This is a genomic window from Pseudomonas sp. microsymbiont 2 (assembly GCF_054788395.1).
In genome coordinates this window covers 2,938,829-3,169,514 of record NZ_CM139112.1, presented here as the reverse complement: position 1 = coordinate 3,169,514, position 230,686 = coordinate 2,938,829, and the positions used below count along the sequence as shown (strand labels likewise).

The 230,686-nt window shown below is 65.9% G+C and carries 163 protein-coding genes, 4 pseudogenes and 1 riboswitch (1 of these 168 only partly in view); of the genes and pseudogenes, 56 read left to right on the top strand and 111 right to left on the bottom strand.

Going from position 1 to position 230,686, the window contains the following annotated elements; all coding sequences use genetic code 11:
* The first annotated feature begins 80 nt into the window (after positions 1-80).
* The 4 genes from ptrR (at position 81) to ACYUME_RS14040 (ending at position 2,998) form a co-directional block, all read left to right on the top strand.
* Positions 81-959, top strand: a complete 879-nt coding sequence (gene ptrR, locus ACYUME_RS14055) for a putrescine utilization regulator PtrR (protein ID WP_279882260.1) — start codon at positions 81-83, stop codon at positions 957-959.
* A gap of 78 nt (positions 960-1,037) precedes the next feature.
* Entirely contained in the window at positions 1,038-1,478 is a 441-nt protein-coding gene (locus ACYUME_RS14050) for a carboxypeptidase regulatory-like domain-containing protein (protein ID WP_279882262.1), read from the top strand.
* Between the two features lie 33 nt (positions 1,479-1,511).
* Positions 1,512-2,261 carry a phytanoyl-CoA dioxygenase family protein gene (locus tag ACYUME_RS14045; RefSeq protein ID WP_460415202.1) on the top strand — a complete coding sequence of 250 codons (750 nt, stop codon included), beginning with the start codon at positions 1,512-1,514 and terminating at the stop codon, positions 2,259-2,261.
* Between the two features lie 215 nt (positions 2,262-2,476).
* On the top strand, positions 2,477-2,998 hold the full coding sequence (locus tag ACYUME_RS14040) for an acyloxyacyl hydrolase (protein WP_279882266.1): 522 nt from the start codon (positions 2,477-2,479) through the stop codon (positions 2,996-2,998).
* Positions 2,999-3,139: 141 nt separating this feature from the next.
* On the opposite strand, the gene ACYUME_RS14035 is transcribed toward ACYUME_RS14040, so the two are convergent.
* The 5 genes from ACYUME_RS14035 to ACYUME_RS14015 form a co-directional block, all read right to left on the bottom strand.
* Complete coding sequence (locus ACYUME_RS14035; RefSeq protein ID WP_279882268.1) at positions 3,140-4,030, bottom strand: universal stress protein; 891 nt, start codon at positions 4,028-4,030, stop codon at positions 3,140-3,142.
* Between the two features lie 529 nt (positions 4,031-4,559).
* Positions 4,560-5,711 (bottom strand): acyl-CoA dehydrogenase family protein, encoded by a 1,152-nt coding sequence (locus ACYUME_RS14030; protein ID WP_460415200.1) that lies wholly within the window; start codon positions 5,709-5,711, stop codon positions 4,560-4,562.
* Between the two features lie 16 nt (positions 5,712-5,727).
* Complete coding sequence (locus tag ACYUME_RS14025; protein ID WP_460415198.1) at positions 5,728-6,798, bottom strand: enoyl-CoA hydratase/isomerase family protein; 1,071 nt, start codon at positions 6,796-6,798, stop codon at positions 5,728-5,730.
* 155 nt (positions 6,799-6,953) lie between these two features.
* Positions 6,954-8,405, bottom strand: coding sequence for an efflux transporter outer membrane subunit (locus ACYUME_RS14020; protein WP_279888444.1), 1,452 nt, complete (start codon positions 8,403-8,405; stop codon positions 6,954-6,956).
* A gap of 18 nt (positions 8,406-8,423) precedes the next feature.
* Positions 8,424-9,206 (bottom strand): helix-turn-helix transcriptional regulator, encoded by a 783-nt coding sequence (locus ACYUME_RS14015; RefSeq protein WP_279888445.1) that lies wholly within the window; start codon positions 9,204-9,206, stop codon positions 8,424-8,426.
* A gap of 427 nt (positions 9,207-9,633) precedes the next feature.
* Here ACYUME_RS14015 and ACYUME_RS14010 point away from each other — a divergent pair, with 427 nt between their 5' ends.
* The 5 genes from ACYUME_RS14010 to ACYUME_RS13990 all read left to right on the top strand — a co-directional run bounded on the left by ACYUME_RS14010 (position 9,634) and on the right by ACYUME_RS13990 (position 59,422).
* A complete protein-coding gene (locus tag ACYUME_RS14010; RefSeq protein WP_460415195.1) occupies positions 9,634-15,954 on the top strand; it encodes an amino acid adenylation domain-containing protein in 6,321 nt (2,106 codons plus the stop codon).
* Positions 15,955-16,154: 200 nt separating this feature from the next.
* Entirely contained in the window at positions 16,155-41,618 is a 25,464-nt protein-coding gene (locus ACYUME_RS14005) for a non-ribosomal peptide synthase/polyketide synthase (protein WP_460415193.1), read from the top strand.
* On the top strand, positions 41,615-56,149 hold the full coding sequence (locus tag ACYUME_RS14000) for an amino acid adenylation domain-containing protein (protein WP_460415191.1): 14,535 nt from the start codon (positions 41,615-41,617) through the stop codon (positions 56,147-56,149). Before ACYUME_RS14005 ends, ACYUME_RS14000 begins: the two co-directional genes overlap by 4 nt.
* Positions 56,150-56,261: 112 nt before the next feature.
* Complete coding sequence (gene macA / locus ACYUME_RS13995) at positions 56,262-57,416, top strand: macrolide transporter subunit MacA (protein ID WP_460415189.1); 1,155 nt, start codon at positions 56,262-56,264, stop codon at positions 57,414-57,416.
* Positions 57,417-57,418: 2 nt separating this feature from the next.
* Positions 57,419-59,422 carry a MacB family efflux pump subunit gene (locus ACYUME_RS13990; RefSeq protein ID WP_460415187.1) on the top strand — a complete coding sequence of 668 codons (2,004 nt, stop codon included), beginning with the start codon at positions 57,419-57,421 and terminating at the stop codon, positions 59,420-59,422.
* Between the two features lie 308 nt (positions 59,423-59,730).
* On the opposite strand, the gene ACYUME_RS13985 is transcribed toward ACYUME_RS13990, so the two are convergent.
* From ACYUME_RS13985 to ACYUME_RS13975, 3 genes are all read right to left on the bottom strand, one after another.
* On the bottom strand, positions 59,731-60,387 hold the full coding sequence (locus ACYUME_RS13985; RefSeq protein WP_460415185.1) for a helix-turn-helix transcriptional regulator: 657 nt from the start codon (positions 60,385-60,387) through the stop codon (positions 59,731-59,733).
* 188 nt (positions 60,388-60,575) lie between these two features.
* Complete coding sequence (locus ACYUME_RS13980) at positions 60,576-61,133, bottom strand: TetR/AcrR family transcriptional regulator (protein ID WP_279886821.1); 558 nt, start codon at positions 61,131-61,133, stop codon at positions 60,576-60,578.
* Positions 61,134-61,254: 121 nt separating this feature from the next.
* Positions 61,255-63,255, bottom strand: a complete 2,001-nt coding sequence (locus ACYUME_RS13975; RefSeq protein ID WP_460415183.1) for a peptidase U32 family protein — start codon at positions 63,253-63,255, stop codon at positions 61,255-61,257.
* A 149-nt stretch (positions 63,256-63,404) separates the two neighbouring features.
* Between ACYUME_RS13975 and ACYUME_RS13970 the strand changes: the two genes are divergently transcribed.
* Both ACYUME_RS13970 and ACYUME_RS13965 read left to right on the top strand, forming a co-directional pair.
* On the top strand, positions 63,405-65,075 hold the full coding sequence (locus ACYUME_RS13970) for an AAA family ATPase (RefSeq protein ID WP_460415181.1): 1,671 nt from the start codon (positions 63,405-63,407) through the stop codon (positions 65,073-65,075).
* The gene (locus tag ACYUME_RS13965; RefSeq protein ID WP_460415180.1) at positions 65,044-66,219 is read left to right on the top strand and encodes an HNH endonuclease family protein; all 1,176 of its coding nucleotides are present in this window, start codon (positions 65,044-65,046) and stop codon (positions 66,217-66,219) included. Before ACYUME_RS13970 ends, ACYUME_RS13965 begins: the two co-directional genes overlap by 32 nt.
* Before the next feature lie 36 nt (positions 66,220-66,255).
* Here the strand turns inward: ACYUME_RS13965 and ACYUME_RS13960 are convergent, their stop codons facing one another.
* Positions 66,256-66,636 (bottom strand): RidA family protein, encoded by a 381-nt coding sequence (locus ACYUME_RS13960; protein WP_279886812.1) that lies wholly within the window; start codon positions 66,634-66,636, stop codon positions 66,256-66,258.
* A 169-nt stretch (positions 66,637-66,805) separates the two neighbouring features.
* Between ACYUME_RS13960 and ACYUME_RS13955 the strand changes: the two genes are divergently transcribed.
* Complete coding sequence (locus ACYUME_RS13955; RefSeq protein ID WP_279886810.1) at positions 66,806-67,501, top strand: tRNA (adenine(22)-N(1))-methyltransferase; 696 nt, start codon at positions 66,806-66,808, stop codon at positions 67,499-67,501.
* 94 nt (positions 67,502-67,595) lie between these two features.
* On the opposite strand, the gene ACYUME_RS13950 is transcribed toward ACYUME_RS13955, so the two are convergent.
* Positions 67,596-68,900, bottom strand: coding sequence for an MFS transporter (locus tag ACYUME_RS13950; protein ID WP_460415177.1), 1,305 nt, complete (start codon positions 68,898-68,900; stop codon positions 67,596-67,598).
* A 99-nt stretch (positions 68,901-68,999) separates the two neighbouring features.
* Entirely contained in the window at positions 69,000-69,260 is a 261-nt protein-coding gene (locus tag ACYUME_RS13945; RefSeq protein ID WP_460415175.1) for a DUF2790 domain-containing protein, read from the bottom strand.
* 120 nt (positions 69,261-69,380) lie between these two features.
* On the opposite strand from ACYUME_RS13945, the gene ACYUME_RS13940 reads away from it, so the two are divergent.
* Positions 69,381-70,313, top strand: a complete 933-nt coding sequence (locus ACYUME_RS13940) for a LysR family transcriptional regulator (RefSeq protein ID WP_460415173.1) — start codon at positions 69,381-69,383, stop codon at positions 70,311-70,313.
* A 103-nt stretch (positions 70,314-70,416) separates the two neighbouring features.
* Here ACYUME_RS13940 and ACYUME_RS13935 read toward each other — a convergent pair whose 3' ends face one another.
* From ACYUME_RS13935 to ACYUME_RS13920, 4 genes are all read right to left on the bottom strand, one after another.
* The gene (locus tag ACYUME_RS13935) at positions 70,417-70,701 is read right to left on the bottom strand and encodes a hypothetical protein (RefSeq protein WP_460415172.1); all 285 of its coding nucleotides are present in this window, start codon (positions 70,699-70,701) and stop codon (positions 70,417-70,419) included.
* 109 nt (positions 70,702-70,810) lie between these two features.
* Complete coding sequence (locus tag ACYUME_RS13930) at positions 70,811-72,115, bottom strand: MFS transporter (protein ID WP_460415170.1); 1,305 nt, start codon at positions 72,113-72,115, stop codon at positions 70,811-70,813.
* Between the two features lie 296 nt (positions 72,116-72,411).
* Positions 72,412-72,624 carry a hypothetical protein gene (locus tag ACYUME_RS13925; RefSeq protein WP_460415168.1) on the bottom strand — a complete coding sequence of 71 codons (213 nt, stop codon included), beginning with the start codon at positions 72,622-72,624 and terminating at the stop codon, positions 72,412-72,414.
* A gap of 100 nt (positions 72,625-72,724) precedes the next feature.
* On the bottom strand, positions 72,725-73,360 hold the full coding sequence (locus ACYUME_RS13920; RefSeq protein ID WP_460415166.1) for a hypothetical protein: 636 nt from the start codon (positions 73,358-73,360) through the stop codon (positions 72,725-72,727).
* A gap of 205 nt (positions 73,361-73,565) precedes the next feature.
* Between ACYUME_RS13920 and ppk2 the strand changes: the two genes are divergently transcribed.
* Complete coding sequence (ppk2, locus tag ACYUME_RS13915; RefSeq protein ID WP_279887641.1) at positions 73,566-74,384, top strand: polyphosphate kinase 2; 819 nt, start codon at positions 73,566-73,568, stop codon at positions 74,382-74,384.
* Here the strand turns inward: ppk2 and ACYUME_RS13910 are convergent.
* Entirely contained in the window at positions 74,359-74,892 is a 534-nt protein-coding gene (locus tag ACYUME_RS13910; protein ID WP_460415164.1) for a GNAT family N-acetyltransferase, read from the bottom strand. The two genes, ppk2 and ACYUME_RS13910, sit on opposite strands and share 26 nt — an antisense overlap.
* A 133-nt stretch (positions 74,893-75,025) precedes the next feature.
* Here ACYUME_RS13910 and ACYUME_RS13905 point away from each other — a divergent pair, with 133 nt between their 5' ends.
* From ACYUME_RS13905 to dksA, 3 genes are all read left to right on the top strand, one after another.
* A complete protein-coding gene (locus ACYUME_RS13905) occupies positions 75,026-75,586 on the top strand; it encodes a gamma carbonic anhydrase family protein (RefSeq protein ID WP_279806257.1) in 561 nt (186 codons plus the stop codon).
* A gap of 2 nt (positions 75,587-75,588) precedes the next feature.
* Complete coding sequence (locus tag ACYUME_RS13900; protein ID WP_460415162.1) at positions 75,589-76,923, top strand: dihydroorotase; 1,335 nt, start codon at positions 75,589-75,591, stop codon at positions 76,921-76,923.
* Positions 76,924-76,996: 73 nt separating this feature from the next.
* Positions 76,997-77,404 (top strand): RNA polymerase-binding protein DksA, encoded by a 408-nt coding sequence (gene dksA, locus ACYUME_RS13895; protein ID WP_460415160.1) that lies wholly within the window; start codon positions 76,997-76,999, stop codon positions 77,402-77,404.
* Here the strand turns inward: dksA and ACYUME_RS13890 are convergent.
* Both ACYUME_RS13890 and ACYUME_RS13885 read right to left on the bottom strand, forming a co-directional pair.
* Positions 77,401-78,114: an MgtC/SapB family protein gene (locus ACYUME_RS13890; protein WP_279887645.1), complete on the bottom strand. Its 714-nt coding sequence runs from the start codon at positions 78,112-78,114 to the stop codon at positions 77,401-77,403. The two genes, dksA and ACYUME_RS13890, sit on opposite strands and share 4 nt — an antisense overlap.
* A gap of 333 nt (positions 78,115-78,447) precedes the next feature.
* On the bottom strand, positions 78,448-79,218 hold the full coding sequence (locus tag ACYUME_RS13885) for a class I SAM-dependent methyltransferase (protein WP_460415158.1): 771 nt from the start codon (positions 79,216-79,218) through the stop codon (positions 78,448-78,450).
* 72 nt (positions 79,219-79,290) lie between these two features.
* Between ACYUME_RS13885 and ACYUME_RS13880 the strand changes: the two genes are divergently transcribed.
* Complete coding sequence (locus ACYUME_RS13880; protein WP_460415156.1) at positions 79,291-79,752, top strand: sterol desaturase family protein; 462 nt, start codon at positions 79,291-79,293, stop codon at positions 79,750-79,752.
* 392 nt (positions 79,753-80,144) lie between these two features.
* Here the strand turns inward: ACYUME_RS13880 and ACYUME_RS13875 are convergent, their stop codons facing one another.
* Positions 80,145-81,035: a bile acid:sodium symporter family protein gene (locus ACYUME_RS13875; protein WP_279911575.1), complete on the bottom strand. Its 891-nt coding sequence runs from the start codon at positions 81,033-81,035 to the stop codon at positions 80,145-80,147.
* A 173-nt stretch (positions 81,036-81,208) separates the two neighbouring features.
* Here ACYUME_RS13875 and ACYUME_RS13870 point away from each other — a divergent pair, with 173 nt between their 5' ends.
* Positions 81,209-82,087 carry a Dyp-type peroxidase gene (locus tag ACYUME_RS13870; protein ID WP_460415154.1) on the top strand — a complete coding sequence of 293 codons (879 nt, stop codon included), beginning with the start codon at positions 81,209-81,211 and terminating at the stop codon, positions 82,085-82,087.
* 74 nt (positions 82,088-82,161) lie between these two features.
* Here the strand turns inward: ACYUME_RS13870 and ACYUME_RS13865 are convergent, their stop codons facing one another.
* From ACYUME_RS13865 to ACYUME_RS13840, 6 genes are all read right to left on the bottom strand, one after another.
* Entirely contained in the window at positions 82,162-83,475 is a 1,314-nt protein-coding gene (locus ACYUME_RS13865) for an alginate export family protein (protein ID WP_460415152.1), read from the bottom strand.
* Positions 83,476-83,652: 177 nt separating this feature from the next.
* The gene (locus tag ACYUME_RS13860) at positions 83,653-84,420 is read right to left on the bottom strand and encodes an SDR family oxidoreductase (RefSeq protein WP_460415150.1); all 768 of its coding nucleotides are present in this window, start codon (positions 84,418-84,420) and stop codon (positions 83,653-83,655) included.
* On the bottom strand, positions 84,417-85,208 hold the full coding sequence (locus tag ACYUME_RS13855) for an SDR family NAD(P)-dependent oxidoreductase (protein ID WP_460415148.1): 792 nt from the start codon (positions 85,206-85,208) through the stop codon (positions 84,417-84,419). The genes ACYUME_RS13860 and ACYUME_RS13855 overlap by 4 nt, the downstream gene beginning before the upstream one ends.
* Complete coding sequence (locus tag ACYUME_RS13850; protein WP_460415146.1) at positions 85,205-86,023, bottom strand: molybdenum cofactor biosynthesis F family protein; 819 nt, start codon at positions 86,021-86,023, stop codon at positions 85,205-85,207. Before ACYUME_RS13850 ends, ACYUME_RS13855 begins: the two co-directional genes overlap by 4 nt.
* Positions 86,024-86,099: 76 nt before the next feature.
* Entirely contained in the window at positions 86,100-86,759 is a 660-nt protein-coding gene (locus ACYUME_RS13845) for a helix-turn-helix transcriptional regulator (RefSeq protein WP_460415144.1), read from the bottom strand.
* A gap of 2 nt (positions 86,760-86,761) precedes the next feature.
* Positions 86,762-88,249, bottom strand: coding sequence for an aldehyde dehydrogenase family protein (locus tag ACYUME_RS13840; RefSeq protein ID WP_460415142.1), 1,488 nt, complete (start codon positions 88,247-88,249; stop codon positions 86,762-86,764).
* A gap of 287 nt (positions 88,250-88,536) precedes the next feature.
* Between ACYUME_RS13840 and ACYUME_RS13835 the strand changes: the two genes are divergently transcribed.
* The 7 genes and pseudogenes from ACYUME_RS13835 to feaR all read left to right on the top strand — a co-directional run bounded on the left by ACYUME_RS13835 (position 88,537) and on the right by feaR (position 95,239).
* Positions 88,537-89,706, top strand: coding sequence for a p-hydroxyphenylacetate 3-hydroxylase oxygenase component (locus tag ACYUME_RS13835; protein ID WP_460415140.1), 1,170 nt, complete (start codon positions 88,537-88,539; stop codon positions 89,704-89,706).
* Positions 89,707-89,865: 159 nt separating this feature from the next.
* Positions 89,866-90,792 carry a p-hydroxyphenylacetate 3-hydroxylase reductase component gene (locus ACYUME_RS13830; RefSeq protein ID WP_460415138.1) on the top strand — a complete coding sequence of 309 codons (927 nt, stop codon included), beginning with the start codon at positions 89,866-89,868 and terminating at the stop codon, positions 90,790-90,792.
* An 81-nt stretch (positions 90,793-90,873) separates the two neighbouring features.
* Positions 90,874-91,563, top strand: a pseudogene (locus ACYUME_RS13825) (PAS domain-containing protein); the annotation flags it as partial.
* A pseudogene (locus ACYUME_RS13820) lies at positions 91,564-91,854 on the top strand (methyl-accepting chemotaxis protein); the annotation flags it as partial.
* Between the two features lie 196 nt (positions 91,855-92,050).
* Complete coding sequence (locus ACYUME_RS13815; protein WP_279888469.1) at positions 92,051-93,550, top strand: APC family permease; 1,500 nt, start codon at positions 92,051-92,053, stop codon at positions 93,548-93,550.
* Positions 93,531-94,094, top strand: a complete 564-nt coding sequence (locus ACYUME_RS13810) for a DUF3156 family protein (RefSeq protein ID WP_460415136.1) — start codon at positions 93,531-93,533, stop codon at positions 94,092-94,094. Before ACYUME_RS13815 ends, ACYUME_RS13810 begins: the two co-directional genes overlap by 20 nt.
* Before the next feature lie 179 nt (positions 94,095-94,273).
* The gene (gene feaR, locus ACYUME_RS13805) at positions 94,274-95,239 is read left to right on the top strand and encodes a transcriptional regulator FeaR (protein WP_460419364.1); all 966 of its coding nucleotides are present in this window, start codon (positions 94,274-94,276) and stop codon (positions 95,237-95,239) included.
* A gap of 50 nt (positions 95,240-95,289) precedes the next feature.
* Here the strand turns inward: feaR and ACYUME_RS13800 are convergent, their stop codons facing one another.
* From ACYUME_RS13800 to ACYUME_RS13740, 13 genes are all read right to left on the bottom strand, one after another.
* The gene (locus ACYUME_RS13800) at positions 95,290-96,399 is read right to left on the bottom strand and encodes a class II histone deacetylase (protein ID WP_460415134.1); all 1,110 of its coding nucleotides are present in this window, start codon (positions 96,397-96,399) and stop codon (positions 95,290-95,292) included.
* A complete protein-coding gene (locus ACYUME_RS13795; RefSeq protein ID WP_279888845.1) occupies positions 96,396-97,565 on the bottom strand; it encodes an MFS transporter in 1,170 nt (389 codons plus the stop codon). The genes ACYUME_RS13800 and ACYUME_RS13795 overlap by 4 nt, the downstream gene beginning before the upstream one ends.
* Before the next feature lie 9 nt (positions 97,566-97,574).
* A complete protein-coding gene (locus ACYUME_RS13790) occupies positions 97,575-98,444 on the bottom strand; it encodes a transporter (RefSeq protein WP_460415132.1) in 870 nt (289 codons plus the stop codon).
* A 97-nt stretch (positions 98,445-98,541) separates the two neighbouring features.
* Positions 98,542-99,513 carry a helix-turn-helix transcriptional regulator gene (locus tag ACYUME_RS13785; protein WP_460415130.1) on the bottom strand — a complete coding sequence of 324 codons (972 nt, stop codon included), beginning with the start codon at positions 99,511-99,513 and terminating at the stop codon, positions 98,542-98,544.
* Positions 99,514-99,727: 214 nt separating this feature from the next.
* A complete protein-coding gene (locus tag ACYUME_RS13780; protein WP_460415128.1) occupies positions 99,728-100,093 on the bottom strand; it encodes a cupin domain-containing protein in 366 nt (121 codons plus the stop codon).
* Between the two features lie 40 nt (positions 100,094-100,133).
* Positions 100,134-101,432, bottom strand: coding sequence for an NAD(P)/FAD-dependent oxidoreductase (locus ACYUME_RS13775; RefSeq protein WP_279888841.1), 1,299 nt, complete (start codon positions 101,430-101,432; stop codon positions 100,134-100,136).
* A 284-nt stretch (positions 101,433-101,716) separates the two neighbouring features.
* Entirely contained in the window at positions 101,717-102,520 is an 804-nt protein-coding gene (hpaI, locus tag ACYUME_RS13770) for a 4-hydroxy-2-oxoheptanedioate aldolase (protein ID WP_460415126.1), read from the bottom strand.
* Positions 102,521-102,638: 118 nt separating this feature from the next.
* A complete protein-coding gene (hpaH, locus tag ACYUME_RS13765; RefSeq protein ID WP_279886870.1) occupies positions 102,639-103,442 on the bottom strand; it encodes a 2-oxo-hept-4-ene-1,7-dioate hydratase in 804 nt (267 codons plus the stop codon).
* 7 nt (positions 103,443-103,449) lie between these two features.
* Entirely contained in the window at positions 103,450-103,860 is a 411-nt protein-coding gene (locus tag ACYUME_RS13760; protein WP_460415124.1) for a 5-carboxymethyl-2-hydroxymuconate isomerase, read from the bottom strand.
* Between the two features lie 11 nt (positions 103,861-103,871).
* Positions 103,872-104,795 carry a 3,4-dihydroxyphenylacetate 2,3-dioxygenase gene (hpaD, locus tag ACYUME_RS13755; RefSeq protein ID WP_279886874.1) on the bottom strand — a complete coding sequence of 308 codons (924 nt, stop codon included), beginning with the start codon at positions 104,793-104,795 and terminating at the stop codon, positions 103,872-103,874.
* Between the two features lie 100 nt (positions 104,796-104,895).
* The gene (hpaE, locus tag ACYUME_RS13750) at positions 104,896-106,356 is read right to left on the bottom strand and encodes a 5-carboxymethyl-2-hydroxymuconate semialdehyde dehydrogenase (protein ID WP_460415122.1); all 1,461 of its coding nucleotides are present in this window, start codon (positions 106,354-106,356) and stop codon (positions 104,896-104,898) included.
* Positions 106,353-107,129 (bottom strand): fumarylacetoacetate hydrolase family protein, encoded by a 777-nt coding sequence (locus ACYUME_RS13745; RefSeq protein WP_279886877.1) that lies wholly within the window; start codon positions 107,127-107,129, stop codon positions 106,353-106,355. The genes hpaE and ACYUME_RS13745 overlap by 4 nt, the downstream gene beginning before the upstream one ends.
* On the bottom strand, positions 107,126-107,800 hold the full coding sequence (locus ACYUME_RS13740) for a fumarylacetoacetate hydrolase family protein (protein ID WP_279886878.1): 675 nt from the start codon (positions 107,798-107,800) through the stop codon (positions 107,126-107,128). Before ACYUME_RS13740 ends, ACYUME_RS13745 begins: the two co-directional genes overlap by 4 nt.
* A gap of 165 nt (positions 107,801-107,965) precedes the next feature.
* Between ACYUME_RS13740 and hpaA the strand changes: the two genes are divergently transcribed.
* A complete protein-coding gene (hpaA, locus tag ACYUME_RS13735) occupies positions 107,966-108,868 on the top strand; it encodes a 4-hydroxyphenylacetate catabolism regulatory protein HpaA (protein ID WP_460415119.1) in 903 nt (300 codons plus the stop codon).
* Positions 108,869-109,045: 177 nt separating this feature from the next.
* Complete coding sequence (hpaR, locus tag ACYUME_RS13730) at positions 109,046-109,468, top strand: homoprotocatechuate degradation operon regulator HpaR (RefSeq protein ID WP_279886881.1); 423 nt, start codon at positions 109,046-109,048, stop codon at positions 109,466-109,468.
* A 139-nt stretch (positions 109,469-109,607) separates the two neighbouring features.
* Here the strand turns inward: hpaR and ACYUME_RS13725 are convergent, their stop codons facing one another.
* Positions 109,608-110,204, bottom strand: coding sequence for a TetR/AcrR family transcriptional regulator (locus ACYUME_RS13725; RefSeq protein ID WP_460415117.1), 597 nt, complete (start codon positions 110,202-110,204; stop codon positions 109,608-109,610).
* Between the two features lie 4 nt (positions 110,205-110,208).
* Entirely contained in the window at positions 110,209-111,420 is a 1,212-nt protein-coding gene (locus tag ACYUME_RS13720) for a Bcr/CflA family efflux MFS transporter (protein ID WP_460415115.1), read from the bottom strand.
* A gap of 190 nt (positions 111,421-111,610) precedes the next feature.
* Between ACYUME_RS13720 and ACYUME_RS13715 the strand changes: the two genes are divergently transcribed.
* Complete coding sequence (locus tag ACYUME_RS13715; protein ID WP_460415113.1) at positions 111,611-111,832, top strand: DUF6555 family protein; 222 nt, start codon at positions 111,611-111,613, stop codon at positions 111,830-111,832.
* A 15-nt stretch (positions 111,833-111,847) separates the two neighbouring features.
* Here the strand turns inward: ACYUME_RS13715 and ACYUME_RS13710 are convergent, their stop codons facing one another.
* Positions 111,848-112,459: a LuxR C-terminal-related transcriptional regulator gene (locus tag ACYUME_RS13710; protein ID WP_460415111.1), complete on the bottom strand. Its 612-nt coding sequence runs from the start codon at positions 112,457-112,459 to the stop codon at positions 111,848-111,850.
* 107 nt (positions 112,460-112,566) lie between these two features.
* Here ACYUME_RS13710 and ACYUME_RS13705 point away from each other — a divergent pair, with 107 nt between their 5' ends.
* Positions 112,567-114,180, top strand: a complete 1,614-nt coding sequence (locus tag ACYUME_RS13705; protein WP_460415109.1) for an ATP-binding response regulator — start codon at positions 112,567-112,569, stop codon at positions 114,178-114,180.
* 17 nt (positions 114,181-114,197) lie between these two features.
* On the opposite strand, the gene ACYUME_RS13700 is transcribed toward ACYUME_RS13705, so the two are convergent.
* The 20 genes and pseudogenes from ACYUME_RS13700 to paaF all read right to left on the bottom strand — a co-directional run bounded on the left by ACYUME_RS13700 (position 114,198) and on the right by paaF (position 134,143).
* Positions 114,198-114,509: a hypothetical protein gene (locus ACYUME_RS13700; protein WP_279886892.1), complete on the bottom strand. Its 312-nt coding sequence runs from the start codon at positions 114,507-114,509 to the stop codon at positions 114,198-114,200.
* Positions 114,510-114,656: 147 nt separating this feature from the next.
* Entirely contained in the window at positions 114,657-115,385 is a 729-nt protein-coding gene (locus ACYUME_RS13695) for a (2Fe-2S) ferredoxin domain-containing protein (protein WP_460415107.1), read from the bottom strand.
* A gap of 1 nt (position 115,386) precedes the next feature.
* On the bottom strand, positions 115,387-116,412 hold the full coding sequence (locus ACYUME_RS13690) for a FecCD family ABC transporter permease (protein WP_460415105.1): 1,026 nt from the start codon (positions 116,410-116,412) through the stop codon (positions 115,387-115,389).
* The gene (locus tag ACYUME_RS13685) at positions 116,409-117,371 is read right to left on the bottom strand and encodes an ABC transporter substrate-binding protein (protein WP_460415103.1); all 963 of its coding nucleotides are present in this window, start codon (positions 117,369-117,371) and stop codon (positions 116,409-116,411) included. Before ACYUME_RS13685 ends, ACYUME_RS13690 begins: the two co-directional genes overlap by 4 nt.
* Entirely contained in the window at positions 117,368-118,144 is a 777-nt protein-coding gene (locus ACYUME_RS13680) for an ABC transporter ATP-binding protein (protein ID WP_460415101.1), read from the bottom strand. The genes ACYUME_RS13685 and ACYUME_RS13680 overlap by 4 nt, the downstream gene beginning before the upstream one ends.
* Before the next feature lie 108 nt (positions 118,145-118,252).
* Positions 118,253-118,459, bottom strand: a riboswitch (cobalamin riboswitch).
* A 166-nt stretch (positions 118,460-118,625) separates the two neighbouring features.
* Entirely contained in the window at positions 118,626-120,677 is a 2,052-nt protein-coding gene (gene paaZ, locus ACYUME_RS13675) for a phenylacetic acid degradation bifunctional protein PaaZ (RefSeq protein WP_460415099.1), read from the bottom strand.
* A 36-nt stretch (positions 120,678-120,713) separates the two neighbouring features.
* Positions 120,714-121,946 (bottom strand): OprD family porin, encoded by a 1,233-nt coding sequence (locus tag ACYUME_RS13670; RefSeq protein ID WP_460415097.1) that lies wholly within the window; start codon positions 121,944-121,946, stop codon positions 120,714-120,716.
* A 34-nt stretch (positions 121,947-121,980) separates the two neighbouring features.
* Positions 121,981-123,549 (bottom strand): annotated as a pseudogene (locus ACYUME_RS13665) (cation acetate symporter); the annotation flags it as partial.
* Positions 123,540-123,848 carry a DUF485 domain-containing protein gene (locus ACYUME_RS13660; RefSeq protein WP_460415095.1) on the bottom strand — a complete coding sequence of 103 codons (309 nt, stop codon included), beginning with the start codon at positions 123,846-123,848 and terminating at the stop codon, positions 123,540-123,542. The pseudogene ACYUME_RS13665 and the gene ACYUME_RS13660, both read right to left, overlap by 10 nt.
* Before the next feature lie 170 nt (positions 123,849-124,018).
* A complete protein-coding gene (paaE, locus tag ACYUME_RS13655; protein ID WP_279886906.1) occupies positions 124,019-125,095 on the bottom strand; it encodes a 1,2-phenylacetyl-CoA epoxidase subunit PaaE in 1,077 nt (358 codons plus the stop codon).
* Positions 125,096-125,110: 15 nt separating this feature from the next.
* On the bottom strand, positions 125,111-125,632 hold the full coding sequence (gene paaD, locus ACYUME_RS13650; protein ID WP_460415093.1) for a 1,2-phenylacetyl-CoA epoxidase subunit PaaD: 522 nt from the start codon (positions 125,630-125,632) through the stop codon (positions 125,111-125,113).
* Positions 125,619-126,377: a 1,2-phenylacetyl-CoA epoxidase subunit PaaC gene (paaC, locus tag ACYUME_RS13645; RefSeq protein WP_460415091.1), complete on the bottom strand. Its 759-nt coding sequence runs from the start codon at positions 126,375-126,377 to the stop codon at positions 125,619-125,621. Before paaC ends, paaD begins: the two co-directional genes overlap by 14 nt.
* Before the next feature lie 8 nt (positions 126,378-126,385).
* Positions 126,386-126,667, bottom strand: a complete 282-nt coding sequence (gene paaB, locus ACYUME_RS13640) for a 1,2-phenylacetyl-CoA epoxidase subunit PaaB (RefSeq protein WP_134690727.1) — start codon at positions 126,665-126,667, stop codon at positions 126,386-126,388.
* 27 nt (positions 126,668-126,694) lie between these two features.
* Entirely contained in the window at positions 126,695-127,684 is a 990-nt protein-coding gene (paaA, locus tag ACYUME_RS13635; RefSeq protein WP_279886912.1) for a 1,2-phenylacetyl-CoA epoxidase subunit PaaA, read from the bottom strand.
* Positions 127,685-127,953: 269 nt separating this feature from the next.
* A complete protein-coding gene (gene paaK / locus ACYUME_RS13630) occupies positions 127,954-129,273 on the bottom strand; it encodes a phenylacetate--CoA ligase PaaK (RefSeq protein ID WP_460415088.1) in 1,320 nt (439 codons plus the stop codon).
* A 95-nt stretch (positions 129,274-129,368) separates the two neighbouring features.
* Positions 129,369-130,589 (bottom strand): 3-oxoadipyl-CoA thiolase, encoded by a 1,221-nt coding sequence (gene pcaF / locus ACYUME_RS13625; protein ID WP_460415086.1) that lies wholly within the window; start codon positions 130,587-130,589, stop codon positions 129,369-129,371.
* Positions 130,582-131,031, bottom strand: a complete 450-nt coding sequence (paaI, locus tag ACYUME_RS13620) for a hydroxyphenylacetyl-CoA thioesterase PaaI (protein ID WP_460415084.1) — start codon at positions 131,029-131,031, stop codon at positions 130,582-130,584. The genes pcaF and paaI overlap by 8 nt, the downstream gene beginning before the upstream one ends.
* Positions 131,024-132,541, bottom strand: a complete 1,518-nt coding sequence (paaH, locus tag ACYUME_RS13615) for a 3-hydroxyacyl-CoA dehydrogenase PaaH (RefSeq protein WP_460415082.1) — start codon at positions 132,539-132,541, stop codon at positions 131,024-131,026. The genes paaI and paaH overlap by 8 nt, the downstream gene beginning before the upstream one ends.
* Before the next feature lie 2 nt (positions 132,542-132,543).
* Positions 132,544-133,338, bottom strand: a complete 795-nt coding sequence (gene paaG / locus ACYUME_RS13610) for a 2-(1,2-epoxy-1,2-dihydrophenyl)acetyl-CoA isomerase PaaG (RefSeq protein ID WP_279885713.1) — start codon at positions 133,336-133,338, stop codon at positions 132,544-132,546.
* Between the two features lie 31 nt (positions 133,339-133,369).
* On the bottom strand, positions 133,370-134,143 hold the full coding sequence (gene paaF, locus ACYUME_RS13605) for a 2,3-dehydroadipyl-CoA hydratase PaaF (protein ID WP_460415079.1): 774 nt from the start codon (positions 134,141-134,143) through the stop codon (positions 133,370-133,372).
* A gap of 321 nt (positions 134,144-134,464) precedes the next feature.
* Between paaF and paaY the strand changes: the two genes are divergently transcribed.
* Positions 134,465-135,064 (top strand): phenylacetic acid degradation protein PaaY, encoded by a 600-nt coding sequence (paaY, locus tag ACYUME_RS13600; protein ID WP_279885717.1) that lies wholly within the window; start codon positions 134,465-134,467, stop codon positions 135,062-135,064.
* Between the two features lie 59 nt (positions 135,065-135,123).
* Positions 135,124-136,047 carry a phenylacetic acid degradation operon negative regulatory protein PaaX gene (paaX, locus tag ACYUME_RS13595; protein ID WP_460415077.1) on the top strand — a complete coding sequence of 308 codons (924 nt, stop codon included), beginning with the start codon at positions 135,124-135,126 and terminating at the stop codon, positions 136,045-136,047.
* A gap of 45 nt (positions 136,048-136,092) precedes the next feature.
* Here paaX and ACYUME_RS13590 read toward each other — a convergent pair whose 3' ends face one another.
* A complete protein-coding gene (locus tag ACYUME_RS13590) occupies positions 136,093-139,005 on the bottom strand; it encodes an RHS repeat-associated core domain-containing protein (RefSeq protein ID WP_460415075.1) in 2,913 nt (970 codons plus the stop codon).
* A 309-nt stretch (positions 139,006-139,314) separates the two neighbouring features.
* On the opposite strand from ACYUME_RS13590, the gene ACYUME_RS13585 reads away from it, so the two are divergent.
* The 4 genes and pseudogenes from ACYUME_RS13585 to tnpC form a co-directional block, all read left to right on the top strand.
* Complete coding sequence (locus ACYUME_RS13585; protein ID WP_460415073.1) at positions 139,315-139,596, top strand: hypothetical protein; 282 nt, start codon at positions 139,315-139,317, stop codon at positions 139,594-139,596.
* A 158-nt stretch (positions 139,597-139,754) separates the two neighbouring features.
* Positions 139,755-140,591 carry a hypothetical protein gene (locus ACYUME_RS13580; RefSeq protein WP_460415071.1) on the top strand — a complete coding sequence of 279 codons (837 nt, stop codon included), beginning with the start codon at positions 139,755-139,757 and terminating at the stop codon, positions 140,589-140,591.
* Between the two features lie 745 nt (positions 140,592-141,336).
* Positions 141,337-141,534 (top strand): transposase, encoded by a 198-nt coding sequence (locus ACYUME_RS13575; protein ID WP_460415069.1) that lies wholly within the window; start codon positions 141,337-141,339, stop codon positions 141,532-141,534.
* Positions 141,459-142,521 (top strand): annotated as a pseudogene (gene tnpC / locus ACYUME_RS13570) (IS66 family transposase); the annotation flags it as partial. The gene ACYUME_RS13575 and the pseudogene tnpC, both read left to right, overlap by 76 nt.
* 1 nt (position 142,522) lies before the next feature.
* On the opposite strand, the gene ACYUME_RS13565 reads toward tnpC, so the two are convergent.
* From ACYUME_RS13565 to ACYUME_RS13545, 5 genes are all read right to left on the bottom strand, one after another.
* A complete protein-coding gene (locus ACYUME_RS13565; RefSeq protein ID WP_460415067.1) occupies positions 142,523-143,047 on the bottom strand; it encodes a GNAT family N-acetyltransferase in 525 nt (174 codons plus the stop codon).
* 207 nt (positions 143,048-143,254) lie between these two features.
* A complete protein-coding gene (locus tag ACYUME_RS13560) occupies positions 143,255-144,469 on the bottom strand; it encodes a HEPN-associated N-terminal domain-containing protein (RefSeq protein WP_460415065.1) in 1,215 nt (404 codons plus the stop codon).
* Between the two features lie 117 nt (positions 144,470-144,586).
* Entirely contained in the window at positions 144,587-145,267 is a 681-nt protein-coding gene (locus tag ACYUME_RS13555; protein ID WP_460415063.1) for a hypothetical protein, read from the bottom strand.
* Positions 145,254-146,213 (bottom strand): hypothetical protein, encoded by a 960-nt coding sequence (locus tag ACYUME_RS13550; protein WP_460415061.1) that lies wholly within the window; start codon positions 146,211-146,213, stop codon positions 145,254-145,256. Before ACYUME_RS13550 ends, ACYUME_RS13555 begins: the two co-directional genes overlap by 14 nt.
* A gap of 14 nt (positions 146,214-146,227) precedes the next feature.
* Positions 146,228-146,557, bottom strand: a complete 330-nt coding sequence (locus ACYUME_RS13545) for a hypothetical protein (protein WP_460415059.1) — start codon at positions 146,555-146,557, stop codon at positions 146,228-146,230.
* Positions 146,558-147,265: 708 nt separating this feature from the next.
* Here ACYUME_RS13545 and ACYUME_RS13540 point away from each other — a divergent pair.
* On the top strand, positions 147,266-147,631 hold the full coding sequence (locus tag ACYUME_RS13540) for a DUF4145 domain-containing protein (protein WP_460415057.1): 366 nt from the start codon (positions 147,266-147,268) through the stop codon (positions 147,629-147,631).
* Positions 147,632-147,680: 49 nt separating this feature from the next.
* Here the strand turns inward: ACYUME_RS13540 and ACYUME_RS13535 are convergent, their stop codons facing one another.
* The 3 genes from ACYUME_RS13535 to ACYUME_RS13525 form a co-directional block, all read right to left on the bottom strand.
* Positions 147,681-149,477: a DUF4209 domain-containing protein gene (locus ACYUME_RS13535; protein WP_460419362.1), complete on the bottom strand. Its 1,797-nt coding sequence runs from the start codon at positions 149,475-149,477 to the stop codon at positions 147,681-147,683.
* Positions 149,478-149,627: 150 nt separating this feature from the next.
* On the bottom strand, positions 149,628-150,179 hold the full coding sequence (locus tag ACYUME_RS13530; protein ID WP_460415056.1) for a YdeI/OmpD-associated family protein: 552 nt from the start codon (positions 150,177-150,179) through the stop codon (positions 149,628-149,630).
* 22 nt (positions 150,180-150,201) lie between these two features.
* A complete protein-coding gene (locus ACYUME_RS13525; RefSeq protein WP_279885745.1) occupies positions 150,202-151,335 on the bottom strand; it encodes an aminotransferase class V-fold PLP-dependent enzyme in 1,134 nt (377 codons plus the stop codon).
* Positions 151,336-151,624: 289 nt separating this feature from the next.
* On the opposite strand from ACYUME_RS13525, the gene ACYUME_RS13520 reads away from it, so the two are divergent.
* Positions 151,625-152,560, top strand: coding sequence for a cyclase family protein (locus ACYUME_RS13520; RefSeq protein WP_279885746.1), 936 nt, complete (start codon positions 151,625-151,627; stop codon positions 152,558-152,560).
* Between the two features lie 69 nt (positions 152,561-152,629).
* Here ACYUME_RS13520 and ACYUME_RS13515 read toward each other — a convergent pair whose 3' ends face one another.
* The 3 genes from ACYUME_RS13515 to ACYUME_RS13505 form a co-directional block, all read right to left on the bottom strand.
* Positions 152,630-155,653 (bottom strand): non-ribosomal peptide synthetase family protein, encoded by a 3,024-nt coding sequence (locus tag ACYUME_RS13515; RefSeq protein WP_460415054.1) that lies wholly within the window; start codon positions 155,651-155,653, stop codon positions 152,630-152,632.
* A 301-nt stretch (positions 155,654-155,954) separates the two neighbouring features.
* Entirely contained in the window at positions 155,955-156,281 is a 327-nt protein-coding gene (locus ACYUME_RS13510) for a putative quinol monooxygenase (RefSeq protein ID WP_460415052.1), read from the bottom strand.
* 407 nt (positions 156,282-156,688) lie between these two features.
* Entirely contained in the window at positions 156,689-157,696 is a 1,008-nt protein-coding gene (locus ACYUME_RS13505) for a zinc-binding alcohol dehydrogenase family protein (protein WP_460415050.1), read from the bottom strand.
* A gap of 106 nt (positions 157,697-157,802) precedes the next feature.
* On the opposite strand from ACYUME_RS13505, the gene ACYUME_RS13500 reads away from it, so the two are divergent.
* On the top strand, positions 157,803-158,693 hold the full coding sequence (locus tag ACYUME_RS13500; RefSeq protein ID WP_460415048.1) for a LysR family transcriptional regulator: 891 nt from the start codon (positions 157,803-157,805) through the stop codon (positions 158,691-158,693).
* A 127-nt stretch (positions 158,694-158,820) separates the two neighbouring features.
* Here ACYUME_RS13500 and ACYUME_RS13495 read toward each other — a convergent pair whose 3' ends face one another.
* The 4 genes from ACYUME_RS13495 to ACYUME_RS13480 all read right to left on the bottom strand — a co-directional run bounded on the left by ACYUME_RS13495 (position 158,821) and on the right by ACYUME_RS13480 (position 165,342).
* Entirely contained in the window at positions 158,821-161,637 is a 2,817-nt protein-coding gene (locus ACYUME_RS13495; RefSeq protein ID WP_460415046.1) for an RHS repeat-associated core domain-containing protein, read from the bottom strand.
* Positions 161,638-161,742: 105 nt separating this feature from the next.
* The gene (locus ACYUME_RS13490) at positions 161,743-162,300 is read right to left on the bottom strand and encodes an ankyrin repeat domain-containing protein (protein WP_460415045.1); all 558 of its coding nucleotides are present in this window, start codon (positions 162,298-162,300) and stop codon (positions 161,743-161,745) included.
* A gap of 111 nt (positions 162,301-162,411) precedes the next feature.
* Complete coding sequence (gene katB / locus ACYUME_RS13485; RefSeq protein ID WP_460415043.1) at positions 162,412-163,953, bottom strand: catalase KatB; 1,542 nt, start codon at positions 163,951-163,953, stop codon at positions 162,412-162,414.
* Positions 163,954-164,115: 162 nt separating this feature from the next.
* Complete coding sequence (locus ACYUME_RS13480) at positions 164,116-165,342, bottom strand: NADH:flavin oxidoreductase/NADH oxidase family protein (protein ID WP_460415042.1); 1,227 nt, start codon at positions 165,340-165,342, stop codon at positions 164,116-164,118.
* A 242-nt stretch (positions 165,343-165,584) separates the two neighbouring features.
* Here ACYUME_RS13480 and ACYUME_RS13475 point away from each other — a divergent pair, with 242 nt between their 5' ends.
* Positions 165,585-166,550, top strand: a complete 966-nt coding sequence (locus ACYUME_RS13475) for an acetoacetate decarboxylase (ADC) (RefSeq protein ID WP_460419361.1) — start codon at positions 165,585-165,587, stop codon at positions 166,548-166,550.
* A 159-nt stretch (positions 166,551-166,709) separates the two neighbouring features.
* On the opposite strand, the gene ACYUME_RS13470 is transcribed toward ACYUME_RS13475, so the two are convergent.
* Positions 166,710-167,159 carry a MerR family transcriptional regulator gene (locus tag ACYUME_RS13470; RefSeq protein WP_279885948.1) on the bottom strand — a complete coding sequence of 150 codons (450 nt, stop codon included), beginning with the start codon at positions 167,157-167,159 and terminating at the stop codon, positions 166,710-166,712.
* Between the two features lie 117 nt (positions 167,160-167,276).
* Here ACYUME_RS13470 and ACYUME_RS13465 point away from each other — a divergent pair, with 117 nt between their 5' ends.
* Positions 167,277-168,107 carry an alpha/beta fold hydrolase gene (locus ACYUME_RS13465; protein WP_460415039.1) on the top strand — a complete coding sequence of 277 codons (831 nt, stop codon included), beginning with the start codon at positions 167,277-167,279 and terminating at the stop codon, positions 168,105-168,107.
* A 339-nt stretch (positions 168,108-168,446) separates the two neighbouring features.
* Positions 168,447-169,604 carry a cationic peptide resistance protein CprA gene (cprA, locus tag ACYUME_RS13460; protein WP_460415038.1) on the top strand — a complete coding sequence of 386 codons (1,158 nt, stop codon included), beginning with the start codon at positions 168,447-168,449 and terminating at the stop codon, positions 169,602-169,604.
* A gap of 7 nt (positions 169,605-169,611) precedes the next feature.
* Here the strand turns inward: cprA and ACYUME_RS13455 are convergent, their stop codons facing one another.
* The 3 genes from ACYUME_RS13455 to ACYUME_RS13445 all read right to left on the bottom strand — a co-directional run bounded on the left by ACYUME_RS13455 (position 169,612) and on the right by ACYUME_RS13445 (position 173,186).
* A complete protein-coding gene (locus tag ACYUME_RS13455) occupies positions 169,612-170,628 on the bottom strand; it encodes a transporter (protein ID WP_460419359.1) in 1,017 nt (338 codons plus the stop codon).
* A gap of 66 nt (positions 170,629-170,694) precedes the next feature.
* On the bottom strand, positions 170,695-172,263 hold the full coding sequence (locus ACYUME_RS13450) for a sensor domain-containing diguanylate cyclase (protein WP_460415036.1): 1,569 nt from the start codon (positions 172,261-172,263) through the stop codon (positions 170,695-170,697).
* 56 nt (positions 172,264-172,319) lie between these two features.
* Positions 172,320-173,186, bottom strand: coding sequence for a DNA-binding protein (locus ACYUME_RS13445; RefSeq protein WP_460415035.1), 867 nt, complete (start codon positions 173,184-173,186; stop codon positions 172,320-172,322).
* A gap of 371 nt (positions 173,187-173,557) precedes the next feature.
* Here ACYUME_RS13445 and ACYUME_RS13440 point away from each other — a divergent pair, with 371 nt between their 5' ends.
* Positions 173,558-174,346: a formate/nitrite transporter family protein gene (locus tag ACYUME_RS13440; RefSeq protein WP_279885935.1), complete on the top strand. Its 789-nt coding sequence runs from the start codon at positions 173,558-173,560 to the stop codon at positions 174,344-174,346.
* Positions 174,347-174,432: 86 nt separating this feature from the next.
* Here the strand turns inward: ACYUME_RS13440 and cydB (ACYUME_RS13435) are convergent, their stop codons facing one another.
* The 3 genes from cydB (ACYUME_RS13435) to ACYUME_RS13425 form a co-directional block, all read right to left on the bottom strand.
* Complete coding sequence (cydB, locus tag ACYUME_RS13435; protein ID WP_460415033.1) at positions 174,433-175,449, bottom strand: cytochrome d ubiquinol oxidase subunit II; 1,017 nt, start codon at positions 175,447-175,449, stop codon at positions 174,433-174,435.
* A 14-nt stretch (positions 175,450-175,463) separates the two neighbouring features.
* On the bottom strand, positions 175,464-176,855 hold the full coding sequence (locus ACYUME_RS13430; protein ID WP_460415031.1) for a cytochrome ubiquinol oxidase subunit I: 1,392 nt from the start codon (positions 176,853-176,855) through the stop codon (positions 175,464-175,466).
* 91 nt (positions 176,856-176,946) lie between these two features.
* Complete coding sequence (locus ACYUME_RS13425) at positions 176,947-179,271, bottom strand: FdhF/YdeP family oxidoreductase (RefSeq protein ID WP_460415029.1); 2,325 nt, start codon at positions 179,269-179,271, stop codon at positions 176,947-176,949.
* Positions 179,272-179,555: 284 nt separating this feature from the next.
* Between ACYUME_RS13425 and ACYUME_RS13420 the strand changes: the two genes are divergently transcribed.
* Together ACYUME_RS13420 and ACYUME_RS13415 are read left to right on the top strand one after the other, a co-directional pair.
* Positions 179,556-180,455 carry a bestrophin family protein gene (locus ACYUME_RS13420; RefSeq protein ID WP_279885927.1) on the top strand — a complete coding sequence of 300 codons (900 nt, stop codon included), beginning with the start codon at positions 179,556-179,558 and terminating at the stop codon, positions 180,453-180,455.
* A gap of 92 nt (positions 180,456-180,547) precedes the next feature.
* Positions 180,548-181,924 carry an OprD family porin gene (locus tag ACYUME_RS13415; protein WP_460415027.1) on the top strand — a complete coding sequence of 459 codons (1,377 nt, stop codon included), beginning with the start codon at positions 180,548-180,550 and terminating at the stop codon, positions 181,922-181,924.
* A gap of 48 nt (positions 181,925-181,972) precedes the next feature.
* Here the strand turns inward: ACYUME_RS13415 and ACYUME_RS13410 are convergent, their stop codons facing one another.
* Together ACYUME_RS13410 and moaB are read right to left on the bottom strand one after the other, a co-directional pair.
* Entirely contained in the window at positions 181,973-183,178 is a 1,206-nt protein-coding gene (locus ACYUME_RS13410; protein WP_460415025.1) for a molybdopterin molybdotransferase MoeA, read from the bottom strand.
* Positions 183,175-183,714, bottom strand: a complete 540-nt coding sequence (moaB, locus tag ACYUME_RS13405) for a molybdenum cofactor biosynthesis protein B (protein WP_460415023.1) — start codon at positions 183,712-183,714, stop codon at positions 183,175-183,177. Before moaB ends, ACYUME_RS13410 begins: the two co-directional genes overlap by 4 nt.
* Before the next feature lie 240 nt (positions 183,715-183,954).
* Between moaB and ACYUME_RS13400 the strand changes: the two genes are divergently transcribed.
* The 3 genes from ACYUME_RS13400 to ACYUME_RS13390 are packed head-to-tail and all read left to right on the top strand — an operon-like array spanning position 183,955 to position 185,608.
* Positions 183,955-184,875 (top strand): LysR family transcriptional regulator, encoded by a 921-nt coding sequence (locus tag ACYUME_RS13400; protein WP_279885920.1) that lies wholly within the window; start codon positions 183,955-183,957, stop codon positions 184,873-184,875.
* The gene (gene moaC / locus ACYUME_RS13395) at positions 184,872-185,360 is read left to right on the top strand and encodes a cyclic pyranopterin monophosphate synthase MoaC (RefSeq protein ID WP_279885918.1); all 489 of its coding nucleotides are present in this window, start codon (positions 184,872-184,874) and stop codon (positions 185,358-185,360) included. The genes ACYUME_RS13400 and moaC overlap by 4 nt, the downstream gene beginning before the upstream one ends.
* Positions 185,357-185,608, top strand: a complete 252-nt coding sequence (locus ACYUME_RS13390; RefSeq protein ID WP_460415020.1) for a MoaD/ThiS family protein — start codon at positions 185,357-185,359, stop codon at positions 185,606-185,608. Before moaC ends, ACYUME_RS13390 begins: the two co-directional genes overlap by 4 nt.
* Here the strand turns inward: ACYUME_RS13390 and ACYUME_RS13385 are convergent.
* Positions 185,605-188,283 (bottom strand): ATP-dependent Clp protease ATP-binding subunit, encoded by a 2,679-nt coding sequence (locus ACYUME_RS13385; RefSeq protein ID WP_460415018.1) that lies wholly within the window; start codon positions 188,281-188,283, stop codon positions 185,605-185,607. The genes ACYUME_RS13390 and ACYUME_RS13385 overlap by 4 nt on opposite strands.
* A 380-nt stretch (positions 188,284-188,663) precedes the next feature.
* On the bottom strand, positions 188,664-190,937 hold the full coding sequence (locus ACYUME_RS13380; protein WP_460415016.1) for an FdhF/YdeP family oxidoreductase: 2,274 nt from the start codon (positions 190,935-190,937) through the stop codon (positions 188,664-188,666).
* 325 nt (positions 190,938-191,262) lie between these two features.
* On the opposite strand from ACYUME_RS13380, the gene ACYUME_RS13375 reads away from it, so the two are divergent.
* Positions 191,263-192,669, top strand: coding sequence for a cytochrome ubiquinol oxidase subunit I (locus ACYUME_RS13375; RefSeq protein ID WP_460415014.1), 1,407 nt, complete (start codon positions 191,263-191,265; stop codon positions 192,667-192,669).
* Positions 192,670-192,707: 38 nt separating this feature from the next.
* A complete protein-coding gene (gene cydB / locus ACYUME_RS13370) occupies positions 192,708-193,715 on the top strand; it encodes a cytochrome d ubiquinol oxidase subunit II (protein WP_279805925.1) in 1,008 nt (335 codons plus the stop codon).
* Here cydB (ACYUME_RS13370) and ACYUME_RS13365 read toward each other — a convergent pair.
* Positions 193,709-194,584, bottom strand: a complete 876-nt coding sequence (locus tag ACYUME_RS13365) for a LysR family transcriptional regulator (RefSeq protein ID WP_460415012.1) — start codon at positions 194,582-194,584, stop codon at positions 193,709-193,711. The two genes, cydB (ACYUME_RS13370) and ACYUME_RS13365, sit on opposite strands and share 7 nt — an antisense overlap.
* Positions 194,585-194,894: 310 nt before the next feature.
* On the opposite strand from ACYUME_RS13365, the gene ACYUME_RS13360 reads away from it, so the two are divergent.
* Positions 194,895-195,887 (top strand): NAD(P)H-quinone oxidoreductase, encoded by a 993-nt coding sequence (locus ACYUME_RS13360; RefSeq protein WP_460419358.1) that lies wholly within the window; start codon positions 194,895-194,897, stop codon positions 195,885-195,887.
* Positions 195,888-195,892: 5 nt separating this feature from the next.
* On the opposite strand, the gene ACYUME_RS13355 is transcribed toward ACYUME_RS13360, so the two are convergent.
* From ACYUME_RS13355 to ACYUME_RS13325, 7 genes are all read right to left on the bottom strand, one after another.
* A complete protein-coding gene (locus ACYUME_RS13355) occupies positions 195,893-196,603 on the bottom strand; it encodes a PA1136 family autoinducer-binding transcriptional regulator (protein ID WP_460415010.1) in 711 nt (236 codons plus the stop codon).
* 2 nt (positions 196,604-196,605) lie between these two features.
* Entirely contained in the window at positions 196,606-197,460 is an 855-nt protein-coding gene (gene hchA, locus ACYUME_RS13350; protein ID WP_460415009.1) for a glyoxalase III HchA, read from the bottom strand.
* Between the two features lie 151 nt (positions 197,461-197,611).
* Positions 197,612-198,175 carry a nucleotidyltransferase family protein gene (locus ACYUME_RS13345; RefSeq protein ID WP_460415007.1) on the bottom strand — a complete coding sequence of 188 codons (564 nt, stop codon included), beginning with the start codon at positions 198,173-198,175 and terminating at the stop codon, positions 197,612-197,614.
* Positions 198,172-199,143, bottom strand: coding sequence for an XdhC family protein (locus ACYUME_RS13340; RefSeq protein ID WP_460415005.1), 972 nt, complete (start codon positions 199,141-199,143; stop codon positions 198,172-198,174). The genes ACYUME_RS13345 and ACYUME_RS13340 overlap by 4 nt, the downstream gene beginning before the upstream one ends.
* A gap of 3 nt (positions 199,144-199,146) precedes the next feature.
* The gene (locus ACYUME_RS13335; protein WP_460415003.1) at positions 199,147-200,358 is read right to left on the bottom strand and encodes a c-type cytochrome; all 1,212 of its coding nucleotides are present in this window, start codon (positions 200,356-200,358) and stop codon (positions 199,147-199,149) included.
* Between the two features lie 2 nt (positions 200,359-200,360).
* Positions 200,361-200,900: a (2Fe-2S)-binding protein gene (locus tag ACYUME_RS13330; RefSeq protein ID WP_240062945.1), complete on the bottom strand. Its 540-nt coding sequence runs from the start codon at positions 200,898-200,900 to the stop codon at positions 200,361-200,363.
* Positions 200,893-203,724 (bottom strand): xanthine dehydrogenase family protein molybdopterin-binding subunit, encoded by a 2,832-nt coding sequence (locus ACYUME_RS13325; protein ID WP_460415001.1) that lies wholly within the window; start codon positions 203,722-203,724, stop codon positions 200,893-200,895. Before ACYUME_RS13325 ends, ACYUME_RS13330 begins: the two co-directional genes overlap by 8 nt.
* A gap of 1,119 nt (positions 203,725-204,843) precedes the next feature.
* Here ACYUME_RS13325 and ACYUME_RS13320 point away from each other — a divergent pair.
* The gene (locus ACYUME_RS13320) at positions 204,844-207,171 is read left to right on the top strand and encodes a putative bifunctional diguanylate cyclase/phosphodiesterase (protein WP_460414999.1); all 2,328 of its coding nucleotides are present in this window, start codon (positions 204,844-204,846) and stop codon (positions 207,169-207,171) included.
* A complete protein-coding gene (locus ACYUME_RS13315; protein ID WP_460414997.1) occupies positions 207,159-208,022 on the top strand; it encodes a phosphate/phosphite/phosphonate ABC transporter substrate-binding protein in 864 nt (287 codons plus the stop codon). Before ACYUME_RS13320 ends, ACYUME_RS13315 begins: the two co-directional genes overlap by 13 nt.
* A 3-nt stretch (positions 208,023-208,025) precedes the next feature.
* On the opposite strand, the gene ACYUME_RS13310 is transcribed toward ACYUME_RS13315, so the two are convergent.
* A complete protein-coding gene (locus ACYUME_RS13310) occupies positions 208,026-209,165 on the bottom strand; it encodes a glycerate kinase (RefSeq protein WP_460414995.1) in 1,140 nt (379 codons plus the stop codon).
* A 127-nt stretch (positions 209,166-209,292) separates the two neighbouring features.
* Entirely contained in the window at positions 209,293-210,390 is a 1,098-nt protein-coding gene (locus ACYUME_RS13305; RefSeq protein WP_279883625.1) for a sugar diacid recognition domain-containing protein, read from the bottom strand.
* 154 nt (positions 210,391-210,544) lie between these two features.
* Here ACYUME_RS13305 and ACYUME_RS13300 point away from each other — a divergent pair, with 154 nt between their 5' ends.
* A complete protein-coding gene (locus tag ACYUME_RS13300) occupies positions 210,545-211,873 on the top strand; it encodes an MFS transporter (protein WP_279883627.1) in 1,329 nt (442 codons plus the stop codon).
* Positions 211,874-212,398: 525 nt separating this feature from the next.
* On the opposite strand, the gene ACYUME_RS13295 is transcribed toward ACYUME_RS13300, so the two are convergent.
* Together ACYUME_RS13295 and ACYUME_RS13290 are read right to left on the bottom strand one after the other, a co-directional pair.
* The gene (locus ACYUME_RS13295) at positions 212,399-213,508 is read right to left on the bottom strand and encodes a DmpA family aminopeptidase (RefSeq protein WP_460414993.1); all 1,110 of its coding nucleotides are present in this window, start codon (positions 213,506-213,508) and stop codon (positions 212,399-212,401) included.
* A gap of 16 nt (positions 213,509-213,524) precedes the next feature.
* Positions 213,525-214,889: an APC family permease gene (locus ACYUME_RS13290; protein WP_460414991.1), complete on the bottom strand. Its 1,365-nt coding sequence runs from the start codon at positions 214,887-214,889 to the stop codon at positions 213,525-213,527.
* A 197-nt stretch (positions 214,890-215,086) separates the two neighbouring features.
* Here ACYUME_RS13290 and ACYUME_RS13285 point away from each other — a divergent pair, with 197 nt between their 5' ends.
* Positions 215,087-215,869, top strand: coding sequence for a helix-turn-helix transcriptional regulator (locus ACYUME_RS13285; RefSeq protein ID WP_279883633.1), 783 nt, complete (start codon positions 215,087-215,089; stop codon positions 215,867-215,869).
* A gap of 68 nt (positions 215,870-215,937) precedes the next feature.
* Here ACYUME_RS13285 and ACYUME_RS13280 read toward each other — a convergent pair whose 3' ends face one another.
* The 8 genes from ACYUME_RS13280 to peaA all read right to left on the bottom strand — a co-directional run bounded on the left by ACYUME_RS13280 (position 215,938) and on the right by peaA (position 226,174).
* Positions 215,938-217,320: an aspartate aminotransferase family protein gene (locus ACYUME_RS13280; protein ID WP_460414988.1), complete on the bottom strand. Its 1,383-nt coding sequence runs from the start codon at positions 217,318-217,320 to the stop codon at positions 215,938-215,940.
* A gap of 22 nt (positions 217,321-217,342) precedes the next feature.
* Complete coding sequence (locus tag ACYUME_RS13275; protein ID WP_460414986.1) at positions 217,343-218,833, bottom strand: aldehyde dehydrogenase; 1,491 nt, start codon at positions 218,831-218,833, stop codon at positions 217,343-217,345.
* Positions 218,834-218,901: 68 nt separating this feature from the next.
* A complete protein-coding gene (locus ACYUME_RS13270) occupies positions 218,902-219,750 on the bottom strand; it encodes a helix-turn-helix transcriptional regulator (protein ID WP_460414984.1) in 849 nt (282 codons plus the stop codon).
* Between the two features lie 63 nt (positions 219,751-219,813).
* Positions 219,814-221,514: an AMP-binding protein gene (locus ACYUME_RS13265; protein ID WP_460414983.1), complete on the bottom strand. Its 1,701-nt coding sequence runs from the start codon at positions 221,512-221,514 to the stop codon at positions 219,814-219,816.
* A gap of 161 nt (positions 221,515-221,675) precedes the next feature.
* Positions 221,676-222,797, bottom strand: coding sequence for a quinohemoprotein amine dehydrogenase subunit beta (gene peaD, locus ACYUME_RS13260; protein WP_460414981.1), 1,122 nt, complete (start codon positions 222,795-222,797; stop codon positions 221,676-221,678).
* A 19-nt stretch (positions 222,798-222,816) separates the two neighbouring features.
* The gene (qhpC, locus tag ACYUME_RS13255; RefSeq protein WP_028692088.1) at positions 222,817-223,140 is read right to left on the bottom strand and encodes a quinohemoprotein amine dehydrogenase subunit gamma; all 324 of its coding nucleotides are present in this window, start codon (positions 223,138-223,140) and stop codon (positions 222,817-222,819) included.
* Position 223,141: 1 nt separating this feature from the next.
* Complete coding sequence (peaB, locus tag ACYUME_RS13250) at positions 223,142-224,572, bottom strand: quinohemoprotein amine dehydrogenase maturation protein (protein WP_460414979.1); 1,431 nt, start codon at positions 224,570-224,572, stop codon at positions 223,142-223,144.
* Between the two features lie 36 nt (positions 224,573-224,608).
* Positions 224,609-226,174 carry a quinohemoprotein amine dehydrogenase subunit alpha gene (peaA, locus tag ACYUME_RS13245; protein ID WP_460414977.1) on the bottom strand — a complete coding sequence of 522 codons (1,566 nt, stop codon included), beginning with the start codon at positions 226,172-226,174 and terminating at the stop codon, positions 224,609-224,611.
* 737 nt (positions 226,175-226,911) lie between these two features.
* On the opposite strand from peaA, the gene ACYUME_RS13240 reads away from it, so the two are divergent.
* Positions 226,912-228,405, top strand: a complete 1,494-nt coding sequence (locus tag ACYUME_RS13240) for an aldehyde dehydrogenase family protein (protein WP_460414976.1) — start codon at positions 226,912-226,914, stop codon at positions 228,403-228,405.
* A gap of 69 nt (positions 228,406-228,474) precedes the next feature.
* Here ACYUME_RS13240 and qhpG read toward each other — a convergent pair whose 3' ends face one another.
* The 3 genes in view from qhpG to ACYUME_RS13225 are tightly spaced (each overlapping or abutting the next) and all read right to left on the bottom strand, a layout consistent with a single transcriptional unit that may run on beyond the window.
* Entirely contained in the window at positions 228,475-229,764 is a 1,290-nt protein-coding gene (qhpG, locus tag ACYUME_RS13235) for a flavin-dependent monooxygenase QhpG (protein WP_460414974.1), read from the bottom strand.
* Entirely contained in the window at positions 229,757-230,434 is a 678-nt protein-coding gene (gene qhpE, locus ACYUME_RS13230; RefSeq protein ID WP_460414972.1) for a subtilisin-like serine protease QhpE, read from the bottom strand. Before qhpE ends, qhpG begins: the two co-directional genes overlap by 8 nt.
* Positions 230,424-230,686, bottom strand: the 3' portion of a protein-coding gene (locus ACYUME_RS13225) for an ABC transporter ATP-binding protein (protein ID WP_460414970.1). Its footprint extends 1,465 nt past the window's final position; only the last 263 of its 1,728 coding nucleotides appear in the window; its start codon lies beyond the right edge, outside the window — the gene reads right to left on this strand; its stop codon occupies positions 230,424-230,426. Before ACYUME_RS13225 ends, qhpE begins: the two co-directional genes overlap by 11 nt.

Sequence of the window (230,686 nt, the reverse complement as noted above, 5' to 3'; positions counted from 1 at the left end):
GGTGAGCCCAGACTAGTGGTGGCGCGCTTTAATGAAAACTGAATAATAATGAGCGAAACATTCACGTTTGGAGAATGACCGTGGACCTGGTGCAACTGGAGATCTTCAAGGCCGTGGCCGAGCACGGCAGCATCAGCGCGGCGGCCCAGCAGATCCATCGCGTGCCGTCGAACCTGACCACCCGTATCAAGCAGTTGGAAGAAGACCTGGGCGTCGAATTGTTCATCCGCGAGAAAAGCCGTTTGCGCCTGTCGCCGGCGGGCTGGAATTTCCTCGAATACACCCGGCGCATTCTCGACCTGGTGCATGAAGCGCGCCTGACCGTGGCAGGCGAGGACCCCCAGGGCACCTTCGCCCTGGGCTCGCTGGAGAGCACGGCGGCGGTGCGCATTCCGGCCCTGCTGGCGGCCTACAACCAGCGCTATCCCAAGGTCGACCTGGACCTGTCCACCGGCCCGTCCGGGACCATGCTCGAAGGCGTGCTGTCCGGGCGCCTGGTCGCGGCGTTCGTCGATGGCCCGGTGCTGCATCCCACGCTCGAAGGCGTGCCGGTGTTCGAGGAGGAGATGATGGTCATCGCGCCGCTCAACCACCCGCCAGTCACACGGGCGAGGGATGTCAACGGTGCGAGCATCTACGCCTTCCGCGCCAATTGCTCGTATCGCCATCATTTCGAGAGCTGGTTCGTCCACGACCAGGCGGTGCCGGGCAAGATCCACGAGATGGAGTCGTACCACGGCATGCTCGCCTGCGTCAGTGCCGGTGCCGGGCTGGCCATGATGCCGCGCAGCATGCTCGACAACATGCCGGGGTGCAGCACCGTGAGCGCCTGGCCGATGGCCGAGGATTTCCGCTACCTGAAGACCTGGCTGGTGTGGCGGCGAGGCACTGTGTCGCGCAGCCTGAGCATGTTCATCCGGCTGCTGGAGGAACGTGGCGGATCGGTCGGCACCGACTAACGGTGCCGATCGCCTCGAACGGTGGCGCCACGCGAGTATCCAAAGTGTGTAGACCACCCCTGGAGGGAGGAACACGCCATGCGCACTCATCACTACGGGCTCTGCGCAGCGCTGCTGCTGGCGCTGAGCATGCCCTGGACCCTGGCCGCCGCCGACCCGGGTGCCCCGGTCGACCCGCAGGGCGTGCAGCTGCAGGCGCAGGAGCAGAACGGTGTCCGCTACCTGCAAGGCGGTATCGGCCAGGATGAAGCCAATGCCCTGCGGCGCACCCCCGGCTACAACCTGCACATCACCTTGTCCACCGGCGCTGAAGGCAAGTTCCAGAGCGGTGCGACCCTGGCCATCGAGTCGGCCCAGGGCAATCAGGTGCTGGCGCTGCAGGACGTCGGCCCGCTGATCTACGTGCAACTCCCCCCTGGGCACTATCGGGTGACGGGCAGCGCCGATGGCCAGACCGTGCGCCAGCAGGTGGTGGTGGACGGCAAGGCGCCGGCGCGGGTGGATCTGAACTGGCGCTGAAACATGCGCGGTGGCATGCGAGGCTTGCCAGCAATGGATGATCTGCAACGCTGTCTTCAAGAGCTCGACGATGACGGCTACACCTTGATCCCCGGTGTGCTGGATCCGTCGTGCATCGCCTTGCTGCGCTGCGCCATCGATGACCTGCGCCCCATGCACTGGGACTACCAGGGGCTGCTGGAACACTACAAGTGCGTGTTCAACCGCGACCCGCTGTGGCTGCCGTTTCTCGACCTGGCGCCGCTGATCGACGTCGCCGAGGCGGCCCTTGGCCGTGACTGCCACATCATCGGCCAGACCGCCTGGCGCAGCCATCCTGGGTACGCGGGCATGCCCCTGCACCTCGATTACCTGCCCATGGCATTGCCCGCCTGGCTGTGCGCGCATGAGCGTTTCACGCCACCGGCGCAGATCATCACCGCGCAGCTCTATCTGTGCGATATCGATCAAGCGCTGGGGCCGACCCTGATCGTGCCCGGCAGCCAGCGTGCCGGGCGTGCGCCGCACCAAGACGAAGCGGCCTGGCTAGGGCAGGGGGCTTGCCCGATCCTGTGCCGGGCCGGTGACGCGCTGCTGTTTCGCAGCGATGCCTGGCATGGCGGGGGCGCGAACCGAAGCGTCGGGCAAGTCCGCGACATGCTCCAGGTGCATTATGGGCGGCGGATGGTGGCGCAGAAGTTCTCCCCTTATCTGACCTGGCGCTTCAATCCCGACGTGCTGGCCACAGCCACGCCGCGCCAGCGTAGGTTGCTGGGGGAGCACGAAGAGTCGGAATACGACTGAACGCATGCATGGAACGCTGTGTCCTTAGCCAATGGTGGCAAAGGCCTTTCAACTTTCAGATTATTCGGACGATAATCCAAGAAGTATTACCACTTGTTGCGCGGTCGGGATGTGCCGTCGACAGGTGCACAACGAGGGGCCAAGCCCCCGCTTGCCACAGGCCCGCACGGTCGCGAAGCGGGCCTGTCCGTGAAGACCATCAGGAGAAGTCATTGATGAAAACCCGTCTCGCCACCTCGCTGGCCGCCGCTCTGCTGGCTTTCGCCGGCGCCAACCTGGCCCAGGCCGCGCAGGTCTCCGGTGCCGTCGGCGCCACTGGCCAGGGCGACATGACCTACCGCGTCGGACTGTCGTTCGATTGGGACAAGAAATGGCTGGAAAGCAGCACCGGCCACCTGACCGGCTACTGGGACGCGGCCTATACCTATTGGGAAGGTGGCGAGGCCAGCGGCGCCCACTCGCTGTCCTTCAGCCCGGTGTTCGTCTATGAGTTCAGCGGTTTCACCTATACCCCGTTCATCGAGGCCGGCATCGGCCTGGCGGCATTCTCCAAGACCGACGTGGGCGACCAGCGCCTGGGGTCGTCGGTCAACTTCGAAGACCGCATCGGCTTCGGCCTGAAGCTGCCGGCCGAGCAGAAGGTCGGTATCCGCGCGATTCACTACTCCAACGCCGGCCTCAAGCAGCCGAACGACGGTATCGAATCGTACTCGCTGTTCTACAGCAAGGGCTTCTGATCCCTATCACCGAGCGCATGTCCCACAGGGAGCGCACTGACCCCAAGCCTTGCGCAACTCCTGTGGGAGCGGGTTCACCCGCGAAGCAGGCGACGCGGTGCTTGGGTCTGCTTCGCGGGTGAACCCGCTCACTGGGGTATTTCAACGCACGGCCTTGATCGCCAGCACATTGCACAGCGGATGCTCCAGCACATGCGCGGTGGTGCCGCCGAGGAAGGTCTGCAGGGCGTCATGGCGGTGATTGCCCATGACGATCACATCGACCCGGCTGGCGGCGATGTACTGGGTGATCGCCTTGATCGCCGGGCCTTCGAGGAAGTGCCGGCGCTCCAGGTCGATCTGGTGATGGTCGCCCAGGCGGTTGAACGCCGTGCGCTGCGCCGTGCGCACGCTGGCATCGAAGCCTGGCATGGTCACCGTGCCGGCGCCGAAATCGGCGATATGGGTCTTGACCGCATCGCACACGTGCAGCAGGTGCAGCTCGGCATTGCACTGCAAGGCCAGGGCATGGGCACTGCGGATCACCTGCTGGTCCAGATGCTCACCTTCGCCATGGCTGTTGAGGTCCACCGCGGCGGCAATCTGCCGTGGCAGGGGCAGGCGGATCTCGCTGACCAGATGCACGGCCACCGGGCTGTCCTTGAGCAGTTGCCAGTCCAGCGGGGTGACCAGCAGGCGCTTGAGGATCGGCTCGTGCTGGACGTCCTTGACCAGCAGGTCGCAGCCCAGGCGTTCGATCTGTTCGAGCGCACTGCCCAGCGGATCACGGGTCAGCAGCAGCTCGGTGGACACATCCAGGCCTGCGCCGCGCAATTGCTCGGCCTCGTCGGCCAGCCACTGGCGGTTGTGTTCGAGCAGGCGCTCGCGTTCGCGCCCGTCGCTCATCAGGCCGAAGGTGTCGACATCGTCGACGAAGACGTTGATATCCAGCAGGGCGCCGCTGGACTCGGCGAGCGCGGCGGCCCTTTGCAGGGCTGGCGTGTGGCGCATCTGCGGGCCGAGCATGACGAACAAACGCTTGAACTGGCTCATCTCACACCTCCACGTGTGGCAGCCCCCCGTTCATGCCTGGTCTGTGCGGCCCCGTCGTGCATTGCGGCGTGGCGCGGTCCTTAGAGTCTAGCTGTTTGTGGCAGCGGGTTTGCCCGCCGCCACAGGGATCGAGCCCGCCTTGGAGTAATCCCGTCAAGGTGTTCGCCGTTAGAGTTGCAGCGCCTATGAGATCGAGCGCCGCCCGCGCGGCGCATCGCGACGCAAGGCCGCTCCTACATCTGTTTCGGGCCAGTCTCTCCTGTGCCATTACCTGGTCCGCCTTGTTGGTACGACGCGGTATCAAGGTGGGCACTGCTGGCGCCTCGCCTGACTTGAGGCATGCACCAAGGCGGGCAACCATGGCCTCACAGGTTCGGCACGTTGCAACAAATGTAGGAGCGGCCTTGCGTCGCGATGCGCCGCGCGGGCGGCGCTCGATCTCATAGGCGCTGCAACTCTATCGGCGAACACCTCAAGGCCCTTGCTCGATCAACATCCCGCGCCGCAAAGACCTTGAAATGCATGTGCCTCAGAGCGGGTAGTGCTTGAGCTCGCGGGCGATCAGCATGCGCTGGATCTCGCTGGAGCCCTCGTAGATCTGGGTGATCCGCGCGTCGCGGTAGTACTTCTCCACCGGATAGTCCTCCAGGTACCCGTAGCCGCCATGCACCTGAATGGCCATCGAGCACACCCGCTCGGCCATCTCCGAGGCGAACAGCTTGGCCTGCGAAGCTTCGGACAGGCACGGCTTGCCGGCCGTGCGCAGACGCGCGGCGTGCAGGATCAGCAGGCGCGCGGCGTTGATCCGTACCTGCATGTCAGCCAGCAGGTTGGCGATGCTCTGGTGTTCGTTGATCGGCTTGCCGAACTGGATGCGCTCGCGCGAATACAGCAGCGCGGCCTCGAACGCCGCCCGGGCGATGCCCAGGGCCTGGGCGGCGATGCCGATGCGCCCGCCTTCGAGGTTGGACAGGGCAATGGCCAGCCCCTTGCCTTGTTCGCCAAGCAGGTTGGCGGCGGGGATACGGCAGTCATCGAGGGTCACGGCGCAGGTGTCGGAGGCACGGATGCCCATCTTGTGCTCGCTGCGGTCGACCTTGAAGCCGGGGTTGTCGGTGGGCACCAGGAACGCCGACAGGCCTTTCTTGCCCAGCTGTGGGTCGGTCACGGCGAAGACGATCGCCAGCTTGGCCCGTCGGGCGTTGCTGACGAACTGCTTGGCGCCGTTGATCACCCAGTGGCCGTCGACCAGCTCGGCGCGGGTTCGCAGGTTGTGGGCTTCGGACCCTGCCTGGGGTTCGGTCAGGCAAAAGCAACCGATCACTTCGCCACTGGCCAGCTTCGGCAGCCAGGCCTGCTGCTGCTCCGGCGTGCCGTAGGCCAGCAGCGGGCCGCAGCCGACCGAGTTGTGAATGCTCATCATCGCGCCGGTGGCGCCATCGGCCGCGGAGATCTCCTCGACCGCCAGGGCATAGGCGACGTAATCGGTGTAGCTGCCGCCGAACTGTTCCGGGGCGACCATGCCGAGCAGGCCCAGCTCGCCCATCTTGCGCACCACCTCGTTGTCGATCCAGCCGGCCTTTTCCCAGGCCTGGGCATGGGGCGCGATCTCGCCGCGGGCGAAGTCCCGGGCCATGTCGCGGATCATGATCTGCTCTTCGCTCAATTCCAGGTCTTGCATCTGTGTACTCCCGGGCTCACAGGCCTTCGAAGAATTGGTCGACCCGCTGGCGAGTCAGGCCCGCGAGGGTCGGCGGGTTCCAGCGGGGTTGCTTGTCCTTGTCGACGATCAGCGCGCGCACGCCTTCGATGATGTCGCCATGTTCGAACCACTGGCGATCGATGTGCAGCTCCATGGCGAAGCAGTCCTCCAGGGCCAGGTGGCGGCCCCGGCGCAGCAGTTCGAGGGTGACGGCCATGGCCAGGGGCGAGCGAGTCTCCAGCAGGTCGGCGGTGTCCAGCGCCCATTGCCGGGTATCGCCGATGCTCACGGCGCGCAGCTGCTCGATGATGCTCGGCAGGTCGGGCAGGGCGAAGAAGTGGTCGATCACCGGGCGCAGTTTCGCCAGCGGTGCGTCCGCCATGGTCTGGGTGCCCAGCCTGGCGAGCAAGCCTTGCAGGTCCTTGAGCGGGTTGGCGCCGAACGTCAGGCGATCGAGCCCGTCATCCAGGGCGGTGAGCTTTTCGCTGTCCAGGTACCAGTCGGCCAGCCCGCAGTACAGTGCGTCGGCGGCCTTGATCTGGCTGCCGCTCACGCCCAGATAGATGCCCAGCTCGCCGGGCACGCGGGGCAGGAAGTAGCTGCCGCCGACATCCGGGAAGTAACCGATGCCCACCTCGGGCATGCCCAGGCGGCTGCGCTCGGTGACGATGCGCAGGTCACAGCCCTGGGCCAGGCCCATGCCGCCGCCGAGGGTGAAGCCGTCCATCAGCACCAGCACCGGTTTGCGGTAGCGGTGGATGCACAGGTCCAGGGCGTATTCCTCTTCGAAGAAGCTGTGGTGCAGCGTGTCGCCGGCCTTGAAACTGTCGTGCAGCGAGCGGATGTCGCCACCGGCGCAGAAGCCCTTGGGCCCCTCGCCACGCAGCATCACGGCATGTACCTGCGGGTCCTGGGCCCAGCGGTGCAGGTGTTTCTGCAGGCTGCGCACCATGTCGAGGGTAAGGGCGTTGAGCCCGGCGGGGCGATTGAGGGTGAGGTGGCCAATGTGGTTGCGGACCTCGGCCAGTACCTGATCCGTTGCCGAGGGTTGAGCGTGCGCGGTCATCGCGGTCTCCCTGCCTTGTTATTGATTTTCCAGATGAAGTCTGGGATGCGCGGGCGGATCGCTGGATCCTGTCATGCGAATTTGCCTTGCACAATTGGCAAATCTGCAGGGCGATGCTGCATTTTTGCGTGGCTGGCGCAGCCCGGACGGTCCGCTCACTTTACCGCCGAGACAGCTGTCGGCAACAGGCTGCTGACGGATTGGCGGGATGCTTCGGCGGCTGATGACCAGCCGCCGCCCAACGCGGTATAGAGGTTCACCTCGGCAACCAGTTGCGCCAGGCGGTCGCCGATCAGGCCTTGCTGGGCACTGAACAGCTCGCGCTGGGCATCGAGGAAGGTCAGGCTGCTGTCGACGCCTGTGCGGTAGCGATTCTGCGCCAGGTCGTAGTAGCGCTGGCTGGCCGCCACCAGGTCACGCTGGGCCTGCAGTTGACGCTGGTAGGTGGCGCGCGCCGCGAGGCCGTCGGACACCTCCTGGAAGGCTGTCTGGATGGCCTTTTCGTATTGGGCCACCTGAATGTCCTTCTGCAGGCGGGCATAGTCCAGGCTGGCCCTGAGATTGCCGGCATTGAACAGTGGCAGGCTGATCTGCGGCTGGAACAGCCAGCTTCCCGAGCCACCCTTGAACAGGTTCGACAGCTCCAGGCTGGAGCTGCCGGCATTGGCGGTCAGGCTGATGCTGGGGAAGAACGCGGCGCGGGCCGCGCCTATGTTGGCGTTGGCGGCCAGCAGTCGATGTTCGGCCTCGCGGATGTCCGGGCGGCGCTGCAGCAGTTGCGACGGCAATCCAGCCGGCATCTGGGCGATCAGCTCGCTGGCCAGCGGCAGGGCGGGCAGGGTGTCGGCCACCGGGCCGCCGACCAGCAGCGTCAACTGGTTCAGGTCCTGGGCCGCCAGCCGGCGATAGCGCGCCACGGCGGCGCGGGTGCTGTCGACCCGGGTCTGGGCCTGGATCTGGTCGAGCGCCGACAAGGTACCGGTGCGGCGTTGGCGGGTGGTCAGGCGCAGGCTCTGCTCGTCGGCGGCCAGGGTACGCCGGGACAGCTCCAGCAGCTCCTGGTCGGCCCGCCAGGTCAGGTACACGCTGGCGACGCTGGCCACCAGGCTGAGCTGCGCGCCACGGCGCGCCTCCTCACTGGCCAGGTAGCTTTCCAGGGCCTGCGCGCTGGCGCTGCGTACCCGGCCGAACAGGTCCAGCTCGTAGGCACTGATGCCAAGGTTCGCCGCGTAGCTGGACCTGATCATGCCGTCGCGACCGCCCGTCATGCTGCGCGGCAGGTACTGGCGCTGGCCATTGGCGTTGGCGGTGACGGCGGGCAGCAGCTCGGCGCGTTGGATACGGTACTGGGCGCGACTGGCCTCGACATTCAGCAAGGCCACGCGCAGGTCGCGGTTGTTGGCCAGCGCCATGTCGATCAGCTGGCGCAGCGCCGGGTCCTGGAACACCGCCTGCGATTGCCCCGCGATTGTGCCGGAGCTGGCGTCGGAATAGGCCGGGCCACTGGGGTACTGGCCGGCGACAGGGGCGTGCGGGCGCTGGTAGTCGGGGATCAGGCTGCAGCCAGCGATGGCCGCGGCCAGCAGGGCAAGGGGCAATCCACGCATGGGCTCTTCCTTGAAAATTCAGGCACCGGCCATCCAGCGCGCCAACCCATGGCGGCCACTTACGCCGAGCTTGGCCGTGGCGCGCTTGAGGTAGGTCTCCACCGAGCTGTTCTTGACGTTGAGCCGTTGCGCCATCTGCGGCACGGTGCCGCCGGTCAGCAAGCCCAGGCACACCTCCTGTTCGCGCGCCGACAGGCTGATGGCGCCCTGGGCCAGGCGCTCACCGAAGGCCGCGCGCAGCGACCCCGGCGACAGCACCGGCATGAGCTGTGCGCAGAACGCGCGCTGTCGGACCGGCTGCCGCAGGGCGTGGTGCTCGACCAGCGGCAGCAGGGTGTCGGACAGGCTCTTGAGCAGGGACAGCTCGGCCAGGGTGAAGGCGCGCTGCTGGAGCAGGCGATGGCAGCCGATCAGCCAGCGGCGCTCGCCGCTGCATGACACCAGGCTGCACTGGTAGGCGCTCTGCGCCTGATAGCGCCGGCCCAGTGGCCGACGTGTCTGGACCAGCACCGGATCGTCCATCTGCAGGATGCTCTGCAGCAATGTGTCGGGCGGATCGTCACGTGGTGCGGATGGCTCGCCGGTCCCGGCAAAGCCCAGTGGCACGATGCGCTCGACACGGGCCTGGCGGCTGTCGAGCGTCCACTCGCTGAGGGTCAGCTGATGGATCGGCACCAGGGCATCGACCAGTTTGAACATCTGTCCGGCAAAATCATCGTCGCCACTGCTGGCTATCAGTTCGCCCAGTTGCAGGTACAGGTGCGGGGCGTGGTGTTGCGCCAGGCTGTCGGTCAGCTTCATAGAGGTCTTCTTCCTTGATTCGCGGCTTGCGGTGGATGGTCTCGTGGTCGAGTCCTCTCCTTCGAGGTCGGGGATGGCGGTATTCAAGCCGCCGGGGAAGGGCGGCGTCTGTAATGGAATTCCGGGACAGAAAATGCCACGGCTGGCGGGGCGCGCCAGGGGCCTGGCGCGCGGCAGGAAAGCCTGCAACCAGCAGGAAGTCGACAAATTGGCGCCATCAAGCCGTGAGATGTCGGATTTTTTCCGTGCCAGGCGCCCGACGTAAGTCGCTGGGCGGCTTGCGCCATGGCTAATCTCCTACACAAGAATCAGCGACCTGGACCGCTGATCCGCGGTGCCCGGGCGTGTCCGGGTTTCGGGGGCCATACAGTCGGCAAGGGGCAGTGCTTGAATCCGCGGACGATCAATCGCAAGGATGTCCACGCCCATGGCTGTCACCGACACTTTCCCCCTGACTTCCGCCCAGCGAGACATCTGGCTGGACCAGATCAGCCATGGCCAGTCGCCGCTGTACAACATCGGCGGCTATATCGAGCTTGACGGCGCCATCGACGTCGGCGTGCTGGAGCAGGCGTTGAACCATCTGGTGGCGTTGCACGACAGTTTGCGCACAGTGCTGCAGATCGGTGACGACGGCTTGCCGTTGCAGCGCTTCGACGCCGGCTTGACCCTGGCCCTGCCGGTCATTGACCTGAGTGATCGGATCGAGCCCGAAGCGAGCGCGACAAGGTTGATGCGAGAGCGCATGCAGCAGTGCTTTGTGTTGCAGGGTGGGCCGCTGGCACGCTTTTTCCTGGTTCGTCTGCGGCCCGGGTGCCACTGGCTCGCCGGCCAGGCGCACCACCTGATCATCGATGGCTGGGGCTTCGACCAGCTGTTCGACACCTTGGGTCGCTACTACGGGCTGCTCGCCAGCGGATTGCCTCTGCCCGCGTCGGCACCGTCCTACCGGGCGTTCATCGGCGACGACAGCGCCTACCAGGCTTCACCTCGCCAGGCCCGCGATCGCGCCTATTGGTTGGCCAGGTACCAGACCGTGCCGGCGCCCCTGGTGCTGGCGAAGGCGCGTGCCGATACCGATGCGCGGGCACCGAGCCAGGCACTGGACCTGCCGTTCGAACCCAGGTTGCTGGCGCGCATGCGACAGCTGGCCGGCGAGCTGCAAGCGTCAGCCTTCCATGTGCTGCTGGCGGCCCTGCATGTGTGCTGCGTGCGTACCTGGCAGCGGGACGAATGGGTGGTCGGGATACCGGTGCGCAATCGCGCCAACGCACAGTTCAAGGCGACCCTGGGGTTGTTCGCCCAGGTCAGCGCCTTGCGCATGGACTTTGCCGACGCGCTGCCGTTCGCCGAATTGGTACGCGCGATCCGCGATGCCCTGAAACAGGATTTTCGCCACCAGCGCCTGGCCTTGAGCGAGCTCAACCGTGGCTTGGGCTTGCTGCGCGAAGCGCGCGGCCAGCTGTTCGAACTGAGCCTGTCCTATGAAGAAGATGCCAGCGCGCTGCGTTATGGCGACGTACCGGGCCGCAGCGTCAAGGTGTGCAACAGCCACGAGCCGACCCCCTTGGCCCTGCACCTGCGCAGCAACCGCCAGACTGGCGAGGCCTGGCTGCATCTGGTGTTCAATCTCGGCTGGTTCGACGCCGGCGAGATCAAGGCGCTGGCGGCGCGGCTGCTGCATGTGCTGGACCAGGGGTTGGCATCGCCCGATCTGCGCGTCGCGCAGTTCGACCTGCCGACCGCCGCCGAACACGCACAGCTGCGGGACTTCGCTCACGGTCGTCGCACGGCGGCCGACGAACGTTGCATTCATTGGCGCATCGCGCAGCAGGCAGCGAGCGCGCCCGACGCCATCGCCGCCTGGCATGAAGGCCGTAGCCTGAGCTACGGGGAGCTGAACGCGCGCGCCAACCACTTGGCCGAGCGCCTGATCGACCTGGGCGTGCTGCCCGAGGACCGCGTCGCGATCTGTGCCGAACGCGGCCTGGAAACCCTGGTCGGGCTGCTGGCGATTCTCAAGGCCGGCGCGGGCTACGTACCGCTGGACCCGGCCCATCCCGAGGCGCGCCTGGCCTACCTGCTGCAGGACAGCGCGCCGAAGGTGCTGTTGACGCGGTCCGCGCTGATGTCCCGGCTACCGGCCGACGGGCCGCCGCGATTGACGCTCGATCAAGGCATCCAGGCGCGCGCGGTCTGTCCCAAAGTGCGGGGCCTCGGCAGCGCCAACCTGGCCTATGTGATCTACACCTCGGGCTCCACCGGCCAACCCAAGGGCGTCATGGTGGAGCACGGCATGCTCGGCAACCTGGTCGACTGGCACCGCCGCGCGTTCGACCTGCGCGCGGGTGACCAGGTGTCCTGCCTGGCGGGCTTTGGCTTCGATGCCATGGCCTGGGAGGTCTGGCCGGCGCTGTGCAGCGGCGCCACCCTGCACCTGGCGCCGGTGCGCGAGGGGCCCGAGGATATCGATGCCTTGCTGCGCTGGTGGCGCGCCCAGCCGCTGGATATCAGCTTCCTGCCCACCCCGGTGGCCGAGCACGCCTTCGTCAATGGCCCGGACCACCCGACCTTGCGCACCTTGCTGATCGGCGGCGATCGCCTGCGCGGCCTGGCCCGCAATCCGCGCCACGCCGTGGTCAACAACTACGGCCCCACCGAAGCCACCGTGGTGGCCAGCTTCGGTGCCGTGCATGCCGGGCAAGCGCTGCACATCGGCGGACCGGTCGACAATGCTTGCCTGTATGTGCTCGATGAGCACCAGCGCTTGTCGCCGCCCGGGGTCGCCGGTGAGCTGTACATCGGTGGCAGGGGCGTTGCCCGGGGTTATCTCGGCCGCCCGCAAATGAGCGCCGAGCGTTTTCTCGACGACCCGTTCGACGACGCCCCCGGCGCGCGCATGTACCGCAGTGGCGACCTGGTGCGCTGGCAGGCCGACGGCACCTTGGAGTACCTGGGGCGTAATGACGAGCAGGTGAAGATCCGTGGCGTGCGGGTGGAGCTGGCCGAGATCGAGACCGCCCTGGCCCGTCATGGCGCCGTGCAGGAGTGCGTGGTGCTGTTGCAGGATGGCCAATTGACCGCCTGGTTCATCGGCGTGGCAGAGGTGGAACCACGCGAGTTGCACGAGCACCTGGCCGGGCGCCTGCCGGCGGCGTTGCTGCCAAGCGCCTACGTGGCGCTGTCGCGCTGGCCGCTGACCGCCAACGGCAAGCTCGACCGCCAGGCCCTGCCGGCGCCCACCGAGCAGGCCAGCGTCCGCCGCGCCTACAGCGCGCCCATCGGTGTGACCGAGCAGCGCCTGGCGGCGCTGTGGGCCGAGTTGCTCGGCGTCGCGCGGGTCGGTCGGCACGATCACTTCTTCGAGCTGGGCGGGCACTCGCTGTTGGCCGTGCAACTGATCGAGCGCATGCGCCGCGAAGGCCTGCATGCCGATGTGCAGGTCCTGTTCGGCCAGCCGACCCTGGCCAGCCTCGCGGCGTCGGCCAGCGCCAATGGCGCTCCGACGCTGCCAGATAACCGAGTACCTGCCGGTTGCCAGCGCATCACCCCCGACATGCTGGCGCTGACGACACTCGAGCAGTCGGCCATCGAGCGCATCGTCGCTGGCGTGCCCGGCGGCGCCGCCAACGTGCAGGAGATCTACCCGCTGGCGCCCCTGCAGCAAGGTCTGCTGTACCACCACATCAGCGACGCCCGCGATCCCTACCAGCAACAGGCGCTGTTCGCCTTCGCCAACCGCGAGGCCTGGCAGGCTTTCGCCCAGGCCCTGCAGCAGGTGATCGAGCGCCACGATATCCTGCGCACCAGCCTGGCCTGGGAGGCGCAGGCGCAACCGCAGCAAGTGGTCTGGCGCCACGCCGAGTTGCCGGTCGAGGTGCTCCCCGCCGGCGAAGATGCCGAGGCCCGGCTCAAGGCGCGGGGCCAGGCGCTGGACCTGCGTCGCGCGCCGATGATGGCCCTGAGCGTCGCCGAGGCGCCGGAACAGGGGCGCTGGCTGGGCCTGCTGCGCTTTCATCACCTGGTCAACGATGCGCTGTCCCTCGAACTGCTGATGAGCGAGTTGCGCGCCGTGCTTGGCGGGCAGGGGGGCGATCTGCCGGAGCCGGTGCCTTATCGCAATTTCGCCGCGGCGCATGCCGCGCCTGGCCGTGAGCAGCGGCACGAAGCGTTCTTCCGGCAGATGCTCGGCGACCTCGAGGCGCCTACCCGGGTGCTCGGCGTGGCCGGGCTGCCCGTTGCGCCCGAAACGCTGCAGACCTTGGAGCAGCCGTTGCCGCCGCGTTTGACCCAAGGGCTGCGGCGACTGGCACGCAGCGCCGATGTCAGCCTCGCCAGCCTGTTCCACCTGGCCTGGGCCCAAGTACTTGGCAGCCTCTCGGGCAGCGACGAGGTGGTGTTCGGCACGGTGCTGCTGGGGCGGCTGGCGGCGGGCGAGGGCGCCGAGCGGGCGCTGGGCATGTTCATCAACACCTTGCCCCTGCGCGTCAGTCTGGTGGGGCGCACGCTCGGCCAGGCCCTGGCGGACACCCACGAACGCCTGGCCGCGCTGCTGGCGCACGAGGATGCGCCCCAGGTGCTGGCCCAGCGCTGCAGCGCGTTGCCTGCGGGCGCTCCGTTGTTCGACAGTCTGCTGAACTTCCGCCATGGCACGCGACAGCGGATGGCGCGGTTGCCCGGGGTGGAGCTGCTGGACGCCAGCGAGGTGGTCAGCCAGCCGCTGATGCTCGCGGTCGACGATCTTGGCCAGGTTCTCCAGCTGAGCCTGCGGGCACCGCGCAGCCTGGGCGTCGAGCGATTGCTGGGCTACCTGTCCACCACCCTGGAGGGCCTGCTCGAATCAGATCTGGACACGCCGCTGACGCAACTGTGCAGCGTGCCTGCCAGCGAACTGCACGCACTGCTGGTCGAACTCAACACCACCGAGGACCCGCGCAGCCCTCTGGGACAGACCTGGCCCGCGTTGTTCGCCCGACAGGTGCAACGTACCCCCGATGCCATTGCGCTGCAGGCCGGCGAAGACAGCCTCAGCTACCGCCAGCTCGACGCTCGGGCCAATCGCCTGGCCCACCACCTGATCGAACTGGGCGTGCGCCCCGATACTCGGGTGGCGATCTGCATCGAACGCAGCCTGGCACTGCTGGTGGGCTTGCTCGGCATTCTCAAGGCGGGTGGCGCCTATGTGCCGCTGGATCCCGGATACCCGGACGAACGCCTGCGCTACATGCTCGCCGACAGCGCGCCGCTGGCAGCGCTGGTACATGACGCTACCGCAGGCCTGCTGGCCGGGAGCGACGTTGCCCAGGTCAATCTGGATCGTGAAGACTGGCGGCGCTTCTCGGAACAGGCGCCGCAGGTCCCTGGGCTGAACGCCCGGCACCTGGCCTATGTGCTCTACACCTCAGGCTCCACCGGCACGCCCAAGGGGGTGATGGTGGAGCATCGAGGCTTGTGCAACCTGATGCACTGGGGATCGGGCCTGTGCCCGCCAAGGCCGGGCGATGCGTTGCTGCAGCGCGCGCCGTTCAGCTTCGACGGCTCGGTGTGGGAGTTGTTCTGGCCACTGGCGGCAGGGCTGCGTCTGGTGCTGGCGCGGCCGGATGGCCACCGCGACCCGCTCTACCTCGCCGAGCTTATCCGGCAACGTGCGGTGACCACCGTCAAGTTCGTACCAGCCCTGCTGCATCAGTTCCTTGAGGTCGAGGGGGTGGAGCGCTGCACCAGCCTTACCGATATTTTCTGTGGCGGCGGCGAACTGACCCTGGCCCTGGCCAACGCAGTGCGCCAGCGCCTGCCGCGGGTGCGTCTGCACAACGTCTACGGTCCCACCGAAGCCACCGTCGACAGTACTGCCTGGACCCTGGAGCCCGATCAACCGCTACCGGCCAGCGCTCCGCCGATCGGTCGGGCGATCTGCAATACGCGGCTGTACCTGCTCGATGCCCATGATCGCCCGGTGCCGTTCGGCGCGGTGGGGCAGTTGCATATCGGCGGTGTCGGCGTGGCGCGCGGCTACCTCGGCCTGCCGGCCTTGCAGGCCGAGCGCTTCATCGCCAGCCCGTTCGTGGCCGGCGATCGGCTGTACCGCAGCGGCGACCTGGCGCGCTACCGCGAGGACGGCGAACTGGAGTTCCTGGGTCGCAACGACTTCCAGCTCAAACTGCGCGGGTTGCGGGTCGAGCCCGGCGAGATCGAGGCACAGCTGGCGAACCATCCAGGCATCGAGCAGGCGGTGGTGCTGATGCGCGACGAGCGTCTGGTGGCCTACTTCACCTGTCGCGCCGGCCAGGCCACGCCTGGGCCGCAGGTGCTGCGCAGCCATATGCTGGCCCGCCTGCCGGACTACCTGGTGCCGTCGGCCTTCGTCGCCCTGGCGCAGTGGCCGTTGAGTCCCAGTGGCAAGGTCGATCGCCAGGCGCTGCCCGAGCCTGGCCCAGAATCGATCATCAGCCGGCAGTACGTTGCCCCCGAGGGCGAGCTGGAGACCGCCCTGGCGCAGATCTGGGGCGAGGTGCTGCGCATCGAGCAGATCGGCCGCGACGACAACTTCTTCGAACTGGGCGGGCATTCGCTGCTGGCCGTGAGCCTGGTAGCGCGCATGCGCCAGGCCGGCCTGCATGCCGACGCGCGGAGTCTGTTCAGCCAGCCGACCCTGGCCGCCCTGGCGGCCAGCACACGCTTGCAGCAGGCCCAGGTCGAGGTGCCGCGCACCACCATACCCGGGTTGCAGGCGCGCCGCCGGCTCTGATGCCCACAGGTGAACCCGCTCCCACAGGACTGGACCGCACGGCGTGCGCCGAGCACGGTCGTCGTGGGCGCGGGTTTGCCCGCGAAGAGGCCGGCGCAGACGGCGCGCCGGGAATGTCCCCACTTCCCCTGTCAGCCCCACCACGGCTGATCCATTAGTTTCACGACCATTCCCCTACTGGCAAAGCAGGATGCTTACCCATGCCCCTGAGCGAATTGATGGCTGTGCTCTCCACCCGTGCGATCCGACTGCAGCGCGAGGCCGACGACCTGATCGTGCTCGGCGCCGACGATGCGCTGGACGACGCCCTGTGGCAGGCCCTGGCCGACCATAAAGCGGCGCTGCTGGCGCTGCTGGCCGGGCAGGGCGACGACTGGGTGAGCCCGGCGCTGCGCATCACCCCGGACATGTTGCCGTTGGTGCAACTGGATCAGGCCGCGATCGAGCGCATCGTCGCCACGGTGCCGGGTGGCGCGGCCAACGTGCAGGACATCTATCCCCTGGCGCCGCTGCAGGAAGGCATGCTCTATCACCATCTGGCAACGGACGCGGGTGATCCCTACGTGCTGCAGGTCCAGCTGCGCTTCGCCAGCAGCGCGCACCTGGACGCCTTTGCCCAGGCCCTGGACCAGGTGATCCAGCGCCACGACATCCTGCGCACGGCGCTGGCCTGGGAGGCACTGGATGCGCCGTTGCAGGTGGTCTGGCGCAATGCGCCACTGACGCGCGAGGCGGTCGCGGTGCCGCCGGGCGAAGAACCGTTGGGTCTGCTGCGGGCGCGTTTCGACAGTGGCCATTACCGCATGGACCTGCAGCGCGCGCCGCTCTTGCGCCTGGCCCACGGCCAAGGCAGCGACGGCCAGGTGGTGGCGTTGCTGCTGTTCCATCACACCGTTCTGGATCACACGGGGCTGGATATCGTGCGCCGCGAGATCCATGCCTGCCTGACGGGGGCGAGCGACAGCCTGCCGGCGGCGGTGCCGTTTCGCGACCTGCTGGCCAGGGCCAGGTTGGCCGTGGATGAACAGGCGCACGAAGCGTTCTTCAACGACATGCTCGCCGACATCGACGAGCCGACGCTGGCGTTCGCTGTCGAGGCCCTGGCCGGGCAGCCAGTCGAAGAAGCGCGCCTGACCTTGCCGTTGTCACTCAGCCAACGCCTGCGCAGCTGCGCGCGTCAGCTCGGTGTGAACCCGGCGAGCGTCATGCACCTGGCGATGGCCCGCTTGCTGGGCGCACTGTCCGGGCGTGACAGCGTGGTGTTCGGCAGCGTGTTGCTCGGGCGCATGAGCGCCGGGGCCGATGCCGAGCAGGCCTTGGGCATGTTCATCAACACCTTGCCGCTGCGCGTCGACCTGGGCGGGCAGGGGGTGCGCGATGGCCTGCTGGCCACCCATCAACGCCTCACCGCGCTGCTCGACCACGAGCAGGCACCGCTGGCCCTGGCCCAGCGCTGCAGTGGCGTGACCGCGCCGACACCATTGTTCAACAGCATGCTCAACTACCGTCACAGCGCCGCGGGCGATGCCGAGGCGGTGATCGAGATGGCACCGGGCATCGAAGTGGTCGGGGCCGAGGAGCGTACCAACTATCCGCTGAGCCTGGCGGTCGACGACCTGGGCGAAGACCTGCGCCTGACCGTGCAGGCCCTGGCAGTCTGGGGCGCGCAGCGCCTGTGCGGGCAGCTGCGGCGGATCATCGGCGAACTGGTCGATGCGCTGGAGCGGTCGCCGCAGCTGCCGCTGCTCGCTCTGCCGGTCCTGGCAGCCGACGAGCGTCGTCAGGTGCTGGAGGACTTCAACCGCAGCGAGGTGCCCCACGACCTGACGCAGACCTTGCATGGCCTGTTCGAGGCGCAGGTGCTGCGTAGCCCCGAGGCGCTGGCCGTCAGCGCCGAACAGGGTGAGCTCAGCTATAGCCTGCTCAATGAACAGGCCAACCGCCTGGCCCATCACCTGATCGAACTGGGGGTCAAACCGGACGATCGCGTGGCGATCTGCGTCGAGCGCGGGGTGTCGCTGGTGGTCGGACTGCTGGCCATTCTCAAGGCCGGTGGCGCCTATGTGCCGGTCGATCCGGACTATCCGGTCGAGCGCATCCGCCACATGCTCGCGGACAGCGCGCCGGTGGCGGTGCTGGTGCATGACGCCACCCGCCACGTAGCCGAGTCCGGGCGCATCATCGACCTCGACCAGCCGAGCTGGACGGCCTTGCCAGGCGACAACCCACAGGTAGCGGGCCTGAGCGCCCATCACCTGGCTTATGTGATCTACACCTCCGGTTCCACCGGGGTGCCCAAGGGGGTGATGGTCGAGCAGCGCAACGTGGTCAACCTGGTGCGTTGGAGCGCCGGGCTGTTCCCGGCCGAGGGCGCGGTGCTGCACAAGACCCCGGTCAGCTTCGACGCCTCGGTGTGGGAGCTGTTCTGGCCGCTGTGCAGCGGGCTGCGCCTGGTGCTGGCGCGCCCGGATGGGCAGCGTGATCCGCAGTACCTGGTCGAGCTGATCGAGCGCCAACGGGTCAGTGTGGTTCAGTTCGTGCCGGCACTACTGCAACAGTTCCTCGAGCAGGTGGACAGCGCCCGCTGCGCGAGCCTGACCGACATCGTCTGCGGCGGTGGCGAGCTGACCGAGGCATTGGCCCGCCAGGTGCGCGAGTGCTTGCCGCAGGTGCGCCTGCACAACGTCTACGGTCCGACCGAAACCACGGTGGATTGCAGCGTCTGGACCTTGCAGCCGGAGGATCCACTGCCCCAGGGCGCGCTGCCGATTGGCCGCCCCATCGACAACACCCGGCTGTACGTGCTCGATGGCCATGACCAGCCCGTGCCGATCGGCGTGGCCGGCCAGCTGCACATCGGCGGTGCCGGGGTGGCGCGTGGTTACCTGGGACTGGCGGAGCAACAGGCCGAGCGCTTCATCGCCAGCCCGTTCAACGAGGGCGAGCGCCTGTACCGCAGCGGCGACCTGGTGCGCCAGCGCGCCGATGGCGTGCTCGAGTTCCTCGGACGCAGCGACCACCAGATCAAGCTGCGCGGTCTGCGCATCGAGCCGGGCGAGATCGAAGCCTGCCTGGCACGCCTGCCTGGCGTGCGCGAAGCCGTGGTGCTGGTGCATGACGCCGCGCCCGCGGGGCCTCGCCTGGTGGCCTACCACACGGGCGAGCCGCAGTTGGCCGAGGTCCTGCGCCAAGCGCTGCTGGCGCGGCTGCCGGAGTACATGGTGCCGGCGCTGTTCCTCCACCTCGAGGCGCTGCCGCTGACGCCCAACGGCAAGCTCGACCGCAAGGCGCTGCCGACGCCGGAGCTGCCGGCGCGCGTTTACGAAGCGCCGCAAGGTGACACCGAACAGCTGCTGGCCGGGATCTGGGCCGAACTGCTGGGCGTGGAGCGGGTAGGGCGCCATGACAACTTCTTCGAACTGGGCGGCCACTCGTTGCTGGCGGTGCGACTGGTCGAGCGCATGCGTCAGCAGGGACTGCAAGCCGATGTGCGGGTACTTTTCGGCCAGCCGACCCTTGTCGCGTTGGCCGCGACGGTGACCAGCGAGGCGTCGGCGCAGGTGCCGGCCAACCTGATCCCGCGAGGTTGCACGCGGATCACGCCGCAGATGCTGCCCTTGGCCGAACTCGATCAGGCATCCATCGACGACCTGGTGGCGCGCATCCCGGGCGGTAGCGCCAATGTCCAGGACATCTACGGGCTGGCACCGCTGCAGCAGGGCATCCTCTATCACCACCTGGCCAGCGCCGGGGCCGACCCCTACGTTGGCCGCGCGCGTTTCGCCTTCGCCGGCGAGGCCGAGCTGAACAACTTCGTCGCCGCCCTGGACGCACTGATCGCCGCGCACGATATCCTGCGCACCAGCATCCACTGGGCCGGGCTCGACGAGCCGGTTCAGGTGGTCCAACACCAGGCACGCCTGCCGCTGGTCGAGCAGGCCGACCTGCAGCGCCTGGATCTCACCTGCGCCCCGCTGATGAAGCTGGTGCGTCACGCCGCGGGCGAGCGCCTGGAGGCGAGCCTGCTGATGCACCACATACTGCTCGACCACACTGCCACAGAGCTGCTGGTGTCGCAGTTGAGCGCCATGTTGCAAGGGCACGCGCTCGAAATCGACAGCGTGCCCTATCGCAACTATGTGGCCCGTGCCCGCTTGCAGGCCGACCCGCAGGCCGACGAGGCGATGTTCCGTGAATTGCTGGGCGATATCGATGAGCCGACCGAGGTGTTCGGCCTGCGCGATGTGCAGGGCAATGGTGTCGAGGTGTTCGACACCCGTCAGGCGCTGGACGATGGATTGACCCGGCGCTTGCGTGCGCAGGCCCGGCACTTGGGGGTGAGCCTCGCCAGCCTGGTGCATCAGGCCTGGGGCCAGGTGCTGGCCCAGCTCAGCGGGCGCGAGGACGTGGTGTTCGGCACCGTGCTGCTCGGGCGCCTGCAGGGCGGGGCGGGGGCCGACCGGGCGCTGGGCATGTTCATCAACACCCTGCCGCTGCGGGTGAGCGTCGATGGGGTGGGCGTGGCCGATGGCGTGCGCCTTACCCATCAGCGCCTGGCGCGGCTGCTGGGCCATGAGCAGGCGTCGCTGGCCCAGGCCCTGCGCTGCAGTGGCGTACCTGCTTCGCAAGCCTTGTTCAGCAGCCTGTTGAACGTACGTCATAGCACGCCCCAGAGCATGGGCAAGGATCTGGGTTGGGCCGGCATCGAGCTGCTGGACGCGCACGAGCGCAGCAACTATCCACTGGTGGTCAACGTCGATGACCTGGGCGAAGGAATGTCCGTGACCGTGCAGGCCGTGCCCCAGGTCGACGGCGCGCAGGTCTGTGCCCTGCTGGCCTGTGCCCTGGAGCACCTCGCCCAGGCCCTGGAAGTGGCGCCGGACACCGCGCTGCACGCCATCTCCTGCCTGACGCCCGAGGCGCGCCGCCAGGTGCTGCGCGATTTCAACGCCACCACTCGCGACTATCCGCGCGAACAACCGCTGCACGTGCTGTTCCGCGCCCATGCCGCCGCCACGGCCGATGCGCTGGCGGTCGTCCATGGCGCGCGACAATGGCGCTATGGTGAACTCGAACGCCATGCCAACCGCCTGGCCCATCATCTGCTGGCGCTTGGCCTGCGCCAGGGCGAGCGGGTGGCGCTGCTGCTGCCGCGCTCGTTCGACCTGATCGCCGCCCAGCTGGCCGTGAGCAGCTGTGGCGCGGTCTATGTGCCGCTGGATGCCAATGCACCAGCCGAGCGCCAAAGCCTGATGATCGAGGACTGCGGCGCCGCGCTGCTGCTGACCCACGCGCAGCAGCCACGCTTGGCCTCGGCTCGCCGCGTCGAGCTCGACGGCCTGACGCTGGATAGCTATCCCGAGCATGCCCCGGACATCCCGGTGGCCGCCCATGACGGCGCCTACATCATGTACACCTCCGGGTCCACCGGGGGGCCGAAGGGTGTCCAGGTGCCGCACCGGGCGATCGCGCGCCTGGTGATCAACAATGGTTTCGCCGACTTCGATGGCAACGACCGGTTGGCCTTCGCCTCGAACCCCGCCTTCGACGCCAGCACCCTCGAGGTCTGGGCGGCGCTGCTCAATGGTGGCACGGTCGTGGTGATCGACCAGCACCAGGTGCTGTCGCCACAGGGCCTGGGCGAGGCATTGCTGGCCGGCGGAGTGACGGCGCTGTGGTTGACTGCCGGCCTGTTCCACCAGTACGCGGGCGATCTGCTGCCGGTGTTCCGTACCTTGCGCTACCTGATGGTGGGTGGCGACGTGCTCGATCCGGCGGTGGTCGCCCGCGTGCTGCGCGAGGGCGCGCCGGGTCATTTGCTCAATGGCTACGGCCCGACCGAGGCCACCACCTTCAGCACCACCCACGAGATCCTCGAGGTGGGCGAGGGCGCCATTGCGATCGGTCGACCGATTGGCAACAGCCGCTGCTACGTGCTCGATGCCCGGCAGCAGCCGCTGCCGGTGGGGGCGGTGGGCGAACTGTACATCGGTGGCGATGGCGTCGCCCTGGGCTATCTGGGGCAGCCACGGCTCAACGCCGAGCGTTTCCTTGCCGACCCGTTCAGCGACGCGCCAGGGGCGCGCATGTATCGCAGTGGCGACCTGGCGAGTTGGCAGGCCGACGGCACCCTGCGCTACCTTGGGCGCGGCGATCGTCAGGTCAAGCTGCGCGGTTTTCGCATCGAACTGGGCGAAATCGAATCCCGTCTGGCCGCCTGCGCCGGGGTGCGCGATGCCGTGGTGCTGGTGCGCGAGGACACGCCGGGCGACAAGCGCCTGGTGGCGTACTACAGCAGCGAGGGCCAGACACCTGCGATCGACGCCTTGCACGATCGATTGCAAGGCCAGTTGCCGGACTACATGCTGCCAGCGGCCTATGTACTGGTTGCGCAATGGCCGCTGACCGCCAACGGCAAGCTAGATCGCCGCGCGCTGCCAGCGCCGGACCAGGGCGCGGTGGTCAGCCGTGTGTTCGCGGCGCCCGAAGGCGAGGTGGAAACCGCCCTGGCGGCCATCTGGGCCGATGTGCTGAAAGTCGATCAGGTCGGCCGCCACGACCATTTCTTCGAACTCGGCGGTCACTCGCTGCTGGCGGTGACCTTGATCGAGCGCATGCGCAAGGCCGGCCTTGCCGCCGACGTGCGCGTGCTGTTCGCCCAGCCGACCCTGGCCGCGCTGGCCGCGGCGGTGGGCGGCGGACGTGAGGTACAGGTGCCAGGCAACCGGGTCCCCCGTGGTACCACGCACATTACCCCTGACATGCTCAGCCTGATCGACCTCGATCAGCCGGCGATCGAGCGCATCGTCGCGACGGTGCCAGGCGGCGCGGCCAACGTGCAGGAAATCTACCCGCTGGCACCCCTGCAGACGGGCATTCTCTATCACCACCGCAGCGCCGCCGAGGGCGACCCGTACCTGCTGCAGTCGCGCCTGGCCTTCGACAGCCTCGCGCGCCTGCAGGCGTGGGCCGGCGCCTTGCAACAGGTCATCGACCGCCACGACATCCTGCGTACCGCGGTGCTCTGGGACGGTCTGGACGAACCTGTGCAGGTGGTGTGGCGCCATGCCGAGCTGGCGCTCAGCGAGATCACCCTCGAGCCGACCGATACGGCGGTCATCGACCAGTTGCAGGCCCGCTTCGACGCCCGCGGGTATCGCATCGACCTCGGCCAGGCCCCGTTGCTGCGCCTGGTCTATGCCCGCGATCCGGCCAATGAGCAGGTCGTGGCGATCGTGCTGTTCCATCACCTGGTGCTCGACCACACCGCCATGGCGGTGGTGGGAGCCGAAATGCAGGCCCTGCTGTTCGACGAAGGCGCGGGGCTCCCGGCGCCGGTACCCTATCGCAACTACCTGGCGCAGGCCCGCCTGGCCAATGACCCACGGCAGCATGAAAGCTTCTTCCGCGCCATGCTCGGCGATGTCGAGGAGCCGACCCTGCCGTTCGGCCTGCGCGATGTGCAAGGCGAGGGGCTGGGCGTCGAGCAGGCACGGCTGACGCTGGACGCGGCCCTGGCCCAGCGCCTGCGCGAGCAGGCCCGACGCCTGGGCGTCAGCCCCGCGAGCATGATGCACCTGGCCTGGGCGCGCCTGCTGGGCGTGCTGGCCAATCGCACCGATGTGGTGTTCGGCACCGTGCTGCTGGGCCGCCTGCAGGGCGGCGAGGGCGCCGACCGGGCGCTGGGAATGTTCATCAATACCCTGCCGCTGCGGGTCGACACCACGGTGGCGGTGGCCGAGGCGGTGGCTGCGACCCATGCCGGGTTGTCGGCGCTGCTCGGTCACGAGCATGCGTCACTGGCCCTGGCCCAGCGCTGCAGCGGTGTGCCTGCCGGCCTGCCGCTGTTCAGTGCCTTGCTCAACTATCGCCACAGCGCCGCCGATGAGCCGCGCGATGGCCAGGGTATCTGGCAGGGCGTGCGTCTGCTCGGCGGCGAGGAGCGCAGCAACTATCCGCTGACCCTGAGCGTCGACGACCTCGGTGCAGGTTTCGTTCTCAGTGTGCTGGCACAAGCCGGTATCGGCGCCGAGCGGATTGCCGCCTGGATGGCCAATACCCTGGCGCAGCTGGCGCGGGCCCTGGAACAGGCCCCTGGCACAGCGGTCGAAGCGTTGCCGGTGCTGGCCCGCGATGAGCGCGAACGCCTGCTGGACGGGTTCAACGACACGGCCCGGCGCTACCCCGAAGGTCACACCGTGCATGCCCTGGTCGAGGCCCAAGCCGCCCGCGCTCCCCAGGCTCGAGCCGTGGTGCAGGGCGAGGTGGTGGTCAGCTACGACGCACTCAATCGTGCCGCCAACCGCCTGGCCCATCGCCTGATCGCCCGTGGCGTGCGGCGCGGCGCCCGGGTGGCACTGTGCCTGCCACGCACCCCGCAGCGCCTGGTGGCTCTGCTGGCTGTGCTCAAGGCCGGTGCCGCCTATGTGCCGGTGGATCCGGCATATCCGCTCGAGCGCATCGCCTACCTGCTGCATGACAGCGCGCCGACCCTGGTGCTGGCCGAGTCGAACAACCCGAGCCTGCCCGCGGATGTCGCCCGTCTGGACCTGGACCGTGACGATTGGCACGCCTGCGCCGATCACGACCCCCGGGTGTCGGGCGTGGACGATGGCGATCTGGCCTATGTGGTCTATACCTCCGGTTCCACCGGCCAGCCCAAAGGGGTCATGGTCGAGCACCGTACCCTGACCAATCTGGTCCACTGGCACTGCGAAAACTTCGCCTTGGTGCCCGGCAGCCAGACCTCCAGCGTCGCCGGCTTTGGCTTCGACGCCATGGCCTGGGAGACCTGGCCGGCATTGTGCGCCGGGGCCGCGCTGCACCTGCCACCAACCGAGGTGGCCGCAGAGCATGTCGAGGCGCTGCTCGACTGGTGGCGAAGCACACCGTTGCAGGTCAGCTTCCTGCCGACGCCGCTGGCCGAGCAGGTGCTGCGCCAGGGCGCGGGGCATCCGACCTTGCGCACGCTGCTGACCGGCGGTGATCGCCTGCGTCCGTTCCCGAGCGCGCCAGGCTTTGCCGTGGTCAACAACTACGGCCCTACCGAGGCCACCGTGGTGGCCACCTCTGGCGAGGTGTCGCCGGGGGCCGCGCCGCACATCGGTCGGCCGATCGCCAACACCCGGCTATATGTGCTCGATGGTCAGCGTCAGCCGGTGCCGGTGGGCGCGGTGGGCGAGCTGTACATTGGCGGCGCCGGGGTCGCCCGGGGCTACCTGCGTCGCCCGGAGCTCACTGACGAACGCTTCGTTGCCGACCCGTTCGCCGGGCGCAGCGGCGCGCGCATGTATCGCAGTGGCGACCTGGTGCGCTGGAATGCCGACGGCACCCTGGACTACGTTGCACGCAACGACGATCAGGTGAAGATTCGCGGCGTGCGGGTCGAACTGGGCGAGATCGAAGCCGCGCTGGCGAGGGTGGCGGGCGTGGGCGACGTCGCGGTGCTGGTACGCGCCGAACGTCTGCTGGCCTGGTACTGCGCCGATGCCGAAGTGACCGCCGATGTGTTGCGCCAGGCACTGAGCACCCTGTTGCCGGCGCACATGCTGCCCCAGGCGTTCATCCGCCTGGACGCCTTGCCATTGACCGCCCACGGCAAGCTCGACCGCCGCGCCTTGCCGGACCCTGACCCGGCGAGCCTGGCGGGGCAGGCCTACGAAGCGCCACAGGGCGAGCGGGAAACCGTCATGGCCCAGGTGTGGGCCGAGGTCCTGGGCATCGAGCGCGTCGGACGCCACGACAACTTCTTCGCGCTGGGTGGCCATTCGCTGCTGGCCGTCAACCTGATCGATCGCTTGCGCCAGCAGGGGCTGGAGTGCGATGTGCGGCTGTTGTTCAGCCAACCCAGCGTGGCCGCCCTGGCCGCCACGCAAGGTGCCGGGCGGCAGGTCGCGATACCGGCCAACGGCATCCCGGCCGGCTGTACCCGGATCACGCCGGACATGCTCACCCTGGTACGCCTGGAACCGCGCCATATCGAGCGTATCGTCGCCAGCGTGCCGGGCGGCGCGGCCAACGTGCAGGACATCTACCCGTTGGCGCCGTTGCAGGAGGGCATTCTCTACCACCACCTCAGCTCGCCGGAGCACGACCCCTATGTGCTCGCCTCGCGCATGCTCTTCGATGGCCCGACGCGTCTACAGGCGTTCCGCGACGCCTTGCAGCAGGTCATCGATCGCCATGACGTATTGCGTACCGCGATACGCTGGGAAGGGCTGCCGCAGCCGGTGCAGGTCGTCTGGCGCGAAGCTATGTTGCAGGTCGCGCCCATCGAGGAGGTGGACACTCAGCGCCTGGACCTTGGGCAGGCGCCATTGATACGTCTGTTGCATGGCACCCGCGACGATGGGTGTATCGACGTGCTGCTGCAGTTCCACCATATTCTGCTCGATCATACGGCTCTGGACCTGATCGCCGCCGAACTGCTCGGATACCTGCAAGGCAGCCCGCTGCCGAAGCAGCCGCCGACGCCTTACCGCAACTATGTGGCCCAGGCGCGCCTGGGCGTCAGCCAGGCTGAGCACGAGACTTACTTCCGCGAACAGCTGGGCGATATCGACGAGCCGACCCTGCCTTATGGCCTTGCCGATGTGCAGGGTGATGGCCAGGCCATCGAGCAAGCCGAGCTGTGGCTGGACGATGCGCTGGCCGAGCGCTTGCGACGCCAGGCACGGCAACTGGGCGGCAGTCTGGCCAGCTTGTTCCATGTGGCCTTCGCCCGCTTGCTGGCGGCTGTCAGTGGTCGCGACAGCGTGGTGTTCGGCACCGTGCTGCTGGGGCGGCTGGAGGGCGGCGAGGGTGCCGAGCAGGCCCTGGGCATGTTCATCAACACCCTGCCGTTGCGCCTGGACCTGGCCGGGCTGAGCGTGCGCGACGCCGCGCAGGCGACCCAGCGAAACCTGGGCGCGCTGCTGGTCCACGAGCATGCCTCGCTGGCACTGGCCCAGCGTTGCAGCGCGGTGCCAGCGCCGGCGCCACTGTTCAGTGCCATGCTCAACTATCGCCATAGCCAGGAAGTGGATGAGACGAGCCGGCGGCAATGGCAGGGCATCGAGTTCTTCGACAGCAGGGAGCGCAGCAACTACCCGCTGAGCGTGAACGTGGACGATATGGGCCAGCGCCTGCGTCTGGTCGCCATGGTGCCGGCAGCGGTCGGCGCACAGCGGCTGTGCGGGCAGCTCGAACAGGTGCTGCGGGCGCTGGCCCTGGCTCTGGATGAGCAGCCGGCGCAATCGTTGCTGGATCTGCCGGTGATGAACGCCGAAGAGCGGCACCAGGTAGTGCTCGGCTTCAATGACACGGCGTGCGAGCACGACCTGACGCAGACCTTGCATGGCCTGTTCGAGGCGCAGGTGCTGCGTAGCCCTGATGCGCTGGCCATCGAGGCTGATGAGGTGCAAGTGAGCTATCGCCAGCTCAACGAGCAGGCCAACCGCTTGGCCCATCGTTTGATCGAACTGGGGGTCAAACCGGACGATCGTGTGGCGATCTGCGTCGAGCGCGGGGTGTCGCTGGTGGTCGGCCTGCTGGCCATTCTCAAGGCCGGTGGCGCCTATGTGCCGGTCGATCCGGACTATCCGGTCGAGCGCATCCGCCACATGCTCGCGGACAGCGCGCCGGTGGCGGTGCTGGTACATGGCGCCACCCGCCACGTAGCCGAGTCCGGGCACATCATCGACCTCGACCAGCCGAACTGGACGGACTTGCCGGACGACAACCCGCAGGTGCCGGGCCTGAGCGCCCATCACCTGGCCTATGTGATCTACACCTCCGGCTCCACCGGGGTGCCCAAGGGGGTGATGGTCGAGCAGCGCAACGTGGTCAACCTGGTGCGCTGGAGCGCCGGGCTGTTCGCGACCGAGGGCGCGGTGCTGCACAAGACCCCGGTCAGCTTCGATGCCTCGGTGTGGGAGCTGTTCTGGCCGCTGTGCAGCGGGCTGCGCCTAGTGCTGGCGCGCCCGGATGGGCAGCGCGATCCGCAGTACCTGGTCGAGCTGATCGAGCGCCAACGGGTCAGTGTGGTTCAGTTCGTGCCGGCGCTGCTGCAGCAGTTCCTTGAACAGATGGGCAGCGCCCGCTGCGCGAGCCTGACCGACATCGTCTGCGGCGGTGGCGAGCTGACCGAGGCATTGGCCCGCCAGGTGCGCGAGTGCTTGCCGCAGGTGCGCCTGCACAACGTCTACGGTCCGACCGAGACCACGGTGGACTGCAGCGTCTGGACCTTGCAGCCGCAGGATCCACTGCCACAGGGCGCGCTGCCGATTGGTCGCCCCATCGACAACACCCGGCTGTACGTGCTCGATGGCCATGACCAGCCGGTGCCGATCGGCGTGGCCGGCCAGTTGCACATCGGCGGTGCCGGGGTGGCGCGTGGTTACCTTGGCTTGCCGGAGCAACAGGCCGAGCGCTTCATCGCCAGCCCGTTCAACGAGGGCGAGCGCCTGTACCGCAGCGGCGACCTGGTGCGCCAGCGCGCCGATGGCGTGCTCGAGTTCCTCGGGCGCAGCGACCATCAGATCAAGCTGCGCGGGCTACGCATCGAACCGGGCGAGATCGAGGCCTGCCTGGCACGCCAGCCTGGCGTGCGCGAAGCCGTGGTGCTGGTGCATGACACCGCGCCGGCAGGGCCACGCCTGGTGGCCTACCACACGGGCGAGCCGCAGTTGGCCGAGGTCCTGCGCCAGGCGCTGCTGGCGCGGCTGCCGGAGTACATGGTGCCGGCGCTGTTCATCCACCTCGAGGCGCTGCCGCTGACCCCCAACGGCAAGCTCGACCGCAAGGCGCTGCCGACGCCGGAGCTGCCAGCGCGCGTTTACGAAGCCCCGCAAGGCGACACCGAGCAGCTATTGGCCGGGATCTGGGCCGAGCTGCTGGGCGTGGAACGGGTAGGGCGCCATGACAACTTCTTCGAACTGGGTGGCCACTCGCTGCTGGCGGTGGCCCTTGTCGCCCGGCTGCGCGAGGCTGGCCTGGCGGCGGATATCCGCGTGCTGTTCGGCCAGCCAAGTGTCGCGGCGCTGGCGGCGACGCTGGGCCAGGCGCAGCGCATCGAAGTGCCGGCCAACCGGATTGCGCCCAACTGCAGCCATATCACCCCGGACATGCTGACGCTGCTGACGCTGGATCAGCCCGCCATCGACCGAATCGTGGCCGCCGTGCCGGGAGGCGCGGCCAATGTGCAGGACATCTACCCACTGGCGCCTCTGCAGGAGGGCATTCTCTACCTGCACCTGAGCACCCCGCAGGCCGACCCCTACGTGCTGCGCGCGCGCATGCGCTTCAGCGACCTGGGGCGGCTGGAGGCGTTCAGTGACGCCTTGCAGCGCGTCATCGACCGCCATGACATCCTGCGCACCGCCGTGCTCTGGGACGGTTTGCCCCAGCCGGTGCAGGTAGTCTTGCGCCAGGCGCCCCTGCAGGTCTTGCCGCTCCTCGATGAAGCTCCTGTGAGCCTGGCCCTGGACCAGGCGCCCCTGATTCGCTTGCACTGGCGCCAAGACCCGGCCACCGGTCAGGTCGAGGCGGTGCTGCTCTATCACCATATCGTGCTCGATCATGTCGCCATGCAGACGGTGCAGGGCGAGCTGCAGGGTTATCTCGCGGGCCAAGGGGCGCCGGCCTTGGCCTCGGTGCCTTATCGCAACTATGTGGTGCAGGCGCGAAACGCCGTCAGCGAGGCCGAGCACGAAGCGTTCTTCCGCAACCTGCTGGGGGACATCGACGAGCCGACCTTGCCGTTCGGCCTGCGCGACGTGCAGGGCGGACAGGCCATCGAAGTGGCCGATGTCGCTTTCACGGGCCGACTGTACGCCCGGCTGCGAGAGCAGGCACGGCAATTGGGCGTGAGCAGCGCCAGCCTGTTGCATCTGGCCTGGGCGCGCCTGCTGGGGGCGCTCAGTGGCCGCGACAGCGTGGTATTCGGCACCGTGCTGCTGGGCCGCCTGCAGGGCGGCGAGGGCAGCGAACGGGCGCTGGGCATGTTCATCAATACCCTGCCGCTGCGCATCGACCTGGGCGACACCGGCGTGGCCGAAGGTGTGCGCGCGGCGCACGCTCGCCTGTCGGCGCTGCTGCGCCATGAGCATGCCTCGCTGGCCCTGGCCCAGCGCTGCAGTGGCGTGGCGGCACCGCTGCCGCTGTTCAGCGCGATCCTCAACTACCGGCAGGTCGCGCCCACCGCGACGCTGGACCCCGCCTGGCAAGGCATAGAGCAGCACGGTGTCGAAGGGCACGGCAACTATCCCCTGGCTGTGGATATCGATGACCTCGGCGATGGCCTGCGCCTGACCGTGCGGGCGGCGCCCCAGGCGGGTGCCCGACGTGTCGCCGCGCAGATGCTGCAGGTCATCGAGGGCGTGCTGGAGGCGCTCGAGCGGCAACCGGGACTGGCGCTGTGGCAAGTACCCGTGCTGCGAGCCGATGAAGCGCGCCAGGTACTGGGCGAGTTCAACGACACCGCGGTGGACTACGACCTGACAGTGACCTTGCATGGCCTGATCGAGGCGCAGGTACGGCGCACGCCCGACGCGCTGGCGGTCAAGGCCGAAGGGCAGGGGCTGAGCTATCGCCAGCTCGATGAGCAGGCCAACCGCCTGGCCCATCACCTGATCGAACTGGGCGTCAGACCGGATGATCGCGTGGCGATCTGCGTCGAGCGCGGCTTGTCGATGGTGGTCGGCCTGCTGGCGATCCTCAAGGCCGGTGGCGCCTATGTGCCGGTCGATCCGGACTATCCCGCCGAACGTATTGGCCACATGCTCGCGGACAGCGCGCCGGTGGCGGTGCTGGTGCATGGCGCCACCGCCCACCTGCCCGAGGGTGGACGCGTCATCGACCTCGACCGCCCCAGCTGGCAGGCGCAGCCGTCCTGGGCGCCACAGGTGCCGGGCTTGACCTCGCGGCACCTGGCCTACGTGATCTATACCTCGGGCTCCACCGGCTTGCCCAAGGGTGTGATGAACGAGCACGCCGCGGTGGTCAACCGCCTGCGCTGGATGCAGGACGCCTACCGCCTCGGCGCGCAGGACGTGGTGCTGCAGAAGACCCCGTTCAGCTTCGACGTGTCGGTCTGGGAGTTCCTCTGGCCGCTGCAGACCGGTGCCTGCCTGGTCATGGCCCGCCCGGGCGGTCATCGCGACCCTGAATACCTGCGCGCGATCATTGGCGACGAGCAGGTGAGCACGCTGCACTTCGTGCCCTCGATGCTGGATGTGTTCCTGGCCCATGGCGAGGTTCGGCCCGAGGCGCTCAAGCGTGTGTTGTGCAGCGGCGAGGCCTTGCCCGGCAGCCTGGTGCGGCGTTTCCAGGCGCAGTTGCCGACGGTCGAGCTGCACAACCTCTACGGCCCTACCGAGGCGGCGGTGGATGTCAGTGCCTGGCACTGCGTGAGCGCGCCGGACAACACGCCGATCGGCAAGCCGATCGCCAACACCACGCTGTACGTGCTGGACGCCCATGGCCAGCCGGTGCCGCGTGGCGTGCCCGGCGAGCTGTACATCGGTGGCGTGCAGGTGGCCCGCGGCTATCTGAATCGCGCCGAACTGACCGCCGAACGCTTCATCGACGATCCGTTCGGCGAGCAGGTCGGTGGCCGCCTGTACCGGACCGGCGACCTGGCGCGGCATCTGCCGGACGGCAACATCGAATACCTGGGGCGCAACGACGACCAGGTGAAGATCCGTGGCCTGCGCATCGAACTGGGCGAGATCCAGGCGTGCCTGACGGCGATCGAAGGCATCAAGGAAGCGGTGGTGCTGGCTCGCGATCAACACCTGGTGGCGTACTACACCGGCACCCGGCATGCCACGGACGCGCTGCGCGCGGCGCTGCTCGAACGGCTGCCGGCGTTCATGCTGCCGGCCTCGTTCACTTACCTGGAAGCATTGCCGCTGAGCCCCAATGGCAAGCTGGACCGCAAGGCGCTGCCTGTGCCGCAACTGCTGCAACAGGCCTATGAAGCGCCGCAAGGCGACGTCGAAACATTGCTGGCGCGGCTCTGGAGCGAGCTGCTGGATGTAGCCCAGGTCGGCCGTCACGACAACTTCTTCGAACTGGGCGGCCATTCGCTGCTGGCCGTGACCCTTACCGCGCGCATGCGCCAGGCCGGACTGGCGGCGGACGTGCGGGTGCTGTTCGGGCAGCCGACGCTGGCCGCCCTGGCCACGGCGGTGGGGCGCGAAGTCGAGCCTGTGGTGCCGGCCAACCGCATTCCGACCGGTTGCGCACGCATCACCGCGGACATGTTGCCACTGGCGACACTGGAGCAGCCTACCCTCGACGCCCTGGTGCAAAGCATTCCCGGTGGCGCGGCCAACGTGCAGGACATCTATGCGCTGGCCCCGCTGCAGCAGGGCATCCTCTACCACCACCTGGCCAGCGCCGAGGTGGATCCCTATGTCCTGCAGATGGGCTTTGCCTTCGCCGGCCAGGACGAGCTGGACGCCTTCGTCGCGGCGCTGAACCAGGTGATCGCCCGCCACGACGTGCTGCGCAGCAGCGTGCACTGGCAAGGGCTGGACGAGGCCGTGCAGGTGGTCTGGCGCGACGCCCGGTTGCAGATCGAGCCCGCGCTGGACGGCGTGCGCCTGGACATGGGCCGCGCGCCGCTGATGCACCTGAGCAGCCGTGTGGAACATGGCCGGCTGCAGGCAACCCTGCTGCTGCACCATATCCTGCTCGACCATGCTGCCCTGGAACTGCTGGTGGCCGAGGTCGCCGACGTGCTGCTGGGCCGTGCGCCCCAGGGCGACAGCGTGCCGTACCGCAACTATGTGGCGCAGGCTCGTTTGCGTGACGACGGTCAGGCCCAGGAAGCCATGTTCCGCGAACTGCTGGGCGATATCGACGAGCCGACCGAAGTATTCGGCCTGCGTGACGTGCTCGGCGACGGCCGCCATGTACTCGACCATCGCCAGCCGCTGGACAGTCATCTGGCCCAGCGTTTGCGTGAGCAGGCGCGAGCGTTGGGCGTCAGCGCCGCCAGCCTGGTTCACCAGGCCTGGGGTCAGGTGCTGGCGCAATTGTCCGGGCGCGAGGAGGTGGTGTTCGGCACTGTGCTGCTGGGGCGCCTGCAGGGTGGTGAAGGCGCCGAGCGGGCGCTGGGCATGTTCATCAACACCCTGCCGCTGCGGGTCAGCGTCGGTTCGGCGGGCGTCGCCGATGGCGTGCGCCTGACTCACCAGCGCCTGGCGCGGCTGCTGGCCCATGAGCAGGCCTCCCTGGCCCTGGCCCAGCGCTGCAGCGGCGTTCCGGCCTCGCAGGCGCTGTTCACCAGCTTGCTGAACTACCGCCACAGCGCGGCGAATACCCGTGGACAGGCTCGCGCCTGGGAAGGCATCGAGCTGCTCGCTGCCCATGAGCGCAGCAACTACCCGCTGGTGGTGAGCGTCGATGACCTGGGCCGTGACTTCCTCCTGACGGTGCAGGCCGTGCCGGAAGTGGACGGGGTGTTGCTCTGTCAGTTGCTCGAGGCGGCCCTCGAGGGCTTGGCCGATAGCCTGGATAAAGCACCGCAGACGGCGTTGCACAGTATCGTCGGATTGCCGGACGCCGAGCGCCAGCGGGTGCTGCGACAGTTCAACGACACGCGGCGCGAATACCCGCGCGAAGTGCCGGTGCATGGGCTGTTCGAAGCCAACGCCAAGCTCAATCCCGAAGCCCTGGCCGTGGCCCATGGCACGCGGCGCTGGAGCTACCAGGCGCTGAACCGGCAGGCCAACCGCCTGGCCGGACACCTGTTGGAGCAGGGCGTCCAGGCCGGCGACCGGGTGGCGCTGCTGCTGCCGCGCTCGTTCGAGCTGCTGGTGGCGCAACTGGCCACGAGCAAGTGCGGCGCGGTGTTCGTGCCGCTGGATGGCAATGCCCCGCTGAAGCGCCAGGCGTTCATGGTCGCCGACAGCCAGGCGCGGCTGCTGCTGACCCACAGCGACCAGCCCGTGGTGGAGGGTGCGCGCCGCATCGAGCTGGACCGACTCGAGCTGGACCGCTATGCCTGCGAAGACCTGGGCTTGGCGGTGGATGCCGGCGCTGCGGCCTACATCATGTACACCTCCGGCTCCACCGGGACGCCGAAAGGGGTGCAGGTGCCGCACCACGCCATCGTGCGTCTGGTGATCAACAATGGCTTCGCCGACTTCAACTGCCAGGACCGGGTGGCGTTCGCCTCGAACCCGGCATTCGATGCCAGCACCCTGGAGGTCTGGGCGCCGCTGATCAACGGCGGTGCGGTGGTGGTGATCGACCAGGACCAGGTGCTGTCGCGCCAGACCTTGTGCGATGCACTGCTGGCCCAGGGCGTGACGGTGCTGTGGCTGACCGCCGGGCTGTTCCACCAGTACGCCGACGATCTGCTGCCGGCCCTGCGCAATCTGCGCTACCTGATGGTCGGCGGCGATGTGCTGGACCCGGCGGTGATCGCCCGGGTACTGCGCGATGGCGCGCCGCAGCATCTGCTCAATGGCTACGGGCCGACCGAGGCCACGACCTTCAGCACCACCCACGAGATCGTCAGCGTGGGCGAGGGCAGCATCCCGATCGGCAAACCGATCGGCAACGCTCGCTGCTATGTGCTCGACGCGCGCCGGCAATTGTTGCCGGTCGGCGCGGTCGGCGAGCTGTACATCGCCGGTGACGGTGTGGCCCTGGGTTACCTGGGCCAGCCGGAGCTCACGGCCGAGCGCTTCGTGGCCGATCCGTTCAACGGCGGCACCATGTACCGCAGTGGCGACCTGGTCTGTTGGCAGGCCGACGGTACCCTGCGCTATCTGGGCCGTGCCGACCAACAGATCAAGTTGCGCGGGTTACGCATCGAACTCGGCGAGATCGAAGCGAGCCTGGGTCAATGCGCAGGCGTTCGCGATGCGCTGGTCGTGCTGCGCGAAGACACGCCGGGCGACAAGCGCCTGGTCGCCTATTTCACCGGTGAAGTGTCGGCGATCGCCGAGCTGCACGGGTCTCTGCAAGGCCGGCTGCCGGACTACATGCTGCCCGCTGCCTATGTCCGGCTGGAAGCGCTGCCGTTGACCGCCAACGGCAAGCTGGACCGCCGGGCGCTGCCGCAACCGGACCGTGATGCCGTGATCAGTCGCGTTTTCGAGGCGCCGCAAGGGGCGGTCGAAACCGAGCTGGCCGCGATCTGGGGCGATGTGCTCAAGGTGGAGCGGGTGGGTCGCCACGATCACTTCTTCGAGCTGGGCGGCCATTCGCTGCTGGCGGTGAGCCTGATCGAACGGATGCGCAAGGCCGGCCTCGATGCCGATATCCGCGTGCTGTTCGCCCAGCCGACCCTGGCGGCATTGGCGGCAGCGGTAGGCAGTGGCCGAGAGATCGAGGTACCGGCCAATCGCCTGCCGACCCTGGCCACGCGGATCACACCGGCCATGCTTAGCCTGATCGAGCTGGATCAGGCCAGCATCGATCGTGTTGTCGCCACGGTGCCCGGCGGCGCGGCCAACGTGCAGGAAATCTACCCGCTGGCGCCGTTGCAGGAGGGCATTCTCTACCATCACCTCAGCGCCGAGCAGGGCGACCCGTACCTGCTGCAGACCCGCCTGGCCTTCGACAGCGTCGAGCGCTTGCAAGCGTGCGCCGGGGCGCTGCAACAGGTCATCGATCGTCACGATATCCTGCGCACCTCGGTGGTGTGGCAAGGGGTGGCGGAACCTGTGCAGGTGGTCTGGCGCCAGGCACGCCTGGACGTCAGCGAGGTCGGCGGGCTTGGCGAGGATGCCGTCATCGAGCGCTTGCAAGCACATTTCGATGCGCGTCATCAGCGTCTCGACCTGAGCCAGGCACCGTTGCTGCGCTTGACCTATGCCATGGATCCGGCGCACGAACGCGTGGTGGCCATCCTGCATTTCCACCACCTGGCCCTGGACCACACGGCCATGGAGGTGATCGTTCACGAAATGCAGGCGTTGCTGTCTGGCCGTGGGGCGCGACTAGCCGCGCCGGTGCCGTACCGCAACTACGTGGCCCAGGTGCGTCTGGGCGGCGCCCAGGCGGGGCACGAGGCGTTCTTCCGCGAGATGCTCGGCGATGTCGAGGAGCCGACCCTGCCCATGGGCCTGGCCGATGTGCAGGGCGATGGCCGCGATATCGAGGAAACCCGCCAGTCGCTCGACCTGGCCCTGGCGCGCCGGGTCCGCGAGCAGGCGCGGCGCCTTGGGGTCAGCGCCGCGAGCCTGATGCACCTGGCCTGGGCGCGGGTGGTCGGCGTGCTGGCCGGGCGTCAGGACGTGGTGTTCGGCACCGTGCTGATGGGCCGCCTGCAGGGCGGCGAGGGGGCTGACCGCGCCCTGGGGGTGTTCATCAATACCTTGCCGCTGCGCATCGATACCCGGGCGGCTGCGCGGGAGGCGGTGCAGGCCACTCACCAACGGCTGTCGGCACTGCTGGGCCATGAGCACGCCTCGCTGGCGTTGGCCCAACGCTGCAGCGGCGTGGCGGCCGCGGCGCCGCTGTTCAGTGCCTTGCTCAACTACCGGCATAGCCCGGTGAGTGCCGCTGGCGAGGCGACCGACGGCTTCCAGGGCATGCACCAGCTAGGCGGCGAGGAGCGCAGCAACTACCCGCTGACCCTGAGCGTCGACGACCTCGGCGATGGCTTCGGTTTGAGCGTGCTGGCCCAGCAAGGGATCGGCGCCGAGCGGGTCGGGCAGTGGATGACGGCTGCCGTGACGCAACTGGTCCGGGCGCTGGAGCAGGATGCGTCGGTTCGCGTCGATACCCTGCCGATCATCGATGACGCCGAGCGCCTGCGGTTGCTCGAAGGCTTCAATGCCACCGCCGTGGCGTACCCTCGAGCGCAGACCCTCCACGCCTGGGTCGAGGCCCAGGCGCCCGAAGCGCTGGCCGTGGTGCAGGGCGAGCAGCGCTTGACCTATGGCGAACTCAACCAGCGCGCCAACCGCTTGGCCCATCATCTGCTCGCCCGTGGCGTAGGGCTCGGCGAGCGGGTTGCCCTGTGCCTCGAGCGCGGCCCGCAGCGGCTGGTGGCGATGCTGGCCGTATTGAAGGCCGGCGCGGCCTATGTACCGGTCGATCCGGCCTATCCGGCGCAGCGGATCGCCTACCTGCTCGGTGACAGCGCTCCGGCCCTGGTGCTGGTCGAGGCTTCGACCTCGACGCTGGCCGGGAGCCTCGAGAGCGTCTCGCTCGACGGCGATGCCTGGCATGGCGAGCCGGACAGCAACCCCGTCGTCGAGGGGCTGGACGAGCGGCAGCTGGCCTATGTGATCTACACCTCCGGCTCCACTGGCCAGCCCAAGGGCGTGATGGTCGAGCACCAGGCACTGGCCAACCTGGTGCATTGGCACTGCCAGGCCTTCGCGCTCGAGGCCGGCAGCCAGACCTCCAGCGTCGCCGGCTTCGGCTTCGACGCCATGGCCTGGGAAGCCTGGCCGGCCCTGTGCGCAGGGGCGGTGCTGCACCTGCCACCGAGCGACATCGGCGCAGAGCATGTGGACGAGTTGCTGGACTGGTGGCTGGCGCAACCGCTGCAAGTCAGCTTCCTGCCCACGCCGGTCGCCGAACAGGCGCTGCGCCGCGAACGCCAGCACCCGACCTTGCGCACACTGCTGGTGGGCGGTGATCGGTTGCGCCGCTTCGAACGCGATCCGGGCTTTGCCCTGGTCAACAACTACGGTCCGACCGAAACCACCGTGGTGGCGACGTCCGGGCAACTGCAGCCCGGGGGGGCGCTGCATATCGGCAAGCCGACCGCCAACACCCGTGTCTATGTGCTGGATGAGCAGCGCCAGCCGGTGCCGGTTGGCGTGACCGGGGAGCTGTACATCGGTGGCGCCCAGGTGGCGCGTGGCTACCTGAATCGCCCGGACCTGACGGCCGAGCGCTTCCTGGCCGATCCTTTCGGCGGTGGCACGATGTATCGCAGTGGCGACCTGGTGCGCTGGAACGCCGACGGCACCCTGGACTACCAAGGCCGCAACGACGACCAGGTGAAGATCCGCGGTGTGCGGGTCGAGCTGGGGGAAATCGAGGCGGTGCTCAAGGCCCAACGGGGTATTGTCGATGCGGTGGCGCTGGTGCGCGACGAGCGCCTGCTGGCATGGTTCACCGAGGCCGCCGCGGTCGATACCGATGCCCTTCGCCTGCAACTGCAAGCCAGCCTGCCGGCGCACCTGGTGCCGCAAGCGCTGGTGCGGCTGGACAAGCTACCGCTGACTCGTCACGGCAAGCTCGATCGCCATGCCCTGCCGCAACCGCACGCGTCGGCACTGGCCCGACAGGCCTATGTCGCGCCAGTCGGCCCGACCGAGACGGCAATGGCGGCGATCTGGGGCGAAGTGCTGGGGATCGAACAGGTCGGTCGCGACGACAACTTCTTCGAACTCGGCGGCCATTCGCTGTTGGCGGTCAGCCTCACCGCACGCCTGCGCCAAGCTGGCCTTGCGGCAGATGTGCGCACCTTGTTCAGCCAGCCGACCGTTGCGGCGCTGGCGGCCACCTTGGGCCATGGTCGTCGGGTCGAGGTGCCGCTCAACCGTATTGCGTTCGGCTGCGCGCAGATCACGCCGGATCTGCTGCCACTGGTGGCACTGGATCAGGCCGCCATCGAGCGCATCGTCGCCACGGTGCCGGGCGGCGCGCTCAACGTGCAGGACATCTACCCGCTGGCGCCGCTGCAGGAGGGCATCCTCTATCACCACCTGAGCTCGCCGGAGCATGACCCCTATGTGCTCGCCTCGCGCATGGCCTTCGCCGGTCGCGAGCGTCTGCAGGCGTTCGTCGACGCCCTGGGCAAGGTGATCGCCCGTCATGACGTGCTGCGCACCTCGGTGTTGTGGCAGGGGCTGCCGCAGGCGGTGCAGGTGGTGTGGCGCGAAGCGCCGCTGACGGTGCTCGAGGTTGCCGATGAAACCCAGGTGCCTCGTGCCCTGGCCCTGGAGCAGGCGCCGCTGGTGCGCCTGTATCACTGGCCGGATCCGCACGGGCCGGGACGGCTGGCGGCCTTGCAGTTCCACCATATCGTCCTCGACCACACGGCGTTGGACGTGGTTGGTCAGGAGCTTGCGGGGTATCTGCAGGGCCTGCCGGTACCGGCCGAGCCGGGCGCGGCGTACCGCAACTACGTGGCGCAGGCGCGCCTGGGCGTCAGCCAGGCCGAGCATGAAGCGTTCTTCCGCGAACAACTGGGCGATATCGACGAGCCGACCCTGCCGTTCGGTCTGGGCGATGTCCAGCTCGATGGCCAGGCGACCGAGGAAGCCAAGCTATGGCTCGACGACGCCCTTGCCGTACGCCTGCGTCGGCAGGCTCGGCAGCAGGGCATCAGCGTCGCCAGCCTGTTCCACCTGGCCTACGCTCGCCTGCTGGCTGCCGCCAGTGGCCGTGACAGCGTGGTGTTCGGCACCGTGCTGCTGGGGCGGCTGGAGGGCGGCGAGGGTGCCGAGCAGGCCCTGGGCATGTTCATCAACACCTTGCCGCTGCGCCTGGACCTGGCCGGCGTGAGCCTGCACGAGGCGGTGCGGGCGACCCAGCAGCGGCTCAGCGCCTTGCTCGGCCATGAGCATGCCTCGCTGGCCCTGGCCCAGCGTTGCAGTGGCGTGGCGGCGCCGGCGCCGCTGTTCAGCGCCATGTTCAACTACCGCCACGGTAGCCAGGTCGACGAGGCGCAACGCCTGGCTCTGCAAGGGATCGAGACCTTGCACAGCGAGGAGCGCAGCAACTACCCGCTGAGCCTGAGCGTGGACGATATCGGTGAGCGTTTCCGCCTGGTGGCGCTTGCCCCGGCACAGATCGGCGCGGCGCGTGTCTGCGGGATGCTGCGCGAGGTCTTGCAGGGCCTGGCCGAGGCGCTGGAGCGGTCGCCGCAGCTGCCGCTGCTCGATCTGCCGGTCCTGGCAGCCGACGAGCGTCATCAGGTGCTGGAGGGCTTCAATCGCAGCGAGGTGCCCCACGACCTGACGCAGACCTTGCACGGCCTGTTCGAGGCGCAGGTGCTGCGTAGCCCTGATGCGCTGGCCATCGAGGCTGATGAGGTGCAAGTGAGCTATCGCCAGCTCAACGAGCAGGCCAACCGCCTGGCCCGTCATTTGATCGAACTGGGGGTCAAACCGGACGATCGCGTGGCGGTCTGCGTCGAACGCGGGGTGTCGCTGGTGGTCGGCCTGCTGGCCATTCTCAAGGCCGGTGGCGCCTATGTGCCGGTCGATCCGGACTATCCGACCGAGCGCATCCGCCACATGCTCGCGGACAGCGCGCCGGTGGCGGTGCTGGTGCATGGCGCCACCCGCCATGTAGCCGAGTCTGGACACATCATCGACCTCGACCAGCCGAGCTGGACGGACTTGCCAGGCGACAACCCACAGGTAGCGGGCCTGAGCGCCCATCACCTGGCTTATGTGATCTACACCTCCGGTTCCACCGGGGTGCCCAAGGGGGTGATGGTCGAGCAGCGCAACGTGGTCAACCTGGTGCGTTGGAGCGCCGGACTGTTCGCGACCGAGGGCGCGGTGCTGCACAAGACCCCGGTCAGCTTCGACGCCTCGGTGTGGGAGCTGTTCTGGCCGCTGTGCAGCGGGCTGCGCCTGGTGCTGGCACGCCCGGATGGGCAGCGCGATCCGCAGTACCTGGTCGAGCTGATCGAACGCCGCCAGGTCGGCGTGGCGCAGTTCGTGCCGGCGCTGCTGCAGCAGTTCCTCGAGCAGGTGGACAGCGCCCGCTGCGCGAGCCTGACCGACATCGTCTGCGGCGGTGGCGAGCTGACCGAGGCATTGGCCCGTCAGGTGCGCGAGTGTTTGCCGCAGGTGCGCCTGCACAACGTCTACGGTCCGACCGAGACCACGGTGGACTGCAGCGTCTGGACCTTGCAGCCGCAGGATCCGCTGCCACAGGGCGCGCTGCCGATTGGCCGGCCGATCGACAACACCCGGCTGTACGTGCTCGATGGCCATGACCAGCCGGTGCCGATCGGCGTGGCCGGCCAGCTGCACATCGGCGGTGCCGGGGTGGCTCGCGGTTACCTTGGGCTGGCGGAGCAACAGGCCGAGCGCTTCATCGCCAGCCCGTTCAACGAGGGTGAGCGCCTGTACCGCAGCGGCGACCTGGTGCGCCAGCGCGCCGATGGCGTGCTCGAGTTCCTCGGACGCAGCGACCACCAGATCAAGCTGCGCGGTCTGCGCATCGAGCCGGGCGAGATCGAAGCCTGCCTGGCACGCCTGCCTGGCGTGCGCGAAGCCGTGGTGCTGGTGCATGACGCCGCGCCCGCGGGGCCTCGCCTGGTGGCCTACCACACGGGCGAGCCGCAGTTGGCCGAGGTCCTGCGCCAAGCGCTGCTGGCGCGGCTGCCGGAGTACATGGTGCCGGCGCTGTTCCTCCACCTCGAGGCTCTGCCGCTGACGCCCAACGGCAAGCTCGACCGCAAGGCGCTGCCGACGCCGGAGCTGCCGGCGCGCGTTTACGAAGCGCCGCAAGGTGACACCGAACAGCTGCTGGCCGGGATCTGGGCCGAACTGCTGGGCGTGGAGCGGGTAGGGCGCCATGACAACTTCTTCGAACTGGGCGGCCACTCGCTGCTGGCGGTGACCCTCACCTCGCGTCTGCGCGAAGCCGGCCTGGAAGCCGACGTGCGCAGCCTGTTCGAACACCCGACGCTGGCAGGTTATGCCGCCATCACAGACAGAATGGAGATCGTCCTGTGAGCATCAACGAACTACTGGCGACACTGACCGCCAACAATGTCCAGCTGGCACTCAAGGACGGCCAGCTGGCGGTCCAGGGCAACCGCCAGGCCTTGACCGACGCGAACCTGGTGGCGCAGCTGCGCGAACACAAGCCGGCGCTGCTGGCGTTGCTGGCCAGCGGTGAATACGTGGCCAGCCGCCAAGGCACTGTCGAGGTCCCGGAAAACCGCATTGCGCAAGGCTGTGCGCGGATCACCCCGGACTTGCTCAGCCTGGTCGAGCTCGACCAGGCGAGCATCGATCGGGTGGTCGCCAGCGTGCCCGGCGGCGCCGCCAATGTGCAGGACATCTACCCGCTGGTGCCGCTGCAGCAGGGCATGCTGTTCCACCATGCCAGCGCGGGCGAGCACGATCCCTATGTGATGCAGGCGCGCTTCGTGTTCGCCAGCACTGACCGGGTGCAGGCCTTCGCCCAGGCGTTGCAGGGGGTTATCGACCGCCACGACATCCTGCGCACCTCGGTGTACTGGAGGGACATCGAGACCCCGGTGCAGGTGGTCTGGCGCCATGCCACGCTGTGCGTCACGCACCTGCCGGCCGGGCAGGCGCCCGAGACCGCTTTCGACCTGGGCAAGGCGCCGCTGATCCGCCTGCAATGCCAGGCCGCCGAGGCAGATGGCCGGGTCCATGCGACTTTGCAGTTCCACCATGTGGCCATGGACCACAGTGCGCTGGAGGTGGTGCGTCACGAAATGCTTGCCTTCCTGCTGGGCGACGGTGCCCGGCTGGGGCGACCGGTACCGTTTCGCAACCATGTGGCCCAGGCCTTGCTGGGTGTGGGGGAGGCCGAGCACGAAGCGTTCTTCGGCGACATGCTGGGCAGTGTCGACGCGCCAACCCTGGCTTATGGCCTGAGCGATGTGAAGGGCGACGGCGCGGCACTGAACGAATATGCCGTGGATCTCGACCTGCCGCTGTGCCGCGCCTTGCGCGGCCTGGCGCGCACCCGTGGGGTGAGCGTCGCCAGCCTGTTCCACCTGGCCTGGGCACGGGTGCTGGGCGGTCTGACCGGGCGCGATCGGGTGGTGTTCGGCACGGTGCTGATGGGCCGCCTGCTGGGGGCGGAGGCTACCGAACGGGCACTGGGCATCTTCATCAATACCTTGCCGCTGCGCGTGGACCTGGACGGCGCCGACCTGGCCGTGGCGATCAAGGCGACCCACCAGCGCCTGAGCAGCCTGATGCGCCACGAGCATGCGCCGCTGGCCCTGGCCCAGCGCTGCAGCGGCGTGGCAGCGCCAACGCCGTTGTTCAACGCCTTGCTCAACTATCGCCACAGTGCGCCTTCGGGCGCCGAGGCGGTACGCCGGGCCGGCTGGGCCGGCATCGAGATCGTGCATGCCGCCGAGGCCACCAACTACCCGCTGACCCTGAGCGTCGACGACTTCGGCGAGGCCTTCCGCCTGACCCTGCTGGCCAGTCCCGAGGTGCCGGCGCAGCGCGTCTGCGGTTATCTGCAACAGGCGCTGCGCAGCCTGCTCGAGGGCACGCTCGGCGAGGTTCGCGCGTTGCCCATGCTGCCGCCCGAGGAGCGCGAGCAGTTGCTGGAGGGTTTCAACCAGACGCCGGGCCGCCCGGCCACCAGCGGCACCCTGCACCCGCGCATCGAGGCCATCGCCCAGGCGTACCCGGACGCCACCGCCGCCACTTGCCAGGGGCAGGTGCTGAGCTATGCCGAGCTGAACCGTCGCGCCAATGCCCTGGCCCATCACCTGATCGCCTTGGGCGTGCGCCCCGATGACCGGGTCGCGGTGCTGGCCCGCCGTGGCCTGGACACGCTGATCGGGCTGTTGGCCGTGCTCAAGGCCGGTGCCGGCTATGTCCCGGTGGACCCGGCCCACCCCGACGAGCGCGTGCGCTACCTGCTCGACGACAGCGCCCCGGTGGCGGTGCTGACCGTGCAAGCCCTGCGCGGGCGACTGGGGCCGCTCGGGGTACCGGTGCTGGACCTCGACCGGCCCGACTGGCCGGCCCGCGAGGACGACCCCGTGGTCGCGGGGCTGAACGCGACGCACCTGGCCTATGTGATCTACACCTCCGGCTCCACTGGCCAGCCCAAGGGCGTGATGGTCGAGCACCAGACCCTGAACAACCTGGTGGACTGGCACTGCCGGGCGTTCGACCTGTGCCTGGGCCGGCATACCTCGAGCCTGGCCGGCTTCGGCTTCGACGCCATGGCCTGGGAGATCTGGCCGGCGCTCGCCAGCGGGGCGGTCCTGCACCTGGCGCCGCCAGGCGAGGGCCATGAGGACCTCGACACCCTGCTCGCCTGGTGGCGTGGGCAACCCCTGGACGTGAGCTTCCTCCCCACACCTGTGGCCGAGTACGCCTTCAGCCATCAACTGGAACATCCGACCTTGCGCACGCTGCTGATCGGTGGAGACCGCCTGCGCCAGTTCAATCGCACCCAGACCTTCGCCGTGGTCAACAACTACGGCCCTACCGAGACCACGGTGGTGGCCAGTTCCGGAAGGGTCGAGGCCGGTGGCGCGCTGCACATCGGCAGGCCGGTGGACAACGCCCGGCTGTACGTGCTCGACCCTGGTCTGCAACCGGTGCCCCTGGGCGTGCCGGGCGAACTGTATGTCGGTGGCGCCGGGGTCGCCCGTGGCTACCTGAACCGTCCTGAATTGACCGCCGAACGGTTCCTCGAGGACCCGTTCGCCGGGCGCCCGGACGCGCGCATGTACCGTACGGGCGACCTGGTGCGCTGGTTGGACGACGGCAGCCTGGAGTACCTGGGGCGCAACGACGACCAGGTGAAGATCCGCGGTGTGCGGATCGAGTTGGGCGAGATCGAAAGCCGCCTCGCCAGCCTGCCGGGGATCAACGAGGCGGTGGTGCTTGCCCGTGAGGATCAACCGGGCCAGTCGCGCCTGGTGGCCTACTTCACGCCGCAGCCGGACATCGAGGCGCCGCAGCCGGAACTGCTGCGTAGCCAGCTGCTGGCGCACCTGCCGGCGTACATGGTGCCGGTGGCCTTCGTCACCCTGGCAGCGTTGCCGCTGACCGCCAACGGCAAGCTCGACCGTCGGGCTCTGCCGGCGCCGGAGCGTTCGGCGCTGTTCGAGCAGGCGTACGTGGCCCCCGAGGGCGAGCTGGAAACCGCCCTCGCCGAGCTGTGGGCGCAGCTGCTGCAGGTGGAGCGGGTAGGGCGTCACGATGATTTCTTCGCCCTGGGCGGCCATTCGCTGCTGGCCATGCGCATGGTCTCGCAGGTGCGACTGAGGCTGGGGGTGGAACTGACCCTGGCCGAGCTGTTCGCCAATGCCGAGCTGGCGGTGCTGGCCCAGGTGCTGGCCGGCGCCGGGCGCAGCGCGCTGCCCGCGATCGTGCCGGTGCCACGCGGGCAGCCGCTGCCATTGTCGTTCGCCCAGCAGCGGCTGTGGTTCCTTGCCCAGCTCGAAGGCGGCAACCAGGCCTACAACGTGCCGCTGGCCCTGGGCTTGCGCGGCGAACTCGATGTCGAGGCCCTGGAGCGTGCGCTGCTGTGCATCGTCGCGCGTCATGAAAGCTTGCGCAGCCGCTTCGTGCCCAGCGGCGACAGTGCCCAAGTGCAGCTGCTGGACACGCCCCAGGCAGGCTGGCTGCGCCGCGAGACGATCGCGCCCGAAGCCCTGGCCGAACGCCTGCAACGAGAGGCGCTCGCGCCCTTCGACCTGCTCGCCGGGCCGCCAGCGCGCGCCAGCGTGCTGCAACTGGACGGGCAGCACCATGTGCTGATCCTCACCCTGCACCATATCGTTGCCGATGGCTGGTCCCTCGGCGTGCTGACCCGCGAGCTCGGCGCGCTGTATGCGGCCCTGCGCGCAGGCCAGGACGATCCACTGCCGGCGTTGGCCATTCAATATGGCGACTATGCCGTGTGGCAGCGTCGCTGGCTGGCCGGCGAGCAGGTACAACGCCAGGTCGACTACTGGCGCGAAGCCCTCGACGGCGCGCCGAGCCTGCTGAACCTGCCCTGCGACCGGCCACGCCCGGCACGCCAGGACTTCAGCGGTGCCAGCCTGGCACTGCGCCTGGACGAACGCCTGGGCGCTGGCCTGCGCAGCCTGGCCCGGCGGCATCAGGCAACCTTGTACATGGTCCTGCTCGGCGCCTGGGCCGCGACCTTGGCACGCCTGGCCGGGCAGGCCGAGGTCGTGGTCGGTTGCCCGGTAGCCGGGCGCGGCAGTGCCGAACTGGAACCGCTGGTGGGGCTGTTCGTCAACACCCTGGCGGTGCGCATCGAAGCCGCCGGGGCGATTAGTGTCGAAACGCTGCTGGGCCAGGTCAAGGCGCGTCTGCTGCAGGCTCAGGCGCACCAGGACCTGCCATTCGAGCAGGTGGTCGAGGCCGTTCGCCCGACGCGCAGCCTGGCGCATACGCCGTTGTTCCAGACCACGCTGAACTGGCAGGCCGGCGAGGGCCCGGTCCTGAGCCTGGAAGGATTGCGCCTGGAAGCCGTGGCGCAGACCAACCAGGTGGCCAAGTTCGACCTGTCGCTGACCTTGGGCGAGCAGGGCGAGGCCCTGACCGGCAGCCTGGAGTACGCGACGGCGTTGTTCGACGAGGCCCGTGTGCAACGCATCGGCGGCTACTTCGAAGCGATGTTGCGGGCCATGGTGGCCAACGATCAGCAGCCACTGGCCGATGTGCCACTGGTGCTTGGCGCGGAGCGTCGGCGCCTGCTGCATGTTTTCAACAACACGCGGCGGCTGTTCCCGCTCGGGCAGACCGTGCATGGCATGATCGAGGCCCATGCCGCGCTGACTCCGGAGCGCGCGGCAGCGGTGGCGGATGGGGCGCACCTGAGCTACGGCGAACTGAACCGCCAGGCCAACGCCCTGGCCCATCATCTGGTCGAGCTTGGCGTGCGCCCCGATGACCGCGTGGCGGTGGTCGCCCGCCGTGGCCTGGACACCTTGGTGGCGATGCTCGCGACGCTCAAGGCCGGCGCTGGCTATGTGCCGGTGGACCCGGCCCATCCTGACGAGCGCCTGCGCTATCTGCTCGACGACGGCGCCCCCGTGGCGGTGCTGGCCCAGCAGGCGCTGTTCGAGCGCTTGCAGGGGCTGACGGTGCCGCTGCTGGCGCTCGATCGCCCGGACTGGCCGGCGCGGGACGACAATCCGCAGGTGCCTGGGCTGGGCGAGAAGCATCTGGCCTATGTGATCTACACCTCCGGCTCCACCGGCGAGCCCAAGGGGGTGATGGTCGAGCACCAGGCCCTGGCCAACCTCGTGCATTGGCACTGCAAGGCCTTCGAACTGGGCGCCGGGGATCACACCGCCAGCGTTGCCGGGTTCGGTTTCGACGCCATGGCCTGGGAAGTCTGGCCGGCGCTGTGTGCCGGGGCCGTGCTGCACTTGCCGCCCGCGACATTGGGCAACGAGCAGCTCGATGCGCTGCTGGCCTGGTGGCTGGAGCAGCCGCTCAAGGTCGCCTTCCTGCCCACGCCGATCGCCGAATACGCCTTCGCCCAGGGGCTGCGCCATCCGACCCTGCGCACCCTGCTGATCGGCGGCGACCGCTTGCGCCAGTTCCACGCCGACCCCGGGTTCGTGGTGGTCAACAACTATGGCCCCACCGAAGCCACCGTGGTCGCCAGCTCCGGCCTGGTGCTGCCCGGTGGCACGCTGGATATCGGCCGGCCGATCGCCAACACCCGCCTGTACCTGTTGGACGAAGCGCGTCAGCTGGTGCCCCTGGGCAGCACCGGTGAGTTGTACGTGGGCGGTGCCGGCGTGGCGCGGGGCTATCTGAACCGCCCTGAACTGAGCGCCGAACGCTTCGTCGACGACCCCTTCGACGAACTGCCCGGCGCGCGCATGTACCGTACTGGTGACCTGGCGCGCTGGAATGCCGACGGCACCCTGGATTACCAGGGACGTAACGATGACCAGGTGAAGATTCGCGGGCTGCGTATCGAACTGGGCGAGATCGAGGCCCAGCTGCTGCGTCTGCCGGGCATCGACGAGGCACTGGTGCTGGCCCGGGAGGACATCCCTGGCGAGCCTCGGTTGCTGGCCTGGTTCATCGCCCAGGACGACGCTCCCGCGTCGGCGCAACTGCGGGCCAGCCTGGCCCTGCGGTTGCCGGCCTACATGCTGCCAGCAGCGTTGGTACGGCTGGACAGCTGGCCATTGACCAGCAATGGCAAGATCGACCGTCGCGCGTTGCCGGCGCCTGAGCGCGAAGCCTTGGCCGGGCAGGCCCACGAGGCCGCTGAAGGTGCACTGGAGATGGCCTTGGCCGAGCTGTGGCGTGAACTGCTGCATGTCGACAAGGTCGGCCGCCACGACCGGTTCTTCGAACTGGGTGGCCATTCTCTGCTGGGCATGCGCATGGTTGGCCAGGTGCGCCAGCGCCTGGGGCTGGAGCTGTCGCTTGGCCAGCTGTTCGCCGACGACCGCCTGCTGGCGGTGGCCTCCGCGCTGCAAGGCGCCGCGCCATCCGGGCTGGCACCGATCGAGGCGGCGCCGCGCGGTCAGTCGCAGCCGTTGTCGTTCGCCCAGCAGCGCCTCTGGTTCCTGGCGCAGATGGACGACGCCAGTGCCGCCTACCACATTCCCCTGGCCCTGGAACTGCGGGGACCACTGGACCGCCCGGCACTGCAGCGTGCCCTGGCGCGCATCGTCGAGCGTCACGAGAGCCTGCGCAGCCACTTCGCCCAGGAGGGCGCCGAAGCGCGCGTGCGAGTGACGCCCGGTGACGGCGGCTTCAACCTGGGCTGGCACGACCTGCGTGGCCAGGGCCAGGCATTGGCCGGGCTGCTGCGCGAGGAAGCGCTGCAGCCGTTCGACCTGGGCCATCAGCTGCCGATCCGTGGGCGCCTGCTGTGCCTGGAGCAGGACCGCCATGCGTTGCTGCTGACCCTGCACCATATCGTGGCCGACGGCTGGTCGATGGGTGTGTTCACCCAGGAACTGGCGGCCCTGTACCAGGCGTTCGCCGCTGGCGAGCCCGACCCGCTGCCAGCGCTGGCGATCCAGTACGGCGACTATGCCATCTGGCAACGGCGCTGGCTGGCCGGGGACGAACTGCAACGTCAGGGCGACTACTGGCGTCAGGCCCTGGCCGCAGCGCCGGCACTGCTGACCCTGCCCACCGACCGAGCCCGCCCGGCGCGTCAGGATTACCACGGCGAGCGGGTCGAGGTTCGCCTGGACCGGCGCTTGAGCGCTGATCTCAAGGACCTCTGCCATCGCCACGCGATCACCCCGTTCATGCTGTTCGGCGCGGCCTGGGCGGTGCTGCTGGCGCGGCTGTCCGGCCAGGCCGAGGTGGTCATCGGCACCCCGGTGGCGAATCGTCGGCATGCCGAGGTCGAGGGGCTGATCGGCCTGTTCGTCAACAGCCTGGCCCTGCGTATCGACACCGCCGGCGCGCCGGATGTGGCCGCGCTGCTGGCCCGGGTCAAGGCCTGCGTCAGCCTGGCCCAGGACCATCAGGACATTCCCTTCGAGCAGGTCGTCGAGTTGCTGCAACCGTCCCGCAGCCTGGCCCATACACCGCTGTTCCAGGTGTCGCTGGCGTGGAACGGTGCGGCGGTGGAGGCCGTGCAGCTGGACGGTCTGCAGCTGGCGCCGCTGGGCACGCCGCAAGCCATCGCCAAGTTCGACCTGACCCTGAGCCTGGGCGAGACCGCCGAAGGCTTCGCCGGCACCCTGGAGTTCGCCACCGCGCTGTTCGACCGCGCAACCATCGAGCGTCATGTCGGCTACCTGGAGCAATTGCTCTGGGCCTTCGCCGGCAGTGACCTGACGGTGCCGGCCAGGGTCGAGCTGCTCGGCGCCGCCGAACGCCGCCAGGAGCTGGTCACCTGCAACGCCAGCGAGCTGGTCGGTGGCCTGCAACAGCCGGTGCAGGCGTTGTTCGAGGCCCAGGTGGCGCGGTCGCCTCAGGCTATCGCGGTGCAAGCCGAGGACGCTCAGCTGAGCTACCAGCAGCTCAACCAGGCAGCCAACCGTCTGGCCCATGCGCTGATCACCCGTGGCGTGCGTCCCGACAGCCGGGTGGCCGTCTGCCTGGCCCGCGGGCCGCAGTTGCTGGTCGGCCTGCTGGCGGTGCTCAAGGCCGGTGGCGCCTACGTGCCGCTGGATCCGAGCTACCCGGATGAGCGCCTGGACTTCATGCTCGCGGACAGCGCGCCACTGGCGCTGCTGGTGGACGCGACCAGCCGTTCGCGTTTCGCCGCCAGCCAGGTGCCGTGTCTTGACCTGGACCAGCCGAGCTGGGCCGCCGAGCCTGTACACAACCCGCAGGTCAAGGGGCTCGGCGCGCGCCACTTGGCCTATGTGATCTACACCTCCGGCTCCACCGGCACGCCGAAGGGGGTGATGGTCGAGCACCGCAGCCTGTGCAACCTGGTGCATTGGAGTTCGCGTCTGATCGCCCCGAGCGCCGACGGCGCGCTGCTGCACAAGACCCCGGTCAGCTTCGATGCCTCGGTGTGGGAGCTGTTCTGGCCGCTGTGCGCCGGGCTGCGGCTGGTGCTCGCTCGCGCCGATGGGCAGCGGGACCCGGCCTACCTGGCCGCCGTGATCCAGCGCCGGCGGGTCGCTGTCGTGCAGTTCGTCCCGGCATTGCTGCAGCAGTTCCTGGCGCTGGAGAGCAGCGCGGCCTGCGACAGCCTGACCGACATCGTCTGCGGTGGCGGCGAGCTGACCTCTGCCTTGGTGGGGCAACTGCGCACGCGCCTGCCAAAGGTTCGCCTGCACAATGTCTATGGGCCGACCGAGACTACCGTCGACTGCAGCGTCTGGACCCTGGAGCCGGGCCAGCCGCTGCCGGAGGGCGCGCCACCGATCGGTCGTCCGATCGCCAACACCCGACTCTATGTGCTCGACGACCAGGGGTTGCCGGTACCTCGCGGCGTGGTCGGCGAACTGCACATCGCTGGCGTTGGCGTCGCACGGGGCTACCTCGGCTTACCGGAGCTGGACGCCGAGCGCTTTGCCGACAGCCCGTTCGTGGTGGGCGAACGCCTGTACCGCAGTGGCGATCTGGTGCGCCGCCGCGCCGACGGCGAACTGGAGTTCCTCGGTCGCCGCGACTTCCAGGTCAAGCTGCACGGCTTGCGTATCGAACTGGGCGAGATCGAAGCCTGCCTGGCGAGCCACGACGCCGTGCGCGAGGTCGCGGTGCTGCTGCGGGGCGAGCGCCTGGTGGCCTGGTTCAGCGTGCGCGAGGGCGCCGATGTACCGAGCATCGACGCGCTGCGCAAGCATGTGCGGGCGCGATTGCCGGACTATATGGTGCCGTCGGCCTACGTGACGCTGCAGGCGATGCCATTGACCGCCAACGGCAAGCTCGACCGCCAGGCCCTGCCCGAACCGGGCGCCGAGGCGGTGCTCAGGCGCAGCTACGAAGCACCGGTGGGCGTGGCCGAGACTCGCCTGGCGGCACTGTGGGCCGAGCTGCTCAACGTCCCGAGGGTAGGGCGCCATGATCACTTCTTCGAGCTGGGCGGCCATTCGCTGTTGGCGGTGACCCTGGTCTCGCGCCTGCGCGCCGAGGGCCTGGAGGCCGATATTCGCGTGCTGTTCGCCGAACCGACCCTGGCCGCGCTGGCCGCGACCCTGGGACACGAAGGCGGGCAACAGGTGCCGGCCAACCGGATCGGCGCCGACTGCCAGCGCATCACCCCCGACCTGCTGCCACTGGTGGCGCTGCAACAGGCCGAGATCGAGCGGATCGTCGGCCAGGTAGCCGGCGGCGTCGGCAACGTGCAGGACATCTATCCACTGGGGCCGCTGCAGGCCGGTATTCTCTACCACCACCTGGCCAGCGAGGGCGACGACCCCTACCTGTTGCAGGCGCGCTTCGCCGTGGCCGACCGTGCGCGGCTGGCGGCCCTGCACCAGGCGTTGGACCAGGTGATCGAGCGCCACGACATCCTGCGCACCTCGCTGGCCTGGGAGGGCTTGGCGCAGCCTGTGCAGGTGGTCTGGCGCCGAGCGCCGCTGCCGGTGATCGAGATCGCCGCCGACGAGCCCCTGGCCTTGCGCCTGGACCTGACCCGCGCGCCGCTGTTGCGCCTTTTGCATAGCCGCGATCCAGACACCGGCACCATCACCGCGACCCTGCTGTTTCACCATCTGGTCATGGATCACGTCGCCCAGGACGTGCTGCGCGCCGAGCTGCAGGCCTGCCTGCTGGAACAACAGCGGCACTTGCCGGCGCCGGTGCCGTACCGCAATTACATCGCCCAGGTGCTCAAGGGGGCGGGCGAGGCGGAGCACGAGGCATTCTTCCGCGAGCAACTGGGCGATATCGATGAGCCAACCTTGCCGTATGGCGCCCACGCGCAACCCCACGCAGATGCCGTGGCCGAGGCCCGCTGCTGGCTGGACGCCGAGCTGGCGCGACGTGTACGCCAGCAGGCCCGGCAGCTGGGTGTCGGCGCCGCCAGCCTGATGCACCTGGCCTGGGGCCTGGTGCTGGGGCAGCTGTCGGGGCGTGACAGTGTCGTGTTCGGTACCGTGCTGCTGGGGCGCCTGCAGGGTGGCGAGGGTGGCGAGCGGGCGCTCGGGGTATTCATCAACACCTTGCCACTGCGCCTGGACCTGGGCCGTCTGCCGGTGCGCGAGGCACTGCTCGACACCCACCGCCGGCTCACGGGCCTGCTGCTGCACGAGCACGCCCAGCTGGCCTTGGCTCAGCGTTGCAGCGCACTGCCGCCGGGCGCGCCGCTGTTCAGCGCCTTGCTCAACTACCGGCACAGCGCCGCCGCGCTGGACCGCGACGCGGTGGCCGGGCAGGCTTGGGCCGGCATCGAGCTGTTGCACGCCGAGGAGCGCAGCAACTACCCCCTGGCCCTGAGCATCGATGACCTGGGCGAGGCCTTCGTCCTCAGCGCCCAGTGCGCCCCCGGAATCGATGCGCGGCGCCTGTGCGCTTACCTGGAGCAGGCGCTCGATGGCCTGGCGACGGCGCTGGAAACCGACCCCGAGCAAGGCTTGGAGCGCCTGAGCGTGCTCTCGGCGCAGGAGCGTCAGCGCCTGGTCGGCGAATACAATGCCAGTGCCCGCGACTACCCACGCGAGCTGCCCGTGCATGGCCTGTTCGAACAGCAGGTGGCGCGTCATCCGCTGGCCTTGGCCGCGCTGCACGACGAGCGTCAGCTGACCTACGGCGACCTCAACGAGCAAGCCAATCGCCTGGCCCACTGGCTGATTGGCGAAGGGGTGAAACCGGGCGAGCACGTGGCGATCCTGCTGCCGCGCTCGCTGTCGCTGCTGCTGGCGCAGCTGGCGGTGCTCAAGTGCGCCGCGGTCTACGTGCCGCTGGATATCAACGCCCCGGCCGAACGCCAGGCGTTCATGGCCCGCGACTGCCAGGCCGTGGCGCTGCTGACCCTGGGGGGAATGGCCGGTGACTGCGGCGTGCGGCGCATCGACCTCGACTGCCTGGCGCTCGACGACCAGCCGGGACACAACCCGGGCTTGTCGGTCGGCGGCGCAGCGCCAGCCTATGTGATGTACACATCCGGCTCCACCGGTACGCCGAAGGGTGTGCGCGTGGCGCACCGGGGCATTGCCAGGCTGGTGCTGAACAATGGCTATGCCGACTTCAACGCCCGTGACCGTATCGCCTTTGTCTCCAACCCGGCCTTCGACGCCGCCACCATGGATGTCTGGGGTGCGCTGCTCAATGGCGGACAGGTGCTGGTGATCGACCACCAGACCCTGGTGGAGCCCGCGCAGTTCGGCATGGCCCTGCGCGATGGCGGCGCCAGCGTGCTGTTCGTCACCACGGCGCTGTTCAACCAGTACGTGCAACTGATCCCCGAGGCCTTGGCCGGCTTGCGCATACTGCTGTGCGGTGGTGAGCGTGGCGACCCTGGGGCCTTCCGCGCGCTGCTGGCCCAGGCGCCAAAATTACGCCTGGTGCATTGCTACGGACCCACGGAAACCACGACCTATGCCACCACTTACGAGATCACGGCGCTGGAGCAGGGCACGGAGCACGTGCCGATCGGCCGGCCTATCGGCAATACCACGGTCTATGTGCTCGACCATCAGGGGCGGGTGGCGCCGGAGGGCGTGGCCGGCGAGCTGTACATCGGTGGCGACGGCGTGGCACTGGGCTACCTCAATCGCCCGCAACTGACCGCCGAGCGCTTCCTCGATGACCCGTTCGCGGCCCAGGCCGGTGGCCATCTCTATCGCACCGGCGACCTGGCCCGCTGGCGCGCCGACGGCCTGCTGGAATGCCTGGGGCGCAGCGACGACCAGGTCAAGATCCGCGGGTTCCGCATCGAGCTGGGCGAGATCGAGCAGCAGCTGGCCCACTGCCCTGGGCTGGACGAGGTGGTGGTCATGGCCCAGCGGCTGGAGCAGGGACCGCTACGCCTGGTGGCCTGGTATACCCGCCACGACGAGGCGCTCGATGGGCCGGCGCTACGCGCCTTCCTGCGCGAGCGCCTGCCGGAATACATGCTGCCGGCGGCCTATGTGGCGCTGCCGACCTTGCCGTTGACCAACAATGGCAAGGTCGACCGCAAGGCCTTGCCGCTGCCTGCTGCGCAGGACATGGCGGTGGCCGTCTTCGAAGCGCCGGTCGGCACCCTGGAGCTGGCGCTGGCCCAGCGGTGGGCGCAGGTACTGGAAGTCGAGCGGATCGGGCGCCACGACAGCTTCTTCGAACTGGGCGGGCACTCGCTGCTGGCGATTCGCCTGGTCAGCGAGCTGGATCGTGCGGGCTTGAACACTACCCTGGCGGAGCTGTTCCAGTACCCCAGCGTGGCGGCGCTGGCCGAACGCCTGGGGCAACGCGAGGCGCCGGAACGGGACGATGGCCTGGTCACCGTGCGCGCCAGCGGCAGCCAGCCGCCATTGTTCCTGATCCATGAGTTCAGCGGCCTGGACCTGTACTTCCCGGTCCTGGGCCGGCATATCCCGGGCGACTTCCCGATCTATGGCTTGCCGGGCGTGCCGCTCGGCCAGCCGCAGCTGTTCACCCTGGAGTGCCTGGCGACGCGCCTGGTGCGGCGGATTCGCAGTGTGCAGCCGCAAGGACCGTATCGCCTGGCTGGTTGGTCGTTTGGCGGGGTGCTGGCCCACGAGGTGGCGGCCCAGTTGCTGGGGGCGGACCAGGCGGTGGCGTTCGTCGGCCTGATCGACAGCTACGTGCCGCGCCTGACGGATCAGGGCAAAGCGCGTTGGCAAGGGCCGCAGCTGGCCGAGGCGCAGCTGCTGTTGCACTGTCGCAGCCACTGGCAGGCCCAGGGCGAGGCCGGCACCGCACAACTGGCCGAGGTCGAGGCGCTGCAGTGCGCGGGGTTGGCGTTCGACGCGTTGCTGGCCCATTGCCGTGAGCGGCATTTGCTGCTGCCGGGGCTGATCCAGGCCAGTGACGCGCAATTGCGTCATTTCTTCGAGCGTCAAGTCGCCCACGGCCATGCCTTGGCCCATTACCACCTGGCGCCGCTACCTGTGCCGTTGCATCTGTTGCGCGCCGAACAGCGCAGCGCGGGTATCGTCTGCGACAGCCCGACGCTGGGTTGGGCCGAAGCGCTGCCGGATCAGGCGTTGCACTGCGTGGACGTGCCGGGGGATCACCAGAGCATGGTGCAGGAACCCCATGTGGCCGTGCTCGGGCAGGCCATCGCCGAGGCCATGGGCGCCGCTCAGGCCCGCGACTTGCCGAGGCACCAGCCGTTGCTGGCGATCCAGAGCGGTGTTCCCGGGCATGTGCCGGTGTTCTGCGTGCCGGGCGCCGGCGATAGCGTTACCAGCTTCATCGGCCTGGCCGAGGCGCTGGGGCCGGACTGGCCGGTGCATGGGCTGCAGGCCCGTGGACTGACGGTGGGCGAGGTGCCGCACAGCAGCGTGGAAGCCGCCGCCGATTGTCAGCTGCAGGCCATCGAGGCGTTCTACCCCGAAGGGCCGCTGAACCTGGTCGGGCATTCATTCGGCGGGTGGGTGGCGCATGCCCTGGCCCTGCGCCTGCAGGCCAAAGGCCGCGAGGTGCGCTCGCTGACCCTGATCGACAGCGAAGCGCCGGGTGGGGAGGGTAGCTGTGGCACGCCGCACACCTTCACCGCCGCCCTGCAACGGCTGGTGGCATCGTTGCAGCTGTCTACCGGCAAGTCCTTGGGTATCGATGCCCTGGCCTTCGCCGAGGCCGATGACCAGGTACAGCTGGCGCAGTTGCATGGCGCCATGGTGCGGGTCGGCCTGATGCCCGCGCGTTCCTCTCCATCGGCGCTGGCCGGGGTCACCCGTACATTTTCCACGGCGCTGCGCACGGTCTATCGACCAGAGGGCCAGTTCAAGGGCCTGGCGCGGCTGGTGCTGGTGGCGGACCCGAGCCTGGACGCCGCTGGCAATCAGCGTGAGCAAGGGGCGATGGAGCAGGGGTGGCGTCAGTTGCTGCCGCAGTTGGAGGTGTGGCGAGGGCCGGGCAACCACTTCAGCATCCTCAAGGTGCCGGATGTGTTCAGCCTGGCGGCCTGGTGGCATGACGGACAGGCCTTGGCCGCCAAGGCAAGGTCGTCGTGAGGCCGCTTCTGCGGGGCCATGCGCAGTGTCGCAAGGATGAATGTCTGTAGGCGCGGCCTTGTGCCGTGAACGGGCCGCGGCGCGGCCCCTCTTTGATCAGCAGTAGGCACTCATGGAAAAGAGCAAGTTTCGCAAGATCACCCTGGGCGTGGCGGCAGCCCTGGTCGCCGCTATCGTGCTGTATGCGGTGCAGGCACCGGCCAAGCCGCCGCAGTACATTACCGCCTCCGTCGAGCGGGGCGACATCGAAAATGCGGTGCTGGCCACCGGCACCTTGGAAGGGATCCGCCAGGTGGATGTCGGCGCCCAGGTCTCCGGCCAGTTGCGCTCGCTCAAGGTCAAGCTTGGCGACAAGGTGAGCGAAGGCCAGTGGCTGGCCGAGATCGATCCGCTGGTGTTGCGCAACACCCTGCGCCAGGCCGAGGTCGACGCCGAGAAGCTGCAGGCCGAACGGCGCTCCACCCAGGCCAAGCTCAAGCAGGCCAAGCGGGTCTACGAGCGCTACGAGGTGTTGCAGGCCGACGAGTCGATCTCGCGCCAGGACTTCGAGAACGCCGAGTCCGAGTTCGAGGTGCAGCAGGCCAACCTGCGCTCGCTGGACGCGCAGATCAAGAGCGCCCAGGTACAGGTCGACACGGCCCGGGTCAACCTTGGCTATACCCGCATCGTCGCGCCGATCGACGGCCATGTGGTCGGCATCGTCACCCAGGAAGGCCAGACGGTGATCGCCAACCAGCTGGCGCCGGTGATCCTCAAGCTGGCCGACCTCGATACCATGACCATCAAGGCCCAGGTGTCCGAGGCCGACGTGATCCATATCGGCCCGGGCCAACAGGTGTACTTCACCATCCTCGGCGACGACAAGCGCTACTACGCCAAGCTGCGCGGCACGGAACCTGCGCCGCAGAACTACCTGGAGAGCAGCGACAAGAGCAGTGGCGCGGCCAGGCAGGTCAGCGCGGTGTTCTACAACGCGCTGTTCGAGGTGCCCAACCCCGAGCATCGCCTGCGTATCGCGATGACCGCCCAGGTGCGCATCGTCCTCGACACCGCCCAGGGCGTGCTGACCGTGCCGGTGGCGGCGCTGGGCCCGCGCGATGCCGACGGCAGCTTCGCGGTGCGGGTGCTCGACGCCAAGGGCTTCGCCCAGGTGCGCAAGGTACAGGCCGGGATCAACAACAACGTCAGGGTCCAGGTCAAGGACGGCCTGGCCGAAGGGGATCGGGTGGTGATCGGCGAGCCGGTGTCGGGCGAGGCGGGGGCGTGAGCATGAACATGAATGTCGAGCTGTCGCCGCATCGTCCGCTGGCGGCCGCGCAGGAGCAACCGTTGTTGCGTCTGGAAGGGGTCGCACGCAGCTTCATGGCGGGTGACCGGGAATTCCTCGCGCTCAAGAACATCGACCTGCAGATCCATGCGGGTGAACTGGTGGCGATCATAGGCGCCTCGGGCTCGGGCAAGTCGACGCTGATGAACATCCTTGGCTGCCTGGACCATGCCAGCGCCGGCAGCTACCAGGTCGGTGGCCGGGAGACCGCCGACCTCGACGACGATGCCCTGGCGGCGCTGCGCCGGGATCATTTCGGTTTCATTTTCCAGCGCTACCACTTGCTGCCGCATCTGGACGCCCTGCGCAATGTGGAGATTCCGGCCGTCTACGCGGGCGCCGCCCAGGCCGAGCGTCACGGGCGGGCCCGCGAGTTGCTGACGCGACTGGGCTTGGCCGGGCACCTGGCACATCGGCCCAGCCAGCTGTCCGGTGGCCAGCAGCAACGGGTGAGCATCTGCCGGGCACTGATGAACGGGGGCGAGGTGATCCTGGCCGACGAGCCCACCGGGGCGCTGGACACCGCCAGCGGCAAGGAGGTGATGAACATCCTGCTGGAGCTGCACCGCGCCGGCCACACGGTGATCCTGGTAACCCACGACCCCAAGGTCGCCGCCCATGCCGCGCGCATCATCGAAGTCAGCGACGGGCAGATCGTCAGCGACCGGCGCGTCGCAAGCGAAGCGGTGTCGCCCACGAGCGAGCGGCGATCGCTGCGCCAGGCCGCGCCTCGGCGACTGGTGGCCAGCCTCGGCCTGTTCCGCGAGGCGTTCAAGATGGCCTGGATCGCCCTGATTTCGCACCGCATGCGCACCTTGCTGACCATGCTCGGGATCATCATCGGCATTACCTCGGTGGTGTCGATCTCGGCGATCGGCGAGGGGGCCAAGGGCTATGTGCTCAAGGACATCTCCGCCATCGGCAGCAACACCATCGACATCTACTCCGGCACCAGCTTCGGCGACAGCCGGGCCAAGGCCATCGAGACCCTGGTGCCGGCCGACGTCGGCGCGCTCAACGCGCTGTACTACGTCGACAGCGCCACGCCAGTGATCGGCCAGAGCTCATTGGTGCGCTACCGCAACATCGACGCCGATGTGCAGCTCAACGGCGTCAGCGAGCAGTACTTCCAGGTGCGCAACATTCCGCTGGCCGAGGGCATCGTGTTCAGCGCCGAGGATGCCCGCCGCCAGGCGCAGGTGGTGGTGATCGATCACAACACGCGCAAGCGCCTGTTCGCCGATGGGGTCGATCCGCTGGGGCAGGTGATCCTGGTCGGCAACCTGCCCTGCACGGTGATCGGGGTGGCCGCCGAGAACCGCAACCTGTTCGTTGCCGGCGGCACGCTGAACGTGTGGATGCCCTACGAGACCGCCGCCGGGCGGGTGCTCGGCCAGCGCCACCTGGACAGCATCAGCGTGCGGATCAAGGACGGCATGCCGAGCAAGCGGGTCGAGGAGGAGGTCAACAAACTGATGCTGCAACGCCACGGCACCAAGGACTTCTTCACCAACAACCTGGACAGCATCATGCAGACGGTGCAGAAGACCAGCCGCTCGCTGACGCTGCTGCTGTCGCTGATCGCGGTGATCTCGCTGGTGGTGGGGGGCATCGGGGTGATGAACATCATGCTGGTTTCGGTGACCGAGCGCACCCGCGAGATCGGCATCCGCATGGCGGTGGGCGCACGTCAGTCGGACATTCGCCAGCAGTTCCTGGTGGAGGCGGTGATGGTGTGCCTGATCGGTGGCGTGATCGGGATCGGGCTTTCCTACGGGATCGGCTACCTGTTCGCGTTGTTCGTCAAGCAGTGGCAGATGGTGTTTTCGCTGGGGTCGGTCGTGACGGCGTTCGTCTGCTCGACGCTGATCGGCATCCTGTTCGGCTTCGTGCCGGCGCGCAACGCCGCGCGGCTGGACCCGATCGAGGCGCTCGCGCGGGATTGAGGCTTGCCGCTGTCGCGGCGGTTCGGCGCGCCGAAAAGCCCGCGCCCGCAGGGACCGCCCTTGCTTAACTCCTGTGGGAGCGGGTTCACCCGCGAAGCAAGCGATGCGGTGCTTGGCACCGGCTACGCCGGTGTTCGCGGCTAAAGCCGCTCCCACGGCGACCGCACTGACCTCAAGCCTTGCACAACTCCTGTGGGAGCGGGTTTACCCGCAAAGCAAGCGATGCGGTGCTTGGCACCGGCTACGCCGGTGTTCGCGGCTAAAGCCGCTCCCACAGGGACCGCGCCAGATCGAGGAATCCGAGCAAGTCAGTGGCTGCGTGGCGGCGTCTCGCCGCCATACATCCAGCGCATCAGCGAATGCCGTCCGCTGATGCCCAGCTTGATCGCCGCGCGGCGCAGGTAGCTTTCCACGGTGTTGATCTTGAGCGCCAGGTGTTCGGCCTGCTGCGGCGCGGTGTGGCCGGCGAGCAGGCCAAGGCAGACCTGGCGCTCGCGTTCGGACAGGCTCAGGCCGGCCTGCGCCAGGCGTTCCAGAAAGCGCGCCTGCAACGATTCCTGGGCCGTTCTGGGCGGTGCTTCGGCGGCCGGGCGCAGGGCATCGCCATGCCGCTCCAGCATCGGCAGCAGCAGCGGCGATATGTCCTCGAGCAGATTGCGTTCGTCCGGCGAGAAACCTTCAGTGCAGGCGGCACGCAGCACGGTGATCTGGTAGTGGTAGCCGTTCTTGCGCCGGGCCAGGTGCAGGCAGGCCGGATCGCACAGGGCGATGGCCGGGTCGGACAGCACTGTTTCGCAGAGCAGTGGCGCATCGCTGTCAGCGCAGTCGATACGCCACTGACGGATGTGAGTGGCATCGACGGTCAGCTGGGTGCGGATCAGGTCATGCAGCCGGCGCGGAAAATGCGCGCTGCCGGTACTGGCGATGGCTTTGCCGATCTGCGGGAAGGGCAGTTGGGTGGGCATGGTGTCGTCCGTGAGTCAGTGATTGCGGGCGTTGCCTGGGTCCGTTGGCAACGGGGAGCGTTTCGAATGCTAGTACAACGATCGAGTGACCGTTGAATGAAACGCATGATGTCATGATAGTGGCTTTGTCGCGGCAGGCGACCCACTTTTCAGACTGCCGATCATCCCGCAATGTGTCTGGCCTGGGCTCAGGCGGGCGCGCGTGCCCCCTGCAGGAACAACTGTTCAAGTGCCTGCGCGGTATTGGCGCTGGCGGCGCGCCCACGGCGCTCGGCGTCGACCATGCCGTAGATCATGGTCATGAACATCTCGGTGAATACCGCCGCGCTGATATCGATGCGCAGCACGCCCATCTGCTGGGCACGCAGGAAGAACGCATCCATGGCCTGGGTGTAGGCCAGCCAGCGCCGGTCTTCGGCGTCATTGAGCAGGGTGTCGGGGCGATACTGGAACATTAGAAACACCAGCATCTCCCGATGCTTGAGGTGTTCGGCGATCAGGTGACGAATGCCGCTCAGGGGTTCGGCCTGTTTCAGGTCCGCTTCGTGGATGACCTGGTTGAGCACCTGCTCACCATGGTCTTCGAGCATGCTCACCAGATTCTCGCGGGTGCCGCAGAAGCGGTGCAGGGTGGCCTTGCTGACGCCGGCGGTTTCCGCCAGTTCCTTCAGGGTGGCGCGGGGTTGCACGACGATGGCGTGGGCCAGCGCCTTGAGCAGGCGTTCTTCTTGGAGAGAAATTCGCATGAGGGCCTCGGATCACGGTTCGACAAAACGAGAGATGCCGAACTGTATCATATGAGACTAAAAAATCTCAAAGGTGAAGCGATCCGCTCCCACGGGCCAGCCCGTGGGAGCGGCAGACGCCTCAGTGCGGCGCGCGCGGGATGGTCTTGAGCAGGTCTTCCGGGCTGATGTGCCCGACCACCTGGGCCACCGCGCTGCCAGGGGTCGGCAGGTCGATGATGTGGCCCTTCATCTTGCCGATCACGTGCATTTCGCAAGGCTTGCAGTCGAACTTCAGGGTCAGCACCTCGTCGCCCTGGATCAACTGCATCGGCGCGACCTTGGTGCGCACGCCGGTGACGCCCTTGGCCTGTTTCGGGCACAGGTTGAAGGAGAAGCGCAGGCAGTGCTTGGTGATCATCACCGGCACTTCGCCGTGTTCCTCGTGGGCCTCGTAGGCCGCGTCGATCAGCTGCACGCCGTGACGGTGGTAGAAATCGCGGGCCTTCTGGTTGTAGACGTTGGCCAAAAACGACAGGTGCGACTCCGGGTATACCGGTGGCGGCGTGGTCTCGGCCTTGCGTCCGCCCCGCGGGTGCGCCTGCACGCGGGCTTCGGTCAGCGCCTCGATGGCTTCGCGGCGCAGGGCCTTGAGCTGTGAGTTGGGGATGAAGTACGCCTGCGGCGCATCGAGTTCGATGGCGTTGGCATGGTACATCGTGGTCCCCAACTGGCCGAGCAGGTCATGCAGCTGGTCCAGGGCCTGCTGCGGCTTGTTGGCGGCGCCGAACGGGCCGTCCAGGGCCACCTGCACGCTCACGCCTTCCTCGCTGGTGGCGGTCAGCGCCAGGCGTTGCTCGCGCAGCACGGCCTGCCAACGCACGCCGATGCGACGCTCGGCGGAGGTGCGCTGCAAGGCCTGCTGCCAGTTGTGATCGAGGTTGCGCGACAGCGGATGGTTGGGGCGCAGCTTGTGCAGACCCTCGGGCATCTCGTTGGGCTCGACGCGGTAGCGGTAGCGCTTCAGGCCGTCTTCCTCGGACTCGCTCTTGAGCTCGGCGATGTTGGCACGGAAACCCACCACCTCGCGCTTGACCAGCACGTTCAGGCCATCGCCGTTGGTCAGCGGCACCTCGGTGAGCACCTGCAGGTCACGCTTGCCGACTTTCTCCACCACGCCCACCGGCAGGCCGGTGAAGGTCGGCGAGTCGAAGGCACCGATGTCGATCTTGCGCTCGCTGACGAAATAGTCGGTGCTGCCACGGTGGAAGGTCTTGTCCGGATCGGGCACGAAGAAGTGCTCGGTGCGACCGCTCGAGGCGCGCGCCAGTTCCGGGCGGTCCTCGAGGATCGCATCGAGCTCCTTGCGGTAGTGGGCGGTGATGTTCTTCACGTAGCCCACGTCCTTGTAGCGGCCTTCGATCTTGAACGAACGCACGCCGGCGTCGACCAGGTCGCGCAGGTTGGCGGTCTGGTTGTTGTCCTTCATCGACAGCAGGTGCTTCTCGAAGGCGACCACGCGGCCCTGGTCGTCCTTGAGCGTGTACGGCAGGCGGCAGGCCTGGGAGCAGTCGCCGCGGTTGGCGCTGCGACCGGTCTGGGCGTGGGAGATGTTGCACTGGCCGGAGAAGGCCACGCACAGCGCGCCGTGGATGAAGAACTCGATGGCCGCGTCGGTTTCGGCGGCGATGGCGCGGATCTGCTGCAGGTTCAGTTCGCGGGCCAGCACCAGCTGGGAGAATCCGGCCTGGTCGAGAAACTTGGCCCGCTCCAGGGTGCGGATGTCGGTCTGGGTGCTGGCGTGCAGCTCGATCGGCGGGATGTCCAGCTCCATCACCCCCAGGTCCTGGACGATCAGCGCGTCGACGCCGGCGTCGTACAGCTGATGGATCAGCTGGCGCGCGGGCTCCAGTTCGTTGTCGTGGAGGATGGTGTTGATGGTGGTGAACACGCGGGCGTGGTAGCGACGGGCGAACTCCACCAGGCCGGCGATATCGCTGACGTCGTTGCAGGCGTTGTGGCGCGCGCCGAAGCTCGGGCCGCCGATATAGATGGCATCAGCGCCGTGCAGGATCGCCTCGCGGGCGATGCTGACATCACGGGCAGGGCTGAGCAGTTCCAGGTGATTCTTTGGAAGGGACATGTCGTTATGGTTCGGGCGGTCACGGTAAGGCGGGCATTGTAGCGGTGAAATGACCTTTCGGCACCTCCGCCCGCCTGGTGGGCGGTTGTGCTGGCGGATGGCCGGCGATAAGCTCGATGGCATTTTGCAATTGCCAGGCGGCGTCACGCGTGAACCTCATCCACCTCTATGTTCTCGACCATAAAGCGCTGTATGACCTGAATGTCCCGTTCAGCAGCCAGTTCACCTGCAAAGTGCAACGGCAAGGCGTCATCAGCATTCACCGACGGCACGACTGGGTGGATTTCTACGACGGCTACCAGTGCCACGCGATCATTGGCCAAAACGGCACGGGTAAAAGCACGATCCTCGAGGCGCTCAGTGCGCTGGGCGGAGAAAGCGAGTCCCAGATCGTTGCCATTTTTCATGATGACGAGCGCGACGAATGCTTCATTTGTTTTACCAATCTGTCCGCACACGGGTTCGAAGTGCGTCATTGCGAGATGCGCTACACATACGTGACCGATAGTGAGTGGTTTCTGTTCGAGCAAGGGTTGGAGCTCGTGCATGTGAACTCGATTTCTGAAAACAGAATGGACTTTGCGCAGCGTGCCAGACCGAAAGCGGCCGTGGCGGTCAAGCGTCTTACGATCGCCCAGGCCACGCATTCGCGGGTAGCTCGCAAACGCTACTTCAAGCGCTACCTCAACTACTTTCAGCACTATCCCCGGGAACCCTACCAAGAGAACATCAGGTTCGAGTTCTCGTTCTCCCGCTCATCCGTCGGGATTCTGGAAAAAGCCATGGCTGTTGCCGAGGACAGCACGGAGATTTCTCTGTTGCGCAAATGGCTGGGTACATTCGCCGTCTTGCCCACCGAACTGTTCGACCCGCTCAGCAGCGATGTCGGCAACAAGTTGCTCGAAATGAATGCGCCCTCCATTCTTCATGGCATCTCCAGGTTGGTCCCTGGCGAACCGTCGTCGTTCCTGGCGCTCATGCACCACTATGTGAGCGCGGCCCCGGACCTGACCACCCGTGAAAAATTGGCTGAAAGCGTTGCTGGTTGGGCTCATGAGCGATCGTTGTCAAAAGCATCACGGATAACCCTTCATAATGACGCGCTGAAAAATTTGGCGGCCATAGCCGCCACGCTGGAGAGCATAGGCGATCAGCTTTACCTGGAGTATCAGAATGAAGACTGGTTCGAAGCGGCGAGCGTCGTCATCGAGAAGTTCGAAGCCGTTGAGCACCTGAGGTCGCTGGTCAAACGCCTGCCCGATAGTGTGGCCCGCAACATCCACTGGGGCTGGCGCGGTGCGAGCACCGGTGAACTGGCGCGTGCGCATATCTTCTCGGAGCTGTTCAACTACTTGAGTGAACTGCCACAGGACCAGACCCCGATCATCCTGATCGACGAAGCGGACCTGTATCTTCATCCCGAGTGGCAGCGAAAGTTTCTCAGCGACCTGCTGGCACTGTTCCGGCGGGTGCGATCGGGCAGCCCCCCACAACTGATCCTCTGCACCCATTCACCGATCATGGTCAGCGACTTCCTCGCCGATGACATCACTTCCTTGACGCAGGACGAATACGGCCACCCGACGTGCAGCCGCTCCTGCGGATTCGGCAGCAGCATCGCGGATATCTATATGGCCGACATGCACCTGGAGTCGACGTTCGGCGAGCATGCGCGACGCAAGCTGGCAGACTTGCTCGACAACGCCGAGGCCAGCGAGCTGGGCGAAGCGGACCGTCTGTTGATCAGCAAGATCTCCAACCAGAACCTGAAGAATCTATTGCTCGCACATGATCAAGATCAACAAGAAACCCAGCATTGACTTCGTCAGACGGTATGCGCATGACGTCGTAGACGGCATTATTTTGCCGCGGCTCACCATTGCCTTGAAGAACGCTCCGTCCGAACTGTCAGCGTTCTTCACCCGAGCCCGCTTGGTACAGCTGGTGGCTACCAGGCCAAAAGATCTTGAGTCAACGATAACGGACGTCTACGCAGCTTTTCCGCAGCTGGCGGAGCGCTATTGCTATTCGATGCTGCTGACAGACGTGAAGATTGCCCTTGAAGCGTTGCCCGAGCACCTGAGCAGCCCCAAACAACGTCAAGCATTCGATAAGGCGCTCCAGCGGACCGTGGCTGCATTGCAGGGGCTTCTTCTGACTCATCCCGCACTTCCCTATACGCAGTATCTGGTCGATCAGCTCATGGCTGATGGCGCCCGCTCCGAAAAGCGTCGCGTGCTCAACAAGCTGAAGGCGGCCAGCGGTGGTACGCACAAATTCTCGAAGGAAGATCGTGCGCGCTTCCCGGATTGGATGAAGGACTTTGCGGATTGTTTCGACTTCGACACGGTAGCCAGGAGGTATGGAGAGCTGCTGTATGCCCTGTGGGGGTTGACCATATGCCCGTACTGCGCGATCGAGCGTATCGAAGGCTATGCACGCATCAATGTGCGACCTGACCTTGATCATTTCTACCCCAGAACGCGCTTTCCGTTCCTTGGCGTCTCATTGTTCAATCTGATCCCCTCTTGTGGGACCTGCAACCAGAAACTCAAGAGAAATCATCCAATGCTCGGCCATGCACACCCTATGCTGAAGGGGCTCGAGCACGATGATATGTTCAGATTCGGTTATGTCCCGGATGGGAATGTCGAACAGTCGCTCAGCGTTCAAGTCTTACCCTTGGCGGATTCGCACAAGGCCAACAACGTGGAGCGCTTCAAGCTGGCAGTCATCTACAACGACAACCGCGGGCTGCGTGCCTGGTTCCACGATGCTCGCGCAACGTTGGATGTTCTCAAGGAGGCGCGATTAGAAAGGCAGCCTAAGGTCATCGAGGCCATGCTGCAGCAACTTGTCGATCTGAACAGGCCCTCTAGCGAGGTCCAAGCGCAGGCATTCAAGGTTGCCGCAGTTAATGACATGACGGGGCGGGCGCTCCGGGCGGTACTCCAGTCGCCTTGAGGAATGCCCCTGGACAGGGGCACCCGGACCGATTTGTCAGCCCTTGGCCGCCATCGCCGTCACTTCCACGCGCATGCCATCGAAGGCCAGCGAGGCCACGCCCACCGCGGCGCGGACCGGCCAGGGCTGTTTGAAGAAACGCTGGTACACCTCGTTGAACGCGGCGCGGTCGGCCATGTCGGTGAGGTAGATGGTCAGGTGCAGGACTCGGTCCATGGAGCTGCCGGCGCGCTCCAGGGCCACTTTCAGCGCCTGCAGGGTGCATTCGCTCTGGGTGGTGATATCGCCCAGCTCCAGGCTGCCGTCGGCGTGTACCGGAATCTGGGTGCTGACCAGGATGCCGTTGTACTCGGCCACGTCCGAGGAGATGGAGTCCGCGTCCGGGTCCGGGGTGTAGATGATGTCTGTGTGTGCCATCGAGGGTTCGCCTTGCAACGGAAGGAAAGCGGCAAGCCTACGCGAGCCGGCCGGGCTGGTCGAGGCACAGCGCCGGTCGCCTGCAATTGAAATACGCCGCCTGGCCCGGCAGAATCGCGCCCCGACCCGGCCACAGGCGCCGGGCCCTGGTTGCGACAAGAGGCTGCAGTTGAACGAACATACATTGTCCATGCGCCTGGAGCGCGTGGCGGCCCATGTGCCCGCAGGCGCGCGCCTGGCCGACATCGGCTCGGACCATGGCTACCTGCCGGTGGCGTTGCTGCGCCGCGGCGCGATCGTCGCGGCGGTGGCCGGCGAGGTGGCGCTGACGCCCTTCCTTTCGGCCCAGCGCACCGTGCGCGAGAACGGCCTCGATGCACATATCAGCGTGCGCCATGCCAGCGGCCTGGCGGCGATCGAAGCGGGTGACGGCATCACCGCCATCAGCATCTGCGGCATGGGCGGCGAGACCATCCGTGACATCCTCGAAGCCGGCAAGGCCAATCTTGGCGGCCAGGAGCGCCTGGTGCTGCAGCCCAACGGTGGCGAGCAGCCGCTGCGCCAGTGGCTGATGGACAACGGTTACCGCATCCTGTGCGAGGAAGTGCTGCGGGAAAACCGTTTCGACTACGAGATCATCGTCGCCGAGCGCGGCGACGCCGTGGACTATACCCCCGAACAGCTGTACTTCGGCCCGCTGCTGATGCGCGAGCGCAGCCCGGCCTTCCTGTTCAAGTGGCAGCGCATGCTGCGCCAGAAACAGCAGACCCTGGCCAACTTCGCCCGGGCGCGGCACGCCGTGCCCGAGGACAAGGTGCGCGACATCACCCGCCAGGCGGACTGGATCAGCGCGTTGCTGGCTTGAGGGGCTAGTGTGGTGTTTCACAAATAACGACCATAGCCTTGCCTGAGCGCAAAAATCGCTCGCGAGTTATTGGTCGTATTTGCAAAACACCACACTAGCGGGGATTGGCCACCGCGGCCGGTACCTTGAGCACCAGCAGGCCACCCAGCACGATGGCCAGCGCCAGCACTTGCAGGGCCAGCCCCGGGCTGGCGGCGGTGTCGCGCATCCAGCCGATCAGGTAGGGCGCCAGGAACGAGGCGATGCTGCCGAACGAGCTGATCATGGCGATACCGGCCGCCTGGGCGCTGCCGGCCAGGAATGCCGGTGGCAGCTGCCAGAACATCGGCAGGGCGGCGCTGGCGCCCATGCCGGCGAGCACCAGGCCAGCCATCACCAGCAGTGCATCGCCAGGCGCCACGCCCGCCAGGGCGATGCCAGCGGCCGCCATCAATAGCGGGACGCACAGGTGCCAGCGGCGTTCGCGGTGACGGTCGGAAGAGCGTCCGCAACCGAGCATGAACAGGCACCCGGCCAGGTACGGAATGGCGCTGAGCAGGCCGACCTGGCCGTCGCTGCCGATCCCGGCGGCATGGATCAGGGTCGGCATCCAGAACGCCAGGGTGTTGACCGCCAGCATCACCGCGAAGTACACCGCCACCAGCAGCCATACCTGCCGATCGCCGAGCAGGCCGCGTATCGAACTGATGGGTTTGCGCCGTTCCTCGCCGGCTATTTCCTCACGCAACGCGCGCTTCTGTTCGGCATCGAGCCAGGCAACCTGTTCGAAGCTGTCCGGCAGAGCCTTGAGCACCACCAGCCCGAGCAGGACCACCGGCAGCCCTTCGATCAGGAACATCCATTGCCAGCCCCGCAGCCCACCAAAGTCGTGGAACGCCTGCAGGATCCCGCCGGACAGCGGCCCGCCAACGACCCCGGCCAATGGCACGGCGATGGCGAACAGCGCGGTGATCTGCGCCCGACGCCGGGCCGGGTACCAGCGGTTGAGCACCACGAGGATGCCGGGGAAGAAACCGGCTTCGGCCACCCCCAGCAGAAAGCGCAGGGCATAGAACCCCGCCGCGTCCTGCACCCACATCATGCCGGTGGACAGCAGGCCCCAGACCACCATCAGGGTGGCGATCCAGCGCCGCGGGCCGACCCGCTCCAGGGCCAGGTTGCTGGGCACGCCGAACAGCGCATAGGCGACGAAGAACAGCCCGGCGCCGAGGCCGTAGATGGTGTCGGAAAAACCCAGGTCGGCGCTCATCTGCATCTTGGCGAAGCCGATGTTGATGCGGTCGAGGTGGGCGAACAGGTAGCACACCAGCAGCAGCGGCATCAGCCGCCAGGTGACGCGTGAATGGGTGCTGTGCGAGACATCGGAGGGCGTGGCGACGCGGGTGTCGATCGTGTTCATGGTCCGGGCCGTTCTTGTTGTTGTCCCGGAAGATCATGCGACGGTGCGTGGGGCTGGCAAATGCACTTTCAGCAAGTTGGCTGGTATTTTTCCCGGCCGTTACAGTTGCGAGCAGTTGCCCATCTGGCGGTAGTCGACCTCGCGAGTCTGACCCTGGCGGTCGACATAGACCATGTGCGCGGTACCCACCTGGCAGTCGGCGTCATTGCTGGCTGGGGTGATGGAGATGACTTTGGCGATGTCCAGCGGCATGCCGTACTCGTAGTGCGTGGCTGCCGAGCTGCCGGCGCTGGTGTCGGCGAAGGCGGTGAAGGGGGCAAGAGCGCCGCAGAGGGCGATGAGGGCAAGCGAACGTTTCATGACAGGCTCCTTGTTTTGCGGGAATGCCTAATGATCCATTCATTTGTGTTTCACAATAAATGGGCTATTCCGTGATAGATTCCTGCTTCTAATGCATGAATGAATGAGAGCGCCAGCCCTATGGATATGCTGCATGCGATGCGTACCTTCGCCCGGGTAGTGGAGTGCGGCAGCTTCGCCGCCGCCGCCCAGGCCCTGGATATTTCCGCGGCGCAGGTGTCGCGGATCGTCGCCGAACTGGAAAACCAGCTGCAGACGCGCCTGCTGCACCGCACCACCCGACGTCTGCGCATGAGCGAGGCGGGCGAGCGCTTTCTCGAGCGCACGCGGCAGATCATGCTGCTCACCGAGGAGGCCATGGATGAGGCCCGTGGCGCGCACCTCACGCCGCGTGGCCACTTGCGTATTCACTGCACCCATGGCCTGGGCCTGCTGATGATGCCGCTGGTGGCGCGCTACAACGCCACGTGCCCCGAGGTGGTGATGGAGCTGACGCTGTCGCAGCGCAACCCCGATCCGCTGGCCGAAGGGCATGATGTGGTGATTGCCATCGGCCAGGGCTTGCCGGACTCGCAACTGATCGCCATACCATTGGGCAGCATCCACAGCATTCTCTGCGCGTCTCCCGATTACCTCGCCCGCCACGGTGTGCCAAGGCAGCCGCAGGACCTGCACCAGCACGTCTGCCTGCGCACGGTCGATCCGCTGTTCGAGGAAGACTGGTCGTTCGAGGGCAGTCCCGACAGTTGCGTGATCGTGCCTCAGGACACCTTCCTCACCAATGTCGCCGACGCCATGCTCAGGGCCACCGAGCTGGGCATGGGCGTGGGCCTGCTGCCTTACTACTCGGCGAGCCAGGCGATGGAGGATGGGCGGCTGTGCCGGCTGTTGGCGCCGCACCGGCTGCGTCAGCGGGAGATCTATGCGATCTACCCGTCGCGGCATTACCTGGATGCCAAGGTGCGTACCTGGCTGGATTTCCTCAAGGAGCAGCTGCCGTTGCTGTTCGCCGAGCATCAGCGAGTGGCGGATGAGCCCCGCTACTGGCGGTGACACCCGTGGGAGCAGCCGTCTAGCCAGATTCCCTGTGGGAGCAACTGTCTTGCGCAATTTTTAGAATCTGGCGCGATCCCACAGACTCAAGCTGCGCGGCGCCTCAGTGGCTGTCCTGGTCTTCGGCTGTTCCACCTGACGCGCCAGCCCCGCTGCCGGTAGCTTCACCCGTGCTGTTGGAGCCACCGGCGGCGCCGTCGGCGGCATCGGAGTCGCTGCTGTCGTTGTCCTTGCTGCCGTCATCGGCGGTCTTGCCCTCGGGGTGATCGCCCGACGCGTGTTCGCTGCGCGCGCGGCCATCATTCATGTCGGTGGCGGCCAGGCTGGCGGTGGAGGCGCTGCCAAGGATCAGGGCAAGCAGCAGGACGAGAGGGCGGTTGCGGGCCATGGTGAGTCTCCTGTCGGCTGGACTGTCATGGCTTTGGCCTTTGCACAGAGGCAAGGGTGCCCGCCGGGTGACGGGCGGTATGCACAGGGGCCTTGCGGCCCCGTGGCGGTCAGTTGGCGTCCGTGCGGGGCGCCTGTTGCACCGACGCGCCATCCATCGCGTCCAGCGTCGGATGCTCCTGCGCCGCGTGCATCAGGTCCTCGGTCACGCGCAGCTCCGCGCCGGTGGGCGAGAACGTCGCGGTGGGCGCGAACGGCGCCGGGTGCTCCGGCGCTGGCCGCTTGCCACGGCGCCACAGGAAGAAGCCGACCATGGCCAGGTTGATCGCGGCGAACGCCCAGAACAGCCCGACCTCGCCGTACGACGTCATCATGGGCGAAATGGCCAGCGGCGCCATGGCCGAGCCCAGCGAGTTGATCAGCAACAGCCCCTGGATCATCGGTACCAGGGCATCGGCCGGGGCACGATCGGCGGCGCTGCTGACCGCCACCGGGTACAGCGCGAACACGCCGCCCCCGAGCAGGAACAGCAGGGCTGGCAGCAGGGCCGTGTCGGCCGGCAACAGCACGATCAGCAGCGACAGCACGGTGCACAGCGTGGCCAGGGTGATCAGCACGTCCTGGCGGTCCTTGCGGTCCGACCAGCGCCCCACCGGGTATTGCAGCAGCATGGCGCCGAGGATCACCCAGGCCATCATGGTGCCGACTTCGCCCACGTCCAGGCCGATGCGCTGCAGGTACAGCGGCAACAGGGCGTAGATCCCGGCGATGGCCACGCCCGAGCCGAAACAGCCGACCAGGCCGGTGGGCGCCACGCCCAGCAGCTGGCGGGGCTTGAGGGGTTCGACCTGATCCAGTAGCGGCGACACCCGTGGCAGGATCACGATCGGCAGCACCGACAGCGTGGCGAGCATGCCCGCCAGCATGAACGGCGCGCTTTCGCCCAGGCCCGTGATCTCGCCCAGCGCGGCCTGGGCGATGACCCCGGCGCCATAGAAGGCGATCATGTACAGCGCCAGCAGGCGGCCGCGTATCTTGGCGTCGCCGGCCAGCAACAGCCAGCTTTCGATGACCAGGAACACGCCCACCGCGGCCCAGCCGTTGATCAGGCGCAGCACCGCCCACCAGGTGGTGTCGTAGAACAGCCCCTGCAAAAGGATGGTCGCGCCGATCAGCGCGGCGAAGCTGCTGTAGGCGCGGATATGGCCGATGCGCAGGATCAGCCTATCGTTGAACACCGCGCCGAGGGTCAGGCCGATGAAATAGGCCGACGAGACGATGCCGATGGTGGTGGCCGATTCTCCGGCCGCGCCCAGGCGCAGGGTGGTCAGGGAAGACAGGAAGCCATTGCCCAGGGCAATGATGAACAGGCTGAGCAGGGGTGCCAGCGCCATCGCCAGCAAACGCGGAGACATACGTACCTCAAGGTTGGAAAACGCCGATATGCGCCTTCTCGGGCGTGCGCCGCGGGATGTGCGACCTTGGCAAGATTCAACCGCGGGGCCTTTTGTGCGAAGGCCGGGCGGGGGCGGTTGAGCCTGTGGCACATGCGCGATGTGGTGAGGCGCGGACGCGTTCCTTGCGGGCGGTTGCCACCGGGTAGGGCGACGGGCGAAAAGGAGGCGGAATTTTACGGACTGTGCAGGATTTGCCAAGGGGTGGCAGCCTGCGACGAGAGGCCGCAGGGCAAGCCACGGGGGCGCTGGGCCGGTCAGCAGGAGGGCTTGGCGTGGACGGCGTCCGTCTGCTGGGCCGTGGCGGGGCGCTGCTGGTCGCTTGCAGCGAGGCGCTCGGCCATCTGTTGACGCTGCAGCGCCCATTGCTCGCTGCGCTCCCTGAGGCGGTCGGCGCCACCTTCGGCGAAGGCCGAGGTGGCCGAGATCGCGGCCAGCAGGGCCGCGGCGTAGGCGATGGTCTTCATCACTGAGGTCTCTCTCATCTAACCTGGAAAGGCGGCCGCGGGGCGGCCGGGTCGAGGTCAGCATGCGCGGTGCGGATTTCCCCAGGATTAACTGCGTGACCACTCAGCGGGTGAGCATCTGCTCGTGTGTCCAGCCGTGCTCGGTGAGGACCATGGCACGGGTTTCCTCGATCGGCTGGGTGGCGCTGGCGACGGCCAGCCCCAGCCCCGGGATGCTGGCCTGCACCGCGGCCTCGCCGGTCCAGCCCGGCAGCTCGGCGACCCGATAGCGGTAGGTCACCTGCGCCTGGCGGCGACCGCCGTGCTCCGTCGGCTCGTTGAAGCCCGTCACGCTGGTGACTTGGGCCTTGCCCAGACAGAGTCCGCCGACGGTGCCGCCGTTCTTGGTCCGGTGGGCGTCGGCCTTGAAGTAGCGGCGACCCTCGTCGGTCAGGTCGTAGGCGTAGTAGATATCGGTACGTGCCGGTTGCCACAGGCGTTGCGGTACTTCGGTGCGGCCGACCTCGCGCTCGCTGACCACCCCGACCTGGGCCAGCGCGTGCAAGGCCTGGTTGGTGCCCTGCAGGTCGAAATCGCGGGTGCGGGTGGGGAAGGGGCTGATCACGAAACAGTGCGGGTACTGGGTGTCGAGGTAGGCCTGGGCGGCCTGGCGCAATTCGGCGTCGCTGGGCTGGCGATTGTCGGAGCAGCCGAGCAGGGTCGCCAGCAGCACGGCTGGCGCAACGAGCGTCCTGTTCATCGTAAAGCTTCCTTGTGTGGCCAAGTACTGGTTCGCGCACCGGGCCGAGCGCGGTGCAACGGGATTAGAACCTGCGGGCCAGAGCGGCTGCAATCGTGGCAAGACGACATGTCGGCGGATGGCGGCCCGGCAAGTTGGCGGGGCTCATCCATACTGCTCTGATCCGCCCTGGCGTGGCCGGGGCATGCACGGAGAGGAATTGGCGATGGCCAAGGCGGCTGGCAAGAAACCTGCGGGCAAGGCATTGGAGAAACTCGGGCGCAAGACCTACGAGGCGCAGCTCAGGCGCCTGCATGTGGAGCTGGTCAAGCTTCAGCAATGGGTGGTGGAGAAGGGCCTGAAGGTGTGCATCGTCTTCGAGGGGCGCGACGGCGCCGGCAAGGGCGGCACCATCAAGGCCATCACCGAGCGCGTGAGCCCGCGGGTGTTTCGCGTGGTCGCGTTGCCAGCACCCACCGAACGCGAGAAGACCCAGATGTACGCCCAGCGCTATCTCACCCACCTGCCGGCGGCGGGCGAAGTGGTGATCTTCGACCGCAGCTGGTACAACCGCGCCGGGGTCGAGCGGGTGATGGGCTTTTGTACCGACGAGCAGGCCCACAAGTTCCTGACCGTGGTGCCGATGTTCGAGCGGATGATGGTCGAGTCGGGGATCATCCTCGTCAAGTACTGGCTCGAGGTCAGCCCCGAGGAGCAGGCCCGCCGCCTGCAGGACCGCATCAACGATGGGCGCAAGCTATGGAAGCTGTCGCCCATGGACGTCAAGTCCTACAACCGCTGGGACGATTACACCCGTGCCCGCGACGATATGTTCGCGGCCTCCGATTCGTCCTGGGCGCCTTGGTTCATGGCCCATTCGGACGACAAGCGCAAGGCGCGACTGAACATCATCAGTCACCTGTTGCAGCAGATTCCCTACAAGGACCTCAGCGACGCGCACAAGGTCGCGCTGCCCAAGCGCGGCAAGATCGGCAAGTACAAGGCCCAGCCTTATCCGTTCAAGCAGGTGCCGGAGCGCTTCTGAAAGGGGCGATGGGCAGGCGCATGGCACAACGCTCGGTCAGGCCATGGGCCTGCTCGCTGGCGATGATGGCCAGCAGGCGGTCATCCAACTGTCCGGCCGCGAGGCGTTCGAAGCCATAGCGCTCATAGAACGGGGCATTCCATGGCACATCGGCGAAGGTGGTCAGGGTCAGCCAGCGCAGGCCATGCTGTTGGGCGGCCTGCCTTGCCTGGTCGAGCAGGCGCCTGCCCAGGCCCTGGCCCTGGGCGTCCTGCGCGACGGACAGTTCCTGGATATGCAGGGCGGTGTCGGTGACAGTGGCGCACAGGAAGCCCACTGGCCGGTCCTGAGCGTCCACGGCCACCCAGCTGCAACCTTCGCTGACGAAGGCCTGGTGCGTTGCCGGGTCCATCACCTCGCTGTCGGCCAACCAGGCAAGGCGCGGCAGTGACCTGAAAGCCTGGGCGGCGGAGCGCTCGATGGCGGGGAGCAGCACGACATCGCCGCTGAGGGTGGGGCGGATACACATGATTGGCAGGGCACCTGTGAGAGCGGGCTTGCTTCGCCGGAGGAAGGAGTGTGCCAGAACGGCGCGCAGAGGTGTTGCAATGTTAGTGTTATAACGTAACATTTGTGGATCTCCTCCAGCTCAGGGCGCCACCGTGATCCGCAGAAACCCTTCCGGCCACCTCCCGCAAATCGCCGAGTCGGCCTATATCGACCACACCGCCATCATCTGCGGCAAGGTGATCATTCAGGACAATGTGTTCGTTGGCCCCTACGCGGTCATCCGCGCCGACGAAGTGGATGCCAGCGGCGACATGCAGCCGATCGTCATCGGCGCCAACTCCAATATCCAGGATGGCGTGGTGATCCACTCCAAGTCCGGCGCGGCGGTGCGCATCGGCCAGTACAGCTCCATCGCCCACCGCTCCATCGTGCATGGCCCGTGCGAGGTCGGCGATCGGGTGTTCATCGGTTTCAACAGCGTGCTGTTCAACTGCAAGGTCGGCGATGGCAGCGTGGTGCGGCACAACTCGGTGGTCGATGGTCGCGACCTGCCGCCGCGCTTCTACGTGCCGCCCACCGAGCACATCGGCCCGCATACCGACCTGGATCGCTATCCGCCGGTCAGCGTGTCGGCGTCGGAGTTCTCCGAGGACGTGGCACGCACCAATATCGATCTGGTCCAGGGCTACAAGGCCCTGCAGAACGAGTTCTGAGCATGGACACGCTACTGGTGCGCAACGCGCGGCTGGTCAATGAAGGGCGTGAGTTCGAGGCCGATCTGCTGGTGCGCCATGGGCGCATCGAGCGGATCGGCGGCATCGACAATGCCAGGGCCGCGCTGGAGATCGATGCCGACGGGGCCTGGCTGTTGCCGGGCATGATCGATGACCAGGTGCATTTCCGCGAGCCGGGGGCGCCGCACAAGGGCAGTATCGCCAGCGAGTCGCGGGCGGCGGTGGTCGGCGGCATCACCAGTTTCATGGACATGCCCAACACCAATCCGCCCACCCTCGACCTGGAGGCACTGGCAGACAAGAAGCGGCGGGCGGCGCAGGGTTCGCGCGCCAACTACGGCTTCCACTTCGGGGTCAGCCGCGACAACCTCGACATCATCGCGGCCCTCGATCCGCGCGAGGTGGCCGGGATCAAGGTGTTCATGGGGGCCTCGACCGGCGACATGCTGGTGGACGATCCCCAGGTCCTGGAAAAACTCTTCATCTACGCGCCGACCATCGTCCTGGCCCATTGCGAGCACACCCCGAGCATCCTCGAGAACGAGCGTGGGTGGCGGGCGCGCCATGGCGAGTTCATCCCTCCGGCGGCGCACCCGTTGATCCGCGATGCCGAGGCCTGCTACCGCTCCTCGAGCCTGGCCGTGGAGCTGGCCCGGCGCTTCGGCACGCGCCTGCATGTGCTGCACCTGACCACCGCGCGGGAGTTGGCCCTGTTCGAGCCCGGGCCGGTGGCCGGCAAGCACATCACCGCCGAAGTCTGCCTGCACCACTTGCTGTTCGATGACAGCGACTACGCCAGCCTCGGCCATTTGCTCAAGTGCAACCCGGCGATCAAGACCGGTACCGATCGCGACGCGCTGCGCCAGGCCCTGGCCTGCGATCGTATCGATGTGATCGGCACCGACCATGCGCCGCACACCCTGGAGGAAAAACGCCGGGTCTATACCCGCGCGCCGTCGGGGATGCCGCTGGTGCAACACGCCTTGCCGGCGGCCCTGGAGCTGGTCAGCGAGGGCGTGCTGAGCATGGCCCAGGTGGTGAACAAGACCAGCCATGCGGTGGCCGAACTGTTCGCCATTCGCGAGCGCGGCTTTTTGCGCGAGGGGTACTGGGCCGACTTCGCCATCGTCGAACGTCTGGACAGGCCTCGGGCGGTGGCCGACGACCCGGTCCTGGCACGCTGTGGCTGGACGCCGTTCATGCACCGTGGCTTCCACCATGTGGTCCGCAGCACCGTGGTGTCCGGTCAGCTGGCCTGGCACCGCGGCAGGCTGCGCGAACAATGCCAGGGGTTGCCCTTGATGTTCGACCGTTGATCGAACCCACGCAGACGCTGGTTTGCCTGCGCAAGCGGCGCAAGACGCCGCCAGACCTTCCGGAGTTTTACCCATGACCGAAGAACAACTGTTGCAACAACCCGTCGCTGCCTACATGAACGAACCCCAGCGGCAATTCTTCCGCAACCTGCTGCTGAACCAGCGCGGCGAGTTGCAGACCCGCATCGAGCAGGAGTTCCGTGCCCTGCGTGAGCAGGAAGTGCACAGCGACCCCGCCGACATCGGCAGCGCCGAGGAAGAGCGCCACTGGCAACTGCGCTCGCTGGAGCGGGAAAAGAAGCTTCTGGACAAGATCGACCAGGCGCTGGAGCGCCTGGCCCGGGGCGATTACGGCTGGTGCGAGGAAACCGGCGAGCCGATCGGCCTGCGCCGCCTGCTGCTGCGGCCCACCGCCACCTTGTGCGTCGAGGCCAAGGAGCGCCAGGAACTGCGCGAGCGGCATGTGCGTGACGATGTCTAGTCGGCGCTCAGGCCTTGGGCCTGCAACTGCCAGCGCACCGCGCTGACACCTTTCTCCAGGCTCACCCGGCCGACCAGGCGCTCCAGCTGGGTCGGCGCCTGCGGCGTGCCGAGCAGCTCGGCGCGTACTTCCAGACGCGCCGGGTCGGCCAGGTCCTCGCTGTGCAGCGACTGCAGGCGCAGGCCCGGGTCGCTGAGGCTGTGCAGCATCAGGCTGCGCACCTGGATCTCGTCCTCGGCGCGGCAGACGATGCGTACCTCGTAGCGCTGCTCCACCTCGCTGGCCGGCAGCACGTCCTGGCGATCCAGGCGCTGGGCGAGGTCGCGCAGCAGGATGTTGGCGCACAGCACCACCAGGCTGCCCAGTGACGCTTCCAGCAGCAGCCCGAGGCTGCACAGCACGCCGACGGCGGCGGTGCACCAGAGGGTCGCCGCAGTGTTCAGGCCGCGCACGTTGAAGCCATCGCGCATGATCACGCCACCGCCGAGAAAACCGATGCCCGATACCACGTAGGCAGCGATGCGCGAGGCGTCGGTGGGCGCCATGCCCGGTACCGCCTGGGTCATCAGCACGAACAGGCAGGCGCCGGTGCTGACCAGGGCGTTGGTGCGCAGGCCGGTCAGGCGCTGGCGCAGTTGACGTTCAGCACCGATCAGGGCACCGAGCAGCAGGGCCACGCTGACGCGCAGCAGAAAGATTTTCCAATCCATAGCGAACTCCGTTGCGCGGGCAATGCCCGCGTGAGCACCGTGCGAAGAGGGTGCGATTGAAAACGAGGAATGCGCAGGACCACGCGCCATGCCAGGGCAAGGCGGGAAAAGGAGGGGTGCTCGGCCGCGAAGGGCTGAAGGAAACCACCGTCTACCGTGTGCGGCGAGACAGTGGCAGGAATGCTGCCGGACTAGCTCGCCGTGTGGGCCTGTCGCAATCGACTGGGGCTACTGTCCAATGCAGGGAACTCCTGTGTGAGGGAACGCTTGAGTGCGCGGCGGACCATACGCCTCGACCCGCACAGGGTCAAGGCGTTAATCATGACAATTGCGTTACGCCAGGCGCTGACAGACATAAGCCTGGGTGCGGTACGGGAAGGCGATACGGTCGCGGCCTTTCAGGTCTGGGTGGTGGTCGATAAGGGCTTGCAGCCGGCCCATGACCTTGTCCTGTTCGGCCTGGGGCAGGGCGGCGATGAAGCTGACCGAGCGCAGGCGTTCGAGGATCACGGTCTGCGGGCTGCCTTCATGCACGTGGGGCAGGGTGGTCAGTTGCGGTGCGCTGAACCTGCCGCCAGCGAAGGCGTCCCGCCAGCGGCCGGTGTGAAAGCGCGGGGTGTCGCCTTCGTAGGGGGTGATGATCTCGGTGATCCGCGCCACCCAGTCCACCGTCTCGTCGCGCACGTTCCAGATCAGCCCGAGACGGCCGCCGGGGGCGAGCACCCGGTGCATCTCGGCCAGGGCTTCGGCGTTGGCGAACCAGTGGAAAGCCTGGGCGCAGACCAGCACCTGCTGGCTGGCGTCGGCCAGCGGGATGTGCTGGGCGGTGCCTTCGAGGACCGGGACATCGGGCAGCCGCTCGCTGAAGCGCTCGCGCATGGCGGCCACTGGCTCCACCGCCGTCAGGCGTGGCGCCAGCGCGGTGAGCAGGCGGGTGAACTTGCCGGTGCCGGCGCCCAGGTCGAGTACTGGGGTGCCGGCTTCGATGCCCAAGGTGTCGCGCAGCCAGCCCTGCAGGGCGACGGGGTAGTCGGGCCGTCCCTGCTCGTAGTTGCTCGACTGACGGGTATAGCCGGCGCTGGCCGAGACGTGCACATCCTTCATGGAAAATCCCTCCGAGTGACCTGCCGGCAATGTTACCCTTGCGCCTTTCGTTGCTAAACCCCGGATCGACTCATGCTGTTCAATCTCGCCGTGCTGTTCGGCACCTTGGTGGCCATGGAGGGCGTTGGCACGCTGGCCCACAAGTACGTCATGCACGGCTGGGGCTGGTGGCTGCACCGCTCGCACCATGAGCCGCAACTGGGCGTGCTGGAGACCAACGACCTGTACCTGCTGGCCTTGGGCCTGATCGCCGCGGGGCTGGTGGCGCTGGGCAAGGCCGGGCATGCGCCGCTGCAATGGGTCGGCGGCGGGGTGGCGGGTTATGGCCTGGCCTATGTGCTGGCCCATGACGGTTTCTTCCACCGCCACTGGCCGCGAGCGCCGAAGCCGGTCAACCGCTATCTCAAGCGCCTGTACCGGGCGCACCGCCTGCACCATGCGGTGAAGGGGCGCCAGGGCAGCGTGTCGTTCGGGTTCTTTTACGCACCGCCGTTGCGGGTGCTGAAGCGACAGCTGAAGCGGCGGCGGGGCTAAGCTTCACGCGCACCCTGTAGGAGCGGCCTTGCGTCGCGAAAGGGCTGCAAAGCAGCCCCGGCGATTTCGGCTTTGGCGCACAGATCCTGGGGCCGCTATGCGGCCCTTTCGCGACGCAAGGCCGCTCCTACAAGGGACGGTGTTCTAGGCGCAATCGTTGACGGCGCTGGCGGCCTTGCGCCCACGGCTCACCCACCAGCCAAGCCCCCGCACCGCCGTTGCGGGTGCTGAAGCGGCGGCGGGGCTAAGCTTCACGCGCACCCTGTAGGAGCGGCCTTGCGTCGCGAAAGGGCTGCAAAGCAGCCCCGGCGATTTCGGCTTCGGCGCACAGATCCTGGGGCCGCTATGCGGCCCTTTCGCGACGCAAGGCCGCTCCTACAAGGGACGGTGTTCTAGGCGCAATCGCTGGCGGTGCTGGCGGCCTTGCGCCCACGGCTCACCCACCAGCCAAACCCCGCCGCCGTGAAGAACATGATCAGGCTGTAGATCGCGGCAGGCACCGCCATGGTGGCGTTGTTCAGCAGCGATGGGCTCAAGGCCAGGGCAATGGCCAGCGTGCCATTGTGAATGCCGATCTCCATGCCGATGGCGATCGCCTGGCGTTTGGGGATGCTCAGCAGGCGCGGCACCCAATAGCCAACGCCCAGGCTGAGCAGGTTGAACAGCAATGCGGCGCCGCCCACGATCGGCGCGTACTCGACCACGGTCTGCCAGTCCTTGGCCAGGGCCAGGACGATGGTGAAGGCCAGGAACAGCGCCGCCACGATCTTCATCGGTTTTTCCATGCGCGCGGCGAAGCGCGGCGCCCAGTGGCGGATCAGCATGCCCAGGGCCACCGGCAGCAGGACGATGGCGAACACCTGCATGACCTTGGCGAACTGCAGCGGGATGGCCTGGTCCGATTCCATGAACCAGATCAGCGACAGGTTCACCAGCAGCGGCATGGTCAGGATCGCGATCAGCGAGTTGACCGCCGTGAGGGTGATGTTCAGCGCCACGTCACCGTGGGCCAGGTGGCTGAACAGGTTGGCGGTGGTGCCGCCCGGGGAGGCGGCCAGCAGCATCAGGCCCACCGCCAGGGCCGACTCCAGGCCGAAGCCGTTGGCGATCAGGAAGCACACCAGCGGCAGCAGCAGGATCTGGCAGACCAGGCCGACCACCACCGGCTTGGGATACTTCACTACCCGGGCGAAGTCGGCCAGGGTCAGCGACAGGCCCAGACCGAGCATGATGATGCCCAGGGCAAGCGGCAGGAGGGCGGTGAGCAGGGGCGAGGCGGTCATGGGCGGTCTCTCGGGCGAAGGATCCCGAGGAGTGTAGGTGGCGGCGCAACGATAGCTAATCGCATCCGGACTATCTTGGTAACCGTTTGTTACCTGGCAAGCGGCGCCGTGTCGCGTTGCGATACGCCGCCTGGCGCAGTAGCATTCGCGCTTTTGCCGAGGATTCGCCTGTCATGCCGTTCCAGCCAGGTCTGCTTGCCACCCCGGTGCCGGCCCATGCCCGCCACCTGTTCTTCGCCCTCGATTCGCGCGAGGCGCTGCCCGCTGTCCTGGATCAACTGCTGCCGCAGGTCGATGGGCAGAGCCTGATCCTGGGCATCGGCGCGCCGCTGGCCAAAGTCCTGGGTCGTGAAGTGCCTGGCCTGCGCAGCTTCCCGCAGCTGGACGCGGTGGTGGAGAACCCGGCGACCCAGCACGCCCTGTGGCTGTGGTTGCGTGGCGCCGAGCGTGGCGAGCTGTTCCTGCGCGCCCAGGCGTTGCAACAGATGCTGGCACCGGCCCTGCGCCTGATCGACAGCGTCGACGGCTTCCTGCACCGTGGCGGCCATGACCTGACCGGCTACGAGGATGGCACCGAGAACCCGGTGGACGAAGACGCCGTGGCCGCGGCGATCGTGCCGGGCGATGTGCCGGGCCTGGCCGGTTCCAGCTTCGCCGCGTTCCAGCTGTGGAAGCACGATCTGGACTACTTCAAATCGCTGCCCCAGGCCGACCAGGACAACATCATCGGCCGCCGTCTGAGCGACAACGAAGAGCTCGACGACGCGCCGGAGTCGGCCCACGTCAAGCGCACCGCCCAGGAAAGCTTCGAGCCGGAGGCGTTCGTGGTGCGTCGCTCGGTGGCCTGGACCGACGAGCGTGGCGCGGGCCTGGCGTTCGTCGCCCTGGGCTTCTCGCTGGATGCCTTCGAGGTGCAACTGCGGCGCATGAGCGGGCTCGAGGATGGCGTGGTCGATGGCCTGTACCGCTTCAGCCGGCCGTTGAGTGGCGGTTACTACTGGTGCCCGCCGTTGGCTGAAGGCGGCGCCGACCTGCGGCTGTTGCTGGGCTGACAGGCCCTCATCGCGGGGCAAGCCCGCTCCCACGCCAACCTCAGCGCGTGGGAGCGGGCTTGCCCCGCGAGACTTCAGAACGGCACCGCCACCGTCAGTTGGCTGTAAACGTTGGTGCCACTGCCCACCTGGTTGCCGCCATTGCTCTGATCCTTGCGCGGTTTGAACAGCCCCAGCAGCGGGGTGACGATCAGGTGCTCATTGACCGCCCATTCCACATACAGATCCAGCTCCTGAGCGTCGAGGTTCAGGGTGTCGCGGGTGCGCACGGTATTGAAATCGAAGAACAGCGCGCCGACGGTCAGGTCGTCCCGTGGCGTGGCCTTCAGGCCGACATGGTGGATGCCGCTGTTGGTGTTGAACGGCCCGGCATAGTTGCCGGCGACCTCGCCCTGGATCCACGTGCCGTAGCCGCTGGACAGCCCGGTGAACAAAAGGTCCCAGCCTGCCGAGTAGCGGGTGTAGCGGTAGGTCAGCTGGGGGGCCCAGGGGGCGTCGGCGAAGGTGTAGCCGGTCTCGGCGTACCAGGCGCTCTCGTTGCCGCCACGCGTGTCCTGCCAGGCGTACTCGAAGGCCAGCCGGGTGTTTTCCAGGCCGGCATTGCCCTCGCCGCGCAGGCTGTAGACATCCATGCCTTCCCTGGCCTTCTGGAACTCGCTGGCCCATTGATCGGCCACGTCGATGCCGTGGATGTAGGTCAGGCCCAGGGTGCCCAGCTCGTGGCTGTAGTCCAGGGTGCCAGCGGCCAGCTCGGTCTCGGCCTGGGCGCGGTTGTCGGACTTGAGCCACAGCACGCTGCCGTGCAACCCCTCCTTGCCGCCCAGGCGCAGCACCGCCGTGCGGTCGAAGGCATGGCGCGCGCCCAGGTAGAAGCCGCCACCCCGGTTCAGGTGGCCATCGGCCGGCCCCTTGCCGAGGTTGGGGCCGTCGTCGTTGATCAGAAAACCCGTGCCCAGCTGGATCACCTGGCGACCGCCGGAGATGTCCACGCCATCCTTGCCCAGTAGCGGGAACAGGTCGCCCGAGCGCCAGCCCAGGTAAGCATCCTCGATCTTGGTGGTGCGTTCGGAGCCGTCCTGGTTGCCGCCCGCGTCGCCGTCGCCCCAGGCACCGGAACTGACCCAGTTGAAAGCGCCATAAAGCGTGCCGTTGCCGGCCAGGCCCTGGTCGCCGCTGAGACCGTACTTGATGAAGGCTTCGCGCCAGGTCGAGCCACCCTGGGTGCCGTCGTAGTTGTGACGGCTGTTGAACATGCCCCAGACCGCCAGCAGATCGGCGTTCAGGTGGCTGTCATCATCGGCGTACAGCTCGTAGGCTGGGCTGGCCTGGCCATGGACCAGCACGGCCAGGGCGGTGGCCAGGGCGGTGCGACGTGGGGTGAGACGCATGGATCGATCCTCGTTTGTTGTGTGCGGTCTTGAGTGCCGCGTCGTTGTGGAGGCAGGTGTCGAAGGTGACGGGTTATTAGCGCGTGGAACGGTGGGGGCGGTCTTGCCCGTGGCTGCCAGACGGCTTGCACGTAGCCGCCAGTGCAGGTGGCTGGTCCGCACCCACGAGGCTTGCCATCAAAGGTTCGCGGCGCTTTCAGGCAAGGTCGCGCCGCCGTCCACCACCAGGGTCTGGCCGGTGATGTAGCGGGCGGCGTCGGACGCCAGGAACAGCATCGCCGCGGCGATATCCGCAGGCTCCCCCAACCGCCCCAGGGGCACGGCGGCCGCGATACGCGCATTCACGGCCGCATCCCCGAGATTGCCCATGGCCGGTGTGCGTACCATCCCCGGCTCCACGCCATTGACCCTGACGTTCAGCGGCGCCAGTTCCAGCGCGGCGTTGCGGATGAAACCGTTGACCCCGGCCTTGGACGCGGCGTAGTGGCTGAGCCCCGGGTAGGCAACCCGCGGACCGGTCACCGAGGAGGTGGCCAGCACGCAACCGCCACCCTGGCGGCGAAACAGCGGCAAGGCGCCCTGGGTCAGCCAGAACAATGCCTCCAGATTGACCGCCAGGGTGCGCCGCAACAGCACAGGGTCGATCTCGGCGAACGGCGTGAGCGGGAAGTAGGCGGCGTTGTGCACCAGCACATCCAGGCGTTCGAGCCCGGTCAGCAGTTGGGTGATCGCCGCGTGGTCGGCCAGGTCCAGGGCATGGGCCTGGACCGGATGACCTCGCCCGGCCTGTGCCTGGACAAGACGTCGCAAGGCCACCGGGTCGAGGTCCACCGCCAGCACTCGAGCCCCGCCAAGGGCAAACCCCTCGACAATGGCCTGGCCGATCCCGCCTGCCGCGCCGGTGACCAGCACCGTGGCGCCTTCGAAGTCGTAGCGCGCGCTCATACGGGCTGCTCCAGGCGGGCGTACGCCAGGGTCGGCACGTCGACCACGGTCGAGCCACCGTCGGCGGCGATGACCGCGCCGGTGACGATGCTGGCCTCGGCGCTGATCAGGAACTGGCACACGGCGGCAATCTCCACGCTGCTGGCCGGGCGGCGCAACGGCACGTCAGCGGTGACTCGGCGGTAGGCAGCGTCGAGATCCTCCTGGTAATGCGCCATCAATGGCTGCATTTCCTGGTCCGCCATGGGCGTGCGTACCCAGCCTGGGCACACACAGTTGACCCGCACCCCGAGTGGCCCGTAGTCGCGGGCCAGCGAGCGGGTCAGGCCGACCAGAGCATGCTTGGCGGTGGTGTAGCCGCAGACCTCGGGGCCGGCGGCCAGCGAGGCGATGGAGCCCAGTAGCACCAGGCTGCCACGCCGCGCTTGCAGCAGCGGCAGGCAGGCGCGAGCGGTATGGAAGGCGCTGTCGAGATTGCTGCGCAGGGCCTCGCGCCAGGCATCGTCGCTGGTCTGGTCGGCCCGTCCCAGTCCATGGCCGCCAGCGCAGGCGATCACCGCGTCGAGGCCACCGAAGCGGGCCCGCACCTGCTCGATGAAACCCGCCCAGGTGGCGCTGTCCGCGGCATCACCAGCCAGCACCAGGCCGCCGCATACCTGCGCGACGCGTTCCAGTGCCTCGGCGCGGCGGCCTACCAGCGCCACCTGCCAGCCCTGGCTGGCCAGGCGCAGGGCGCAGGCTTCGCCGATGCCGCTGCCGGCCCCGGTGATCAGCACGCTGCGGCTCACGGCAGGTGCTCCGTGCGGTTGAGCACCCGGCAGTGGGACGATACCGGGAAGTTGGCCAGGGCATCGAAGCCGCCGCCCTGGTAGCCGAAGATCTTGCCGTCGCTGCGGTGCCGTGCCAGGTCGATCATCACCAGGCCCAGGGTCGGGACGATCTTTTCGCACCAGACGAACAGGTACAGCTGCTCGGCGATCTTGTAGTAGTACGCCCGGTCGGTGTCGCACAGGCCCTGCTCGACGCCTTTGAGGCATTGCCAGCTGTAGTGGTCGGCGTTGAGGTAGATGTGCTCGTATTCCTCGGTGGGGCTGTAGCGGTAGTGGTTGCGCAGGCCAACCAGCTCGGTGGTCGGCGTGTGCGGGCAGGCGCCGTTCTGCCACGGGCGGTCGAGGCTGCCGTGCAGGAAGCGGGCTTCGACGCCGGTCAGCGCCTCGCCGGCCAGGGCCAGCTCGTAGAGGCCACGCTGGGTGCGTGCCTGGTCGGGCAGACGGCCGAGCACGGCGGTGAAGGCTTGGCTCGAGGTGTCCAGCACCAGCGATACCGACCAGGCCTGGCCCGCCTCGTGCTTGAGGAAATCGACCAGATAGATGCCAGGCCGCACGGAGCTCGCTCGGTACTCGGCGCTGCCAGTGCTGTGGCCGTCAGCCGCCTGCCAATGCAGGCGCTCGCTGTCGAAGCGGTGTTCGATGATCCAGCCGTTGGCGAAGTGCAGGGTAAGCGTGCGCCCGGACAGATCGGCCAGTTGCGGCAGGATGAAGGCGTTCGGGGCGAAACCTTCGGCGAGGGCGCCCACGGTGATCCAGTCGGCTTGGTTCGGCATGGTGGTGACTCCTGTGGTTGGGATGGCCACAGGGTGCAAGAGACAGTCTTGGGGCGGTATCAACCGGAAGGTTGAGTCACAAGTAGAGGCTGGCCACCAGTTCGGTGCGGTTGCCCACGCCGACCTTGCGAAACAGGTTGATCAGGTGGGTCTTGACCGTCGGCAGGCCGACGCCCAAGGCGCGGGCGATCAGCTTGTTGCTGCTGCCCTGGCGCAGCAGTTCGGCGATCTGTCGTTCGCGTGGGGTCAGCTCGACCGAGGCGGGCCGGCTGATTGCCGGCTCGCTGGCCAGCGCCAGTTGCATCAGGCCGTGCAGCGGCAGCAGACGCGCGAGTTCATCGCCGCGAAATTCGCCGAGGCTGGCGCACCGCAGCAAGGAGACGCCGGCCACGGGGCGCCCATCGACCTGGGCGATGATCTCCACCACGTCCACCACCTGGTGCTGCGCCAGAAAGCGCCGGTAGGTGTGGCCCTGGGCCGCTGGCAGACAGGCCAGGCCCTGGCGCAGCGACACCACCGGGTGACCGATGGCCTGGCAGCGCGCGGGCTGCAGTGGGTCGAAAGCCCGATAGTGCTCGAGGTAGCGGGCATGCATCGGCGCCTGCAGGTCCTGCAACAGGAAGTCGCAGGCCTGCTGCTCGGCATCGACACGGTAGAACGCCGCCAGCGAGGCCGGCACCTGTTGGCTGAAGGCCTGCAGGCAGTAGCGCCCCAGGTCATGGGTGGCGGTGCCCATGGTCAGTAGCGCATCATCACCGACTTCAGCTCGGTGAAGTCGTCGATGAAGGCCGAGCCGAACTCGCGGCCGATGCCGGAGGCCTTGATGCCGCCGAACGGCACCGCCGGGTCGAGCAGGGTATGCATGTTGACCCACAGGGTGCCGGCCTGTATTTCCGGGATCAGGCGCATGGCCTTGCCCAGGTCGTTGGTCCACAGGCTCGCGCTCAAGCCATAGGGCGAGGCGTTCATCAATTGCAGCAACTCGTCCTCGTCGTCATAGGGCAGGAAGGTCGCCACCGGGCCGAAGGTTTCCTGGTTGAGCAAGGTGTCGCCCGCGCTATTGGCGAGAATGACGGTGGGCTCGACGAAACAGCCGGGGCCGTCGCCCAGACGTCCGCCATGGACGATACGGTTGCCCTCGGCGCGGGCAATGGCGAACAGCTCGCCGAGCTTTTGCTGGTGCGGCTTGTTGGCCACCGGGCCGAACTGGGTGGTTTCGTCCAGCGGCGAGCCGATCTTAAGCTGGCCCAAGCGTTGGGACAGCGCTTCGAGCAGCGGTTCGATGCGCGAGCGATGGACGTAGAAGCGCTCGCCCGCGGCGCAGATCTGCCCGCTGTGCAGGAAGCCGGCTTCGATGATGCCGTCCACGGCCTTGTCGAGGGCGACGTCGGGCAGGAACGCCACCGCGTTCTTGCCGCCCAGCTCGAGGGTCGCGCGAGTCAGCTTGGCGCCCATGGCGGCCTGGCCGACGGCGATGCCGGTGGGCACGGAGCCGGTGAACGATACCTTGTCGGTGCCGGGGTGCTCGACCAGCGCCTTGCCCACCAGGCCGCCGCCGGTCAGCACATTCAGCGCGCCCGGCGGCAGGCCGGCCTCGCTGGCCAGCTCGGCGATGCGCAGCAGGGTCAGTGGGGTGAACTCGCTGGGCTTGAGCACGATGCTGCAACCGGTGGTCAGGGCCGAGGCCAGTTTCCAAAGGGCGATCATGGTGGCGAAGTTCCACGGCACGATGCCCACCACCACGCCCACCGGCTCGCGCAGGGTGAAGGCACTGTAGCGCTCGCCGGCGAAGGAGGGCAGCGACGGGGTGATGGTCTGGCCGGTGATCTTGGTCGCCCAGCCGGCGTAGTAACGCAGGAAGTGCGCGGCCTGTTCCACTTCGAAGGCGCGGGCGATGCCGATCAGCTTGCCCGATTGCAGGGTTTCCAGCTGGGCCAGTTCCTCGCGGTTGGCCTCCAGCAGGTCGGCCAGGCGCAACAACACCGCGGCGCGGGCGGCGGGGCTGGTGCGTGACCAGTTGGCAAAACCCTGGCGGGACGACTCGACGGCGCGCTCGACGTCGGCCAGGTTGGCATCGGCGACCTGGGCGATGGCTTCGCCGTTGGCCGGGTTGTGCACGGTGATGCGGGCGGTGGATTGGCTGGCGATCGCTGCGCCATGGATGTACAGACCGTGGTCGCGGGCCAGGAAGGCGCTGACGCTGGGGAGGAGGGCGATGTCGCTCATGGCAGGGCTCCGGGTGGTTTGCCGAGGGCTTCGTGGGAGCGGGCTTGCCCCGCGATGGGCCGCGTCGCGGCCCGATTTCCCCCAGCTTAAAGCGCGACACGATGGCGATCTTGTCTGCCCATGCCGCCCCCATGACCCTGCCTGCCAGGCGCCACGAAAAGTGCAATGCGAGGTGCGGAAGTTGCATTTTCCGTCTCGACCACGGCTCCCATACTGACCCGGCATTCATCAGTGAGCCGAGCATCGAAGGCAAGGCTCGCCAGGGTCCAATAACAATGAGCCAGACCATGAAAAAGCCAAACTTCCTGCTCGAAGACCTCAAGCCCTTGCTGCCGGCCATCGCCGCCCGCGCCGAGCAGGCCGAGCGTGAGCGTACCATGCCCGCCGAGAACATCGCCGCGCTCAAGGCCATCGGCCTGCACCGGGCGTTCCTGCCCAGGCACTACGGCGGCCTGGAAATCAGCCTGCCGCAGTTCGCCGAATGCATCGCCACGCTGGCCGGCGCCTGTGCCAGCACCGCCTGGGCCATGAGCCTGCTGTGCACCCACAGCCACCAGTTGGCGATGTTTCCGGCGCGGTTGCAGGACGAGATCTGGGGCGCTGACCCGGATGCCACCGCCAGCAGCAGCATCGCGCCGTTCGGGCAGACCGAAGAGGTCGAAGGCGGCGTGCTGTTCAGTGGCGAGATGGGCTGGAGCAGCGGCTGCGACCATGCCGAATGGGCGATCATGGGCTTTCGCAGGACCAATCCCGAGGGTGGCCAGGACTACTGCTTCGCCGTGCTGCCGCGCAGCGACTACCAGATCCGCGACGACTGGTTCGCCGCCGGGATGCGCGCCAGCGGCAGCCGCACGCTGGTCGTCGAGCGTGCCTTCGTGCCCGAGCATCGCATCCAGAAGGCCAAGGACATGATGGAAGGCAAGTCGGCGGGCTTTGGGCTGTACCCGGACAGCGCCATCTACTTCAATCCGTACCGACCGTACTTCGCCAGCGGGTTCTCCACGGTCAGCCTGGGTATCGCCGAACGCATGCTCGAGGCGTTCAAGGAGAAGACCCGCAACCGCGTGCGCGCCTACACCGGGGCCGCCGTGGGCGCTGCCACCCCGGCGCTGATGCGCCTGGCCGAGTCCACCCACCAGGTGGCCGCGGCGAGGGCGTTGCTGGAAAAGAGCTGGGAGCAGATCGCCGAGCACAGCGCCCGCCACCAATACCCGACCCGCACCGAGCTGACCTACTGGCGCACCAACCAGGGGTATGCGGTGAAGCTGTGCATCCAGGCCGTGGACCGGCTGATGGAGGCCGCTGGCGGTGGCGCGTGGTTCGACAGCAACGAGATGCAGCGACTGTTCCGCGACGCGCACATGACCGGGGCGCATGCCTACACCGACTATGACGTCTGCGCGCAGATTCTTGGCCGCGAGCTGATGGGGCTGGAGCCGGATCCGGCGATGACCTGAGCTGCAACCGATGAACAGGGTTGGCACAACGTGGGAGCGGGCTTGCCCCGCGATTGCGCTCGACCAGGCACCCCGGTCGACGCGCCTGATGTGATCGCGGGGCAAGCCCGCTCTCACAAACCGATCCAGCCCAGTCCAACAACAATGATGGAGCCTTGCATGTCCACTCCCTTCGATAGCCGTGCCTTTCGCCGCGCCCTCGGCAATTTCGCCACCGGCGTCACCGTGATCACTGCCGCCGATGCCTCGGGGCGCCGGGTCGGCGTCACCGCCAACAGCTTCAACTCGGTGTCCCTCGACCCGCCGCTGGTGCTCTGGAGCATCGACAAGCGCTCCAGCAGCCATGCGGTGTTCGAGGCCGCCGGCCATTTCGCCGTGAACGTGCTGGCCGCCGACCAGATCGAGCTGTCCAACACCTTCGCCCGCCCCAGCGAAGACCGTTTCGCCGGTATCGTCTGTGAAACCGGCGAAGGCGGCGCGCCACTGCTGCTGGGCTGCGCGGCGCGCTTTATCTGCGAGAAGTTCCAGCAGCTCGATGGCGGCGATCACTGGATCCTGATTGGCCGGGTGCTGGCCTTCGACGACCTGGGGCGTTCGCCACTGCTCTATCACCAAGGGGCCTACTCGATGGTCCTGCCGCATACACGCATGACCCGCCGCACGGAAGGCGCAGCGCCCATCAGCCACTTCCAGGGGCGTCTGCGGCACAACCTGTATTACTTGATGACCCAGGCGCTGCGCAGCTACCAGCACAGCTACCAGCCGCGGCAACTGGCCACGGGCCTGCGCACCAGCGAGGCGCGCATGCTGATGGTGCTCGAGCACGACGCTGGCCTGGCCCCGGCGGACCTGCTGCGCGAAGTGGCGATGCCGGAGCGTGAAGTCAGCGAGGCGATTGTCAACCTCACCGACAAAGGGCTGGTGACCGACGACAACGGCCGGGTGTGCCTGACCGAGGCCGGGCGCGAGCAGACCGAGGACCTCTGGCAGATCGCCCAGGTGCAACAGGAGCAGGTTTTCGGCCAGTTCAGCGAGGCGCAGCTGGAGACCTTCAGGACGGTGCTCAAGGCCATCATTGCCAGCTGATCCCTGGCAGCATGGATCAAGGCGGCGGCAGGCGCACGCAAGACCGCATCCTGCGAATCGGCTGAACTGACGCTTTTGTCCATGGCCATGAAGGGGGCGCGGATGCTGTTTCGCAGTGATCGGTGGGTAGGCGCGCTGAGCGAGGCGCTGGCGCGGTTTGGCCAGGGCGAGATTGCCGAGAGTCTGGTCGAGGTGCGCCAGCACCCGACGCTGCTGCAGGCTTTCCAGGACCTGGAACGGCAGCGCCAGGCCCAGGCCCGGCAGTTGCAACAGGCGAGCGACGAGTTGCAGGCATTGGCCCAGGCGCTGGAGCGCCAGCAGCAGGCCAGGGCGCAGCAGGTGGCCGAACAGCAGCGGCTGCAGGCCGAGTGCGCGGCGCTGCGCGAACAGCTCGACGAGCATGTTCAGGCCAGTGAGGCGCATCGGCGGCAAAGCCATTTCTGGGCGCTGCTGCAAACCACGCTCACCGAGGGTACCTGGGACATCGAGGTGGCCCATGGCGAGGTGCATCACACGCACAGTCGCATGCGCCTGTCCGATGCCTTTCGCGCCGTGATGGGCTATGGCCCCCAGGAGCTGGCCGATGGCTGGGACGCCCAGGTGAGCATCACTCACCCCGACGACCTGGCCGCGATCATGGCGGTGTTCGACCGCGAGATTCTCGGCGCCCAGGCCAGCGGCGAGTATGTGTTCGAGTACCGCATGCGGCACAAGCGCCGTGGCTACATCTGGTGCCGCGAACGGGGCCGCGCGGTACGCGACGAACAGGGCGTGCTGGTGCGGGTGCTCGGCGCGGTCCGCGACATCAGCGACGAGCGCGACGCCCAGGCCAGCCACCAGCAATTGCAGGCCCACAACCAGGCCACCTATGCCCGTATCGCCACGGCGGTGGGGGTGATTCGCGGCATTGCTGAGCAGACCAACCTGCTGGCGTTGAACGCTGCCATCGAGGCCGCCAGGGCCGGGGAGGTGGGGCGCGGCTTCTCGGTGGTGGCCGATGAAGTGAAGAAGCTGGCGGCCAGCACGCGCCAGGCCACCCAGCAGATCCAGGCGATGCTGCAGGGCTGAACTGGCAGCCAGCAACAAGCAGGGCGGCAGGCAGTGGCAAGACCGCTGTGGCGGGGAACGTCAAAGTGATCGGGTAGTGGTGTTGAGCCCATCGCGGGGCAAACACCCTTACCGAACTCGCGGCGATCGCCAGCACTTGCGGCGCGCCCGGCAAGCGGTCATCTTTCCCTCGTCCACCCAGGGCCCACCCATGACAATCAACAATAAGCTCACCGAGCACCTCAACCGTGGCAGCGTTGGCTTTCCCACCGCGCTGGCCAGCACCGTCGGCCTGATCATGGCAAGCCCCGTGATCCTCACCGCGACCATGGGCTTCGGCATTGGCGGCAGCGCTTTCGCCGTGGCCATGGTCATCGCGGCGGTAATGATGCTGGCGCAGTCGACCACCTTCGCCGAGGCGGCGGCGATCCTGCCGACCACCGGCTCGGTCTACGACTACATCAACTGCGGCCTGGGCCGCTTCTTCGCCATCACCGGCACCCTCTCGGCCTACCTGATCGTGCACGTGTTCGCCGGCACCGCCGAGACCATCCTCTCCGGGGTCATGGCCTTGGTGAACTTCGAACACCTCAATACCCTGGCCGAATCGGCCGGCGGCTCCTGGCTGCTGGGGGTGGGTTTCGTGCTGGTGTTCGGCGTGCTCAATGCGTTCGGTGTCAGCGCCTTCGGCCGCGCTGAAGTGGTGCTGACCTTCGGCATGTGGACCACGCTGATGGTGTTCGGCGTGCTGGGGCTGATCGCCGCGCCCGCGGTGGCGCTGGAAGGGCCGTTCGGTGTGTCGCTGGTCGGCACCGACCTGATGACCATCCTGTCGCTGGTGGGCATGGCCATGTTCATGTTCGTCGGCTGCGAATTCGTCACCCCGTTGGCACCGGAGCTGCGCCGTTCGGCCTGGGTGATGCCCAAGGCCATGGCCCTGGGCCTGTTCGGCGTGGCCAGCTGCATGTTCATCTACGGCGCGGCGATGAAGCGCCAGGTGGAAAACGTCGTGCTCGACGCCGCCAACGGCGTGCACCTGCTGGACACGCCCATGGCGATCCCGCGTTTCGCCGAGCAGGTGATGGGCGATATCGGCCCGGTGTGGCTGGGCATCGGCTTCCTGTTCGCCGGGGCCGCCACCATCAACACGCTGATGGCCGGGGTGCCGCGCATCCTCTACGGCATGGCGGTGGACGGGGCCTTGCCCAAGGTCTTCACCTACCTGCACCCACGCTTCAAGACGCCGCTGCTGTGCATCCTGGTGGTGGCGCTGATCCCGTGCCTGCACGCCTGGTACCTGGGCGGCAACACCGACAACATCCTGCACCTGGTGCTGGCGGCGGTATGTGCTTGGAGCACGGCCTACCTGCTGGTGACCCTGTCGGTGGTGATCTTGCGCATCCGTCGTCCGGACCTGCCGCGCGCCTATCGTTCGCCGCTGTTCCCGTTGCCGCAGATCGTCTCCAGCGTGGGCATCCTGCTGGGCATGTGGTTCATCACCCCACCGGGCATGGATCCTGCCGATGTCTATGTGCCGTTCGCCGTGATGCTCGGCGCTACCGCCGCCTATGCGCTGTTCTGGACGCTGTGCGTGCAGAAGGTCAATCCGTTCCGGCCAGCTCGGGTCGAGGACGTGCTGGAGAAGGAATTCGCCGCCGAACCGGGTCAGTCTCACAACACGCAGGTGCAGCATGTCGGCAAGTTGGCTTGAGCGTCTGACCCGCCCACGCGCCCCGGCCGGATACCGGCCGGGTGCGACCCTGGCGCGGCTGCGGCGCAATCTTGGGTTGACGGATTTGCAATCCGGAGCACGCTTTGCCTACCGCAAGGATGGCCCGCAGATCGAAGTACGTGAACGTACCGAGAGTCACCTGCTGATGCATCTGGTGATGTGCGAGTTCATCCTGCGCGTGCCTGCTCGCGGCCAGGGCACGTTGCGTGCCGAACTGCATCACACCGGTGCGCTGCGGCGTACCGGTGTTGCCTGCCGACTGCGCAGTGGCGACCAGGCCCTGTTCGAGATGCTGCAGGCACGCCTGGCAGCGGTCCACGCCATGCTCATGCCCCTGGACTTCAAGCGCCTGGCCATCGACTGCCGCGACGGCCAGTGGCAGGTGACGCTGGAGCACATGGGCGCCAGCGAGGTGGTCAACCGGGTGCCTGCGTTCCGTCGCTACATCCCCCTCGCCACTGAGCAGCGCCAGCATCTCTGGCAGGCGTTCGACGCGCTGGCAGGCACCCTGCGCGATCTCTGAAGTCAACCCATCCTTGCGTATCCTGTAGCGCCCCGATAAACCCGCTCCCACAGGCATCGCGCCAGGTTGAGGAGCCCGAGCGGGGCGCTCGGGAACAAGATGACAGTTGTGCCATCATTGATAACATGTTAACAATTGCTCCATAACAACAATCGTTGCGTATGGAGGTCGCCATGCCCATGCCCCAATCCGCTTCTTCGCTGCGCGCAAACCCGGCCCACGACGGCCTGGAGCACTGGACCACGGCCATGCAGAAGGTCTGTGGCCGGTTCCAGACCGAGCTTGCCTTCAACCGCTCGCTGTTCATCGGCGAGATTTCGACCTTCAATCGCGCAGGACTTGCCCTGGCCAACCTGCGCACCAACGCCGGCAATATCCGACGCCTGGGCGACAACCCCGACCGCGACGACGACCAGCACTGTTTCCTGGTCAGCCAACGCATGGGCTATTCGCAGGTCACCCAGGGCGGCGTGAGTGTCCAGCTTTCGCCGGGGGAGTTGCTGCTGATGGATTCGGTGGGGCCTTGCGAGATAACCCCGTTCGGCCTGATCGAGCATGTGTCCTTGTCGTTGTCCCGCGAGCAAGTGTGCAAGCACCTGGCAGGGCAGGGGGCGGCGTTCGGCAAGATCTCCTCGACCAACGCCTGCGGGCGCATGCTGCACCTGCTGATGGACCAGCTGTGCCGCGAGGGCGACGAAGCCGGGCAAACCCAGGGCGATGCGCTGCAGGCGGCGTTCATCGCCTTGCTCGAGCCTGGCTTCGAGCGTGGCGAGGACAATCCGGGCTTGCTGTCCGGCCTCAGCGGCGCAAGCCTGCGCGGTCACGTGCAGAAGGTGATCGACGAGTCGTTGGGCCAGCCGGGGCTGACCCCGGCGAACCTGGCCGAACGCCTGAGCATTTCGGTGCGGCACCTGTATCGCCTGTTCGAGGAGGAAGGCGACAGTGTCTGCCGGTACATCCAGCGTGCGCGGCTCAAGCGCAGCGCGGACGACCTGGGCAATCCGTTCCTTCAGCGCGAATCGATCACCTCGATCGCCTACAAGTGGGGGTTCACCGACTCGGCGCATTTCAGCCGGGCATTCAAGAAGCACTTCGAGCAGTCGCCGAAGGACTATCGGGCCATGGCCCTGATGCCGGGGCGTTAGGACTCATCGCGGGGCGAGTCGCCGCTGCGACTTGCCCCGCGATGACGTATTCAGAGCAGACGCGCTCGCAGCCCTTCTATGTACTGCGCGACAAACCGCCCATGCTCCACCCCCGGCTGCTGCAACTCGATGAACGCCAGCATCGGGTCCTCCACCGCTGTTCTCACCCCCACCAGTTCCTCCATCACCGCCAATCCGCAGAACGGCACGTAGGCTTCGGCATACCCGCCTTCATGCACCATCACCAAGCGGCCTGCGCACAGCTGCTCGGCAGCCTCGCGCAGCATCCGCGTCATGCCCCGGAACGAATCGCTGTGCAGCAGCATGCGTGCCAGCGGGTCCACCGCGCCTGCGTCGTAGCCGCAGGCCACCACGATCAGCTCAGGCTCGAAGCGCCGCAGCGCCGGCAGCACGATGTGTTCCATCGCCTGCAGATAGCCGGCATGCCCGGTGCCGGCCGGCAATGGAATGTTCAGGTTGCAGCCCTCGCCGTCACCCAGGCCACGTTCCTCTGCGCCACTGTAGCCGGGCGGGTAGCAGTGTTCCTGATGCAGCGAGACCGTCAGTACGTCGCCGCGTCGCTCGTAGATCGACTGGGTGCCGTTGCCGTGGTGCACGTCCCAGTCGATCACGGCGACCCGCCCCAGGCCGTGGCGCGCCTTGGCCGCCTCGATGGCGATGGCGATGTTGGCCAGGAAGCAGAAGCCCATGGCCTGGTCGGCCAGGCAGTGGTGCCCTGGCGGACGCGACAGCGCGTAGGCATTGTCGGCCTCGCCGCGCAGCACCGTGTCGACGGCAGCGATCGCCAGACCCGCAGAGAGCCGGGCGATCTCATAGGTGCCGGGGCCAATCGGGGCTTGCAGCCCGAGTTCGCCACCACCGGCGTCGCTCAGCGCCTTGAAGCGCGCCAGGTAGTGTGCCGGATGCACCCGCAGCAGGTCTTCGTCGGCGGCGGCTTCGGCGCCACGCTGCAGCAACTGGCGCGACAAACCCGAGACCTCGAGCAGGTTCTTCAGGCGCCGCTTGGTTTCCGGCGATTCGGCAAAACCCGCGGCGGCAGGCGGTTGCACCCAGCCGCCGACCGGCAGGGTGAGGGCGTGCAGCCCGGCGCTGTGCCAGAAGCACAGCTCATCGGAGAAAAACGCGGTACGGCGGCTCATGGGTGAACTCCAGTGGTGAGCAGGGAACGGGGAACGCGGGCAAGCATCAGGCTGCTGAACGCCAGCAGCAGGCAGCCGATGCTGCCAAGCAGCACGGCGGGCATGCCGTAGCTCGATTCGAGCAGCGGGCCGGCGATGGCCGGGCCCAGGGCCAGGCCACCGCCGATGACCAGGTTGGCGCTGTTCATCAGGCGCCCGTCACGGTCGTGATCGGCCAGGCAGGCGAGCATGAACGGCAGGGCGAAGGTCCAGCAGTACTTGAACAGCAGCGCGGCCAGGGCGAAGCGACCCAGCTCGGGATTGCCGAGCAGCAGACCGACCGCCAGCGCCATCAGTCCGATACCCAGCACCAGCAGCAGGCTGCGCGGCCAGCGCGGGCCGATGAGCGTTGCGCACAGCGAGCCGGCGATGCCCATCAAGGTGGCGATGGAAAGGATCCGGCCACTGCTGGCCGGGTCGATGGCCGCGTTGGCGGCGATGCTGCCGATGAAGGTCCAGACGGCGCTGAGCCCGGTGTAGAACAACAGCACCGCCAGCAGGCCACAGAGGCCGGGCAGCCAGCGCTGCTCGCGCGAGCCCGGTGCCGGCCGCCTGAGGCCTGGGCTGGATGAGGCAGGAAAGGCGCCGGCCAGTGGCAGGCACAGCAGCATCAGCAGCGCCAGCCCCAGGTACAGGGCCTTGAGCCCGAAGGACGAGAACAGGGGAGGCAGCAGCCACAGGCCCACGGCGCCGAGGATCAGCTGACCGCTGACCCACAGTCCGTACACCCGGTCTGGCTGCTGGCTGCCGGCCGCGCTGGCAATGCACAGCACCATCAGCGTGCCGCCGGCCAGCGCGCTGAGCACGCGCAAGGCCATCAGCGGCAGGTAGACGTCGCAGGCGGCCGACGCCAGGTTGGCGAGGATGAACAGCATCGCCGCGCCGCGCGCAACCTGACGCCAGTCCCAACGCGATTGCCAGTAGTAGGCCGGGAGAGTGGCCAGGCTCATGGCCGCCAGTTCGGCGGAAAACAACTGGCCGATGCGTGCCGGCCCCAGGCCCAGTTGCGACGCATACTGGCCGGCGACCACCGGCGCGGTCATCAGCACGCACGGGACCACGGCGGCGAACAGCACGATGGCCAGCAGCCGTAGTGGCGGCAGACCGATAGCAGTGAAGACAGGCATGGCGATTCCTCAGAAGACGTGGACGAAGCGCAACAGCAGGTTGTCCTGGGCATAGGCGTTGTCGGTCGCGACATGGCGGGTCAGGCCGAGCAGTACCTGGTTGCGTCGATCGAGCCAGTGGCCGAGTTCGAAGCCGAGCTGGGTGGTGCGTTGATGGCTGTCGTCCAGGCGCCGGCCATCGAGCTCCAGCTCGCCGCCGTCGGCATGGATCAGGCGCAACGCGCCGTAGGTGACAGGGGTGAAGTCGTAGGAGGCGAACGCCTGCAAGCGGTACAGCGGCTTCTGCTTGAGCTCGCTGTCGAAGTAATCGTCGTTGCGGCCGTACAGCTGGGCTTCGAGGTTGGCTTCGAGCAGCCAGCGCTCACCCACGCCCTGGGTGTAGTTGTAGTTCAGGTGCAGCGCCCAGCGGTTGGCGCCGGGCGAAACCCCGGGATTGGCGCCGTGATACTCGCCGACCGGCACGCTGAGCAATGCCAGCAGTCCGCTGTAGGTACGGTTTAGCGGGTCGTTGATAAAGAACAGCGTACCGCCGACCTGCGGATCGCCGATGCCGTGCTCGCGGGTGTGGCCGTCGGCTCCCGGCAGGCGCGCTTGGGTGTCGACGTAGGGCACGATGAACTGCGGCGTGCACAACGTGCCGCAGATGTCGCTGAACCACAGCTGGCGGTAGGCGAAGGCGTTGACCGAGAGGTCGGCCTTGCCAGTGCTGTCGGCGGCACCGTGGTAGTCATTGGCGCGGGTCAGCGGCAGGTACGCGACCCCCAGGCTGGTGCCTACCGGGGCACTGACGAAGTCGCGGGCGTTCAGGTCGGCGGCCTGGCCATGGGCCCAGGCCAAGGTAAGGGCCATGGGCAGCCAGCGGGTCCGAGGGTGGAGCATGGGCGTGTTCCTTTTTTGTTGTTGTGATTGGTGAACAGCGGGCAAAGGCTCCCCAAACCCGCCACGAAGGCGGCGGGGCGGGTTGCGGCTGAAGGTGTCAGAGCGGCGGGTGATGCAGCAGCTGGGTGATCCCGGCCTTGCTGTTCACGCCCAGCTTGCTGTAGATGCTGCGGATATGGTGGCGCACGGTATTGGGCGCCACGCCCAGCTCACGGGCGATCTGCTTGTAGGTGCCGCCACCGCCGAAGCGCTCGGCCACGTCCGCCTCGCGGGCGCTGAGCTGGGCCAGGGCCGAACGGGGCCGGGCCGCCAGAAGGAACAGGTCGCCCACCGCGGTGGCCTCCAGTTGCAGGTGCTGGCCCTGGTAGGCGGTGGGGCTGATCTCGGGCGGCAGGTGCGGGCCGCTCCAGTGCGGCCACTCCAGCAGCAGGCGCTCGACGAAGCCGCGCTCGGCGTGGTGCAGCGTGCCCTGGCGGTCGCAGACGGCCAGCGACAAGGTGTTGGCGCCGTCCAGTGCCTCGCGCAGGGCGACCAGGGCGCGGATCTGGTTGGCGCCTTCGGCGGCCACCAGGTGTGGCATCAGGTGATCGAGCAGGAAGCGCTCGTGAGCGGTGAAGGTGGCCGCGCCTTGGGCCCGATAGAGGGTCAGGTGCACGCTGAGGCGGGTCTGCGGGTCGATATGGATGATGCACAGGAATTCGCCGAAGCCGTGGCGGGCGCCGAGCCAGCGCAGGCCCTCGGGGGCGTCGTTGGCCTGGCTGTCGACGATCACCGAGCGGCCCGGATGGGCGTGCACCTGCTGCACGGTGATGTCCTGATGGCGAATCGACTGCCAGTCCTGCACGTAGCCGGGCGGCAGCCGGTAGACATGGCTGCTGTGTTCGTGGGGCAGGCCGTCGACCAGCGCCGCGCGACCCCACCAGGCCTTGTCGAACGGGATCAGCTCGCCGGCGCGTTCGAGCATGCGGTCATGGAAGCTCTGCAGCGGCTGCTCCTGGGCCAGACGTTGCAGTTCCAGGACCAGGGCGTTGAACAGCGTGAAGCCGGAGGACGCAAGGAAATCGGACATGGGCGGTACCTGGCTGCGACGTTCTTGTTGTTGTCAGGGCCTGGGGGAAGTATCGCCAAGAGGGAAGGGGGAAGACCATCCTGCAGATGCAGGATGCTGTTCCTGAAGCGTCATCGGCGTGGGAGCGGGCTTGCCCCGCGATAGCATTAGCCCGCCTGACGAGGATGTACCGGCGTGCGCTATCGCGGGTCAAGCCCGCTCCCACGGGGGTGTATCAGATGACCGCGAGGTAGTGCTTGACGAAGGTCTCGCTCAGCACCTCCCACAGCACCGGCGTGCCCTTGGTCACGAACCAGGCATCGCCGGCCTTGTAGCGGCTCACCTGGCCGGTGGACTCATCGGTCAGCTGGATCTCGCCGGTGACGATCACCGCCTGCTCGCTGAATGGGTAGACCATGCGGAACTTGCCCTGGGTGGTGCCGAAATAGGCGCTGCTGACCGGGTCGGTCGGGGCGCCGTGGGTCATCTTGCCGTAGCACTTGACCTCGCCTTCGAGGATGGTCGAGCCCAAGTCGGCAACGGTGCCCCAGGCATCGAGTTCGGACAGTTGCACACCCTGGCGGACGGCGGTGAGGGTCATGGTGGTTCTCCTGGTTGTGTTCAAAGGGTTCGCAAAGCGATCAACGGCGACCGTTGAAGAAGCCCGACAGCTGATGCACGGTCTTGCCGGCGGTCAGCAGCAGCGGGCGGATATGGTCCTTGCCGAGGATGCGCGCATGCTTGACCGAGCTGATCAGGTCGTAGCGGCTGGAGCCCTCGCTCATGCCCTCGGCGAGGATCTTGCAAATGATGTGGCTGGGGGTAACGCCGAAGCCGGAGTAGCCCTGCACGTAGAAGGCATTGGGGCGGTTGCTCAGGGTGCCGATCTGCGGGAACAGGTTGGCGCTGGTGGCCATCGGTCCGCCCCAGGCCAGGTCGATGCGCACGTCCTTCAGGTACGGGAAGATCTTCAGCATCAGGTTGCGGTTCCAGGCTTTCAGGTCCTTGGGAATGTGTTCCACGAACGGCGTGGCCGCACCGAACAGCAGGCGGTTCTCGCGGGTGACGCGGTAGTAGTCGATCACCGGGCGGATATCGCTGTAGGCGCCGCGGATCGGGCTGATGCGCAGGATCTGCTCATCCGACAGCGGTTCGGTCATCAGCTGGAAGGCATAGGTGTTGACGGTGCGGGCGTGCAGTTCGGGTTCGAGCTTGTTGAGGAAGCTGTCGCAGGCCCACAGCAGCTTGCTGGCCTTGACCGAGCCGCGCCCGGTACGCACGGTGATCCGCTCGCCGTAATGCACCTCCAGCGCCGGGCTGTGCTCGAAGATCCGCGCGCCGTGGCTGACCAGGGCCTGGGCTTCGCCGAGCAGCAGGTTCAGCGAGTGCACGTGGCCGCCGCCCATGTGCAGCAGGGCGCTGCTGTAGGCGTCGGAGCCGATGATCTGCTTGACTTCGGAGCCGCCGAGAAAGCGAATTTCGTCCTTGCCGTTGATCGCCTTGAAATCTTTCTCCCAGGCGCGCAGGGTCTTTTCCTGGCGGGCGTTGAAGCCCATGTAGCCGTAGCCGTGGCAGAAGTCGGCGTCGATGGCGTAGCGGGCGATACGCTCCTTGATGATGCCGGCGCCCAGCTCGCTGATCTCGAAGATCTCGCGCAAGCCTTGTTCGCCGACACTGCCCTTGATCTTTTCCAGGTCGTGGCCGATGCCGGCCATGATCTGCCCGCCATTGCGACCGGTGCCGCCGAAGCCCAGGTAGCGGGCTTCGAGCACGACGACATTGGTGATGCCTTTCTCGGCCAGTTCCAGGGCAGTGTTGATCCCCGAGAAGCCGCCGCCGATCACCACGACATCGGCTTCGATATCGCTTTCCAGGGTCGGGAAGCTGAGGTTGTATTTCTTGGTAGCGGTGTAGTAGGTGGGCGTTTCGATGTTGATCATGGCGCAGCCTGGACAGTTGGAATTGTTAGGAAGCAGGGCTTGCACAAGCGCTGGCTGTGGCAGCCATTGGGCACCTAACGCGCGGTAGGTGTCTTGCCTGAGTGTGCCAGGGATTTGATTCTGTGTGACGGGGGATGTGTTGACGCTGGGACCGTACGTCGCCCGCGATGTGTACGCCGACAGGGTTGCAGCGCCTATCAGATCGAGCGCCGCGCGGGCGGCGCTCGATCTGATAGGCGCAGAACATCCATCGACGAACGCTTTTGGCCTACCCCTTGCAAACGTCAGTAAACCCCACCCTGGGCAATCGGGCTCGCCACTCCTTCCTTGAATACCCCCGCCAACCGCTGCAAGCCGCGCATCAGCACGGTGGTATCCACCCCAACGGCGACAAACGCCGCCCCCAGCTCGATATAGCGCCGCGCAAGTGTCTCGTCGGCACTGAGAATGCCCGCCGCCTTGCCGGCCCGGCCAATCCGCGCGATGGCGTCTTCGATAGCCGCCTGCACTTCGGGATGCCCCGGATTGCCCCGCTGGCCCATGGCCGCGCTCAGGTCCGCCGGCCCGATGAACACCCCGTCCACGCCTTCGACGGCGCAGATTTCGTCCAGGTTTGCCAACCCCTCGCGGTTCTCGATCTGCACCAGCAGGCACACCTGCTCGTCGGCCAGGTCCAGGTAACCGGGGATGCTGTTCCAGCGTGAAGCCCGGGCCAGCGCACTTCCCACACCACGCACACCGTACGGCGGGTAGCGCACCGCACGCACCAGCTGGCGAGCCTGCTCGGCGCTTTCGACCATGGGCACCAGCAAAGTCTGGGCACCGATGTCGAGCAACTGCTTGATCAGCGCGGTATCGCCGATCACCGGCCGCACGATGGGCTGGGCCGGGTAGGGCGCCACGGCCTGCAGCTGGCCGAGCAGGCTGCGCAAGTCGTTGGGCGCGTGCTCGCCGTCGAGCAGCAGCCAATCGAAACCGGCGTTGGCCGCCAGTTCCGCGCAATACGGGTCGGCCAGGCCGAGCCACAGGCCGATCTGCGCCTGGCCGCCGCGCAGGCGTTGCTTGAAGGTGTTGATGGGCATGTCCATGGGCGCTCCTCGTTGAATCAGGGTACTCGGGGGGACACTGTGGGAGCGGGTTTACCCGCGAATGCGATGGCGATGCTGACGACGCTTTCGCGGGTAAACCCGCTCCCACAGGCAGACCTCAGACGAACCGGCAGGCGATCGAGCCCAGCTGGTCATAGTCGACATGGAAGGTATCGCCCGGGCGCGCGGCCACGGGGCGGGTGAACGAGCCACCGAGAATGATCTGCCCGGCTTCCAGGCCCACGTCGTAGGGGGCCAGTTTGTTGGCCAGCCAGGCCACGCCCTTGGCCGGGTGGTTGAGCACCGCCGCCGAAACCCCGGACTCCTCGATCACACCGTTGCGATACAGCACCGCCGGCACCTTGCGCAGGTCTATGTCGCCCGGTCGCACGGCGCGCCCGCCCATGACCACCCCGGCGTTGGCGGCGTTGTCGGAGATGGTATCGAAGACCTTGCGGGTGGCGCCGCTGACCGGGTCGACCTGCTGTATGCGTGCATCGATGATCTCCAGGGCCGGAATCACCCACTCGGTGGCGTCGAGCACGTCGAACAGGGTCACGTTCGGCCCCTTGAGCGGCTTGCCGAGCAGAAAGGCCAGCTCCACCTCGACCCTGGGCACGATGAAGCGCGTGAAGGGAATATCGCTGCCTTCGTCGAAGAACATGTCGTCGAGCAGCGCGCCATAGTCGGGCTCGGTGATGTTCGACGAGACTTGCATGGCGCGAGAGGTCAGGCCGATCTTGTGGCCGACCAGCCTGCGCCCGTCCTTGATCTTCTGCGCCACCCAGGCGCGCTGGATGGCGTAGGCGTCCTCGATGCTGATCGAGGGGTGTTCCAGGGAGAACTGGCCGACCTGTTCGCGGGAGCGCTCGGCTTGGTCGAGACGGGCAGCGGCTTGCTGGATGATGTAGGCGTCGAGCATGGAAACCTCAGGGCTGACGGGTGAACAGGGGATGCAGGCTGCTGTGCTTGGCGTCGTATACCTGCGCCTGGCTTTCATCGATTTGCAGGGTCACGCCGACCGGGCGACGTTCCAGCAGCGCGTCCAGGTGCCGGCGCAAGACAGCCAGCAGCGCATCGCCGACCTGCTGGTGCACCGCGGCGCTGCGGCCGCTGCCCATGCGCAGGTTGGCGTAGACGAAGCCGTAGTCGCCGTGGCCATCGGCGATCGCGGCGTGGGCGGCGGGGTAGGCCAGCACGCGGGTGCCGCCTGTGGGGAACACCTGCCGATCATGTTCGTCGCGCTGGGCGAGCATGCAGTCGGCCAGCGCCCGGCACAGGCCGGGCATATCGGCGTCGGCTTCGATATCCGGGCTGTAGAGCAGGACCAGATGGGGCATCGCGGTGCTCCTTACAGGCGGCTGGTGGAGGCCACGCCGGCCGGGTTCGAGGCTTGGGCGGCAGGAATGCTCGTACCGTCCTGCGCGGTGACCGGGAAGATCGCGTTGATCTGGCCGGTGCCGGAGGAACCGAAATACGGCGTCACCACCTCGGCCTTGCCGTCGTACTTCGACCAGCCCAGGGCTCCGAGCAGCATGGCGGTGTCGTGCATGAAGCCTTCGCCGTGGCCCTTGACCGCGTACTCGGGCAGCATCGCGCAGAAGTCGGCCCAGTCGCCGTCCTGCCACATGCGCACGACCCGGTGGTCGAGGGTCTCCAGGAACGGGCTCCAGACCTTGGTGGCGAAGTCCGGCGCCTGGCCGTTCTGGGCGAAACGGTGCGACAGCGAGCCGCTGGCGAGGAAGGCCACGGTGCCGTCGTAGTGCTCCTCGACCGCCTTGCGCATGGCCCAGCCCAGGCGCGCGCTGTCGTTGAGATAGTGCGAGGTGCACAGCGCCGAGACCGAGACCACCTTGAAATGCCGGTCGGCGTTCATGTAGCGCATCGGCACCAGGGTGCCGTATTCCGGGGCCAGGGTGGTGGCGTCGTGGGCCATGGTTTCCACGCCCTGGCGGTTGCATTCGTCGGCCAGGATCCGTCCCAGTTCGGGGTTGCCGGGGAAGCCATAGGTCATGTTGGCGATGAAGTGCGGCAGTTCGTTGCTGGTGTACAGGCCTTCGAAGTGCGCGGCGCAGTTGATGTGGTAGTTGGCATTGACCAGCCAGTGGGTGTCGAACACGACGATGGTGTCCACGCCCAGTTCGCGGCAGCGCCGGCCGATCTCGTGATGGCCGTCGATGGCCGCCTGGCGAAAGCCCTGGCGCGGGCCGGGCAGTTCGGACAGGTACATCGAGGGCACATGGGTGATCTTGGCGGCGAGAGCGAGCTTGCCCATGGGTATCTCCTGCTGAAGGTTGTTGTTCTTGGTGTCCATGAACCTGTGGGAGCGGGTTTACCCGCGAAGGGCTGCACGGCAGCCCCAGCGGTATGAAGCGTTACACGCCCCAGCGTGGAATGTGATGGCTACCCATGGATATACACACGTTCTTGATTTCGGCGAAGACCTCGAAGCTGTATTGCCCGCCTTCGCGGCCGGTACCCGAACCCTTTACGCCACCGAACGGCTGACGCAGGTCGCGCACGTTCTGGCTGTTGATGAATACCATGCCCGCCTCGATACCGCGGGCCAGGCGGTGGGCCTTGCCGATGTCCTGGGTCCAGATGTACGAGGCCAGGCCGTACTCGGTGTCGTTGGCCAGCTGCAGTGCCTCGGCCTCGTCCTTGAACGGGATCAGGCAGACCACCGGGCCGAAGATCTCTTCCTGGGCGATGCGCATCTTGTTGTTCACGTCGGCGAACACCGTCGGCTGGATGAACTGCCCCTTGGCCAGGTGCGCCGGCAGCCCGGCCGGACGCTCCAGGCCTCCAGCCACCAGGCGTGCGCCTTCCTCGAGACCGATGCGGATGTAGCCGGTGACCTTGTCGTAGTGCTGCTGGGTGATCATCGAGCCGACCTGGGTCTTCGGGTCGGTCGGATCGCCGACGATCAGGCGCTTGGCACGGGCGGCGAACTCGCTGACGAACTGTGGATACACGCTTTCCTGGATGAAGATCCGGCTGCCGGCGGTGCAGCGCTCGCCGTTGAGCGAGAAGATGGTGAACAGCGCGGCGTCCAGCGCGCGCTCGAGGTCGGCGTCCTCGAAGATCAGCACCGGCGACTTGCCGCCCAGTTCCATGGAGTACTTCTTCAGGCCTGCGCTCTGCATGATCTTGCGGCCGGTGGCGGTGCCACCGGTGAAGGAGATGGCGCGCACGTCCGGATGACGCACCAGGGCATCACCGGCCGTGGCGCCGTAGCCCTGGATCACGTTCAGCACGCCGTCGGGAATCCCGGCCTCGACCGCCAGGCGGCCCAGCTCGTTGGCCGTCAACGGCGACAGCTCGCTCATCTTCAGCACCGCGGTGTTGCCCAGGGCCAGGCACGGCGCGGTCTTCCAGGTGGCGGTCATGAACGGCACGTTCCACGGCGACACCAGCCCGCACACGCCCACCGGCTGGTACAGGGTGTAGTTGAGCATCTGGTCGTCGACCGGATAGCTGTGGCCGTCCATGCGCGTGCACACTTCGGCGAAGAAGTCGAAGTTGTGCGAGGCCCGGGGGATCAGCACGTTGCGTGTCTGGTGGATCGGCAGGCCGGTGTCCAGGGTCTCCAGCTCGGCCAGCTGCGGGACGTTCTGGTCGATCAGCTCGCCCAGGCGGCGCATCAGCCGGGCACGCTCCTTGGCCGGGGTGTTGGCCCACTTCGGAAAGGCCTGCTTGGCCGCGGCCACGGCCTGGGCGACTTCCTCGGCACCGCCGCTGGCCACCTCGCCGATCGCTTCGCCGGTGGCCGGGTTGTAGTTGATGAAGACATCGCGGCTCTCGACTTCGCGGCCGTTGATCCAGTGCTTGATCATGCTGTTGCCTCTTGTTTGCGGGCGAAGAACTCGGCTTCGCTGACGATCCGGTTGACCAGCCGGCCAACGCCTTGCACCTCCACCACCACTTCGTCGCCCGGCACCACGTCGGCCAGGCCCTCCGGGGTGCCGGTGGCGATCATGTCGCCGGGCTGCAGGGTCATGAAGCTGGAGAAGTATTCGATCAGGTAGGGGATGTCGAAGATCATGTCGGCGGTGCTGCCTTGCTGTTTCAGCTCGCCGTTGATCCAGGTGCGCAGGGTCAGGTTCGACGGGTCCGGCACATCGGCGACATCGACGATCCACGGGCCGACCGGGGTGGTGGCGTCACGGTTCTTCACCCGCAGGTTGGGCCGGTAGTAGTTTTCCAGGTAATCGCGGATGGCGTAGTCGTTGCACACCGTGTAGCCGGCCAGGTACTCGAGGGCATCCTCGCGCCTGACGTTGCGCGCCGGCTTGCCGATCACCGCCACCAGCTCGCACTCGTAGTGCATGTACTTGACGTTGTCCGGGCGCCAGGTGACTTGCTCGTGCCCGGTGTAGGTGCCCGGCGACTTGATGAATGCCAGGGGCTCGGTGGGCGGGGTGAAGGCCAGCTCGGCGGCGTGGTCGGCGTAATTCAGGCCCAGGGCGAACATGCTGCCGGTGGCCGGTGGCAGCCAGGTGACTTGACTGGCGTGGACCAGGCGGCCATCGGCCAGGCGCAGTTGCTGGTCGTGCTCGACGGTGACCTGATGGACCTGGCCGTCGAACTGGATGCGGGCGTGCTTCATGGGGCGAATCCTTGTTCGGCGACGATGGAATTGGTCAGTTGGCCGAGGCCGTCGATCTCGACCGTCACCCGGTCGCCGGGCAGCACATCGACGCGGCCTTCCGGGGTGCCGGTGATCAGCACGTCGCCGGCATGCAAGGTCATGAACTCGCTGATCTCGGCAATCAGTTGCGCCACGCCGCGCACGCAGTTGGCGGTGTTGTTCTGCTGGCGCAACTCGCCGTTGACCCACAGGCGGATGCCCAGCGCATCGGGATTGCCGACCTGCGCGGCAGGCACCAGTTGCGGGCCGAGGGGGCAGAAGCCGTCGCGGCACTTGGCCTTGACCGCAGGGCGGTAGTAGCTGTCCTCGGGCAGGCTGAACTCGTTGACCACGGTGTAGCCCGCCACATGGTCGAGGGCGTTGTCGACACTGACGCGGCTGGCGTGCTTGCCGATCACCACACCCAGCGCAGGCCCCGGCTGCAAGCGTTCGACTCCCGATGGGTAGGTGACCGGTAGGGCGTGGCCATTGCGTGTGTTCGGGGTCTTGATGAACAGCACCGGCTTGACTGGCGGTTGCTGGTAGGGCGCTTCGTGGAAGGACGCCAGGTGCTGCTGCAGCAAGCCCTGGTAGTTCAGGGCGACGCCGAACAGGCTGCCGCTGGCGACCTCGTGCAAGGCACGGCTCATGCTTTTCTCCTGCGGTGAGTGAAGCGGTCGAGGACGCTTCATGGTGTTTTTGTTAATGTATTAACGTTATATTTAATATGTTAACGATCGTCAAGGCATTCGCCGCTGTCCGGTGGTGCTACGATGATTTCCCCGGCGCGTTTCACTGCTGCGAGAACAACAACAATGAAAGAACGACAGCCGATCCCCAACATCAACATCGGGCAGGTCTACGACCAGCGCTACAGCGACAGCGAGGTGCACTGCGACCGGCTCGGCAACCTGGCCGGGTTCTTCGGCCGCAACATGCCGGTGCATCGTCACGATCGCTTTTTCCAGGTGCACTACGTGAAGACCGGCAGTGTGCGGGTCTACCTGGACGATCAGCGCTATCACGAATCCGGACCGATGTTCTTCCTTACCCCGCCGACCATTCCCCATGCCTTCGTCACCGAGGCCGATGCCGACGGTTATGTGCTGACCGTGCGCCAGCAACTGGTCTGGCAACTGCTGCAGGCCGAGCCTGGGCTTGCGCCAGGCCCGCGCCTGCAGCCGGCCTGTGTCGCGCTCGGCCGCCTGCAAGGGCCGGCGGCCGAGGAAGTGCGGCGCCTGGAGCAATTGTTCGCGCTGCTTGGCGACGAGCTCGGCCATGGCCAGGCGGGACAGGGCACCGCGGTACAGGACCTGGCGCGCCTGGTGATGATCAGTCTGTTGCGTCTTAGCGCCAACTCGCTGACGGCCACGCCGGCCAGGCATGAGGACCTGCAGCTGTTCCACCGCTTCAACGAGCTGATCGAGCACCATTACCTCGACCACTGGACATTGCCGGCCTACGCCGCCGCCCTGGGAGTGACCGAGGCGCGTCTGAACGACGTGTGCCGGCGCATCGCCGACCTGCCGTCCAAGCGCCTGGTGTTCGAGCGGTTGATGCAGGAGGCGCGGCGACTGCTGCTGTACTCCGGCGGATCGGCCAACGAAATCTGCTACCGCCTGGGGTTCAAGGACCCGGCCTATTTCAGCCGGTTCTTCCAGCGTCATGCGCAGATGACGCCGGGGGAATATCGCCAGCGCCAGACGGCCTTGCGTTGACAGGGGCATGATGGGAAACCTGCGAGCCATACGCTTCACCTCGATCGTGCGGGGACGCCAGGCGAGAGAAAATGGGCGTTTGGCAGAAGCGCTGGTACTTTTCACAGGGGCTGGACAGCGCGGGTGAAAATGTATTTCACTTTATTAATATCTTAATGAAACCAGTGCCTTATCCTGATGACCAATCCAAGACCTTCCCTGACATTGACCCTGCTGCAAGCCCGCGAAGCAACCATGGCGTTCTTCCGTCCGGCGCTCAACGCCCATGACCTGACCGAGCAGCAATGGCGGGTGATCCGCATCCTGCGTCAGCAGGGCGAGCTGGAGAGCCACCAGTTGGCGGACCTGGCCTGCATTCTCAAACCGAGCATGAGCGGTGTGCTCAAGCGCCTGGAGCGCGACGGCCTGGTAGGCCGGCGCAAGTCGCCGGAGGATCAGCGGCGGATCTTCATCAGCCTGACCGTGCGTGGGCAACAGGCATTCCTGGCGATGAGCGAGGAGATGGAGCGCAACTACCAGGAGATCCAGCGCCAGTTCGGCGCCGACAAGCTGGAACAGTTGATGGGGCTGTTGAACGAGCTGAAGAAAGTCCGGCCCTGACGCCAAGGCCGCTCTCATGGAATTGCATATGACTTGTTGATCTAGCAGGGACCCGTGGGAGCGGCTTCAGCCGCTGCCACACACCGCGTCACTTGTTTCGCGGCTGGGTGCTGGCCTGCGCGAAAATTCTGGCTGTCCTTCACTGGCTGGCCAGATGCAGCGAATCATCGAGAATCTTCAGCAATGAAGCCGCCCGCCGCGCGTACACCGCCGGGTTCGCGTACAACAACTCCACGTGCAGGCTGTCGATGATGCCAAGATACGCATCGCCATACAGCTCCAGCTTGTTGCCGTCGCCGCGAGCCCAGGCATGCCGTTCGCGCAGGGCCTGGCAGAAGCCCTGGCGGATCTGTTCCAGGTAATGCTCGAAGCCGCTGGTAACCACGGGGCGGATCGGCGCCGGTGGCAAAAACGCGGTGCGCAGCACGAAGCGCAGGTTGGCCGAGGCAGCGTAGCGCTCGGCCAGATGCAGCGGGTGCCAGTGCCCCGGCGCCTCGCGGCCTGCCGCTTCATGGGCGAAGCCCGCCTCGACGTAGGTGGTCTCGTCGGCCAGCGCCCGCTCGAAGGCACACACGAACAGCGCGTCCTTGTTGGCGAAATGCGCGTACAGCGAAGCCTTGCGCATGCCCGCCAGGGCGGCGATCTCGTTCAGTGACGAGCCGTCGTAGCCGTGTTCGGCGAAATGGTCGACGGCATGCTCACAGATGCGCGCGGCGGAAGGGGTCAGGGCTTTCAAGGCATCACTCCGGATTGACGCTGTAGTGCGAGGCGCTGATTGTCTTTGCCAAGGTCGCGCGGGTCAAACCAACGATGACCAGGGCGGCGGCGGCCAGCAACCAGGCCCAGGCCGAGGGCCCGACGGTGGCCAGATGCCCGGCCAGCGGCGTGGCGCTGGACGAGATCACCAGTTGCAGGGCGCCGAGCAGGGCGGCCGTCGAGCCGACGTCACGCTGCTGCGAGGACATTGCCAGGGCCATCAAGGTGGCTTCGCAGATCCCCAGGCCGAACAGCGCCAGCACCACGCCAGCCAGCATAGGTGCCAGCCCGGCATCGGCCACGCCCGCGCCGACCATCAGCAGCGCGCCGGCACCCATGCACAGGGCTCCCCACCAGGCCACGCGAGCGACGCCGTGCCGGGTCACCCAGTGGCCGGACAACGCGGCGCCAAGCAAGATGGCGACGCCGCAGCCACCGAACAACAGGCCGAAGTGCGCGCTGGTGAGGCCGAAATGCTGCTGGTACACATAGGCCGAGCCGGCGATGTAGGCAAACAGGAAGAAGAACACCGCCGACAGCGCCAGGGCAGGGCGCAGGAAGGCGCCATCGGCGGCGATGCGCGCATAGGTGCGCCACACCGTGGCCGGCGCCGGGCGCACCCGCTGCGCGCGGGGCAGCGTTTCATCGAGCGCCAGCGTCGAGTTGAGCAGGGTCAGCAGGCCCAGGCCGGCCAACACCAGCATGATCGCCCGCCAGCCATAGGCCGCGTCGACCAGGCCACCGAGCGCCGGGGCAAGGATCGGGGCGAGGCCTTCGATGGTCATCAACAGCGCGAAGATCTGCGCCGCCCGCGCGCCCTCGGCGGTGTCGCGCACCATGCTCATGATCACCACCAGGGTGAGGGCGCTGGCCAGCCCCTGCGCCAGGCGCGCCAGCAGCAATAGCTCCAGCGACGGCGCGGCCGCCGCGGCCAGCGACGCCGCGCTGAACACCATCAGCCCGACCAGCAGTGGACGTCGACGCCCCAGGGCGTCCACCAGCGGCCCGAACAGCAACTGACCAGCCCCCATGGCCAGCAGGAACACGGTCAAGGTCAGCTGCACCTGGCTATAACCGGTGGCGAACTCGCGGGCCATCTCCGGCAGGCTGGCCAGGTACATGTCGATGGCCGAAGGGCCAAGGGCGCCGATCAGGGCGAGGGAGGCGGCGAAGCGCAGGTTGGAAGTGCTGGACATGACGTGTACATCCGTTGAACGAAAAGAAACCTACCGATAGGTAGGCTGGCGAAGCATAGTCAGAATGCCAGGGAGGGTCAACGGCTGCCGCGCGCACCTTTCATCCACTCGCGGCGATTTTCTTTTGAATTTTCCCGCGCAGGACCGATCAGTCAGGGTGTCATCCATGGAAAAAGGAGGGCCTCTCGCGATGCCAAGTCCGCAGCTGTACACCATCGAATACCACCTGCATGGCCAGCCACGGCGGTTCATCATCCGCCTGGAAAGCTTGGACAATGCCGACGCCTGGCACTGGGCCAGTTGCGACGCGGGGTTGGGCATCATCCCGAAATTCGGGCGCGAGAAGATCAGGAAGGTCAGCCGACCAATGGCCGAACGCTACGGGATCACCGAGGTGCGCTGGCGCGTATGAGCGAACGGTCGCGGCTCAGTTGCCGGAGTACTTCACCGCCGCCGCCGTGCGGGTCGGGACGTTGAGTGTCTTGAGCAGCGACGAGACGTGGATGCGCACGGTGAACGGCGAGATGTCCAGGGCCCGGGCGATCTCCTTGTTGGTCTTGCCTTGGGCGATCAGGCGCAACACGTCCTGCTGACGGTGGGTGAGCTGCTCCAGTTCGCTGGTGGCGGACGGTGGCAAAAGCCCGCTGGGCAGGTACCTGACCAGCACTTCCCCTTCGCGAATGGCGAGGATCGTCGCGCCGAACTCTTCGGGGCTGATGCTCTTGCCGATGAAGCCGTCCGCGCCGGCGTCCATGACCTGGCCGATCACTTCTGGTTCGTCGACCATCGACACGATGATCAGGGTGGTGCTCAGAAACTGCTGGCGCAGTTCGACCAGGCACTCGATGCAGGTGAGGCCAGGAAAGCGCAAGTCGAGGATCAGCGTGTCGAGCGGATCGCCGTCGCCGGCCAGCCTGCGCACGTCGTCCAGGGTGCCGGCCTGCTCCAGGCGGGCCTCGGGCAGGATGCGCCGCACGGTGCTGACCATGGCCTCCCTGAACAGCGGATGGTCATCCGCCACGATGATGCGACAACTCACGTCCTGTAACTCCCTGTCCTGCGACACATGCTAATTTAGCAGCCAGCTGCGGCCGTTTCTCTGGCCGGATGTGGAAAATGCCTACTGGCGCACAAGGACGTTACCCCATGAAGTTCGAGAAGAACAACGAACTGGATCAAGCCAACCTGCGCATCATCGTCGCCTCGTGTGCGATCACCTATGTCGCGCTGCTGGGTTTCCTGCCGGGTCGTTCGCCCATCACCTATCTGCCGGTGGTGCTCTACTACGCCGCCTTCGTGGTTGTTTCGATCGCCATGCGCCAGGCCATCAAGCGCTGGCCTGGGCACTACCCGGCGCGGCGGATCTTCGGCATGCTCGGGGACTATACCGGTACCAGTTTCGGACTGGTGGTCGGCGGCGAGACGGCCTTGCCGCTGTACGCGGTGATGGTGTGGATCAACCTGGGCAACGGCATGCGCTTCGGCTCGCGCTACCTGGCCATCGCCACCGTGCTGGCCTTGGCCTCGTTGCTGGTGGTGTGGCGATTGACGCCGTACTGGCAGGAACAGCCGTTTCTGCTGCCGATGCTGTTGACCACCAGCACGCTGATCCCGTTCTACGCCCACCTGCTCCTGGAGCGCACGCGCAAGGCCACGGCGCTGGCCGAGGCGGCGACCCGCGAGAAATCGCGTTTCCTGGCCCAGGCCAGTCACGACCTGCGCCAGCCCATCCACTCCATCGGCCTGTTCACCGCCTGCCTGCGCGAAGCGCGCCTTGGCGAGGAGGAGCGGCGTCTGGTGGACAGCATCGACCGTTCGCTGCACAACGTCTCGCAGCTGTTCCGTTCGATCCTCGACCTCTACACCCTGGACAATGGCCGGGTGCAACCCAAGTGCGAGAGCTTCGCCGTGGATGGCCTGCTGCGCGAATTGCTGCGCCAGAACAGCGAGGCCGCACGCTGGGCTGGGGTGGAAATGCGCCTCGTGCCAAGCCGCCACTGGACCCGCAGCGATCCTGGCATGCTGACGACCATGGTGCAGAACGTGCTGTCCAACAGCTTCAAGTACGCAGCCGGCCGGCCGTTGCTGATCGGCGTGCGACCCCGTGGCCCTGGGTTGGCCATTGTCGTGTGCGATCAGGGGCGAGGCATCGCCAAGGAGCACCAGAGCAAGGTGTTCGAGGAGTTCTATCGGGTGCGCGAGACACGTGACAAGGATGTCGAAGGCGTGGGCCTGGGGCTGGCCATCGTCAAGCGTCTGGGCCACTTGCTGGGGCTGGAGGTGAGTCTGTCCTCGCGTCCCGGGCATGGCACGACCGTGACCCTGCAGGGGCTGCCCAAGGTGCCCGCGCATGCGCCTCGGGCGAGCAACGAATGGGTGCAAGAGGTGGGGCTGCTGACCGGCCTGCGGGTGTGCCTGGTCGAAGATGATCGCAACGTGCTGCAGGCCACCTCGGCCCTGTTGCGCCGCTGGGGCTGCGAAGTCCAGGCCGTGGCGTCGCCCGATGGCCTGACCAGCGACTGTGATGTGATCGTCGCGGACTACGACCTCGGGCCGCAGGCGACGGGCATCGACTGCATCGACAACCTGCGCGCCCAACGTGGACGGGCCGTGCCGGCATTGATCATGACCGGGCACGACACCGACCGCTTGCGGGCGGCGTTGCAGGCGCGTGGCATCGAGGTGCTGAGCAAGCCGGTGCGACCGGCTGAGCTGCGTGTGGCCTTGCGTGGCCTCAGGGAAGCGGCGCCGGTCAGCTAGTCCGGCGCTGCCGGGGGTCACTGGAATACCGGGGCCTGGCCTTCTTTCCAGCAAGTCGGCGACGGGGTGGTAAGCCCCATACCGGCCACGGCGATCATGCCACCGCTGGCCACCTGGCAGTCATAGGTGCCCTTGGCGGTGGTGGCGGTGAAGTAGGTGGTGCTGGAATCACTGCGCACATTGCTGACTTTGCTCACCGGCACGCCGAGGGTGACCTGCGAACGTTGCTTGAGGGTGTCTGCGCTGGGGTTGGCGGTCTGGCAGGCGACCAGGCCGGCGGCCATGGCGAGCACGGCCAGTGGCTTGAGGGTACGGAACATGGCTTTCATCGTGACGCTTCCTTGGCATTGTTTGAATGCACCGCCCTGGCCGCCAGGAAGGGGATGGATTGGCGGCGAGGGCGATTGGGACGACTATAGCCCCGGGGCCTTGGCGAGCGCTGTAGCTCAGGTGTACTAGATGGCCATTTGCCTGCCTCAGGGCTGGCGAGCGATCAGGATGGCTTCGGCAGGGCGATGGGCGAGCAGTTGTTCGTCCACCAGGCGGTCGGCGTCGGCCAGGTTGGCGACCTGGTACCAATGGCCGGCGGGGTGCACGGTGGCGATCGGGCCACGGTTGCAGGGGTACTGGCAGTGCGTGCGGGTGATCAGCACGCCGTCCGCCGTTTCGATCGCCGACGCGGCGGCCAGGCGCTGACGCACGTGCTTCCACAGGGGCAGGGCGCCACGCCGTATACAGCGCGCGCCGATGCACAGGAACAGTTGATGGCGGTGCGGCGGAATGCGTGACCAGTCGGGCTTGGCCGCGACATCGGCCACGCCCGCGCAGCTCGCCTGCTCGTCACCCTGCTCGATCAGCGCGCAGGCGCGGCTCGCCGACAGCGGCTGGCGGCCCAGCAGCGGTGTGCTGACGAACAGCCGCCCGGCGACCTCGGCCGAGCCCGCCAGCTGAGCCAGCTCACTGCGCAGCCAGTCGAGGTAGGCGCTGTCGGCGCTGGGGTCCAGGTCGATCAGCAACAGCGTGCCGCAGCCTTGGTCGATAAAGCGCCGTACCGCCAGCCACAGCGCGTCGAAGCCTGTCGCGGTATCGATCAGGGCATCGACTACCGTGGGGCCGCGCAACGCCAGCAATTGCTGGCGAAAGGCTTCGCTGGCACTGCCGGTGGACAGGTCGGGCCCGACGAACAGCACCTGGTCATGGCTCATTTCAGGGTTTCCTGCGCAGCAGCATGATGAAGAACAACCCACCGATCGCCGCCGTGGCGATGCCGATCGGCAGGTCCTGGGGCGCGATCAGGGTGCGCGCCGCCATGTCCACCCACACCACGAACAGCGCGCCGAGCAGCGCGCAGGCCGGCAGCAGCCGGCGATGTTCGGCACCGACCAGGCGCCGCGCCATGTGCGGCAGCATCAGGCCGACGAAGCCGATGGCGCCGGACAGCGACACCAGCACCCCGGTCAGCAGCGCGCAGCCCACGAACACCTGGGCGCGTACCCGGCGAGTGTCGAAACCCAGGCTCACGGCGGTCTGCTCACCGCTCATCAGCGCATTGAGGGCACGCGCCAGGCCCATCAGCAGGAGCAACCCGCCCAGCACGGCCAGCGCCGGCAGCCACAGCAGCGACCATTGCGCCAGCCCCAGGCCACCGAGCATCCAGAACATCACCGAACTGGCCGCGTGTGGGTCGCCGGTGTAGAGCAGCAGGTTGGCCAGTGCCATCACCACGAACGACACCGCCACCCCGGCCAGCAGCAGCCGGTCGCTGTCCAGCCGACCGCGCCGGCTGGCCACGCCCATCACCAGCACCATGCAACCCAGCGCCCCGAGGAAGGCCGCCAGCGGCAGGCTGAAGACCCCGGCGAACGGGCCGAGGAACAGCACCACGACAACGGCGCCCAGCACAGCGCCGGAACTCACGCCCAGCAGGTGCGGGTCGGCCAGCGGATTGCGTGTCACCGCCTGCAGCGCGCCGCCAACCAGGGCCAACCCAGCGCCCACCAGCGCGCCGAGCAGCACCCGTGGCGCGCGCAGTTGCCAGACGATCTGCGCCTGGCCGCGGCTGACATCGCCACCCTGGGCGACTCCCAGCGCCTGCAGGACGATATCCAGCACCTTGGCCAACGGCACCTGCGCCGCGCCAAAGCCCAATGACAGCAGGCAGGACAGCAGCAAGGCGACGAGCAGCCCGCCCAGCAGCAGGCGATAGGCTGCCGGGCTGCGCACCGGCATCACTGCCGGGCTCCGGCGAACAGCCGTGGATGCAGGGCGGTCGCCAGGTGCTCGATCGCCGCGGCGTTGTCCACCGAGGGCGTCACCTGCAGGTACGACAGCACCACGAAGCGCCGCTCACGGATGGCGGTGACGTCGCCCAGGGCTGGATGCTGGAGCAGGAAGTCGCGCTTGTGCTGCCAGGATGTCGGTCCGTAGTCGACGATCACGATGACTTCGGGGTCGCGCTCGACCACGCTTTCCCAGCTGACTTCGGTCCAGCTGGCCCGCACGTCGGCCATGACGTTGTCGCCACCTGCCGTGGTGATCAGCGCCTGGGGCATGCCCAGGCGGCCAGAGGTGGTCGGGCGGTCTTCGCCGCTGTCGTAGAGAAAGACCCGGGGCCGGGCGTGCGCGCCGGCCAGTGCAGTGGTCACCCGCGCCACGCGCTGGCGCAGCTGCTCGATCAGGGTTTCGGCCCGAGGGGCCACAGCGAAGATCCGCCCCAGGTTGGCCAGGTCGGTGTACAGGTCGTCGAGGCTCGCGGGCGGCCTGGGCATGATGCGCGAGCAGGACTCGCTGAGCTCGTACACCGGGATCCCGAAGGCCGCCAGGCGCTGCGGGGTGACCGGCCCGCCGACCTGCATGCCGTAGCTCCAGCCGGCGAACAGGAAGTCGGCGTCGGCATCCAGCAGGTTCTCCACCGACGGGTAGCGCGGGGCGAGTTCCGGCAGGCCGCGCAAGGACTGGCGCATCGACGGATCGAGGCTTTTCCAGCCGCTGATGCCGCTGTAGCCGACCATGCGCTCGCGCAGGCCCAGGGCCAGCAGCATGCCGGTCAGGTTGACATCGTGGCTGACGGCCCGCTGCGGGGCATGCGCGAAGGTCACGTCGCGGTCGCAACTGCGCACGCTGACGGGGTAGTCGCCGGCCAGGGCGTGCAGGGGCAGGGCAACGAGCAGGGTGCAGAGCAGGCGCTTCATGCGTGGCTGATCCAGGTGATGCGTGGGTGCTGCCCCACGGGATGGCGGTCGACCAGGGCGTGGACACCGAATACCTCGGCCAGGCACTGCTCGGTCAGGACCTGGGCGGGCGTGCCCTGGGCGACGATGCGCCCTTGCTCGATCACGTACAGCCGATCGCAGTAGGTCGCCGCCAGGTTCAGGTCATGGAAACTGGCCAGCAGGCTTAGGCCGGTACCGCGCAGGTGGTGCAGCAGCGCGAGCTGGTGGCGTGGGTCCAGGTGATTGGTCGGCTCGTCCAGCACCAGCAGGCGCGGCTGCTGGGCCAGGGCGCGGGCCAGCAGCACGCGTTGCTTCTCGCCACCGGACAGGCCGCTGAAGCCCTGCCCGGCAAGCGCGTCCAGGCCCAATTGATGCAGGGCCTGGTCGATCGGCGCCGGGTCGCCGTCACCGTCCAGCCAACCCAGGTGCGGGGTACGGCCCATGGCGACCACGTCGCGCACGCTCAGGCCAAAGTCCTCGGGAAATTCTTGCTGCATGACCGCGATGCGCTGCGCCAACCAGCGCGGTGGCTGGTGCCAGATGTCCTGGCCCTCGAACAGTACCTGTCCGGCCTGCGGCCGGCTGAAGCGGTAGGCGCAGCGCAGCAGGCTGGTCTTGCCGCTGCCGTTGGGGCCGATCAGGCCGACGCACTCGCCGGGGTGCACGTCGAGGTCGATGCCCTCGAGCAGGGGCGGCCCGCCGGAGAATGGCGACCAGCGCAGGCGCTCGATGCGCAGGAGGGGCGAAGCCATGGAAAAGCCACCGTCGCGAAGTGAATGAGTCCGACGGTGAGCGTGCGTGAAGGCATTGCAGACAGCAGGAGGCCGCAAGACCGGCGCGCACCCGCCCACCGCGGGAGTAGCCAACAGGGGTTCCAGGCCGGTCTCCGGGCTTGCGAGGGTCATGGGGCATTCACCTTCCCATGCCGGCGGCACAGTGGTCTGTCGAATGCCTTGCTCGCTTACCGTTGCGGGGGCAGCGCCGGACTACCCGCGCAAGGCGCGGTACCGGCTTCCCGTTTAACCCCTGGCGCGGCGGCCAGGGACACCTGAAAACAAGGGGCGCATCTGAGCATTTATGCGCGGATGAGTCAATGCGCGCACCCTGTGGGAGCGGGTTTGTCGGGACGCCGAACCGTCGCGAAGCAGGCGCCACGGTGAATGGCACCGGCTGCGCCGGTGTTCGCGGCTAAAGCCGCTCCCACAGCGCCCCGCTGAGTCAATGGGTTATGTGCTACTCGCGCTTCGACACCAGCGTCAGGATGTCATAGCTGGCCACCAGCTCACCCAGCTGGTTGGTCACTTCCACATCCCAGGCCACCACGCCCTGGGGCTGCCCCAGCGGGCTGGCCTTGTCCTGGTCGATCTTGCGCTTGCAGGTCAGCCGCGCCTGGATGGTATCGCCGATGCCCACCGGCGTGATGAAGCGCAGGGTGTCCAGGCCGTAGTTGGCCAGCACCGGCCCTTCACCGGGGCTGACGAACAACCCGGCCGCCGCCGACAGCACGAAGTAGCCATGGGCGATGCGCTTGCCGAACTGCGACTGCTTGGCGGCGATGTCATCGAAGTGCATGTAGAAGTGATCGCCCGACAGGCAGCCGAAGCTGACCAGATCGGCTTCGGTGACGGTACGACGGTGAGTGAGCAGCGACTCGCCGATGCGCAGGTCGTCGAAATGACGGCGGAAGGGATGGACCTCGGTCTCGATCACCTCGGCGCCACGCACGTATTCGCCGGTCACGGCCATCAGCATGCTCGGTGAGCCCTGGACCGCGGCGCGCTGCAGGTAGTGCTTCACCGCGCGCAAGCCACCCAGCTCTTCGCCGCCCCCCGCACGCCCTGGGCCGCCGTGCTTGAGTTGCGGCAAAGGCGAGCCGTGGCCGGTGGATTCCTTGGCCGCTTCGCTGTCGAGCACCAGCAGACGCCCGTGCCAGGCGGCCGCAACCGGAATGGCGCGGGCCGCCACGGCGCGGTCGGCGGTCACCAGGGTCGCCACCAGGCTGCCTTTGCCACGGGCGGCCAGGGCCAGGGCTTCATCGAGGTCGTCATAGGCCATCAGCGTGCTGACCGGGCCGAACGCCTCGATATCGTGGGCGCCGCCATCGCCGTGGGGATCACGGGCCAGCAACAGGGTCGGGGCGAAGAACGCGCCTTCGGCCACGCCTTGGCCTACCGGCGCGAAGCCGTCACTGGCGCCCAGCAGCTGGTCGCAGCTGTCCAGCAACAGGCGCACGCGCTCGGCGACGTCGCGTTGCTGATCGTGGGAGGCCAATGCGCCCATGCGCACGCCCTCCACCGAAGGATCGCCCACCACCACCTTGCGCAGACGTTCGCGCAGGTGGCTGGCCACGGCATCGAGATGCCTGGCCGGAACGATCGCGCGACGGATTGCCGTGCATTTCTGCCCGGCCTTGGTGGTCATCTCCCGCGCCACTTCCTTGATATACAGCTCGAATTCCTCGCTGTCGGGGCTGACGTCCGGCCCCAGGATCGCGCAGTTGAGCGAGTCGGCCTCGGCAGTGAACGGCACCGAGTGGCGTATCAGGTTCGGCGTGACGCGCAGCTTGGCGGCGGTGTCGGCGGAACCGGTGAAGGTCACCACGTCCTGGCCTTGCAGGCGGTCGAGCAGATCGCCGGCGCCGCCGATCACCAGTTGCAGGCTGCCGGCCGGCAGCAAGCCGGAGGCGTGCATCAGGCGCACCACGGCTTCGCTCAGGTAGCTGGTCGACGTGGCCGGCTTGACGATGCACGGCATGCCGGCGAGGAAGGTCGGGGCGAACTTCTCCAGCATGCCCCAGATCGGGAAGTTGAAGGCATTGATATGCACGGCCACGCCGGCGCGTGGCACCAGGATGTGGCTGCCGGCGAAATGACCTTGCTTGCCCAGCGGAATCGCCGGGCCTTCATGCATCAGGTTGCCCGACGGCAGGTCGCGTCGGCCCATGCTGGAATAGGCGAACAGCGTGGCGTTGCCGCCCTCGATGTCGATCCAGCTGTCGGCGCGGGTGGCGCCAGAGTGGTGGGAAAGGGCGTACAGCTGTTCCTTGCGTTCGGCCAGGTACAGTGCCAGCGCTTTCAGGCGCGCGGCGCGCTGCTGGAAGTCCATGGCCAGCAACTGTCGCAGGCCCTGGGCGCGGGCGAAGTCCACGGCTTCGGCGAAGTCCGGGCGTTCTTCTGGGCTGTGGGCCAGGATGTGGCCGTCGAGGGCGCTGCGCAGAGCCTGGGCGCCGTGCTGGCCGATCCAGCGACCGGCGATGAAGCTTTGCAGGGTAGGGGCGGCGGACATGCTGTTCTCCAAGCAGTTCTAAAGGACAGGGCGCAGTTACCACAGCGCCAGGGTGTAGCCGATGATCAGGCGGTTCTCGTCCAGGGCGTTGGTCAGGCCGTTGCCAGAGCGGAAGGTGACGTTGCGCCAACGCAGGCTGACGTCCTTGAACGGGCCGCTCTGGATGACGTAGGTGATGTCGGTGTCGCGTTCGCGCTCGCGGCCGTTGCCGACGGTGGCGGTCTCGGCGTGGCGACCGTCGGTGTAGCGGGTCATGAAGCTCAGGCCGGGGATGCCCAGCGCGACGAAGTCGTAGTCGTAGCGCAGTTGCCAGGAGTCGATGCCGGCACGGGTGAAGGTGTTGTAGGTCACCAGGTTGACGGTGTACGGATCGCCGCCGTTGAGGAACGGGAAGGCACTGTCGCCGGACATCTGCTGCCAGGTGGCGGTGAACTTGTGCGCCTTGACACCCAGGGTGAACATGGCGTTGAAGTTGCGGTTGTCGATGCGCCCTGCGCGTTCGGCGCCATCGCCGCGGCTGTCGAAGTAGCGCAGGTCGCCGCGCAGGCTCACGCCTTCGGCCAGGGGCTGGGTGTGCAGCAGCCCGACATACTGCTGGCGATAGATCTCCTCGAGCTTGGCGTAGTAGTAGCTGACGCTGGTCTGCGGGGTGATGGCATAGCTGCCGCCGGCGAAATCGAAGTGATCGCTGTTCGCGGCGCCATAGCCGATATCGTCACGCCCGGAGGAATCGCGCAGGTTGCTCTTGGTCAGGCGCCCGCCGTTGAAGGTCAGCCCGTCGAGCTCCTGGCTGGTCAGCAGGCCGCCCTGGAAGGTCGAGGACAGCAGGCGGGTATCGTTGTACACCACCACCGGCAGGATCGGCTGCAAGGTGCCCAGGCGCAGCGTGCTTTTCGACACCCGCAGCTTGGCGGTCAGGCCCAGTTCGCTGTAGTCGTCCACCGGTTCCAGGCTGTTCGGCCCATAGGGCAGCAGGCCGGTATTGCGCCGGTCGCGACTGGAGTCGAGCTTGATGCCCAGCTGGCCCATGGCATCCACGCCGACAGCGACTGGTCCGTCGGTGAAGCCCGACTCGAAGCGCGCGGTGAAGCCCTGGCCCCATTCCTCGGCCTTGTTCTGTGGCGCGTTGTCCTGGCGGAAGTCGCGGTTGATGTAGTGGTTGCGCAGTTCGATGCGCGCGTGACTGTCGTCGATGAAATCCGCCATGACCGGCAGGGGCAGGGCGAGGGTCGCCAGCCAGGCGGCTGACGTGAGACGCATGCGGTTCATTGTTGTTGTTCCCGATATTGTTATTGTTTTGAGATCAGTGCTTGCTGGCGCCGGCGGCACCGATGCCGGTCATGGAGCGAATGAACTGGGCCAGGTAGCGTCCGCGCTCTTCGCGAGCGCGCTGCGAGCCGTCGGTCACCGAGAACGCCCAGGCGCCGAGGAAGGCCAGCGACATGGAGAACAGCGCTGGGTTGCTGTAGGGGAACAGCGCCCGTTCGTGGTGCAGCACGTTGACCCATACCGCCGGGCCCAGCACCACCAGCAAGATGGCCGAGAACAGGCCGGCCAGGCTGCCGCACACCGCGCCGCGGGTGGTCAGGCCTTTCCAGAACATCGACAGCAGCAGCACCGGGAAATTGACCGAGGCGGCCACCGCCAGCACCAGGCCGGAGAGGAAGGCGATGTTCTGCGACTCGAACAGCAGCCCCAGCACCACCGCGAACAGGCCGATCACCAGGGTGGCGATGCGCGACATGCGCATTTCTTCCCGTTCGCTGGCCTGGCCCTTGCGCACCACGCAGGCGTACAGGTCGTGGGATACCGCCGAGGCGCCGGACAGTGCCAGACCCGCGACCACGGCGAGGATGGTGGCAAAAGCCACCGCCGAAATGAAACCGAGGAACAGGTTGCCGCCCACCGCCTGGGCCAGGTGCACCGCGACCATGTTGCCGCCGCCGATGATCGCGCCCGTGGCGTCGCGGTAGGACGGCTCGGTGCCGACCATGACGATGGCGCCAAAGCCGATGACGATCAGCAGCAGGTAGAAGTAGCCGATGAAGCCGGTGGCGTAGAACACGCTCTTGCGCGCTTCCTTGGCGTCGCTGACGGTGAAGAAGCGCATGAGGATGTGCGGCAGGCCGGCGGTGCCGAACATCATGCCCAGGCCCAGGGAAATGGCGTCCACCGGATTGGACAGCAGCGCCCCTGGCGCCATGATCGCCTGGCCCTTGGCGTGCACGGCCACGGCGCTGGCGAACATCGCCTCGGTGCTGAAGCCGAAGTGCCGGAGCACCATGAACGCCATGAAGGTGGTGCCCGACAGCAGCATCACCGCCTTGATGATCTGCACCCAGGTGGTGGCGAGCATGCCGCCGAAGGTGACGTACAGCACCATCAGCACGCCCACCAGCATCACCGCGTACAGGTAGCTGATGCCGAACAGCAGCTCGATCAGCTTGCCGGCGCCGACCATCTGCGCCACCAGGTACATCAGCGCCACGGCCAGGGTGCCGAAGGCCGAGGTCAGGCGTACCGGGGTCTGGGCCAGGCGATAGGAGACCACGTCGGCGAAGGTGTACTTGCCCAGGTTGCGCAGGCGCTCGGCGATCAGGAACAGGATGATCGGCCAGCCGGCCAGCACGCCCAGGGCGTAGAGCAGGCCGTCGTAGCCGTTCATGAACATCATCGCCGAGATGCCCAGGAAGGACGCGGCACTGATCATGTCGCCGGCGATCGCCAGGCCGTTCTGCATGCCGGTCAGGCCGCCACCGGCGGTGTAGAAGTCGCTGGCCGAACGGGTGCGCAGGGCTGCCCAGCGGGTCACCAGCAGGGTGAAACAGACGAACACCAGGAACATCGAGATGGCGGTCCAGTTCATCGTGCGCACTCCTGCCGGACCTGGTCGTTGAGCGGGTCGATGACGCGGTTGGCACGATGCATGTAGATGCCGGTGAGGGCGAAGGACAGCAGCACCATCAACACCCCGACCAGCATGCCGACGCTGGTCACGCCGCCGCTCAGGGACTGGCCGAGTACCCCGGGGGCGAAGGCCACCAGCAGGACGAAGCCGTAGTAGGCGACAAGCATGGTCAGGGTCAGTGAGCCGTTGAGACGGCGTTTGCGCTTGATCAGTTGCACGAAGGCGGGGTGATTGCTGATGGACTCGAGGTGTTCGGGTGTCATGGGAGCGTTCTCTCTGGTTGTTGTAATTGTTTTTTCAGGTCACGCGGGTGTTGCTGGTGTCGGTGTTGGCTTCTTCGCGGGTAAACCCGCTCCCACAGGGACGGCGCTGATCTTGAGGGCGCCGATGTACCTGTGGGAGCGGGTTTACCCGCGAAGCAGGCGCCGCGGTGCTAGAGCTGATCGAAATCGAGCACCACCTTGTCGCTCAACGGGAAGGTCTGGCACGACAGCACGTACCCGGCCGCCACTTCGTAGTCCTCCAGGGCATGGTTGCTGTCCATCTCCACCTCGCCTTCGATCACCTTGCACTTGCAGGTCGAGCACACGCCGGCCTTGCACGAGTAGGGCAGTTCGGCGCCGATGGCGTTGCCGGCGTCGAGCACGCTCTGGGTGTTGCGCGGCAGATCGAAGGCCAGCGCGCGACCATCGCTGATCACGGTGACATGACTGACTGCCGAGTCCACCTGGCGCGCCGCCTCGCGGGCCTCGCGACGGGCTTGGCCACCGGCGGCGGCGAACAGCTCGAAATGGATGCGCTCGTTGGCCAGGCCATTGGCCCGCAGGCTGTCACGCACGGTCTCGGTCATCGCCTGGGGACCACAGATGAACGCGGCGTCCAGCGCTTTCACGTCGAGCCAGCGGGAGAACAACTGCGCGCACTTGTCGCTATCGATGCGACCGTTGTACAAGTCGACATCCTGCTGTTCGCGGCTGAACACGAAGATCAGGTTGAGGCGCTCCAGATACTGGTTCTTCAGGTCTTCCAGGCGATCGCGGAACAGCGCGCTGTTGCTGGCTCGGTTGCCATACAGCAAGGTGAAGCGGCTGTGCGGTTCGCTGGCCAGCGTCGTGGCGATCAGCGACAGGATCGGCGTGATGCCGCTGCCGGCGGCCACGCCGAGGTAATGACCGCGCCGCGCTGGGTCCAGCGGCACGAAGAAGCTGCCTGACGGCGGCATCACCTCGAGCTGCTGGCCGGCCTTGAGCACTTCGTTGGCAAAGGCCGAGAAGCGCCCGCCCGGCACGCGCTTGACCGCGACCCGCAGTTCGCCATCCTGTACAGCGCTGCAGATCGAGTAGGAGCGGCGCACCTCTTCATCGTCCAGGTGGGTGCGCATCACCAGGTATTGGCCCTGGGTAAAACGGAAATCGCCTTGCAGGTGCGCGGGCACATCGAAGGCGATGGACACCGCGTCGCGGGTCTCCTGACGCACTTGCTTGACGGTCAGGCGGTGAAACTGGCTCATGGCGTTCTCCACGGCTCACAGGCATTTGAAATAGTCGAACGGTTCCAGGCAGGCGCGGCAGCGATACAGGGCCTTGCAGGCGGTGGAGCCGAACTGGCTGAGCAGTTCGGTGTCGCTGCTGGCGCATTGCGGGCAGCACACACTGGGTTGCCCGTGCAAACTGGCGCTGCCGGCAGGCGGGGCGATGCCATAGGCGCGCAGGCGTTCGCGACCTTGGTCGCTGATCCAGTCGGTGCTCCAGGCTGGAGTGAGCCGACGCTCCAGGGCCGGTTCGGCGAAGCCGGCCTGCTCCAGTGCCTGGCGAATGTCCTGCTCGATCACCTCGGTGGCCGGGCAGCCGGAATAGGTCGGGGTGACCACCAGGTGCAGGTGGCCTGCACGCCAGGCCAGGTCACGGACGATGCCAAGGTCGACGACGCTGACCACCGGCACTTCCGGATCCATCACCTCGGTCAGCACCGTCCAGGCGTGGGCCAGGTCGCCGTCGCGCATGGCGCGGGCGCCCCGATCGCCGGCAATCAGCTCACCAGGTCGCATCGGGATAGGCTCGCGGCAGGAACTGCATCTCGGCCAGCAGCAGGCCCAAGTGCTCGGTGTGCAACCCCTTGCGTCCATCGAGATAGAAGTGGCCCGCGGGCTGGGGCAGCGGCAGCTCGACCGAGGCGAAGATCGCGCCGACCGTGGCCAGCCAACGGCGGGCGACCTGCGTCGGCTCGGCGGCGATGCCGGCCTGGGCCAGTTGCGCCTCGCCGTCGCTGGCGGCGGTCAGCTCGACGGTGAAGCGCCACAGCGCCGGGATGGCATCGAGCATGCGTCGACGGCTTTGCTCGGTGCCGCCGCCCAGGCGCTGCACCCACTCGCCCGAGCGGCGCAGGTGGTAGGTCACCTCCTTGCAGGCCTTGGCGGCGATGCCGGCGATGCGCTCGTCGCGCGAGGCGCACAGGTCTTCGAGCACGGCGTGGTGCCAGGCGTCGTAGAGAAACTGCTTGAGCATGGTCACGGCATAGTCGCCGTTGGGCTGCTCGACCAGCAGCAGGTTGCGCAAGGCGCGCTCGTCGCGACGAAACGCCAGGGCATCGGCATCGCGGCCATCGTCGAGCAGCTCGGCGGCGTATTCCAGCCAGTTGCGGGCCTGGCCAACCAGGTCGAGGCCGACGTTCATCAACGCCAGTTCTTCCTCCAGCGCCGGCGCCTTGCCGCACCACTCGCACAGGCGCTGGCCCTGGATCAGGGCACTGTCGCCGAGCAGCAGCAGGTATTGAATCAGTGCTTGCTTGTGCATGGCGCGCCTCACATATGGCCGACTTCGGCGGGCAGCTCGTAGAAGCTGGCGTGCCGGTAGACCTTGTCGTCGGCCGGGGCGAACAGCGGGTCTTTCTCGTCGGGCGAGGAGGCGATGATCAGTGCCGAAGGCACTACCCACAGGCTGACGCCTTCGCTGCGGCGGGTATAGAGCTCACGGGCATTCTCGATGGCCATGGCGGCGTCGGCGGCATGCACGCTGCCGACGTGCTTGTGGTTCAGGCCGTGCTTGCTGCGCACGAAGACTTCGTAAAGGGTCCAGGTGGACATGGTGGTTCCTCGGTATCGCGGGCCGCCTCAGGCGGCGTTCTTGTTCTGTTGCTTGCGGGCATAGGCCACGGCGGCCTCGCGGACCCAGGCGCCGCTTTCGATGGCATCGCGGCGCTTGGCCAGGCGTTCCTGATTGCACGGGCCGTTGCCCTTGATCACGTCGTAGAACTCGTCCCACTGGATCTCGCCGAAGTCATAGTGACCACGGGCTTCGTTCCATTTGAGCGCCGGATCCGGCGCGGTGCAGCCGAGCAGCTCGAGCTGGGGCACGGTCTGGTCGATGAAGCGCTGGCGCAGCTCGTCGTTGGTCTGGCGCTTGATCTTCCAGGCCATGGACTGGGCGCTGTTGGGCGAGTGTTCGTCGCTGGGGCCGAACATCATCAGCGCTGGCCACCACAGGCGGTCGATGGCGTCCTGGACCATGTCCTTCTGCGCCTGGGTACCGTGGCGCATCATGGTCAGCAGCAGCTCGTAGCCCTGGCGCTGGTGGAAGCTCTCTTCCTTGCAGATGCGGATCATGGCGCGGGAATAGGGGCCGTAGGAGGTGCGCTGCAGCACCACCTGGTTGACGATCGCCGCGCCGTCGACCAGCCAGCCCACCGCGCCCATGTCGGCCCAGGTCAGGGTCGGGTAGTTGAAGATGCTCGAGTACTTGGCCTTGCCGCTGTGCAGTTTGGCGATCTCTTCGTCGCGGTCGGCGCCCAGGGTTTCCATGGCGCTGTACAGGTACAGGCCATGGCCGGCCTCGTCCTGGATCTTGGCCATCAGTTGCAGCTTGCGCTTGAGCGACGGGGCGCGGGTGACCCAGTTGCCCTCCGGGAGCATGCCGACGATCTCGGAGTGGGCGTGCTGGGAAATCTGGCGGATGAGGGTTTGACGGTAGGCGTCGGGCATCCAGTTCTTGGCCTCGATCTTGATCTCGGCGTCGATCTTTTCCTGGAAGGCGCGCTCTTCGGGCGACATCTCTTCCAAGGTCTTGAGGCGCTTGACGCCGGTTTCCACTAGCTGTGCGTACATGTTCGGGCTCCCGGTTGTGGGCTGCTTACGGCATGGGTCATTTATAAGCGATACAAAACACAACATCAAACAGTATTTGATGTATCGAATATGATTTGTGTATCGCTTTGAGGTTTCCGGGGCTGCTGCGCAGCCCTTTCGCGGCACAAGGCCGCTCCTACAGGGGGGGGCGGCCTTGTGCCGCGAAAGGGGCGCTAAGCGCCCCCAGCTTTCTCAGGGCCAAAAAAAGCCCCGGATCAGGTCCGGGGCTTTTCACAGAGCGCTATCGATCAGCCAGCCAAGCGCTTGTCATACACATGGCAGGCCTTGCCTTCCGAGCGTTTCAGCGTGCCGCACGGCTGCAGCTGAACCTGCGTGCTTATACCGATGTAGGTCTTGATCTGCCGCGCCAATTCACCCACCACCTGCTTGCGCTGGCCTTCGTCCAGGTATTGGCTGTCGCTGCGCAGTTCCACATGCACTTCCACGCTGTCCAGGTTGCCATTGCGATACAAGTGAATCTCATAAAGCTCTGAAAGCTGTTTTATCTTTAGCACCTGTTCCTCGACCTGCGTCGGAAACACATTGACCCCGCGGATGATCAGCATGTCGTCGCTGCGCCCGGTGATCTTGCCGATGCGCCGCATCGGGCGCGCGGTGCCGGGCAACAGGCGGGTGAGGTCGCGGGTGCGATAGCGCACCATGGGCAACGCCTCCTTGCTCAGCGAGGTGAACACCAGCTCGCCAAGCTGGCCGTCCGGCAGTACCTGGCCGCTGATCGGGTCGATGACCTCGGGGTAGAAGTGATCCTCCCAGATGGTCGGGCCATCCTTGGTCTCGATGCATTCCATCGCCACGCCCGGCCCCATGATCTCCGACAGGCCGTAGATATCGAGCGCGTCGATGCCCAGGCGCTGCTCGATGGCGCGGCGCAGCTCGTCGGTCCAGGGCTCGGCGCCGAAGATGCCCAGGCGCAGCTTGAGCGCGTGCGGGTCGATGCCCTGGCGCTCGATCTCGTCAGCCAGGTTCAGCATGTACGAGGGCGTGACCATGATGATGTCCGGCTGGAAGTCGCGGATCAGCTGCACTTGCTTCTCGGTCTGGCCACCGGACATGGGGATCACCGTGCAGCCCAGGCGCTCGGCGCCGTAGTGCGCGCCAAGCCCGCCGGTGAACAGGCCATAGCCATAGGAAACATGCACCTTGTCGCCTTTGCGCCCGCCGGCGGCGCGGATCGAGCGCGCCACCACGCTGGCCCAGGTATCGATGTCGTTCTGGGTGTAGCCGACCACGGTCGGCTTGCCGGTGGTACCGCTGGAGGCGTGCAGGCGCACCACCTGGTCCTGGGGCACGGCGAACATGCCGTAGGGGTAGTTGTCGCGCAGGTCGCCCTTGCCGGTGAACGGGAACCTGGCCAGGTCATCGAGGGTTTTCAGGTCGTCGGGGTGGGCACCGCAGGCATCGAAGCGCTGGCGGTACAGCGGCACATTGGCATAGGCGTGGTTCAGGCTCCAGCGCAGGCGCTGCAGCTGGTGCTGGCGCAGTGCGTCGAGGCTGGCGGTCTCCATCGGGTCGAGCAGGGCGCGTTCGGCATCGTGGTAGAGGTTCATGGTTTCACTCGATTTATTCTTGTCGTGGGCCGAGGCCCTGATGAGTGTCATGGGGCAGCATACTGCCCTTGGCGCGTGGCGTCTCTGGTGGTGGATCAGAGGCGTTCGATCACCAGGGCGATGCCCTGGCCGACGCCTATGCACATGGTGCACAGGGCGTAGCGGCCTCCTGTTGTTTCGAGTTGGTGCAGGGCGGTGGTCACCAGCCGCGCGCCGCTCATGCCCAGCGGGTGACCCAGGGCGATGGCGCCGCCATTGGGATTGACCCGTGGATCGTCGTCGGCCAGGCCCAGCTGGCGCAGCACGGCCAGGCCCTGGGCGGCGAAGGCTTCGTTGAGCTCGATCACGTCCATGTCGGCCAGCGCCAGGCCGGTCAGTTCCAGCACCTTGTGGGTCGCCGGCAGCGGGCCGATGCCCATGATGCGCGGCTCGACGCCCGCCACGGCCATGCCGAGCACCCGGCCGCGCGCCTTCAGGCCATGGCGCGAGGCGGCTTGCGGGCTGGCCAGCAGCACGGCGCAGGCGCCGTCGTTGACCCCCGAGGCATTGCCGGCGGTGACGCTGCCGCCCTCGCGGAACGGCGTGCCCAGGCGGGCGAGCTGTTCCAGGGTGGTGTCGCCGCGCGGGTGTTCATCCTGCTCGATGCGCCTGGGCGGGCCTTTGCGCTGGGGGATCTCGACCGCCACGATCTCCTGCGCCAGGCGACCGCTGGCCTGGGCCGCGGCGGCCTTGAGCTGGCTGCGCAGGGCGAAGGCATCCTGGTCTTCACGGGAAATGCCGAACTGCTCGGCGATGTTTTCGGCGGTTTCGGGCATGGAGTCGATGCCATGCCGCGCCTGCATCAGCCGGTTGACGAAGCGCCAGCCGATCGTGGTGTCGAACAGTTCGCTGCTGCGAGCGAAGGCCTGCTCCGCCTTGCCCATCACGAACGGCGCGCGCGACATCGATTCGACGCCGCCGGCCAGCATCAGCCCCGCTTCGCCGCAGCGCAGGGCGCGGGCGGCGCTGCCGATGGCGTCCAGGCCCGAACCACACAGGCGGTTGATGGTGGTGCCAGGCACGCTGATCGGCAGCCCGGCCAGCAGGCTGGCCATGCGCGCCACGTTGCGGTTGTCTTCGCCGGCCTGGTTGGCGCAACCAAGGATCACATCGTCCAGGGTCGCCCAGTCCAGATCGGGATGGCGCGCCATCAGGGCCTTGATCGGCACCGCGGCGAGGTCGTCGGGGCGAACGCCGGACAGGGCGCCGCCATAGCGGCCGACAGGCGTGCGCACGGCATCGATGATCAGCGCATGGGGCAGGGTGGCATCAGTCATGGCGGTTCTCCGGTGCCAGCACGGAGCCGCGCACTTTGTAGGACTTGCCGTGGAACAGGGCGATCAGCTCGCCCTGCGGAGTCTCGATGCGCACGTCGTAGTTGCCGGTGCGGCCCTTGCGGCTCTGCTCGCAGGCCACCGCCAGCAAGCGGTCGCCGAGGCGTGCCGGCGCCACGTAGTCGATGCTGCAGCCCAGTGCCACGGCGGCTTCGTCGTAGCTGTTGCAGGCAAAGGCGAAGGCCGAGTCGGCCAAGGCGAACAGGTAGCCGCCGTGGCAGGTGCCGTGGCCCTGGATCATGTCGGCGCGTACCGTCATGGCCAGGCGGGCGCTGCCGGGGCTAGCCTCGAGCAGTTCGATGCCCAGACCCTGGCTGGCGGCATCGCGGGCGAACATGGCCTCGGCGCAGGCGCGGGCCAGGGCGGCGGGAGAGTGGTCAGGCATGCAGGCGGCCTCCTTCGGCGTGGATGCGGCGCAGCAGCAGGGAAGGGCGGTAGCGTTCTTCGCCGTAGCTGTGCTGCAGGTTGTCGAGCACGCGCAGGGTGTGGCCGACGCCCAGGCTGTCGGCCCAGGCCAGCGGCCCGCGCGGGTAGTTCACTCCGGCGCACATGGCCAGGTCGATGTCGCCGGGCGAGGCGACGCCTTGCAGCACCGCGTCGGCGGCTTCGTTGGCGAGCATGGCCACGGTGCGCAGCACCACCAGGCCGGGCAAGTCGGCCACCAGGCTGACCTTGAGGTCTGCCTGGCCGAGCAGGGCGACGGCCTGGTCAAGGGCGGTGGCGCTGCAATCGGCGCTGTGGCTGATGGCCAGGCGCGTGGCGCTGGCATAATCCAGGGCCAGGTCCAGCAGTACCAGGTTGCACAGGCCATCCTCCCGTGCGCGCTGGCTGGCCAGGCGCCCGTCGGACAGCGCCAGGGTTGCGTCGCCGACGCGCAACAGGCCGGCACCGGCCTGCTCGGTGACGCCGAGGCCGGCATCACGCAGGCGCTCGAGCAACGGCTGCAGGGCGCCGAGGTCACCTTCGGCCACGCAGTGCTCGACGATTGCCGGACTGCTCACTTGCGTTGGGCGTGGCTGCTCGGCGCCTTCGCCGTGTCGATAGAAGCCCTGGCCGGTCTTGCGCCCCAGACGGCCGGCATCGACCAACTCCTTCTGCAGCTGTGAGGGCTGGAAGCGCAAGTCGCCATAGAAGGCCTCGAACACCGAACAGGTGACGGCGTAGTTGACGTCATGGCCGATCAGGTCGGTGAGTTCGAAGGCACCCATGCGAAAGCCGCCAGCGTCGCGCAGCAGGGCGTCGAGCGTGGCGCAGTCGGCGGCGCCCTCCTGCAGCAGGCGCAGGCTTTCGGCGTAGAAGGGGCGGGCCACGCGATTGACGATGAAACCCGGGGTCGAGCGGGCATGCACCGGCTGCTTGCCCCAGGCCCTGGCGGTGTCGTACAGCGTGGCCGCCTGGGCCGGCGCGGTGGCCAGCCCAGAGACGATTTCCACCAGCGCCATCAGTGGCGCAGGGTTGAAGAAGTGCATGCCGACGACCCGTTCCGGGCGTTGCAGCCCGGCGGCGAGACGGGTGATCGACAGCGACGAGGTATTGCTGGCCAGGATGCAGTCCTTATCGCAAAGGGTTTCCAGCTGGCGCAGCAGGTCCTGCTTGATCGACAGGTTCTCGACGATGGCCTCGATCACCAGCCGGGCATCGACCAGCGCGTCGAGCTGGTCGACCGGTTGCAGTCGCGCACGGATGGCTTCACGGGCGCAGGGCGCGAGCTTGCCTTTTTCCACCAGCCGGCCAAGCTGGCGGTCGATCCCCTCGACGGCCTGGGCGGCAGCGCCGGGACGGTTGTCATACAGATGCACCGGGTGACCGGCCTGGGCCGCCACCTGGGCGATACCGGCGCCCATGGCGCCCGCGCCGATCACCGCCACCAAGGCACCGCTGTCGAGTGCGGCCATGGTCAGCGTCCCTTGAACACGGGCGTGCGCTTGTTCATGAAGGCGCTGACGCCCTCGCGGTAGTCCTCGCTGCGCCCGGCCAGGCGCTGCAGGTCGCGCTCCAGCTCCAGCTGCTCGTCGAAGCGGTTGTCATGGCTCTGGTTGAGGGCGCGCTTGATCAGCGCGAGGCCATAGGTGGGCTGGGACGCGAGGTGGCGGGCGAGCTTGAGCGCTTCGTCACGCAGCGCGGCATCGTCCACCACCCGGTGAATCAGCCCCCACTGCTCGGCCTGCTCGGCGCTCAAGCGCTCGCCGAGCATGGCCAGCGCCTTGGCCCGGGCCATGCCGACCAGCCGTGGCAGCAGCCAGGTGCCGCCGGAGTCCGGAACCAGGCCGATCTTGCAGAACGCCTGGATGAAGCTGGCCGAGCGCGCGGCCAGTACCAGGTCGCAGGCCAGGGGCAGATTGGCGCCTGCCCCGGCGGCCACGCCGTTGACCGCGCAGACAACCGGCAGCGGCAGGTCGCGCAGGGCGCGCACCAGAGGGTTGTAGAACTGTTCGATGGACAGGCCCAGGTCAGGCGTGTCGGTGCCTGGCGCGACGTCACGGTCGGCCAGGTCCTGGCCGGCGCAGAACCCGCGACCTTCGCCGGTCAGCAGCAGGACCCGGGCCTGTCCGCTCTGGCGTACCTGCTTCAACGCCTCGCGTACCTCAAGGTGCATGGCGGTATTGAAGCTGTTGAGCTGTTCGGGGCGGTTCAGCGAGAGGAGGGCGACGCCGTCCTCGGCGATGGAAAACAGGATGTGCTCGTACGGCATGACTGGCTCGCTCCGTCAGTCGGTGGAAGGCTTACAGCCCCTGGAACAGGGCTGGACGTTTTTCCTGGAAGGCACGGATGCCTTCGTTGCGGTCGGCGGTGCCGGCCAGCAGGGTGAAAGCGTGGCGCTCCAAGCGCAGGCCGCTGGCCAGGTCCATGTCCTGGGCCTTGAGCAAGGCGTCCTTGGCCAGGCGAACTGCCAGAGGCGCCTTGGCGGCGATGGTGCTGGCCAACTGCAGGGCGCGTTCGACGGTCAGCTCCGGTTGGGTGACTTCGCTGACCAGGCCGGCCTGCAGGGCGTGGCGGGCGTCTATGGTCTCGCCGCTGAGCACCATCTGCATGGCCAGGGGCTTGCCCACGGCGCGCAGCAGGCGCTGGGTGCCGCCTGCGCCGGGGATGATGCCGAGGTTGATTTCCGGCTGACCGAAACGCGCATCGCTGCCGGCGATGATGATGTCGGCGCACATCGCCAGTTCACAGCCGCCACCGAGGGCGAAGCCGTTGACGGCGGCGATCAGGGGCTTGGGGAAGGCGGCAATGCGCTGCCAGCAGGCCACGCGAGGGTCGTTGAGCATGCCGACCAGGTCACGCTCGGCCATTTCGCTGATATCGGCGCCGGCGGCGAAGGCCTTGCGACTCCCAGTGATGACCACGACACGTGTCTGCGCGTCCTGCTCGGCAGCGTCCAGCTCGCCGGCCAGTTCGACCAGCAACGCGGTGTTCAAGGCGTTCAGGGCTTGTGTGCGCTGCAGGGTGATCAGGCGGACACCTTCCGCCGGGGACTGCACAACGAGGTTGCTTGTCATGGTGAGGCCTCAGGCTGCACGTTCGGCGCCGGTCGGGCCGGCTTTTCTTGGAGTCGCTTGCAGGGATGGGGCAAGTATATGCTTTAAGCGATACGTAAAATCAACATGTAATTGCATTTAAGGTATCTATTGCGGCGCCGACGTGGGCCGTGAGATGGCTAGCGAGCGCGGTAGAGCTTGCCGATACTTCTAACTATGCGCCGGCATTTCTAGCGAATCGCTCATGGTTTTGAGGAAAGTGATACGCGATTGAAAAATTGACGATACGATTTGTTTTGATACAAGATCAGCGACGAACATGAATCATATGGAGCCAACGCCATGCCTTGCTATCGCCTCGACGGCCTGACCCCAGTGGTCCATCCTTCCGCCTACGTGCACCCCAGCGCCGTGCTTATCGGCGATGTGCTCATCGGCCCCGACTGCTATGTAGGCCCGCTGGCGTCGCTGCGCGGCGACCTTGGACGCATCGTTCTCGAAGAGGGCGCCAATCTGCAGGACACCTGCGTGATGCACGGTTTTCCCGGCGGGGATACGGTGGTGGAGCGCCATGGTCACGTGGGCCACGGTGCGATCCTGCACGGCTGTCGCGTGGGCGAGGATGCGCTGGTGGGCATGAATGCGGTGGTGATGGATGGCGCCCATGTCGCTGCGCGCTCCATCGTTGCCGCCACCGCGTTCGTCAAGGCCGGCTTTCAGTGCCCGGAGCGAAGCCTGGTGGTCGGCTCGCCGGCCGCCGTGAAGCGTTCGCTCAGTGACGAGGAGCTGGCCTGGAAACAGCGCGGTACCGCCGAGTATCACAGCCTGACCCGGCGTTGCATGAGCGCGCTGGTCGAGTGCCCGCCGCTGAGCGCGCCTGAATCCGAGCGCCCGCGCATGGGCGATTCCGGCGTTCGGCCCAAGGCCGAGGGCGGTGCATGAGCCTTGCGCGGTCACGGCAGGCAGGTATAGTCGAGGCTTTAGCCGCGCCTCGTTCCCTCATGAGCAGCCTTGCCCCCCTGAATCACCTGATCACTCGCTTCCAGGAGCAGACGCCGATTCGCGCCAGCTCACTGATCATCACCCTGTATGGCGATGCCATCGAACCCCATGGCGGCACGGTCTGGCTAGGCAGCCTGATCAACCTGCTGGAGCCGATGGGCATCAACGAGCGGCTGATTCGCACCTCGATCTTCCGCCTGACCAAGGAGGGCTGGCTGACCGCCGAGAAGGTGGGGCGGCGTAGCTACTACAGCCTTACCGGCACTGGCCGACGGCGTTTCGAGAAGGCCTTCAAGCGTGTATACAGTGCCAGCCTGCCGAGCTGGGACGGTGCCTGGACGCTGGTGCTGCTGTCGCAGCTCGACGCCGGCAGGCGCAAGGCCGTGCGCGAGGAACTGGAGTGGCAGGGCTTTGGCGCCCTGGGCGTCAACCTGCTGGGTTGTCCGCGCATCGACCGCGCCGATCTCGCCGCCACCCTGCGTGAGCAGGAGGCCGAAGACGACTGCATCGTCTTCGAGACCCACGCCCAGGAAGTACTGGCCTCCAAGGCATTGCGGGCCCAAGTGCGGGAAAGCTGGAACATCGAAGAGCTGGGCCAGCACTACAGCGAATTCATTCGCCTGTTCCGCCCGTTGTGGCAGGCGATGAAGGACCTGGATTCAGCCAGCCCACAGGAGTGCTTCCTGGCCCGGACACTGCTGATCCATGAATACCGCCGCCTGCTGCTGCGCGATCCGCAATTGCCGGACGAGCTGTTGCCGGGGGATTGGGAAGGGCGCGCGGCGCGGCAGCTGTGCCGCAACCTGTACCGGCTGGTGCAGGGCAGGGCAGAGGCGTATCTGGCCAGCGCGCTGGAAACCGCCGACGGGCCATTGCCCGACGCCAACGAGAGCTACCATCGACGCTTTGGCGGGCTTGGCTGAACGGGCCAGCCCAGCCGGCAGGGCTGGGCTGGTTAAACGAAAGGATTACTTTTTACGCTGCTCGAACCGCGGCCCCACGGCTTTGGCATCAGCCACTGCGCGCCGGGCATTGTCGCGATGGCGCTCGAAGTTGGGCTCTCTGATGACCGGCTCCCTGCCCAAGTGCGTGTCGATCGCAAGCCCTCTGTGGTCGACTGGCTTGATGTTCAGCGGGTCTACCCAGAAGTTGTTCTCGCTCATTGCCACCCCATCCCGCTCGAAGGCATCCTCGATAAGGCTTATGTAGCCCTCTACGACGACTTCGGCTTTTTCCACTCCGGCCAGAAACTGCTGGACAAGCTCTGCTTTCGTCAGATTCTTGGCCGCTTGGAATTCTTTGATTCCCTTGGGTATCGCAGTGACAGGCAGCGAGATGGGAAGCGTGACGTTCGCTGCGGCATCCAGTGCCTTGTTCAAACCGTGGTTGACACCCTTGTCTATGGCTTTTTCCAGAATGACTTGGGGCTCGGCATAGTGCTTGGCGCTCTCCAGAGCGGAAGCGACAAAGCCCAGGCGTTTCTTCTCGATCTGTTTATCCAGCGAAGTGCTGGGCACCGGCTTGAAAGGGGGCGCGATACTTTTCGCCAGCTCTTTTGCGACAATCCCGCCCACAAGGGAGCCTGCCGGGCCCAGTGCAGAGCCGGCCGCAGCGCCCAGGGCGCTATAGCTCGCGGACACCGGTTCCATGATGATCATCGAAAACGCGCTGTAGGCTATCGTCTGACTTTTGGAGTCAACGAACTGATTCACGTGCCTGCGCGCATCGTCGATGATCTTGGGGGCCGCCTTCAGGGCAACGTACGTATGGTAGAGCTCTTCGCGCGAGAGCGTTGCCGCACGCTCGTTGCCTTTGCCCTGCTCGGTCGAGCACAGCCCGGCAACGTCGGTCAGTGTCGTCGGGTTGTTGTGGACCATTCGGTAAAGATTGAGCCCATCGGCGGCGCCTGCCGGATCAGCGCTCAGCCAGCGACCTAGCGTCGGCTGGTAATAGCGATAACCGTAGTAGTACAACCCTGTCGCATCCCGCTCCTTGCCCGCATAACGAACCATCTTGTAGCGAGCCTCCACCTGGCTGCGCGCGGCCCAGACCGATGTTCCGCCAAATGGGTAGTATTCCTCCTGGGTGATCACCTGGCCGTCGTCGTCCAACTCCAGCCCGGCACTGGCGATCAGGTCGCCATGGCTGTAGCGCACTGCATCGTTGCTCAGGCCGTCCGGCATGCCATGCTCCCAGTGCAAGCCGCGTACCTGAGCGCCTCCAGCATCATCATGAAGCACGACATGCAGCGCTTGGGTCAGAGCGTCCGCGCTGCGCCAGCTCTGAAGTTCCAGCAGCGGCAGATAAAGGGTCCGCTGGTACTGGGCCGCGGTGCTCGAGCATCTCTGGCTGAACTTCTCTATCCGTTGACTGGCAGCGTCGTAGCGGTACGTTTCGCGATCGGCGGCGGCGGTGCCACGAGCGACCTGAACAACTTCACCAAGCTCATCGCGACGGGTCCAGAGCAGGGGTTGCCCTGGCTGCAGGTAACGTTGGCCGCCCGAAGCGAAAAAGAAGCTGTCGACCGTGGCGGGGTCCTCGCTGAGCGCGCGCGACACGGCACGGTTGCTGCGTTCGGAGAGCGTCATGTCGATGGTGTAGCCGGTGTCGGGCGCGGGTGAGCGATGGGTGATGCGGGTCAGGTTGCCGCCCCGGTCATAGTGGTAGCCGCGGGTGTAGTTGGTGTAAGCGCCATCATTGATGGGCAAGGGGATGGTGGGGGACGGAGGGTGCTGGCCCTGGCGTGCGATACCGGCCATCTCGCGACCACTGGCAGCAACCAGCTGGTAGAGGCTGTCGTACAGGTAGTGACTCTCTGGCACCACCTTGCGGTTGTGCCAGAAACGTGTCGCCTGCGCGTCGTTGCGCACACTCAGCACGTTGCCGACCGGGTCATAGTCATAGCGCAGGTCCTGCAGCAGTTTCGCGCCGCTGCGGTGTCCGCGAGGGCGCTCTGTGCTGATGTCCAGGAGCCGTTGTGTACGCGGTTCATAGGTATAGCTGATCACCACCCCGTTACCCTGCTCTTCGCACTGTTTCTGGCCCTCGGCGGAGTAGGTCACAGACCTGAGGACAAGCCGTTCCATGCTGGCGCCCAACGTCATCCAGCTCTGCTGCAGGCGGCCGGCGACATCGTGCCGGTTGCGCCGCTTGTGGCCTTTGGCATCGGTGCGCTCCAGCGCCGCCCCAGTGGCATCCGCGGTGCTCAGGGTGGCGAAGGGGCAGGGCGCCAGCAAGGCTTCCCAGGCCGACTCGTCCTCGCCCGACCAATCGGCGTCGTTGCCATCGGCGAGCAGCCAGCGGGTCGACGACAGCAGTGCTCCGCTCAATCCCATGCTGTCCTGCTGCACGCGTCCGGCTGTGTCGTAGTGGCGTACCGGCATGCTGGCCTGGTTGCGGTCCCTGGACGCCTGGTCATTGCCTGGCCATATGAACCGTTCGCTGACAATCGGCGGTTGCCCATTGACCTGCTCGGAGATCCGCAGCAGGCGCCCGGCCAGCGGAGCTGCCTCGTACCAGCTGCTCCGGCTGACGCCATTGGCGCCGACCTCCAGCAGCTCGCGGCCTTCGATATCCTTGAGGCCGAAGGTTCGGCCCGCGTCGACGCTGTCGGTACGCAGCACATCGCCGCCCATCGAGGCATGAAAGGTGAAGTTGGCCGCGCCAGAGCCGGTCCGTTGCAAGTGCTCATGCAGGCGTGGATCGATACTGCTGGCGTGATGCCCCCGGGCATCGTACTGGTGGTGCGTGATGCGCTGGTCGACCAGCTGGGGAGTGTCCGGGTGCCGATGAAAGGCGATCTCGCGTACGCCCAAGCCTCGGTTGCTCCGCACGGTCACCGCCGGGGTGCCCTGATGAAGTGAAAGATCTCTGCTGCTCATGCGACGTTCTCCTTCGGCGGCTGACCGGGTGTCAGCCGCGGCCTGTCCAGGCTACGCAGGCGCTGCGTTGCAAGGAGCGGGGGAAAACTGCCCAAAGTTGTAGCCGCGTTACGCACAGGACTCATTTTGGGGATGCCAACCTCGTTTGCTTTGTTGAGCAGGAAGAGTCAGCTCAACAATGGCGCGGCCAGGCCGCCTAACCGCCATGGCGGCCATCGAGGGGAGGGTGGGCATTGTCCGATGGGACGAGGTAACGCACAGCGGGTTGAAGTGGCGTTCGGCGCCTGTTGCAATCTTCAACTATAAATCATGAACAAGGACACGCTCGCCGATACGACCTATCACCACTCAAGGTGCTCGCAAATGAAGAATCATGGGCGTTCTTTACTTGTTATCGTGATTGGCGCCTTCGGATTGACTTATGCGGGCCATGCTCACAGCGCGGCGCCAGTTAAAGTACGCCGAGAGAATGACTTCTATGGCAATCGAAAACAGCAGCAGGGAACTGCTGACGGCCCCGAGCGAAACGTTGCCGCAAGTATCACTGCCTGCCCCTGGCGCCAGGAACGAATCGAACTGATCAAGCATTAACTCAACTAAATGGATATTTAGTGTAGTTATTCCTCGAAGGAATATTATAAGGGCAGGGTATCAGCCCCTTCGTTGCTATGCGAGTCATAGCCTGTTGCTACTAGCAACAGCTCCAGGCTACTTTCATGCGAGTCCATCCTAAATCAACGGAGCTTTTCGTGAGAGAGAACGGTGATACCGATTATTCGAAAGAGCTTGCTGAAGTCCTGTCGCCGTATGCAAAGCAATTCTTCAACGCGTTTTTGCCTGTAGTGGAGGTTGTCGTTTCCACTGTCATACCTAAGACATTGGAGGCTCTTTCACGTTTGCCCGAGGATTGGCCAGCTCGGTTTAATCAGTTGGCCACTCTTTCCACGAGGTCTAAGCAGGCGATGCAGCTCGCATTGGACAGGGGGTGGTTTTTCGGATGGCACGTCTCATTGAGGGAGGTCCTCACGCTCGTAAAGGCCATTGAGGATCTAGAACCAGGTGACCTAGATGCCTACATGGCGGACTATTTTCGTGAAAGCTTGAATGCTTTTGCCTGCGCTCTGATCGAAAAATATCCTGATCGAGAAAAGCCCATTTCTGCAGCTGTACATGCTCATCAGGAGCTAGGAGATGATGGCTACTTACTTTCCATACCTGTTTTCATTGCTCAGGCTGACGGGATCTGCGCTGAATGGCTCGGCATAGAGCAACCGTTATCTAAATCGAAAGGACCAGGCGCCTCTATACGCGCAGCTACTCATGCGCAGCAAGTAATTCAGGGGAATTCTCACTCGGCAGAGCTCTTGCATCCACTTTTCGAGCTGCATAACTCTGACTTTCTCAAGGGAAGCAAGCAGCGAGGCTCCGGTACTTTTGACGCTCTCAACCGTCACCAGGTGATGCATGGAGAAACCTCTGACTATGGTTCCGAGGTGAATAGCCTGAAAGCGTTTTCATTCCTTGTGTTCGTGGGGCTTCATCTTCCATCTGTTCTTGAGCGAAATTCGGCTAGCAGTCACCCTTAGCAGCCGGTCGTTAGTCGTCAAAAGGTGTATTTAGATGACCAACGACCAGCGCCGCGGCTGTGCACCTGGGCAACCGTTGGTGTTGCTACTAGCAACACTTGGTGCTGGCCAAGCAGGCCATTTTTCGCGCCCGCGAAAATCGCAGTGCGATCTGGCTGCAGGAATTTCACCGTGAAATTTTCACCGTGAAAACTGTCGTGCCGAGCAGTGTGCAGCGACTGCTTTCAGATCTGCAGGGTGTTGCTAGTAGCAACACCTGGTGCCGGCCGAGCTGGTCGATTTTTTCGCGTCCGCGAAAATCGCACTGCGATCTGGCTTCCAATCTGACCAACCCATGCCCCGGCAGCTCCACACGAAGGTACGCATAATGTATATTATGTTAAATACCGTATTATCAGAGGCGACCTCCTGAGTTGTCTGTTTCCACTAACCCCCGTTGAAATTTTCACAAACCCCGTTTGCGCCAATCGCGTTTTGAGTGGAAAGTCCCCCAAAACGCCCTCAAGCCCTTGTATTCCGGGCGCTTTAGTGTACCCAATGCCCTGATCTGGCTTTTGATGGCCTCGTGGCCTGATGCTATAAGCGAAGCGCTAACGTTGTCGACACCGTCACTCCCACTCCTCCCGGCACTACACGCACAGGATCGTAAGCGTCCAGCGAACTCACCTTCCGAACTCCGGCTTTAAGGGCGATGGTGTCCGCGTATTTTTAAGCGGACACGATCACCCTTATCGCCAGGATTCCAATGCGCCAACGAAGCTCTTATCCGAAGCCTTTCAAAGCCCAGGTCGTTCAGGAATGCCTGCAACCTGGCGCTACCGTGTCCAGTGTCGCCATCAACCACGGCATCAATGCCAATGTTATCCGCAAATGGCTGCCGCTCTATCGAGATCAATCCGCGACAACTTCGCTACCGGCCTTTGTGCTATCGAGGCCGAGCTAAAACAGCTCCTTCCAGCTGCGCCACAGGCCGAACCACGGCAATCCCCTAAACGTGCGCCATTGCCGCCGCAGTTTCCACGCACGGTGATTCGTCACGAACCCGAAAACACCCCGTGCGCCTGTGGCTGCCAACTCCAACGCATCGGCGAAGACGTCAGTGAGAAGCTGGATTACACACCGGGTGTATTTACCGTCGAGCAACATGTACGTGGAAAATGGGCCTGCCGTCAGTGCGAAACACTGATCCAGGCGCCGGTGCCGGCGCAGGTTATCGACAAAGGTATCCCGACCGCAGGCCTGCTGGCCCACGTGATGGTGGCCAAGTTTGCCGATCACTTGCCACTGTACCGGCAGGAGAAAATCTTTGGCCGCGCCGGGCTGGCAATTGCTCGCTCGACCCTGGCCCAGTGGGTCGGACAGACCGGTGTGCGACTCCAGCCACTGGGCGATGCCCTGCATGAAACAGTGCTGAACCAAGGCGTGATTCACGCCGATGAAACACCGGTACAAATGCTCGCGCCAGGCGAAAAGAAGACCCACCGGGCCTACGTCTGGGCCTACAGCACGACCCCGTTTTCAGCGTTCAAAGCAGTGGTGTATGACTTCAGTCCAAGCCGTAAAATTGCATGAGTGGATGCTGGCCCAACGCGACCTTGTGCCCGAAGGATCGGCAACGGCCAAGGCTTTGGACTACAGCTTGAAACGCTGGGTAGCGCTGACGCGCTACCTGGATGACGGTGCTGTGCCCATCGACAACAACCCTGTTGAAAACACGATCAGGCCTTGGGCTCTTGGGCGTTCCAACTGGTTGTTCGCCGGATCGCTGCGCAGTGGCAAGCGAGCGGCAGCGATCATGAGTTTGATCCAGTCGGCACGCATGAACGGGCATGATCCATATGCTTATCTGAAGGATGTGCTGACGCGGCTGCCGACGCAAAAATCCAGTGAAATAGGCCAACTGCTGCCGCACTACTGGATGCCAGACTGACTTACTCAATTTGAGTTCGGCAGTTGCTTGTCGCCCGCGCTACTTCCAGTAGCTCTTCGCTGGCCAATTGTTTACGCATCGGTGTACAAGCCAGCTCAAGACCGGAGGGTGAGGTATAGATAGCTTCAATATCTCCGTGATAGCCACACCGACGGTAGAACGCAGTTGCGTTGGGGGTAGCATCCAGATGGATGTCGACGATCCCAGCTTTAAAGGCTAGTCGCTCAAGGTATAGGAGCATTGCCTTACCAACTCCCTGTCCCATGAATGCAGGCAATACGAAAATAGCGCCTATCTCTCCTGACTGGAAATCAATCAGACCTGTTGCGACCGGTATCTCGCCCAACCAGGCAATGTGGTACTCCTTTTCCACCCAAGCCCGATATCGGTCTGTGAGCGGCACATCAGTCCAGGCCATTACTTGCTCAGCGGTATAGACGGTAATGCATTGATGCCGGATCGCCTGAAGGCGTATATCAAACGCGGCCTCGGCGTCAGTACGTTGGGCTGGGCGAATCAACAGCATTTTCACTCTCCTTGTCATCAATGAATTGGAAGGGGAATGAAAAAGCCCCATCCATTTCTGGCGGGGCTTCTGGTCAATGCTTCTGTTCTAAGCGCGCATCGCCCTATGACCCGCCAAAGGCAGTCATCAAGGGGCGCATCATGCTAACGAGATTTGTAGGAGTCAGCTGAACACACGCCCTGAAAAAACCAGGGCGTGTACAGATAGTCAGAAAATCTCATCGTCATCATGGGCCGCGTCGAAGCCAGACAGATCAACGTCGAATGCTCTGTCGAGCCGCAAAAGCGTTCGATCATTAGGTGCATCCCCAGCGTCGATACACCCTGTCGCATCAGTAAAAATAACGATCGCCTTGTCCCCAGTCTTTGAGCTCGGGTAGATGATGCCGTCAATTTGATGATCATCGTCGGTGCGGTAAACGTGCCGGAAATACTCAGTCACGACTTGGGTCGGAACATAATCCGCGTGGGCACGATCGCTTCGCTCGATCGGCTTGGTGAAATCCTCGACGAAGTCTCGCATGAAGCTGAAGTATGGCCTGAGTGTTTGCAGCTCAGGATCGAAAAGGCTAGGCACAAAAAAAGTTCGGGACAGGTCAACGATCCGGAGATCCCTGATAGGCGAAAATTCGCCGGTCGCTGCCTTCTTTAGGGCTCCACCAGCAGGATCGTAGGTTTCACGAATAGCTGTGTCTTGATCGAACGCACCGTAGAACATGGGGATGCCGACGGGGCTCATCCGGTTCGGCATATTCGCGTGCGCCGCTGGTGGCGGCCCAAGTTCACTAGATCGGATGAGTTGAGTTTCAGGATCGACGATGCGAACGCGAAAAATCGGCTGGCCCGCCGGCACTGTTCCAATCAGGTCGAGCTTTTTGGCCACGCTCCCCAGCGTTTCAAGAATGTCGACCGGGTTCATCTCATCGTGCTGGTCAGCCGCATACGAGGTGTTCACAGCTTTGTAAAACACAAATCGTGCCGTGTGAATGATGAAATTACTAAAGCTCTGCCAACCGTAAACCAGAGTTCGATCTATAGGTAATGAATAGGGGTCTCTCTCGCACCATGCCACATCGTATATGGATCCAGCGAGAGTATTGAACACCTCTTCCGAGCATTCGGGGCCAAAGTTGTAGAGAAGCTCCCTGGTGCCGTAAACCCGCCCCTGCCATCCTCCTTCCCGGGTTTCGTAGGCAAGCCCCTCGCTTGCAGCGTCGCCCCACTCTAATGAGAGGCTAGTGACAACGTGCTCGATCACATCATTCATGTCTGCGACGCGTCGGTTTTCATCGCAATAGCTGCAAGTTCCTCGCACCGATCTTTTCCTGATGAAGTCTTTGAGACCGTCATCTTCGATGCAGCGTAAGCATACGAACGTGTCCTCGACTCGCGAGAAACCCCGCTCCATGTCCTCTTCCATCATTCTCTTGACTCCGCCCATACCAAGGCCTCCCCATACTCAACAAAATGCAGGATCAAAAATTTTCGGGACACTGGGGTGACATAGCACCTTTAGCGACCAACCATTAGGGTCATGCCGTCACGAATAGCACATGATCAAGGGAGCCGGGGCAGGAGTACCCATCAGCTTTGTGATTTCCTCGACGCCCCAGGTACCGACCGGCCACACCACTTGGAGCACTAGGAGAATCGTGAAGGTCAAGAAGGCCCGAAGCAGGTACTCATGGGTCATTTTGATGCCGGTCACCTTCTCGTTGACCAGCGAGTAGTTATGGAGAACGGCGCGGGCAAGCTGTTTGGCTAAGCTCGCTTTAGGCGCCCCTTCTTTCCAGGTATTAGCTAGCTCACCTGGGCCTAACTGAGCGAACCCGGCGACTTTCAGCGTGCTAAACGCCCAAGCTCCTGCACGTAGCAGGAAGGCCACTGCGAATCCGAAAAGGACGAGGCCAATGCAGCCTAGCCACTTGCTCGACTTGTCACTCCACAGCGTGGGCAATAGCGAGGCTAAGACGGGTATGAGTGCCGTGATTGCCGCCAGGTAAATACCCGCCTTAGCGTCAGCACCCTTGCGGCGGTCAACCTCTGCATCGAAAAGACGCCGTGACTCGTCCAGCACCACGTCGCTGTCTGTCGTCCAATCACCCTCTCGAACAGATGCAGCAATCCCCTCCTTCCATTCCGCATCCTCGGCCTGCTGAGCAGGTGATAATGTGTTGAGGGTCGGCCACACCCAATGGAGCCAGCCCTTAAACTGGAGCAATTGCGTTCCCCGTCAACTCATCTACGATCGCTGCTGCAATAGGGTAACCCGTTAGATTCTCAATCCAGGCCCACTGCCCGTTCGGGTTGATCTCCAAGAACCACAATTTGCCTGACCGATCGCAAACCAGATCGATTGCGCCGTAACGAAGGCCTAGGCGCTGTACGAGCTTCACGCACTGACGTTGAACACGTCGCTCAAGAACAATCTTCTCGTGGCGAAGATCTGGACGACTACCCTTGCGCCAGTCTGTGCTCGTTTCCTCGTTATCTTGCGACCAGATCGCCGTCGCAAAAACCTGCTCGCCTACGACAGTCACTCGGACATCGTATTGTTTCAAGATCTCTGATTGCACAATGAATGGTGTCAGCCTGATCGCTTCCGCTTGATCATCCTCAATCTCAGCGAGTCGAGAGGTGAAGATGACGCGCTCCGTCTCGCCTGCTAACACCGCTTGGCGAAGAGGCTTACCAATCACCTGGCCGAGGGCAGAGATAGCCCTGGCACATGAGATGTCGTTCGTTATAAAAGCCTGAGGTACGTGGAAGCCAAGCTCCTGGGCGAGAACGAGCTGCATCGGCTTGTCCTCAGCCATGAAGATCTTGGTAGGTGAGTTCAGCCACCGGCCTTCCAAGCGGGAGTAAAGGCTTTTGAGGAAGCTACTCCACTCCGCTTCGATGTAGGCCCGCTCTCCAGGGTCCGTTACCGTGTCCGGTACGACTGGAGCTCCCGGCCTGCGGAAATAAGCTCCTGTTATCTGCGGCCCACGGACAACTTCCCCGTCCAGCGAAATAGACCAGGCGTCCTGGGGAAACCCGGCCATCGAACACAACGCTTGGGGCAATTGCTCGGTATTCAGTCGGACAAAAGGCTGGCCTCGTCGACGGAGCTCAGCAACCACGTAATCCATCGTGATGTCACGACGATTTGTCACCAACAGCAACATGACGTGCTTCCAGATCAGTCCGAATAGTAACGAGCGTCTAGCCCGAAGGTAGGATCACCATTGTCGTCCCGCTCCAGCTCGACATTGGTCTTGGTGATCAGCTCAAGGATTTCGTTGGTATTGCATCGATCATCGCGCTCAGTGGTCGCATCGGTTTTGGTCACGAGCTGCAGCATGTGGTTGCAGGAGTCGAATCGATGCAGGTGGCCTGAGTCAGCCGATTGACCTCGATAAGGACTGGGATCATCGTCATCGCTTTCGACTCTCTGGTAGGTTTTGGTCAACAGCTCTATCTGCCAGGACGCCTCGTCATCTTGCTCGGCGTTAACCTTGGTCTTGGTCATCAGCTCGTTCAGTGCCCCATCGGCGATAATTGGGACTTCACCATCCGGAGCCTCAACGGCCCACATCTGGAGCTCACGAGAATAGAAGCCAGGGATACTGTCCTCTCCTGTCCTAGGCGTCGCAAACCTAGATAGAAAGGGCGACGATTTTTGCAGAGCTCCCACGCTGGCGCCTCCTATGCCGGCAAGTCGCTTAGGGCGACAACGCTCCCGACAATACCATTTCGCCAGCAACACGGTAAATGACGGCTGGTGGCGTGGAGAACCCAAGAGCAAAGTTCAGTCAGGTGGTGTCGTTAGGTTCTGTCTACGCCTACGAACCTAGCCCTCCGGCGGGAGTCGGGGTATGTTTTGCGCGATCCCTTAGGAACTCGTCACGATGATGACTTCGACCAAATTCACCTTGCACGCTGCTGACGGCCATGAACTCGAGCTGCCTTGCGGTAAATGTTGCGCGAAGACCTTCCATCGTGTGGTCTGCTCAGCCGGTTTTGAATCCTCTCGTGAAGACCGGCACAATTACCATGAGTGGTGGGCCGACTATCAAATAGTCCAGTGCCAAGGATGCAAGACCTTTTCGTTTCGCATGGCATCTGGCAATTCAGAAGACCAGGATTATGATGACGAAGGTCAGCTGCACCTTTTCGTCACTGAAACTCTTTACCCACCTCGCATGGAAGGGGTAGGCAAGTTAGGGCTTGACCTCTGGTGGCTGCCCCACCCCTCAAAGCCATTTATGACGAATCACTAAAGGCTCTCTCTGGTGGTCTGCCCGTTCTAGCCGCTATCGGGATGCGCGCGCTCCTGGAAGGCGTGTGCAAGGAGAAACAGGCCAAAGGGAAAGATCTTTACCATCAGATTGAAAACCTGGCATTCCGAGGAATTCTGAATCCTCAGAACGCGAAGATCCTGCACAAGGTTAGAGCGCTGGGAAACGAGGCTGCACATGAGTTAACGGCACAGAAGGCTTCACAGCTTTGCTTGGCCATGAACATTCTTGAGCACTTGCTTAGAGACGTTTACATCAACCCGAAGCTGTACGAGCAGCAGTTCCCCACCACGCCTACGCCGTGACCTCTGCCTCAACGCTCCGCCAGATTTAAGCTTGGTGAGACGATCAGGGCTACGTCCTCGGTACCGTCTCCCAGAATGGCCCCGAGACATACTTGAGCATGAACCACCAGGCGTAGACGATCGACTCCGCATAGATTTGGTCGTCATCAAGCAGCCCATGAGCAAAGGTGTTTCTGAGATTTGGGCCATATGGGCTGCAGAACACCGCTTTGATTTCGAAAGCTACGTCATCGCCAAGCAGCTCTGATACCCCTTCGACATCCATGAGGGTGCTCAATCCATTTTCGGTAACGATACCGTCAGCGCTGGACGTCGAAGTGTTGAGACCTGCCTCCTTCATTCGGTGTCGGATCAGTGCTTCCATCTGAGGAATGAGGAAATGTGCGGCCATGCCAAAGTCCCCTACGAACCCCCAGTACAACCCCTTCCCGACCATGTGCACTCGATTTGGAGGCACAAGTGACGACGCTTTGGCCAGCTCAACCATGTCGGCCTCTTTGACGCAGTGTGCTTCCGAGATGATCGCAAGCGCCGGCAAAACCCCACCCCTTACCGTAAGCTTGATGGTGTGCAAGTGTTCGCTGACCATCTTGGCCTGGACTGTGTACTCGTCTTCTTCAGTCAGTTCGGCACCGAAGGACAGTGGAGGTCGCTTCGCAATCACTCTGCCAGTCTCATCAAAGAAGACTGCCTCTGTCAGGGAGCTGACTATCCCTGTACGTAGTGACTTCAGCGCTCCCTGTCGGGATTCAGCGGGCGAGCAAAACGGGTACATATTGGCGAGATGATAGAGGGCAGTACCAAAGGACTGACCTTCGATTAAGCGCTTAGTACGCTTTACCAGTTTCGTGATGTCTGTCCGAGTTGAGATCAGACTCATCTGCTCAACCACCCAGGCACCCGCCTCAGCAATTCTCTTACGCAGTACTGGTAGAACCTTGTCGACATCCAGCTCAGCGCGAAATGCCCCCGGAACAGATCGGTAGGTCTGAAGAGCATTTTCCAAGGCATTTTGCGCCACAATCGGGTGCGTCTGCTCCCCTCTTAGCTCGGCCTCTGATACCCATGTCTCAGCAACAGCCACCGTCATTTTGGCAGCCTGCAAGTGGCGGTTAGACAAGGCAAAGCCTTTACTCGCTGTCTCGAAACACTTCCGAGCCCTAGACACATCGTTCTTACTCACGAAGCAACGGCCGAGCTCAGCCAGCGCCTCAGGTAACTCCCGCACTTCCGGATGTTCAAGCCGGTACTCAATGACCGTCTCGACCAACCCCACGGCAAATGGCAGCTCTTGGTGAATTGCTTGCGCAATTGCGTCCATGATTACCTGAGTAAGGATCGTCAGCCGTCCTTCAGCTCCTGCGCCAATCATCTTGGCCAGAGACAACGCCCTCTGGAAACATTCACTACCTTCTTGGTACCAAACCTCATCATTCAGTGGCACCGTCGCATAGCCATCAATGGCGGCTCGGGCGTGCCGAATGTGCTTGAGGCCAGGAGTAATCCAGAGGAGATCGGAGACCCTCGCCTTCAATAGGCCGTTCGGGAGACTGTCAACCAAGTCGTTAAAGAACACATACTCTTCGTCGACCATGCTTGCCGGTGACATTGAATGCCGGTCGCCGATGAGTAGGTAGGGCCTGAAGGGCTCATTTCTGTTGGTAGTGTCCAGCATCATCATGCATAGATCCGCCAACAGCCACCATACCCTCGCTGCCTCAAACTCCTGGGCCTCCGAGGCGGCCTTTGCCAGTCCTGTCATCGCTCCGGAGAGGGCTGAGTAAGTTGGTTCAGTTCCGGATGTGGCTTGCTCGAAATCGGCCTGACAAAAAGCGTCGACGCGCAGCGGAATAGCTTCAGGATAACCTCTGACATTACGTTCTTACACGGGACAATGGGAGGGCAATGTCTACGACGGGGCTTGCACAAAAGCAAGGAATTTTCAGGAAAGAGCATTGTGAGACGACGGCCAATCGCTACAGATTGCCGCCCAAGGTCAATTTTCCGCCTCGGGCGCCCGAAATGCTTTGCTGTAGTAGCCGGACTGATCGAAACAGCAAACCTGCTTCTTGCCGGTCGCAAGCATATCGCAGGCATCACCTATTCGCTTTTCACGCGTCTTGAGTTGCTTCGCAGAAGTAATCCAGTGAATCCAGTCCACCCGCGCGAGGGTCGTCGTACTGTTCCAAACCTTTTGAGCCTCAGGCGTGGTTGCCAGGGCTTTCTCGAAATCGGCTGGGATATCAGGCTCGGGTTCCTTCTTCACAGGGACTAGTTCGAGGGTAACGATATCGCCAACGGCCACACCTGCCGCATCGAGTAAATCGCTACTGACCTTCAGCCAATGACTCAGCTGACCATCGGGTTCCAGGGTTGCACGGAAAGGATGACCATTGATCGTGCCTTCAACGGTCGTCCTTCCCCGCCTCGGAAGCCGTTCACTCGCGTCCCTTGGAAGTACTACGAACGCCCACGGCCTATGATCACCAGGCTTTGCCGGACGAAGAAGCTTGGCTTCGAATCGGGACCTCGCATCGTCTGTTGTCATTGCAAGTTCTCCCTCCGAGCGCCTAGTTAACCATCACCTCGTCCAGTGCCTGCTCGAGGGTGCTGACCGTGCGCTCGATATTGTGCAGCTTTTCCAGCCCGAACAGGCCGATACGGAAGGTCTGGAAGTCGGCCGGCTCGTCGCATTGCAATGGCACCCCGGCGGCTATCTGCAGGCCGTGGCTGGCAAACTTCCTACCACTCTTGATGTCGGCGTCATCGGTGTAGCTCACCACCACGCCAGGGGCCTGAAAGCCTGCCGCAGCCACGCTCTTGATGCCTTTGCGGGTCATCATTGCGCGCACACGATCACCCAGGGCCTGTTGTTCGTCGCAGACCTTGTCGAAACCGTAGGCTTGCGTCTCTTTCATCACTTCGTTGAACCGCGCGAGGGCATCGCTGGGCATGGTCGCATGGTAGGCGTGGCCGCCCTGCTCATAGGCCTGCATGATCTGAAGCCACTTCTTCAAGTCGCAGGCGAAGCTGGTGCTTTGCGTCGATTCGATGCGCTCGAGGGCCAAAGCGCTGAGCATCACCAGGGCGCAGCAAGGTGAGGCGCTCCAGCCTTTCTGCGGTGCGCTGATCAGCAGGTCTACCGCGCATTTGTGCATATCAACCCAGATCGCGCCGGAGGCGATGCAGTCCAGCACGAACAGGCCACCCACCGCATGCACGGCGTCGCCCACGGCCCGCAAGTATTCATCGGGCAGGATGATCCCTGATGACGTTTCAACGTGGGGGGCGAAGACAATCTGCGGCTTCTGCGACTCGATGGCTGCCAACACTTCGTCCAAAGGCGCCGGGGCGTAGGCAGCCTGGTGCCCCGTTTCAACCGGCCGGGCTTTCAGCACCGTCGTCGCCGCCGGAATGTTGCCCATCTCAAGGATCTGGCTCCAGCGATAACTGAACCAGCCGTTGCGTATCACCAGGCATTGCTGGCCGGTGGCAAACTGCCGTGCCACCGCTTCCATGCCGAAAGTGCCACTGCCCGGAACCACCGCAACAGCCTGGGCGTTGTAGACCTGCTTCAGGGTGGTTGAAATGTTCTTCATCACCCCTTGAAACGACTGGGACATGTGGTTGAGCGAGCGGTCGGTGTAGACCACCGAGTACTCGACCAGTCCTTCGGGATCGATACCGGGATAGATCTTCGACATGGTGCGGTTCCTTTGGCAGAGAGGTCCATGGCATCGACCCTGCCCTAAGCTATTGCAAATGACAAGATGCATCAGGCACACCGCATCGTCAGCCTGGCCCCCCTGCCTGACTTACATCAGGGAAACGCCCACTGGTTGAAGTCCCAACAGCTTCCCCTGCATGAACATTAGAGATGTCCACTTCCTTGCCCTACACGCAAAACTCCTTGTCCCGCCCACCACTTTTTCCCATCCCCGCCTCCACCCAAAATCCGCCCCTGATATCACTTCCCGTTCAGGAGCCCAAGAATTGCGCTATTTCAAACCGCTACTACTCACCCTAGCCCTGGCCACCACCGCCCAATCCACCCTGGCCGCCGACTGGCAATCCTCCCCCTACGGCCCAAACGACGAAATCGGCGCCGCCAACCTCCTCACCCCCGAAGTCGTCAAGCAAGCCATCACCCTGGTCAAGACCGGCAAGACCTACCCCCTCGCCGTCCCCGTGAGCAAGGACCTGCCCGCCTTCCGCCACCGCAGCTTCCACCTCTACAACATCCAGCCCGGCGAACAGGCCGGCCAGACCCTGGGCAAGAACAAGTTCAGCTTCAACGACGAGCTGGTCAACGGCTGGACCGGCGTCGGCACCCAGCTCAACGGCATCGGCCATATTGGCATCGACAACGTCTACTACAACGGCAACAAGGCCGCTGATTTCGTGACCGTCGAAGGCGTGACCAAGCTCGGCGTGGAGAACGTGCCGCCGATGGTCACCCGTGGCGTGGTGCTGGACATGACCGCGTACTACGGCAAGGCCATCGTGCCGGGCGGTACGTCGTTCACCGTCAACGACATCAAGGCGGTGTTGAAACAGCAAGGCATCACTCTGCGCAAAGGCGACGTGGTGCTATTCAATACCGGCTGGCTGGAGCTGATCGGCAAGGACAACGCGCAGTTCCTCGCCACCGAGCCAGGCATCGACCTGTCGGCGGCCGAGTGGCTGGCCGACCAGGGCATCGTCGCCTTCGGCGGCGACACCTGGGCCTCGGAGGTCTATCCGAACCCCACCGGCGAAGAGTTCCCGGTCAACCAGTTCATGCTGGCCAAGCGCGGGATCTACAACCTGGAGCTGATCGACACCCGCGCCTTGGTGCGTGACAAGGCCTTCGAGTTCCTGTTCGTGCTGGGCCAACCGCTGTACAAGGGCTCGACCCAGGTCAATATCAACCCGGTGGCCATCTACTGATCGCCCTGCCGCGATACCGACTCATCGGGCAGGTGAAAGGGCCAGGCCGGCAGCAGCCTGGCCCGGCCTTCACTTGTTCCTGTGCTGCGTGACGCCCATGAAGTCCAGGTACCTGGACAGCAGCGCCTTGTCCAGCGGCGGTGTCCTGATGCCGCTGCCGGCCAGGAAGCGGTCGGTGTTGCGCCGCTCGAAGTAGTAGGTCATCTCATAGACTTCGACCAAGGACTTGCCCGGGACCACCTCCTCCGTGAACAGGCTCAGCAGGCTGTAGAGTGGGCTGTTCTCATTGTTTCGCCAGAGCGCGAGCCAGTCGTGGAAATGCGCCGGCTTCAGGTCCAGGTCGAAGATCTCGTTCAGGCGCACGAAGAAGTCCGAAACGGAAAGGTCGTTCACCGGATCGGGCACCATGTGGAAATACTGGCCGACGGCGTCCTTGTTCCTGGCGATATGGACGATGGCCTTGGCCACGAAGTCCACGGTGACCAGCTGGTCCTTGAGTCCCATGATCATCGGGTAGGTACCCAGCGACAGGCAGCACCTCACGAAACTGCCCCACCACTGGTTCATTTCGGTGGCGCCGGTCTCACCGTTGCACATCACGAAGCCCAGGCGGATGCCGATCATCGGCAGCCCCTTCTGGCTGGCCTGCTCCAGCACACGCTCCATGACCCATTTGCTTCTGACGTAGTTGGTGTCACGGCAGACGACCGGCAGGTTCTGGTGGATGTCTTCGTCCTCGTACATCCAGGTCTTGCCGGTGAGCAGATAACCCCAGCTGAACACCGCCACGGTGGAGCATGCCACCAGGTACTTGAGCTTGAAGCGGGTGGCGAACTCGATGATCTGCTGGATGCCGTCGACGTTGACGGCCTTCATGATGGGGTACGGCTTGATGTAGTTGACGTTGCCCCCGGTGTGATAGACCACCTCGACCTCGCTCGCAAGGTCGCGGTAGGCCGCCTCCGGCAAGCCCATGCGCGCCAGCGTGAAGTCGCCGACCACGGGTTTGATGCGGGCGGCCTGCTCCTCTGGCCAGGCCTGCTTGTATTTCTCGAGGGTGAACTTGATCCGGCTGACGGCATGGATCACGCTTTCGGCCCGCACCAGGCAATAGACCTCGGCTGTGGTCGTGTTCAGCAGCTCCAGCAGCAGGTGCGCGCCGACGAATCCGGTGGCACCGGTGAGCAGCACCTTGCGCGGGTTGGCCAATACGTCGGGGTCGATCTGCGTCGGATAGTCATGATCCGCCTGCAGCGAAATGTCGCCCAGCAGGACCTGGGTCGAAATCCGCTGTTTTTCCTCGAAGGTCAGCGGCACCTGGTCGTGTCGTGCCCTGACCTGCGCGGCGAGGCCCTCCAGTGTCGGGTACAGGTAGAGGTCTATCAGCGTCAGGTGCTTCCTGATCTGCGCAGGCAAGGCGGTGAGCACCCGAACCACGCCCAGTGAATGGCCGCCCAGCTCGAAGAAGTTGTCCCTAGGATCTATGTCCTGCACTTGCAGCACATGGCGCCAGATGGCGGCCAGAATCCCTTCGATATCCTGCTCGTCATAGCCGTCCAGCGACAGCGCTTCGTCGGTGGGCATCGCCTGCAGCGCCTTTCTGTCCACCTTGCCGCTGAACGCCAGCGGCAGGCTGTCGAGGATCACGATCTTGTCCGGCACCATGTAGGTGGGCAGGGTCTTGTGCAGTGCCTTGCGGATACGGGCTTTGACCTGCAACGCAGTTTCCCGCGTGGCGCCGCCCAGGGTCACGAAGGCCGCCAGGATGGGTTGCCCGTGCTCGGCGTTGACCGCCACCACCGCGGCTTCCTTGACATCCTCGAGGACGTTGATCGCCCCCTCGATTTCCGCCGCCTCGATGCGGAACCCGCGCACCTTCAGTTGCGTATCGTTCCTGCCGATGAACTCGAGGTTGTCGTCCGCCAGCCGCCGCACGATGTCCCCGGTCCGATAGGCGCGCAGTCTCGGCGAGCCGACGTCCGCGTCGATGAGCACGAACCTTTCGCGGGTCTGCTCCGGTTTGCCGAGGTATTCCTTGGCCAGCTGGTCGCCGCTGATGAACAGCTCCCCGGGCTCACCCACCGGCAATGGCTGTAGCGTGGCGTCGAGCACATGGAATCCCACGCCGGTCAGTGGCTTGCCGATGGTTCTGACACTCTGCCCCGGCTGGTACGGATGGCAGGTTACCGCGATGGTGCTTTCGGTAGGCCCGTAGGCGTTGTACAGCTTGACCTTGTCCGCCCAGTACAGGAACACGTGCTCGGCACAGGCCTCCCCGCCCACGCCGATACTGCGCAGCTCGCCGATCGGCTCCTCGGTAGGCAGCGACGCCAGAATCGTCGGGGTGATCATGGTGATGACGTCGATGTGGTTCGCCCTGATGAAATCGAGCAACGGCGCGCCCAGCACCTTGTTGTCGGGGTACAGGTACAAGCTGGCCCCCACCAGCAACGGAATCCACAGGTCCATGAAGGAGGCGTCGAAGGTGTAGGAAAGCAGCTGGATGACCTTGTTCTTCGCGCACACACCCGTGACGCGGGGGTAGTTGACGGCAAAGCTGTGGACGGCGCCGTGCTGTACCGCGACGCCCTTGGGCTTTCCGGTACTGCCGGAGGTGTAGATGACATAAATGAGGTCGTGCGGGGCGACGTTGACCCGCAGATTGCCAGCGGGGTGATCGGCAATCACACGCGCCTGTTCTTCCTCGGCCGGCACTACCCACTGGCCCTGGTAACTGGAGAACTTTTCCAGCACCTGTTCGCAAGCGATCAGGAACCGCGCGCCGGTGTCTTCCAGGATCAGTTCCAGGCGTGCTTCGGGATAATCCGGGTCAAGCGGGACATAGGCCGCACCGGCCTTCATGACAGCGAGCATGAACAAGGGTCGGTCGAACGACTGCACGGCACAGATCGCCACCAGCGCCCCGGGGGTGACGCCGATGTCGATCAGGTGCCTTGCGAGGCGATTGGCGCGCTCGTTGAGCGCCTGGTAGCTGACACTCTGCGCCCCATGGTAAATGGCGGTCTTCTGCGCCTGTAGTTCTGCCTGGTGTTCGAACAGCTCGACGACGGTACCTGCGTTTGCATAATCCATTGCAATGTTCCTCCGTTGTGTCCGACACGTGCCTGGACGCGCTCACGCCACAAGGGGCAACGTCTCCCTTTCATGGGGCGACGTCATGAGCAAACCTGGAAACTGCAAAGGGCAAGCAAAGCCATTCATTCCAGAGGCCGGGCTCCATGGCCTGATGTCGCGTTGGGTGTCGGTAGCCCCAGACTAGTCGAGCGCGCCGCTGTCATGGCCCAGGGGATTGCGAAAAGGCCGAGGTTTCGACAAACGGGCAATCGGCGCTGGGTGTTGCATATCTTCCCAGTATTCCGTGCGCGCATGCTCGTCAGGGATGAGGCGCGACAGCAGTGGACACCGCATCAAGGAAGATCAGTTGCAGCGGCTGCGCCAACAACTGGTCGGCCTGCTCGGCAAAGCGCTGGAAGTGCGCGGTGGCCAGGTGCGTGTCCAGGGCCTGCTGGTTATCGAAGGCCTCGCGCATGTAGAACGTCCCGGGCTCATCGCTGCGCTCGAACAGCATGTAGTCGCGGTTGCCGGGCTCCGCCCGGGTCGGCTCGATCAAGGTCAGCAAGGCCGCTTTCAGCGACGCTGCCTGGCCTGGCTTGGCCTTGAGGATGGCAAGGGAAACGAGGGGATGGACTTGTTGGTTCATATACGGTTCCTGGTCAGTTGCGGATCGACTGGCCTGCGGTTGTTTGTGCATGGGCTATTGACCGTGTGTGGGCCACTTGTGTCCGCCGCGACTCTTGCAGCGCCTATCAGATCGAGCGCCGCCCGCGCGGCGCATCGCGACGCAAGGCCGCTCCTACATCTGTTTCGGGCCAGTCAATCCTGTGCCATTACCTGGTCCGCCTTGTTGGTACGACGCGGTTTCAGCGTGGGCACCACTGCCGCCTCACCTGTCTCAAGACATGCGCCAAGGCAGGCAACCATGGCCTGACAGGTTCGGCACGTTGCAACAAATGTAGGAGCGGCCTTGCGTCGCGATGCGCCGCGCGGGCGGCGCTCGATCTCATAGGCGCTGCAAGGCTTTCGGCGGACACCTTGAAAAGACTGGCTTCAGAACCCTTCCAGGACAATCTTGCCGCGCGCCTTGCCACTCTCGACCAGCGCATGGGCGCGGCGCATGTTGGCGGCAGTGATGGCACCGAAATGCTCGCCCAGGGTGGTGCGCAGGGTGCCCTGGTCGATCAGCTCGGCCACTCGCTCGAGCAACTCATGCTGGCGCACCATGTCGTCGGTCTCGTACAGCGAACGGGTGAACATCAACTCCCAGTGCAGTGACAGCGACTTGCGCTTGAGCGGCATGACATCCAGCGTCCGTGGGTCGTCGATCACCCCCAGGCGACCCTGTGGCCGCAGCACCTCGACCAGTTGCGAGAAATGCTGTTCGGTGTGCGTGAGGCTGGCGACATGGCTCACCGATTCGATCCCCAAGGCCTGCAGTTGCCCTTGCAGCGGCGCGCTGTGATCGATGACGTGATGGGCACCCAGTTCGCGCACCCAGTCAGCGGTTTCGGCGCGCGATGCCGTGCCGATGACCGTCAGGCGGGTCAGTTGCCGGGCCAGTTGCACCAGCATCGAGCCAACGCCGCCGGCGGCGCCGACGATCAGCAAGGCGTCACCCTCCCCGCCGCCTTCAGCGACGCCCAGGCGGTCGAACAGCAATTCCCAGGCGGTGATGGCCGTCAGCGGCAGCGCCGCGGCCTGCGCCGCATCCAGGCTGAGCGGCTGGTGCCCGACGATGCGTTCGTCGACCAGGTGATACTCGCTGTTGCTGCCGGGCCTGGCGATGGAGCCGGCGTAGTACACCTGGTCACCTGGCTTGAACAGCGTCACCTGGGGCCCGACTTCGCGGACGATACCGGCCGCATCCCAGCCCAGTATTTTCGGCTCACGCGTGAAAGTGCCAGCGCGCACTTTGGTGTCGACGGGGTTGACCGACACGGCCTTGACCTCCACCAGAAGGTCCCTTGGCCCTGGGCTCGGTCTGGGCATGAAGATGTCCTGGAGAGATGCAGGGTCTTCGATCGGCAAGCCGTTGTGAGTGGAACTGATCGCTTTCATAGGCACTCGCTGCTGGATATGGTTTGATTCGTGAACCCAGTCTGGCGTGTCCGGCCCTTGGGAAAAACGGGTGCTGTCCGTGAACACTTTCATTGCAGGAGTGATAATGATCCGTCTCGACGATCTGGGCATCTTCGTGCGCAGCGCCGCGCTGGGCAGCTTCACCGCGGCCGCCCACGAGGCCGGCCTGCTGCCCGGCCAGGCGGCCGAAGCGGTCAAGCGCCTGGAGCGTGAGCTGGATGTGCGGCTGTTCGCCCGCACCACGCGCAGCCTGCGCCTGACCGCCGAGGGCGAGCAGTACCTGCCCTCGGCCCTGGCCGCCCTGGAAGCCCTCAGGCACGGGCGGGACAACCTACGTCAGGAGAGCGCCCAGCTAAGTGGAACGCTGCAGGTGGCCGCGCCGTCCGATCTGGGGCGCAACGTGTTGCTGCCCTGGCTCACGGCGTTTCGCCGCGAGCACCCGCAGTTGAACCTGCGGTTCTTTCTTTCCGACCAGATCGCTGATCTGTTCCGCGATCCGGTGGATATCGCCATTCGCTACGGCCTGAACGCCGACGCCAACTACATCGCCCTGCCGCTGGCTCCCTGGAACCGCAAGGTGCTGGTGGCCTCTCCCGAATACCTGGCGCGCCATGGCGTGGTGCAAGCCCCCGATGACCTGCGCGATCATCAGTGCCTGCTGTACATGCAGCAGGGCCGGGTCTACGACAAGTGGCAACTGGGGGCGCAGACCGTCCAGGTTCGTGGAGCCCTGCTCAGCGACGATGCCGACATCGCCCGGCGCTGGGCCGTGGCCGGCGAAGGGATCACCTACAAGTCCTGGCTGGATGTCAGCGACGATGTGCTGGCGGGACGGCTCGTCGTGCTGCTGCGGGATCATCCCGGGCCGGTCATGCCGTTGAGCCTGGTGTGTCCGCACCGCAAGCAGCTGTCGCCTGCGGTGCGGCGCCTGCACGCCTGGTTGTCCGGTCGCTTCGCCGAGCTCGAGCGCCACTGATCAGTGGTTCGCTTCGGCCAGGCGCAGACAGGCGCTGGCCAGAGCGTCGAAGATCACACTGTCCGGACACGAGCCCCTGTTCTGTCCATCAGGCGCTCTCCCCCGCTCCGTGCTCACCCCACACTGCCTAGCGTCGACTCTGCCTGGCCAAGCCATGCTGACTCTTGGGCTCGTACCGTCGCCATTCGGGCTTGGCAAAGACCTCATCCTGGGAGATGGCTTTGCCATCCCGGTAGAAATGCAAGTTCTGCTTTACCTGTTCCATGTCCCGATGCCGATAGAGCCAGCGAAGTTCGCTGGATGTGATACTGGCGCCAAAGCCAGTCTTGGACACCACGACGTCAACGTTGTCGGCAATGGTATCGGCCAGGAAATGCAAAGGCATGTTCCGCTCCACCAGCTGGAATTCGAGCCCTGCCTTGCTGGTGCGCGCCCATAGCACTGTCGCGAGCTCCAGGGCTCTTGCAGGGTTTTCCTTGATGCCAAGCGCCTCCTGCTGATCTTTGACATTGTATTTGGAGTGGTTTTCGAGGAAGTTCTTGAACGCGATGGCGCGCTTGGAGTCCAGCAGTGACTTCTTTATCTCCCCATCACTGGCATAAGCGGTAGGCGCGCTCGGGTTCCAAACCGCATTGGTGATGTCATTCTGAATGCGGATATTGGCTTTTCCGGTCGCTTTCCCGAACAGTTTCGTCAGTTTTTTCACTCCCGCCACCGGTGCAACTTTCCTGTGCCCGGCGGCGTCCAGCGCCAATAGTGCTTTCTTTCGAGGTGCATCCAAGCCATACACGATGTCGCCCGTCTTGAAGATGTCGGTCAAGTGACTGGACTGCGTGGCGGGCCCTCTGGCGTTAGCCGACGAAGCAAGATGACCTGCATGGGCCGATGTCGGCGGCCCCTCTACAGCCACCCGCCCGTCAGTGTCTCGGTAGGTCACCGGGTTGTTCCTGACCATCCGGTACAGATTCTGCCCGTCGACGGTCCCGGCAGGGTCCGGACTCAACCAGCGTCCGGCCCACGGTTGATAGTATCGGTAGCCGTAATAGTAAAGCCCCGTCGCGTCACGCTCCTTGCCCGAGTAGCGCAAAGCCTTGTAGCTTGCCTCGACTTCGCTTCTGGCAGAAAGGATGGCCGTACCGCCATACGGATAATACTCTTCCTGGCTGATGACCTGCCCCCGAGCGTCCAGCTCGAGGCCGCTGCTGCCAATGAGGTCGTCATGGCTGAAACGCAACTGGTCGTTTTCCAGTTCGTCCGGCTTGCCGTGCTGCCAATGCATTACCCGTACCTGCGTGCTTCCCGCTTCGCCAATGGCGACGACCTGCAGGTTGCGGGTCTGCGTTTCTCCGACAAGCGTGGTTTGCAGCTCCAACCCCGGAACGTAGATCGTGCGCCTTGTCTGCAGGCTGCCGCTGGCTTGCCGTCTGGAGATTTTCACGATGCGCTGATTGGCGCTGTCATAGCGATAATGTTCCGAGTCATGGGCGTTGTCGCCACGTGCCACCAGGGTCACCTGCCGCAACTCGTTGCGTGCAGTCCAGTCCAGCGTCTGGCCCGGATACAGGACTTTCTGCTCGCCACCTGCGGTGAACAGCCCATCCACCTCAGTGGGGGCGTCGGTCAATGTCGCCAGTACCGCACGGTTGCTCCGCCCACTGACTGTCAGCGCGATGGTCTGGCTGCTACCCGTGGACGGCGTATGGACGATGTGCGTCAGGTTGCCACCGCGATCATAGCGATAGCTGCGCGCGTAGTTCCTGTACGTACTCGCGTCGATGGCCGCGCCAGCCCAGAGAGGTTGGCCAGCGCTCGCCATTTCACGGCCTTTGGCGCATGTCAGCTGGTACAAGCTGTCGTAGGTATAGGCATTTTCCGCGACGATTTTCTGGTTACGCCAGAAACGTGTCTCGGGCGCATCGTTGCGCACCTTGAGCACATTGCCCACCGGATCGTATGCATAGTGCTGATGTCGCAGCAGCCTCGCCCCGGTTCGCTCGACCCTGATCCCATCGAGTCTTTGCGTGCGCTGGTCGTACGTGTACAGGGTCGTCACTCCGTTAGCATGCACTTCGCGCAGTCTGTTGCCGGCGGCGCAGTAGTCGACGGCGCTGGTGATTACCTGCTCTGCCCTGCCCTTGAGCGTCAACCAGCTGGCCAAGCGCATGCCTGCAACGTCGTGGGCAAAGCGCTGTCGATGGCCAGCCGCATCGGTGGTGGTCAGGGTGACTCCCATCGCGTCCGTTCGGGTAACGCTGGTGTAAAGGTCCTCGGCCAGGCACTGCTGCCATTGGCCGACTTCCTCGCCTTGCCAGTCAGCCGCACTGTCCCGGTCGTCCACATCCTTGAGCAGCCGCCGAGTGGTGGACAGGGTGGCGGCGGTCAGAGCGATGCTGTCCGTTTGCATGAGACCAGCCGCGTCGTAATGGCTCACGCACTGCCCCGCCAGGTTCAGCGACTTGCTCGATTCATCGTTGCCGGCGTAAACCAGGCGCTCCACGACCCTCTGTCCTGCCCCGAACACTTGCTCGGTGATAGCCAGTGGTCGCCCGGGAAGGTCGACGTGCTCGTATTCGACGGCGCGGATCACGGCCTCGGCATGGCTGGCCCGCCCCATCGGGTCAAGCTCGATGCGAGTGACCGTTGCCAGCGCGCGACCTTCAGTGTCACTCAAGGCCAGCGTTGTGCCGGCGTCGACGCTCTGGGTCTGCAATCTGGCTCCGGCAAGCGCCGTCATGTACCTGAAATTGGCCAGGCCCGATTCGTGCAATCGCGGATCAACGCTCTGCATGAGCGCGCCTCGGGCGCTGTAGCAATGCAGGGTTATGCGTTCATCGCATGCTTGAGGGGTGTCGGGGTGACGGTGGTAGACAATCTCGCGAACGATCCGGCCATGGCTGTCTTTCACCGTGACCGTAGGGGTATTGCTAAATAACGCCGTACTCATGGTGCTCTCCCGTGGTTTGGGAGCTATAAGCGCAGGTCCTGCCGAGACGCGACAGGAGGATGCGTTACCCTGAGGAGCCCACGGCTGAGGGGCGCGCTTACGGGATTAGCGATCCGAAACACCATTGAGCTGGCCACGCTGCAGGCTTCGCACGGTGTTGCCCAGAGCATCCTGTGCCTGCGGATCGGCGCCCTGGAGCAAGAGTCTGTCGAGCAGCGCCTCGCGCTGGAACAGCGCGGCATACATCGCCGCCGTCTGGCCATTGGCATTGCGCTGATCCAGGTTGCAGCGCGCGCCAATCAGGCGTTGGGCAATGCGCACTTCGCCCTTGAAGATCGCCCCCATCAACGCGGTGTTGCCGCGCAGATCCTGGGCGCAGGGATCGGCGCCGGCCCCCAGCAGTTGCTCCACGGCGCCGCGCTGGCCATGGTAGGCGGCCAGGATCAGGCCGGTGTAGCCCTTGTCGTCATGTACGTTCAGGTCGTAGCCGGCCTGGATGAAGGTCGCCAGCATGGTTTCATCACCGCGTCGCGCGGCATCGAAGAAATAATCCCGCAAGCGCTGCTCGACAGCCGCGCCCTGCCCTTCAGCCGCTGGCAGCGCGTGCGCCTGGGCAGCCATCGTCGTCAGCCCGATCAGGGCCGCAAGAATCCATGCGTGCATGGTGGGTACCTCTCATGGTCTGCTTCGCGGGTGAACCCGCTCCCACAAAGGCCGGGGTGTTTGTAGTCATGGATCAGGAAGACGGGCCCGAAGGCCCGTCCTGTGACGCCGTCAGTCCTGCAGCTTGGCCGCCAGTTGCTGGACCCGCGCAAGGTCCGCCTTGGCCACTTTCGCCAGCCCGGTGCCGTAGTCCTTGTCGGCCTTGTAGAAGAACGACAGCATGATGTAGCGGCTCTGCTCGTCAGTGATCGCCAGCGCCTGGCCGAGGCTGTCGATCAGGTCGGTCTGCTCCTTCTTGCTGTACGAGCGGAACAGCTCGCCGGTCTGCTTGAAGTTCTGCTCGCGCTGGATCTTTGCCTGTTGGGTGGAGCCGCTCAACGGCGTCTGCGAATAGCGCGCGCTGGCCTGCTCGTCGCGCGGTTGCAGGCGGCTCGGCTGGTAGTTGACGCCGCTGCTGGTGTGGCCGTTGTTCGCCGCGCCATCCTGGTTGACGCTGTTCACCTCGTTGCGCGGGCGGTTGACCGGCAGGCTCAGGCCGTTGGCGCCAACCCGGTACATCTGGGTGTCGGCATAGGCGAACAGCCGGCCTTGCAGCAGGCGGTCCTCGGAAGGCTCGATGCCTGGCACCAGGTTCGACGGCGCCATGGCCACCTGCTCGGTTTCCTGGAAGAAGTTGTCGACGTTGCGGTCCAGGACCATCTGGCCGATCTTGCGCTCCGGCACATCGGGCCAGATCTTGGTGGCGTCCAGCGGGTCGAAGTCGAACTTGGCCAGTTCTTCAGGCTTGAGCACCTGGATATACAGGTCCCATTTCGGGAAGTTGCCCTTGTTGATGGCGCTGACCAGGTCGTGGGTCATGTGGCTGTAGTCGCGGCCCTGGACCTGCTCGACCTGTTTCGGGTCGAGGTTCTTCTGCCCTTGCAGGCTCTTCCAGTGGAACTTCACGTAGTGCACCTCGCCCTTGGCGTTGACCAGCTTGTAGGCGTGCACGCTGTTGCCGTCCATCTCGCGGTAGCTGGCCGGGGTGCCCTCGTTGGAATACAGCAGGGTCAGGGTGCGGGTGGCCTCCGGCACATGGGAGAAGAAGTCGAAGCGCCGCGCATCGTCGTCGAGGTTGCTGCGCGGGTCGGGCTTGAAGGCGTGGACCATGTCCGGGAACTTGATCGCGTCGCGGATGAAGAAGGTCGGGAAGTTGTTGCCCACCAGGTCCCAGTTGCCGTCGGCGGTGTAGAACTTGGTGGCGAAACCGCGCGGGTCACGCAGGGTTTCCGGCGAGTGGGTGCCGTGCACCACGGCCGAGAAACGCACGAACACCGGGGTCTTCTCGCCGGGGCGGAACACCTTGGCCATGCTCAGCTCGCTGATGTCGGCGCTGGCGGTGAACTGGCCATGGGCACCGGTACCGCGAGCATGCACCACACGCTCGGGAATGCGTTCGCGATCGAAGCGCTGCAGCTTCTGCAGCAGTTGCACGTCCTGCAACAGCACCGAGCCATTGGGGCCGGCGGTCTGCGAATTCTGGTTGTCGCCCACTGGCGCGCCATTGTCGCGGGTCAGGGTGGCGGCCTGCACCGACATCGACAGCAGGCTGCTGGCGAGGCTCGCCGCCACCAGCAGGCGACCGGGCTGGAACAGTTTCAGCGAAGGGATCATGGGAACTCCTAAAGGCTCTATCAGGCGTCTTAGTGCGCCTTGAAAGGGTAAGGAGGCCATCACCGATCCCTAAATTGATCCTGCTCATCAATGTAATTGGTAATTTCAATGCCGTTGCTTATGCATTGATGCTATTACGCGATTGCCGCGATGTTCGACCGGCTAACGCTTGGCCATGCGCCGACGGTAGCAGCGCGTGCGCGCCGCATCGGCCAGCTGTTGCACCAGCAGCGCCCGCCAGGGCGCGACCTGCGGGTCAGGGGTCCGGCCACGGCTGAGCTTGCGCAGCTGGAACTTGACCAGCGCCATGTTCGCCAGGGAGGCCAGCGCCTTGTTCTTCCAGGTAATCGCCGGCAGTTCGGGGGCCGCCTGACGGCCGGCCTGCCAGGCGCGCGGCAGCGCCGGATCGATGGCCAGCGCCGTGCCGATCCCAACCATTTCCACCCCGCTCTGGATCACCTGGTCGGCCACCGACTGCCGACGAATGCCACCGGTCACCATGACCGGCATCGTCGCGACCGTGCGAATGTCGCGGGCGAACTCGAGAAAATAGGCTTCCCGCGCCAAGGTCCGGCCGTCCCGCGCCTGGCCCTGCATCGCGGGTGCCTCGTAGCTGCCACCCGACAGCTCCACCAGGTCCACGCCCAGCCCGTCGAGCAGGCGCACCACCTGCTTGGCGTCATCGGCGCTGAAACCACCGCGCTGGAAATCGGCCGAATTGAGCTTGACCGCCACCGCGAAACTGGGCGCGACCACCGCGCGCACGGCCTTGACGATCTCCAGCAGCAGGCGGGCGCGGTTCTCCAGCGCCCCGCCCCACTGATCGGTACGGCGGTTGCTCAGCGGCGAGAGGAACTGGCTCAGCAGATAACCATGGGCGGCGTGGATCTCGACCCCGGTGAAGCCGGCCAGCTCGGCCAGCCGCGCGGTATTGGCGAAGCGCTGGATCACATCGGCGATCACTTGCGCGGTCATGGCCTGCGGTGTGGCGAAGTGGCGCGACATCTTGCCCAGGTCCAGCGCCACCGCCGAAGGTGCCCAGGTCTGCTGGCCAAGATTGGCGCGCATCTGCCGACCAGGATGATTGATCTGCAGCCAGAACTGCGCACCCCGCGAACGTCCGACGCTCGCCCACTGACGGAACCGTTCCAGGTGTCGCGCGTCCTCCAGCACCACGCCGCCGGGGCCCGTCATGGCGCGGTTGTCGACCATCACATTGCCGCTGATGATCAGCCCGACGCCACCCTGTGCCCAGGCCTGGTACAGGCGCAATAGCTGGTCGGACGGCGCGTGCTCGGCGTCGGCCATGTTCTCTTCCATCGCGGCCTTGGCGATACGGTTGGCCAGGGTCGAGCCATTGGGCAGGGTCAGCGGGGAAAACACGTTCATCGGGGTTACCTCGATACAGGTCGTGGTGCCAGGCTATCTTTAAAGCCAACTTTAATGTCAAGCCCGCTGATCCGCCCCCAATGCGGGGCTGAAGCGTCCATTGCTCGCAGCTCTTGACATTAAAGTTAAGTTGAAAGTTAAGGTGGCCATCAACGCCCTCTCAAGCACGCGTCGGGCGTGACGCCACCTTCTGGAGAACCTCGAACGTGAAACTCAAAACTGCCGCCGCCCTGGCCGGCGCATTGCTTACGCCCCTTGCCGCCAGCGCCCAGGCCGATGCCAGTGGCCTGGCCAATCCCGTCGAGACCACGGTGATCGACATCGCCGGGCATTCGGTACCAGTGCCCAAGGGCGGGCTGTATGACCGCTACCGCTCCAATCCGCCGCTGTCGGTGATCCAGGCGCAGATGCCGGACATGGACCTGAGCTGGTTCAGAAGCCTGGAGAAGACCAAGGTCGACATGGGGTTCGAGTCCTACTCGCCGAATTTCTACTACCAGAACAGCCGGGTGACGGCGGTCTACACGGCGGATATCGACCGCCTGCGCGAGCTCATGCCTGCCCAGGTACTGGAACAGGTGCAGCCCCTGCAGGTCTGGCCAGGGCGCGGCCTGGTGGCGTTCACCGCCTACACCTACGACTACTGCGATAACGACAGCTACAACGAGATCGCCGTGTCCATCATCACCAACAGGCCCGGCAAGTCGAACCTGGGCCCCGTCACGCTGATCGGCCAAGCGCTGTCGAAGGATTTCTGGGGCTACGTGCTCAAGCTGCCGGTCAATACCGAACTGGCGCGGGTGCGTGGCGTGGTGGGCTACAACCTGCCCAAGTGGCTGACGCCGATCGAGCGCCGCGAAGACGCGTCGGCGGTGACCTACGACATCGCCGACGCGCAGACCGGCAGCGTGGATGTCATCTTCCGAGCCAACAAGCTCGAGGCGCTGTCCCATGAAGCCGGGCTGGTGACGAACAGCTTCACCAACCTCGATCACCAGGGGCGCCTGGCGTATGGCTATGCCGTATCACGGCAGACCAGCCATGCCTCCAGCATGAGTGGAGACTCGGCGCAGCTGGTGCTTGGCAGCGGCAGCCTGTCGAACTACATCCGCTCGCTGCAGCTGGGCAGGTTGGTGAAGTACGAGTACGTACCGCAGTTCCAGAGCGCGCTGTACGCGCCCCGACCGTTGGCGCAGCTGTCGCGTTGACGCGATAGCTCTTGATGTCAAAGCAGCGGGTATCCTGTGGGAGCGGCTTCAGCCGCGAACACCGGCGTAGCCGGTGCCAAGCGCTGCGGTGGCTGCTTCGCGGCGGTTCGGCGCCCCGATGAACCCGCTCCCACAGGGGGCTGCTAAAACTTGGCGGGTTCACCGCCCGCCCTGCTCTGCCTTGCGCTGGATCCTGTCCTGGGCGATCTCTTCGCGCAGACGCTCCAGCACGCGTTGCGAATTGTCCGCGCAGGGCATGCCCTCGGGCTTGCCCTCGATACCGTCGATCACCAGCAGCAGTTGTGCCTTGTTGCGTGCCAGGCGCTGCTGCAGGCGCTCGATTTCCTCGACCTTGCGCTTGAGACCGGCCAGCAGTTCGTCGTGCTGCCAGCCCTCGGCATTGCTCGGCAGCAACTGGCGAATCTCCTCCAGCGAAAATCCGGCGGCCTGGGCACTGGTGATCATTTCCAGCACCCACACCGCATCGTCATCGTAGTCGCGATAACCGTTGGCCTTGCGCTCGACCGAGCGAATCAGCCCGCTGGCTTCGTAGAAACGGATACGTGAAGGGGCCAGCCCTGTGATGCTTGCCAACTCGCCTATTCTCATGCGGCACCTTTGAAATCCGATTGACCTTGAAGCGCACTTTAATCCTAGAGTTGTCCGGTGGCCAGGTGCGCAGGCACCTGCCCTCCTACGCTGCACACCTCGAACAGGAGAAGCGAAATGGGATACGTCACGACCAAAGACGGTGTCGAGATTTTCTACAAAGACTGGGGCCCACGCGACGCGCAGGTGATCTTCTTCCACCACGGCTGGCCATTGAGCGCCGACGACTGGGACGCGCAGATGTTGTTCTTCGTGGCCGAGGGCTATCGCGTGGTCGCCCACGATCGGCGCGGCCATGGGCGCTCCAGCCAGGTCTGGGACGGCCACGACATGGATCACTACGCCGACGACGTGGCTGCCGTGGTCAAGCATCTGGGCGTGCAAGGCGCGATACATGTGGGGCATTCGACCGGTGGCGGCGAAGTGATCCACTACCTGGCCCGCTACCCCGACGACAAGGCACCCAAGGCCGCCATCATCGCGGCGGTACCACCGCTGATGGTCAAGACCGCCAGCAATCCCGGCGGGCTGGACAAGTCGGTGTTCGACGGGCTCCAGGCCCAGCTCAAGGCCAACCGCGCGCAATTCTATTACGACGTGCCGGCAGGTCCGTTCTATGGCTACAACCGACCGGGGACGAAGAAAGACGAAGCGGTCGTTCTCAACTGGTGGCGCCAGGGCATGATGGGCTGCGCCCAGGCCCACTACGACGGCATCGTGGCCTTCTCCCAGACCGACTTCACCGAGTCACTGAAGAAGGTGGCGATCCCCGTGCTGGTCATGCATGGCGATGACGACCAGATAGTGCCTTATGACAACTCCGGGCCGCTGTCGGCCAAGTTGTTGCCCAACGGTATCCTGAAGACCTACAAGGGCTTCCCGCACGGCATGCCGACCACCGAGGCCGACACCATCAACAAGGACCTGCTGGCGTTCATTCGCAGCTGACGCCGGGCCCGGGGCGCGGTTTTCGCCGCCCCGGGCAATGCCGAACATGAGATAAATTTAATAAAACTTACAAGTTTCAAACATCGCCTTACACGCCCTTGCACTTATTAAAATTCTTTCACCGAAAACATCAATAAACGCCACAACTGTTAATTGAATTAACGCACTGGCGTGGCCAGAATCAGTCACCCGCCCTCACCTGTCAGCTGCGGTAGTTCGCGGGCTGCACGTATTTTCAAGATATTTGTACTTGCCACGTTTGTTCCTGGCAGTGCGCCCGCTCGCGCCCGCAATCTTGTTGTGATGGCGGCCTGAGCCATTTCATTCCCGAGGATAACCATGAACACCCCAAGTACTGGTGCGCCCATCACCCAACCCCCGATGCGCGAACACATCCTGCTGACCGGCGCCACCGGCTTTCTGGGTGGCTCGGTGGCCGCCCAGTTGATCGCCGGCGGCCATGGCGCTGACCTCAGCTTCCTGGTCCGCGCCAAAAGCGCCGAACAAGGCTTGCAGCGCCTGCGCGACAACCTGCGCCAGCATGGTGTCAGCGGCCCTGATGAACAGGCGCTGAGCGAGGCGCAGATCATCTGCGGCGATTTCCTCGATACGGCCTGGCTCGCGCATGAAGCCCCGCGCCTGATGCAAATGGACCGAGTGATCAACTGCGCCGCCGTCGCGTCGTTCTCGAAGAATCCGAACATCTGGCCGGTCAACGTCGAGGGCACCTTCGCCTTCGCCCAGGTGCTGAGCCGCTCCACCCGCCTCAAGCGCTTCCTGCATGTGGGCACCGCGATGTGCTGCGGGCCGCAGCGCCAGTCGCCGATCAGCGAGTCATGGGAGTTTCCGGACGCCGCGCAGCAACTGGTGGACTACACCGCGTCCAAGGCCGAGATCGAGCGGCGCCTGCGCCAGGACCTGCCCGGCCTGCCCCTGGTCGTGGCGCGCCCATCGATCGTGGTGGGCCACCGCAGCCTCGGTTGCCAGGCCTCAGGCAGCATCTTCTGGGTGTTCCGCATGGGCTTCGCCCTGGAAAGCTTCACCTGCGGCCTGGACGAGCAGATCGACGTGATCCCGGTGGACTACTGCGCCGAAGCGCTGATCGGTCTGGCGCTCAAGCCGCTGCTCGGCCATGACCTGTACCATATTTCCGCCGGTCATCAGTCGGCCTGCACCTTCGCCGAGATCGACGCGGCCTTTGCCCAGGCCAATGGCGCCGAGCCTGTCGCAGAACGCTACCGCAAGGTCGATGTAGATGACCTGAAAACCCTGGCAAGCAGTTTCGAAGCCCGTATCGGCCCAGCCAACCCACGCCTGGTGCTGCGCGCCCTGCGCCTGTACAGCGGCTTCGCCGACCTGAACTACCTGTTCGACAACAGCCGTCTGATCGAGGAAGGCATCGCGCTGCCGCCACGTTTCACCGATTACCTGGATGTCTGCGTCAGGTCGTCCAGCGCAGTGAGCATCGCGACCCAGATGCAGTGGGACTTCAAATAGCGCAGCGTCAGTAATCCCCGCGCTTGCGCAACGCCAAGCGTCCGGCGATGACGGTGAAGGTCACCACCAGTGCCACCAGCACCCAGAACCCATGGGGGTCGTCCGCCAGCGGCACGCCGCCGACGTTCATGCCGAAGAAGCCGGCGATGATGTTGATCGGCAACGCCAGCACCGTCACCACGGTGAGCGTGAACAGCGTGCGGTTGTTCTGCTCGGTGAGCTTGGCGGCGATCTCTTCCTGCAACAGCTTGATCCGCTCGACCAGGCTGGTGAGGTCGTTGATGATCACCGAGAACTCCTCGGTGGACGCGCGCAGTTGGCGAATATCCTGCTCGCGCAGCCACTGCGGCGGACGGTTGAGCAGGCGCAGCAGCGAGCCCGGCTCCAGTGCCAGCAAGCGCTGCAGGCGTACCAGCACACGGCGCTGGCCGCTGAGTTCGGCGCGGTTGTCGCTCAAGCGCAAGGACAGCAGTTGGTCCTCGATACGGTCGACCTTCAGGGTGGTCTCTCGCACCACCTTGGTCAGCAGGTCGCTCTGATCGCGCACCAGGTGTACCAGCAGCTCCACGGTCGAGCCGAAACGTTCCCCGCGCTTGACCGACGAGCGCAGTTCGTCCACCGAATGCAAGGGCTGCAGGCGCGCGCTCACCAACAGGCGGCTGCGCGCGCAGGCCCAGAGCGTGGATACATCGGAGGACACCAGGCCGAAGCTGAACACCATATCGTTGACCACCGCGAGCAAGGCCGAGTCGATATGCTCGATGCGCGTCGAGCGCGAGCCTTCGCGCAGGGTCTCGAAAAAGGTCTCCGGCAGATCCAGATTGGCCTTCATCCAGCGCTCGCAGGCGGCATGGGCAAGGTTCAGGTGCAGCCAGATGAACGCTTCGCCGGGCGCTGCCTGCAACTGCGCCACGGCCTGGACCGAGTCGATTTCGCGGCCTGGCTCGCCAGGACGAAAGACGAAGCCATACAGCAGGCCGTGCAGATCGGCTTCATGATGAGGGTTGGCGTTACCGGATAGCATGGCGATGAACTCTCGCATACGAAATCCGATGGTAGTGTCGAGCGGATGACAGTCGGATGACAGTGCTCAAGAGTCCGTGTCCGCCTCGATGCCATCCGCCACGCAGTAACGGTCCCGGCCCTGGCGCTTGGCCTCGTACAGCGCCCGATCGGCCGCCGCCGTCAGGCTTTGCGGGGTGATCGCTTCCAGCGTGGGTGTGCCCGCGGCTATTCCGGCACTGCTCGAGACCCGCCCCAGAGGGCTGCCGACATGCTCCAGCGCCATGTTGCGCAGCAGCTGAAGGATTTCCTGGACGATCGCACTGGCGCCCTGGGCATCGGTATTGGGCAACAACAGGGTGAACTCCTCGCCGCCATAGCGCACCGCCAGATCGCCCGGGCGCTTGAGCGACTGGCGCAGCAGCGTACCGAAGCGGCGCAGGCACTCGTCGCCCGCCGGATGGCCATAGTGATCGTTGTAGGCCTTGAAGTGGTCGAGGTCGAGCATGACCAGGGCCAGCGGATAGCCTTGGCGCCGAGCCCGGCGAACTTCCGCCTCGAGCACCGAGTCCAGGCGCCGACGATTGCCAAGCCCGGTCAGGCTGTCGGTCAAGGCCATGACCTTGAGGGTCTGGTGTGCCTGGTGCAATGCACGCTCGATGACGATACGCTCGCGCAGCTGGCGCAACACGACCCAGCCGAAGCCCGCCAGGCCGATCAGCAGCAGCACGAGCAATATCACGGCCTTGATCATGTCCTGGCGCCATTGCATCAGGATCGACTCGCGCGACAGCCCTGCTTCCATCACCAAGGGGTAGCTCGGCAAGGCGCGAAAGGCGTACAGGCGACGCGTCCCGTCGATCACCGCCACGGCATCGACGACACCTTTGCTGGCATAGGGCAGGTAGTTGCGAAAGACCTCGCTGTCGGCAAGGCTGAGGCCGATCTCCTTCTCCACGAATGGATACCGGGCGATGATGGTGCCGTTGCGCTTGGCCAGCACCAGCACGCCATGTTCGTCGATCTTGAAATCGCCGTAATAGCGCACGAGCCAGTCGATCTTGATGGTGCCCAGCAGCACGCCGGCGAAGCTGCCGTCCGGGTGCTCCAGGCGCCGCGAGATGGGCAGGATCAGGTCGCCGGTGGAGCGACTGCGTACCACGTTGCCGATACGCACCTCGTGGTCACGATGGTCGCGGTGATAGGCGAAATACGCACGGTCGGCGTTGTTGACCCGGGGTGGCACGGCATCTTTGTCGCTGACCACCCAGCTACCGTCCGGCCCATACACGAACAGGCCATGCAACTGCGGCATGATCGCCATCTGCTGCTTGAACATGGCATGCAACCGGGGCCGGTCGATGGTCTGCAGACCATCGCCTTCGAGGCGTTCGGACAGGGCCGCGGTAATGGCGTCGACCTGGCGAATGGTGTCCTCGGCGTGCTGGGCGGTAGCCCAGGCCAGGTTGGTCACCGTCTCCTCGGCCTTGATGAATGCTTCGCGATACTCGCGCCAGATGCGCCAGCCTTCGAGCATCACGAAGGCCAGCATCACCACGGCCATGAAACTCAGCACCAGACGGAACAGCGACGCGGCTCGGCCCTCGCCGCTTGCCGCGAGTGCGCGATCTTCGCCTTGTTTTCCGGCTGCATGCATCGAGGTCCCACCGTCAAGGATTTGCCGTCAATGAATATAGTACAGCGCGGCGCCGCTCAGGCTTTGCCGGCCAGGCGCGCCTCGCAGGCCGTCAGTTGCCGGCGCATTTCCTCGCTGGCGCCCTGGGCCTGGGCCAGGATGGCGCGCAATCCCTGCACCTGGGCGTCGCGCTGTTCCAGCTGCAGCTCAAGCTCGGCGCACCGCTGCGCCGTCTGCCGCTGCCCGGCCAGCAGGCGCTCGTTGTCGCGGTGCAGGCGGGTCGACTCCTGCTGATGGACGATCGCGCCTTGCTGCAGTGTCTGCAGCTGACCCTGCAGCTGCCGCACCTGGGTATCGATACGGCGTTGCTCTTGCTCGCGCTGTTCGCGGTAGTGCGCCAGTGCCTCATGGGCCGCGTGGTGCTTGTGCTCGAGCGAGCGGATCTGTTCGTCCTTGTCGGCCAGGCGCACCTGCAGTTCGCCACGCGCCTGCTCGAGGCTGGCGCTGCGCAGCTGCTCGGCTCGCAACGTCGACTGAAGGGCCTCGAGCTCTTGCGAGCGGGCCACCAGCGCGTCGGCCTGGTCCTGGATCTGTTGGTGGGCAGCGGCCAATGCGAGCTGGGCCAGCTGCAGTTGCGCCTGCAATTGCTCGCGTTGCTGGTCGAGCGCCGTTTCGGCGATGTCGATGCGTGCCTGGGCCTCTTCCTGCAACTGCGCCGCCAGTTGCTCCACCAGCCGCCCCAATGGCTCGCTCAGGCATGCGGTGCCCTCGAGCGCCACCGGTTGCCGCTGACCAAGCTCCTTCAGGTAACGGTGGATGGTGGTCTTCGAGCCTGTATTTCCCAATTCGATACGTACCGCATCGATACTGGGATGCTCGCCGCGGGCAACCAGCGCATCGCGCGCCTGCTGCACCAACCTCTTGTCGATTCCACCTCTGGCCATTGCTCGCTCCGACATTTTCGTACTGTATTACGTACCACGTAATACATGGCGAATAGTGAACCTGCCCAGAAGCGATTTCAAGCGTTGGATCGCAGCCTCACGCAGCGCCAAGCGTTGTCAGTGCCTTCGCTGCGCGAATAAGATGGCGAACCCCACATAGCGCGATCCACTTGATTCTTTTCCTCTCATAGATGAGATCTATCAACTCATCCAGCCTATTGATTTGACTGCGTCAAATTGCCTCAGATAACGTTTCGCCCACGTCGAAGTCACCCGCCCCACGGGTTGATCGTATCTGTCCTGTTCCCGTCAAACCCAGACCCACGGCTCGCTTTCGGCGTTGCCGTCGTCCTTGCGTGCGAGTTGCTCAAATGTCTGTGAATACTCCCTCCCGGATCACCGAACTGGCCATAGAAGCCGGTACCAAGAAAGCGCACCTGCCGACCCGGGCCACCCTGATCCTCGGTTTTCTGGCCGGCGCGTTCATTTCGCTGGGCTTCCTGCTGGCGATCCACGTGAGCACCATGATCCCCGCGCAATGGGCCTCGTTCGGCAACCTGCTGGGCGCCGCGGTGTTCCCCATCGGCCTGATCCTGGTGATCCTGGCCGGCGGCGAGCTACTGACCGGCAATATGATGAGCCTGCCCCTGGCCATGTTCGCCGGGCGTATCCGCCTCTGGGCTGTGCTGCGCAACTGGACGCTGGTGACCTTGGCCAACCTGCTCGGCGCGCTGTTCGTCGCCTACTGCTTCGGCCACCTGCTCGGCCTGACCGAAGGGCCGTACTTGAGCAAGACCTTGGCCGGTGCCACCAGCAAGGTCAACGCCGACTTCCTGCACGCGTTCGTCTCCGGCATCGGCTGCAACTGGCTGGTATGTCTGGCAGTGTGGCTGTCGTATGCCAGCCGCGAGATGAGCGGCAAGATCCTCGGGATCTGGTTCCCGATCATGGCTTTCGTCGCCATCGGCTTCCAGCACGTGGTGGCCAACATGTTCCTGATCCCGGCGGCGATCTTTGCCGGCTACCTGAGCTGGGCGCAGCTGGCGGAAAACCTGGCGGCGGTGTTCCTGGGCAACGCCGTGGGCGGCGCGATCTTCGTCGGCCTGGCGTACTACGTGTCGTTCGGCGCCCCGGCGCAGGAGCAGGGCGCATTGCAATAGAAAAAGACAGGGCCGCTGTGCGGCCCTGTGGGAGCGGGCTTGCCCGCGAAAGGGCTGCCCAGCAGCCCTGATGAGGTGATCAACCTCTAGTGATAGGCATCCCCCGCCTGCACCTTGCCGCGGAACACGTGGTAGCTCCAGAAGGTGTACACCAGGATGATCGGAATGATGAACAACGCCCCGATCAACGCGAACAACTGGCTGGTCAAGGGCGCCGCCGCCTGCCACAAGGTGATGCCTGGCGGCACGATGTTCGGCCAGATGCTGATCGCCAGGCCCAGGTAGCCCAGGAACACCAGCCCGACCACGGCAATGAACGGCATGTGCGAGTGACGCATGCGCAGGGTTTTCTGGATCACCACCACCGCCACCACCGCCAGCACGGCGATCAGCAGCGAGCGCAGCCAGTGGCTGGCGCCGAACCAGCGCTGGGCGATGTCGTCATGCAGCCAGGCGGTCCAGGCGCAGATCACCACGATCACCAGTGCCAGCAGGTAGGTCAGCGGCCGGCTGTAGTGACGCATGCGCGATTCGAGCATGCCGTCGGTCTTGATCAGCAACCAGGTGCTGCCCAGCAGCGCGTAGGTCAGCAGCAGGCCGACGCCGCAGAACAGCGGGAATGGCGACAGCCAGTCCCAGCCTGAGCCGGCGAACTGGCGATCCACCACCGGGATGCCATTGATGTAGGTGCCGATGGCCACGCCCTGGAAGAAGGTGGCGAGCACCGAGCCGCCGATGAACGCTTTGTCCCACAGGTGACGCTTGTGTGGATGGGCCTTGAAGCGGAACTCGAAGGCCACGCCGCGGAAGATCAGCCCGGCCAGCACCAGTACCAGCGGCAGGTACAGGGCCTCGAGGATCACCGAGTAGGCCAGCGGGAAGGCGCCATACAGCGCCGCCGCGCCGAGCACCGCCCAGGTCTCGTTGCCATCCCACACCGGTGCCACGGTGTTCATCATCACGTCACGGTCGCTCGAATCGCCGATCAGCGGGAAGAGAATGCCCAGCCCCAGGTCGAAGCCATCCATGATCACGTACATCATCAGGCCGAAGGCGATGATCACGCCCCAGATGACCGACAGGTCGATACCTTGAATCGTCATTGTTCAGCTCCTTCTCAATCGGCGACGGACAGCGGGCGACGCGCGGTGGCCAGCGATTCCGGTTGGTGGGGGCTCGGCAGCTCCTCGTGCGCGACCGGGCCCTTGCGCACCAGGCGCATCATGTAGCCGATCCCCACGGTGAACACCGAGAAGTAGATGAGCACGAACAGCGCCAGGGTCAGGCTCATCTGCGCGGCACTGTGGTTGGACGCCGCGTCGGTGGTGCGCAACATGCCGTAGACCACCCAGGGTTGGCGGCCCACTTCGGTGGTGAACCAGCCGGCCAGCAGCGCGATCAAGCCCGAAGGCCCCATCAGCAAGGCAAACCAGAGGAACGCGCGATTGCGATACAGCGCGCCGTTGCGGCGCAGCACCAGGGCCAGCAAGGCGCAGGCCAGCATCAGCATGCCCAGCCCGGCCATGACCCGGAAACTCCAGAAGATGATCGTCGAGTTCGGACGGTCTTCCTTGGCGAAACTCTTGAGCGCCGGGATCTGCTTGTCCAGGCTGTGGGTCAGGATCAGGCTGCCCAGGTATGGCACTTCGAGGCTGTAGCGGGTGGTCTCGCCGGCCATGTCCGGCAGGCCGAACAGCACCAGTGGCGACGGTTCGCCGGGAATGTTTTCCCAGTGCCCTTCGATGGCGGCGATCTTCGCCGGCTGGTGTTCGAGCGTGTTCAGGCCGTGGGCGTCGCCGACCACTACCTGGACCGGTGTCGCGACCAGGATCATCCACATGCCCATCGACAGCATCTTGCGAATCTGCGGGGTGTTCTGGCCACGCAGCAGGTGCCAGGCCGCGGACGCGGACACGAAGAACGCCGTGGAGAGGAACGCGGCCAGCGCCATGTGCGCCAGACGGTACGGGAACGACGGGTTGAAGACGATCTTGAACCAGTCCAGCGGCACCACGCGGCCATCGACGATCTCGATGCCTTGCGGGGTCTGCATCCAGCTGTTGGAGGAGAGGATCCAGAACATCGAGATCAGCGTGCCGATCGCCACCATGATCGTGGCGAAGAAGTGCAGCCGGCGCCCTACCCGGCCCCAGCCGAACAGCATGACGCCGAGGAAGCCCGCCTCGAGGAAGAACGCCGTCAGCACCTCGTAGGTGAGCAGCGGCCCGGTCACGCTGCCGGCGAAGTCGGAGAAGCGTGCCCAGTTGGTACCGAACTCGTAGGCCATCACCAGGCCGGAGACCACGCCCATGCCGAAGTTGACGGCGAAGATCTTCGACCAGAACTTGTACAGGTCCTTGTAGACCGGGTTGTCGGTTTTCAGCCAGCAGCCTTCGAGCACGGCCAAAAAGCTGGCCAGGCCGATGGTGATGGCCGGGAAAATGATGTGGAACGAGACCGTGAAGGCGAATTGAAGCCTCGCCAGGTCCAGAGCACCCAGAGTCGACATGACAATATCCTTGTTGACCGGACCCGCGGGCGGTCGCCGCCAGGGCGCCGCACGCCCGAGGGCCTGCAGTCGATGAATGAAGCAGTGGGGATCAGCCGGCGACGGCGTGGATCAGCGCATCCGGTTGCGACTTCTCGAACTTGATCGCAACGAACTTGGAGGTCGGCGTGTAGGTCCGGTCGCCATAGCTTTCCAGTGGTACCAGTGGGTTGGTTTCCGGGTAGTAGGCGGCAGCCTGGCCTTGCGGAATGTCATAGGCCACCAGGGTGAAACCGTTGACCCGGCGCTCGCGGCCGTCCTCCCACAGCGACACCATGTCCACCTTCTCGCCGGGCTCGAAGCCCAGGCGCCGGATGTCCGCCTCGTTGGCGAAGACCACGTCGCGCAGGCCGAACACGCCGCGATAGCGATCGTCCAGGCCGTACAGCGTGGTGTTGTACTGATCGTGGGAACGCAGGGTCTGCAGGATCAGGTCTGGCTTGTCGCCACGGGCCAGCACCGCCTCGTTGACCAGTTGCGCCGGCAATTCGGTGGCGGTGAACTGAGCCTTGCCGCTGGCGGTGTTCCACTCGCGCTCGGCGGCGGCGTTGCCCAGGTGGAAGCCACCGGGGTGCTGCAGACGCGCGTTGAAGTCGGTGAAGCCGGGAATGGTGTCGGCGATCAGGTCGCGGATGCGCGCATAGTCGCCCACCACCCATTCCCAGTCGATTGGCCGTTCGCCCAGCGTGGCCTTGGCCATGCCGGCAACGATCGCCGGCTCCGAGCGCAGCAGCGGCGAACGCGGCTTCAGCTGGCCGTGGGAGATGTGCACCATGCTGAAGGTGTCTTCCACGGTGACGCCCTGCGGCCCTTCGGCCTGGATGTCGATTTCGGTGCGGCCCAGGCACGGCAGGATCAACGCATCGCGACCGGTGACCAGGTGCGAACGATTGAGCTTGGTGGAGATGTGCACGGTGAGGTCGCAGTTGCGCAACGCCGCGTGGGTCCGTGGCGTGTCCGGGGTGGCCTGGGCGAAGTTGCCGCCCAGGGCGATGAACACCTTGGTGCGCTGCTCCTCCATGGCCTGGATCGCCAGCACCGCGTTGTGTCCGTGGCCACGCGGCACCTCGATGCCGAAGCGGCGTTCGAGGTTGTCCAGCAGCCAGGCCGGCGGCTTCTCGTCGATGCCCATGGTGCGGTCGCCCTGCACGTTGCTGTGGCCGCGTACCGGCGACAGGCCGGCGCCCGGGCGGCCGACGTTGCCGCGCAGCAGCTGCAGGTTGACGATCTCCTGCACGGTCGGCACCGAATGGCGATGCTGGGTCACGCCCATGGCCCAGCACATGATCACGCGCTCGGCCTTGCGGTACATGCGCGCGGCCAGCTCGATCTCGGCCAGGCTCAGGCCGGACTGTTCGACGATGTGCTCCCACGAGGTGGCGTCGACCTGGGCCAGGTAGTCATCCATGCCGCTGGTGTGGGCCTTGATGAAGGCATGGTCGAACACCGGTGGCATGCCGTTGGCCTGGGCCTCGCGCTCCCACTGCAGGAGGAACTTGGCCATGCCGCGCAGCGCCGCCATGTCGCCGCCCAGGGCCGGGCGGAAGTAGGCGGTATTGGTCGGCTCGGAGCCGTTGCTGAGCATCTCGAACGGGTGCTGCGGGTGCTGGAAGCGCTCCAGGCCGCGCTCCTTGAGCGGGTTGAAGCACACCACCTGGGCGCCCCGCTCCACCGCCTCGCGCAGCGGCTCGAGCATGCGCGGGTGGTTGGTGCCGGGGTTCTGGCCGATGACGAAGATGGCATCGGCCTCCTCCAGGTCATGGAACACCACGGTGCCCTTGCCCACGCCGAGGGTATCGCCCATGCCCAGGCCGCTGGCCTCGTGGCACATGTTCGAGCAGTCGGGGAAGTTGTTGGTGCCGAAACTGCGCACGAACAGCTGGTACAAATAGGCGGCTTCGTTGCTGGCCCGGCCCGAGGTATAGAAGTCGGCCTGGTCCGGCGATTCGAGGCTGTTCAGGTGCCTGGCGATCAGGGCGAAGGCTTCGTCCCAGCTGATCTCGACATAGTGGTCGGTGGATGCGTCATAGCGCATCGGGTGGGTCAGGCGCCCCTGGTATTCGAGCCAGTAGTCGCTTTGCTCGAGCAAGGCGCTGACGCTGTAGCGGGCGAAGAAGTCGGGGTCCACCGAGCGGCCGGTGGCTTCCCAGTTGACCGCCTTGGCGCCGTTCTCGCAGAACTTGACCATGCCGTTCTCGGGTGACTCGCCCCAGGCGCAGCCAGGGCAGTCGAAACCGCTGTTCTGGTTGGTCTTGAGCATGGCGCGGATGTTCTTGACCGCGTTCTCGCTGCCCAGCCAGGCTTTGGTCACGCTCTTGAGCGCACCCCAGCCGGCAGCCGGGCCGTTGTAACTTTTAATATGTTCTTCTTCGTTCATCAGGGTCACCCTTGATCGCGACAGGCGGAATAACAAGTTCGAAGTTTCACGCCCTGCAAAGAGCAACTTCGACACTGTTGACCGCTGCAGGCTATTTTTGCCGAGCACTATCGTCAAATCAAAAGTAATGACAGGTTGATCGGTCCGCTCTATCACTCGGCCATGATAGAAAGCGCCGATCAACTGGTCATTTATTGCAATTGGACGGGCTCTTTCCCGGCCCCTAGGCTTGTGGCGCTCTGAACTTCCGGCAGGCCGACCGATATGCAAGTCCTGGAATCGCCATGATCGTTCATCCCCAACCCAACCTGCTCAATGTGCTGATCACGCTCAAGGGTTCGATTGCCCGCCGCGTCGTTCGCCGAACCCTGATGGTCAGCGTGCTGGCGTCACTGATCGTGCTGGCCGAGACCCTGCACCCGGCGTTCTATTCGCGGGTCAACGCGACGCCGTTCACCCTGCTGGGCCTGTCGCTGTCGATCTTCATGAGCTTTCGCAACAACGCCTGCTACGACCGCTGGTGGGAAGGCCGCAAGGCCTGGGGCCAGGTGGTGATCGAGATTCGCTCGTTCATCCGCGCCAGCAGCGTGATCGCCGACCCGCACCAGCGCCGGCTGCTGCTACAGGGCCTGTGCGGCTATGCCCATGCGCTCAACGCCCGGCTGCGTGGCGAGGACGAGTACAAGGCCGCGGCAGCCTGGGTCAGCGACGCCGCGAGCCTGCCGCAGCACAATCTCAGCGACGGCATCCTGCAGGCGCTGGGCGCCCGTGTCTCGCGCCTGGCGCAGTACCAGCAGATCAGCGAGTGGCGCTACGTGACCCTGGAGCAGCGACTCACCGGGCTTTCCCAGGCCCAGGCCGCCTGCGAGCGCATCAAGACCACGCCGCTGCCCTTCCCCTATACCCTGCTGCTGCACCGCACCATCTTCCTGTTCTGCGTGCTGCTGCCGTTCGCCATGGCCGAGCCGCTGGGCTGGCTGGCACCACTGTTCACCGCCATCGTCAGCTACACCTTCTTCGGCCTGGACGCCATCAGCAACGAGCTGGAAGACCCCTTCGGCCGCGACGAGAACGACCTGCCCCTGGATGCCATCGTGCGCACCGTCGAGCGCGACGTGCTGGCGGCGCTGGGCAGCACCGAGCTGCCACCGGTGCTGCAACCGGTCGATCACATCCTCAACTGACCTCCCCCGAACACCCTGCCCGCCCCGGCCAGAGACACTGGCCGGCGGCCTGCGCCTGCGCGTCACCTGATCACAACAACGGAGCAGCAACCATGCAACGCAGCACACTGTCCGTGGCCATGTCACTGGCCACACTGGCGGGCCTTGCGCCCCTCTGCGCCCATGCCGGCGGCTTCATCGAAGACAGCAAGGCCAGCCTGACCCTGCGCAACTTCTACATCGACACCGACAACCGCAGTGGCAGCGCGGCGCCCAGCAAGCAGAGCGAATGGGGCCAGGGCTTCATGCTCAACTACGCCTCGGGCTACACCCAGGGCACAGTCGGGTTCGGCGTCGATGCCCTGGGCCTGCTGGGGGTACGCCTGGATGGCGGCGGCAAGGCCGGCAAAGCAGGCGCCGAACGCCAGCCCGGCACGATCTTCCCGCTGGAGCACGATGGTTCGGCGGTAGACGAATTCAGCAGCCTCGGCCTGACCGCGAAGATGCGCATCGCCCGCAGCGAGCTGCGCTACGGCACCTTGCAGCCCAAGCTGCCGGTGGTGGTGTCCAACGATGCCCGCCTGTTGCCGCTGACTTACCAGGGCACCCAGCTGACCTCTCACGACTTCAGCGATCTGACCCTGACCGCCGGCCAGCTCGAGCACACGCGCGGGCGCAACTCCACCGACCTGCGCGCCCTGAGCATCGCCGGCGCCAACGGCAGCGGCGCCAAGAGCCGCGACAGCAATCACTTCTATTTCGCCGGGGCCGACTACAAGGCGAGCAAGCAACTGCTGCTGCAGTACTACTACGGCGAGCTGGACGACTTCTATCAGCAGCACTTCCTCGGCCTGGTGCACACCCTGCCGCTGGGCCCCGGCACCCTTAAAACCGACCTGCGGGTGTTTCTCAGTGACAGCGATGGCAAGAACGCCAGCCGCGCCGGTCGCCAGGACAATTACCTGAGCAGTGGCTACTACGGGGGTGGGGTGACCAAGGGTGAAGTGGACAACCAGGTGTACAGCGGCATGTTCACCTACAGCCTTGGCGGCCACAGCCTGGGCGCGGGCTACCAGGTGCTGACCGGCGCCAGCGACTTCCCTTACCTCAATCGAGGTGATGGCGAAGGCACCAGCACCTACCTGATCAGCGACGCGCAACTGCTCAAGTTCAACCGCGCCGGGGAGCGCACCTGGCTGGCACGCTACAGCTATGACTTCGCCGCGGCCGGCGTGCCCGGGCTGAACTTCAGCGTGCTCTACCTCAATGCCGACGCAATCGCCACCGCCCACGCCGATCGCGGCGAGTGGGAGCGCGACATCGCCTTGAGCTACGTCACGCCCTCCGGCCCGTTCAAGGGCCTGGGGCTGGCCTGGAAGAACGCCAGCATTCGCAGCGGTCTGCCGAGCAGCGCCACGCCGGGGTATGCCAGCCAGCGTGACCAGGACGAGAACCGCCTGATCGTCAGTTACACCGTGCCACTGCTGTAGCGCCACGGCGTTCGCCCGCCGCGCCAGGGCGCAGCGGGCGAAACGGCGTCAACGCGCGCCGAACAGACCGGCAAAGGCGATGAAATCCAGCACGTCCCCGGCTTCGAACGTTTCCCCTGCCGGCACCTCCAGCAGCCCGTCGGCCACCACGGCACTGAGCAAGGTCGCCGAACTCTGGTTCTCCAGCAAGCGCGCCCGCCCGCCATCGAGCCTGACCCGCAGGTACTCCTGGCGCTTGCCCGGTTTCGGCCAGGCGAACCCCGCCACCACCGGCATGCGCATCGGTTCGAGCTGCGCGACGCCCATGCGCGCCAGCAGGTAGGGACGCGCCAGCAGCAGGAAGGTGACCAGCGCCGACCCCGGGTTGCCGGGCAGGCCGAGAAACGGCACGCGGTCGATGCTGCCAAACGTGAAAGGCTTGCCAGGCTTGATGGCGAGCTTCCACAGCAGCACCTCGCCGGACTCGCGCAGCAGCGCGCCGATGCAGTCGGCATCGCCCACCGACACTCCGGCGCTGCTGATGATCAGATCGCTGTCCGTGGCCTGGGCCAGCGCCGCACGAATGCGCGCGGGGTCGTCCGGCAGGCAGCCCAGGTCGATCACCTGGCACCCCAGACGCGTGAGCAGCGCGCTGAGCACCACTCGGTTGCTGTCGTGGATCTGCCCAGGCGCCAGGCTCGCGCCCTCGCCGGCCAGTTCGTCGCCGCTGGACAGCAAGGCCACGCGTGGCCGACGCAGCACCGGCACCTGGGTGATGCCCTGGGACGCCAGCACGCCGAGGGCGATGGGGTCGAGCACCGTCCCGGCCGCCAGCAAGGCGGCGCCGGCGCGGACCTCGTTGCCCTGCGCACGCACGTTGTCGCCCCGGCGCAGCGGCGTCAGCGAGCTGACTCGCCCTTGCTCGTCCAGCTCGCAGTTTTCCTGCAACTGCACGCAATCGGCGCCCGCGGGCAGTGGCGCGCCGGTAAACAACCGCGCGCAGGTGCCTGCTTGCAGCGGCTCCGGCGCCTGCCCGGCGAACACGCTCTGCGACACCGGCAACGGGCCTGCCGCCAGGTCGTCGAGGCGCATGGCATAGCCGTCCATGGCGCTGTTGGACCAGGGCGGCAGGTCGATCCTGGCCTGTAGTCCTGCGCCCAGCACACGCCCATCGGCCAGGTGCAGGGGCACCTGTTCCACGCCCGCGAACGGCGTCGCCCTGGCCAGCGTCAGCAGCTGCGCCAGGGCGTCATCGACCGCCATCAGCCCGCTCATGGGCGTGGTCCGCAGAGCGGCGCGGCCTTCAGGTGCGGCACGAAGTTGCAAGGCCGGTGGCGTGCATCGAGCTGTTCCACCAGGATGCCTTCCCAGGCGGTACGGCACGCTCCGGTCGAGCCTGGCAGGCAGCACACCAGGGTACCGTTGGCCAGGCCAGCCAGCGCACGGCTCTGCACGGTCGAAGTGCCGATATCGAGGATCGACAAGGCGCGGAACAGCTCGCCAAAACCATCGATATGCTTGTCCAGCAGGCAGCTGACCGCCTCCGGCGTGCTGTCACGTCCGGTGAAACCGGTGCCGCCGGTGATCAGCACCACCTGCACGCCCTCATCGGCGATCCAGGTCGCCACCTGGGCGCGGATCTTGTACAGGTCGTCCTTGAGCAGCGCCCGGCTCACCAGGCGATGGCCCATGTCCACCGCCCGCGTCGCCAGCAGCTCGCCGGAAGTGTCGGTTTCGTAGGTGCGGGTATCGCTCACCGTCAGCACGGCGACATTCAGCGGGACAAATACGGCATCGGCTTTGACACTCATTTTTCGGTACTCTGATATTCAACAAACTTCTTATGAAACTAGGGCCGGCAATAACGCACGTCCAATCGATAATACGAACCGGCTCATAAGCCTGCTCTATCAAACTTCATCATCAGCACGCTCTATCACTTCTTCGTTATTTCCCATTGGACGCCCTTTGTTCTTCACTTTACTTTTCGCTGCCTTGAAACATGGCATTCGTGCCCTGTTCCCGATAGTCACTTACCGGCAAGGCGCACCATGGATATCAAACAACTCAAGTTCCTGATCGCGCTGGACCAGACCCGACACTTCGGTCAGGCCGCTGCCTTGTGCCATATCACCCAGCCGACCCTGTCCATGCGCCTGCGCAACCTGGAGGAAGAGCTGGGCCTGGTGCTGGTGACCCGTGGCCAGCGCTTCGAGGGCTTCACCGAGGCCGGCGAGCGCATCCTGGCCTGGACCCGCACCTTGCTGGCCGCCTACGACGGCCTGCAGGCCGAGGCGGCCAACTGCCGCGGGCGCCTGGTGGGCAGCCTGCGCATCGGCATGGTGCCGCTGTCGAGCTTCCAGGTGATGGACCTGCTCAAGCCGCTGATCCAGGCCTACCCACAGCTACAGGTGCAACTGAGTTCGCTGAGCTCGGAACAGGTCACCGATGGCCTGAGCCGCAACCAGCTGGACCTGGGTATCTGCTACCTGGACCGGATCAACCGCAGCTACTTCGACGTCATCGAACTCGGTGCCACGCGCATGGGCCTGCTGTACGACACCCGGCATTTCCAGTTCGCCATGCCGAGCCTGAGCTGGGAGGCCCTGGAACGACTGCCGCTGGGCTTGTTGTCCCAGGGCATGCATTACCGCCAGTCGATCGACCTGAGCTTTCGCAGTCGCGGCCTGCACCCCCAGTCGATCCTCGAGAGCGATTCGACCTACCAGTTGATCCAGGGCGTCTGCGCCGGCCTGTGCTGCGCGATCATGCCACTGGACCACGGGCTGGAGGAGCTGAGCGAGCACATCCGTATCCTGCCGATCGACGGGGCCAGCATCTTCGCCCCGGTCGGCCTGCTGCTGCGCCGCAGCGAACCGCGCTCGGCCCTGGCCGAACAGTGCTTCGCCGAGGCTCGTGCCTTGCTCGACCCGCAAGCCGCCGTCAACCGCCTGCCCTTGGAGACGCCATGAACGACACCCCACTGACTCACCTGGACAGCCGCGGCCATGCGCACATGGTCGACGTCACCGACAAGGCCGACAGCCGCCGCGAGGCGGTCGCCGAAGCCTGGGTGCGCATGAAGCCGGAAACCCTGGCCCTGATCAATGCCGGCGGTCACCCCAAGGGCGATGTCTTCGCCGTGTCGCGCATTGCCGGGATCATGGCCGCCAAGCGCACCCATGAGCTCATCCCGCTGTGTCATCCACTGTTGCTGACTGCGGTGAGCGTGGAGCTCAAGGCGGTGCCGCCGGATTCGGTAAGGATCATCGCAAGCTGCACGCTCAAGGGCGTCACCGGTGTGGAAATGGAAGCCCTGACCGCCGCCAGCGTCGCCGCCCTGACCCTGTACGACATGTGCAAGGCCGTCGACCGCAGCCTGCAGATCGACTGGATGCGCCTGCTGCACAAGTCCGGTGGCCGCTCCGGGCTGTACCAGGCCGAGGACGCGCGATGATCCGGGTCAACTATTTCGCCCGCTACCGCGAACTGCTCGGCAGCGACGGCGAGTCGCTGCCGTGGACACCGGCCCTGGCCAGCCTGCGCGACCTGCGCGGACTGTTGCTCGAGCGCGGCGGCCCATGGGCGCAAACCCTGGGCCAGGCCAACCTGATGTGCGCACGCAATCAGGAACTGTGCTCACTGGACGAGCCGCTGTCCGACGGCGACGACATCGCCTTCTTCCCTCCCGTGACCGGCGGCTAGGTGGCCGCCGGGGTGAGCGTGACCTTGCCGTTGTCGTGATCGTAGCCCAGGGTCACATGGTCGCCGGACTTGATCTGGTCGCCCAGGATCTCCTTGGCCAGGCGCGTCTCCACCGCCTGGCGAATCTGCCGCTTGAGCTCCCGCGCGCCGAACTCCGGCTGGTAGCCGACCTCGACCAGATGCTCGACCAGCGAGTCGTCCACCGCCAGGTGGATATCCTGCGCCGAGGCGGTGCGCACCACCCGCTCCAGCTGGATCTTGACGATCGCGCGGATATCGTCGCGCGACAGCGCATGGAACACGATGATGTCGTCGATGCGGTTGAGGAACTCGGGGCGGAAGTGCCCTTTGAGCACGCCCATCAGTTCGTCCTTGAGGGTCTTCTCGTCGGTGCGCTCATCCTCCGGACGCTCCAGGTTGGCCATGATCAACGGCGCGCCCAGGTTGCTGGTGGCGATGATGATGGTGTTGCTGAAGTCCACCACTCGGCCTTTGCCATCGGTCAGGCGACCGTCGTCGAACACCTGCAGCAGGACATTGTTGACGTCCGGGTGAGCCTTCTCGATCTCGTCCAGCAGGATCACGCTGTAAGGCCGACGCCGCACCCGTTCGGTCAGCTGGCCACCTTCGTCGTAGCCCACGTATCCGGGTGGCGCGCCGATCAGGCGGGCCACCGCATGGCGCTCCATGTACTCGGACATGTCGATGCGGATGATCGCCTGCTCATCGCCGAACACCGCCTCGGCCAGGGCCTTGGCCAGCTCGGTCTTGCCGACCCCGGTCGGGCCGAGGAACAGGAAGGTGGCGATCGGTCGGTGGGCTTGCCCAAGGCCGGCCCGGGACAGGCGCACGGCATCGCTCACCGCCTGCACCGCGTCGCCCTGGCCGATCAGGCGCTCGCGCAGGGTGTCTTCGAGCTTGAGCAGCTTCTGCCGCTCTTCCTGGGTCAGCTCGGCCACCGGCACACCGGTCAGCCGTGACACCACCTCGGCAATCGAGGCCAGGGTGACCTCCAGGGTCTCGGAGCCGGTCTTGCGCTGCCAGGCTTCGGTCTGCTCCTCCAGGTCGGTGTTCTTGGCCTTGATGCGCTCCTCGAAGTCCTTGGCTTCATCGAAGCGCTTGCGCGAAGAGGCATAGTCCTGCTCGCGCTTGAGCTGGGCGATCTCCGCCTCCAGCTCCTGGATCGCGGCCGGGCGCGAGGTGGCGCCGATGCGTACACGGGCGGCGGCCTGGTCGATCAGGTCGATGGCCTTGTCGGGCAGAAAGCGCGTGGTGATGTAGCGGTCCGACAGCTCCGCGGCGGCAACGAACGCCTCGTCGGCGAAGGTCACCTGGTGGTGAGCCTCCAGGCTGTCGCGCAGGCCACGCAGGATCACGATCGTCTGCTCGACCGTCGGCTCGGGCACCAGCACCGGCTGGAAGCGCCGCTCCAGGGCGGCGTCCTTTTCGATGTACTTCTGGTATTCGTTGAGCGTGGTGGCGCCGATCAGGCTCAGCTCGCCGCGCGCCAGCGCCGGCTTGAGCACGTTGGCGATGTCCAGCCCGCCCTCCCCGCCACCCTGCCCGGCACCGACGATGGTGTGCAGCTCGTCGATGAACAGGATCAGCTCGTCGTGCTTGGCGGTGACTTCGTCGATGAGCTGCTTGGCGCGCTCCTCGAACTCACCACGGTACTTGGCGCCGGCGACCATCGAATTGAGGTTGACCTCGACCAGGCGTCGACCGCGCAGTACCTCGGGCACCTCGCCCTTGACGATGCGCTGGGCGAGCCCCTCGACGATGGCGGTCTTGCCCACGCCGGGCTCACCGATCAGCACCGGGTTGTTCTTCTTGCGCCGCGCCAGCACCTCGATGGTGCTCTCGATCTCCTGGGCGCGGCCGAGCACCGGGTCGAGCTTGCCTTCGCGGGCCATGGCGGTCAGGTCGCGGCCGAACTTGTCCAGGGTCGGCGTGCCGGTCGGGGTATCCACGCGACCGTCCTCGGCACCCTTGCCGACCACCTTGAGCACTTTCTGGCGCAGGGCCTCGGGCGTGACCCCGTATTTCTTGAGCAGGGTCCCGGCAATGCTGTCCGGCACCGAGGCCAGGCCGATCAGCAGGTGCTCGGGGCCGACATAGGAGTGGCCCAGGTCACGCGAGGCCTGGAAGGCGAAGTTGAAGGCTTTCTTCAAGCGCGGGGAAATGGTCATCTTGTCGGGCTCGACCTCTTCGCTGCCCTTCTGGGCATGCTGGTCGATGTAGCCCTTGATGTCGTCCGCGGACAACTTCAGTTCCTTGAGCAGGGCCATGCCGACATCGGTGTCGGCCAGCACGTACAGCAGGTGTTCGGAGTCGACCTCGCTGCGGTTCAGTTCATGGGCCTTCTCGGCGGCATGCTGGAGGATCTCCAGGGTCTGCTCGCTGAACGCGTCGCTTGGGTCGACCGAGTCGCGCTGGACTTCCGCGGACAGGCCCGCGCCGTCGGCGAAGTGATCCGGCAAGCCACCCATGCCGCCGAAGAGGCTCGACAGCCCGCCGCCAAGCAGCGAATCGAAGGGGTTGAGCATGTTCTGGTGGCGCAGCAGCTGACGATAGTCGTGGTCGCAGATGGACATGGTCTTGCGCTGGCCGTTTTGCGACACCGTCACCCTCGCGGTGGCGGGTCTTGCGTTGCAGATTTCACAGAGCGTAGCCATGGTCGGGAGTCTCCGGATTAGGTGGGGCAAGCCGGTGAACAACGGACAACGATGGACGGTGGCTCCTTGCCTTGACCGACTTGCACCCCAGGCGCTCAGGTCATCGATGCGCAGGAAGGCAATGCCTGCATCAGGCTGCATTGCCGTGGCAACAGTTCACCTTAGTCGCGAAGCCTGGATCCCGTTCTGCCATCACAGCTTTCAGCCGACGAATGACCGCAGGCGCTTACGGCCCTTGGCGGTCATGTGAGAGCAGCTGTCTTGCTCGGACTCAAGGTCAGTGTGGGAGCGGGTTTACCCGCGAAGGCGTCGGTGGCTGCACTGCCGCCTTCGCGGGTAAACCCGCTCCCACAGGAGTGGTGCCGGGTTTGCGCGAGGACTCAGTTGAGTTCCGAGCGCATGACCCGCACCGGCACCGACTTGTACGACGGCGTCCCGCTGTCCACATCGATGTAGTCCAGCGGCACCAGTTGGTTGGCCTCTGGGTAGTAGGCGCCGACCGAGCCGGGGGAGATCTTGTACTCGATGGCGGTGATCCGCTCGTAGCGCATCTTGCGGCCATGGGTGACGGTCTCGATATCCACCAGGTCGCCATGGGCCAGGCCGCGTGCCTGCAAGTCGGCCGGGTTCATGAACAGCACGTCGCGGCGGCCGAACACGCCACGGTAGCGGTCGTCCAGCGCGTAGATCGTGGTGTTGTACTGGTCATGGCTGCGCAGGGTAATCAGGCGCAGGACATCGTCGCCCTCGACCTCCTTGTCTTCGTGCAGACCCGGGAAGACAAAGAACTCGGCCTTGCCCGAGGGGGTCATCCAGATGCGTTCGGTGGCCGGCAACGGCATGCGGAAACCACCCGGCACGCGGATGCGTGCGTTGTAGTCGTCAAAGCCCGGCAGGGTCTTCTCGATCAGGTCGCGAATCTTGTCGTAGTCGGCGGCCAGCTCCAGCCAGGGCACCGGGCTGTCCGGCAAGGTCGCGTTGGCCATGCCAGCGACGATAGCCGGCTCCGAGCGCAGGAACTCCGATGCCGGCGTCAGCTTGCCCGCCGAGGCATGCACCATCGACATCGAGTCCTCGACGGTGATCGACTGCCGCGCGCCTTCCTGCACATCCAGCTCGGTGCGCCCCAGGCACGGGAACAGATAGGTCTCCTTGCCCACCAGCAGGTGGGTACGGTTGAGCTTGGTGCCGATATGCACGCTCAGCTCCAGCTTGCCCATGGCGGGGAAGCACAGCCCGGGGTCGGGCAGCGCCACGGCGAAGTTGCCACCCAGGCAGATGAGCGCTTTCGAGGTGCCGGCGATCATCGCCTGCATGGCCTGCACCGAATCATGGCCATGTTCGGTCGGAGGCTTGAAGCCCAGCACCTTTTCGATCTTGTCGAGGAAGTCGGCGGAGGGTTTCTCGGTGATTCCCACCGTGCGGTTGCCTTGCACGTTGGAGTGACCGCGCAGCGGGCAGACGCCGGCGCCGGGCTTGCCGATGTTGCCGCGCAGCATCAGCAGGTCGCAGATCAGCCGGACATTGGCGGTGCCCTCGTTGTGCTGGGTGATGCCCATGCCATAGGTGACGATGGTGGCATTGGACTTGGCGTAGGCTGCCGCGACCTTTTCCATGTCGGCCTTGGCCAGGCCGCTGGCGTGTTCGATGTCGGGCCAGGCAGTGGCCAGCAGGTCGGCCTTGAGCGCCTCGAAGCCATTGGTGTGCTGGGCGATGAATTCGAAGTCGAGCACCTGCCCGAGCGAATCCTCCATCTCCAGCAACGACTTCATGATCCCCTTGATCGCCGCCGCGTCACCACCGGCCTTGACCTGCAGGTAGGTCGAGGCGATCCGGGTCGAGCCGTAGGTGGCCATTTCGATCATGTCCTGCGGATCGGCGAAGCGTTCCAGCGCCCGCTCGCGCAGCGGGTTGAGCACCATGATCGGCACCTTGCGCCGCGAGATCTCGTGCAGCGTGCCCATCATCCGCGGGTGGTTGGTGCCTGGGTTGTGGCCGATGGAGATCACCAGCTCGCACGAGTCGAAGTCGTCCAGCGACACCGACCCCTTGCCCATGCCGATCGAGCGCGGCAGGCCCACGCTGGTGGGCTCGTGGCACATGTTCGAACAGTCGGGGAAGTTGTTGGTGCCCAGCGCCCGGGCGAACAGCTGGTACAGGTAGGCCGCCTCGTTGGAGGCGCGGCCGGAGGTATAGAACTCGACCTGGTTCGGCTCCAGGCCGCGGAGGATCTCACCGATGCGGGCGAAGGCCTGCTCCCACTCCACCGGCTTGTAGGTATCGCTGGCGTGGTCATAGACCATCGGGTGGGTCAGCCGCCCGAGGTCTTCCAGTTCGTAGTCGGTGCGGTGCAACAGCGTGGCCACCGGGTGGTTGGCGAAGAACTCCGGGGGCACGCGCTTGTTGGTCGCCTCCCAGGTCACCGCCTTGGCGCCGTTCTCGCAGAACTGGAAGGTCGAACGGTGCTCCTTGTCCGGCCAGGCGCAGCCTGGGCAGTCGAAGCCATCCGGCTGGTTGGTGCGCATCAGGGTGATCGGTGCCTGCAGCGTGTCCATCTGCTCGCGTACCGCCGTGGCGGTCGCCTTGAGCGCGCCCCAGCCACCTGCGGGGCCATCGTAGTTGCGTACACCGGGTACCTTGCGTCGAGTCGCCATGGTCGCTCCTCACACGAAATATATGGATTGGATATAAATCGCTGGTGGCGTAATAAGCCGCTGTACTAGCGGGCCGCTGGTCGGAAAATTGTTAATCTTGGCTATTCAATAGCCTATTGCCTGCCCAACTTTTACTACCGTGGAAGTTGGATCCACGGCCCAAGGATGTTCCACAGATAATATTCGATTGCCTTGGCCAATCGTGATCTAGAATCTAGCGACACGCTGTTACATGTCAAGGCAATGAGTGGATGCTCGACATCTTCTTGTTGCTTCTCGTTCGCAACAACTGGCGAACTTGCCCAACGCGCGAGGCAGAGAAAGCATGGACACGATAGATACTACAGCCCTTGATCTTGCTCGCTTTCAGTTCGCCTTCACCGTAGCCGTACATATCATCTTCCCGGCAATTACCATTGGTCTTGCCAGTTACCTCACCGTCCTCGAAGCGCTCTGGCTGAAGACTGGCCGGGGTGTATACCGCGATCTTTACGCGTTCTGGGTAAAGATCTTCGCCTTGAACTTCGGCATGGGCGTGGTTTCCGGTTTGGTCATGGCTTATCAGTTCGGCACCAACTGGTCGCAGTTCTCTTACTTCGCGGGCGGCATTACCGGGCCATTACTGACTTATGAAGTACTTACCGCGTTCTTTCTCGAGGCGGGTTTCCTCGGGGTCATGTTGTTTGGCTGGGATCGCGTAGGACGCGGCCTGCACCTGTTCGCCACCGCCATGGTGGCCATCGGCACGCTGATCTCGACCTTCTGGATCCTCTCCTCCAACAGCTGGATGCACACCCCTCAGGGTCACGAGATCATCGACGGCCGCGCGGTGCCGGTGGACTGGCTGGCGATCATCTTCAACCCCTCGTTCCCCTTCCGCCTCGCGCACATGGCGATCGCCGCCTTCCTCGCCACCGCGTTCTTCGTCGGCGCCTCCGGCGCCTGGCACCTGCTGCGCGGCAAGCACACCGAAGCGGCGCGCACGATGCTGTCGATGGCCTGCTGGATGGCCCTGGTGGTGGCGCCGATCCAGGCCGTGGTCGGCGACGCCCATGGCCTGAATACCCTGGAGCACCAGCCGGCGAAGATCGCTGCCATCGAGGGCCACTGGGAGAACATTCCCGGCGAGCCATCGCCGCTGATCCTGGCCGGCTGGCCAGACATGGAAGCCGAGAAGACCCACTTCGCCATCGAAGTGCCGTACCTGGGCAGCCTGATCCTGACCCACAGTCTCGATCGCCAGATCCCGGCGCTCAAGTCGTTCCCGCCGGAGGATCGCCCCAATTCCACGGTGATCTTCTGGACCTTCCGTCTGATGGTGAGCATGGGCCTGCTGATGATCCTCGCCGGGCTGTGGAGCCTGTGGCTGCGCCGGGGCGACCGGTTGCACACCACGCCGCTGTTTCTCAAGTTCATGCTGTGCATGGGGCCCTCGGGGCTGATCGCCCTGCTGGCCGGCTGGGTGACCACCGAGATGGGGCGACAGCCCTGGGTGGTGTACGGCCTGATGCGCACCGAGCACGCGGTGTCGCCGCTGACCACCGCGCAGATGAGCATCAGCCTGGTGGCGTTCGTGCTGGTGTACTTCGTGCTGTTCGGCACCGGCATCGCCTACATGCTCAAGCTGGTGCACAAGGGGCCCTACCCCCACGAGGGCGAACACCCGGTCGATGGTGGCGCGGGCCAGTCCAAGACCCCCGCGCGGCCGATGTCCGCGGCGGACGATCACTGACCGTATCGAAGGCGTTTGCAACCTGAGGAGCGATTGCCATGGGCGTCGATATCACGCTGATCTGGGCATTGATCATCATCTTTGGCGTCATGATGTACGTCATCATGGACGGCTTCGACCTGGGGATCGGCATCCTCTTCCTGGCCATCAAGGACAAGGAAGAACGCGATGTGATGATGAACACCGTCGCGCCGGTCTGGGACGGCAACGAGACCTGGCTGGTGCTAGGCGGCGCGGGCCTGTTCGGCGCCTTCCCGCTGGCCTACTCGGTGATTCTCAGCGCGCTCTACCTGCCGCTGATCCTCATGCTGCTGGGGCTGATCTTCCGCGGCGTGGCCTTCGAGTTCCGCTTCAAGGCCAGCGAGCGCAACCGTCACTGGTGGGACAAGGCCTTCATCGGCGGCTCGATCGTCGCCACCTTCACCCAGGGGGTCGCCCTGGGCGCGTTCCTCGATGGCATACCGGTGGCCAACAACATGTACGCCGGTGGCCCGCTCGACTGGCTGCGGCCGTTCCCGCTGTTCTGCGGCTTCGCCCTGCTGCTGGCCTATGCGCAGCTGGGCAGCACCTGGCTGATCATGAAGACCGAAGGCCGCCTGCAGGAGGAGATGTATCGCTACTCGTCCTACTTCATCTGGGGCCTGCTGGGCGCCATCGCGGTGATCAGCGTGTGGACGCCGCTGGCCCACCCGGAGATCGCCCAGCGCTGGTTCAGCTTGCCCAACCTGTTCTACTTCCTGCCGGTGCCACTGTTGCTGCTGTTCTGCTTCATCAGCACCCTGACCACCCTGGCGCACCGGGCCACCGCTTCACCGTTCCTGCTGACCCTGCTGGTCATCTTCCTCGGCTACAGCGGCCTGGGCATCAGCATCTGGCCGAATATCATTCCACCATCGATTTCCATCTGGCAGGCCGCCTCCCCGGTGGCCAGCCAGCTGTTCGCCCTGATCGGCGCGCTGTTCATCCTGCCGTTCATCCTGGTGTACACCGCGTGGAGCTACTACGTGTTCCGCGGCAAGGTGAAGGTGGGCGACGGCTATCACTGAGCACTGCCTGCGGCAAACGCCCGCACCAGATGCTCGATCACCGCTCGCACCCGTGCCGTGTGGCGCAGGTCCTGGTGGGTGACCATCCACACTTCGTAGGGCTGGCTGCGCACACGCTGCGGCCAGACCCGCTGCAATCCGTCGCGTAGCCCCAGTTCCACGGGGATTTCCCCCAGGCCCAGGCCGGCGGCGATGCCCCGGCGCAGCATCATGCTGGCATTGGCCGCCAGCACCACCCTGCCCTCGCCCATGGGCACATCCACCAGGGTCGGCTCGGCGCGATCGCGCCAGTACGGCTCGTACACCACCAGGTCGTGCCCGGCGAAACTGCCCGCCTCCGGCACGCCCCGCCGCGCCAGATAGTCCGCCGAGGCGAACAGGCCCATCTGCCAGCTGGCCAGTTTGCGCAGCACCAGGTCGGGGCTGTCCGGGCGCTGGTTGCGGATGGCGATGTCGGTCTCGCGCTGCGACAGGTTGACGATCTCCGAGCTGCCACTGAGCACCACGCGCACCTCGGGGTGCTCGGCGTGCAGTTGGCGCAGCGCCGGGATGACGAACTCCAGGGCCAGGGAGTCGGTGGTGGCGATACGCACTTCGCCGGCCTGCTCGTTGTCAGTGCCACGGGTACGACGGGCCAGCTCCAGCGCCGCCTGCTCCATCTTCTGCGCCAATTCCACCGCTACTTCGCCGATGGCGGTCAGCTGATAGCCGGCCGGTGTGCGCAGGAACAGGGTCGAGCCCAGGTCCGCCTCCAGCGCCGCCACGCGCCGGCCCACGGTGGCCTGGTCGACCCGCAGCACCCTGGCTGCGCGGCGCAGGGTCTGTTCGCGGCTCAAGGCCAGCAGCATGCGTGCGTCATCCCAGTTCAATCGGTGTACTCCATTGGCAACAAACGCATTCATCAAGTATCTGTGGGCAGCCGTATTGCTCGAGGCGGGAGCGACGCGGTGCCTGGCACCGGCTTCGCCGGTGTTCGCGGCTAAAGCCGCTCCCACAGGGATCGCGCCAATCGGCACAAGGTCGTTTCCATAAGCGCCGTGGCTGAAGAAAATCTGCGGCGCGGCATCGCAAAATCGCCGCGCGACCTGGCTTCGCTTGTTTCATACCCTGTGACGCAACGGCCCGAAACGGCCTTTCTTCAGAATGACAGAGGTTCGCATGCGTCACATCCCCACGCACATGACTGCCATCGACATCACCCAGCCGGGTGAACCCGAGGTGCTGCAACCGGCCATCCACGCCACGCCACGGCCCGGCCCACGGGAGCTGCTGATCCAGGTCCACGCGGCCGGCGTCAACGGCCCGGACCTGCTGCAGCGCAAAGGCCTGTACGACCCGCCCGCCGGCGCGCCGGACATTCCTGGCCTGGAAATCGCCGGCAAGGTCGTGGCCATCGGCGAGCAGGTCCAAGGCTTTGCCGTCGGCGACGCGGTCATCGCCCTGGTTCCAGGCGGCGGCTACGCCGAATACGCCGTGGCCGATGAACGTACCACCGCGCACCTGCCGGAAAACCTGTCGATGATCGAGGGCGCGGCCTTGCCGGAGACCTTCATGACCGTCTGGGTCAACCTGTTCCAGCGCGGCGGCTTCAAGGCCGGCGACAGCGTGCTGATCCACGGCGGCGCATCGGGCATCGGCACCACCGCCACGCAACTGGCCAGGGCCTTTGGCGCGGCGCGTATCTTCACCACGGTCAACGGCGCCGGACAGCAGGCCGCCAGCCTGGAGCTGGGCGCGGACGTCGCCATCGACTATACCCGCGAGGATTTCGTCGAGCAGGTGCTGCTGCACACCGAAGGCAAGGGCGTCGATGTGATCGTCGACATCATCGCCGGTGACTACGTGGCGCGGAACTTCAAGGCCGCCGCCATGGACGGGCGCATCGTGCAGATCGGCGTGGTCAAGGGCCCGGCCCGCGAAGTCGACCTGTTTCCCCTGTTGACCAAGCGCCTGACCCATATCGGCTCGACCCTGCGCGCGCGCAGCGCCGACGACAAGGCGGCGATCCTCGCTGATCTGCAGGCCAAGGTCTGGCCGCATGTGCGCAGCGGTGGGGTCAAGCCGTTGATCCACGCCACCTTCCCATTGGCGGCGGCCGGTCAGGCCCATGCGTTGATGGAATCTGGCCGGCATATCGGCAAGGTGGTGCTGAGCGTGGCGCACCCGGCCTGAGGCGCTCAGTCCAGCGCACCACTGCCCAGGGCGATGCGAATCGCCTGGGCAGTGGTGGTCACGCCGAGGCGGCGCCGGGCAGCGCGCAGGTGGTTCTCCACCGTGCGCACCGACAGCCCCAGGGTCGCGGCGATATCGGCCTGGCGTTGCCCGGCGGCGGTCCAGGCCAGTACTTGGCGCTCGCGCTCGGACAGTGTCCCGCCACCCTGCTCGACAGGCGCCTCCAGCAAGCGCCGGGCGTTGATGAAGGCGGCGTTGGCCAGCAACGTCAGAGACAGGCGAGTGGCAGGCATGCCATCGATACGCACGCCGCCCAGGCTCATGGCGCCCTCCAGGCCTGCCGGGCCGAATACCGGCACCTGCAGACCATGGATGCCTGGCCCGCTCGGCTGGCGCACCACCCGGTAACGCTCGCCGCCGTCGACCATCTGCTTGCTCCAGAAGAACGGCTCGCGCGCCGCCAGCAGGTGGCGGGTCACCGGACAATGGCGCACATAGGTCTGCGCATCGACCAACTGGCCATCGCCGAACCAGTCGCCTTCCACCCAGTGGATGCGCTCGACCACTTCGTCCCGCGCGGCGCTGGCGCTGAACAAGACGAAGCGGTCGTAGCCCAACGGTCGTGCGAAATTGCGCACCGCCGCCTGGATCGGCGCCAGGGTGGTGGCTTGGTCGATCTGCTGGATCGCCTGCACCACCTTGTCGAACGTCAGCATGCTCACCCTGCGTTGGTCGCCTTGAGCAGCGCCGCCGCGGCCAGCTTGCCCAGCGCGTTGCCCGCCAGCGGGCTGTCACCGGTGAGCAGCTTGCGGTCCTGATGGACGGCACCGGAAATCCCTTTGTTGATGATCTCGACGCCCTGGGCCTGCAGGCGCTCGCCGAACTTCCAGGTCAGGTGGCCGGGCATGTAGCCGATGTCCGGGGTCGTGGCGTCCAGATCGTCGGGGAAAGCGCAGATCTTGTAGCCATCGTAGAGCCTGCCACCGGCCAGCAACGCTGCCGGGCCATGGCACAGGGTGATGACGAACTTGTCGTTGTCGGCCGCCCATTTCAGGGCCTGTCCGACCTCTTCGCTCTCCGGCAGGCCGATCAAGGCGCCGTGGCCGCCGGGGATGAACACGCCGATGTAGTCGGAGTCCTTGCCCAGGGCCTGCTCAAGCACATCCGCGAGCTTGCGTGGCTGCTTGAACGCCTGGCGGTAGCGCTCGAACAGGCCGAGCACCTCGGTATCCTCGCCGGGCATGGCCCAGTATTCGAACTTGACCGGATTGCCCGACAAGGTCGCCACGTCGAAGCCGAAGCCGGCCTTGTCCAGGTGGTACATGGGCAGCAGGGTTTCCACCGGGTGGTTGCCGGTGGAGAACATCGTGCCGTTGTCGGTGAGCAGGTAGCGCTCGTCGGCGCCGATCATCAGGACTTTCCAGCGCCCGCCCTGGTAGGCATCGGGATAGTCGGCTCCGCTGAGGTCGGACTTGCGCGAGGTGAATCGGCTCAGGGAGTACGGCGAAGGGAAGAAGGCGTTGTCCTCGGCCGGGTCGGGGGTTGGGCGTTTGTCGTCGTTGCTGTTGGTCATGGCTGTGCTCCTGTGCCTGGGGGGTTGACCGGATCCATGCTAGGAGGCCACCGGATGAGCGGCAATGAGGGTTTTCCCTCAATGGCTGCCTGTGGCATCGGTACAACGGACCACGCGCTCATACAAGGGTTACGAATGGGCCCAGAGCAGTCTAGTCGAGCGCAGCGGGCGTATCGACGTCGCGCACTATCCCGCCGTCTTCCAGGTCCAGCACGACAACGCGATCAGCATGCCGGCGCAGGACGGAGCGCGCCCCTTCATCACCGGACAAGCCGCCGAGCTCGGCCCAGAACGCTCGGCCAAACACCACAGGATGCCCGTTCTGCCCCTGATGACGCGGCACCACGATGAGCGAGGGGGCAGCGATCGCCAGCAGACGCCGGAAGGTCTCAGGCAGGATCCATGGCATGTCACCCAGCAAGATGGCGACCGCCATCGCCTCGCTGTCTTCCAGCGAGGCGGCGCCTGCCGCCAGGCTATGGCCCATGCCCAGCCCGGCATCGAGGCCATGGATGACGCGGCAGGCCGCCGGCAACCCCAGATCCGCGCCCCGCTCACCCTCGCGCAGCACCACGCGCACCTCGTCGAACGCCGCCAGGGCGCGCTCGACGCTATGCTGCAACAGGTTGCGACCGTCGCCCAGCAAGGCTCGGCGCTTGTCCGCGCCGAAGCGCGAGCCCTGGCCAGCCGCCAACACCAGCGCGACGACGCTCACAGCGCCTCGCGGGCGATGCCGCTACGGGTGCGCAGGATATCGGCGAGCACCGCCAGAGCGATCTCGGCAGGGGTCTTGCTGCCCAGGTTCAGGCCGATCGGCGCATGGATACGGGCCATCTCGGCCTCGCCGAGCCCGCCGATGCGGCGCAGGCGTTCACGGCGTTTTTCCGAGGTGGCCCGCGAGCCCATCACGCCGATGTAGAACGCTTCGGTATTGACTGCTTCGAGCATGGCCAGGTCGTCGATCTTCGGGTCGTGGGTAAGCGCCACCACCGCGGTGTCGCGGTGGCAACCGCCGTTGGCGATGAACAGCGAAGGCAGTTCACGACGGATTTCTATCCCGTCGAGCCGCACATTGTCCATCACCTCGTCACGGGGATCGCACAGCACCACTTCAAAGCCCAGGCCCTTGCCGAACTCGGCGCAGAAATGCGCGACGCTGGAATAGCCAGCCAGCAGCAGGCGCTGGGCGGCGCCGACACGCAAGCGCACGCTCTGGCCGCCCTGCTCCACCCGCGCCCCCTGGCTCTGGTCGTCCCACAGCCGGCGCTGGCCGGTGCGCAGGTCGACCTCGCGCAGGAGCCGGCGACGGCCCTGCAAGGCCGCCTCTAGCTCTCCCAGGTGCGCCTGGGTCGCGCAGTCGCCCGGCAGGTTCTCCACCAGCACATCGAGGATGCCGCCACAGGGCAGGCGGATGTTCGCGCGGCTGTCGCTGCCGTCGCCGTAGCGCACCACGGCCACCGCATCGCTGAACTCGCCCGCGGCGACGCGCTCAAGGAAGTCTTCCTCGACGCAGCCGCCGGACAGCGATCCGACCCACTGCCCCTGCGCGTTGACCGCCAGCAACGAGCCCGGCGCGCGGGGCGCCGAGCCATAGGTGCACAGCACGGTGCACAGCCAGACACGCAGGCCGTCACGCGACCAGTGCGCCGCCTGCTGCACCACTTGCAGGTCCAGATGCTGCACGGCTCAGTCCGCCTTCAGCTGCGCCAGCTGCTCGGTGCTCAGATCGCCCGGCAGGCCGCCCCAGGTCTCGCGCAGGTAGTTGACCATGTCGGTCAGCTGCTGGTCGTCGAGCTTGTCGGCGAAGCCCGGCATCGGCTGCATGCGCTCGAAGCCGGTGAACTGCTGTTCGCGGATCCCGTCGACGATGGCCTTGACCAGGTTGCGCGAGTCGGCCTGGCGCAGCACGGTGTTGCCCGCCATGGCCACGGCGATGTGCGGCTTGCCCTCGCCCTCGACGCCATGACAGCCGGCGCAGACGTTGAGGTACTGCTGGCGACCGCGCTTGGCGCTTTCGCCCAGGGTCTCGTGGGCCAAGGTCTGGACGATCTTCGCCGCCGGCGGCTGGTCGCCGAGCAGGTAGGTGGCCATCGCCGCCAGGTCGCTGTCCTGCAGATGCTGGGTGCTGTGGTGCACCACCGGGTACATCTCGTTGAACATGCTGCCCTGGGCGCTGATGCCATGCTTGAGGAAGGTCGCCAGGTCCGCCTGGGTCCAGCCACGGTCGGCCAGGTCCTGGGCCAGCAGGCTCGGCGCCAGGTAGCCCAGCAGCAGGCCACCAGTCAGGCGCTTGTCCTGCTGCAGCGCGCCGATCGGGTTGCGCGGGGTGTGGCACTCGCCGCAGTGGCCAAGCACTTCGACCATGTACTGCCCGCGCTTCCACGCCTCGCTGTTGCCCTTGCCCTCCTCCAGCTGCACGCTCTTGCCGTACAGCATGTTCCAGCCCATCAGCCCCGTGCGCACGTTGAACGGGAAGCTCAGGCTGGTTTGCGGCGCCGGGCGGTTGATCGGGGCGACGGTCATCAGGTAGGCGTGGATCGCATCGGAGTCCTCGCGCTTGATCAGGTGGTACGAGGTGTAAGGCATGGCCGGGTACAGGTTGGCGCCGTCCTTGCGCTTGCCTTCGGTGAGGGCGGCGAAGAACTCGTCGCTGCTGTAGTTGCCGATGCCATGCTGCTTGTCCGGGGTGATATTGGTGCCGTAGATGGTGCCGAACGGCGAATGGATCGGCAGGCCACCCGCATAGGGCGCGCCGCCTTCGGCGGTATGGCAGGCCATGCAGTCGGCGGCGCGGGCCAGGTATTCACCGCGCTTGACCAGGGCCTCGTCGGCCGCCTGGGCATTGCAGGCGACCATCGCGCCAATGGCCAGGGCCAGGCTGCTGAGAATTCGCGTCATGCTCAACCCTCCTTGACCAGGCCGAGGTCGCCCAGCACTTCGCGGGTGGCCTCGTAGTAGCGCACGTAGCCGGTGCAACGGCACACGTGGTGACCGAGGCTGGCCTCGATGGCGTCTTCCAGCTCGCTCTTTTTCAGCGGTTTGCGCTGGGCCTTTTCCACCAGCACGGTGGCGGCATTGACGAAGCCCGGGGCGCAGTAGCTGCACTGGAAGGCGAAGCGGTCGACGAACTTCTGCTGGATCGGGTTCAGCTCGCCAGGGTTGCCGGCTTCGTCCAGTTTCGCGTGGCCTTCGATGGTGCGGACCTTCTTGCCCTCGAAGTAGTGCGCGCCGGTGATGCAGGTACGCACTTCCTCGCTGGTGCCGTCGGGGTTGTCGACGATCACCACGCAGGCATGGCAGATGCCCTGGCCGCAGCCCAGGCGCGAGCCGGTGAGGTTCTGGTATTCGTGCAGGTAGTCGATCATCGCCAGGTCATCGGGGACCACTTCGGTGACGACGGGTTGACCGTTGAGGGTCAGTTGCAGCTTGCGGTCAGCCATTGAGGGCCTCCTTGACGCGGGCGGGGGTGATGGGCAAGTCGCGCACGCGCTTGCCGATGGCGTGGGCCACGGCGTTGCCGATGGCACCGACCACCGGGATCATCACCACTTCGGCGATGCCTTTGGACGGATCGGTCGGCGACAGCGGCGGCAGGATCTCCGAGGTCTGCTTCCACACCGCCACGTGTTTGGCCATCGGCAGGCGGTAGCGGTTGAAGTTCCAGTTGCCCTCGCCCGGGCCGCCCTCGTACAGCGGCATTTCTTCCAGCAGCGCATGGCCAATGCCCATGGCGATGCCACCTTCGAGCTGGCCCTTGACCAGCTCCGGCACCAGCACCCGGCCGCACTCGACCCAACTGTGGTGGTTGAGCACGGTCACTTCGCCGCTGCCCTTGTTGACCTTGACCTCGACGATGGTCGCCACCGGGCTGTAGTAGGTGACCATGGCGTTGTTCAGCTGGGTGGCCGGATACTCGGCGTTCTGCCGATCCAGCAGGTGGAAGCCGGCGCTGTTCATCTGCGCCTTCTTGGCGTTCACCGCGCCGTCACCGTACTTCACCGCCACGGCATCGAGCGGCAGGCGCTCGCGCACGCCATCGATGACGAAGTCGGCCTCGGCCCAGCTCCAGCGGTTGAAGCCGTGCACGCTGACACCGGTGACCAGGCCCATTTCGTGGGCCTTTTTCGCCAGCGTGGCGAACGGGATCGGCGCCAGGCCGTTGCCGGTCAGCTCACCGTTGACCCACACCGCGTTTTCGCGGCGCACCACCAGTGGGTTGGCCTGGCCGCCGAATGGGCCTTGGCTCCACAGGGCCATGGCCGCCGGCCACAGGCCGTGGTTGAACAGCACGCGCGCCGCTTCGCGGGTGGCGTGGCTGAAGTAGAACGCCGAGTTGGTCGCCGACGAAGGCGAGGCCAGCTTGCCGACCCAGCGTGGGTCGCGCAGCGCCGCGTCCTGCTCGGCCTGGCTGATCAGGTAGGGGTTGCCGCTGGTGGTCAGCGCAAGTTCCGGCCATTCGGTCTGGGCGGTCTTCACTTCGTCGGCGACGCGGCCGAGGAAATCGCTGACCACCAGCGCCTGGGAGGTGGACATGCCGGTGCCCAGTTCGGTGCCGATATGACGCAGGATGATGTGGCCGTCAGCGCTGAACTCGACCGCCGCCATCGGCGCCTCGGAACCGGTGCCGAAGTCTTTCTGGGTGATGGCGAAGCCTACGCCGTACCAGTTGTCGTGGTCCTTGGCATCCTCGGCCTGCTTGCGCGCATGGCGCTGCTTCCACCAGTCATGTTCGGCGGCCTTGTCGAGGATCTCGTGCAGGCGCAGGGCGCCGGCGGGCACGGCGCCCTGGGTGTTCTTCATGCCCGACTTGAGCGCGTTCTTGCGACGCAGTTCGATGGCGTCCACGCCCAGGCGATCGGCGATCTCGTCGACCATCATCTCGGTCGCGGCCATGCTCTGCAGGGTGCCGTAGCCGCGCATGGAGCCGGCCTCCACGCCCCGGGAATGGTAGGCGGTCACCGCTAGGTCATTCTGCGGCATGTAGTAGATCGACTGCGCCGCGGTGGCACCCACGGCGGCCACCGACGGGCTGTAGTTGATGCGTCCGCCGCCGTCGACGGTCATGTCGGCGCGGAAGATCTGGAAGCTCATGTCCTTCTTGTCCACTGCCAGCTGGTAGCGGATGTCGAACGGGTGGCGCTTGATGCCGCTCTGGAACTGCTCGTAGCGGTCGTTGGCCAGGCGGATCGGCACGCCCGCGCCGTACAGGGCGGCGACGGCGGCGTAGAACACGAAGATGTTGTTGTCCTTGGAGCCGTAGCCGACGGTATAGCCTGGGTGCATGTTCAGGTGCTTCAGGCCGAAGCGCGACGGCTTGATCATGTGCACGCATTCCTGCGCCACTTCGAACGGGCACTGGGTGGCCACGACGAAATGCAGGGTGCCGGTGGCCGGGTCGAACCAGCCGTTGCCGTTGTCCGGTTCCAGGGCCGCGGGTTCGATCGAGGGGGTCTTGTAGCGCTCGTCGAACAGCAGCCAGTCCTCGGGCGGCTGCTTGAGCTGCTGGTCGATGCGCTGGGCGTAGAACATCCCCTGCTCGGTGAGGTTGCCGTGCTGCTTGGGCTCGGCGGTCCATACCGGTTTGCGGGCAAGGATGGTGGGGAACAGCATGGTGTTCTTGAGGCTGGAGTATTCGTCCTCGTCGAACGGCGTCTTGCCGCCCACGCGCACGAAACGGAAGCTGCCGTAGGGATCGCGCTGGTACAGCGGCGCCTGGGCGCCGTAGCGGATCGCCTTGTCGTTGAACTGCAGCTTGAGCTTGGCTTTGCGGAACCGTTCGAAGTCGTTCCAGATCAGGATCGCCACGGGATGGCCGATGAACATCGGCACCTGGCCTGGCGGCAGCAGCGGATCGGGCGAATGGGCCTCTGGCCAGGCGATGCCGTCTTTCTTGAGGTCCTCGGCGGTGACGATGCGGTCCGGCTGCAGTTCGCTGCCTAGCAGCGACAGGTCGTAGCCCGCGTAGATGCGGTCGGCCTTGGTGGCCTTGAGCAGCATGGCGTGGCCTTGCTGCTGCGGCCAGCCGGGCATGTCCTTGGCGCGGATGTCGCGGGCGAAGACTTTGCTGCCGCAGACCTTGGACAGCGCGTCGTTACGGAAACGCGCCTTGCCGTCGTGGTTCATCCACTTTTGCGGCGAGGTGGTGACCTTGCTTTCCATCAGGGCGGCGAAGGCCTGGCTGCCGAGGGGCGCCAGGGTCACGCCGACACCGGCGATCAGCCCGCCTTGCAGGAACGAACGCCGGGAAATATCACGGTTGGACATGGTTGATCCTCTGGGCAGTCAGGCGCTGCCCATGCTTTGTTCTGGTGCTGAGATACACGGAGGGCGCGCACGATCACAAAATCTGACCTTTAAGTCAAGTTGGCGATTGTGGTTTGGCTTGGTAAGTCAAGCAGACAACTTGTCGCGGGGGTTGGGGTTGGGACTTGGCGTGTTGGTTTTGATTGCTGTATGCGCATTCATTGGCGATGGTGACGCACAGTCACCTTTCCGCCCTTACGGCGGGTTACTTTTTGAAGGATCAAAAAGTAACCAAAAAATCCTCGCTCCATTCATCCGGCCCCTACGCTTCGCTCCGGGGTTCCCTCGCTCCGTTCTTGCTCCCGGGAGGACCGCGCTGAACGCCCCATCCTGGGGCGCAGCGCTTGACGGGCATCCATGCCCGTCACCTCCCTCCGCAAGAACTCCACTCGGCCTCCTGAAGTCGCAATTGGCGGCGCCTGGACTATCGCGCGCTTAGAAGCAAGAGCAAGAGCAGAGATTTTAAATTAGCTCTTGGCAGTTATTTATATATTGGTTGTTCTGGCCCTTTCGCGGGTAAACCCGCTCCCACAGGAGAGTGGTGTAAGTTGAGAATGTGCATAACCCTGTGGGAGCGGGTTTACCCGCGAAAGGGCCCTGGAGATCACAGAAGTGCAACTAGCGTTAGCTGCGCCAGCCCAGTCGCCGCCCGTAACTTCGCGACTTCAGGAGGCCGAACGCAGGACTTGCGGAGGGAGGTGACGGGCATGGATGCCCGTCAAGCGCTGGGGCCCAGGATGGGCCCTACAGCGCGGTCCTCCCGGGAGCAAGGCCGGAGTGAGGGAACCCGGAGCGAAGCGTAGGGCCGGATGAATGGAGCGCCACGGCTTTGGTTACTTTGGCCACGACCAAAGTAACCCGCCGTAAGGGCGGAAAGGTGACTATGCGTCAACATCGTAAATGAATGCGCATAAAAATATAAAAACAACAACAACAACAACAACAACAACAACAACAACAACAACAACAACAACCTCACAAACAGCCCCCAGAAAAATAAAGGCAAAGCGCCACCATTCATCATCCTGTCATATATCTGTCGCATATTTCCCAAATCCCAAGGGCCGTGGAAAACCAGCCGTGATCCGCCGTTCACTCTCCTCCGCAGGCCTGTTACCCCTGCTCCTGCTGACCCTATGTGCCGTCACCCTGACCTTCCTCTGGGCCTCGCACATCAGCCAGAAGACCGCTTCCCACCAGGATGCCCTGGCCGCCAAGGCCACCGAGCACCTGAACCTGGCCAGCATCGTCGCCGAAAACCTGCGTCAGCTGGTGGACCGCGCCCAGGCCGTGGGCCGGGTCACCCAGGACGACATGAAGAGCCTGCGCCAGGGCAACCTGAACCTGGCCCGGCTGCTGGCCGAAGACCCCGTGTTCAAGCGCATGAGCCTGTATGACCACCACGGTCGCCTGCTCTCCTCCAGCCATGGCGACGAGCCCACGCAACTGCCACAGGCCTGGCTCGACCAACTCAAGTCCCACGTCTCGCACTACGGTTTCAAGGCCTTCATGCCCCACGCCCCGACCAGCACCAACGACGCGACGCTACCCAGCTGGCGCCTGCCGTTCCTGCTGCCACTGACCGATCTGCCTGGCCGCGAGATCGACAACATCCTGGTGGTACAACTGGACATCGGCTATCTCGCGGTCCTGTTCCAGCACATCGACCTGGGCCGCACCGGCGTGATGCGCCTGCTCCAGGACGACGGCCAGGAGCGCCTGCGCATCGACACCAGCGGCGTGCTGGTGGCCGGCCCGGCGCTGGTGCCCGGCCTGCCGCGCAGCGGCGAGGACTCAGGCCAACTGACCCAGTACACACTCGAGGGCCCCTACCAGAGCCTGTACCGGCGCGTGACCGAGCGCGGCTTCAGCGTGGTGGTCAGCCAGGCCCATGACGAGATCCTCGCCCCCGCCATGCTCACCGCCAGCCGCCAGCTGTGGCTGAACCTGAGCATGACCCTGATGATCCTCGCCAGCCTGGCCTGGGGCTTGCGTCTGCTGCACAAGCGCCAAGAGGCATTTCGCGAGCTGGAACACGCCCAGCAGGTCAACCAGCAGTTGATCGAGCGCCTCGAGGACGAGCACCGCCGCAGCAGCCACGCCGCCGCCACCGACCACCTCAGCGGCCTGCACAACCGCCGCCAGTTCGTCGAGGTCGCGACCCGCACCCTTGCCCAGCAGCGTGGCAAACGCCGCCTGCTGGCGATCCTGTTCATCGACATGGATCGCTTCAAGTCGATCAACGACTCGCTCGGCCACAAGATCGGCGACTTGCTGCTGCAAGCGGTGGCAGGGCGCATCCAGCGCCTGCTCGAACCAGGCGACGAGGCTTCGCGCTTTGGCGGTGACGAGTTCGTGGTGCTGCTGGCCGGCGAGCGCAGCGAGGAACAGATCGACAACTGGGTGCGCGCCCTGGTGGAGAAACTGTCCGCCACCTATGCCCTGGCCGACCAGGAGGTCAACACCAGCCCAAGCGTCGGCGTGAGCATCTGCCCACGCGATGGCCAGGACATCGACGCGCTGATCCGCTTCGCCGATGCCGCCATGTATTCGGCCAAGCAGGCAGGCCGCGCCCAATATCGCTTCTTCGACCCGTCGCTCAACCTCACCGACATCCAGGCCTTCACCCTGGAACAGGCCTTTGGCGGCGCCCTGGCCGAACGCCAGTTCGTTCTCCACTACCAACCGCAGATCCGCCTCGACACCCTTCAGGTGCTGGGCTACGAGGCCCTGGTGCGCTGGGATCATCCGCAATTCGGCCTGCTCTACCCCGACCGGTTCATCGATCTCGCCGAGCGCAGCGGCTTCATCGTCGACCTGGGGTGGGAGGTGCTGCGCCTGGCCTGCGAGGAGCTGGCACGCTGGCATGCACGCGAGCATGACGCACGCCTGGCGATCAACGTCTCGGCCCTGCAGCTGCGTCAGGCCGACTTCAGCACACGCCTGCTGGCCGAACTCGACTACTACGGCATCGCGCCCCAGCGTCTGGAACTGGAAATCACCGAGACCACCGTGCTCGACCCCGAAGGCACCGCGATGGCCCATCTACGTCGCCTGCGCAGCGCCGGGCTGGGCATCAGCCTGGACGATTTCGGTCGTGGCTATGCAGGCTTCGCCCACCTGCACGCGCTGCCGCTGTCCAAGCTCAAGATCGACCGAGCGCTGATCGCTCCCCTGTCCAACGCCTACGACGACAGCCCGATCGTCTCCTCGACCATCATCCTGGCCAAGCGCCTGGGCCTGGAGGTGGTCGCCGAAGGCGTCGAGACCCGCGAGCAAGTGGTGTGCCTGAAGCTCGCCGGCTGCGACATCGCCCAGGGCTATCACTTCAGCCGGCCACTGTCGCCCAGCCAACTGCATGACTACCCCCCGTTCAACGGTTCCGAGGAAAAGGCATGGGTCTACTGAAAAGCGTCGCCCTGCTGCTGTTGGCCCAGGTGCTCGCAGGCCAGGCGCAGGCCCGTTGCGCCCCCCACAGCCTGCGCCTGGCGGTGATCCCGATCGAGGATGCACAGGCCATGACCCGCGAGCACCAGCCGTTGCTCGACCGTCTGGGCAAAGCCGCCGGAGTGCCGGTGGAACTGGTGCTCAGCAGCTCCTACGAGAGCGTGGTGGACGCCATCGTTTCCGGTGGCACCGATATCGCCCGGCTGGGGCCTGCGTCGTACCTGCTCGCCCATCGTCGCGACCGGGGCATCGAAGCCTTTGCCACCTTCTCCTTGAACGCCGGCATCTACACGCCCGCAGGCAACCACTATCAGGCGCTGCTGCTGACCCGCGCCGACGGGCCCGCCCGTCTCGATGCCCTGCGCGGTGCCCGGGTAGCCTTGAGCGACCCGGCCAGCACCTCCGGCAGCCTGGTGCCCAGCGTCGAGTTCGCCGCCCAGGTCGGCACGCCACTGCCGCGTTTCTTTGGCGCGCTGGTGTATGCCGGCAACCATGACAAGGCCCTGGCGGCGTTGCTCGAAGGCCGGGTCGATGCAGCCTTCGTTGCCAGCGAACGGGCCGACGCCTACCTGGCCCGCCACGCCATCGACCCCGCGCGGCTGCGACTGCTCTGGCGCTCGGCGCCGATCCGCTACGATCCCTACGTGTTCAGCGCCGGCCTGTGTCCGGCGCTCAAGCAGCGCTTGCGCAAGGCAATGCTCGAAGACCCACAAGGCATGGCCGCGTTCGTGGCCTCGCAACACGCCACCGGGCTGGTGCCGGTGAGCCATGAGGACTATGCGGGGCTGGAACGCCTGATGGAGTCTCGCTGAAGCTCAGCCAGGCTGGGCGATTTGCCACAACCGGGCGATATCCGCCGCCCGCGCTTCGAGCAGAGCCCCCGCCTCGGCGCAGGCCTGCTCCAGGGTCATCGGCCCGCTGGCCAGGGCGAAGGCGGCATCGATCCCATGTTCGTACAACTGCGTGTACCCGGCACCGAGGGTGCCGGCCAGCACCACCACGGGCACGCCATGGCGCTTGGCGATCCGGGCGACGCCCAGTGGCGTCTTGCCGCGCAGGGTCTGCGCATCGAAACGCCCTTCGCCGGTGATCACCAGGTCCGCGCTCCGCACCAGCGCATCCAGCCCAGCCAGCTCGGCCACCACCTCGACGCCGGGGCAGAATCGCGCGCCCATGAACGCCTTGGCCGCGAAGCCCATGCCACCGGCCGCGCCACTGCCCGGTTGGTGGCGCAGGTCCTTGCCGAGCAGGCCGGCACAATGCTCGGCGAAGTGCCCCAGGGCCTGGTCCAGCGCCTGTACCTGCGCCGGGCTGGCGCCCTTCTGCGGGCCGAAGATCGCCGAAGCGCCGTTGTCGCCGCAGAGCGGATTGTCGACATCGGCGGCGACCTCCACCCGTACCTCGGCCAGACGCGGATCCAGGTCGCTGGCATCCAGACGGGCCAGTTGCGCCAGGGCCAGGCCGCCTGGCGCCAGGGGTTGGCCGGCAGCGTCGAACAGGCGCAGCCCCAGCGCCCGCAGCATACCGCTGCCGGCGTCGTTGGTGGCGCTGCCGCCGATGGCCAGGACAATGCGCGAGGCGCCGGCCGCCAGCGCCGCGGCGATCAGCTCGCCGGTGCCCCAGGTGCAACTGCGGCAGGCATCACGCTGGCCACTGGGCAGCAGCTGGATGCCACTGGCCTGGGCCATTTCGATCACCGCCGTACGGCTGTCCGGCAGCCAGCCCCAGCTGGCCTCGACCGGTTCGCCCAACGGGCCTCGGACGACCTGGCGGCGCAGCTCGCCATGGCTGGCGGCAACGATCGCCTGCAAGGTGCCTTCGCCACCATCGGCCATGGGGCACTCGACCAGCTCGGCCTGCGGCCACACCTTGGCCAGCCCGCTGGCGATGGCCCGGGCGACACCGGCAGCGTCGAGGCTGTCCTTGAACGAGTCGGGGGCGATGACGATCTTCATGGGATTCTCCTGTCCTGATACCGCGCATGCTGACAGGTGCGTGGCACAGCGGCCTCGGTCGGATGCACAAAAGTCAGGGCGGGTTGTTTGGGCGGATGCCTGCAACGCGGCTCGGCAGCCCACGCGGTCAATCCGCCGGCAGCAACTGCAGGCCCAGGTACAGGCTGAGCATGCCTTCCATCCGCAGTGGGTCCACCTCGCCGACTTCGGCGATGCGTTCCAGCCGGTAGCGCAGGCTGTTGCGGTGAATCCCCAGGGCGTCGGCACAGGCCTGGCTTTGCCCGTCGTGGGCGCACCAGGCGCGCAAGGTGGCGAGCAACTGGCCGCTGGCATCCTTGGCGCGGATGCGCTGCAGCGGCTCGAGCAACTCGTCCAGCGCATCGTCGTTGCGATGCCGCCAGAGCAGCGCCGGCAAACGGTAACGGGCCAGGCTCAGCAAGCGCTCTGCAGGCAGCACTTCACGGCCGTAGGCCAACAGGTCGCGCACCCGCCGGTAACCGCGGCGCAGCTGTTCGAGACTTTGCGCCGGGCTGCCCAGCGCCAGGCGCTCGACCTCCCAGCCATGGCGCCGCAGGCGTTCGAGCAGACGGGCTTCATCCAGCACGCCGGCAAGCGGACGGCACCATAGCAGCGACTGGCGCGCCGGGCTCACGCACCAGCTGTCCGGGTAACGGCTCATCAACCAGGCCGAAAGGGCCTCGGCGGGCGGCCCGCTGTGCAGCTCGAACAAGCAGGGAACACGCGGCAGGTTGGGCTTGAGGCCCAACTGCCGGGCCTCATCGACCAGCCGCGGCGATTCACCGCTGCCACCGAGCAGCAACGCCAGCAGATCGTCGCAGCGCTGGCGGCGCCATTGCTGCTCCACCTGCAGATGGCGCTGGGCCAGCAGCATTTCGGCGGTCATGCGCACCAGCTCGCCGTAGGTGCGCAGTTGCTGCGGATCGCCGGTCAGGCCAAGCACGCCGATCAGGCGGCCATCGAGCAGCAGTGGCAGGTTCACGCCGGGCTGCACGCCCTTGAGGCATTTGGCCGCCTCGCCATCCAGCTCGACGATGCGGCCGTTGGCCAACACCAGCTGGGCGCCTTCGTGGCGGGTGTTGATGCGTTCGGGCTCGCCACTGCCGAGGATCAACCCCTGGCTGTCCATCACGTTGACGTTGCATGGCAGGATGGCCATCGCCCGGTCGACGATGTCCTGGGCGAGGTCGTGGTCGAGCTCGAACATGAAAGGATCCTTAGGCTTTGTTCGGCGGCACAGCGACCTGCCCCTGAGGCTGTGCAAAAGCACAAAGACAGCCGCGCTACACTGCCCGAGACTTTTCCAGGCGAGCGCCGGCACAGGCGACGCGGTGACAACCATAACAACAGAGAACCCGATCATGGCACACAGCCCCGCCCCTGACCAAGGCACCGAGATCACCCGCGACGCGCTGTACCGGCGCATCACCCTGCGGCTGATCCCGTTCATTTTCATCTGCTACCTGTTCAACTACCTCGACCGCGTCAACGTCGGCTTCGCCAAGCTGCAGATGCTCGACGCCCTGAAGTTCAGCGAAACCGTGTACGGCCTCGGCGCCGGCATCTTCTTCATCGGCTACGTGCTCTGCGGCCTGCCCAGCAACCTGGCGCTCAATCGCTTCGGCCCGCGACGCTGGATCGCGTTGATGATGATTGCCTGGGGCAGTCTGTCCACCTGCCTGCTGTTCGTTACCACGCCCACCGAGTTCTATACCCTGCGCCTGCTGACCGGCGCTGCCGAGGCGGGTTTCTTCCCCGGCGTGGTGCTGTACCTCTCGCGCTGGTTCCCGGCGGACCGCCGAGGGCGCATCATGGCGCTGTTCATGTCGGCGATACCGGTGTCCGGCCTGCTCGGCGGGCCGTTCTCCGGCTGGATCCTCGACCACTTCGCCGCGGGCCAGCACGGCCTGGCCGGCTGGCAGTGGATGTTCCTGATCCAGGGCCTGCCCACCGTGGTCCTGGGCGCGCTGGCCATCGTGCTGCTCAGCGACGGCTACCACAAGGCCGCCTGGCTGAGCCCGGCCGAACGCCGCCTGATCGAGGCCGACCTCAAGGCCGATGCCGCTGGCAAACCAGCCACCAGCGGCGACAGCCTGCTCGCGGTGCTGACCAACCCGCTGATCTGGACCTTCGGTTTCGTCTACTTCTGCATCCAGAGCGGGGTCTACGCCATCAACTTCTGGCTGCCGTCGATCATCAAGAACATGGGCTTCGACAATCCGTTGCTGATCGGCTGGCTGAGCGCCATTCCGTACCTGCTGGCCGGGGTGTTCATGATCGTCGTCGGCCGTTCGGCGGACCTGCGCAACGAGCGGCGCTGGCACCTTGTGGTACCGATGCTGATGGGCGCGCTGGGCCTGCTGATCGCGGTGAATTTCGCCGGCAACCCGACCGTTGCCATCCTTGGCCTGTCCATCGCCACCATGGGCGCGCTGACCGGCCTGCCGATGTTCTGGCCGATGCCGACCGCGCTGCTCGGTGCCGGCGCCGCCGTGGCGGGCCTGGCGATCATCAACTCGGTGGGGCAGATGGCGGGCTTCCTCAGCCCGTACCTGGTGGGGTTCATCAAGGACCAGACCGGTTCGACCGACGCGGCGCTGTATGCGCTGGCGGGGTTGATCGTGTTCGGCAGCCTGGTGGCGCTGCGGGTTTCGCGCAGCGGCAGCGCTGCGTTGGCACGTGCCCGCTAGGTTGACGCTCTGTGCCGCGAAAGGGCCGCATGGCGGCCCCGGCAATTCATGCGTCGTGGATGAGATCCTGGGGCTGCTTTGCAGCCCTTTCCGGCCGGTCCGACGCCTCGGCAAGGCCGCTCCTACAGGCAGCCCGTTCCAGGTCGTTGTTGACCGAGTGAGGGCCTCAAGGTGTTCGCCGTTAGAGGTGCAGCGCCTGTGAGATCGAGCGCCGCCCGCGCGGCGCATCGCGACGCAAGGCCGCTCCTACATCTGTTTCGGGCCAGTCAATCCTGTGCCATTACCTGGTCCGCCTTGTTGGTACGACGCGGTATCAAGGTGGGCACTGCTGGCGCCTCGCCTGACTTGAGGCATGCGCCAAGGCGGGCAACCATGGCCTGACAGGTTCGGCACGTTGCAACAAATGTAGGAGCGGCCTTGCGTCGCGATGCGCCGCGCGGGCGGCGCTCGGTCTGATAGGCGCTGCACCTCTAACGGCGAACACCTTGAAAGGGACGGCTCCCACAGGGGCACACGACCCTGGCGCTAGTTGCGAGGCTTCCACCCGGCCTCATGCAGCGCCGTCAGCAGCGTATCCCCGTCCAGCGCCGGTACCACCACACCCTTCCTGCCCTGCATCTCGCGTCCCGCCAGCAAGGCATTGACGATCGCCTCTTCCACCGCCTCCGCCGCCGCCAGGAACAGCCCCGAAACATGGTCGTTGTTGAGCATGCTCACCTGGGCGCACTGCTCCAGCCCCTTGCGTGCGTAGTCCGCCGCGGGCAGCCCCTGGTTCCCGGTGGAGAACGCCAGGAAGATATCGCCACTGGAGTCCTCGGTACCGCCACCGGTTCGGGCGATGCCGATCGACGCCCGCTGGGCCAGGCGCTGGCACTGGTGCGGCAACAGCGGCGCGTCGGTGGCGATCACCACCACGATCGAGCCCATGCCTGGCGTGCCGCTCGCAGGTTCGGCGAACGGCGATGGCAAGTGCCTCAACTGGCGCCCGACCGGATAACCATCCACCCGCAGCTCGCGACGCTGACCGTGGTTGGCCTGGACCAGGGCGCCGACCGTCCAGCCCCCCTGCTCATCGCTCAAGCGCCGCGAGGCCGTGCCGATCCCGCCCTTGAACTCGTGGCAGATCATCCCCGTGCCACCGCCCACCGCACCTTCCTCGACCATGCCCGCAGCCGCGCCATCCAGTGCCTGGCGCACCAGCCCCGGCGTCACGTGCTGGCCCCAGATGTCGTTGAGCAGCCCGTCGTAGGTTTCCATCACCACCGGCATGCACCAGTACACCGCGTCATCGGCCAGGCGCTCGCGCTCGGCGGCGATCAGCGTATCGCGCACCACACCGACACTATGGGTGTTGGTGATGGCGATCGGCGTGCTCAGCAGGCCCGCCTCGCGAATCCACTCAAGCCCGGTGGCATCGCCATTGCCGTTGAGCACATGGCAACCGGCGAAGCACGGCGACAGGCGGGCCGGCCCCGGGCGCGGCTCGATGACGGTGACCCCGGTGCGGATCGGTGCCGGTCGCTGTTCGTCGATCAGGGTGCTGTGGCCGACCCGCACCCCCGGTACATCGGTAATGGCATTGAGCGGGCCTGGATTGCCGTGGCCGAGGGTAATGCCCAGTTGACGCGCACGCATGTGTACTCCTTGGATTTCACAATTTCTGGAAGGTCGGGCTGAGCCGGCCGTGGGTGCTGTACAAGGTCACCGAAACCGCCAGCAGCCCGAGCATGATCAACAGGTCGCGCAACGACGCCTCGCGCAGCAGGGTCACCAGCAGCCAGCCGGCGCCGCTGACCGCCAGCAGTGCCGGCAACGGCCACAGCGGCATGCGGTACGGGTGTTCGCGGTCGCGGCGCAGCACCCGGCTGCACAGGGCGCAGGACGCCACCACCAGGTAGATCAGCAGCAACAGCAGCACGGTGAACGAGGTCAGGTCCTCCAGGCTGCCGGACAAACTCAGCAGCGCCGACGGTATGGCCAGGAACAGGGTCGCCAGCCACGGCGACTCCCAGCGCGGATGGATCACCGTGAACGCACGGTTGAGCGCAGGGGTCCAGATCGCGTCGCGACCGCTGCTGTACACCACCCGGCCGACCTGGATGACGATCGCCACGATGGCGTTGAACACCGACAGGAAGATCCCCGCGCTGACCAGCCGTGCCAGGGTCTCGTTGCCATGGGCGGTCAGCAGGTAACCGATCGGGTCGCCACTGGCCAGCATCGCCTGCAGCGACGGCGCGCCGATCAGCAGCGCCGCCAGCGGGATCACCTCGATGGCGACCACCACCAGCAGCGACCACAGTACCGCCCGGTGCACGGTGCGCCCCCGGTCTTTCATGTCCTCGGCCAGCAGCACCGCGCCACCGTAGCCATTGAAGGCGAACAGCGCCATGCCCACCGCGCCCAGCACCAGCGCCCAGGGCGCGACCACCAGCGTGCCCTGTTCGAGCATCTGCGGTTGCAGCAGGCTGGCCACCGGCTGGCTGGCGTTGCCGAAGCCGAGCAGCACGATCACCAGCAACGCGGCGACCTCGCAGAACAGGAACAGGCCGGTGATCCAGGCGTTCAGGCGGATATTGAGGATGCCTAGCGCATAGCTAGAGACCACGATCACCAACGCCACCGCCTGGGTGTCGAAGCGCGTGCCCAGGGCGTTGTTGAGGTAGGTGGCGGCGCCTGCGGCGAGCACTGGCGGGATGAACAGCATCGAGGCCAGCACGGTGAGAAAGGTGGCGTAGCCGGCCAACCCACCGAACACCCGCTTGGCATACACGTACTCGCCGCCTGCCGAGCTGTGGGCCCGCCCGAGCTCGGCGTAGCACCAGGCGAACATCAGCGCCAGCACCGCGGCCATGAGAAAGGATAGGAAGGCGCCGCTGCCGGCCTGCTGGATGGCGAACGGGGCGATGACGAACACGGAGCTGGCCGGGGTAACCGCCGACACGGTGATGGCGACCACATCGAACACGCCCAGGCGCTGCTTGAGTGCGCTCGCGGGCTCTTCGCTGGAGCTCATGGCGTTTTTCCTCTGGTTGTTATTGGTTGTGAGGGGAAAACCGGTCACGCGGCCGCTGGACCTGGGCTGGACTGTAGGCCGGGAAGGCGCGGCGGCCAATTACCCTATGGGGGTACGCCCCTTGACGAGGCGTGGAAAACCCTCCAAGACTGCCTGGGCCTCTTCGCGGGTGAACCCGCTCCCACACGAGCCCTTGCATGCACAACCTGTTCAGTGAAACCAGCGCCCACGCGGGCCTGGCCCGCACCATCGAGCAGATCGGCCAGCCGCGCTTCTGGCGGCAGTTGATCCTGCTGCTGCAGCACTGGCTGCCCTTCGACAACGCCCTGGCTATGCACTACCCGCGCGACGGCCTGCCTCGCGCGCTGGAGATCTTCGACGCCCGTGGCGAGGGCAATCCCGAGGCCATGGCCCTGTATCTGAGCGGCCTGTACCAGCTCGACCCGTTCTACCAGGCTTGCCAGGAGCGCATCGGCGATGGCCTGCACCGCCTGGAAGAAGTGGCTCCGGACCAGTTCCGCCAGAGCGAGTACTACCTCAAGTATTTCCACGACCATGTGCTGGAGGACGAGGTGCAGTTCATCCTGCAGCTGGGCGATGCTGGCGCGCTGTCACTGTCGCTGGGCACGCGCGAGCGCTTCGACACGGCGCGCCATGGTCTGTTGACGGTGGTCAGCCCTTGGGTCCTGGCGCTGATGGGCCAGCACTGGCAGCGCCATGGCCAGCGCCCGGCTCCGGCAATGGTGCGCGATGCCATGAGCCTGTTCGGGGCGAAGGTGTTGTCCGAGCGCGAGCTGGAGATTGCCCGGCTGATCCTGCGGGGGTATTCATCGAAAGCCATGGCCGAGCGGCTGGCCATTTCGCCGGAGACCATCAAGGTGCATCGCCGGCATCTGTACGCCAAGCTGGACATCTCGTCGCAGCCGGAGCTGTTCTCGCTGTTCCTGCAATCGCTGGGGCACGATCCGCAGGATCCTTGAGCATTATCGCGGGGCAAGCCCGCTCCCACGGGATTCGGTGGGAGCGGGCTTGCCCCGCGATGGGGCCTTCAGCGCTTGCCGACCATTCCCGCCACGCGATCCACCGCGATCCGCGTCTTCTCCACCAGTTCATCGAGCTCCGAGCGGCTGGCCACCAGCGCCGGCGCCATGATCATCCGCCCCAGCGTCGAGCGAATGATCACCCCCTCCTCGAACCCGAACGTGCGGCACTGCCAGGCCAGGTCGTTCTCGTTGGCGAAACGCTTGCGCGTGGCCTTGTCCTCGGCGAACTGCAGCGCCGCCACCAGGCCGGTGCCCTGGACCTCGCCGATCAGCGGATGGTCGGCGAACACCTCGCGCAGGATGCGCTGCAGGTACGGCCCGGTATCGTCCTTGACCTGGCGCACGATACCCTCGTCACGCAGCGCCTTGAGGTTGGCCACGGCCACCGCCGCGGCTACCGGGTGCCCGGAGTAGGTCAGGCCATGGGCGAACACCCCGCCCCGCTCCACCAGCGCCTCGGCAATGCGCTTGCTCAGCACCAGGCCACCCATGGGCACATAGCCACTGGTCAGGCCCTTGGCGATGGACAGGGTGTCGGGCTCGAAGCCGAAATGCTGGTGGGCGAACCACTCACCGGTGCGGCCGAAGCCGCCGATCACCTCGTCGGCGCACAGCAGCACGTCGTACTGGCGGCAGATGCGCTGGATCTCGGGCCAGTAGCTTTGCGGCGGGAAGATCATGCCACCCGCGCCCTGGAATGGCTCGGCGATGAAGCCGGCAACGTTCTCGGCCCCAAGCTCGAGGATCTTCTCTTCGAGCTGCAAGGCGCAGCGACGACCGAATTCGGCCGGAGTGAGGTCGCCGCCCTCGGCGAACCAGTAAGGCTCGTCGATATGCGCCACATCCGGGATCAGCCCGCCCATCTCGTGCATGAACTTCATGCCGCCCAGCGCCGTGGCCGCCAGGGTCGAGCCGTGGTAGCCATTCCAGCGGCCGATCATGACCTTCTTCTGCGGCTTGCCGACCACCTGCCAATAGCGGCGCACGGTGCGGATCAGCACTTCGTTGGCCTCGGAGCCGGAGTTGGTGTAGATGGCGTGGCTGTAGTGCCCCGGCAGCAGGCTGAACAGCAGCTCGGACAGCTCGATCACCGCCGGGTGGGTGGTGTGGAAAAACATGTTGTAGTAGGCCAGCTGGTCCATCTGCGCGGCGGCGGCGGCGGTCAGGTCCTTGCGGCCATAGCCGAGCTGGGTGCACCACAGGCCGGACATGCCGTCCAGGTAGCGACGCCCGTCGTTGTCCCACAGGTACAGGCCCTCGCCACGGGTGATCACCCGTGGCCCCTCGGCGTTGAGCGCTTTCTGGTCGAGGAAGGCGTGGATGTGGTGGGCCGCGTCGCTGGCCTGGTAGTCGCGGGTGTCGCGCTTGGCGGTGAAAGGTGCGTTCATGGTTGTTCTCCTCGGATGAAGGTCAGCGCAGCTGGATCCAGGTGGTCTTGAGCTGGGTGTACTTGTCGAACGAGTGCAGCGACAGGTCGCGGCCAAAGCCGGACTGGCGGCCACCGCCGAAGGGCACGCTCACATCGAGCGCGTCGACGGTATTGACCGAGACGGTGCCGGCCTTCAGGCGTCGGGCCACGCGGTGGGCGCGGTTGAGGTCGTCGCTCCAGACCGACGCGGCCAGGCCGTAGACGCTGTCGTTGGCCAGCGCGATGGCCTGTTCCTCGTCATCGAAGGCGCTCACCGCCAGCACGGGGCCGAAGATCTCTTCGCGGGCCAGGGCCATGTCCGGGCGCACCTCGCTGAAGATCGTCGGCGTGATGAAGTTCTGCGAGCCGTTCACGCTCAGGCGTTCGCCGCCGCACAGCAGGCGCGCGCCCTGCGCCCGGCCCTGGGCGATGGCCGCCTCGATGCGCGCGGTCTGGCTGGCATCGACGATGGCGCCGGCGCGGCTGGCCGGATCCAGCGGATCGCCCGGCAGCCATTGGCGGGCCTTGTCGATCAAGCGCTCGACGAACGCGTCGTGAATCGAGCGTTGCACGTACAGCCGTGAATTGGCCGAACACACCTCGCCCTGGTTGAAGAAGATGCCGAAGGCCGCTTTCTGCGCCGCCAGGTCCAGGTCGCGGCAGTCGTCGAACACCAGGTTCGGGCTCTTGCCACCGCATTCCAGCCACACCTGCTTGAGGTTCGACTGCGCCGAGTACTGCATGAAGTACTTGCCCACCTGGGTCGAGCCGGTGAACACCAGGCAGTCCACGTCCGGATGCAGCCCCAGGGCGCGGCCAGCGCTTTCACCCAGGCCCGGCACGACATTGAACACGCCTTCCGGCAGTCCGGCTTCGAGGGCCAGTTCGGCCAGGCGCAGGGCCGAGAACGGCGACTGCTCGGCGGGCTTGAGCACCACGCTGTTGCCCGCGGCCAGGGCCGGTGCCACTTTCCAGGCGGCCATGTCCAGCGGGAAGTTCCACGGCACCACGGCGCCGACCACGCCCAGCGCCTCGCGGGTGATCATGGCCACGGCGCTGCCAGCGGTAGGCGCCACCTGGTCGTAGAGCTTGTCCAGCGCCTCGCCATACCAGGCGAATACCTGCGCCGCGCCGGGCACATCGATGGTGTAGGCATCCATCACCGGCTTGCCCATGTTCAGCGAGTCGAGCAAGGCCAGCTCTTCGCGGTGGGCCAGCATCAGCTCGGCCAGGCGCAGCAGCACGCGCTTGCGCTCGGCCGGCGCCATGCGCGCCCAGGGACCGTGTTCGAACGCCTGCCGCGCCGCCCGTACCGCCAGGTCGACCTCGCGATCGGCACAGGCGGCCACCTGGGCCAGGCGTTGCCCGGTCGCCGGGTTGATGGCGTCGAAGGTCGCGCCGTCGAAGGCCGCGACCGGGCGCCCATCGATCAACGCGGTGGTGATGAAGCTTTGCCGTGCAGCGCGCTGCTGCCAATCGCCTTTCGTATGCACGCAGGTCTCCTCGCCGGCCACACGCAGGGCCGGTCATTGTCGTTGTCAGGATGAGGTGAAGCGGTGGCTCAGCGCCTTCGCAGGTAGCTTTCCAGCGGGTCCTTGCCCAGCCCTTCCTGGGCCTGGGCCAGCGAGGCGATGAACAGCGAGAACAGTTCGGCCTGGGTGGCGATGTCCAGCTTGGCGTAGAGGTTCTTGCGGTGGGTCTTGACGGTGTCTTCGCTGATCCCCAGGCGCTCGGCCAGCGAGCGCGTGGAGTGGCCACGCAGCAGGTACTGGGCGATGTGGCACTCGCGCTCGGTGAGCAGCGAGGCGCCGAAGTTGTTCAGCGCCGCGTTGATCTGCCGCCCCAGCGCGCTCTCGAAGCGCCCGCCCAGCGCCCCGCCGCCCAGGTGTCCCCAGTGCCGACGCACCACCGCAACCACCCAGGCGGCGATGCACTTGAGCTCGGCCACCTGGCGGCTGCCCAGGCGCCGGGTGCTGCCCAGGGCCACGGCGATGGCCACCTGGTCGTCCAGCGGCACCAGGTAGTTGAGCTCATCTTCCAGGTGGGCGTGCTGGTAGAACGCGGTGTAGTACTCGCTGCGCTTGAAATGGTCGGGAGCGACGTCGCTCAGGCGATAGCAGCCTGCCGCCACGCCATCCATGCAGGCGCGGTAGAACGGGCACAGCAGGTAGTAGCCTTCGAGGTACTTCTGCACATTGCCCTCGGGCAGCCACGGCCCCTCGTCGTCCTTGGCGAACAGGGCCGACGGCAGGCCCGTGCGCGGGTAGAGAAATACCGTGATGGCCTGGCATGGCGCCAGGCTGTTGAGCGCGGCGAACAGCTGGTCGACGAAGCCGGGCGTGCCAATGGCATCGACCACGCGGGCTATCTGCGCGTACCAGTCGGGAGAGTTCAGCCGGGCTCTGTTCATTGTTGTCGTCCGCGCCAGGGAAAGTACGGAACGGATTGTTTCATGGGGGCGGCGCGTCGGCCATCACCCTTCGGGGTGAGCGCCGACGCCTGGCTCGGTCCGCAGCTCCTCGATGCTGATCTCGCGCATCCTGAATTTTTGCACCTTGCCGGTGACCGTCATCGGGAACGCGTCGACGAACCGCCAATGACGCGGCACCTTGAAATGCGCGATGCGTGCCCGCGCCCATTCGCGCAGCTCCTCCTCGCCCAGCACATGCCCGGGGTGCAGGCGGATCCAGGCGACGATTTCTTCACCGTACTTGCTGCACGGGATGCCGATCACCTGCACGTCCGCCACCGCCGGGTGGGTGAAGAAGAACTCCTCCAGCTCTCGCGGATAGATGTTCTCGCCGCCACGGATGATCATGTCCTTGCTGCGCCCGACGATGCGCACATAACCTTCGTCGTCCATCACCGCCAGGTCGCCGGTGTGCATCCAGCCCTCGCTGTCGATGCTTTCGGCGGTGGCCTTGGAGTTGTTCCAGTAGCCGAGCATCACACTGTAGCCGCGGGTACACAGCTCGCCGATCTCACCGCGAGGCAGCGTGCGTCCTGCATGGTCGATCACCTTGTTTTCCAGCCACGGCTGGGTACGACCAACGCTGGTCACCCGACGCTCCAGGTCGTCGGCGGCGCCGGTCTGCAGCGACACCGGGCTGGTCTCGGTCATGCCGTAGGCAATCTGTACCTCGGCCATGTGCAGCTCGTCGATCACCCTACGCATCACCTCGATCGGGCAGGTGGCGCCGGCCATGATGCCGGTGCGCAAGCTGGACAGGTCGAATTCGGGGCGGCGTGGGTGATCCAGCTCGGCGATGAACATGGTCGGCACGCCGTACAGCGCGGTGGCGCGCTCCTCGGCCACGGCCTGCAGGGTGAGCAGCGGATCGAAGGCGTCGTTGGGGTAGATCAGGGTACTGCCGTGGGTCATGCAGCCGAGGTTGGCCATGACCATGCCGAAACAGTGGTACAGCGGCACCGGCACCACCAGCCGGTCGTGCTCGGTCAACCCAAGGCTTTCACCGACCATGTAGCCGTTGTTGAGGATGTTGTGGTGGCTGAGGGTCGCGCCCTTGGGGAAGCCGGTGGTGCCGGAGGTGTACTGGATGTTGATCGGCTCGTGCCGGTGCAGGCTGGCCTGGCGCGCGGCCAGTTGCCCGGTGTCGGTTTCGCCGGCGCGGGCCTGCAACGCCGACCAGCCCAGGAAGCCTTTGGCTGGCGTGGCGGCCAGGCTGATGACCCCGCGCAGCTCGGGCAGGCGCGCGCTTTGCAGCTCGCCCGGCCGGCAGGCGCCAAGCTCGGGCGCCAGGTCCAGCAGCATGGCGTGGTAATCGGAGGTCTTGAAGGCATCGGCGCAGACCACCCACTGGCAGGCCGATTGGCCCAGGGCGTACTCCAGTTCGCTGCTGCGATATGCCGGGTTGATGTTGACCAGGATCGCGCCGATCTTGGCGCTGGCGAACTGGGTGATGCACCACTCGGCGCAGTTGGGTGCCCAGATGCCCAGGCGATCGCCAGTCTGCAGGCCCAGGGCCATCAGGGCGCGGGCGTGCTGGTCGACAGCGTCTGCCAGCTGCCGCCAGGTGTAGCGCAGGTGCTGGTGGCGGACCACCAGGGCTTCGCGGTCGGGGAAGCGGGCGACGGTGGCGTCGAAGGCGTCGCCGATGCAGTGGGTGAGCAATGGAATGGCTTTTGAGCCTTGAGTGTGGCTGGGCTGGGGCATGGGGGCTCTCTTGTTGTGCGGTCCCTGTAGGAGCGGCCTTGTGCCGCGAAAGGGCTGCAAAGCAGCCCCAATCTCGCTGTGACGCTGAAATCGCCGGGGCCGCTGCGCGCCCCTTTCGCGACACAAGGCCGCTCCTACAGGGGATGCTTAATCCTGGTCGGCTAGCGGATGAACACCTGCGGCGTGGTGGTCGACATGTCGCCACCGGGCAGCTTGATATTCCCCACCTTCTCCAGCGTATTCGGGTCGAACACCGCCAGGTCATTGAAGGTGCCGCCCAGGTAGAGCTTGTCGCCGGCCTTGTCGAAGGTCACGCAGTAGTAGGTATGGTCGAGGTTGGCGGCCTTGACCAGTTTCTTCTGCCGGATGTCGTAGCGGGCCAGGCGGTTGAGCACGCCGTACATCTGGTTCGGGTCCTTGGGCGAGCGCAAGCCGGTGAAGTACAGCTCGGTCAGCTCGGCGAACTCCTGGGTGTGGGCCTTGCCGGTCTTCAGGTCGATGCTCAGGTAGCCGTACAGCGGCTCGGCGCTGGCCGGGTCCTGCTTGGCATCCTTGAACTTCGCAATGGTGTAGAGCATCGAGAACTCATGCAACGAACTCTGGTGCGGCCAGAAGTACAGCACGTCGGGGGCGCTGTAGCCTGGGCGGTTCCAGCTGCGCAGCGGCAGCGCGACGCTGTACTTGCCGGTGTTCACGTCCATTTTGTAGATGTCCGGCCCGGCCACGTACAGGCTGCCGTCGTCGCCGGCGCGCATCAGGTACACCTGGCGCGGCATCGGGAAGCTGCGCACGGGCTTGGCGTTAAGGCCATCGGCGGTACTGAAGACCTCCAGGCGCGGCGGCTTGACCACGTAGTGATCGTTCAGGCGCTGGGTCGGGTTGACCGTGGCGTACACCTCTTTGCCGTCGGGGCTGATGGCGAACGAGTACATCGCCTTGCCGACCTCGCCCGGCACGCTGGAGAGGCTGGCGTGGAAGGTGGCCCTGCAGCTGTCCAGGTCGATGCCGTAGATGTCCGCGTAGTGGTTGTTCAGCACATAGGCGGTGCGATTGTCCGGCGCCATCATGGCCGTGCCCGGGCCGAATGCATCGGGCAGGCGACAGGTCTTGTACAGCGTGTCGCTGGCCACCTCGACCACGTGCAGGTTGTTCGGGTAGTTGGTGGCGATCAGGTATTCATGGCCGGCCTTCAAGGCCGGGCCTGCATCATCGGCCTGGGCCGCCCAGGCGCAGGCCGTGGCGGCGACGGTGAGCGCGAGCTGCGCGCAGAATCCAGCTTTCATGCGGTTTCCCCTTGTCGTTCTATTTGTCTTTCGGGAATACGGTGCCGAGGTTGCGCCAGTCTTCGGCGGAGTTGCTCGCCTGGGCGTTCCAGTCCTGGTAGGTGCTCATCATGTCCGGCACCTGGGCCGGCCACCAGCAAGGGTCGGAGCAGCCGTACAGGTCGGCTTCCATCGGCTGGCACAGCGAGCTGACACCGCCGAAGGCGTCCACTTCCCAGCCCGGGTCGGTGGTGGCGGTGCAGCCGGCCACGGCGCTCATGGCCAGCACTTCGTCGACGCGGTCTTCGGCGGCGGCCTGTTCGAGGATGCGCGCCTTGTTGTTCAGCGGTTTGAGGTGCTTCATGTCAGTGCGCCTTCCTGGGAGTGATGTAGCGATCGATGAAGGCCGGGTTGACGGCCATGATGCGGCTGTAGACCTCGATGCCGAAGTCGACCCAGTCGCGCATCAGCTCGCAGTAGTGGTAGGTCGGGTGCTGCGGATCGCCATAGCGGGCGTAGCTCTCGTGGTAGCAGCCGCCGGAACACAGGTTGCGAATGCGGCAGCTGTCGCAGCCGGTGCCGCTGCGGTCCAGACGCTGCGAGAGAAAATCATTGAGCTGCGCCTGCTTCACGCCCTGGTGCACGTTGCCGAAGGTCGGCAGGCTGGAGCCGGTGAAACGGTGGCACAGGTTCAGCTCGCCCTCATGGTCCACCGCCAGCATCTTCAGCCCGGCACCGCATGGCAGGGCCTTCTTGTGGCCTTCGTGGATATCGGTGATCAGCTGGTGCAAGTTGGAGAAACCGATGTTGCGATGCTCCAGTGCCGCCTCCAGGTAGCGTCGGCCCAGGGCCTTCATGTTGGCGAACACCTGCACCAGCTCATCGCCTGTGAGGTTGTAGTCGGCCATGTCGCCGGAGGTCACCGGGGCGAAACCGACCTCGGCGAAACCCAGCTCGTTGAACAGGTGGTTCCAGATGGTCTCGATGTCGGTGATGCCGCGGGTCAGGGTGACCCGCGCGCCCACCGGCCGGCTGCGGTAGCGCGACAGCAGCAGGTCGGCCTTGCGCCGCACCACGTCGTAGGTGCCCTGCCCGCCCACGGTGATGCGGTTGCGGTCGTGCACGGTCTTGGGCCCGTCGATGCTGACGGACAAGCCGAAGCGGTGAGCGTCGAGCCAGTCGACGATCTCTTCAGTAAGCAGCGTGGCGTTGGTGGTCATGATGAACTCGACCTGCTTGCCCGCCTCGGCGAAGCGCCGCTCGCAGTAAGCCACCATGTGCTCGATCAGCGCCCGGTTGGACAGCGGCTCGCCACCGAAGAACACCACGCTGTAGCGCTGCTCGTCGGGCGACTCCTTGAGCAGCATCTCCACCGAGGCCTCGGCGGTGGCCGTGTTCATCTTGCGACCTGCCGACGGCTTGTCGAGGTCTTCCTTGTAGCAGTAGGTGCAGCTCAGGTTGCAGCCGGTGTTGACGTTGAGCACCACGGTGTTCAGCGCCGTGCGCTCGACCTGCTTCAGCGCGATCTCCGGGGTCAGCGGCGAGCCGTCGCTGACCACTTCCAGGGCGATCAGCTCGCGCAAGGTTTCCTCGATGTCCTGCCCGGAAAAGCGCTGGCCCAGGCGCTGTGTCAGCTCTTCGGCCGAACAGCCCTGCTGGCGCAGCGCGTCGATGATGCCGCCGGTCACCGCGTCGGCGGCGAACAGCGAACTGCTGGGGATATGGAACAGCATGCGGTCGGCATCCACCTGCACTTCGTGCAGGTTGCGTTCGACCAGGTTCAGTAGTGCGCCCATGGCGACCTCCCGGGATTCGATGCGTCAGGTTGATGCCTATGGCAGTGGCGGATTGTTCCAGCGTTGCACGGTGACGATCATGTGACCCTCGCCCTGCTGGCCGCCGTCGGCGAGGGTGGCGATCACCTTCAGGTTGCCGGCGTTGTTGGTCATCATCTTGCGCGCGGGGTTGGGCCCCGCCCCGCCCGGCACGAACACGCCGTCGGCCTGCATTTGCCCGGCGAACCTGACGTCCTCGTCCTCGACCGCGCGCTCGTTGAATGGCTCGACCTTCCAGCTGGCCGGCAGGTAGCCGATGCGCAGCGGCTGGCCACTGGCGTCCCTGCCCCAGGCCTCGGCCTCGAAGCGGCCCTGGACCTTGGGCACCGAGGCGCCGTTTTCGCCGATGCGGGCAATGGAGAACGCCGGCACCACCTTGACTTCATCGACCTTGTCGTACACCGCCAGCGTCACACCTTTGAGTGCGCCGACCGACACCTCGCGCTGGCCGGCGGCGGCATCCCTGGCGGCACGTGCCTTGACCCGGATCAGCGTCGGCGTCGATTGCAGAACCTCGGTCACCTCGACGCCCGCACCCAGGTCAGGCTTGCCGGCCAGGTCGCTGCCCACCAGGGTGATCTCACTGTCGCCGCCAGCCTTGATGAACGCCGGCTGCACCGCCAGCAGGCGGCCCTGGCCAGTCTTGGCGGCGCTGAAATCCAGACCGCGCTCGTCGTGCTCTGCCTCGAACATGCGGCCCTTCATCTGGCCGTCGATGGCGGCGAACACCTGACGCAGGTTGGCCTCGCCGACCTTGACGTTGCCGCGCCATTCATAGCCGTTGTAGAGGATCGCCGAGCCGCTGCCATTGAACGGCGTGCCGTCGGCATAGGCCCCCTTGACCTCGACCTTGAAGGTATCGCCCTGCTCGGCGCTGACCGTCATCACCCCGCGCACGTCGCCCTTGGCCAGCATATGGCCGCTGAACGCCCACTGCCCGGCCAGGACCTTGGACTCGGGCCGCGCCTTGAGCCATTCGGCCCAGGCCGGGTCGTCGAGGGGGAAGCGCTTGGCCAGGTCCGGCACCATCTGCTTGAGGGCGATATCCAGCCAGTCGCGGTCGCGGGCCTGGGCCTGGTACTCGAGGGACGGCCACTGGCCGAGGTGGAAGTTGACCAGGTGTTCCCACTCCTGGGCCGGGCGCCGTTGCAGGGCGACCCGGGCGCCGGAGTGACAGCGGCCACACATCTGGCTGAGCTGATCGTCGAAGTGTTCGACGGTGTTCAGCCGGCGCTCCATGGCGTAGCGCACACCTTCGGTCTCACTGGGCGCCAGGCCCTGCTTGTCGGCCAGGTACTTGACCAGGGTGCGGCGGTCGTCGTCGCTTATCGACAGACCATGCATCACCTGCATGCGGGCGATGCTCATCAGCCAGCCTTCGGGGGTCTTGCGCTGGTGGCTGATGCGGCTGTAGCTGTCGTTGCCCTCGGGGATATGGCACCCCATGCACTTGCTCTGCAACAGGCTCGGGCCCTGTTCGGCCGCCATGGCCTGGGCGGACAACAGGGCGGTGGCGACCAGCGCCAGTGTGCCCGCCTGCCGCCGGAGTCGAGTCGTCTTCAAGGTCAGACCTCCACGGTTATTGTTCTTATCGTTATTCGCACGCCTGGGAACTGCGCGGTGCATGTGACAGTGGCGATACAGGAACTGTGCCAGATGAGCTTAACCCTTTGTGCGTCAAAGGGTTGAGCTTAGACCAGGGGCCAAGGCGAGGCAGGTTGGCGGTTAAGGGGCGTGCCATTTCGCGACCAGGTGTTTCACCTTGAGACAGTGTTTTCTGGAGTGGCGGCGGGTGTTCGCCGAAAGAGTTGCAGCGCCTATCAGATCGAGCGCCGCCCGCGCGGCGCATCGCGACGCAAGGCCGCTCCTACATTTGTTGCAACGTGCCGAACCTGTCAGGCCATGGTTGCCCGCCTTGGTGCATGCCTCAAGTCAGGCGAGGCGCCAGCAGTGCCCGCCTTGATACCGCGTCGTGCCAACAAGGCGGACCAGGTAATGGCACTGGAGAGACTGGCCCGAAACAAATGTAGGAGCGGCCTTGCGTCGCGATGCGCCGCGCGGGCGGCGCTCGATCTGATAGGCGCTGCAACCCTTTCGCCAAACCCCTGGCAGCCACACCGCAAACCATGACCCCGCGCCCCTGTCTCACTGCGTCTCAATCTGCGACACCTCGCCCCCATGCCCCCCCCTCGCAACCCCAGACAATCCCCTTTGCCCACGGGCCTTCAGCCAACCGCGCAAGCCTTGGCACGGCCCTTGCCAAGGCACAGGCCACCCCCAAAAGAAAGAGGCTCCGTCTCATGAATACCGAACTGCCGATCCTCCCCGCTACCCGCGCCTTCCTGGCGCGCAAGCTGAAGATGCGTATCGGCGCTGAGTGGCAGGATGCCGCAAGTGGCCAGACCATGACCTTCCGTAACCCGGCCACCGGGGAAGTGCTTGGTGAAGTGCCCTCGGCCCAGGCCCAGGATGTGGACCGTGCGGTACAGGCCGCGCGCCAGGCCTTCGACGACTCGGCGTGGAGCCGCATGCGCCCACGCGAACGGCAGAACCTGCTGTGGCGCCTGGCCGACCTGATGGAGCGCGACGCCCAGCAGCTCGCCGAACTGGAGTGCCTGAACAACGGCAAGAGCGCCGTGGTGGCCAAGGTGATGGACGTGCAGCTGGCCATCGACTTCCTGCGCTACATGGCCGGCTGGGCCACCAAGATCGAAGGCAGCACGGTCGAGCCGTCGATGCCGCTGATGCCCAACGGCGACTTCCACGCCTTCGTCCGTCGCGAGGCGGTGGGCGTGGTCGGCGCCATCGTCGCCTGGAACTTCCCGCTGCTGCTGGCCTGTTGGAAGCTCGGTCCGGCCCTGGCCACCGGTTGCACCATGGTCCTCAAGCCCGCCGACGAAACCCCACTGAGCGTGCTCAAGCTCGCCGAGCTGGTGGACGAGGCCGGCTACCCGGCCGGGGTGCTCAATGTGGTCACCGGCACAGGCCTGAACGCCGGCGCCGCGCTGAGCCGCCACCCAGGCGTGGACAAGCTGACCTTCACCGGCTCCACCGAGGTCGGCAAGCTGATCGGCAAGGCGGCCATGGACAACATGACCCGCGTCACCCTCGAGCTGGGCGGCAAGTCGCCGACCATCGTCATGCCCGACGCCAACCTGCAGGAGGCCGCCGCCGGCGCCGCCACGGCGATCTTCTTCAACCAGGGCCAGGTGTGCTGCGCCGGCTCGCGCCTGTACGTGCACCGCAAGCACTTCGACAACGTGGTGGCCGATATCGCGGGCATCGCCAACGCCATGAAGCTGGGCAACGGCCTGGACGCCTCGGTGCAGATGGGCCCGCTGATTTCGGCCAAGCAGCAGGATCGGGTCACCGGCTACATCGACCTGGGGCGTGAGCTGGGCGCGACCATCGCCTGCGGTGGCGAAGGCTTCGGACCGGGCTACTTCGTCAAGCCGACGGTGATCGTCGATGTCGATCAGCGTCATCGCCTGGTGCAGGAAGAGATCTTCGGCCCAGTGCTGGTGGCCATGCCGTTCGACGATATCGACGAAGTGGTGCGCCTGGCCAACGACAACCCCTACGGGCTTGGGGCGAGCATCTGGTCCAACGACCTGGCGGCGGTGCATCGCATGATCCCACGGATCAAGTCCGGGTCGGTCTGGGTGAACTGCCACAGCGCGCTGGACCCGGCGCTGCCGTTCGGCGGCTACAAGATGTCGGGCGTTGGCCGTGAGATGGGCGCGGCGGCGATCGAGCACTACACCGAACTCAAGGCCGTGATGATGAAGCTCTGAGTCTTGCCCTTCGCGGGTAAACCCGCTCCCACAAGCCCCTGTGGGAGCGGGTTTACCCGCGAAGGGCCATCAGCGATAACCCTGCTCGTGCAACCAGCGCGCAACCCGCGCCCGGTGCTCCAGCGTTACCAACTGCTCCAGGCCAATGCCCGCCCGCAGCCCTCGCACCACCGGCGCCAGCTCGACGCCTTGCAGGTGCCATACCCCCAGCGGCTGGTCCGCAGTGACCACCACCTCGGCCTCCTCCACCCAGCCCTCGCGCAACACCGGGCGATGCTCCACTCGCACAGCCTGCCAGTCGGCTACGGCGTGCAGTGCCTGCGTATCCGGCCAGCCCTGGCGCCGCGCCCAGAACGGCTGTGCGCCGCGCTGCGCTTCCTGCGCGTAGAAATCCCGGCCGATGCGGGCGAAGCGCAGGAACAGCTGCTCGACTCGCGCCTGATGGAAGCGCTGCGCCAGGTCCGCCCGTTCCGGCCTTTGCAGCAAGGTGTTGATCACCACCGGCGCCTGCAATGCCGAAGACAAGGACTGGAAGATTCCGTTGCCCGACAGCGGGTCGACCGCCATCGCGGCATCGCCGACCCGCAACCAGTCGGCGCCCGCGCAGGCCCCGGCGAGAATCGCCGTGCTGCTGCGCGCATGCACCTGGGCGGGCGCGAGCGCCTGCTCATCGAACAACTGCGCCACCAATGCCGAACCACGCCGGCGTTCGGCGCAGTATGCCGGCAACCCGGGCTTGCCCGGCAGGTCCACTGCCGCCGCGTCCAGCGTCACTTGCCAGTAGCAACGGCCATCGCTCAACCGTGCCATCCAGGCCCAGCCATCGTCCAGGCTCTCCACCGCCGAAGCCGGCGCGCCGGGCGCGGACTGCCAGAGGTTGAGCAGGCTGACCGTCTCCGGCCCGCGCAGGCGCCCTTCGGCCAGCGGTGCCTGGCGGCCACGGGCCTCGACGAGGAAATCGCCGTGCACGGTGCGGCCATCCTCCAGGCGCACCTGGTGACCGGGGCCGTGCCACGCTTCACGCACCCGCCCCTCGATCAACTCGACACCCGCGCGGCGCAAGTCCTCGCGCAGGGCCTGGTCGAAACGCTGGCGATCGAGCAGACACTCCTGGTTCAGCTTGAGCTGCTGGCCATTCCACCGCACCTGGCGCGTGGCCGGCGTGGTGGCCTGTGCCAGGGCAGCCCCCAGGCCGGCATGGCGCAGGCCCTCCAGCACGCGCTGCGAAACACCTTCCAGCGCGGCGAAGCGGCGCCAATCGGACACCACGCTGACCGGGTACCCCATCCGCCGCAGGCCTAACGCCGTGGCGGCACCGGCAGGGCCGGCACCGAGCACCAGGATGCGCGCCTCAGGCATCGACCGCCCCCTTGCGCTCAGGGCCGGTGAACGCCGCGTCGCTGCGCAACCGCTGCAACAGTGCAGCGCGGCTCATGCCTGGCTCATCACGCAGCAAGGCCGCCAGCTGGCCGCTGAACGCCGCGCAGGCCAGACTGGCCCCCGCCCGGCCATCTTTGCCAACCGGCGCGCCGAAGTCGGCCTGGGCGCTGTCCAGCCACGACCATTGCCCGGGGCCACAACGGGCATCGCCGGTGACACGGATGACCCCCGGATAGCTGGCCGGGTACACAGGTTCCCCCCGCGCCGGGCTGGACGCGCACAGCAGCACGCCAGCGCTGACGGCCTCGCTACAGGCCTGACGCAGCACCGGACGATCCTGGCGCAAGCCCAGGCTCAGGTTGATCACCGTCGCGCCGGCCTCCACCAGCCACAACACGGCCGCCGCCACCTGCAAGGCACTGGTCGTGCCCTGTCCCGCGAACACCTGGGCCAGCAACACCGGCAGGCCGCCAGCCTCGGCACGCAGACTGGCCAGCACGGCGCTGCCATGGCCCAACGCATCCGCCAGGGCATCGCCCTCGCGCAACCTCCCGTCCTCCAGCCAGAAACGCCGCGCATCCAGCAGCGTGCCGGCCTGCTCCGCCGGGCAACCGCTGTCGACCACGCCGATACGCGGCTCAACGGCCATGGTCGCTGGGCTCCTTGACCTGCAGCCGGCCCTCGCGCAGCTCCAGGTGCAGGTCGGCGTCGGCCAGGGTCGAGGCGCGGTGGCTGATCAGAATGCGCGTGCGCCCGCCAAACAGTTGGTCGATGGCGCCGATCACCTCGCGCTCGGTGGCCTCGTCCACCGCCGAGGTGGCTTCGTCCAGCACCAGGATCGCCGGCTGCTGCAACAATGCGCGGGCGATGGCGATGCGTTGCTTCTGGCCGCCAGACAATT

Bases quoted from the DNA above. Each gene is read 5' to 3' on its own strand.
- ACYUME_RS13495 (WP_460415046.1), bottom strand. From the start codon at position 161,637: ATGAGTACGGCGTTATTTAGCAATACCCCTACGGTCACGGTGAAAGAC.
- hpaD (WP_279886874.1), bottom strand. From the start codon at position 104,795: ATGGGCAAGCTCGCTCTCGCCGCCAAGATCACCCATGTGCCCTCGATG.
- ACYUME_RS13910 (WP_460415164.1), bottom strand. From the start codon at position 74,892: ATGTGTATCCGCCCCACCCTCAGCGGCGATGTCGTGCTGCTCCCCGCC.
- ACYUME_RS14020 (WP_279888444.1), bottom strand. From the start codon at position 8,405: ATGCGTGGATTGCCCCTTGCCCTGCTGGCCGCGGCCATCGCTGGCTGC.
- ACYUME_RS13575 (WP_460415069.1), top strand. From the start codon at position 141,337: ATGCGCCAACGAAGCTCTTATCCGAAGCCTTTCAAAGCCCAGGTCGTT.
- ACYUME_RS13660 (WP_460415095.1), bottom strand. From the start codon at position 123,848: ATGACACCCGAACACCTCGAGTCCATCAGCAATCACCCCGCCTTCGTG.
- ACYUME_RS13375 (WP_460415014.1), top strand. From the start codon at position 191,263: ATGGACACGATAGATACTACAGCCCTTGATCTTGCTCGCTTTCAGTTC.
- ACYUME_RS13465 (WP_460415039.1), top strand. From the start codon at position 167,277: ATGGGATACGTCACGACCAAAGACGGTGTCGAGATTTTCTACAAAGAC.
- ACYUME_RS13885 (WP_460415158.1), bottom strand. From the start codon at position 79,218: ATGAAGGATGTGCACGTCTCGGCCAGCGCCGGCTATACCCGTCAGTCG.
- ACYUME_RS13545 (WP_460415059.1), bottom strand. From the start codon at position 146,557: ATGACCAAGACCAAGGTTAACGCCGAGCAAGATGACGAGGCGTCCTGG.
- ACYUME_RS13850 (WP_460415146.1), bottom strand. From the start codon at position 86,023: ATGCCGAACCAAGCCGACTGGATCACCGTGGGCGCCCTCGCCGAAGGT.
- ACYUME_RS13265 (WP_460414983.1), bottom strand. From the start codon at position 221,514: ATGCCCCAGCCCAGCCACACTCAAGGCTCAAAAGCCATTCCATTGCTC.
- ACYUME_RS13360 (WP_460419358.1), top strand. From the start codon at position 194,895: ATGACTGCCATCGACATCACCCAGCCGGGTGAACCCGAGGTGCTGCAA.
- ACYUME_RS13795 (WP_279888845.1), bottom strand. From the start codon at position 97,565: ATGCCTGTCTTCACTGCTATCGGTCTGCCGCCACTACGGCTGCTGGCC.
- ACYUME_RS14040 (WP_279882266.1), top strand. From the start codon at position 2,477: ATGAAAACCCGTCTCGCCACCTCGCTGGCCGCCGCTCTGCTGGCTTTC.
- ACYUME_RS13880 (WP_460415156.1), top strand. From the start codon at position 79,291: ATGCTGTTCAATCTCGCCGTGCTGTTCGGCACCTTGGTGGCCATGGAG.
- paaX (WP_460415077.1), top strand. From the start codon at position 135,124: ATGAGCAGCCTTGCCCCCCTGAATCACCTGATCACTCGCTTCCAGGAG.
- ACYUME_RS13900 (WP_460415162.1), top strand. From the start codon at position 75,589: ATGGACACGCTACTGGTGCGCAACGCGCGGCTGGTCAATGAAGGGCGT.
- ACYUME_RS13840 (WP_460415142.1), bottom strand. From the start codon at position 88,249: ATGAGCGACATCGCCCTCCTCCCCAGCGTCAGCGCCTTCCTGGCCCGC.
- moaB (WP_460415023.1), bottom strand. From the start codon at position 183,714: ATGAGTGTCAAAGCCGATGCCGTATTTGTCCCGCTGAATGTCGCCGTG.
- ACYUME_RS13785 (WP_460415130.1), bottom strand. From the start codon at position 99,513: ATGTCCGATTTCCTTGCGTCCTCCGGCTTCACGCTGTTCAACGCCCTG.
- cydB (WP_460415033.1), bottom strand. From the start codon at position 175,449: ATGACGATTCAAGGTATCGACCTGTCGGTCATCTGGGGCGTGATCATC.
- ACYUME_RS14015 (WP_279888445.1), bottom strand. From the start codon at position 9,206: ATGAAGCTGACCGACAGCCTGGCGCAACACCACGCCCCGCACCTGTAC.
- paaK (WP_460415088.1), bottom strand. From the start codon at position 129,273: ATGAACCTCTACCACGATGCCGAACGCGCCCTGCTCGACCCGATGGAG.
- ppk2 (WP_279887641.1), top strand. From the start codon at position 73,566: ATGGCCAAGGCGGCTGGCAAGAAACCTGCGGGCAAGGCATTGGAGAAA.
- ACYUME_RS13530 (WP_460415056.1), bottom strand. From the start codon at position 150,179: ATGACAACAGACGATGCGAGGTCCCGATTCGAAGCCAAGCTTCTTCGT.
- ACYUME_RS13525 (WP_279885745.1), bottom strand. From the start codon at position 151,335: ATGTCGAAGATCTATCCCGGTATCGATCCCGAAGGACTGGTCGAGTAC.
- ACYUME_RS13565 (WP_460415067.1), bottom strand. From the start codon at position 143,047: ATGCTGTTGATTCGCCCAGCCCAACGTACTGACGCCGAGGCCGCGTTT.
- cprA (WP_460415038.1), top strand. From the start codon at position 168,447: ATGAACACCCCAAGTACTGGTGCGCCCATCACCCAACCCCCGATGCGC.
- pcaF (WP_460415086.1), bottom strand. From the start codon at position 130,589: ATGACTGATGCCACCCTGCCCCATGCGCTGATCATCGATGCCGTGCGC.
- hpaA (WP_460415119.1), top strand. From the start codon at position 107,966: ATGAAAGAACGACAGCCGATCCCCAACATCAACATCGGGCAGGTCTAC.
- ACYUME_RS13930 (WP_460415170.1), bottom strand. From the start codon at position 72,115: ATGTCTCCGCGTTTGCTGGCGATGGCGCTGGCACCCCTGCTCAGCCTG.
- ACYUME_RS13745 (WP_279886877.1), bottom strand. From the start codon at position 107,129: ATGAAGCACGCCCGCATCCAGTTCGACGGCCAGGTCCATCAGGTCACC.
- ACYUME_RS13455 (WP_460419359.1), bottom strand. From the start codon at position 170,628: ATGCTATCCGGTAACGCCAACCCTCATCATGAAGCCGATCTGCACGGC.
- ACYUME_RS13965 (WP_460415180.1), top strand. From the start codon at position 65,044: ATGATCAAGATCAACAAGAAACCCAGCATTGACTTCGTCAGACGGTAT.
- ACYUME_RS13240 (WP_460414976.1), top strand. From the start codon at position 226,912: ATGAATACCGAACTGCCGATCCTCCCCGCTACCCGCGCCTTCCTGGCG.
- ACYUME_RS13960 (WP_279886812.1), bottom strand. From the start codon at position 66,636: ATGGCACACACAGACATCATCTACACCCCGGACCCGGACGCGGACTCC.
- ACYUME_RS13515 (WP_460415054.1), bottom strand. From the start codon at position 155,653: ATGGATTATGCAAACGCAGGTACCGTCGTCGAGCTGTTCGAACACCAG.
- hpaR (WP_279886881.1), top strand. From the start codon at position 109,046: ATGACCAATCCAAGACCTTCCCTGACATTGACCCTGCTGCAAGCCCGC.
- ACYUME_RS13790 (WP_460415132.1), bottom strand. From the start codon at position 98,444: ATGCTCCACCCTCGGACCCGCTGGCTGCCCATGGCCCTTACCTTGGCC.
- ACYUME_RS13280 (WP_460414988.1), bottom strand. From the start codon at position 217,320: ATGAACGCACCTTTCACCGCCAAGCGCGACACCCGCGACTACCAGGCC.
- ACYUME_RS13590 (WP_460415075.1), bottom strand. From the start codon at position 139,005: ATGAGCAGCAGAGATCTTTCACTTCATCAGGGCACCCCGGCGGTGACC.
- ACYUME_RS13450 (WP_460415036.1), bottom strand. From the start codon at position 172,263: ATGCATGCAGCCGGAAAACAAGGCGAAGATCGCGCACTCGCGGCAAGC.
- ACYUME_RS13830 (WP_460415138.1), top strand. From the start codon at position 89,866: ATGTCCACTCCCTTCGATAGCCGTGCCTTTCGCCGCGCCCTCGGCAAT.
- ACYUME_RS13415 (WP_460415027.1), top strand. From the start codon at position 180,548: ATGCAACGCAGCACACTGTCCGTGGCCATGTCACTGGCCACACTGGCG.
- ACYUME_RS13510 (WP_460415052.1), bottom strand. From the start codon at position 156,281: ATGAACCAACAAGTCCATCCCCTCGTTTCCCTTGCCATCCTCAAGGCC.
- ACYUME_RS13760 (WP_460415124.1), bottom strand. From the start codon at position 103,860: ATGCCCCATCTGGTCCTGCTCTACAGCCCGGATATCGAAGCCGACGCC.
- paaC (WP_460415091.1), bottom strand. From the start codon at position 126,377: ATGCACAAGCAAGCACTGATTCAATACCTGCTGCTGCTCGGCGACAGT.
- paaZ (WP_460415099.1), bottom strand. From the start codon at position 120,677: ATGTCCGCCGCCCCTACCCTGCAAAGCTTCATCGCCGGTCGCTGGATC.
- ACYUME_RS13870 (WP_460415154.1), top strand. From the start codon at position 81,209: ATGCCGTTCCAGCCAGGTCTGCTTGCCACCCCGGTGCCGGCCCATGCC.
- paaB (WP_134690727.1), bottom strand. From the start codon at position 126,667: ATGTCCACCTGGACCCTTTACGAAGTCTTCGTGCGCAGCAAGCACGGC.
- ACYUME_RS13920 (WP_460415166.1), bottom strand. From the start codon at position 73,360: ATGAACAGGACGCTCGTTGCGCCAGCCGTGCTGCTGGCGACCCTGCTC.
- paaY (WP_279885717.1), top strand. From the start codon at position 134,465: ATGCCTTGCTATCGCCTCGACGGCCTGACCCCAGTGGTCCATCCTTCC.
- ACYUME_RS13780 (WP_460415128.1), bottom strand. From the start codon at position 100,093: ATGACCCTCACCGCCGTCCGCCAGGGTGTGCAACTGTCCGAACTCGAT.
- ACYUME_RS14050 (WP_279882262.1), top strand. From the start codon at position 1,038: ATGCGCACTCATCACTACGGGCTCTGCGCAGCGCTGCTGCTGGCGCTG.
- paaG (WP_279885713.1), bottom strand. From the start codon at position 133,338: ATGCCGTACGAGCACATCCTGTTTTCCATCGCCGAGGACGGCGTCGCC.
- ACYUME_RS13430 (WP_460415031.1), bottom strand. From the start codon at position 176,855: ATGTCGACTCTGGGTGCTCTGGACCTGGCGAGGCTTCAATTCGCCTTC.
- ACYUME_RS13480 (WP_460415042.1), bottom strand. From the start codon at position 165,342: ATGAACGTGTTTTCCCCGCTGACCCTGCCCAATGGCTCGACCCTGGCC.
- ACYUME_RS13775 (WP_279888841.1), bottom strand. From the start codon at position 101,432: ATGATCAACATCGAAACGCCCACCTACTACACCGCTACCAAGAAATAC.
- katB (WP_460415043.1), bottom strand. From the start codon at position 163,953: ATGATCCCTTCGCTGAAACTGTTCCAGCCCGGTCGCCTGCTGGTGGCG.
- ACYUME_RS13445 (WP_460415035.1), bottom strand. From the start codon at position 173,186: ATGGCCAGAGGTGGAATCGACAAGAGGTTGGTGCAGCAGGCGCGCGAT.
- ACYUME_RS13470 (WP_279885948.1), bottom strand. From the start codon at position 167,159: ATGAGAATAGGCGAGTTGGCAAGCATCACAGGGCTGGCCCCTTCACGT.
- ACYUME_RS13550 (WP_460415061.1), bottom strand. From the start codon at position 146,213: ATGTTGCTGTTGGTGACAAATCGTCGTGACATCACGATGGATTACGTG.
- ACYUME_RS13875 (WP_279911575.1), bottom strand. From the start codon at position 81,035: ATGACCGCCTCGCCCCTGCTCACCGCCCTCCTGCCGCTTGCCCTGGGC.
- ACYUME_RS13335 (WP_460415003.1), bottom strand. From the start codon at position 200,358: ATGACGCGAATTCTCAGCAGCCTGGCCCTGGCCATTGGCGCGATGGTC.
- ACYUME_RS13935 (WP_460415172.1), bottom strand. From the start codon at position 70,701: ATGGCCCGCAACCGCCCTCTCGTCCTGCTGCTTGCCCTGATCCTTGGC.
- ACYUME_RS13800 (WP_460415134.1), bottom strand. From the start codon at position 96,399: ATGAGCCGCCGTACCGCGTTTTTCTCCGATGAGCTGTGCTTCTGGCAC.
- ACYUME_RS13330 (WP_240062945.1), bottom strand. From the start codon at position 200,900: ATGGCTGACCGCAAGCTGCAACTGACCCTCAACGGTCAACCCGTCGTC.
- cydB (WP_279805925.1), top strand. From the start codon at position 192,708: ATGGGCGTCGATATCACGCTGATCTGGGCATTGATCATCATCTTTGGC.
- ACYUME_RS14005 (WP_460415193.1), top strand. From the start codon at position 16,155: ATGCCCCTGAGCGAATTGATGGCTGTGCTCTCCACCCGTGCGATCCGA.
- ACYUME_RS14025 (WP_460415198.1), bottom strand. From the start codon at position 6,798: ATGACCGCGCACGCTCAACCCTCGGCAACGGATCAGGTACTGGCCGAG.
- feaR (WP_460419364.1), top strand. From the start codon at position 94,274: ATGCCCCAATCCGCTTCTTCGCTGCGCGCAAACCCGGCCCACGACGGC.
- hchA (WP_460415009.1), bottom strand. From the start codon at position 197,460: ATGACCAACAGCAACGACGACAAACGCCCAACCCCCGACCCGGCCGAG.
- ACYUME_RS13890 (WP_279887645.1), bottom strand. From the start codon at position 78,114: ATGGATTGGAAAATCTTTCTGCTGCGCGTCAGCGTGGCCCTGCTGCTC.
- ACYUME_RS14035 (WP_279882268.1), bottom strand. From the start codon at position 4,030: ATGAGCCAGTTCAAGCGTTTGTTCGTCATGCTCGGCCCGCAGATGCGC.
- ACYUME_RS14010 (WP_460415195.1), top strand. From the start codon at position 9,634: ATGGCTGTCACCGACACTTTCCCCCTGACTTCCGCCCAGCGAGACATC.
- paaD (WP_460415093.1), bottom strand. From the start codon at position 125,632: ATGCGACCTGGTGAGCTGATTGCCGGCGATCGGGGCGCCCGCGCCATG.
- ACYUME_RS13715 (WP_460415113.1), top strand. From the start codon at position 111,611: ATGCCAAGTCCGCAGCTGTACACCATCGAATACCACCTGCATGGCCAG.
- ACYUME_RS13950 (WP_460415177.1), bottom strand. From the start codon at position 68,900: ATGAACACGATCGACACCCGCGTCGCCACGCCCTCCGATGTCTCGCAC.
- ACYUME_RS13300 (WP_279883627.1), top strand. From the start codon at position 210,545: ATGGCACACAGCCCCGCCCCTGACCAAGGCACCGAGATCACCCGCGAC.
- ACYUME_RS13380 (WP_460415016.1), bottom strand. From the start codon at position 190,937: ATGGCGACTCGACGCAAGGTACCCGGTGTACGCAACTACGATGGCCCC.
- ACYUME_RS13705 (WP_460415109.1), top strand. From the start codon at position 112,567: ATGAAGTTCGAGAAGAACAACGAACTGGATCAAGCCAACCTGCGCATC.
- ACYUME_RS13680 (WP_460415101.1), bottom strand. From the start codon at position 118,144: ATGGCTTCGCCCCTCCTGCGCATCGAGCGCCTGCGCTGGTCGCCATTC.
- hpaI (WP_460415126.1), bottom strand. From the start codon at position 102,520: ATGGACATGCCCATCAACACCTTCAAGCAACGCCTGCGCGGCGGCCAG.
- ACYUME_RS13305 (WP_279883625.1), bottom strand. From the start codon at position 210,390: ATGTTCGAGCTCGACCACGACCTCGCCCAGGACATCGTCGACCGGGCG.
- ACYUME_RS13670 (WP_460415097.1), bottom strand. From the start codon at position 121,946: ATGAACCGCATGCGTCTCACGTCAGCCGCCTGGCTGGCGACCCTCGCC.
- ACYUME_RS13440 (WP_279885935.1), top strand. From the start codon at position 173,558: ATGTCTGTGAATACTCCCTCCCGGATCACCGAACTGGCCATAGAAGCC.
- dksA (WP_460415160.1), top strand. From the start codon at position 76,997: ATGACCGAAGAACAACTGTTGCAACAACCCGTCGCTGCCTACATGAAC.
- ACYUME_RS13815 (WP_279888469.1), top strand. From the start codon at position 92,051: ATGACAATCAACAATAAGCTCACCGAGCACCTCAACCGTGGCAGCGTT.
- peaD (WP_460414981.1), bottom strand. From the start codon at position 222,797: ATGAAAGCTGGATTCTGCGCGCAGCTCGCGCTCACCGTCGCCGCCACG.
- ACYUME_RS14030 (WP_460415200.1), bottom strand. From the start codon at position 5,711: ATGCAAGACCTGGAATTGAGCGAAGAGCAGATCATGATCCGCGACATG.
- ACYUME_RS14045 (WP_460415202.1), top strand. From the start codon at position 1,512: ATGGATGATCTGCAACGCTGTCTTCAAGAGCTCGACGATGACGGCTAC.
- ACYUME_RS13940 (WP_460415173.1), top strand. From the start codon at position 69,381: ATGGATATGCTGCATGCGATGCGTACCTTCGCCCGGGTAGTGGAGTGC.
- ACYUME_RS13420 (WP_279885927.1), top strand. From the start codon at position 179,556: ATGATCGTTCATCCCCAACCCAACCTGCTCAATGTGCTGATCACGCTC.
- ACYUME_RS13295 (WP_460414993.1), bottom strand. From the start codon at position 213,508: ATGCGTGCGCGTCAACTGGGCATTACCCTCGGCCACGGCAATCCAGGC.
- ACYUME_RS13355 (WP_460415010.1), bottom strand. From the start codon at position 196,603: ATGCTGACGTTCGACAAGGTGGTGCAGGCGATCCAGCAGATCGACCAA.
- ACYUME_RS13310 (WP_460414995.1), bottom strand. From the start codon at position 209,165: ATGAAGATCGTCATCGCCCCCGACTCGTTCAAGGACAGCCTCGACGCT.
- ACYUME_RS13700 (WP_279886892.1), bottom strand. From the start codon at position 114,509: ATGAAAGCCATGTTCCGTACCCTCAAGCCACTGGCCGTGCTCGCCATG.
- ACYUME_RS13500 (WP_460415048.1), top strand. From the start codon at position 157,803: ATGATCCGTCTCGACGATCTGGGCATCTTCGTGCGCAGCGCCGCGCTG.
- ACYUME_RS13985 (WP_460415185.1), bottom strand. From the start codon at position 60,387: ATGCCCACCCAACTGCCCTTCCCGCAGATCGGCAAAGCCATCGCCAGT.
- ACYUME_RS13685 (WP_460415103.1), bottom strand. From the start codon at position 117,371: ATGAAGCGCCTGCTCTGCACCCTGCTCGTTGCCCTGCCCCTGCACGCC.
- ACYUME_RS13845 (WP_460415144.1), bottom strand. From the start codon at position 86,759: ATGGGCACCGCCACCCATGACCTGGGGCGCTACTGCCTGCAGGCCTTC.
- ACYUME_RS13585 (WP_460415073.1), top strand. From the start codon at position 139,315: ATGAACAAGGACACGCTCGCCGATACGACCTATCACCACTCAAGGTGC.
- peaB (WP_460414979.1), bottom strand. From the start codon at position 224,572: ATGGGCGCACTACTGAACCTGGTCGAACGCAACCTGCACGAAGTGCAG.
- ACYUME_RS13290 (WP_460414991.1), bottom strand. From the start codon at position 214,889: ATGAGCTCCAGCGAAGAGCCCGCGAGCGCACTCAAGCAGCGCCTGGGC.
- ACYUME_RS13980 (WP_279886821.1), bottom strand. From the start codon at position 61,133: ATGCGAATTTCTCTCCAAGAAGAACGCCTGCTCAAGGCGCTGGCCCAC.
- ACYUME_RS13560 (WP_460415065.1), bottom strand. From the start codon at position 144,469: ATGATGGAAGAGGACATGGAGCGGGGTTTCTCGCGAGTCGAGGACACG.
- ACYUME_RS13720 (WP_460415115.1), bottom strand. From the start codon at position 111,420: ATGTCCAGCACTTCCAACCTGCGCTTCGCCGCCTCCCTCGCCCTGATC.
- ACYUME_RS13390 (WP_460415020.1), top strand. From the start codon at position 185,357: ATGATCCGGGTCAACTATTTCGCCCGCTACCGCGAACTGCTCGGCAGC.
- paaH (WP_460415082.1), bottom strand. From the start codon at position 132,541: ATGGCCGCACTCGACAGCGGTGCCTTGGTGGCGGTGATCGGCGCGGGC.
- ACYUME_RS13865 (WP_460415152.1), bottom strand. From the start codon at position 83,475: ATGCGTCTCACCCCACGTCGCACCGCCCTGGCCACCGCCCTGGCCGTG.
- qhpC (WP_028692088.1), bottom strand. From the start codon at position 223,140: ATGAAGCACCTCAAACCGCTGAACAACAAGGCGCGCATCCTCGAACAG.
- ACYUME_RS13695 (WP_460415107.1), bottom strand. From the start codon at position 115,385: ATGAGCCATGACCAGGTGCTGTTCGTCGGGCCCGACCTGTCCACCGGC.
- ACYUME_RS13410 (WP_460415025.1), bottom strand. From the start codon at position 183,178: ATGAGCGGGCTGATGGCGGTCGATGACGCCCTGGCGCAGCTGCTGACG.
- ACYUME_RS13860 (WP_460415150.1), bottom strand. From the start codon at position 84,420: ATGAGCGCGCGCTACGACTTCGAAGGCGCCACGGTGCTGGTCACCGGC.
- ACYUME_RS13505 (WP_460415050.1), bottom strand. From the start codon at position 157,696: ATGAAAGCGATCAGTTCCACTCACAACGGCTTGCCGATCGAAGACCCT.
- paaA (WP_279886912.1), bottom strand. From the start codon at position 127,684: ATGTACGCACAGCTAGTGGAAACCGGCGTCAAGCGCCTCAAGACCTTG.
- paaF (WP_460415079.1), bottom strand. From the start codon at position 134,143: ATGACAAGCAACCTCGTTGTGCAGTCCCCGGCGGAAGGTGTCCGCCTG.
- qhpE (WP_460414972.1), bottom strand. From the start codon at position 230,434: ATGGCCGTTGAGCCGCGTATCGGCGTGGTCGACAGCGGTTGCCCGGCG.
- ACYUME_RS13385 (WP_460415018.1), bottom strand. From the start codon at position 188,283: ATGGCTACGCTCTGTGAAATCTGCAACGCAAGACCCGCCACCGCGAGG.
- ACYUME_RS13285 (WP_279883633.1), top strand. From the start codon at position 215,087: ATGCACAACCTGTTCAGTGAAACCAGCGCCCACGCGGGCCTGGCCCGC.
- paaI (WP_460415084.1), bottom strand. From the start codon at position 131,031: ATGCCTGACCACTCTCCCGCCGCCCTGGCCCGCGCCTGCGCCGAGGCC.
- ACYUME_RS13425 (WP_460415029.1), bottom strand. From the start codon at position 179,271: ATGAACGAAGAAGAACATATTAAAAGTTACAACGGCCCGGCTGCCGGC.
- ACYUME_RS13990 (WP_460415187.1), top strand. From the start codon at position 57,419: ATGAACATGAATGTCGAGCTGTCGCCGCATCGTCCGCTGGCGGCCGCG.
- moaC (WP_279885918.1), top strand. From the start codon at position 184,872: ATGAACGACACCCCACTGACTCACCTGGACAGCCGCGGCCATGCGCAC.
- qhpG (WP_460414974.1), bottom strand. From the start codon at position 229,764: ATGCCTGAGGCGCGCATCCTGGTGCTCGGTGCCGGCCCTGCCGGTGCC.
- macA (WP_460415189.1), top strand. From the start codon at position 56,262: ATGGAAAAGAGCAAGTTTCGCAAGATCACCCTGGGCGTGGCGGCAGCC.
- ACYUME_RS13315 (WP_460414997.1), top strand. From the start codon at position 207,159: ATGGGTCTACTGAAAAGCGTCGCCCTGCTGCTGTTGGCCCAGGTGCTC.
- paaE (WP_279886906.1), bottom strand. From the start codon at position 125,095: ATGAGCCAGTTTCACCGCCTGACCGTCAAGCAAGTGCGTCAGGAGACC.
- ACYUME_RS13945 (WP_460415175.1), bottom strand. From the start codon at position 69,260: ATGAAACGTTCGCTTGCCCTCATCGCCCTCTGCGGCGCTCTTGCCCCC.
- ACYUME_RS13810 (WP_460415136.1), top strand. From the start codon at position 93,531: ATGTCGGCAAGTTGGCTTGAGCGTCTGACCCGCCCACGCGCCCCGGCC.
- ACYUME_RS13740 (WP_279886878.1), bottom strand. From the start codon at position 107,800: ATGAGCCGTGCCTTGCACGAGGTCGCCAGCGGCAGCCTGTTCGGCGTC.
- ACYUME_RS13325 (WP_460415001.1), bottom strand. From the start codon at position 203,724: ATGTCCAACCGTGATATTTCCCGGCGTTCGTTCCTGCAAGGCGGGCTG.
- ACYUME_RS13490 (WP_460415045.1), bottom strand. From the start codon at position 162,300: ATGCACGCATGGATTCTTGCGGCCCTGATCGGGCTGACGACGATGGCT.
- hpaE (WP_460415122.1), bottom strand. From the start codon at position 106,356: ATGATCAAGCACTGGATCAACGGCCGCGAAGTCGAGAGCCGCGATGTC.
- ACYUME_RS13270 (WP_460414984.1), bottom strand. From the start codon at position 219,750: ATGAACAGAGCCCGGCTGAACTCTCCCGACTGGTACGCGCAGATAGCC.
- ACYUME_RS13400 (WP_279885920.1), top strand. From the start codon at position 183,955: ATGGATATCAAACAACTCAAGTTCCTGATCGCGCTGGACCAGACCCGA.
- ACYUME_RS13835 (WP_460415140.1), top strand. From the start codon at position 88,537: ATGAAAAAGCCAAACTTCCTGCTCGAAGACCTCAAGCCCTTGCTGCCG.
- hpaH (WP_279886870.1), bottom strand. From the start codon at position 103,442: ATGCTCGACGCCTACATCATCCAGCAAGCCGCTGCCCGTCTCGACCAA.
- ACYUME_RS13975 (WP_460415183.1), bottom strand. From the start codon at position 63,255: ATGTCCCTTCCAAAGAATCACCTGGAACTGCTCAGCCCTGCCCGTGAT.